This window comes from Pseudomonas beijingensis (assembly GCF_030687295.1).
GTDB lineage: Bacteria > Pseudomonadota > Gammaproteobacteria > Pseudomonadales > Pseudomonadaceae > Aquipseudomonas > Aquipseudomonas beijingensis.
This window is the reverse complement of record NZ_CP117425.1, coordinates 3760760-3990298: the sequence shown is the minus strand read 5'-3', so window position 1 is coordinate 3990298 and position 229539 is coordinate 3760760. Positions and strand designations below refer to the sequence as shown.

Sequence of the window (229539 nt, the reverse complement as noted above, 5' to 3'; positions counted from 1 at the left end):
GGTTTCGGCTGGAAGGCCCGGTGCATGCCGATGCTTTTGAGCAAGGCGATATTCTCGGCAGGCACGCTACGGTCTTTCTCCGCCTGGAAGGCGTTGGCGGCAATGGCTGGCAGGAGGGGCTTGAGGTCTTCGAGCAGCGGGTTTGGCTTTTTCATGGACGGGCTCTTTTATTATTGGCGTCTGCCGATCCCGCCTTTGCCCGGCAACCCGAGGTTGCACAAACAGCGAGATCAGTGATTAAGGCCGGTCCAGTATGGGCAATCGCGGGCAGCTGAAAAATGCACCTTCCAGATCCAAGATTGTACTTTTCATGGGCCAGGTTCCGACCCCATGGCGCGCTCGGTCAAATCCTCCGGCATGGAGGATCAAGACAAGCGCCCCGCCAGGGCTCTTAATAGAGCCATCCCCTGCCATGCCCCGCGTAGGCGTGGCAACGGAGTTTCCTTTCACTTTGTCAGGTTGCGTCATGATCAATATCGAAACGCCCACCTATTACACGGCCACCAAGAAATACAACCTCAGCTTCCCCACGCTGGAACAGGACGTGGACGCCGATGTCGTGGTCATTGGCGGTGGTTTCTCCGGCATCAATACCGCCCTGGAGCTCGCCGAAAAAGGCATCACCAACATCGTGGTGCTGGAGGCGCGTTACCTGGGGTTCGGTGGCACCGGGCGCAATGGCGGGCAGATCATGGCCGGCATCGGTCATGACCTGGAAAAGATCAAGAAGGACGTGGGTGAAGACGGCCTGCGCCAGGTCTTCGAGATCAGCGACCTGGGCGCCGACATCATCAAGGATCGTATCGCCAAGTACGCTATCGATGCCGATTTCTGCCACGGTTACGGCTACATGGGCTTCAACGCCCGCCAGGAAAAGACCCTGCGAGCCTGGGAAAAAGACTTCAAGTCGATCAACAGCAAGCACGAGATCCGCTTTCTCGGCGGCTCCGACGTGCAGCAGATCATCGGCTCCAAGGCCTACGGCAGCGCGTTGCTGCACATGGGCGGCGGGCATGTGCACTCGCTGAACCTGCTGCTGGGTGAAGCCAAGGCCCTGGTCAGCCACGGGGTGCGGATTTTCGAAAACAGCCCGGCCCTGGAAGTCAGCTATGGCGAACGCATCACCGTGCGCACCGGACGCGGCTCGGTCAGGGCCAGCAAGCTGCTCTGGGCCTGCGACAGTTTCCTCAACAAGCTGGAACCGGAACTGCACCGCTCGACCATCAACACCTACGCCTTCCAGATGATGACCGAGCCGTTGTCGGACGAACTGATCCAGCGCATCAGCCCGATTCGCGGCGCCTACAGCGATATTCGTCCGGTGATCGACTATTACCGCGTCACCAACGAAAACCGCCTGCTGTTCGGTGCCGCGACGCCATTGGTGGAGCACATTCCCCTGGACCTCAAGGCTTGGAACCGGCGCCTGATGCTGAAGATCTTCCCGTACCTCAAGGACGTAAAGATCGACCTGGCCTGGGGCGGTCCGATGGCCTGCAGCCCGAACCTGTTCCCGCAGATCGGCACTCTGCCCGGCCGCAGCAACGCGTTTTTCGTCCAGGGTTACTCAGGCTTCGGCGTCACCCCAAGCCACATCATCTGCAAGGTGCTGGCCGAAGGCATGAGCGAAGGCTCGGCGCGCTACGACCTGGTCAGTTCGATCCACCGCCCGACCATCATTGGCAAAGACGCCATTCGCCCCTTGCTGCTGACCGCCGGCAAGTCCTGGCACCAGCTGTCGGGCTACTGGAACGGCCGGCGTTGATGGTCATGATGCCAGTCAAATAAGCGAAAACCCTGTGGGAGCGAGCTTGCTCGCGAAGACGGCGCAACAGTCAACCTCATACTGCCTGACCCACCGCTATCGCGAGCAAGCTCGCTCCCACAGGGGCCGAGGTTTAACGGACTGGCACTGGACACACCTCACCTTTGTTTTTTCAATCACCAGGAGTCACTGCCATGCCCCTTACCACCCTCAAAAAAGACATCCAGCTGTCCGACCTGGACGCCTGGGGTACCGTCGCCGATCTTGGTTCACAAATTCTCGAAGGCGAAGTCAAGGCCTTCGGCAAGATGACCTTCGGCGCCCCCACCGACCCGGTCAGCAGCGCCTACTTCGGTACCACCCAAGGCAAGTTCCGGATGGTCTACCCGTTCGCCGAACAAGCTACCGTGGTCACCGGTGAAGTGATCCTCACCGACGAGGCCACCGGCCAGAGCACCCGCTACAAGGCCGGCGACAGCTGGTTCGTGACCAAGGGCACACCGGTGCTGTGGGAAATCGTCAGCGAAAGTTTCGTCAAGCACTACTTCGCGGTAGTCTGACCGCACAGGGCTGCCGGCCCCACCGGCAGCCCCCTTGCGAAGGTAGCGACCATGAGCGTCATTCCTACCCAGGACATCGCCGGCCAGTGCCTGCACGCCTTCACCCAGTTGGTTCCCGTCAGCCGGGCGGCCTTCTACTGCGTGGATCGGCAGTTGCAAGCCCACGACTTCAGCCTCCATGGGATGAGCGGCGATATGCACCGCGACTACCTGGACAATTACCGCCAGTTCGACCCGCTGCAGCCGCGCCACTGTGCCTCCAGGCGAGCTGGCCGTGGTGCCGTTGGGCCTGGCGATGGCCCGCCAGCCGCTGCGTGACAACCATCGTTATCGCGATTTCCTGCAACGCTACGGCGTGGTCGACGTGGTGGAAGTCTTCGCCCACCGCGATGGTCAGCCCCAAGCCGCGATTTCGTTGCTGCGCACCGCCGAGCAAGGCGTCTTCACCCCTCAGCAGTTGAGCCAACTCAGCGCGTTGCAGGCCTTGCTGCAACTGGCCGTGGCCCATTTACCAACCCATGAAGATGCACTGGCCGACCTGACACCCAAGGAACGCCAGATCGCCTTGCTGCTGCGCCAAGGCGTCAGCAACAAAACAATTGGCCCGAGAACTGGAGGTAGGTTTGCCGACCATCAAGACTCACCTGATCCACCTGTTCCGCAAGGTGGGTGTGAGCAGTCGCACCGAGTTGGTCAGCACACTGTTCCTTTGATCAACCATTCGGTTGATAGGCCGCCGTTGCCCGGCACCGCATGATCCGAGTGGCTAATTCAACCACCGGAGCCTTGCACATGAGCACATCTACAGACTGGATCACCGTCGGCGCCCTGGCCGATGGCTTTGCCCCCGAAGCTTTCATCCTGCCAAACCTGGCCGACCTGGCCGGCAAGACGTTCACCCTGCATTTCGCCAACGGCTGGCAGATCGAGCATCGCTTCGAGCAGGACACCCTGACCTGGAACGCCGCCGATGGGCACTCCAGCGGCACCGCGACCTACCGGGCCACATCGGTACGCCCGGGCCTGTACCTGGTGGACTTCATCAAGCGCGAAGGCCAGCTGACGTCGTCGGTAAGCCTTGTGATCGATACCGCCAGCGCCGCCTTCACCGCCGTGATCGGCCGTATGCCAAGCCAGCAGGAAACCGGCGAAGGTCTCTACAGCCGGGCGTTGGCCGGCAAGCCACTGACCTCGGTTCAAGCGCAGTTCCTGCACGGCAGCCTCGATCGTCCCTGGCAGCCTGGCCTGTGCCCGCACGCACCGACCACCGAGCTGGTGGGGCTGCGCAACCTGTATCGCTACAGCCCGAGCGAAGTCTACGAACACATTTACCTCAACGACCAGTTCTACTCGTGGCAGTGCCTCAAGGGCGTTGAACAAGGCCTGTGCGACACCGATCGCTGCGACACCTACAAGATCGCCGATCAGTTGTACCTGTTCGTGTGGCGGGAAAAGATCATCCCGACCCTGGGGCTGGTGCTGATCGACCTGCAGCAGCACCGCAGCGACGGCAAGATCTTCGGTTACGCCGGTGAGTCTTTCGATGAGTTTTCCAATTTCCCGGTCAGCTCCTACTGCCAGGTGCTCAATCAGACGGAGTATCCCGATGCCTGACTCACGCACCGTCGTGATCACCGGTGCCGGCACCGGCATCGGTGCCGCCTGCGCCCGCCTGTATGCCGCCGAAGGCGCCGATCTGGTGCTGATCGGTCGCCGTCGCGAGCCCCTGGAAGCACTCGCCAAGGACATCGGCGGCCTGGTGTTGGTGGGCGATGCGGCCTGTCCAAACACCTGGGACGGCTTCGTCGAGCAGATTCGCACGCATTATGGCCGTCTCGACGTGCTGCTGGCCTGTGCCGGTGGCTTGGGCATGGGCAGCGCCACCGAGACTCAGCCATCGGCCTGGGAAGCGGCCCTGCGCAGTAACCTCGACAGCGCCTTCTACAGCGCCCGGGCGTGTCTGCCACTGCTGCAGGAAAGCGCTGGCAACATCGTGCTGATCGCCTCCATCGCGTCGTTGGCGGCAGGCCCTCACGTGTGCGGCTACACCACCGCCAAACATGCGCTGCTGGGCCTCAACCGGTCCCTGGCAAGGGATTACGGGCCTCACGGCGTACGGGTCAATGCGGTCTGCCCAGGTTGGGTCCGCACACCCATGGCCGATGAAGAAATGCAGGTGTTGATGCAGTTCCATGGCGAAACGTTGCAGCAGGCCTATGACCGGGTCTGCGCCGACGTGCCGTTGCGCAGGCCGGCCAGTGCGCAGGAAATCGCCAACGTCTGCCGCTTCCTGGCCTCGCCTGATGCGTCGATCATCACCGGAGCAACGCTGGTGGCTGATGGTGGCTCCAGCATCGTCGACGTACCAACCCTGGCCTACAGCCGGATGGAGGCCAGCGATGTCTGAGGATCTGGATTTCACCGGCCAGACGGTACTGGTCACGGGCGGCGCCCAGGGCATTGGCCGGGCCATCGTCGAAGCGTTTGCCCTGCGCGGAGCCCAGGTGGTCATCGCCGACCTGGGCCTGGCCCGGGCCGAGGCAGTGGCCGACGAATTGGCCGCCGTGGGCTGTCAGGTGCAAGCCGTGGGGGTTGACCTGGCCGACGCGACGGCGATCTTCAACATGATGGCCGCGCTGGAGCAACGCTTGGGGAGGCTGGATATCCTGGTGCACAACGCCGGGTATTTTCCGCTGACGCCGTTCGCCGAAATCACCCCGGCGATACTTGAACGAACGCTGGCGGTGAACCTGTCGGCGCTGTTCTGGCTGACCCAGGCGGCGCTGCCGATGTTCCGGCGCCAGGGCCGAGGCTGCGTGCTGGTGACCTCCTCGGTCACCGGTCCGCGGGTGGCGTATCCGGGGCTCAGCCATTACGCGGCCTCCAAGGCCGGGGTCAATGGCTTCATTCGCAACGCCGCGCTGGAACTGGCGGCCGAGAATGTTCGCGTCAACGGGGTCGAACCGGGCATGATCGCCACGCCGGCCATGGCCAACCTGGGCGACGATGAAGTCAACCAGGACATCGCACGCCGGGTGCCGCTGGGTCGATTGGGCCAACCGAGCGACATCGCCGGCGCCATGCTGTTCCTGGCGTCGAGCCTGGCCAGTTATGTGACCGGGCAGACGTTGGTGGTCGATGGGGGTTCGACCTTACCGGAGGTTTGAACCTGAGTGGGAGGAGTCAGCTTGCGGTGAGGGTGGATGGACCACCGTCATCGCGAGCAAGCTCGCTCCCACAGTTTTTTCCGAGTCGTTCAAGGCATCCGCGACCACCACAGATCCCCTGTGGGAGGGAGCTTGCTCGCGATAACGATCGTCCAGCCAGCGACGACCTTGTTCAAGCCACCCCCTGCCCCACCTGCAAACGACTGGAACGAAATTCCTTGGGCGACAGCTCGAACTGCTTCTTGAACGAACGGCTGAAATGCGCCGAATCGGTAAAGCCCCATTTGTAGGCGATCGAGGTTATGGACTCGTCCCGCAGGAACGGGTTGGTCAGGTCATCGGCGCTGCGCTTGAGCCGGGCCCGCTGGATGTAACGGCAAACGCTGTCGTCCTGCTCTTCGAACAAACGGTACAGATGGCGCACCGAAATATTCAATCGATTGGCCAGGCCCACCGGGCTGAGGCCAGGCTGGGTGAGTGATTCGTCGATGACCTTTTGCACGTAGCTGCGCAAATGGCTGCCTTGCAAGGCCACCCCTTCTTCACGGCCATCGCTCCCCGGCTCCAGGGCCGAGCCCAACAGTGAAACGAAGGCACTCTGCAAGGCTTCACCCTCGCCCGCCGCGCCCTCGCCGTCCGGTGTGTCCTTGCACAGTTGGTCCATCAATACATGCAGCATGCGCCCACAGGCCTTGCTGGACGACACCTTGCCGAAGGTCTTGGTTTCCCCGCCCAATTGCCGCGACACGTCCTGGCGAGACAAGGACAGCACCGCGTGCTCGATCAGGCCGAACGGGGTGATTTCAAGCGCGCCAACGGAATCCATCAACAGCAACTCACCGGGCGCCAACTGGATGCTCCGGCCGTGTTGGGTAATGCGGCAGTAACCGCTGCGCTGGCTGACCAGGAGGCAATCCTGGTCATCATCGTAATCCGCGTTGGGTGAGTGACGCTTGATGTTACCGGCGTTGGTGCGCAGGTTCGCGAGGGCAAGGCCACCCCGATGGACATTCGACACTTCACCAATGAACAACGCGCGATTGAAGGCCAGCTCGGTATCGAAGTGGCCGCAAGTCGCCCGCAGATCCCGGTTCCAGGTGTCCAGACCGTCCTGCCCAACCTGTTGCATGCTCATGGCATTCTCCGCAATGGCTTTTTGTTTTTGTACGGCAATAGTTAACATGTTATCTATATGCACGCAACAAGTACCTGATCGCCAGAGCAGTAGCAGGAATGATGCCAGGACAGCACAACAGAATCAGAGCGTTGCCAACACCCGCTGCAGGCCGCTCAAGGTCGCCAGCAAGACGCCGCGCTGTTCGCGGCTCAACGGGATATAGCGACGAAAGGCCGGCATGCGATTGACCACTTCGCTACCGCCCATGTGCTCCAGGCGCACGCACCACTGGCTTCCCTGCAGATCGATGCGCAGCCGTTTGAAATCCAGCGGCATGAGGGCCTGATACAGCGCAGGATCCTTCTCCACAGCCGCCTGCAACCGGACCGCCAGGTCACCGCGCCCGTCCCGTTGCCGGCAACGAATGCCACTGCGCCGCACAGCGCCGCCGTGGTGCAATTCCAGGCGTGCCGTGCCCTCTCGGGAAGCAGGCACGCGCAGGACGAACTCGGTCATCACCAGGTGCATCAACAACTGCGACTCGGTGCGTTCGACAATCTCCAAGCGCAAGCCGTCGTCGGTGACTGCCGTGGCCATGGCCGGGCCCGCAACTTCGAATCGTGCCAATGCGAGGTTGCGCCGCAAGTGCTCCAGGGTCACCCCGGGCCGATAACCGGCCGGGGCGCGCTGGGTGCTGAACAACTCAAACAGTTTTTGTAGCAGGGTCGACAAACTCGCCCGCAGGTTGCCCTGGCTCATGGGAAAACTCCTTGGCCAGCACGTGTTCCACCGACGCCGGCTTGAATGGATTGACCTTCTGCACCACCAGGGTCCAGAACAAGGCGTACGCCGCTGTGCCGCCGAGCATCACCGCGAAAGGCACGTAGATGTCCGCCGGGTTCATGCCGGGCGGGGTGATGAACCACATGCCCAACACAATGCCGACACTGGACAGGATCTGTGGCAACGGGAACCACGGCGAGCGATAGGCCCGCGGCAGATCAGGGCGACGAATCCGCAGGCTGATCACCGACACGGTCACCAACAGGTAGGCAAAACTCCAGGCGCACACCGCGGCCAGCACCAGGTGCATGATGTTGTCGGGATTACCGCCCAGCCACAGCGCATGCAGGCAAGGAATCAGCATCGCCACCAGGATGCACAGCAACGGCGTCTTGAAGCGTGGATGCAGGTAAGTGAAGACCTTCGGCAACGCGCCGTCCACCGCCATGCCGTAGAGAATCCGCGGCACGCCGGCCATCAGGGTGTTGATGGTTGCCGCACCGGCAAACAGAAAGCCGATGCCCAGCCACATCGGGCCGATATCGCCCATGACCTGTTCGGCGAACCGTGGAATCGCCATGGGGGTGTCCAGCAGATGCACCCCGCTGGTGGCATCGAGCAGCACGTTTTCCACCTGGCGCTTCATCGCCGCGCCGTAGATGAACATGCAGGCGGCAACGCTGAACAAGCCCAGCATCATCGCCCGGGGCATGGTCCGGGCAGACTGGCGCAGGTCCGGCGCCAGCGGCGTGACGAATTCGCAGCCGACAAACATGAACATGGCCATGCCCACCAGCGACAGCACCGTGACCAGATCGGTGCCCACCACGGACGCGCCGAACCAGCCCTCCAGCTCCACCGCCGGCGCGGCGATCAGGCCCAACACGCCGAACACCATCAGGGTGGTCCACATGCCGAACGTCAGGATGATTTCGGCCCGGCCAAAGGCACTGACACCGAACGCGTTGAGCACGCCAAACACCACCACGAACCCCACGCCCAGCAACCAGGAACCGCCCGCCGATTCGGCCAGGGTGTTGAGGTGCTCGAAGTTCACCAAGGCCATGACCCCGGCCAGGATGGTCTCGGCGGTGCCGGCGAACACATGGACAATCAGGTAGGCCGACAAGGTACCGGTAATCGCGAAGAAACGGCCCATGCCACAGTTGATGTAGTCATAGACCGAGCCGGTGGTCGGGAGAATCGATGCGGCCTCGGCGAACGTCGTCGCCTGGGCCAGCATCATCACCACGGCGATCAGCGTCGCCACGGCAAAGGCGCTGCCGCCGATGCCAAAGCCCATGGTCGCGGTGAGAATCACGGGGCTTGCCATGATCAGGCCAATGGTGCTGGCCAACGCGGTGGGAAAACCCACCGAACCCCGGTTCAAGTGCTCGGTGAGCCTGTCATTGATCGACATCGTGCAGATCCTCGAAAGCGGATTTTTAGTATGGATGCTACAGCCGTCCAGGAGCCGGCGATCATGCCTTCCCCAACCGGTCCCTGATCGAAACGGCGTTGCGTGCAGCCTTACTCTGCGCCGCACCCACCCTGGGCGTCTTGCCCATGTCTGCCGCCGGTTTTGTTGCTGCCTGCCAACATCGTCACACTGGCGGGCTGGATCAACTCCTTGGCAGGCAGATGAAAGACATCCCCGGGTGCCGCTCCCTTTAATACGCACTCTGCTGTCCTATCACACTGGGGAATCCACCATGGAGCACACACGCCGTACACCTTTGCTACGCAATGCCATCGGCCTGGGCATCGCCCTGCTGGTCGCCGATTCATCGGCCCAGGCTTATGAGCTTTACTCCGACGAAGACACCACCGTCACCGGCAACTTCCTGGCGGTCTATGGACTGTTCAACAGCCGCAAGAACTACGACGGCACCGCCGGTGGTTCGAGCTGGCGCGAAGGCTTCATCAAGTATGGCCTGAGTATCGACCAGACACTCGGCAGCCTGGGTAGCGTCTACGGGACGGCCAACCTGGTCAGCTCCGGAACCTGGGGCGATGGTGATGCGGCCGGCCTGAGCGACGGCTCCGAACGCACCACAAAGTTCGACGAAGCCTTTGCCGGCTGGCGCTCGGGCGACCTGTTCCCGGCACTGGGCAAGGACGGTGTCGACCTGTCCTACGGCCGTCAAGTGATCACCCTCGGCGACGGTTTCATCATCAACGACGATGGCCTGAACCTGGGCAAAGGCGTGGCCGATGGCGAGCTCAACCGAGGCGGCGCCTATTACCTGGCGGCCCGGCATGCCTTCGATAAAACCGCCGTTGTGCGCCTGGGCGGCAAGGAAGGCGTGCATGGCAGCCTGATGTGGCTCAAGTCCGACAACCGCGCCCAGGCCAACACCGAGATGGCCGCCGGCACCTTGGAATACACCGCCGCGCCTGGCACCCTCGGACTGACCTATATTCATGGCATCGATGTCGATGACCGCTACGCCAGTGACTTCCAGAAGCAGCGCGACGGCATGGACATCTACAGCCTGCGCGGCGCCGGGAATGCCGGCATCGAAAACGCCCACTTTTCCTTCGAGTACGCCTGGCAGGACAAGGACGCAGGACCGGAGAAAGCCTGGTACGCCGAAGCCGGATACACCTTCGCCGACCTGCCCTGGACGCCGGACCTGACCTATCGCTACAGCCGCTACTCCAAGGACTGGGACTCGATGTTCAATGGCCAGAAACCGTGGCTATGGCACCTGGTTCCAGGGTGAAGTGTCGGGCAACTATGCCGGCCCGTTCAACAGCAACACCGCCATCCAGCACGTCGGCCTCAAGCTCAAACCGGCAGAAAACGTGACCATTGGCGCGTTGTTCTTCGACTACCAGACCCTGCACACCCGCGAAGCGCTGAACCTCGACGCGCAGGAGCTGGACCTGTACGTGGAATGGGCGGTCAATGAACACCTGATCGTCACGCCGCTGGTGGGTTTGTACAAGCCTGAGAAAGATGCGGACAACGGGGGCAATCAGGTCGGCGGCAACGGTACCAACGTCTACAGCCAGTTGGTGGTGGCGGTTCCGTTCTAGACGACTGACCGTAGGAGCTGCCGGAGGCTGCGATCTTTTGATCCTTCGCTTGGAACTCAAGTGTCTGGGGAAAGATCGCAGCCTCGTTGCACTCGTCAGCTCCTACACAGCTCCGGAGGATAGCGATTACCTTGTTTATTTGTGCTGGTGCAACATGGTCTGGATCTGATGGGTCGCCTGCCGGGTGCTTTGCGCCAGCTTGCGTACCTCATCGGCCACCACCGAGAAACCGCGCCCGACCTCACCGGCCCGGGCCGCTTCAATCGCGGCGTTCAAGGCGAGCAGATTGGTCTGGTCGGCGATGCCCTTGATCACCCCCACCACCGTGGCAATCTGGGCATAGGTCACCTGGTTCTGCTCCAGCATGCGCTGATGGGTGGACTGGGCCGAGCGCTCATCGCTGATATCCCGTACCGCACCGATGACCCGGACCAGCTGCCCGCGTGGGTCGCGTATCGCCCGCCCGCGTTCGCGGCACCAGATGTAATCGCGACTCTTGTGACGCATCCGGTATTCGAAGACGTATTCACCGCTGGCCTGGGGATCGAGGATCTCCCGGTCGAAAATGGCCATGATCTTCGGCAGGTCGTCCGGGTGGGTGATACCGACTTGGGCATCCCAGCCATCGGGCAAGTCGTCGGGCCCGTAACCCAGCAGCGAACGGAACTGACTGGAAAAGCGCATACCACTGGCCGGGTGCTGGAGATCACCGTCGACCACGGTAATGTCCCAACAACCTTCCGTCAGGGTCGACTGCAGTAGCTCCCAGATCTGCGCATCCTGATGATGTTGCTGCAGTTGCTGGCTGTGTTCACTCAGACGATGTTCAAGCACCTGCTCGCGCTCGCAGGCTTGCTCCAGTTGCTGGCGAACCTTGTGCAGCTCACGCTCGCTTTGCTGCCATTGCAGCGTTTGCGCCTCCACGTGTGCCTCGACCTGATGCAACTGCGCAGTGGTGATCGCCATCTGCCGCGCATGCTGCTCCAGGACGGTCCGCAGTGGCGGATACGCGTCGAGCATCGGCGTGTCCTCCCTTTCGCCGGCCAGCACACGCTGCACCTGTGCGATCAACGCCAGTTTCTGTTTGTTGGTCTGGAGAAACATCGCCCGCCCCTTTGCCCATCAAGTCGAAACCGAATCTGATCGCAAACCGGCCGGGCTGGCTTGTCCCTGCCTGCACAGGACCTTGCTCCTGGCTGCCAATCGCGCAGGCTGGCAGCCACAGACATACCGCACGGCAGGCACAGTCAAGCCGGGCGGCCGCGCCGGGATTACCCTCGGGCTTTCCCTTGTTCGCGATCAGGAAACCCTCATGAGCGATATTGCCCTGCTGCCTCAGGTCGAAGCCTTTCTCGGTCGACGCCACGCCCTGTTCATCGACGGTGGCTACGTCGAAAGCCAGAGCCGCCAGACGCTGGACGTCGTCAACCCCGCCACTGGCCAAGTCATCGCCCAGATCAGCGACGCCAACCCCAGCGATATCGATGCGGCGGTGGAATCGTCCCGTCGCGGCTTCAAGCAGTGGTCTCAAACCGCGCCGGCGGTGCGCGGTCATGTGCTGCTCAAGTTGGCGGACCTGTTGGAGCGCAACCGCGAAGAGCTGGCGCAGATCGAAACCTGCCAGTCTGGGAAGATCATCCACATCTCTCGCGCCTTCGAGGTCGACCAGGCCGCGCACTTCCTGCGCTACTACGCCGGCTGGGCGACCAAGATCAATGGCGAGACGATCACCCCATCGTTGCCCTCCTTCGCGGGTGAACGCTACACCGCGTTCACCTTGCGCGAACCGGTCGGGGTGGTAGTCGGTATCGTGCCGTGGAATTTTTCCACCATGATCGCCATCTGGAAACTGGCGTCAGCGCTGGTAACTGGTTGCAGTGTCATCATCAAGCCCAGCGAGTTCACCCCCCTGACCATCCTGCGCATCGCCGAACTGGCCATGGAAGCCGGCCTGCCGGCCGGTGCCCTGAACGTGTTGACCGGCGGCGGCCAGGTGGGCAAAGGACTGATCGAACACCCAGGCACCAACAAGGTTTCATTCACCGGTTCGGTACCCACCGGCCTGGCGGTGGGCCAGGCGGCCATGGGCGCCGGGTTGACCCGGGCAACTCTGGAATTGGGTGGGAAGAATGCGGCGGGGTTCCTGCGTGATATCGACCCCGAAGTGGCGGTCAACGGCATCATCGAGGCGGGTTTTCTGCATTCAGGGCAAATCTGCGCGGCGGCGGAACGGTTCTTCGTCCACCGCTCGCAGATCGAGTCGATCATGGACAAACTGGCCCAGCGCCTGGGCAAACTCACCATCGGTTCGCCGCTGGACGAACGCACCGAATTCGGCCCTGTGACCAACCGCCAGCACCAGCACAAACTCGCGGAATTCTTCGCCAAGGCCCGTGCGCAGAACAACACCATTGTCCACGGCGGCAAGCTGATCGATGGACCGGGTTGCTACGTCGAGCCGACCATCATCCTCGCCAATCGCCGCGACGACGCCTTGCTCAATGAAGAAACCTTCGGCCCGATCGCCACGTTCTTTCCTTACGACACTGAGGAGGAGCTGCTGGAACTGATGAACGACACGCCCTACGGCCTGAGCGCCAGCCTCTGGACCAACGACCTGGGCAAGGCCCTGCGCATGGTCCCCGCCATCGAAGCCGGCACGGTCTGGGTGAACATGCACACCCTGCTCGACCCGGCCGTGCCTTTTGGTGGCAGCAAATCTTCCGGGATGGGCCGTGAGTTCGGCAGTGCCTTCATTGACGACTACACCGAACTGAAATCGGTGATGATTCGTTACTGAGCAACAAAAGGGCTCTGGAGCCTCCCTCCAGAGCCCTGCCAAAAATCCCCTCTGTGGGAGCGAGCTTGCTCGCGATAGCGGAGGGTCAGCCAACGATGATGTTGAACCTGACACCGCCATCGCGAGCAAGCTCGCTCCCACAGTTTTCCCCGGGTCGTCCAAAGCTTCTGTGCCCACCCAAATCCCCTGTGGGAGCAAGCCCGCCCCTACAATTTCACCGCCGACAGGCGTTGACCGGTGGCACTCGACCGCGCCAGGGTTGGGCGCGCTCCAGTTGGGCAGCCAGGGCCAGCAAGGTGCTTTCCTCGCCAAAACGCCCGGCAAAATGCGCGCCCATCGGCAGGCCATCGGCGCTCCAGGACAACGGCACCGACATCGCCGGCTGGCCGCTGGCATTGAACAGTGCGGTGAACGGCGAATAGCTGTGGTAGCGCTCGATCAGTTGATCCAGGCTCATGCACACATCCTGCAGATCCAGTTCGCCAATCCGCACCGGCTCGCGGGTCAGGACCGGAGTCAGGATCACGTCGTAATCCTGCATGAACACCGCCAACTGCCGGCCGAGAGCATGAATCCATTCCACCGCCGCGGCATATTGGGCGCCGCTGACGTTGCCCTTGTCCCGCAAGATGATCCGAGTGCGCACCTCCAGTTCCTCCGCCTGCACGGCAAACCCACGCATCTGGCCCAGCAGGTCGACATAGTGACGAGAGCTGGCGCCAATGATGGTGAACACATGGTCGAGAAATTCCAGTAATCCCACCGGTAGGCTCACCGGCTCGACACGATGCCCCAGGGCCTCGCACAACCGGGCCGCCTCGCCCACGGCCTGCAGGCTTTGCGGCGCGGTAGGCCAAGGTCCAAGCTGTTCGACCAAGGCGATGCGCAGCGGCTTGGGATCAGCCTGCACCGCCATCACATACGGCAACGCCTGGACCGGTGCGGCATAGGGCGCCCCCAGGTCCATCCCGGCGGTGGCGTCCAGCAGCGCCGCACTGTCGCGCACCGACAGGGTGATCGCATGCGGCGTGCCCATCCCCGCCCAGCCCTCGCCCACGATCGGCCCCGACGGCATCAAGCCACGACTGGGCTTGAACCCGAACACGCCACAGCAAGACGCCGGCACCCGCAATGAACCGCCGCCGTCGTTGCCATGGGCGAACGGCACCACGCGGGCCGCCACCAACGCCGCCGCGCCGCCGCTGGAACCCCCGGCGCTGTGATCATGGCTCCAAGGGTTACGGGTGGCACCAAAGCGCACGGACTCGGTGGAATACGACGTGCCGAACTCCGGTGAAGTGCTGGTGCCCATCACCTGGCATCCGGCGCGGCGCAAACGCGTCACGACTTCCGATTCGAAGTCCGCCCGAAAGTCCCCCAATGCGCGAGAGCCATTGGTCATCGCCGCGCCGTGGACCGGCGAAAACAGGTCTTTGATCAAGGTCGGCACACCGGCCAGCAGGCCTTGGCCAACCTGTGACGTGCGCGTCGCTTGCCGGGCAGAATCGTACAAACGCTCAGCCACCGCATTGAGCTGCGGCTCGACCCGCTCGAGGCGCTCGATGGCGGTTTCCAGCAGTTCGCCGGGCTGGACCTCGCCACGCCTGACCCACTCGGCCAGCGCGGTGGCATCTTCACTGTCCATCAGTTGGTGGATGTCTTGCATACCCATGTCTCAGATTCCTTATGTCACGACGATTGATGTGAGCCGACGCTGCTCGCCTGCCCCTGGCCCCGTGCGCGCAGGCCGACAGCGACCCAGAGCAGCGCCAAGGCAAAACTGGCCAAGGCCAGCCACTGGATGGCGTGACGCAGGTCACCGGCGAAGACCATCACCAAGGCCACCACCAGCGGACTGACGAATTGGCCGATGTACAGGCACGAGGTAAACCCGCCCATGCCGCGGCCGCGGGTGGTGGCGGTCAAGGCATTCATCACCGGCGCCATCACGTTGGGCACCAGCAATCCGGCCCCCAGGCCCTGGATGAACACCGCTACCAGTACTTCGTTGTAGTTTTGCCCGCGCATCAGCAGCCACAGCCCCAGGCCCATCAGGCCGAGCAACAGCGCGTTGCAACCGGCGATGCCGAAGCGGCGGCGCAACAACGGCCACATCAGCGAACCGCCCAAGGTCGCCAACAGGCTCAGTCCCGCCGCCAGACCGATCATCGTGCTGGAGGTGATGCCCAGGCTGACCAACAGCGTCGGCGCCTGGATCGGCATGATGAACGTCAGGACCATGCCGCCCAGGATCATCAGGTAGCCGACCAGCAATTGCAGCACGGCGACCTTGGCCGGCGCCGACTCATCGACGCGCTGCTCGACAACCTGCCGCGTCGCCACGGGCGGCTCCCAGAGCACTTTCATCATGACCGGCACCAGCAGCAGTGGCAGCAAATACAACAGGAACGGCGCACGCCACGAGTGCTCGCCGAGCACACCGCCCACCACGAAGAACAGCGCGCCCACCAAGCCGATGGTCACCACCTGCCGGTTGACGTAGCGCAGCCGCTCCTCACCCTGCCAATAGTCGGCGATCAACGTCGCGCAGCAGGTCATCACCGCCGCCTCCATGCAACCGAACAACAGCCGCGCACCGACAATCGAAGGCAGGCTATCGAGCAGGGCCGGCAACGCGCCGAGCAAGGCGTACAACACCGTGGCAATCACCAGCAACGCCTTGCGCCCGACCCGGTCGGCCAACCAGCCCGCCAAAGGCGCGCACACGGCTATCGCCAGGGCGGGGCCGGTGATCGCCAACGGCACCAGCAGATCGGCGCGCGGTTCCAAGGGGCCGAATTCGGCGCCCAACCGAGGCAGGATCGGCGTGACCATCACCGCGCCCATGATCGTCAGGCTGCTGCCCAGCATCAGTACCCCGCCTTCGCGCCAACTGGCCTGACGTGACGGGGTGGCCGCCGTTGAAACGGAATTTGATTGGTTCATGGCGAGCCCCTTTTAGAAACTGTGAGAAATTCGCAGCGCCGCGGTGTAGCCCTCGGCGCGGTTTCGCGCATCGAGCTCCTTGTAGACATGCAGCCACACCGGGGGTATGCCGGGCTTGAAGTAGCTCACCGCCGGCCCGACCGCCAATACTCGAGCGCGATTGCCCGCGTCCAGGCCCGGTGCATCGTCGTCGGTGAACTGCCGGTAGTAATAGCCACCCACGCCGACGGTCCACGGGCCGACGTGTTGACCCACGGCGAATTCGTGACGGTACTCGACGCCATTCTTGTAGTCGGTGGCGTGGTTGCGCGTATTGATGTCGGCTTCGAAACTGGAAGACACCTCAAAGCCGCTGTCGGAGATATACGTGGCGTTGAGAATCGGCGAGAAGGTCCAGTGATTGAGCCCCGGTGAGATCAAGCGATCCTTGTCGTAATCACCGGTGGGAGCCTGGATCTGGAACTGGGCATTGACGAACAGATTCGGCGACAGGGTCCACTGCAGGATCACCGGCAGCACCTGCATGTCGGCCATGCGAAACGGATCGGCCTCCAAGTCCAACGGGCCGACAGGCGTCTGCACCTGTACCGAAGCGTCCATCTGGAAAAACGGCACGACGGCACCGAAGCCATACTTGGCCCCCAGCACGGTGTAATCGGTCATGCGCATGTAGGCGACGCCGATGGACAAGACATCCAGGGAGAAATTGTTGTCCACGGACTTGCCGTGGCGATCCTTCTGCACGTTGGCCGAATAGAACGCGGTACGCAGGCCGACGGTGCCAAAGGGCGTGGCCGGCGGCATCATGCCCGCGCCAAAATCGTAGACCCCGACCGCCGTGGTCGGCGCGCCGTTTTCGGTGCCATGGGCAGCGCCAAACACACCGATCAGCCCCAAGGTCAACCAAGTGCAGCGCCAGGCGTTTGCTTTATTATTTTGATTCATCGAATGCCCCTCCAACCCTGTGGTGTTGGGGTCATCCTAGGGAGCCGGCCGCTCAGCCGTTATCCGTTTTCAGCACAGTTGCGTGCGACGCAGGGTTTGTGAAGGTGTCTCGCCGAACAGCACCCGATAGTCGCTGGAAAACCGGCTCAAGTGCCAGAACCCCCAGCGTGCCGCCACCTCCTGTACACCGTGGGCGTGGCTGCCGTTGCGCAGTTCACGGCGCACGGCATTGAGGCGCAACGCCCGCAAATAGGCCACGGGGTTGATGCCCAGGGTTTCCTGGAAGCAATACTGCAGTTTGCGTCGGCTGGCACCGATGTGGTTGCACAGGTCGAGGATCGACAGCGGCTCATCGACATGGGCCAAGGCGTACTCCCGGGCGCGGTCGACCATGCGCTTGCGCGCCGTGGGATTGAGCGGCGGCGCCTCGTCCGGTGCCACCAGTTCCAGTATGTGCAGCATCACCGTGTCACGCAGGCCACGGCGAATCGACTCGTACCCCAGCAATGAGTCACGCCCCTGCTCGCCCCCTTCAAGCTCATCGAACAACGCCGCAAGCTCGGCGGGCAGCGTCGAGTTGCCGAGACGGTAACACTTGGGAAGATCGGTAATTCGAAAGCGACTGCCTTGACGCTCCAGCACATGCTCCAACGCCTGCTCATCGATGGCGACACCGAGCAGATCCAGGTGCTGGGGCGTGCGCAGCTCGGGCAGGTTATGGCCACGGGCGACCAACAGGCTGGGCTCGACAATAGGGTGCCCGGAGCAAAAGACCGGCCCATCCGCGCTCAGCGGCACGCTGAAGGTGATGGCGCCCTCCCAGGCCATACCCTGCTTGGTCAGGGCCTGATTAGAGCGGTCGCGCACCAGCTGCATCCACTCCGAGCGGAACTCGATCAACTCGCCGTCGAAGCGCCCGGGGGTCAACTGGTCATAGCAAACCTGCCAACCGCCCATGTTCCGGGCGTGCTCGTCGATGTCCGTGGTGCGGAACCGATTGATCGGCTGCATCGGCAACCCCTCCGAAGAGACCGCTGGCTGCGCCATGTTGTCGTTGTTCATTGACCCGACCTTTGATGATTCCAGGGCTTATGGGTCAAAGCTCAGGCAAGTTCCATTCCGCCCCGCAGGCCGGTCGTGCAATTGTGCCGAAAACGGATACCGGCTCGGATTCAGCTGCCAGCGTCGGCATGGGCCTCTTCGAAGAAATAGTCCTTCCAGCTGTCGGCCTTGTTTTTCAATACGCCCAGTTCATGCAGTTTCTCGGCATAGATGTAGGTGCGTTGCGGAACGACGGTGAAGTCGATTTCGGGGTCGGTGACGATTTTTTCCACCAGCGCCAGCGGCAACTTGGACTGTTCTACGCGGATGTAGGTCTGGGCAGCGGCCGCTTTGTCAGCCTTGATGATGCCTTGCGCCTCCACCAAGGCGTCGTAGAACGCCTTGTAGGTCTTGGGGTTTTCGTCGTGGAATTTTTCCGTGGTGTAGAGCACGTTGAACGTCGCCGGCCCGCCCAGCACATCATAGGAACTGAGCACCTTGTGCACGTTGGGGCTTTGCAGTGCCTGGTACTGGAACGGTGGGCTGGAGAAGTGCGAGTTGATCTCCGACTGGCCGGCGATCAGCGCCGCCGTCGCATCCGGGTGTGGGAGGCTGACCGAGATGTCGTCGAATTTCTTGAAATGATCGTTGCCGAACACCTTGGCGGTTTCGATCTGCAACGTGCGCGACTGGAACCCGACACCCGCCGCCGGGACGGCGATCCGATCCTTGTCGGTGAAGTCCTTGAGGCTCTTGACGTGCGGGTTGTTGGTCAGCAGGTAGTTGGGCATCGACCCCAGCGAGGCGATGGCCTTGACGTTCTGCTTGCCCCGGGTCCGATCCCAGATCGTCAGCATTGGCGGAACGCCCGCCGACACCACATCCAGGGCGCCGGTCAGCAAGGCCTCGTTCATCGCCGTCGCGCCGGAAATGCTGTTCCAGTCCACTTTGATATCCAGGCCCTGGGCCTTGCCATGCTTCTCGATGAGCTGCTGGTCACGCACCACATCGAGGATCAGGTAGCCGATGCCGAATTGCTGGGCGATGCTGATCTTGCCTTCGGCGTGGGCCAAGGGATTGAGCAGCGCAGAGGCCGCCAGGGAAACCAACAAGGTGAGCGCGGAACGCTTGAAAGCCATGGTCGGGTGAACCTCACAGTAAGGGAAAAGACTGAAGATCACGACTTTAAAGCTATAAGAAAATTAATTTAAATACCGGAATAGCATATCAATAGCACCTAAATGTCCGACATCCGGGTCCATGAAATCGCACTCCCGGACACGATCACTTGATAACCTTGCACACCTCCCCTGACGAACACCCAGCTCGAAGCGAACATGAACGAGATGACCCTGGATGTCGGCATCGCCGCCGAGTCCATTTCCCAACCGCGCACCCTGGTATTCCTCGCGTACCCGCAGATGGGCTTGCTGGACCTGACCGGTGCCCAGACCGTGTTCTGGGCCGCCACCAAAGCCATGACCGAACGCGGCCTGCCCGGCTACGCCATGCACACCGCCAGCCTGAAAGGCGGATTGATACAAAGCGCCGAAGGCTTGGTCGTAGACACCCGTGCCCTGCATGAGCTCGACGGAGCGCTCATCGACACGCTGATTGTGCCCGGCGCGCCGGACATACGGCAGGCGATGATCGACTGTGTCGACCTGGTGCAATGGCTGCGGCTGGCCTCGGTCCTGGCCAGGCGCACCGCATCGGTGTGCAGCGGCACGTTCCTCATGGCCCAGGCCGGCTTGCTGGACGGACGCCGGGCCGCCACCCATTGGGCCATGTGCGAGATGCTCAAGAGCATTTTCCCGTCGATTGAAGTGGACCTCGATGCGATCTTCATCCAGCAGGACAACGTGTGGAGCTCGGCCGGTGTCAGCGCTGGCATCGACATGGCCCTGGCATTGGTCGAAGCCGACTGCGGTCGCGATGTAGCCCTGCAGGTGGCCCGTGAGTTGGTGGTGTTTCTCAAGCGCCCCGGCGGGCAGGCGCAGTTCAGCCAACTGTTGCAATTGCAGATGCAGGAGAGCGCCGGGTTCGACGAATTGCACGTGTGGATTTCCGAACACCTGGACGACAACAACCTCACCGTCGAGCGGCTAGCACGCCAGGCCAGGATGAGCCCACGCAATTTTTCCCGGGTCTACAAACACCAGACCGGCCGAACCCCGGCCAAAGCCATCGAGCTGTTCCGCCTTGAAGCCGCGCGTCGAATGCTGGAAGACTCCCAGCGCAACATCGACCAGATCGCCCGCGCCTGCGGTTTCGGTGATGAGGAACGCATGCGCCACACCTTCCAGCGTCACCTGTCGATCTCACCTCGGGAATATCGCAACCGGTTTTCTCGCTGAGCGCGAGACTCTTGCAACTGTTCCGTCAGGCCACTCGCTTGGATCGCTCCCGCGCGTCCTCCTGCTCGGCCAGAAGCGCGCTGCAACGGGAACGCAACCAACGCTCCCCCGGATCATTGTGCGAGGCGCCGCGCCAGACCATCGAAAGCGCGTGCTGTGGCAAGCAGACAGGGGCCGCTTGCGCCCGCATGCCGGTCACCACGGCCATCGCCTGGGCAACGTAATCCGGCACGATGGCGATCATGTCGCTCTCGGCCAACAGCACGGGCAAGGCGCTGAACTGCGGCACGGTCAACACCACCCGGCGCTGTCGGCCCATCAGGCATAACGCGCGGTCCGAATCATCGATGACATTGCCCATGGACGACACGACGGCATGAGGCCGACGGCAGAATTCGTCCAGGGTCAGTTCGCCGGGCTGCGAATCGGCGCGCAACAGCATCGGTCGAATCGGCCGCAGCGTCTTGCGCCGGGCATTGGCCGGCAGCTCCAGCGTCGGGCTGATGCCCAGGGAAATCTCGCCGCTGGCCAACAGCTGGGAGACCTGCCATTGATCGGCCCGGCGCACCACCAATGTGGTGCCTGGCGCCTCGACCCGCAAGCGTCGCAATAGCTCCGGCAGCAGCGCGTACTCGACGTCATCGCACAGCCCGATATGGAAGGTCGCCTCGCTGGTGGCCGGCTCAAATGCCTGACAGCGGCTCAAGGCGGCGGCGATGCCATCCAGCGCCGGTGACAGATTGGAGAAGATTTCCCGCGCCCGGGAGGTCGGCTCCATCAACCGCCCCGAACGAATGAACAAGGGGTCATCGAACATCAACCGCAGGCGCGCCAGGGCACTGCTGATCGTTGGCTGGCCGAGAAACAGCTTTTCGCTGACACGGGTCACGTTTCGCTCGTTGCATCATGGTTTCGAAGACCACCAGCAGATTGATATCAGCACGACGCAGGTCATTTCTGTTCATCATCGTCGTCGCCCCAGGCACCAGGCCATTGAGTCAGGAGTGGACATGATCGTCGCCTGCGCGCTCCATCAAGGCCTGCGGCGACAAGGTGTTGAAAGCGTAATCCCCACGGCGCGCTAGGTCTGTTGTACATGGGGACACTCGACCCACCCTTTGGGCAACGTCATCGATACTTCGGTATATACCAAGCCCTGTGGCGAACACTGCCTTTGTGGCGAGGGGATTTATCCCCGTTGGGCTGCGCAGCAAGCCCTAAAGCAGTGAACTCAATCTTCCTGGCACACCGAGTTGCCTGGTTTGGGGGCCGCTTCGCAGCCCAGCGGGGATAAATCCCCTCGCCACAAATAAAATATTGGCACGATCTGGCGGGATTTCAGGGTTTTATGTCCTACCTCAGACAAAGCGGCGCTTCGTAAGATACGAACCGATGCTCTGTCCCCGACATCCCAGAGCGAGACCACGTAAAAACAAAAGGTCTGTCAGCGTGCCCCTACCCTCCGCAATGCTCAAGAACGTCTATGACAGCCTGCGATACAGCCCAAGCCAGAGGGGGCCGCGACTGTCGATGGGCATCAGCACCCACCCACTGGTCAACGCCCTCGGCTGGGCGGTGGGCCTGGTGGTGGCCTGCGGGATTGTCATCATCAACTCCGAAACCCACTCCGACCTGGCCCCGACCCTGCTGTACATCACCTTGTTGTTGATGGCGGCCAACCTGTTCTCCATCAATCTGGTGATCACCGTCGCGCTGATGTGCATGGGTTTGCTCACCGCGATGTTCTTGTACAACGGCGGCTATCACCACTGGGAATCGACCACCGGCTTCTTCCGTTGCCTGACCGCACTGTCCGCCATTGCCTTCCTGGCCCTGCGCAGCAAACAGGCTTCCGACAACCTGCGGCACAACGAGGCCTACCTGATCGGCGCCCAGCGCCTGAGCCAGACCGGCAGCGTGGGCTTTCGCGGTGATCGACAAGCGTTATCCTGGTCGGAGGAATCGGCACGGATATTCGAGTACCGGCCCAGCAAGACGCCGACGGTGTCGATGATGCTGGAGCGCACCCACCCTGAAGACCTGGAGGCGGCCCGCGGGGTTTTCCAACAGGCCGCCGCAGGCGAACCGCAGATCGAGGTCAAGCTGCGGCTGCTGATGCCTGATGGACGCATCAAGCACATCCACATGATCGCCAGCCCCCTGCCCGTCCAGCATGGCCGCTTCCAGTACCTCGGCGCACTCATGGACGTCACCGCCAGCAAGCAGGCCGAAGAAGCGTTGTTCCGCGCCCAGAGCCAACTGGCCCACGTCACGCGCTTGACCTCCCTGGGGGAAATGGCCGCGTCCATTGCCCACGAGGTCAACCAGCCATTGACGGCCATCACCAGCAGCGGCGAAGCCTGCCGCCGGTGGCTTGAACGTGCGGAACCCGATCTCGGGGAAGCCCTGGATTGCCTCGACCGAATCGTCGCCAACGGCTGCCGCGCCAGCGAGGTCATCAACGGTATCAGGGCGTTATCGCGCAAGTGCGACCCGTTGCGCCAGCCCGAGCGACTGGACGACATCGTCCGCGAGACCCTGAACCTGGTCCAGCAGCAACTGGCGCATCATAAAGTGCGGACGAAGGTGGACCTGGCAGCGACCGACAGCCAGGTCAGCGCGGACCGGATACAACTGCAGCAAGTGATCATCAACCTGATCATCAATGCCTGTCACGCCATGGACGGGGTCAAGGTACACGCACGAACCCTGCACCTACGCACCTGGATGGAGGATGACGACGTGCTGCTGGAGGTGACTGACCACGGAACCGGCATTGCCCCCGAGGTCCTGCCGTCCTTGTTCAATGCGTTTTTTACCACCAAGGAAAACGGCCTGGGCATGGGCCTTTCCATCTGCCGGTCCATCATCGATTTCCATGACGGCAGGATCTGGGCGACCAGCGAGGCCGGCCAAGGCACCTCTTTCAGGTTCGCGCTGCCGCGGCTCAGGGGCGCCGCCCTGTCGGGGAGCGAGCAATGAACGCCATGCCACCCACCAGCCCGCTCATCGACAACGCCCCCATTGTCTATATCGTTGACGACGATGCACCGCTGCGCCAATCCCTCGGCAGCCTGCTGCGCTCCATCGGCCTGCAGGTGCACCTGTTCGATTCGGTCGCGCAGTTCATGAACCATCCCAGGCCCGACCAACCCAGTTGCCTGGTCCTGGATGTGCGGCTGCAAGGTACCAGCGGCCTGGAGTGCCAACGGGCGCTGGCCGCCGCCAACGTCCAACTGCCGATCGTGTTCATGACCGGCCACGGTGACATCGCCATGACTGTGCGGGCGATGAAGGCCGGAGCGGTGGATTTCCTCGCCAAACCGTTCCGCGAACAAGACCTGATCGACGCCGTGACCGCCGCCCATCACCAGGACCGCCGACGTCGCGACGCCGAACGCGGCCATCAGCAAGTGCTCGACCGCTACGCCACATTGACGCCCCGGGAGCAGCAGGTCATGGCGCTGGCGGTGTCGGGCCTGATGAACAAGCAGATCGCCGGGGAACTGGGCTTGAGCGAAATCACGGTCAAGATTCACCGCGGCCAGGCCATGCGCAAAATGTGCGCACACTCGTTTGCCGATCTGGTGCGCATGGCCCAGGTGCTGGAGTGGCGCGGCGAGCAGTAGAAAGTTCATACACACGTATACTTGGCGGAACCATTGGACGGCGTATCTTGCAGTGACACGGGCGCCTTTATGGCTACCTGATATCACCCCCAGGTATCGACATGTCCAACACCGCAACTATTTCAATCATTGATGACGATGAGTCAGTTCGAATTGCATTGGATGGCTTGTTACGTTCCCACGGATATCGGGTTAAGACATACGCGGGTGCCTTGGACTTTTTATCTTCCTGCGAACTTGAAAACACCGCGTGCCTGATATCGGATATTCAAATGCCTGGCATGAACGGCATTCAGATGTACGATCGATTGTCGGCCCTGGGCATTCATATCCCGACCATCTTCATCACCGGCTACCCTGGCATGTCACCCCGTATCAGCGCGGGTGCGCCCGAGCCGGTGGCATTTTTCCCAAAACCTTTCGACTGCGCTGAATTGATCGCCTGCGTCGAATCGGTACTTGCCCGGTCCGCTTGACTGCGTCGCCCCCCTCATACCTTCGTATAGATCGCCCCTACCCAGGCATAGGCCCGATGACCTTATGTAGAAGTGTTAAATACAGGCCCTGCCAATAAGCTTTCCTACAGCGAACCGAAACTGAATGTGCTCGATGGCAATTCATTGCAGCCAGGCGCTTTTGGAGTACTTCGCGACACGGTCACGCTGAAACAGTTAAACAATTCAACGTATCGATTTTGTCTTCGGGAGCTCATCATGAAACAACATATTCTGGTTGTTGGCGCAGGTTTCGGCGGGGTCTGGAGCGCGTTGAGCGCGGCCCGGCTGTTGGACCAACATGATCGTAATGACGTGCAGATCAGCGTCCTGGCCCCTCAGGCTGAACTGCGCATCCGACCTCGGTTCTACGAACCGGACGTGCACACCATGGCCGCACCGCTGGGTGGTCTGTTCGACGCGGTGGGCGTTAAATTCGTACAAGGCTCGGCGAGCAGTATCGATGTCAGCAACAAACAGGTTGGCTACGTGGATGTGTTCGGTACCCAGGGCACCCTGGGCTATGACCGCCTGGTGCTCGCGGCGGGCAGCCAGCTGGTTCGTCCCGACCTCGAAGGCATGATTGAGCATGCTTTCGACGTTGATGAAATCGAACAGGCAAGCCGTCTCGAAGCCCATATCAAGTCCCTGAAGCGTCTGCCGGACAGCCCGGCCCGCAATACCGTGGTGGTGGCCGGCGGCGGCTTTACCGGCATCGAAACCGCCACCGAAATGCCCGCACGCCTGCGCGCTGTCCTCGGCGAGGACGCAGACATTCGGGTCATCGTGGTGGATCGCGGGGCGCAGATCGGCGCAGCGTTGGGCGACGGCATTCGCCCGTCCATTGTCGAAGCGTCCGAGCACCTGGGGATCGAATGGATCCTCAACGCCTCGGTGGAGTCGGTGGATGCGGGGGGCGTCACCCTGTCGAGCGGCCAGCGTATCGAGTCCCATACCGTGATCTGGACCGTGGGGTTCCGCGCCAGTCCGTTGACCCAACAGATACCCGCTACCCGCGATCGCCAGGGTCGCCTGCACGTCGATGCCAACCTCAAAGTCCTGGGCCAGAACGACATATTCGCCACCGGTGACGTGGCCTACGCTGCCACCGACACGCTGGGCAACTATGCGGCGATGTCCTGCCAGCACGCCATCGCCCTCGGCCGCTACGCCGGCAACAACGTCGCGGCCGACTTGCTGGGCGTCGCGCCGATGGCCTACAGCCAACCCAAATATGTGACCTGCCTGGACCTGGGCGCCTGGGGCGCGGTGTACACCGAAGGCTGGGATCGCCAGCTCAAGTTGGTCGGACAGGAAGCCAAGGACCTCAAGACCCAGATCAACACGGTGTGGATCTACCCGCCCGCAGCTGATCGCGCCACCGCCCTGGCCGCCGCCGACCCGTTGATCCCGGTGGCCTAAACCCGGTTCCGCCCCCGGCCAGTCCCTCCTTTCTGCGCCGGTCTTTCCCAGACGCCTGTCAACGATCCTTGGGCAGGCGTTTTTTTCAGGCGCTCGGCCCAAAGCCAGCCTGAATATCGTCACTACCCAGCAAAATCCGTATCAACGCCCGCCCACCGCCCTCCGTGCACAAGGTAAGGTAGGCAGAAATCATCCGGATCGAGGTGTGTCGTGGCGTCCTATTCCTTGCGTCAGCTGAAGTACTTCGTCACCACCGTCGAATGTGGCAGCGTCGCTGAAGCATCCCGCAAGCTGTACATCGCCCAGCCGTCGATCGCCTCCGCCATCAAGGGCTTGGAAGACAGTTTCGGCGTGCAGTTGCTCATTCGTCATCACGCCCAGGGGGTATCGTTGACGCCTGGCGGCGCGCGGTTCTATCGCAAGGCCCAGGAACTGTTGCGCATGGCCCGGGAGTTCGAGCAGAACGCGCTGGCCGACAACGATGTGGTCAGCGGGCAGATCGACATCGGCTGCTTCGAAACCGTCGCCCCACTCTACCTGCCGCGGCTGATCGCCGGTTTTCGCGAGCGCTTCCCGGGGGTGGAAATCCGCGTGCAGGATGGCGAGCAGCAGGAACTGGTGCAAGGCCTCACGGGGGGGCGTTTCGACCTGGCGATTTTCTACGAACACGACCTCGACAGCACCATCGAGACCGAAGCACTGACGGCGCCGCAACGCCCCTACGCGTTACTGCCGGCGGGGCATCGCTTTGCCGATCAGGCCCAGGTGTCGCTGCGCGACCTGGCCCTCGAACCCATGATCCTGCTGGACGTACAGCCCAGTCGCACCTATTTCGTGAGCATCTTCGAAGAGCTGGGCCTGACCCCCAACATTGTCTTCAGCTCGCCGTCCATTGAGATGGTACGCGGCATGGTCGGCCAGTCCTTTGGTTTTGCCGTACTGGTGACTCGCCCGCACTCCACCTGCACCTACGACGGACAACACCTGGTGTGCGTCGACATCGCCGAGGACGTGACCGGTTCGGCGCTGGTGGCAGGCTGGCTCAAGCGCACCCACCTCACCAAGCCGGCCCAGTTGTTTGTCGACTACTGCAAGGAACAGTTCAAGCAATGGCTGGCCTGAGGCCCAATCAACCCTCGCCACAAAAAACACGGTGCTCGCCACTGGTGGGTAGTCGCAAATAATGGGATTTGAATAACCCGCACCATCACCATGCCAAACACAAAACCTGTGGCGAGGGAGCTTGCTCCCTCGCCACAAAGGGTTGTGTTCGCAACAGGAGCGGTGTCTAGCGAGCCGCCCAGGCGTTGAAACGTTGTTCCAGTTCCTCACCATGGTCGACCCAGAACTCCGCGTCCACGGCTTGGGCTTCAGCCAGGTTGGCCTCGGCGGTGGGCAACTGTTCCTGTACCGCCGTCGGCAACAGCGCCAGTGTCTTGCGGTGCACCGGCCCATAAGGGATGTTTTCCGAAAACACCTTCTGGGTCTGCGGCTGGCTGGCAAAGGCAATGAACTGCTCGGCCAGGGCCTTGTTCGGCGTGCCCTTGACCACGGCCCAGTACTCCGGGTCGTACAGACTCTGCGGCCAGACAATGCTCAGCTTCATGCCTTCCTTTTGCGCCGACGCAATGCGTCCGTTGTAGGCCGCACTCATCGCCACGTCCCCCGCCACCAGCCATTGTGCCGGTTGGGCGCCGGCTTCCCACCATTGAATGTTCGGTTTGATCTGGTCCAGTTTGGCGAAGGCCCGGGATACACCTTCAGGGGTGTTCAACACCTTGTACAGGTCCTGCGCCTTGACCCCATCGGCCAGCAAGGCGATTTCCAAGGTGTACTTGGCCCCCTTGCGCAGGCCTCGCTTGCCCGGGTACTCGGCAACGTTCCAGAAATCCGCCCAGGACCTGGGTGCCTTGGCCAGCTTGGTCTGGTCATAAGCCAGGACCATCGACCACACGTAGGTGGCGACACCACACTCATTGAGCGCACCCGGCACATAGTTGGCCGGGTCGCCAAGGCCGGTCAGGTCGAGCTTTTCGAACAGGCCTTCTTCACAGCCCCGCAACAGCTCGGGGCTTTCCACTTCGACCACGTCCCAACTGGTGTGACCAGCCGCGACCATGGCCTTGATCTTCGACAGTTCGCCGTTGTATTCACCGGCCACGATACTTCCTGCACCACTGGCGTTGAAAGGTTGGAAGTAGGCCTTGTCCTGGGCCTGCTTGGTGGCGCCGCCAAAGGAAATCACGGTCAAGCTCTGGGGCGCGGCCATGACGCTTGAACTCAACAACGCCAATGCACACGCGATATTGCAACGCAAGGATCTGGACATGAAGCGGTTCCTCGAAAATGCCGGCTCGCCCGCACGAGCCGGTGACGGGACTCAAAGGTGACCGTAAACACGGGCGGTATGGTCTACAGCAAAGGCTCTTGTCGGCCTGTTGGTTGTCGCCTGGCTGACCACCAGGAATCTCCTTCCCTTGAAATCGTTCTCCTCAGGCACCCTTGCGGTCAGCATTCATTGGGTTCACAGAGATGGCTCGCCAACCGATCCATCAAGCGATCGCAGGCGGCCATTTGTTCAACGCTCACGTATTCGTCGGGCTTGTGCCCCTGGTCCATGCTGCCGGGGCCACAGACCACCGTCGGCACGCCGGCCTGGTGGAACAGGCCGCCTTCGGTGCCAAAGGCGACCGTGCTGAAGGCGTCACTGCCGCACAGCCGCGCAACCAGTTGGGCGGCCGCGCTGTCAGGCGACGTGGCCAGGCCCGGGTAGGCCGACAGCGGTTCGAAGCGGATCGCCGTATCCCGCGCCACCGCCTGCATTGCCGGCAGCAGGGTCTGCTCGGCATAACCTTGCAATTGCTCGGCCACCCCATGGGGATCGAAATCCGGCAAGGCGCGCACTTCGAAATCGAAACGGCAGTCGGCCGGGACGATGTTCAGTGCCGTGCCGCCATGGATTACCCCGACCTGCACCGTGGAGAACGCCGGGTCGAAGCGCAGGTCGTGCCGTGAGGGTTCGGCCAGCTGCGCACCGATCTCGCCCAACCGTCCGATCAGGCGCACCGCCTGTTCGATAGCGTTGACCCCGTAAGGGGCATAGGCCGAATGGCAGGCCGCCCCTCGGACATGGCAACGCATCGCCAGCTTGCCTTTGTGCCCCAGCACCGGTCGGAGCTGGGTGGGTTCGCCAATCAGGCACAGGGCCGGTTGCGGAACTCGCCGGACCAACACCTCCAGCAAGCTGTGAACGCCCAGGCAACCCACCTCTTCGTCATAGGAAAACGCCAGGTGCACCGGTCGCCGCAGCGGGCTGGACAAGAACACCGGCACCGCCGCGAGCACCGAGGCCAGGTAGCCCTTCATGTCCGCCGTGCCCCGCCCGAACCATTTGCCGTCCATCTCGGTCAGGCAGAACGGATCGACCGTCCAGGCCTGCCCGTCCACCGGCACCACATCGGTGTGTCCGGACAACACCACGCCACCGGGCACCGACGGGCCAATGCTCGCCAGCAGGTTGGCCTTGGTTCGCTCGGCGTTGTAGATCAGCTCGCTGTTCACGCCCAGCCCTTGCAAGTAGTCACGCACGAACTCGATCAAGGCCAGGTTCGAATCGCGGCTGACCGTGGCAAAGCCCACCAGCTTGGCGAGCAGCGCGCGACTGCGCAGCTCACTCATCGCCCGGCACTCCATAACTCGGCGCCAAGGTCGGGTTAAGCGCACGGGTCAGGTAATCCTGCAGTTGCGGCTGATAGGCGAGCCAGAGCTTTTCCAGCTCGCCGATGGGATTTTCCTCGGCCCAGTCCACCCGCAGATCGACGATGGGCCAGGTCAGGTCATCGACCACCGACAGCGCCGCCGAATGCACCGCCCCAGCCTCCCCGCCCGCCGCTTGCCCGGCCTGCAACGCGCTCATCAAGCGTGACGCAAGACAGCCACCGCTGTGTTCGAAGGCCGTGACCATGGCCTCGATCACCGCAGCGTTGGCCAACAGATTGCCGGCCGCCACGCATTGCTCACCGGCCACCGCGTTGTGGGTGCCCAGGGTATGCTCGCCGCTGAACATCGCCGTGCGCCCTTCGGCATCGATCACCGCCACCTGGCGGTATTGGCTGTAGCCGTTGCGCGGCAGGGTCCGCTCCAACGCCGCTTGTGCCGCCAGGCCGCCGGCCAGTTCATCGAGAATCTGTGGTCCCAGGGCCGGCAGGGTGATGTTCTGGCTCGACACCGCGCCGACGCCCGCGCGCAACCAGGGGCAACGGGCACCGACGGCAATGCTCGAGGAGCTGATGGCAATGCCCAACTGGCCGGTTTCGGCACAGCGTCCAACGATGGAAAAGGTCATGTTCCGCTCCTTATTCAGGGATCACCGCGATCACGTCGATTTCCATCAGCCACTGCGGCTGGCCCAGGGCACTGACCACCAACCCGGTGGAGATCGGAAACACGCCCTTGAGCCACTTGCCAACCTCCTGGTACACCGGTTCGCGATAGCGCGGGTCGATCAGGTACGTGGTGGTCTTGACGATGTGGCTCAGGTCGCTGCCGGCCTCCTCCAGCAACTGCTTGACGTTGCGCATGGCCTGCTCGGCCTGGGCGCGAGGATCGCCAAGGCCCACCAGTTGGCCGTTGAAGTCGGTGCCGACCTGGCCGCGCACGTAGACGGTGTTGCCGGCGCGCACGGCCTGGCACAGGTCGTTGTCCAGCGTCTGGTTCGGGTAGGTGTCCTTGGTATTGAACATGCGAATACGTGTGTGAGTAGGCATCAGCGGACTCCCGAGAGACTGGTTTTCGAACGGTGTGAATCGCTGTCAAGTGCCGGGGCCTGGCGCTGGGCAGCATCTTGATAAGCGAGGTAAATGCGTTGCTTCACGATGTGGTCGGCAATATGCCGGGCGTCATGCCAGACACCCCAGATGAACGCCGAGCCTCGACGTGACAACCACGGCAAGCCGACGAAATACAGGCCAGGCTCACTGCAAACGCCACGCTGATGCCGAGGCTTGCCATTGGCGCCGAGGGCGTCGACCTTCAGCCAGCTGTAATCCACCGAGTAGCCGGTGGCCCAGATGACGCTGGTCACGCCGGTGGCGAGCAGGTCCAGTTCCAGGATCGGCTGGGTCAGGCATTGCGGGTCGGGCAGCAGGTGGCGGGCTTCAGGTTCGAGCGGCAGGTCCAGGCCGTTACGGGCAATGTAGGCGTCGGCGGCATCCAGCAGCGCCAGGTAGTTTTCGTCGCCGCGGGCGATGTTGTCGGCAAGATTCGGTTCGAAGCTCACCACATTGCCGTTGAACGATTTGGTCAGCCCCACCAGGGTGATGCCCTCGTGGGCCAGCCGGCGAAAATCCACGGTATGGCCGCCACGGGCACCGCTCACGGCGATGGTGACGTGCTCCTTGCCGGGCTGGACCGCCTCCGCATCCCATTCGCCCAGCACGCCCAGCCACCAGCAGAAATCGCGGTTGCGATAGGCCCGTGGCGGGCGGTCGTGGGCCCCCACCGAGAGATAGACCTGCTTGCCAGCGCGCCGCAGTTCATCGGCGATCTGCACGCCCGACGACCCCGCCCCCACCACCAACACCGCCCCCTCGGGCAATTGCCCGGGGTTACGATACTGGGCCGAGTGAAGCTGGGTGACCGTGGCCATATCCGGTGCAATCGGTGGGATCACCGGCCGCTGGAAGGGCCCGGTGGCGACGACCACATGGATCGCTTCGATCAGGCCTTCGGAAGTTTCAACGGTGAAGCCCGGACGACCGACATTGCGCTCCACGCCCCTGACCTCAACGCCGGTACGGATCGGTGCATTGAATTTACGGGCATAGGCTTCGAAGTAATCGGCCACCTGGTCCTTCGTCGCGAAGGCATCCGGGTCGAGCCCTTCGAATTCCAGCCCCGGAAAGCGGTCATGCCAGGCCGGCCCGTTGGCCACCAGCGAATCCCAACGCGCCGTGCGCCAGGCCTCGGCAATGCGGCTGCGCTCCACCACGAGATGCGGCACGCCTTGCCGGCTCAAATGCTCACTCATGGCCACGCCGGCCTGGCCGGCGCCTATAACAAGCGTATCGATGGGTAGGGTTTCATCAAGCATGTTTGTGCACTTCCGGCAGTAGGTTTGGTTCAGGCAGGCATGGCGCCGCCTCGGATTCGGTTTTCTTGTTGTTTTGCGGTTGCGGTGATCGAGATGAGGTGTCGAGGCGATTGTGTTGGCAGGCGGGGATTTGCGAAACGAGGGTTTTTGTCGTTGCTGGGAAGGAAAAAAATGGCCTACTGCGCGAGCGTGCTGATCACTGGGACGAGGCGAGTCACTGTGGCGAGGGGATTTATCCCCGCTGGAGCGCGGAGCGGCCCTAATACCAACAACCCGGTGTGTCAGGCAGATTGAGTTGACTGTTTAGAAGGGCTGCTGCGCAGCCCAGCGGGGATAAATCCCCTCGCCACAATATCCAGGAGCGGCACAAATGGGGAGTGTCAGATTTTTTGTGTGCGCGCCGGAAACGCCTTGAGCTCCAGCTTCTCCATCACCAACCCGATGAACGCCGAAACCGCCAGCGGCAACTGCCGCCGGCTCGGATACAGCACATTCAGGCCGAAGCCGCTGCGTTGGTACTGCGGCAGCACGCGCACCAGCCTTCCGGCTTCCAGGTCGAGAGCGCTCAGTGCCCCTGGCAGCACGGCGATGCCCAGACCGGCGACGGTTGCCCTGCGCAACGCTTGGGCGGTGTTGGCATGGAATCGGCTGGCGATCTGCACGTGTTCCTCGATACCGTCCGGGCCGACGAGTCGCCAGTCGGTCAAGCCGCTGGGGTGGGCGAAGCTCACGCCGTCGTGGTGAGCCAGGTCCTGCAGCGAACGCGGTACGCCGCGTGCGGCAATGTAGGCGGGACTGGCAACCATGCCGTCACCGTCGTTCTGCAGCAGTTGGCGACCGACATACCCAGAGTCCTGCAGCGGACCGCCGCGAAAGGCCACGTCGATGCGGTCGGCAATCAGGTCGACACGGGCATCGCTGAGCACAAAATCGAGTTGCACACGAGGGTGTGCGGCTAAAAAGTCGGCCACCCATTCCATCGGGAAAAAATCGAAAAAATCCGCCGGCGCCGCGATACGCACCAGGCCGCTGGGCTCTTCGCTACCCATCATCAGTTCCTGCCCTGCATCCATCAGACCATCCACCGCCTCCACGCAGCGCTCATAAAACCCCTGGCCCACCTGGGTCAACGTGAGTTTGCGGGTCGAGCGCTGCAGAAGTCGCGACTCCAACTGCGCCTCCAACTGTTGGACCCGGCGGCTGACGGTGTTGGCAGGCATGCCCAAGCGCCTGGCCGCCTCGGCGAAGCTGCCGCTGCGGACCACCTGGACAAACAGCGCGACATCGTTGAGATCGAGCATGGCGCCGACATTCCTTCGTTTAATGGATGAGTTCAATCCGATTGTATCGGCTAATCAATCCATTGGCAGGCACTTATCCTTCTCCCATCGAGGCCCAACGCCCAAGACTTGGAGGCAATCCCATGAACAGCATCGTCGCAGCACCGCCGCGCGTCATCGTCCATCGCACTTCCGGCAGCAGCCACGGGCCGATCACCCGACTCATGAGCCCCGGCGACCTGGGCCAGCTCTGCAAGCCGTTCGTGTTTCTCGATCGCATTGCCGCCAAGGCCGACGCCATGCAAAGGGGATTCGGCATGCACCCTCACTCTGGAATCGCCACGCTGACCTATCTGATCGAAGGCCAGGTGATTTACGAAGACACCACCGGCCAATCCGGCACACTGCCCAGCGGCGGCGTGGAATGGATGCAAGCCGGCAACGGTGTATGGCACAGCGGGCGGCCGGTCGCCAGTTCGCCGATCCAAGGCTTCCAGCTCTGGGTGGCGCTGCCGGCGGCTGAAGAAAATGCCCCGCCCCACAGCCTCTATCTGGCACCCTCCGAGATCCCCCGTGAAGGTCCGGCGCGGGTATTGCTCGGCCAATACGGCGCGACCCGCAGCCCTGTTACGGCGCCAGCGGGCATGAATTACCTCGCCGTGCAATTGCAGGACAACGAGCACTGGCGCTACACACCACCGGCCGGGCACAGCGTTGCCTGGCTGGCGGTCAACAGCGGCAGCCTCGATGCGGGCGGCAACGCCAATGCAGGGGAAATGGTGGTATTCGAAGAGTCCGGCGCGGCCATCGACATCGTGGCCCGGGGCGCGACGTCCTTCGTGCTCGGTTCGGCGGTCAAGCATCCCCATGACTTGGTGATGGGCCACTACTCGGTGCACACCAGCGTGGCGGCTCTGGAGAAAGGCGAGCAAGAAATCCAGCGCATCGGCGCCCTTTTGCAGCAAGAGGGTCGGTTGGGCTGACCGACCCTCGATTCAATCCCTGTTCTTAACCGATCCCTTAGAGGTGAATCATGACTGACATCGGTCTCGATCTTCTGTTGTCCCGAGTTCAACTCGGCAAGCTGTCCCTGAAAAACCGCATGATCATGGCGCCGATGACCCGCAGCCGTGCCGGAGCAGGCGATGCGGCCACGGCCCTGATGGCCGAGAATTACAGCCAACGCGCCAGCGCCGGCCTGATCATCAGCGAAGGCTCCCAGGTGTCGGCCCAGGGCAAGGGTTACCTGAGAACGCCGGGGATTTTCACCCCTGAGCAAATCACTGGCTGGAAACAGGTGACCGACGCGGTCCATGCCGAGGGTGGGCAGATGTTTTTGCAGCTCTGGCACGTGGGCCGTCTTTCCCATCCCTTGGTGCAAGTCAACGGCGCCCAACCCGTTGCCCCCTCGGCGATCAAGGCCGATGGCGAGATCTACACCCCCGAAGGCCTCAAGCCCTATGAACTGCCACGGGCGCTGGAGCTCGATGAAATCCCCGGCGTGATCGCCGACTTCCGCCAGGCTGCCGTCAACGCGAAACAGGCCGGTTTCGACGGCGTGGAAATTCACGGCGCCAATGGCTACCTGATCGACCAGTTCCTGCGTGACGGCACCAACCAACGCACCGATGCCTACGGCGGCTCGGTCGAGAATCGCGCCCGTTTCCTCAAGGAGGTCGTCGAGTCGGTGATCGAAGTCTTCGGGGCCAGCCGTGTCGGTGTGCGCCTGTCGCCGATCTTCAGCTACTTCTCGATGAGCGACAGCCACCCACAAGCCACTTTCGACTACACCGCCAGGATGCTCAGCCGCTATGGCCTGGCCTACCTGCACATCGTGGAACTGGGCGAAGGCCCGTTCGACTTCCGGGAGCTCAAGCGCCGCTTCGGCGGGCCCTACATCGCCAATGGCGGCTACAGCGCCGAACGCGCCGCTACCGCCATCAGCCGCGGTGAAGCAGATCTGGTGGCGTTCGGCACACCGTTCCTGGCGAACCCGGACCTGGTGGAGCGTTTCAAACGGGGCCAGGCGCTGAACCCCCCTGATGCGTCGACGTTCTATCAAGGCGACGAGCGTGGTTATACGGACTATCCGACCCTGGCCAAGGCCCAAACAGGCCAAGAGGCTTAATAACCGAGACCTGTGGGAGCAAGCCTGCTCGCGATGGCGTCAAGTCAGTCGATATGGAGGTTGAATGACACACCGCATTCGCGAGCAGGCTCGCTCCCACATTTGATCCAGGTCCTCCCCGATCTTCCGGTGGCGCAAGTCCCCTGTGGGAGCGAGCTTGCTCGCGAATGCGGATTGTCAGCCAACAATGATGTCGAATCTGATACCGCCATCGCGAGCAAGCTCGCTCCCACACTGTTGCCGGTTGGCCGCAATATCTACATCCACCATCAATCTCCTGTGGGAGCGAGCTTGCTCGCGAATGCGGATTGTCAGCCAACAATGATGTCGAATCTGATACCGCTATCGCGAGCAAGCTCGCTCCCACACTGTTGCCGGTTGGCCGCAATATCTACATCCACCATCAATCCCCTGTGGGAGCGAGCTTGCTCGCGATAGCGGTGGCTCAGAATGCATCAAACAGTCAGGTGCTTTCCGGCACATCGATCTGAAGCGGCACCACCCGCCTCGGCGCCGGGCCTGGCTGTGTGACGCTCGTGGCCTCGACCAGTGCTGCGATCGCCTGTTCGGCCATGGTCACCACGGGATGGGACAGCACCGCCTGGACCAGCCCCGTCTTCCGTGTCAAAGGAGTCAGGTCGTGGCACACCACTGCGTGCGTGTTCGGCTGGGAGGAACGGGCCGATGAATCCGGGCGTTTCATGCGCAAGGAAATCCAGGCCTACGTCGACAAGTACTTCAGGTAAACGGATTCATTCCAATAACCGGACTAGCCGCGGCTCGATCGCCTGTTCACTCACCTCAAGCAGCGCCAGCGTCACCGGCAACTTGAACCGCCGCCGGCCGGCGCTGCCAGGGTTGAGGTAGAGCCGCTCGCCCCGCCATTCGATCAGTGGTTTATGGGAATGGCCAGTGGTCACCAGTCTCACGCCGGGTTCGAGTGGCGCCGGCACATCCGCGATATCATGGACCAGCAGTACCGGCCACCCCCCCAGGTCGAATTGCAGGCAATCGGCAAGGTGCCCTGCCCACTCGGCCTCCAGATCGTTGTTCCCGCGCACCACGTGCAGCTCGCCGATGGAAGCCAGGGCGTCGAGGATGTCCGGGCTGCCGATATCACCGGCATGAATGATCCGCTCACAGCCTTGCAGCGCGGTAAGCGCTTCGGGGCGCAGCAGGCCGTGGGTATCGGAAATGACGCCAACTTTCATGAAACCTTTCTCCCCAATCCTGTGCCGCCGCTTATACCTGCCTCGTCGCAGTTAGCTAACATGCTGAATTCGAATAGGATAGGCTGCGCCGTGAAAGGTGCAGCCCCATCGTGGAAAGGATATGTCAATGCTCGGACGCAAGCAGCCAGAGCCCAAGATCGAAAGCCCCAATGAAGCCTTTTCCCAGCAGGCTGTGCGGGCCGGAGCTGCATTTCGGTTGACCGTGAGTTTCATGCTCGTGGTCGTCATCGCCTTCCTGGCCGTCGAAGGCTGGCGGACCTGGCGCGACTACCGCGCCGCGTTTGCGTCTGCCCGGGATTCGGTGACGAACCTGGCACGGGCGACCGCCCAGCACGCCGAAGATACGATTCGACAAGTGGATGTGGTTACCGCCGCCCTCGCCGAACGCGTGGAGGGCGACGGCCTGCAGAACATGGACGTTCCGCGCATCCATAAGCTATTGGTGCAGCAAGCCGCCATCATGCCGCAACTGCATGGGCTGTTTATCTACGGCCCGGACGGTCAATGGCTGGTGACGGACAAGGAAGTGATTCCGGAAATGGCGAACAACGCCGACCGCGACTACTTCCAATACCACCGCACCCACGAGGATCAAGGGGTGCGCATCGGCGACGTCGTCAAGAGCCGTTCCACCAACGACCTGATCATTCCCATTTCCCGCCGTTTGAACAACCCCGATGGCTCGTTTGCCGGCGTATTGCTGGGGACCGTGAAGGTCAGCTATTTCGTCGACTACTACGGCGACTTCAAAATCGATGGCAAAGGCGCGCTGGTCCTGGCCAAGCGCAGCGGAACGATCCTGGTCCGACGTCCTTTCGTCGCGTCGGTGATTGGCAAGAGCCTCGTCAACAGCGTGATCTTCCGGGAACATTTACCCACCTCCAATCAAGGGGTTGCCGAAGCCAGGGCCGTCGTCGATGACACCGAGCGCCTGTACGGCTACCGGGCCTTGACCACGTATCCGCTGGTGGTGGAAGCCGGCTTGTCCCGCGAATCGATCATCGCACCCTGGCGCCGCGACCTGTTCAAGACCGGTCTGGTGCTGATTTTCCTGATCGCGATACTGGTGGGCTTCGGGCTCATCGTGTTGAGCCAGCTGCGCTACCGCATGACCATGGAGAAACAGATTCGCAGCGCCCACCAGGCCATGCGCGACATGGCGCTGACCGATAGCCTGACCGGGCTGGGCAACCGCAGGCGCCTGGACATCGCCTTGGCCGATGAAATCCGTCTGGCAAGGCGCCAGGGTTCCTCCCTGGCCCTGATCATGCTCGACGTCGATTACTTCAAGCGTTTCAACGACAGGTACGGCCATGCCGCCGGCGACGATTGCCTGCGGGCGATTGCCGCCGCGCTCAGGCAGACCATCAAAAGGCCGGGTGACCTGGCGGTCCGCTATGGCGGTGAAGAATTCACCGTGTTGCTGCCCAACACCGACAGCGCCGGGGCCGCCAAGGTCGCGCAGCAAATCCTCGAAGCCGTCAGGGCCTTGAACATCGAACACGGCGACCATCCCTTGGGCATCGTGACCATCAGCGCGGGCGTCACCACCTGCCTGCCGAGCGGCGAAGACGTCACCCCGGCCATGTTGATCAGGGCCGCCGATGCCTTCTTGTACCTGGCCAAGAACACCGGGCGAAACCGTTGGTGCAGCGCCGGCTCGACGCCGGAGTGAACCCGGAGGGGAGCACCGCGCATCGGTCCGGATCGTGCAAACCCAAGTCCACAGGTGCCTGTAAGGCTCCTGCCGGCTACAATGCGCGCTTCGACCGTGACCAGCCTGACTAAAAACAAATGTCCTTGCCCAAACATCATCTGGAATTGCTCAGCCCCGCCCGCGACGTGACCATCGCCCGCGAGGCCATTCTGCATGGCGCCGACGCCGTGTACATCGGTGGCCCGAGTTTCGGCGCGCGTCACAACGCCTGCAACGAGGTGGGCGATATTGCCCGGCTGGTGGAGTTCGCCCACCGCTACCACGCCCGGGTGTTCACGACCATCAACACCATCCTGCACGACAATGAACTGGAGCCGGCCCGCCAGCTGATCCACCAGTTGTACGATGCCGGTGTCGACGCGTTGATCGTCCAGGACCTGGGGGTGATGGAGCTGGATATCCCGCCTATCGAGCTGCACGCCAGCACCCAGACCGACATCCGCACCCTGGCCCGGGCCAAGTTCCTCGACCAGGCCGGTTTCTCGCAACTGGTCCTGGCCCGTGAGCTGAACCTGCAGGAAATCCGTGCCATCGCCGACGAGACCGATGCGGCCATCGAGTTCTTCATCCACGGTGCGCTGTGCGTGGCCTTTTCCGGCCAGTGCAACATCTCCCACGCCCAGAACGGCCGCAGCGCCAACCGTGGCGACTGTTCCCAGGCCTGTCGCCTGCCCTACACCCTCAAGGATGACCAGGGCCGGGTAGTCGCCTATGAAAAACACCTGCTGTCGATGAAAGACAACAACCAGAGCGCCAACATCCGCGCCCTGGTCGAAGCCGGCGTGCGCTCGTTCAAGATCGAAGGGCGCTACAAGGACATGGGCTATGTGAAGAACATCACCGCCTATTACCGCCAGCGCCTGGACGATGTCCTCGAAGACCGCCCGGACCTGGCCCGCGCGTCCAGCGGCCGTACCGCCCACTTCTTCGTCCCCGACCCGGACAAGACCTTCCACCGTGGCAGCACCGACTATTTCGTCAGCGAGCGCAAGATCGACATCGGCGCCTTCGATTCGCCAACCTTTACCGGCGTGCCGGTGGGCGTGGTGGAAAAGGTCGGCAAGCGCGACTTGCAAGTAGTGACCTTCGATCCGTTGTCCAACGGCGACGGGCTCAACGTGCTGGTCAAGCGCGAAGTCGTCGGTTTCCGCGCCAACATCGCCGAGCCCAAGGGTGAATTCGAAGAGGACGGCCAGAAGCGCTACCGCTACCGCGTCGAGCCCAACGAGATGCCGGCCGGGATGTACCAATTGCGCCCCAACCATCCGCTGAGCCGCAACCTGGACCACAACTGGCAGCAAGCGTTGCTCAAGACCTCCTCCGAGCGCCGGGTCGGCCTGGCCTGGGTTGCGCGCCTGGGCGAAGAACGCCTGGAACTGACCGCCACCAGCGAGGAAGGCATCAGCGCCAGCGTCGCCCTGGAGGGGCCATTCGGCCTGGCGAACAAGCCGGAACAGGCCTTGGAGCAACTGCATGACCTGCTCGGCCAACTGGGCACCACCGAGTACCACGCCACCGCCATCGAGCTGGATGCGCCCCAGGCGTTCTTCATCCCCAACTCGCAGCTCAAGGCGTTGCGCCGCGAAGCCATCGAAGCCCTGACCGCCGCCCGCATCAAAGCCCACCCGCGCGGTGGCCGCAAGGCCGAGACCAGCCCGCCGCCGGTGTACCCGGAGTCGCACCTGTCGTTCCTGGCCAACGTCTACAACCAGAAGGCCCGGGATTTCTATCATCGCCACGGGGTCAAGCTGATCGATGCGGCGTTCGAGGCCCACGAGGAAACCGGTGAAGTGCCGGTGATGATCACCAAGCACTGCCTGCGTTTCTCGTTCAACCTCTGCCCCAAGCAAGCCAAGGGCGTCACCGGCGTGCGCACCAAGGTCGCGCCGATGCAACTGATACATGGGGATGAAGTGCTGACGCTGAAGTTCGACTGCAAACCCTGCGAGATGCATGTGGTGGGCAAGATCAAGGGGCACATCCTTGACCTGCCATTGCCCGGCAGCACGGCGCAACCGGTGGTCGGCTACATCAGCCCTGAAGACCTGCTCAAGACGATTCCGCGCGCACCGCATTAAACCCATACCCACCGCCCCTGTGGCAGTGGGTACTTACAAAACTGGCATCCGCCACAGATCCCCTGTGGGAGCGAGCTTGCTCGCGATGGCGGCGGCACATCCAGCATCAATGCAAGCTGACCCACCGCTTTCGCGAGCAAGCCCGCTCCCACATTGGATCTGTGGTGGGCTGAGGATTTGTGAACATCCCAAAAAACCTGTGGGAGCCGAGCTTGCTCGCGAAGGCGTCAGCAGCATCAGCATCAATGCAAACTGACCCACCGCTATCGCGAGCAAGCCCGCTCCCACATTGGATCTGTGGTGGGCTGAGGATTTGTGAACATCCCAAAAAACCTGTGGGAGCCGAGCTTGCTCGCGATGGCGGCGGCACATCCAGCATCAACGCAAGCTGACCCACCGCTATCGCGAGCAAGCTCGCTCCCACATTGGATTCGTGGTGGACTGAGGATTTGTGAACACCCCAAAAAACCTGTGGGAGCCGAGCTTGCTCGCGATGGCGGCGGCACATCCAGCATCAATGCAAGCTGACCCACCGCTTTCGCGAGCAAGCCCGCTCCCACATTGGATCTGTGGTGGGCTGAGGATTTGTGAACATCCCAAAAAACCTGTGGGAGCCGAGCTTGCTCGCGATGGCGGCGGCACATCCAGCATCAATGCAAGCTGACCCACCGCTATCGCGAGCAAGCTCGCTCCCACATTGGATTCGTGGTGGACTGAGGATTTGTGAACACCCCAAAAAACCTATGGGAGCCGAGCTTGCTCGCGATGGCGTCAGCAGCATCAGCATCAATGCAAGCTGACCCACCGCTATCGCGAGCAAGCTCGCTCCCACATTGGATCTGTGATGGACTGAGGATTTGTGAACACCCCAAAAAACCTGTGGGAGCCGAGCTTGCTCGCGATGGCGTCAGCAGCATCAGCATCAGCATCAGCATCAGCATCAATGCAAGCTGACCCACCGCTTTCCCGAGCAAGCTCCCACACTGAGTGTCGGGTGGTTGGAATGGATTTTTCATTTCTGCGCCGTTTTCGCTTTCCCGGGCGACAATCCTGTTCAAAGGGCTCCCCCGCCGCGTGTTCATGGTGCTAGGTTGTAAGTGATTGTTTCATCAAACGATACTTCTCTCCTGCAAAGGAATGCCTGCCACCATGAACTGCCCGTTCAAGCGTCTTGCCGTTGCCACCCTCATACTGTCCAGCCTGTCGTCATTCGCGATGTCGGCCAACGCCAACATCACGGCCCAACAAAGCACGGCCATCGTCAAAACCTTCGCCGATACATCAGTCACCGATTTCAGGCAATTCCTCGCCGAAGTAGCCAAAAGCGACCTCGCCAAAACCGCCAACCTCGGCCCGACCATCAGCGCCTTCCAGGCCAACAAAACCCTGTCGACCGAACAGCAGAACGAAATCCATCGCCTGCTGGGCCTCTACGCCCGAGTGAAATACGGCAAAGCTGCCACCGAGACGCTGAAGGAACTGGTCGCCATCCCGACCTTTCGCAAGGACGGTGTCGCCCAACACGAGAACCCCGAGTTCCTCAAGATCGCCGACAAGATCAAAAGCCTGGCCGAGGCGTTCAACCTGAACTTCCGCAACATCGACAACCGCGTCTATGAGATTTCACTCGAAGGCAGCGGTGACGAAGTCGTCGGTATCCACGCCCATGCCGACGTGGTGCCGGTCACGCCGGAAAACTGGGTGTTGAAAGACGGCACCCGTCTCGATCCGTTCAAGGTCACCCTGGTGGGCGACCGCATGTATGGCCGGGGCACCGAGGACGACAAGAACGGCATCGTCGTGGCGCTCTACGCCATGAAGATCATCAAGGAAGAGAAGCTGCCGCTGGCGCGCAACTTCAAGCTGCTGGTCGACACCACCGAGGAAACCACCGGCGACGCCATTCCCTATTATTTCGAACGCAACCCGACGCCCAACTACAACTTGGCACTGGATGGCGGCTATCCCGTGGTGATTGCCGAGAAAGGCTACGGCACCGTCATGGCCAATTTCCCTCGCCGCGCGGCACAGGGCAAGGGCGCGCAAATCACCGCATTGACCGGCGGCCTGGCGACCAATCAGATTCCGTCGACGTCCGTGGCCACCTTCGCCAGCGACAAGCCCGCCGAGCTGGCCGCCGACCTGCTCAAGGCCGCTACCGACTATGCCAAGCGCAACGGCGGCAATTTCGAAGTGGGCTCCCAGGTCGTCGGCAAAGACGTGCAACTGACCTTCACCGGCGTTTCCGCCCACTCCTCCGAGCCCGAGTCAGGCGTCAACCCGGTGGCACGGATGCTGGACTTCATCAATGGCCTGGACGGCAAGGTTGCGCTCAAACACAACCACATCACCGACGCCGCCCGTTACGCCGCCAACAATTGGGGCTTGGATTACCTGGGCAAAAAATTAGGCATCGGCTTTTCCGACGTGTTCATGGGGCCGCTGACCGCCTCGCTGACCTACGTCGGGATGGATGACAAGACGTTCAAGCTGGCGGTCAACCTGCGGGTACCGGTCGGCAAGACCACAGAAGCCCTCAAGACTGAGATTGCCGACAAGCTGGCCGTCTGGAGCAAGCAATCCCAGGTCGCGGTGGCCTTCGACTACTCCATCGACGCGCCGATGTACCGCAACCCTGAGGGTGAATGGGTCAAGGCACTGCTAGCCGTCGCCACTGAAAATCTCGGCATGGAACACAAATACGGCACCTCCGCCGGCGCCACATCGGTCCATGACCTGCCAAACGGCGTGCAATTCGGCCTGGCGATGCCCGACGTCAAATACACCGGCCACAACGACAACGAGTTCAAGACCGTGGAGCAATTCCTTTTGGACTTGCAGATCGTGACCGAGATGATGGGACGGATCGGGCAGTTGCCGAAGCTCTGATCGGCCTGCACGGGACAGCTATCAAGACCTGTTGGTTTTCATTGTGGCGAGGGAGCTTGCTCCCTCGCCACAGGTTTACCCTTATTCCTTCACCTTATTCCTTCAGGTGAGTGGCGCTGGGGTCAATGACCTTGGCGGTAATGTCGACCAACTCCAGCCCCCAATCCCCATGCAGGTACCAATCGTCCCCGATCATCTCGGCCGGGTGCATCGTTCGATCGGCACCGTTGCCGCAGGCCAGCGCACTGGTCGGACAGTAACGATCACATCCCCAGCAGATGCGCTCGGGATGCTTGGGACTGATGGGAAAAGGCTTTGCCATGACGACCCCGTATGACCGATGGGTGTACCCATACCCTACCCCGCTGGGCCGCTGCCGCCCTTGATCCTGATCAAGAACAGCCGCGCAGGAACGATCCCACGTTCGTTGATCAAAAATTCGCGCTGAAAATTGACAAGAATCATTATTATTCGCAGCGAAGCTTCCTAGACTCGGCGCCATCAATTAGCCAACCAGGAAGTTATCATGCGCACCCTTGCTCCGTTGTCCCTCGCCTTGCTGTTGCTCCCACCGCTGGCCCAGGCCAAGGAATACCCCATCGGCGAACCGCAACTGTGCCCGGGGCTGGAAGTCGGCGCGGTGTACTTGCAACCGATCGAAATGGCCCCCGCTGGGATGATGCGCGCCACGGCGGATTCGGATGTGCACCTGGAAGCGGATATCCGCGCCACGGCGGACAACCAGCAAGGCTTTCAGGAAGGCAGTTTCGTGCCCTATCTCAACGTGTCGTTCCAGCTGAAGAAACAAGGCAACGACACCACGCTCAAAGGCGACTTCCACGCCATGGTTGCCAATGACGGGCCGCACTACGGCGACAACGTCAAGCTGCTCGGCCCGGGCAAATACCAATTGACCTTCACCGTCCTGCCACCGGGTGGCCACGCGTCCCTGGGTCGTCATACCGACAAGGAAACCGGCGTGGCCCCATGGTTCGAGCGCTGCGAACTGCATTATGAATTCGTCTACGCCGGGATCGGTAAAAAAGGCGGGTACTGAACATGAGCCGCCGATCCTGGCCGTCATGCCTGGCCTGGCTGACGCGGGCCGCTCTGCTGCTACCGTCAATCGCCCTGGCCGAACTGCCCACCTATGAATTGAGCATGCGCGACGGGTATTTCACGCCGTCGCAGCTGGAAGTACCCGCCGGGCAACGGTTCAAGATCGTGCTGAAGAATGTCGGCCAGGGTCCGGCGGAGTTCGAAAGCACGCCATTGCGCGTAGAGAAAGTGCTCTCGCCCGGCGTCACGACTTTCGTGGTCATCCATCCGCTGCGCCCCGGGCACTATCCGTTTTTCGATGAATTCAACCCGCAACTGCCCGAGGGCGGGATTCTCGCCCGGTGATCGGCCAGCAGGAGGCGTTTGCATGACTCAATCGATGTTTATTGTCTGGCGCGAAAGCGTCGAAGCGTTGTTGGTGATCGGGATTCTCCAGGCCTGGGCCAGCCAGCAGCAACAGGCCAGCCAACTGCGGCGCTCTGTATGGGCCGGCGCGGCGTTGGGCCTGTTGTTGTCCGGCGTGCTGGCCGGCCTGATCCTACTCGCCGGCGAGGCCATGAGCGGTGCGGCCAATGAGTGGTTCCAGGCGTCGTTGGCACTGGTTGCCAGCCTGTTGATCGTGCAAATGGTCGGCTGGATGCACCGAAACGCGAGGACACTCAAGCATGACCTGACACGCCACGCCGACCAGCGCCTGAGCCGTCAGGGCGGCCTGGGGCTGATGGTCTTGGCGTTGCTCGCCGTCAGCCGCGAAGGCAGTGAAACCGTGGTTTTCCTGTATGGCGCCGGGACACGCCTGCACGGGCCGCAACTGGGCTTGTTCGCCGTGGGCGCGCTGGCCGGGCTGGTGCTGTCGCTGCTGACCGTCTCCTTGCTGCACAGCAGTCGTCGGTTTATCTCGTGGCCGCGGTTCTTTGCTATCAGCGAAGCGATCCTGCTGCTGTTGGGCGCGGCGTTGCTGGTCAGTGCCATCGAGCGAGTCGGCGGGCAATTGCTGGCGATGGATTGGCCCGAGGCGGTGTATCGCGGCATTGGCGACGCGCTGTGGGACAGCAGCGCATTACTCGACGACGGCCATGGTTTCGGCGGGTTCCTGGCGGATTTCACCGGGTATCGGGCCAGCCCGAGTGCGATGACATTGCTGGTGTGGCTGGGCTATTGGGGGGTGGTCGCGGGTTGGTTGCGGCCACGCAAAGCGGAAACCCTGCCATGCCCGACCTGAACCCCTGGCTGCAACGCCTGGGCGACGGCATGCGCCGCCACGGCGCAACCATTCGTGCAGTGCAATGGGCGGTGGTGCTGTTCTACGCGGTGCTGTTGGTGGTGCCGGCAATGTTGCCATTACCGGACAGCCAGGCGCGGCTGTTGGATAGCCTGACGCTGCTGGCACAGTTCCTGTTCTGGGGAATCTGGTGGCCGTTCGTGTTGCTGTCGATCGTGTTGTTCGGCCGCCTCTGGTGTGGCGTGCTGTGCCCGGAAGGCGCCCTGAGCGAATGGGCCAGCCAGTACGGCAAGGGCCTCGGGGTGCCACGCGGGTTGCGCTGGGCCGGCTGGCCGACCCTGGCGTTCTGTCTGACCACGGTCTACGGCCAGTTGATCAGCGTGTACGACTATGCCCAGGCGGCACTGCTGATCCTGGGCGGTTCCACCGTCGCCGCGGTGATCGTCGGCCTGTCGTTCGCCCGGGGCAAGCGGGTGTGGTGCCGTTACCTGTGCCCGGTCAGTGGTGTGTTTGCCCTGCTCGCCCGCTTGGCACCGGTGCACTTCCAGGTGGACGAACAACGCTGGCTGGAAAACCCTGCACCCCGGCGTCCTCCCCCCAATTGCGCGCCGCTGCTGGACATCCGTCGCCTGCGCGGCGCCGCCGATTGCCACGCCTGTGGTCGCTGCAGCGGCCAGCGCGACGCGGTACGGCTGATTGCCCGCTCCAGCAGCGCGGAAATCCTCCAAGCGACGGCCAAGACGCTGTCGCCCTGGGACGTTCGCTTGCTGCTGTTCGGCGTCATCGGCCTAGCCATGGGAGCCTTTCAGTGGACCGTCAGCCCCTGGTTCATCGACCTCAAGCAGGGCCTGGCCCAATGGCTGGTGAGTCACGATTGGCTTTGGGCGCTACAGGACAACGCGCCCTGGTGGCTGTTGACCCACTACCCGCAACTCAATGACAGTTTCAGTTGGCTCGATGGTTTTTGCATCGTCGCGTATCTGGGCATGAGTGCTCTGCTGATGGGCACTTCGTTGATGCTATTGATGCGCCTGGCGGCATGTCTCTCGGACGATGCCACAGCCTATCGGCCCCTGGCCCTCACCCTGACGCCTCTTGGCGCTGCCGGGTTGTTCCTCGGCCTGTCGGCCACCACCGTCAAGCTGCTGCGCTATGAAGGGCTGCTGCTGGAATGGGTTTCACCGGTAAGGGCCGCGCTGCTGACAGCGGCAATTGCCTGGAGCCTGTGGCTGGGCTGGAAACGCCTGCGGTCCACCGTGGCATCGCCGATCCGACGCTTGCCCGCCATGGCATGCCTGGTCCTGGCTAGCAGCCTGGTGGGGTATGGCTGGTGGTTGCAATTCTGGGGTTGGTGATCGAGGGATTGCGAGGGTCTACAAAGTCATGTCCACCACAGGGCCCCTGTGGGAGCGAACCTGCTCGCGATAGCGGTGGATCAGCCTGCATCCATGTTGAATGTACCGCCGTCATCGCGAGCAAGCTCGCTCCCACATTGGTTCCGGGGTGACTGCGAATTATGTATCCGCCACAACGCCCCCTGTGGGAGCGAGCTTGCTCGCGATGGCGGCGTGTCAGTCAGCACTTCTGCAAACTGACCCACCGCTACCGGCCACTCAACTGCGCAACACAAACGAGGGGAACAGCTCGCGCAGGGCGGCCCATAACTCCGGCTGCAAGGCCTGCGCCGAGACGCTGGAAAGGTGGGGGTCGAGCATCCGGGCGGTGCGCACCAATTGCACGGCAAATCGGGTGACGCCGCGCTCGCTCAGGCGCCGGGCCAGGGTCAGCAGCCGTTCGGGGTCGAACAGGTGCCAGTGCACCGTCGTGCGACATTCATAATCCACGCCGCTGTCCAGCAGATGATCGAGGCTGCGCCAGTTTGCAGCGCCGCTGCCTTCGACCCGGGTTACATCGAGGGCATCTTCGGGCAAGGCCTTAATGTCGAACCCCACCCAGTCGGCAAGCCCGACCACTTTGGCGAAGGCCGCCGGCTTGATGCCGGCGCTGTGCAGGCCGATGCGAAAGCCCATCTGCCGCACCTCCTCCATGGCTGGCGCCAAGCCGTCCTGCAAGGTCGGCTCGCCGCCGCTGAACACCACGGCGTCGAGCAGATCCTGACGGCGTTGCAGAAACGCCAATACCCGGCACCAATCCACCTCCTCGCTGCCGCGTGGCGGAATCAGTTGCGGGTTATGGCAATAACGACAACGCCAGGCACACCCCTGGCAAAACAGCACACAGGCCAGTTGGCCCGGATAATCGAGGGTGGTCAGGGGCACCATGCCCCCGACCCGTAGCACTCGACTCATGGACGCCCGGCCGCGCGTTCGGTGAAGTGCACCCGCTCGCGGTGCTCGGACTGCTTGCCCGGGTTGAAGGCCGTCACCGGGCGGTGATAACCCATCACTCGGGTCCAGACTTCGCAACGTTGACGCTGTGCTTGTGGAAGGCTTTGCGATGCATTCATGGGTGAAGCTCCTTGCGGTCGATGAATCGGATCAGTGAACGCTGCCTGCCAACTGCTGTTGCAGCAGCAAGGCCTCGTCGCATTTGGGGCAAAACTCGTGTTCGCCGGCCAGATAGCCGTGCACCGGGCAGATGGAAAAGGTCGGCGTGATGGTCAGGTACGGCAGGCGGAAACGTCCCAGGGCCTTGCGCACCAGTTGCTTGCAGGCCTGTGTCGAGGAAATCTGCTCGGCCATGTACAGGTGCAACACGGTGCCGCCGGTGTATTTGCATTGCAGTTCGTCCTGCAGCTCCAGGGCTTCGAAAGGATCGTCGGTGAAGCCCACCGGCAGTTGCGACGAGTTGGTGTAGTACGGCGCAACCGGGCTGCCGGCCTGCAAGATATCCGGGTAGCGCTTGAGGTCTTCCTTGGCGAAGCGGTACGTGGTGCCTTCGGCGGGCGTGGCTTCGAGGTTGTAGAGGTGGCCGGTTTCTTCCTGGAAACGCAGCAGCGTGGCCCGCACGTGATCCAGCAGCTTCAGGGCAAATGCCCGGCCCTGCTCGGTGTGCAGGCCTTGCTGGTCGTCGGTGAAGTTGCGCAGCATTTCATGCAGGCCATTCACGCCGATGGTGGAGAAGTGATTGCGCAACGTGCCGAGGTAGCGCTTGGTGTAAGGGTACAAACCGGCATCCATGTGATGCTGGATGACCTTGCGCTTGACCTCCAGGCTTTCCTTCGCCAGTTCCATCAGGGTATCGATGCGTTGCAGTAACCCGCTGGTGTTGCCTTTGTACAGGTAGCCCAGGCGCGCGCAGTTGATCGTCACCACGCCCAGGGAACCGGTCTGTTCCGCCGAGCCGAACAAACCACCACCGCGCTTGAGCAACTCGCGCACGTCCAGTTGCAGGCGGCAGCACATCGACCGCACCTGGTTGGGTTGCATGTCCGAGTTGAGGAAGTTCTGGAAATACGGCAAGCCGTAGCGGGCGGTCATTTCGAACAGCCGGTCGGCGTTCTCGCTGTCCCACGGGAAGTCATGGGTGATGTTGTAGGTCGGGATCGGGAAGGTGAAGACCCGGCCTTTCGCATCGCCGGCCTGCATCACCTCGATGTAGGCGCGGTTGATCAGCTCCATTTCCGCTTGCAGGTCACCGTAGGCGAACGGCATCTCCTCGCCACCGATCACCGGGATTTGTTCGCGCAGATCCTCTGGGCACACCCAGTCGAACGTGAGGTTGGTGAACGGGGTTTGCGTGCCCCAGCGCGACGGCACGTTGAGGTTGTAGATGAACTCCTGCAACGACTGGCGGACCTCGTCGTAGCTGAGCTGGTCCTTGCGCACATAGGGCGCCAGGTAGGTGTCGAACGAGCTGAACGCCTGGGCGCCGGCCCATTCGTTTTGCAGGGTGCCGAGGAAATTCACCATCTGCCCCAGGGCGCTGCTCAGGTGCTTGGGCGGCCCGGCCTCGACTCGCCCGGGCACGCCGTTGAGGCCTTCGTGCAACAGGGTGCGCAAGGACCAGCCGGCACAGTAGCCGGCGAGCATGTCCAGGTCGTGGATATGCAGGTCCGCCTCGCGGTGCGCCTCGCCAATGGCCTGGCTGTAGACTTCGTCGAGCCAATAATTGGCGGTGACCTTGCCCGACACGTTGAGGATCAGCCCGCCGAGGGAATACCCCTGGTTGGCGTTGGCCTGTACACGCCAGTCTTCGCGGTCGAGGTATTCGTTCATCGAGGTGGCGACTTCCACCAGCGTACGGCGATCCCGACGCAGGCGTCCGTGTTGCTCGCGATAGACGATGTAGGCGCGCATGGAGAGAAAGAAACCGGCGTCCATCAGCACCCGCTCGACGCGGTCCTGGATCTGCTCGACGTTCAAGCGCGTCTGCCCTTCCAACCGCGCCAATACCGCCTCAAGCAACCCCTCGGCCTCGGCTTCGGCATATTCGCCAGTGGCCTTGCCGGCGGCGATCAGCGCCTGGCGGATCTTGTCCGCATCAAAGGCGACCACACTGCCATCGCGCTTGTGCAAGCGGTTACACCCTACTGAGATCAACGTGCTCTGCATTTTGGCTCCAGACACTACATATAGGCCTTTAGATATCTTTAAACACAATATGCAGTGGAGAGTACGGGCAAAAGCCAGGGTTGCAATTGATCGACATCAAGAATCGGGAGTGACTATTCGTCAGGCTGAAAGGTCATTTGGCAGCCCCCTGCCCCCCTGTGGGCGCAGGCCTGTGGGAGCAAAGCTTGCTCGCGATGAACGATGACACGGTCTTGCAGTTGAACCGTGTCGCCTGCATCGCGGGCAAGCCTTGCTTCCACAGGCCCGCTCCCACAGAGGTTACGGCGTGACTGTGAGATTTGTATCCACAACAAATCCCCTTGTGGGACCTGAGCAGTGCTCACCCACCGCTCATGTTCATGAACCGCACAATCTGCACCTCCCCGCCGGGGTTAAAGTCGTGGCGCAAGGGTTTGCCGCGCAGCGCCTGCCGCACCGCCTGGATCACCGGTTGATCGTCCAGCGGGTAACGCCGTAGCAAGCCGCGCAGGTCGAGGGAGTCTTCTTGCCCCAGGCACAGCAGCAAGCGCCCTTCGACGGTCATGCGCACGCGGTTGCAACTGGCGCAGAAGTTGTGGGTGTTAGGGGAAATGAAACCGATCCGGGTATCCGGATGCTGCTCCAGACGCACATAACGCGCAGGCCCGCCGCTGTTTTCAGTGCTGTCGAGCAGCCGGTGATGGTGAGCGATCTCGGCCCGCACCTCATCGCTGGAACAGAACGACTCGCCCCGGGAACGACCCACATCCCCCAACGGCATTTCCTCAATGAAGCTGATATCGATGTGTTGGTCGATGGCGTACTGCACCAGCGCCGGGACTTCATCGAAGTTGCGGCCCTTCATGACCACGCAGTTGAGCTTGATCCGCTCGAACCCGGCGACCTTCGCCGCTTCAATCCCTGCCAACACTTGATCGAGGTTGCCGTTACGGGTGATCGCCCGAAAACGTTCGCCGTCCAGGCTGTCGAGGCTGATGTTCATGCGCTTGACCCCGGCCTCGACCAGCGGCTGGGCCAATCGCCCCAGCTGCGAGCCGTTGCTGGTCATCACCAGTTCCCGCAGGCCGGGCAATGCCGCTATCTCGCGACACAGCCCGACGATGCCCGGACGGATCAGCGGCTCGCCACCGGTCAGGCGGATTTTCTTCACCCCCAGGCCGACGAACAGCCGCGCCAGGCGCTGCAACTCCTCCAGGGTCAACACTTGCTGGCGCGGCAGGAACGTCATGTTTTTCGCCATGCAATACACACAACGAAAATCACAACGATCGGTCACCGACATCCGCAAATAATCGATCTGGCGCCCAAACCCGTCCTGCAACACCGCGTTCATGAAGATCTCCCGATTGAGCCCGTGCTCACTGCACAAGCGGCGAGTCGGCGCCCTGAAGGTGAATGCCGCGAATATCCGCCGCACCGATCAAGGTTTGCAGGTACTGCACCAGCGCCTTTTGCCAAACGCCCTGCTGCAACTGGGTGCGAATTGCTGTCGCTACGGCTTCATAAGGCAACGACTGGCCATCGATGCGCTGGTCGATGCTGATCACGTGCCAGCCGTAGCGGCTTTCCAGCGGTTTGCTGGCCAGACCCGCTGGCAGGGTGAACAGTTGGCGCTCCAGTTCGGGCACGGTCTGGCCCTTGCTGATCTGCCCCAGCGAACCGCCCTGCTCCTTCGACGGACAGGCCGAATACTTCAGCGCCAGTTCGGCGAAGCTGCCCGGGAACTGATCCAACCGCTCCAGCAGCAGCTCGGCCTGCACATGGGCCAGGCTGCGCGCCTCGACATCGTCCGGCGCGCATTCGAGCAGGATGTGCCGCACCGCCAACAACGGCGCACTGTGAAAGCGCGCCCGGTTGCTTTCGTAGTAACGCAGGCAGGTGGCCTCGTCGCACTGCGGCACCTGCACCTCACGTTCAAGCAACAGCCGCGTGGCCGCTTCCTCTTCGTTTTCTCCGGCACTGACCTGCAATGCCAGGCCCAGCTCGGCGATACGCTGCTGGAGCAATTCGCGAATCACCAGGGCCCGAGCGGCCTGGTAGACCGCATCCTCGCGACTGTCAGCCGGGTGATATTGCAGCTCCTGGGCCATCGCCTGCGGGGTGATCGACACCCCGTTGACGCTGATGATCGGCCACTCCTGCTCACTGCTGGCAATCAACTCTGGCGCTTCATCTTCCACCACCGGCCCGGCCTGGGCCGGCTCGAACTGCACGGTCCCAACGGGCTCCACATCGACCACCGGCGGCACTTTTGCCGAAGAACCACAGCCGCCGCTGCCGCCACCACCACCGCCACATCCGCATCCACTCGCCATGATCTTCTCCTCAAAACTTCTGCCGAACGATTTGATAACGACGTCCCAGGTACCAGACCGGCGCACTGACGATGTGAACCAGACGGGTGAACGGGAACAACACGAACAGGGTCAGGCCCAGCACCACGTGGAGCTTGTAGACCAGGCCCACCGGCGCTATCGCGGTAGCAGCTTCCACCGGACGCAACAGCACGGTGTTCTGGGCCCAGTCGGCGAGCATCACCATCACCGAGCCATCCATATGGGCGGTGGAGGCGACGATGGTCATCAGCCCCAACACCAGTTGCACCAGCAACACCACCAGCACGAGGATGTCCGAGGCATTGGAGGTGGCGCGCACCCGTGGGTCGGTCAGACGACGGTTGAGCAGCATCATCAGGCCGATCAGGCCGAGCACGCCAAAGAAGCCCCCGGAAACCATCGCCAGCAGCTGCTTGTTCTCGGTGCTCAGCACATGGTGGTAGATCGCCGACGGTGTCAGCAGGCCAACGAAGTGACCTGCCAGCACAAACAGCACGCCAACGTGGAACAGGTTGCTGGCCACGCGCATGCCGCGCTTGTTCAGCATCTGGCTCGAACCGGCCTTCCAGGTGTACTGGGACAGGTCGAACCGTGCCCAGCTGCCGAGCAGGCAAATCGCCAAAGCGACATAGGGGTAGACCCCGAACAACAACAGATCCCATTTAGACATTGCCCACCTCCCCGGCTGGCGCTGCGGCCCGCCCTTCATGCTGAAAATCCACCCAGTGCAACGGCACCGCACTTTCGTCCCGCGCCTTGCCAGGCGCGTTGGGCAGTGAACTGCAACGGTCCTGCTGTTCGGCCTTCATGAAATCCACCGCCTCTTCTTCCCAGATCTTGTCCAGGGCTTCGAGGGAGTCGTCCCGTGGCTCGGCCTTCACTTGCTCACGCAACTCGGCCACCGCCACCTGGGGTTCGGCCCCGGCGATTTGCAACAAGGCCCGGAAGCAACTGGCGTAGACACTTTCGCGTTCGTCCAGGCGCGCCGCGAGCAAGGCCAGCAGGTGCGCCACATCCGCCAGGCCCTCGCGGGCCTCGAGGCCTTCGCGGGTGGAGAGAAACTCCAGGTACAGCGGGATGTAGTCAGGCAACTCTTTGACGCCGATGGCGAAACCGGCCTCTTCGTATTGCGCCATCATGTCCACCATGGCCTGGCCCCGGTCGCGGGACTCGCCGTGGACATGTTCGAACAGCAGCAGCGACAGGGAGCGGCCACGACCGAACAGCGCGCCGTAGTGCTCCTGGCCGTCCATCAGGTCAGTGCCGCAGATCACCTCGAGCAATTCAAACAGGCCGGCGCGCTGCTGGGGACTGATTTCCCGCGCTTGTGCAATGGCCTGTTCCAGCTCGTCGCGACCGGCCACCAGGGTCTCGGTCGGATAATCGAGCAGCAACGAAATCACCTTGAGAATGCGCATGTTCATTCCTCCCACAACTGCACGGTTTTGATCACGTCGCGGCGGTTGGCTTTCTTGCCGCCGAACATGTTGGTGTCGGAGCTGCCGCTGCAGCCGCTGCCGAAGCTGAAACCACAACCGGAGCGTTCGGCGAACGCATCGCTCATGGCGTCTTCACGGTGGGCGCTCGGTACGACGAAGCGGTCTTCGTAGTTGGCGATGGCCAGGTAGCGGTACATCTCTTCCACCTGGTTCACGCTCAGGCCGACGTCGGCCAGCACTTGCAAGTCCTGCACGCCGTCCACTTGTTCGGAACGCTTGTAGGCGCGCATCGCCAGCAGGCGCTTGAGCGCAAGCTTGACCGGTTTCTCATCGCCGGCGGTGAGCATGTTCGCCAGGTAACGCAGCGGAATGCGCAGGCTGTCGACGTCCGGGATCACCCCGTTCATGCCCACGGTGCCGGCCGCGGCGGCGTTCTGGATTGGCGACAGTGGCGGCACATACCAGACCATCGGCAAGGTGCGGTATTCCGGGTGCAGCGGCAGTGCGAGTTTCCAGTCCACGGCCATTTTGTAGACCGGCGAGCGTTGCGCCGAATCGATCACCGACTGCGGCACGCCATCGGCCAGGGCCTGGCGAATCACCGCCGGGTCGTTCGGGTCGAGGAAGATCTCCAGTTGTTTCTCGTACAGGTCCTGCTCGTTGGCGGTGCTGGCCACTTCGCTGATGCGGTCGGCGTCATACAACAGCACACCGAGGTAACGAATCCGTCCGACGCAGGTTTCAGCGCAAACGGTCGGCATGCCGGCTTCGATGCGCGGGTAGCAGAAAATGCATTTTTCCGACTTGCCGCTCTTCCAGTTGAAATAGATCTTCTTGTACGGGCAGCCACTGATGCACATGCGCCAGCCGCGGCACTTCTCCTGGTCGATCAGGACGATGCCGTCCTCTTCGCGCTTGTAGATCGCGCCGCTCGGGCAGGACGCCGCGCACGCCGGGTTCAGGCAGTGCTCGCACAGGCGCGGCAGGTACATCATGAAGGTGTTTTCGTACTCGCCGTAGATGTCCGCCTGGATCTTGTCGAAGTTCTTGTCCTTGCGCCGTTTGGCGAATTCGGTGCCGAGGATTTCCTCCCAGTTCGGGCCCCATTCGATTTTCTGCATGCGCTTGCCCGACACCAGCGAACGTGGCCGTGCGGTGGGCTGATGTTCGCCCAGCGGCGCGGTGTGCAGGTGCTGGTAGTCGAAGTCGAACGGTTCGTAGTAATCGTCCAGGCTCGGCAGGTCCGGGTTGGCGAAGATGTTCGCCAGCACGCGGAACTTGCCGCCAATGCGCGGGTTGATCGAACCGTCGGCGTTGCGGATCCAGCCGCCCTTCCACTTGTCCTGGTTTTCCCACTCCTTGGGATAACCGATGCCCGGCTTGGATTCGACGTTGTTGAACCAGGCGTATTCCATGCCTTCACGGCTGGTCCAGACGTTTTTGCAAGTAATCGAGCAAGTGTGGCAGCCGATGCATTTGTCCAGGTTCAGGACCATGCCGATTTGTGAGCGAATCTTCATCTCAGTTCTCCTCGATATCAGTCGGCAGTGGACGCGGCAGATCATCGCCACTGGAACCATCGAGCCAATCGACTTTGGACATCTTGCGCACCACGACAAACTCGTCGCGGTTGCAACCGACCGTGCCGTAATAGTTGAAGCCATAGGCCTGTTGGGCGTAGCCACCGATCATGTGGGTGGGCTTGAGCACCACGCGGGTCACCGAGTTGTGGTGGCCGCCTCGGGTCTTGGTGGTTTCCGAACCGGGCACGTTCACGATGCGTTCCTGGGCGTGGTACATCATCACCATGCCTTCCTTGACCCGCTGGCTGACCACCGCCCGGGCGGTCAATGCGCCGTTGACGTTGAAGCACTCGATCCAGTCGTTGTCCTCGATACCGGCGCGCTTGGCGTCGATTTCCGAGAGCCAGACAATCGGTCCGCCACGGCTCAAGGTCAGCATCAGCAGGTTGTCGCTGTAGGTGCTGTGGATGCCCCACTTCTGGTGCGGAGTGATCCAGTTCAGGACGATCTCGGTCTCGCCGTTGCTGCGCTTACCTTTCACGCCGGCGATGGTGCGGGTGTTGACCGGTGGCCGGTAGCTCATCAACTGCTCGCCGAACGCCTGCATCCATGGGTGATCCTGGTAGAACTGCTGGCGACCGGTGATGGTGCGCCATGGGATCGACTCATGGACGTTGGTGTAGCCGGCGTTGTAGCTCACGTGATCGTCTTCCAAGCCAGACCAGGTCGGGCTGGAAATGATCTTGCGCGGCTGGGCCTGGATGTCACGGAAGCGAATCGCCTCGTGCTCCTTCGAGACGGCCAGGTGGCTGTGGTCGATACCGGTGAATTCCGACAGCGCCGCCCAGGCTTTCACCGCGACATGGCCGTTGGTTTCCGGGGCCAGGGACAGGATCACTTCGGCAGCGTCGATGGCGCTGTCGATTTTTGGTCGTCCTTGGCTGATGCCCGCTTCGACTTCCTTGTGGTTCAGCTCACCGAGGAATTTCACTTCGGTGTCGGTGTTCCAGTTGATGCCCTTGCCGCCATTGCCGAGTTTTTCCAGCATCGGGCCCAGGGAGGTGAACTGCTTGTAGATGTTCGGGTAGTCACGCTCCACCACCTGCAGGTTCGGCGCGTTCTTGCCCGGTACCGGCGCCACGCCGGCGCTTTTCCAATCGGTGCCGCCAAAGGGTTGGGCCAGTTCGCCAACGCTGTCGTGCATCAACGGTACGGTGACCAGGTCTTTCTCTACCCCCAGGTGGCCGACCGACATGGCGGAAAACGCCTTGGCGATGCCCTTGTAGATTTCCCAGTCCGAACGCGATTCCCAGGCCGGATCGATAGCGGCCGACAGTGGGTGAATGAACGGGTGCATGTCCGAGGTGTTCATGTCGTCTTTTTCGTACCAGGTAGCGGTCGGCAAGACGATGTCGGAATACACGCAGGTCGAGGACATGCGGAAGTCCAGGGTGGTCACCAGGTCGAGCTTGCCAATGGCGCCCTCGTCGACCCATTCGGCTTCGGTGGGCTTGCACTCGCTGCTATGGCCGATGTCTTCGTTCATCACGCCGTTCTTGGTGCCCAACAGGTACTTGAGCATGTACTCGTGGCCCTTGCCCGAGGAACCCAGCAGGTTGGAACGCCAGATGAACATGTTGCGCGGAAAGTTCACCGGGCTGTCCGGTTGCTCGCAGGCAAAGCGCAGGGAACCGTCCTGCAGCGACTTGACCACATAGTCCTTGGGGTCCAGGCCCGCGGCGGCGGCATCGCGACAGATGTGCAGCGGGTTGGTGTTGAGCTGCGGCGCGCTGGGCAACCAGCCGGCCCGTTCGGCGCGGATGTTGTAGTCCAGGGCGTGCTCGGGGAACTGCGACTTGTCGGCCAGGGGCGAGAGCACATCGTGCATGCTCATCTTTTCGTGGCGCCATTGCGAACTGTGGCCGTAGAAGAAGCTCGTACCGTTCATCTGCCGTGGCGGACGGTTCCAGTCCAGACCGAAGGCCAGGGGTAGCCAGCCGCATTGCGGACGGAGTTTTTCCTGGCCGACATAGTGGGCCCAGCCGCCACCGGTCTGGCCGACGCAACCGCAGAGCATGAGCATGTTGATCAGCCCGCGGTAGTTCATGTCCATGTGGTACCAGTGGTTCATTGCCGCACCGACGATGATCATCGAGCGTCCACGGGTCTTGTCGGCGTTGTCGGCAAACTCGCGGGCGATCTGGATCGCCTTCTCGCGGCTCACGCCAGTGATCTGCTCCTGCCAGGCCGGGGTACCGGGCACCGAGGCGTCGTCATAGTCCTTGGCAACGTTGGCGCCGCCCAGGCCACGGTCAATGGCCAGGTTGGCCGCCGACAGGTCAAACACGGTGGCGACTTTCGCCACGCTGCCATCGGCCAGCACCACGCTGTGCACCGGCACCCGGCGGAACTGTACCGCATCACCGGCCACGTGCTGGAAGTACTCCTGGGCTTCGCCAGCGAAGTACGGGAACGCCACCTCGGCGACGTCGCCGCCGATGAGGCTCAGTTTGAGGTCGATCTCACGCCCCTCACCGCCTTCACGGGGCAGAATGTTCCACTTGCCCTTCTCGCCCCAGCGATAGCCGATGGAGCCTTGGGGTGAAACCAATTCACCGCTGGCATCCAGGGCAATGGTTTTCCACTCCGGGTTGTTTTCCTGGCCGAGGTTGTCGGTCAGGTCGCTGGCCCGCAGGAAACGGTCCGGCTGGAAACCCGCGCCCGGCGCCGCGCCGAGCATCGGCTTGAGCATCACCAGCACTGGCAAGTCGGTGTAGCGCTTGGCGTATTCGGTGAAATAGGCGCTGGGCTTGTCCAGGTGGAATTCTTTGAAGATCACATGGTTGAAGGCCTGGGCCAGCGCGGCGTCAGTGCCCTGCTTGGGGTTGAGCCACAGGTCGGTGAGCTTGGCGACTTCCGAATAGTCCGGGGTGATCGCCACGGTCTTGGTGCCCTTGTAGCGCACCTCCGTGAAGAAGTGGGCGTCAGGGGTACGGGTCTGCGGGACGTTGGAGCCCCAGGCAATGATGTAGTTGGAGTTGTACCAGTCGGCCGATTCCGGCACGTCGGTCTGCTCGCCCCAGACCATCGGCGAAGCGGGCGGCAAGTCGCAATACCAGTCGTAGAAGCTCAGGCACACGCCACCAATCAGTGACAGGTAACGCGAGCCGGCGGCATAGCTGACCATCGACATGGCCGGGATCGGCGAGAAGCCGACCACCCGGTCCGGGCCGTGTTCCTTGACGGTGTAGACGTTGGCGGCGGCGATGATCTCGTTGACTTCTTCCCAGTTGGAACGGATGAAACCACCCATGCCGCGCTTGCTCTTGTACGAGTCAGCCTTGGCCTTGTTCTCGACGATGCTGGCCCAGGCCTCAACAGGCGGCAGGGTCTGCCGGGCTTCGCGCCACAGTTTGAGCAAGGGCTTGCGGATCTTCGGGTACTTGAGCCGGTTGGCGCTGTAGATGTACCAGCTGTAGCTCGCACCGCGGGGGCAGCCGCGGGGCTCGTGGTTCGGCAGATCGTTGCGGGTGCGCGGATAGTCGGTCTGCTGGGTTTCCCAAGTGATCAGGCCGTTCTTGACGTAGATTTTCCACGAGCACGAACCGGTGCAGTTCACCCCATGGGTGGAGCGCACGATCTTGTCGTACTGCCAGCGCGAACGGTAGACGTTCTCCCAGTCGCGGGACTCCTTGCGGGTCTCGCCGTGGCCGTCTGAAAACTCGCCTTGCTTGCGGTTGAAGAACCGCAGTTGATCCAATAAATGACTCACAGTGTCTTCCTCTCAGGCTTGCTCCGCGGGGTCTTCGCCCCGCCCACGCAATAGTTGAATTCGTCTTAGCAGGGTGTCGCCGCGCCTTTGCGGGCGTACCACCACCAGGTCACCACGATGCAGCTCAGGTAGAAGCCGACGAACATGTAGAAGGCCATCTCCGGGCCGCCGGTCAGGGCCATCGAAGTGCCAAATGATTTGGGAATGAAGAACGCCCCGAAGGCGCCCATGGCCGAGCTGAAACCCAGCACCGCGGCCGATTCCTTGCCGGCGTTCTTGAGCGCTTGCTCGCGCACCTCGGGCTTTTTGCCCAGGGCGGCTTTTTCATGCAGGGTGCGGAAGATCACCGGGATCATGCGGAAGGTCGAACCGTTGCCCACGCCAGTGGTGATGAACAGCAACATGAACATGCCCAGGAAACCGTAGAAGCTGCCGCCCTCGCCGCCCTTAGGCAGAAAGTGCAGGACACCGAACACCATCACGATCATCAGCACGAAGTTCCACAAGGTGACTTTCGCGCCGCCGAGCTTGTCCGCCAGCCAGCCGCCCAGCGGCCGTACCAGCGCGCCCACCAGCGGGCCGAGGAAAGCGAATTTCAGGGCGATGACTTCTGGGAACGAGGTTTTGATCAGCAGCGGGAACGCGGCGGAGAAACCGATGAACGAGCCGAAGGTCGCCAGGTACAGCCAGCACATCAGCCAGTTGTGCTTGCGCTTGAAGATCACCGCCTGTTCGCTGAACGACGCCCGGGCACTGGACAGGTCGTTCATGCCGAACCAGGCAATCAGGGTCACGGCGAGGATGAACGGCACCCAGATGAACCCGGCGTTCTGCAACCACAGCGAGCTGCCATCGGCCAGCACTTGGGGTTGGCCGCCCATGAAACCGAACACACCGAAGGAAATCACCAAAGGCACGCTGAACTGCATCACCGACACGCCCAGGTTGCCCAAGCCGGCGTTCAGGCCCAGGGCAGTGCCCTGCTGGGATTTGGGGTAGAAGAAGCTGATGTTGGACATGCTCGAGGCGAAGTTGCCACCACCAAAGCCGCAGAGCAGCGCGATCAGCACGAACACGCTGTAGGGCGTGCTTGGATCCTGCACCGCGAAGCCCATCCACAGCGCTGGCGCCAGCAATGACGCGGTGCTCAGGGCGGTCCAACGGCGGCCACCGAAGATCGGCACCATGAACGAATAGAAGATGCGCAAGGTCGCGCCGGACAACCCCGGCAACGCCGCCAGCCAGAACAGTTGGTCAGTGGTGAAACTGAAGCCGATGGCGTTCAGGCGCACGATCACCGTGCTCCAGACCATCCACACCGCGAAGGCCAAGAGCAGCGCCGGGATCGAGATCCACAGGTTGCGTCGGGCGGTCAGTTTGCCGCTCTTGCCCCAGAACGCGGGGTCTTCCGGGCGCCAGTCATGAATGACCGGGCCCTTTTCAGGCGTTTGCAGAACGGACATGTTCTTCTCCTTGGGCAATGCTGGAAAACGGGGATTGGCTGGCCGGCGGCTGTTTACCCAGCAGCGGGCGCTTGCGCATTTCGCTGAAGTACATCCAGGTCAGGGAGACCCAGACCACGCCGTACATCAACATGAAGCAGGACGAGCGCACACCGGTGAGGTCCACCAGGGCGCCGAACATGATGGGCAGCACGAACCCGCCCAGGCCGCCGGCCAGACCGACGATGCCGGACACCGCGCCCATGTTTTTCGGGTAGTCGTTGGCGATGTACTTGAAAACCGAGGCCTTGCCGAACGCGAAGGCGATACCCATCACGAACAGCAGCACGGTGAACAGCGTGGCGTTGAGGCCGATGTGGAAATCGACGATGCCGTTGACGGTCTGCACTTGCAGCTGGGTCTGGGGATAGGACAGCAGGAACAGGCAGATCCAGCTGACCCACAACACCCACCAGGTCACGCTCTGGGCGCCCCAACGGTCGGACATCCAGCCACCGACGGCCCGCAGCACGCCACCGGGCAAGGAGAAACACGCCGCCAGCAGCGCCGCGCTTTGCAGGCTGAAGCCGTATTCCTGCACGTAGTACTTGGTCATCCACAAGGCCAGGGCCACGTAGCCGCCGAACACGATCGAGTAGTACTGGCAGTAACGCCACACGGCCGGCTCTTTCAGGGTTTTCAATTGCTCGCGCAACGTGGCACCGCCGGTGCCGCTGTGTTCCTTTTTCTCGCTGGTGAGAAACCAGAACAGCAGCGCGGTGATGAACAGGATGGCGCTGAACACCTTCGGCACCAGGTGCCAGGAGCCGAATGCGATCAGGGCCGGAGCGAGGAACTTGGTCACCGCCGCCCCCGCGTTGCCAGCGCCGAAGACGCCCATGGCAAAACCCTGGTTCTGCTTATCGAACCATTTGGCGACGTAGGCAATGCCCACCGAGAACGAACCACCGGCCAGGCCGACGAACAGCCCCAGCACCAGGAATTGCCAGAAGGCCGTGGCGAGGGTGATCAGGTACAGCGGCAATACGCAGGCGAGCATCAGCAGGAAGAACACGATCCGTCCGCCAAAGCGGTCGGTCAGAAGGCCCAGGGGCAGACGCACCAGCGAGCCGGTCAATACCGGCGTGGCGGCCAGCAGGCCGAACTGGGTTTCGTTGAGGGCCAGCAGTTCCTTGATCGGAACGCCCAGCACGGCAAACATCATCCAGACCATGAAGCACACGGTGAAGGCCAGGGTACTCATCCCGAGTACCAGCCCTTGTTGCACTTGTGCTCGCATCACGAGGCACTCCGTCAGTTCGATGAGCGCAGCCTAGTGATACGAACCCTGCGAAAACTTGACCTGGGTCAACGTGCGCCGGGGCGGTACAGGCCTATGCTTGGCCCGTCTACCTCTAAGGAGGTAGGCCTGGATATCGATGAAACCCTTTGTTTTTCAATATCTTGATCAAGTTGACCGAGGCTTTTATGGAAACGGAACGGTCAGCAACTCTTTAGAGGTAGTGCGCCCAGGATCGGCTCCTACACCCTCAGGTCCAGGGCGCCCCCTATGCTCGGTTCACCGTTTTGCCTCCCAGGCCCCCGGCGATGATGGGTTGGCTGCGCAGCTCCCTACCCGCTCGCGCCGGGCTGGCGGTGATCCTGATCGCCATCCTGGCCCTGGCCAGTTCCTTGAGCGCCGGTTTGATCGCCTGGTTCAGCCAGGGCGACGCCGCCGCCATCAACACCGCCGGCTCCGTGCGCATGGAGACCTACCACCTGAGCTGGAAACTGGCGGCGGGAGCCAACGACGACCTCCCGGCGATCATCGACAGCCTGCAACAACGCCTCGACAGCCCCGCCCTGCGCGCCGTGCTGGAAGACGGGCCGGAAACCTCCCTGCACAAGAGCTATCGCGACCTCATGCAGCGCTGGAACCAGACCTTGCGTCCGGCCATCGAGCGCGGCGATTCGACGTTTTTCCAAAGCAGCGCCCCTTCTTTCGTTGAGCAACTGGACCAGTTCGTCACCCTGCTGCAACGCCAGAGCGAACACAAACAAGGCTGGCAACAGACGATCCAGGGCATGGCGCTGTTCAGCACCATGATCATCCTGCTGATCGGCCTGTATGAACTGCAGTACGGCGTGGTCACGCCCTTGCAGGAACTGGTGGACGCCACCCAGCGCTTTCGTCGTGGCGAATTCCAGGTGCGGGTCAACCATCAGTCCGAGGATGAGCTGGGCCAGTTGGCGACCAGTTTCAACACCATGGCCGAGACCATCGAGCAATCCCACCGCACCTTGGAAAACCAGGTCCAGCAAAAGACCCTGAACCTGCAACAGGCCAACGCCGCCCTCGAACTGCTGTACCAGAGCAGTCGCAGCCTGGCGACACGCCAAGCCAATGCCGAAGGCCTGGATGAGCTGATCCGGCGCTTCCAGCAGCGCTTGCCGGGGTTGCGCCTGACGCTGTGCCTGCAAGGGCAATTGCAGGCCCCGGCCAGGCACCTGCTGGCCCTGCATGGCGCCGCCAGCCGCCAGGTCTGCGCCAGCAGCGATTGCGCCAGTTGCCACCGGCAGAACGCCGCCCGCCCGCAGGCCTTCAGCATCAGCAACCAGGGCACCGAACTGGGTGAGCTCAAGGCACATTTCGTCGATGGCCACGCGGCGCAACCCTGGGAAACCGCGTTGATCCAAGCCCTGGCCAACCTGATCGGCACGTCGCTGTCCCTCAAGCGCCAACGCGAACAGGACCATCGCCTGCTGCTGCTCGATGAACGCACGATCATTGCCCGCGAGCTGCACGACTCCCTGGCCCAGGCCTTGTCGTACATGAAGCTGCAAGTCAGCCGCATGCAGACCCTGATGCGTCGGGGCGAGCCGGTGCAGACCCTGGAGACCGTCACCGGTGAACTGCGTGAAGGGCTCAACAATGCTTATCGCCAGTTGCGCGAGTTGCTGACCACCTTCCGCTTGCAGATCCACGATGACGGCCTGGTGGAGGAACTCAAGGACACCGCCGAGGAGTTCTCCAACCGAGGGGATTTCCAGGTGCACCTGTTCATCGACACCCTGGCCTTCGAGCTGTCAGCCAGCGAGCAGATCCACATCCTGCAGATCACCCGCGAGGCCCTGTCCAACTGCCTGCGCCACGCCCATGCACAAAACGCCTGGCTCGAACTGCGCCAGGAAGGCGAGACCGTACGGCTGTCGATCGAAGACGATGGCCGGGGCTTCAGTGGCGAGGTCGACCAGCGCGAACACCATGGCCTGAACATCATGAACGAGCGGGCCCGCAGCCTGCACGGTCAACTGCAGATTCACTCCCGTACACCCCAGGGCACCCGTATCCAGGTGCATTTCCAACCGGAATTCCTGGGCCAACCCACCGAAGGCCTCGCAACATGAACGCCCCCCTGCGCCACACCCTGCTACTGGTCGACGATCACCCGATGATGCGTCGCGGGATCCGCCAGATGCTTGAGCTCGAAGACGATTTGCAGATCGTTGGCGAAGCCAGCCACGGCGAAGAAGCCCTGACCCTGATCGAACCGCTCAAGCCCGACCTGGTGTTGCTGGACAACAACATGCCGCAGATGAACGGCATCGAGACCCTGCGCCGCCTGCGCGCCATGCACTACACCGGCAAGGTGCTGCTGTTCACCGTGTCCGATGCCGAGGACGACATTCGCGACGCCCTGCGCCTGGACGCCAACGGTTACCTGCTCAAGGACATGGAGCCGGAGCTGCTGATCCAGTACATCCGCGACGCCCTCAACGGCGCCCTGGTGATCAGCCCCGGCCTGACCCGCGTCATGGCCCAGGCCCTGCGCTCGCCACCGCGCCAGGCCGATGTGGAACTGACCGAGCGTGAACGCCAGGTGCTCAAGACCATCGCTGGCGGCTACAGCAACAAGGTCATCGGCCACAAGCTGGGCATCACCGAAGGCACGGTCAAGGTGCATGTGAAGAACCTGCTGCACAAGCTCGGCTTGCGTTCACGGGTCGAGGCGGCGGTGTGGGCGATGGAGCATTTGCGCGGGGCGGGCTAGCCCAGTAAAACACACGCCCTGTGGGAGCAAAACATACGCCCTGTGGGAGCAAAGCTTGCTCGCGATGGCGGTAGTTCAGCTTGCGAAAATGTTGAATGTGCCGCCGCTATCGCGAGCAAGCTTTGCTCCCACAGGGGATTGGCAGCAGATCTGGATTTCGTTCCCCACAGGGTTTTGCCTTGATCGAGAGGCCCATCCCTCTTCCGAGGTAGGCCAGCCGAGGCATAGGCCAGCGGCGACTTGGGCTCTACCATGACGGCACCCGGAGGTACGCCATGCTGACCCACCCTTCCATCGTTTTACTGTTGCGCCGTCATCACCTGTTCAGCCAATTGCCGGAGCGGGAATTTGAAGACGTCTGCAACCTGGCCGTCCTCAAGCGCCTGGGTTGCAATAGCACGCTCATGCACCAAGGCGATCCGGCCAAGCGGTTTTTCTTGCTGGTCAGTGGCCAGATCAAACTGTTCCGGGTCACCGGCGAGGGCCAGGAGAACCTGGTGGAAATCATCCAGCCCGGCCAGACCTTCGCCGAGGCCCTGCTGTTCAGCCAGGCCCGTTGCTACCCGGTCAGTGCGTCGGCGATCAAGGACAGTGTGCTAGTGAGTATCGAGGGCACGCATTATCGCAAGGCGCTGGAGGACCAGCCTAAGGTCTGCCTGGCGATCCTGGCGAGCATGAGCATTCATCTGCATCAGCGGCTCAAGGATATCGATAACTTGACCTTGGCCAGTGCCAGTCGGCGGGTGATCAATTTCCTGTTGCAGGAGCGGGATCCGCGGGATGGTCAGGTGGTGTTGCAGGTGTCCAAGCGTCTGGTGGCTTCCAAGCTGGGGATTCAGCCGGAGACGTTTTCGCGGATTCTTCATCGGTTGGTGGATGGGGGGTTGATTGCCATGGAGCGGCGGCAGATTCGTATCTTGTCCGAGGATGGGTTGGAGGGGTATCAGCAGTAGGTTTCTTTGGTGTGAATATCCATTCCTTCGGTTACGGCTGCTTATGGTTCCGCCCTTACGGCGGGTCACTTTTGAAGAGCCCGGAAGCCGGCCCAGTCAAAAGTAACCAAAAACGCTTCTGCCCCACCACTCGGCACCTCGCCTAGGCTCGGTGTGCCCGAGATCAACGTCCATCGCGAGGCGGCCTTATAGCCGACCTGGTTCTGGATGAGACCGAGTTTCCCCTGTGGGGTGAGTGTGGGAGCGGGCTTGCTCGCGATTGCGGTGGTTCAACCAACGGAGATGTTGAATGTGCCGACCTCTTCGCGAGCAAGCCCCCCACAAGGATACTGCGGCGTACATAAGTTTTGTGCCTGCTGAAAATCCAGTGTGGGAGCGGGCTTGCTCGCGAAAGCGGTATCACAATCGACGCGGATGCTGAATGCGCTGGCCTCTTCGCGAGCAAGCCCGCTCCCACAGGAGGAACGCGATCCCACCAAGAGCCAGGTCGGCTATCAGGCCGCCTCGCGATGGACGTTGATCTCGGGCGCCCCGTTAACCACGCTGGCCGAACGCAGGCATTGCGCAGTGGGCATCCCGGCATGGATGCCGGGATAGCCGCGCTGGGCCATGGATGGCCCTTCGCGGCGGCCCACGGAGCAATGCCGGAGTGAGGGCACACCGAGCCTAGGCGAGGTGCCGAGTGGTGGGGCAAAAGCGTTTTGGTTACTTTTGACTGGGCCGGCTTCCGGGCTCTTCAAAAGTGACCCGCCGTCAGGGCGGAACCATAAGCCGCCGTTACCGAAGAAATGGATATTCACCCACCCCTAACCCACATCAACCAACGCAACCACCCGCGAAAACACCAACGCCATATCGCGCTCACCGCAATCCACCCCAAACCGCTTGCGCAAACCCAGCTGGTTCAGAATCACATGCACATCCGCCACCAAATCATGCTGCCGCAAACACGCCTGGACACACTGCAACGGACACCCATCCAACGCAATGATCCGCCGCCCCGACCGCGCCTTGTCAACCAGCGGCGGCACACCCCCACCCACCCCGACAATGCAAGACATCTCAGCCAGGCCCGCACGATCCAGCCGCAACGCAACGGTATTGGCCAGTTGCGCCACATTGGAACAACCGGAACACGAATACACCAGAGGCAACACACTCGGGGCTTTCATCAGACCGTCGCCAACCCCTTGCCCGCCCGCTCCAGATTGCGCCAAAGCCACGGCGGCAATACCTCCGGATCAAGACTGTCGATCAAATTCTTCAACGCCAACCCCAACTCAGTATCCCCCTCAATCACCAACCGCCGACGAAAAAACAACGTATCCGGGTCTTCCTGACGGCTGGCCAACAACAGAAACTCACGCCAGTTACCGCTGATGGTGACCTGAGCCTCGGCGTGCTCGACGATGCGCAACCCATCCCGCGCCAGGGTCAGGTACCAGCACAACTTCAGGTCAGGCACGCGCAGGCACAACCAACGCCCACGCAGCACCTCGAACCCGCCATCGCGCAACGGCTCGGCCAGGCAGCGATTGAGCGCCTGCTGCAACGTCAGCCGCTGCACCACGAACGGCACCTTGCCCACCAGCGGCAGCAAACGGTCGGCACCTTTGAGCAGCCACTTCTTCGGACTCAACACAGGCCCACCTCCTCTACCTTCAACATGCCGGCATGACCGTGCCAGTAACCATTGCAACCCTCCACGAACAGCGGTGGTGCCTCGCCCTGGCGCACCTTGTCGAAGGCCGTGACCACCTCGGTCATGCCCTGAGCCCGCGGGCTCAGGCGCAGTACGTCGGCGCCGCAAGCCAGCAGCGCGTTGTAATCGGCCAGCAGATTCGTCACCTCGCCGGACATCGTCTGGATGCCGTTGAGGGTGAACAACTGTTGGCCTTCCTGACTGCTCAACGCCAGGCCGTCGGGGTAGTTGATGCAACAGAACTGGCAGTCGTCCTTGGGTCGGTTTTCGGCTCGGGCGGTAAAGCAGCGCGCCGAGTACGCCAAGGGCAGATGACCATAGGAAAAAATCTCCACTTCGGGCACCTTGCGGCCCATCTCCCGAACCTGCTCCAGCACATCACCGATCAACGCCGCCGAACATTCCACCGGTGGCACCCAGCGGATCATGCCGCTGTCGAGCAATTGCCCCAAGGCATGACCGTTGTACAGGTTCAACGCCGGGCCGCCGACAAAGGGCAGCCTGCGTTCGGCGAGGAACTGCACCGCACCCATGTCGTTGGCTTCCACCAACAATTGGCCGTTGTCACACAGGCGTCGCAGCGAAGACAGCTCCGAGGCCGCTTCGATCAGCGTCAGACTCGACAACACAATCTGTGCCTGGCTGCACGCTTGCAGCTCGCGCGCCAACCCCAACCACTGATCCAGGGAGAACGCCCGGCGTTTCGAGCACACGGTTTCTCCCAGGTAAATCACGTCCAGCGGCAAGGCCGACATCTCGGCGTAGAAATTCCCCAGTTGCGCTTTGTCCCAGTAAAACAGGACTGGTCCCAGGCTGAGTTTCATCTGGCCTCCTTCATTGCCATGATCGATGGTAGGCACCCAGGGTGGTCTGGCTGCCTTCGGACAAACCGGCCAGCACCTGGCGCCATTCTTCCCGCACCCGGAACCGTTGCGGCGCGGCCTGATGGGCGTCCAGCGCGGCGCGCCAGACCCGGGTCACTTGTTCAACGTAGGCCGGGCTGCGTTGGCGGCCTTCGATCTTCACCGCTTCGACGCCGATGGCCGTCAGTTCCGGCAGCAGGTCGAGGGTGTCGAGGCTGGTGGGTTCTTCCAGCGCATGGAAGCGCTTGCCGCCCACCAGGAAGCGGCCTTTGCACAGGGTCGGATAACCGGCCGGCTCTTCGGGGGTGTAGCGGTCGATCAGCACCTCGCTCAGGCGTGCACTGAGGCCTTGGGCGTCCTCGCTCCAGCGCACGGCCTTGGCGGGCGAGCAGACGCCGCACAGGTTCGGCGACTCGCCGGTAATGTAGGAAGACAAGTGGCAACGGCCCTCGGCCATGATGCACAGGCTGCCGAAGCCGAAGACTTCGATCGGCACCGGGCTGCCCGCCGCCACCTGCCGCACCTGGGCCAAAGACAGCACCCGCGGCAGCACAGCGCGACGGATGTCATAGCGCTGGGCGTAAAAAGCCAGGGCCGCGGCGTGGGTCGCCGAGCCTTGTACCGACAGGTGCAGCGCCAGTTTCGGATGGCGCTGGCTGGCGTAGCTGAGCACGCCGGGGTCGGCGGCGATCAGGGCGTCCACGCCGAAATCGGCGGCACGGTCCACGGCCCGTTGCCAGCGCTCCCAGCCCTTGGGTTGCGGATAAGTATTGACCGCCACGTACAGCTTGCGTTGGTGCTGGCGGATATGCGCGACAGCCGCGTCGAACTGTTTGTCGTCCATGTTCAGCCCGGCGAAATGCCGGGCATTGGTGTCATCGCGAAAGCCGACATAGACGGCATCGGCGCCTTGGCGCACCGCCGCTTTGAGGGCAGGCAGATTCCCTGCCGGGCAAACCAGTTGCATGGGGCATCCTCGTGAGGAAACTAAGGGCGCCGCCAGTCTAGCCAGCCCTCGGCCGGCGACCTTGACGGCAATCAATTGCCGTCAATGCATCAGGTCGGAGAATGGCAGGTACAGCACCTTGTCGTGCTTGTGCAGTTGCGCCTCACACTCCACCACCGCCAGCCCATCGGCCCAGCACGCGGCCGTCAGCATTGCCGAACTTTGCTGCGGGTGCAGCTCCACGCACAGGTGACCGTTGGCATCCGCAACCAATCTGGCGCGCAGGTACTGTCGACGTCGGTTGCGCTTGAGCCAGTCGAACCCGGCCGGGAGTTGCAACGGCACCGGCAGGACCTTGTCCATACCCTGGGCCCGGAACAGGAACGGCCGCACGACGATCAGCGCCGTAATCAACGCCGCCGACGGATTACCCGGCAGCCCGATCCAAGGTTTTCCCGCCACATCGCCAAAGGCCAGGGGCTTGCCCGGCTGGATCGCCAGGCGCCAGAGGTCGATGCTGCCCAGGGCTTCGATGGCTTGCTTGAGGTGGTCCTCTTCGCCCACCGAGACACCGCCCGATGTGATCAGCACATCACATTCGGCCGCGGCCAGGCGCAACGCTTGTCGACTGGCCGATAACTGGTCGGGCATGACCCCGAAGTCATGCACCTCAACACCCCAGCCACGCAACAGCGCGGCGAGGCTATGGCGATTGCTGTTGTAGATCTGCCCTAGCGCCAGTGGCTCGCCCGGTTCGCGCAGCTCATTGCCGCTGCTGAGCAAGCCCACTTGCAAGGGGCGATAGACGTCCACCTGAGGGACGCCGGCACCGGCGAGCAAACCCAGTTCCTGGGCGCGCAGACGCGTGCCCGCTTCGAGCAGCCGATCACCTCGACGCAGCTCTTCGCCTTCCTTGCGAACATGGTCACCGCTGTTGACCGATGGCAGCCAGACTCGCTCGCCGTCGACCTGGCAGCTTTCCTGTGGCACCACCGTGTCGGCCCCCGGAGGCAGCGGCGCGCCGGTAAAAATCCGCACGACCTGCCCGGCCTGCAACGGTTCGCCCGGCCCGTCACCGGCGGCGATGCGCCCGGCCAACGCCAGGTAGCCGCCATCAACCGGCAGGTCAGCGGCCCGCAGGGCATAGCCGTCCATCGCGCTGTTGTCCCAGGCCGGCAGGTTCACCGGGCACACGATATCGGCGGCCAACACCCGCGCCAGGGCTTGATCAAGGCCGACTCGTTGCACGGGCGGTGGCGGCGGTGCCTGGTCGAGCAGATGCCGGATCGCTTCATCCACCGGCATCAGCACGCCGCTGTCGCATACCCGGCCGCTCACGAGCGCGTCTCGCACGCCGTCGGGGCGATGCCGTCCTGGGGCTTGAGATGCGGGGTGAAATTGCACGGGCCGGTGCGGCTGTCCAATTGCCCCGCCAGGATCTGCTCCCAACCGGTCCGACAAGCGCCCGGCGAACCCGGCAAGCAGCACACCAGCACGCCATTGCTCATGCCCGCCAAAGCGCGGGATTGCAGGGTGGACATGCCGATCTCAGCCAGCGACACCTGGCGGAACAGTTCGCCGAAACCGTCCACCTGTTTGTCCAGCAACGGCGCCACCGCTTGGGGCGTGTTGTCGCGCGGGGTAAAACCGGTGCCGCCGGTCATCAGCACCACCTGCACCTTGGGGTCGGCGATCCATTGGGAGACCTGGGCACGGATCTGGTAGATATCGTCCTTCACCAGCCCACGGTCGATGAGCACGTGCCCAGCGGTTTGCAGCAGATCCGCCAGGGTCTGGCCCGAGGTGTCGGTGTCGAAGGTTCGAGTATCGCTAATGGTAAGGACCGCGATGTTCAGCGGTTGAAAGAGGCGTTGCGTCAGATGGGCCATGATCAGCCGTCCTGTCAGAAAAGATGGCCCAGCCTGAACCGCAATCGTTGCCCGGCCTATTCCTCCTTGGAGGTACCTCCCTTGGCACCCCATGCAAGAACGATCCTATTCCCGTAGGAGCTGCCGAGCGTAGCGAGGCTGCGATCTTTCCAGGGCCACTTGAGTCTCAAGCGAAAGATCAAAAGATCGCAGCCTTCGGCAGCTCCTACAAAGGCATCCATTCAGGGTGCCAGGCGACTACGTTGCCAGGAGCCGTCTTGCAGACGGTAGTCGAGCCGATCGTGCAAACGGTCGGCGCGGCCCTGCCAGAACTCCAGGCGTTCGGGCCGCAGGCAATAGCCGCCCCAATGGTCGGGACGCCGCACGGGCTGATCGGCGAAGCGTTGTTCAGTCTGCGCCAGCAAGGTTTCCAGCGCGGCCCGATCCGCCAGAGGGCGACTTTGTGGCGACGCCCAGGCACCCAGGCGACTGCCTACGGAACGGGACTCGAAGTAGGCATCCGACAGCGCTGGATCGAGTTTGTGGACCGGCCCTTCGATGCGCACTTGCCGCTCCAGCCCCGGCCAGAAAAACGTCATGGCCGCCCAGGGATTGGCCGCCAGATCCTGGCCCTTGGCACTGTCGTAGTTGCCGAAAAACGAAAAACCCTGGGCGTCGAAGCCCTTGAGCAACAAGATCCGACAATGAGGCCGACCCTGTTCGTCCACCGTCGCCAGGGCCATGGCGTTGGCTTCCACGGGTGGACTTTCGGTGTCGCGGGCCTGTTGCATCCAGAGCGTGAACAAAGCCATGGGATCGTCGGGTGCCTGGGCTTCATCCAGTCCATTGAGGGTGTACTGGCGGCGCATTTTGGCCAGGGAAAGGGGCATGAGGGTGATCTCCACAATGGGTTTGGGCCAGTGTGGAGTCGGCCGGGTTGCCGGGCCTTGATCGTCGTCAATGCCGGTTCTTGTGGTGAATTGAAGGGCGCTATCGCGAGCAAGCTCGCTCCCACAGGGGACTTGTGAACACAGCAGATCACCTGTGGGAGCGAGCTTGCTCGCGATGAAGGCAACGCGGTCTAACAGATCAACGGCTACTTAAGCCCCAACCGCCGCGCCAGCTTATGCAAGTTGCTCGGATCCACCTCCAACAACCGCGCCGCCCCCGCCCAGTTCTGCCCGCAACGCTCCAGGGCGTTGAGGATCGCCTGTCGCTGACAACCATCGACGGCTTCGCTCAACGGCTGGATCGGTGCATCGAGCGCCTCCGGGGGCGCCTCCAGCAACGCATGGGCCGTGGCGGTGTTAGCGTTGACGTCCAGGTCCAGCACCTGCGGCTCCAGGGTCATGATCAGGCTGCGACTGGCACCGCGGCTCAGTTGCTTTAACGCCGCGCGACTGATGACGTGCTCCAGCTCCCGCACATTGCCGGGCCAACTGTACGCCAACAACGCCTGTTCGGCCGCCGGTGACAGGCGCAAGCCGCGCAAGCCCAGGCGTGTGCGGTTCAGTTCGAGAAAGTGTCCGGCCAGCATCAACACATCGTGGCCACGCTCACGCAGCGGCGGGATCGGCACCGGGTAGACCGAAAGCCGGTGGTACAGGTCGGCGCGAAACAGCCCGTCGCGAATGCTGTCGGGCAAGTGCCGGTTGGTGGCGGCGATGATCCGCACATCGACGTGCAACGGCTTGTCCGCCCCCAAGCGCTGGATCTCACCGTTCTGCAGGGTGCGCAGCAACTTGGCCTGCACACTCAACGGCAACTCACCGACCTCATCGAGAAACAGCGTGCCGCCATTGGCCGCATCGAAACGCCCGGCGCGGTCGGTGGTCGCCCCGGAGAACGCACCTTTGACGTGGCCGAACAACTCGCTTTCGGCCAGGGACTCGGGCAATGCTGCGCAGTTGACCTGGACCAGCGGCTTGTGACCGCGCCGGGACAAGCGATGCAGGCGGCGGGCGAACAGCTCCTTGCCCACACCGGTTTCCCCCAGCAATAGCACCGGCAATTCGGAGTCGGCCAGCACATCCAGCTCGTTGAGCAATTGCTGCAAACCTTCGCTGCGCCCAAGGATCTCGCCCTCCTCGGCTGGCAAGCGCAGGTCGGTCTGGTCGCTGCGCGATGCCCGCAGGCTACGGTTTTCCTGTTCAAGTCGAGTGACCCTCACCGCCGCCTCGATCTGCAGCGTGCAGCGCTTGAGTTCCTCCCGGGCGCGGCTGTCGAAGGTGCCGGCGTGCAACGCATCCAGGGTGATCGCACCCCAGAGCCGGCCTTCCACGTACAGGCTCACGCCCATGCAGTCATGCACCGGCAGGGGTTCACCGACGTGGTTGTCGAGCAAGCCGTCATAAGGATCCGGCAAACGACTGTCCGGTTCGAACCAGGTGGGTTCGCGCGAGGCCATGATCGCCGCCAGGCGCGGGTGCTGGGCAATCACGAAGCGTCGTCCCAGCGCCTCGTGGACCAGGCCCACTGTGGCCACGGGCCTGAGGCTGTCGTCGTCCAGGCGCAGCAACCCCACGGCGCCACTGTTGAAGTATTCGCGCAGGGTCTGCACCAGGCGCTGCAATCGCACCGCATTGGGCAGCTCGACGATCAGGTCGGCGGCCAGGCTTTCACGCAGCATGGTAGTGATGACCCTCCAGGGTTCGTTTGACCCTTCACAGTCAGGGTGACAATCACCCTGTAAAAAATTTAAGGCTTAGTTTTCAGTTAGTTATATTTGGCACGCCGGCTGCAAAGAGAGTGCCCATCTGTCCCTCCCCGGGATTCAACCCAAGGAAACATGATGAGCCTCGACCTGCTGGAACAAAGCCTGGGCCAACTGGCCTGCGACATTCCCGGTGCGACCCGCACCTTCCATCATTACAACCTCGACTTCTGCTGCGGTGGGCAAAAATCCTTGCGCGAAGCCGCGCTGGGCAAAGGCCTCAACCCGCTGCTGATCGCCGATGCCCTCAGCACCTTGCAAGCCGCCGGGGAACTGGGCCATGACTGGCGCGACGAGCCCCAGGCGCTGTTGATCGCCCACATCCTGGAACGCTACCACGCGCGCCACCGCGAACAGCTGCCGGAATTGATCCGCCTGGCCCGGCGCGTCGAACAGGTCCATGGTGCCCGGGCCAGTTGCCCCAACGGCCTGGCCGATCACTTGCAGGACATGTATCAGGAACTCGAAGGCCACATGCTCAAGGAAGAACAGGTGCTGTTCCCGATGCTGCAGCAGGGCCTGGGCGAACGGGCCTCGGCGCCGATCCAGGTCCTGCGCTATGAACACGACCAGCACGGTGAAGCCCTGGAAACCATGCTCGCCCTGACCGACCAGATCACCCCGCCCTCCGACGCCTGCAACACCTGGCGCGCCCTGTACCGCGGGCTGGTGGAGTTTCGCGACGACCTGATGCAGCACATCCACCTGGAAAACAATGTGTTGTTCGTCAATGCGATGAAGCCCGCTCGCTGACCATCAAGCACTGCATACCCCTTGTGGGAGCGAGCTTGCTCGCGATAGCGGTGGATCAGAAAACTCAATACTGACTGATCCGACGCCATCGCGAGCAAGCTCGCTCCCACAGGGGATTGGTGGTGTCCAGCCTGTTTTGCAACCCCCATGAATCAAGTGCTGGCTTTCACCCTCTTGCTCAAAACTGCCAATAGAACATCGCCTTCGCCAACACCACGATCAGTACCATGTGCCCCAGGATACTGCGCCGCAGCCAGCAGGCGCGGCTGGGTGTCAGGCAGCCGCGCTTGAGCCAGTACGCCAGCCACACATAGTGCCCGACGATGCTCAGCGCCAGCAGGATCTTCAGGCTCAGCAGCAGGCCGAAGCTGTTGCTCAACGGCTGGCTCAATGCGCCGCGATGTTGCCAGGCCAGGGCCAGGCCGGCGCCGTACAACACCAGCACCACGCCATGCAGTACATGCCGCGAGCGCTGGGCAATCGCCTGATCAGCGCCTTCCCTGACGATCTGCGTCAAAGGCCGGCGGGCGGCATGCCAGATGAACACCTCAAAAAACAGCGTGCCAATGAAGGCGATCGCCGCCAACAGGTGCGTGACCAGCAAGACCCCGTACATCATCGATCCCCTCCGCCCCATCGACTCATCCCGGATGCCCATCCACCCGGGTCTGCAACAGCATCGGGCCATAACGCCAAGCGTAGAGGCCGAACGCCAATGTCCAACACAGCGCCGCCAGCCACAGCCCAGCCAGCGGCAACAGCAGCACCAACAGCACACGGCTCAGGCACGCCACGTTCAGCAGGATAAAGGCCAGGGTCATGCCCGCCGGTGGCTCCAGGGCTCGCCCAGTATGGCCCAGGCTGACGCGGGCAATCATCGCCAGGATCAAACCGGCCATGGCACCGATGGTCAGGCTGTGCACCGCCAGGCTCGGGTTCACCGGCATCCCGAAGTGCCACAGCGCCATGCCCAGGCAGGCCACCGCCAGCCAAGCGTAGGCCAGGTGCAACGACCACAGCAGCGGCACCCGCCACAAGTCCCGATCATGCCAACGCACCAGTCGAATCCCGTGACCCACCGCCAACGCGGCGAACAACAGGCCGACCCAGGCGCTGGCCACCAGCGCCGGACCGAAGGCATATAACAACGCCACCAGCGCCGCACCCGCCAGCAACAAGCGATCGAGCCACGGCCAAGGGGCCACGCCCTCGACCCGCCCAAGGCCGCGCTGGGTAAAGAATGGAATCACGCGCCCGCCGATCAACCCCATCATCGCCGCCACCAGCCACAGGCCGGTGAGCACGCTCTGGCGCTGCAAGCCTTCGTTGTGCTGCACCAGGCCATACACGGATAACCCATCGGCGGCGGCCAACAACAGCAATACCAGGACAATCGGGTAATTGCGCTTCTGCCGCACACGCCACAACGTCACGCCCATCAACACAGCGACCGCCAGGGCAAAACCCAACTCCAGCAGCGTCAGCAACGGCCAGGGCGCATCGACCAGCCAGGCCAGCCGCGCGCCGAGCCACAGCGACGCCAGCGCGGCCAAGCGCTTGCCACTGAGCCCCGGGGTGCCGGTCCAGGTTTGCACCGCCGTCAGCAGGAACCCGGCGATGATCGCCAGGCCGAAGCCGAACAACAATTCATGTCGGTGCCAGGCCAACCAGCCGCCGGCCGGCTGCCAGGTCGACAAGCGCCCGGTAAACGCCGCGAGCCAAAAGGGAATGGCCAGCAGCGCCAGCACGCAACCGGCCAGAAAGAACGGCCGAAACGCCAGGCGCCACAGCGGCGCGATGGCCATGGCCTTGCGACGGTCAAGCACTTGCATACATCACTCCTTTGCCTCGCCAAACCGTCAGCGAGGTACGACAAACCAGGGTTCGAATGATCGGCTATCGACGCCAGCAGGCCTTGTCTCAGATCAAGCCAGCGCATCGGCAACCTCCCGCCTCGAACAGGCACTTGCAAGGGGCTTGCCGAACTGGGTCATTGTGGGAGCTCACTTAAGGCATTCGATAAACCCGTGGCGAGGGAGCTTGCTCCCGCTGGGCCGCGAAGCGGCCCCTAAACCCGCCAAATGCGGAGCATCAGACACTCCGCACCCGCCGGTTTACGACTGCTTCGCAGCCGAGCGGGAGCAAGCTCCCTCGCCACAGGTCCATCACTTCTTTTGTGTACAGCATTGTGCTCCCACAGGGACTGTAGTCGAACGGGGTATTTATGACCCGGTCATGGTCGTTTTAACCCTATTGCGCCAGGGTCATTTCTACCCTCACCAGCCCCAACGCCCCACGAATCAAAGCACCCAAGCCTGGCCCGGCTCTTGCTCAGGCACGGCATTACCTTTGTTGCCGGGGTCATCCATGAAATCCGTCGTTCTGCCGCTCACCTGGTTCGTCGTGCTCACCTGCGTCCTGGCGCTTGCCAGCGGCCTGTCCCTGAGCCTGGTCTGACCCCGCTCACTTCTTTCGCCACTACAAGGATCCATGCCATGGTGCTCCACCGTGTCCATCACCAGATTCTGCGCAGCCATCATCTGTTCGAGCCCTTGAACGAAGAACAGCTCGACGAATTGATGAGCAACAGCCAGTTGCTGAGCATCGACAAGGGCGACCCGTTGTTCCGCCAGGGAGAACCGGCGCAGGCGTTTTACTTCGTGATTTCCGGGGCGGTGAAAATCTACCGGCTGACCCCGGACGGCCAGGAAAAAGTCTTCGAGGTGATCGGCGAGCGCCAGACCTTCGCCGAAGCCATGATGCTGATGGACACGCCCAACTACGTCGCGTCCGCCGAAGCCGTCGGTCCGACCCAGTTGTATCGGCTGTCCAACGCCACCTACATGCGCCTGCTGCAAAGCAACAGCCGGCTGACCTTCGCCCTGCTCGGCAAGCTCTGCGTGCGCCTGCACCAACGGGTCAACGAAATTGAAACCCTGTCACTGAAAAACGCCACTCACCGCGTGGTGCGCTACCTGCTGACGCAACTGGTGCGCCTGCAAACCGTCGACAGCCAGTTCGAACTGCCGATGGCCAAGCAGTTGATCGCCGGGCACCTGTCGATCCAGCCGGAAACCTTTTCGCGGATCATCCGGCGCCTGATCGATGAAAAAATCATCACCCAGGACGGTCGCCAGATCGCCATTCTCGATCGCCTGCGCCTGGAGCAATTCGAATGAGCGCGCAGCCCACTTGCCTGTATTGCCAAAGAGCCAACCCTGTCGATACCACCGAATGCCGCCAGTGCGGCATGCCCCTGCCGGCCGAGGTTGCATTGGCCAGCGAACGTCGGCTGCGGCGCTTCAGTTGGTTCTGTGTCGGACTGACGATCTTCTGCATCGTCATGTTCTTCTGGCTGCCTCGCAGCATCGTCTGAACCCTCAATCCTGAGTCAACTGCCGGTACAACTGCGGTAGACGCAGCGGCAGTTGCTCGGGCTGGCGAATCAAGGTGTAGCCGTTGGCCCCGAACATGTACGGCAGGTAATCCCCCGCTTCGCGATCGATGGTAATGCAGAACGGCGTCAACCCTTCGCGTCGCGCCTCAAGCACCGCCTGGCGGGTGTCTTCCACACCGTAGCGTCCCTCGTAAAGGTCCAGGTCATTGGGCTTGCCGTCACTGAGCAGCAACAACAATTTGCGCCGCCGCCTGCAGCCCGCCAACCGTTGCGTGGCCTGGCGAATCGCTGCGCCCATGCGCGTGTAGTAACCGGGCTTGAGGCCCTGGATGCGTCCGCGGGTGTGATCGTCGTAACGCTGGTTGAAGGCCTTGAGCTCATGCATGCGCACCTGCTGGCGGCGCAGGGAAGAGAACCCGTACAAAGCGAAATCATCCCCCAGCACCGACAGGGTTTCGCCGAACAGCAACAGGCTGTCGCGGATCACATCGATCACCCGGTGCTCGTCGTTGAGGTGGGCATCGGTGGACATCGACAAGTCGGCCAGCAGCAGGCAGGCCAGGTCGCGGCGGGTCTGGCGCTGGTCCATGAACAGGCCGCGTTCGCTGCACTGGCCGTGCTGGCGCTCGACATGAAAGTCCAGCCAGGCTTGCAGATCCAGCTCCGAACCTTGGGTTTGCTGGCGCAACCATTGGCGATCGTTGCGCAAGTGTTCGAACTGGCGACGCAGGCGCTGGGCCGAGCTTCGCAGGCGTGCGGGCAACGGCTGGGGCTGGCAATCGCGGGGGGTAAAGGTTTGCAGACTGACGAAGTCGTCTTGCAGGCGTTGCTTGCGGTAATCCCATTCCGGCAACAGGATGCCCGCGCCCAACGGGATGTCATCCACATCGGCCGGAGGCAGGTCCAGGTGCAGTTTCAAGCCACCGCCCTTGCGCACGCGGGTGCGCGACAAGGTCAACTGATCCAGGTCCTCGGCGACGCGAGCGGCGTCCGGGTCTTCGCTGTCATCCGCCCAGCGATCCAGGTCCACGTGTTCGGTCCAACTGAACAGGTTTTCCAGGCGCACGATCAGCAGCCCACCGTCACGGCTGCTGTCATCGATTCGCTCGGCGCGCTTGCGCCCGCCCTGTTGCTCGCCGGACGGCGTGGCCAGGTATTGCTCGGACTCTTCGAGGTTGGCGGCCTGGGGATTGGCCAGGTGTTGGGGTGGGTAGAGCCACAGCGGCAACGGCCAGGCGGCCCGTTCGCTGCGGGGAAAATGTTCGACACTGCCCGGTTCGCGCAAGGCTTGGCACAACGCCCGCTCCAGGGCGGCTTCGCCCGGGTTGAGCGTGGCCGGGTCGGGACGCAGGGACAGGTGCGCGTCCACCAGCCGCCGGTAGCGAGGGCGCAGCGCCGGGTAGCGCTTCAGCACGGCCAGGGTCCAGCGCTGATTGTCTCGCCCCCAGTGCTTCATCGGTCCTGACTGCGCGGCCAGCAACGCCAGCCAGCGGTACAGTTCTTGGTTGAGCTCGATATCGGGGAACGCCGCCAGGCTCGCCGGCAGCCGCAGGTTATCGCCATCGCACCAGGCCAAAGGCACTTGCTTGCAGGTGCCGGCGATCTGCTGCAACAGGTTGCGACGCAGCAACAGGTCGCGGTCGCTGACCGCTTCCACCCCCAGGTGAGGCGCACCGCCGGTGGCGCGAAACAGCACCTGCAGCGCACGGTGCCGGGGGACCAGCTCGACCCGAGCCTCCGGAAAATCGGCACTGGCCCGGCGGGTGATGAAACGGTGCCAGACACTGCCGACCCATTCTTCCAGCTCCAGGGTGAATGCCATGGTTATTTCCTCTTAAGCCGAGCCCATTGTGGCGAGGGGATTTGTGTGGGAGCAAAGCTTGCTCGCGAAACAGGCGCCTTGATCTCTGAAAGACTGCATCGCCCCCATCGCGGGCAAGCCTTGCTCCCACATAAATCCCCTCGCCACAAATGGGTCCGGATTAACAATTGTGGTGTGTTACGAAGGCACCACCGCCGCCGGTGCACGCAGGGCCGCACGGCCACGTTGACGGAAGCTGAACAGGTAGCAGAGCAGCCCGGCCAGGAACCCGACGCCGCTGACCAGTCGTGCCCAGAACAGCGGTTTCAAATGATCCATCGTCGCCATGAACGGCAAGGCACTGCCATCCTCCATCCACCGCTGCAACCAGACCTGGACCACACCAGCTGCGGTGAGGAACAAGGTGATCATCACCATCGACAAGGTCATCAACCAGAAGCCCCAGATCTCCAACCGCTGGGAGCGCTCGTCCGCCGCTTCACCCAAGCCGCGCAAGCGTGGCATGGCGTAGCTGATCAGCGTCATCACGATCATTGCGTAGGCACCGTAGAAGGCCAGGTGACCGTGGGCCGCGGTCAGTTGCGAACCGTGGGTGTAGTAGTTGACTGGCGCCAGGGTGTGCAAGAAACCCCAGACGCCCGCGCCAAAGAACGCGGTGACCGTAGTGCCCTTGGCCCATAGCGTGGCGGCGCGGTTCGGATGCTGCCGACGACGGTTTTTCACCATGCTGAAGGCGAAGATCACCATCGCCAGGAACGGCAGCGGTTCCAGCGCGGAGAAGATCGAGCCGACCCACAACCAGACCTCAGGCGCGCCGATCCAGAAGAAGTGGTGGCCGGTGCCGATGATCCCGGTGATCAGCGCCATGGCGATGATCACGTAGAGCCATTTTTCAACCACTTCGCGGTCCACACCGGTGATTTTGATCAGAACGAAGGCAAGCATCGACCCCATGATCAGTTCCCAGACGCCTTCCACCCAAAGATGCACCACCCACCACCAGTAGAACTTGTCGCGGGCGAGGTTTTCCGGGTTGTAGAAGGAGAACAGGAAGAACACCGCCAGGCCGATCAGCCCGGTCATCATCACCATGCTGACCGTGGTCTTGCGACCTTTGAGCAAGGTCATGCCGATGTTGTAGAGAAACCCCAGGCACACCACCACGATGCCCATTTTGGTGATGGTCGGCTGCTCCAGGAATTCGCGACCCATGGTCGGTAGCAAATCGTTGCCGGTGAACTTCGCCAGCGTCGCATAAGGCACCGAGAGGTAACCCAGGATTGTCGCCACCCCTGCGGCGGCAAATACCCAGAACAACACCAGCGCCAGTTTCGGGCTGTGCAGTTCGCGGTCGGCCTCCTCCGGTATCAGGTAATACGCCGCGCCCATGAAGCCGAACAGCAGCCAGACGATCAGCAGGTTGGTGTGGACCATGCGGGCCACGTTGAACGGAATCAGCGGGAACAGGAAGTCGCCGACCACGTATTGCAAGCCCATGATCAAACCGAACAGCACCTGCCCGAGGAACAACATCAGGGCAAACACGAAGTAGGGTTTGGCGACGGCCTGTGAGGCGAATTTCAGATGCGGATTAGCCATGCTCATCTCTCAGCCCTCCTTGTTTGGCGGCCAGCCATTGGTGTTGATTTTCGAGCTCCACTTGAGGAACTCGGCGATGTCGTCGACTTCCTGCTCGCTCAGGTTGAACTGCGGCATGGCCCGACGACCCGGCACGTTCAGCGGTTGCATTTTCATCCAGGCCTGCAGGAACGGCTTGAAGGCCTCGTCGCCACCGCGCCGGTTCACGACGTTGCCCAGCTCCGGCGCAAAATACGCGCCCTCGCCCAGCAGGGTATGGCAACCGATGCAATTGTTGCGCTCCCAGACGCCCTTGCCGCGTATCACCGACTCCGTCAATTGCGCCTGGTTGCTGCGTTCGGGAAAGGTCTGTTCCGTGTGGTAGGTCAGGGCCAGGAATATCAGAAAGAAGAAGATGCTTCCCCCGAAGTAAATATTCCTGGCCATGCCTTTGGTGAAGGTATCTGACATGGTCACTTCCTCATTGCTTGGCGTGACCATTTTAGGAAGCGAGGGGTCTGAAACCGCTTGATGGCGATCAAGAATCTCCGATGGTTTTGCTGGGTTGTTCCAGCGCTGCCCGAAAGCCAGGTGAGCTGTTGTGTTTTGCTGGGTTGTTCCAATACCGCCCGAAAGCCAGGTGAGCTTTTGTGGCGAGGGAGCTTGCTCCCGCTGGGTTGCGAAGCGACCCTAAAACCTGCTGACGCGGTGTGTCAGATGGATTGAGTGTTGCTGTTGGGGCTGCTTCACAGCCCAGCGGGAGCAAGCTCCCTCGCCACAGGGGATTGTGTCGGGAATCAGAGCGTGAATGAGATTGCAATCGCGAGCACCATCGCCCAACTCAACACCAACCGCCGCCACAACCGCGGCGCATGGCGCAGTTCCATGAAACCGTCGGCGATCAGCCAGGCCTTGGTCACCGCGACCGCCAGGATGGCAATGGACACCAACCCGCTGGCAGCGACCTGGCCCAGGGCGACGGTGCCGGTGCTCAGCACAGCCAGCGTCATCCAGCAGGCGATCAAGACACGGGAAGCCGACATGAGCACCTCCGCTCAACCGAGAATGTAGACAACCGGGAACAGCAGCACCCAGACCAGATCCACCATGTGCCAATACAGCACACCGGATTCCAGCCCACTGTTGCGCTGCGACCCATAGCGACCTCGCCGGCAACCCTCGGCAAGCCAGGCAAGGATCACCATGCCCAGTAGCACATGGAGGAAATGAAACGCAGTGAGGATCCAGTACAAGGTGAAGAATGTGTTGTGCTCCATCCCCAAGCCGTTCGCCAACAGATGGGCGTACTCCGTGAGTTTGATCGCCACATAGCCGCAGGCGAGCAACAACGCCCCGCACAATAACAGCGCGGCTCGACGCGGTCGGTCGTGCCTGACTTGCTCTTGGGCCAGGGCGGCGAGCAGGCCGGCAGTCAACAAGCTGAGGGTCATCGCCAGCCCCGTGGACCGGTCCAGCAACTGCCGGCCCTCGCTGAACATCTGCGGATGCAACGCCTGGGCAACGGTGAACGCCAGGATCAACAGCGCAAACACCGACAATTCGGCGAGGATGAAAAACCACATCGCCAGATCCCCGGGCAAGCGCCGGGACACGCCAGCGGTTTCAGCCGAAGTGGACATCGACCACATCCATCAACGCGGCAACAGTCTGCGGGTCGTCACTCAACGGCTCGGCCAGGCACGCCAGGCAGGCTTGGCGCGGGTCCATGCCGGAACCGATCATGCGCGCGGCGAAAATCAACAGGCGCGTCGAGGCCACCTCTTCAAGGTCGTGCTGATCGAGCCGGCGCAGCGCCTGCCCGAGCCGCACCACCTGGGCCGCCAGGGCGATGTCCACGCCCGCCTCGCGGGCGACGATGCGCTCTTCATCGGCCACCGCCGGATAGCCAAAGCGCATCGCCACGAAACGCTGGCGCGTGCTGGGTTTCATGCCCTTGAGCAGGTTCTGGTAACCGGGGTTGTACGACACCACCAGCATGAAGGACGGCGGCGCCTGCAGCACTTCGCCGGTGCGCTCCAGGTACAACTGCCGGCGATCATCGGCCAGCGGGTGCAGCACCACCGCCGTGTCCTGGCGCGCTTCGACCACTTCATCCAGATAGCAGATACCGCCCTCACGCACGGCCCGGGTCAAGGGGCCGTCCTGCCACCAGGTGCCCTGGGCGCCGATCAGGTGACGGCCCACCAGGTCGGCCGCGCTCAAGTCATCGTGGCAGGCGACGGTGTACAGCGGCAGCTTCAACCGGTGGGCCATGTGCTGGACGAAACGGGTCTTGCCGCAACCCGTGGGGCCTTTGATCAGCACCGGCATGCCGTGATGCCAGGCCTGTTCGAACAGCGCCTGCTCGTTGTCCTGGGGTTGATAAAAGGGTTCGTCGGGGTGCTGCAAAGTGTGGATAGCGTTCATGGCGGGGGCCTGATCAGACAACACGATTGGCGGCCACGCTACGGTGCCCTGCGACAACCTGGCAAGGGCGGCGGCCGGCAAACTTGATCGCCGTCAAGCGGCTCACCACCGCCCTGGGCATAGCCTTGCATCGCACCAAGAACCTGCGCGCCGAACGTCAACTACAGCGCAGCGCGGGTCATGCCTGAGGAGAAATGGAATGCTGATCAGCCACAAAAAAACGTGGGCCCTGAGGGTGACGGCGCTGTGTACAGCGCTGGTTGCTCCCTACGTCTTCGCCGACCAACCCACCACGCCGGAACCGTCCCGCGTGGTCAAGACCGAAGGCGCGCCGGACCTGAGCCAGGCCGACTTCGACTCGGCCAAGGAAATCTATTTCCAGCGCTGCGCCGGCTGCCATGGCGTGCTGCGCAAAGGCGCCACCGGCAAACCGCTGACACCCGACATCACCCAGTCTCGCGGCCAGGCTTACCTGGAAGCGCTGATCACCTACGGCTCGGCCGCGGGCATGCCGAACTGGGGCACCTCCAACGCCCTGACCAAAGACCAGATCACGGTGATGGCCAAGTTCATCCAGCACACCCCGCCGACACCGCCGGAATGGGGCATGGCCGAAACCCTCAAGACCTGGAAGGTCCTGGTCAAGCCTGAAGACCGGCCGACCAAACAGCTCAACAGCCTCAACCTGCAGAACCTGTTCTCGGTGACCCTGCGCGACGACGGCAAGATCGCCTTGATCGACGGCGACAGCAAGAAAATCGTCAAGCTGATCGACACCGGTTACGCGGTGCACATCTCGCGCATCTCGGCGTCGGGCCGCTACCTGTTGGTGATCGGTCGGGACGCCAAGATCGACATGATCGACCTGTGGCCAAAAGAGCCGACCAAGGTCGCGGAAATCAAGGTCGGTATCGAAGCCCGCTCGGTGGAGACCTCCAAGTTCAAGGGCTACGAGGACAAGTACACCGTCGCCGGTTCCTACTGGCCGCCGCAGTTCACCATCATGGACGGCGAGACCCTGGAGCCCAAGCAAATCGTCTCGACCCGGGGCATGACCGTCGACACCCAGCAATACCATCCCGAGCCTCGCGTCGCGGCCATTATCGCCTCCCACGAATGGCCGGAGTTCATCGTCAACGTCAAGGAAACCGGCAAGGTGATGCTGGTCAACTACCAAGACATCAAGAACCTCACCATCACTAGCATCGACGCCGCGCCGTTCCTCCATGACGGCGGTTGGGACAGCAGCCATCGCTACTTCATGACGGCCGCCAACAACTCCAACAAGGTTGCGGTGATCGACTCCAAGGAACGCAAGCTCACCGCCCTGGTGGACGTCGGCAAGACCCCGCACCCGGGCCGCGGCGCCAACTTCAACCATCCACTCTATGGGCCGGTCTGGGCCACCAGCCACTTGGGCGATGCCGGGGTTTCGCTGATTGGCACCGACCCGGCCAAGCATCCGCAATACGCCTGGAAACAGGTCGCTTCGCTGCAGGGCCAGGGTGGCGGTTCGCTGTTCATCAAGACCCACCCCGCGTCGCGCCACCTGTATGTCGACACCACCCTCAGCCCCGACACCAAGCTCAGCCAGTCGGTGGCAGTGTTCAACATCGACAAGCTCGACGCCGGCTACACCGTGCTGCCGATTGCCGAATACGCCGGCATCAAGAAAGGCGCGTTGCGCGTGGTGCAACCGGAATACAACAAGGCCGGCGACGAGGTCTGGTTCTCGGTCTGGAGTGGTCAGGAAGACGAGTCGGCGCTGGTGGTGATCGACGACAAGACCCTCAAGGTCAAGAACGTGATCAAGGACAAGCGCCTGATCACCCCGACCGGGAAATTCAACGTCTACAACACCCAACACGACATCTATTGAGCCCCATCAATAAGAGGAAAAACCATGAAGCCTATTCTGATTGCCCTGGCCTTGACTGCCGCCTACAGCCTGCCGGCGTTGGCGCAGGACGGCCCGACGTTGTTCAAGAGCAAACCCTGCGCCGCCTGCCATTCCATCGACACCAAGGTGGTGGGCCCGGCGCTCAAGGAGGTCGCGGCAAAAAACGCCGGCGTCGCCGGGGCCCAGGACGTGCTCGCCAAGCACATCAAGGAAGGCACGCAAGGCAACTGGGGACCGATGCCGATGCCGGCCAATCCGGTGACGGAAGAGGAAGCCAAGATCCTCGCGGCGTGGGTCTTGACCCTTAAATAACTTTGACTGAGGGCATCTCCCTGTGGCGAGGAGAGTTATGTGGGAGCAAGGCTTGCCCGCGATGGCTGCGATGCGGTCTTTCAAGGATCAAGGCGCCTGTATCGCGAGCAAGCTTTGCTCCCACATAAATCCCCTCACCACAGGGGCCGCGCCCGACTTTATTTTCTGATCAGGAGGACGTCATGGAACGACACCGCTTCACCACCTCGATGACCACCCTCCTCTTGGTTTTCTCCACCTGCGCGCTGGCCGCTCCCGACAGCCAGCGCCAGGCTCGATTGCAACACCTGCTGGACCAGGACTGTGGCGCCTGCCACGGCCTGTACCTGACCGGCGGCCTCGGCCCGCCCCTGACCCACGAAGCCCTGGCCGGAAAATCACGCGACAGCCTCATCGCCGCCGTCACCCTCGGACGGCCCGGCAGTGCCATGCCCGGTTGGGCAGCGTTGCTTGCGCCCGACGACATTCGCTGGCTGGTGGACCGGCTCCTTCAAGGAAAACCCGCCTCATGATCCGTTCCTTCCTGTCCTCCACGGCCATCGCCCTGCTGCTCTGCGGTTGCGCCCAGACACCGTTGCGCGGCACCGGCGACTTGGGCGTGGTGGTGGAGCGCGCCAGCGGCAGCCTGCAAATCATCGAAAGCGACACCCGCACCGCCCTCGCCCGCGTTGAAGGCCTGGGCGATTTATCCCACGCCTCGGTGGTGTTCTCCCGTGACCAGCGCTACGCCTATGTGTTCGGCCGTGATGGTGGCCTGAGCAAAGTCGACCTGCTGGGCGCGCGCATCGAGCGCCGAATCATCCAGGGCGGCAACAGCATCGGCGGCGCGATCAGCCAGGACGGCAAGCTGATCGCCGTCTCCAACTACGAGCCCGGTGGTGTCAAGGTGTTCGATGCCCAGACCCTGGAACAAGTCGCCGACATCCCGGCCACATCGTTGCCCGGCGGCCAAAAACGTTCACGGGTGGTCGGCTTGGTGGATGCGCCGGGACAACGTTTCGTGTTCAGCCTGTTCGACACCGGCGAAATCTGGACCGCCGACTTCAGCCAGGGCCTCACCCCGCGCATCGAGCGTTTCACCGCCATCGGGCTGCAACCCTACGACGCCCTGATCACCCCGGACGGCCGCTATTACATGGCCGGGCTGTTCGGTGAAGACGGCATGGCCCAACTCGATCTCTGGCATCCGGAGCGCGGGGTGAAACGGGTGTTGGGGCATTACGGGCGCGGCCAGGCGCGACTCCCGGTGTACAAAATGCCGCATCTGGAAGGCTGGGCCCTGGCCGACCAGCAAGCCTTCGTGCCTGCCGTCGGGCATCACCAGGTGTTGGTGATGAATGCCCAGGACTGGCAGCAGACCGACGCCATCGCCGTGGCCGGCCAACCGGTATTCGTCACGGCGCGACCGGACGGCCGGCAGCTGTGGGTCAACTTTGCCTACCCGGACAACGACCGCGTCCAGGTCATCGACACCCAGACCCACGCCATCGTCGCCGACCTGCGGCCCGGCCCGGCCGTGCTGCACATGGAGTTCACCGCCCGGGGCGACCAACTGTGGCTGTCGGCCCGGGACGGTGGCGAGGTCCAGGTCTGGGACCCGTATCGGCTCGAGCGCCTGGGCAGCCTGTCGGCCCTGAGCCCCAGCGGCATTTTCTTCAGCAGCCGTACGCACAAGCCGGGGTACTGACCATGACACCCAACTCACTGGCCCGGCGCCTGATCGATCGATTCCAGCATGGCCTGCCGTTGTGCGCCGAGCCCTATCAAGCCATGGCCCAGGCCTTGGGCTGCAGCGAGGCGCAGGTCATCAACTGCCTGCACCACCTGCAAGTCGCCGGGACCTTATCGCGGGTCGGTCCGGTGTTCGAACACACCCGGGCCGGGGCCAGCACCCTCGCCGCCCTGGCCGTGCCCGAAGAGCGTTTGCACCAGGTAGCGGCACGCGTCAGCCAATACCCGGAAGTCAATCACAACTACGCCCGGGAGCATCGCTACAACCTCTGGTTCGTGCTGACCGGCCCCAACCGGGCGCACCTGGACAACATCCTCCAGGAACTGGAACGCGACACCGGTCTGACGCCACTGGACCTGCCCATGCTCACCGCCTACCGCATCGACCTGGGCTTTGCCCTGGAGGCCATCTCATGAAAAACGCCCTGAGCGAGCAACAGTCACTGGCACTGCGCCGTCTACTGGAAACCGGCCTGCCCCTGACACCGCGTCCCTTCCAGGCGCTGGCCGAGCAGATCGAAGCCAGCGAGCCACAGGTGCTCGAGCAGGTGCAGCGCTGGCATGAACAGGGGCTGTTCCGGCGCGTCGGCCTGGTGGTCAACCATCGCGCCCTGGGATTTGCCGCCAACGCCATGCTGGTGCTGGACGTGCCGGACGCCCTGGTCGATGAAGTCGGCCGTCGCCTCGGTCAGGCCCCCGGCATCAGTCTTTGCTACCAGCGCCCGCGGCGCCTGCCCCAGTGGCAATACAACCTGTTCTGCATGATCCACGGGCGCCAGCGTGACCGTGTCGAGGCTCAGGTCCAGGCGCTGCTTGAAGAACATCTGCTGGACGACCTGCCCCACCAGTTGCTGTTCAGCACGCAGTTGTTCAAGCAATGCGGTGGACGTTTCGCCGCACCGGCCGGAGCCCGTATCGATGGATGACCTGGACCGCCGCCTGATCAATCGCCTGCAACTGGGCCTGCCCCTAGTGCGCCACCCTTGGCAAGCCCTCGCCCAGGAGCTGGACAGCAGCAGTAGCGAGTTGCTCGACCGCCTGCATGAGCTGCTCAACGACGGTGTACTCACCCGCTTCGGCCCGATGTTCGACATCGATCGCCTGGGCGGTGCGTTCACCCTGGCGGCGCTGGCGGTGCCCGAGCCGCGCTTCGACACCATCGCCGAGCTGCTCGCCGACATGCCCGAAGTCGCCCACAACTACCGCCGCGAGCACACCTGGAACATGTGGTTCGTGCTCGCCTGCCCCAGCGAACAGGCGATCCACGACACCCTGCTGCGCATCGAACATTTGACCGGCCTGGTGCCGCTGAACCTGCCCAAAGAGGAGACCTACCATGTCGGCCTGTATTTCCCCGTCTGAGTCTTCGTGGCAAGCGCCGCCACGGCGGGATGAAACACCCCTGGCCCTGCGCCTGGTGGAACTGACCCAGGCCGGCCTGCCCTTGCTCGAAGACCCCTGGGCCTGGCTGGCCGAGCAACTGGGCTTGAACGTGGAATCCACCCTCGACCTGCTCAAGCGCCTGCAAGCCGAAGGGGCGATCCGGCGCATCGCAGCCGTGCCCAATCACTACCGCCTGGGTTATCGCCACAACGGCATGACGGTCTGGGACGTGGCCGATGCCGACATTTCGCGCCTCGGCGCCCTGCTGGGGGCGCAGCCCTTCGTCAGCCACTGCTACCGGCGCCCGCGTCGGCCCGGCTGGCGCTACAACCTGTTCGCCATGGTCCATGGCCGCAGTCGCGAAGAAATCGACAGTTACCGTGAACACTTGCGCTACCTGCTGGGGGACGCCTGCACCGGCGACGACATGCTGGTGAGCAGCCGCATCCTGAAAAAAACCGGCCTGCGCCTGACGCCTGTGGGAGCAACGCTTGCTCGCCAAACAGGGGCGTCGGTTTTATGAAGGACCGCATCGGCTTCATCGCGGGCAAGCCTTGCTCCCACCACGCCTTGCTCCCACGGAGCGACTTATGTTGAGGATCAGCCACTACCTGCGAGCCCTGGCCGGGCACTGCCCCGCCCCACGCGTCGCGCCACCGGGCAGCCCCCGTCCGCCAGTGGTGATCTGGAACCTGCTCAGGCGTTGCAACCTGACCTGCAAGCACTGCTATGCGACATCGGCCGACAGCGTGTTTCGCGATGAACTGGACACCGTTGCAGCGCTCAAGGTCATCGACGACCTGCATGACGCTGGGGTGCGCGTGCTGATCCTGTCCGGTGGTGAACCGCTGCTGCGCGACGATCTGTTCCAGCTCAGCGCCTATGCCCGCGGCAAGGGCTTTTTCCTCGCCCTGTCCACCAACGGCACGCTGATCGACGCGTCCAATATTCAACAGATTGCGGCGGCGAACTTCGATTACGTGGGCATCAGCATCGATGGCCTGGAAGCGACCCACGATGAATTCCGTCAGCTCAAGGGCAGTTTCGCCAGCTCCATGGCGGCCATCCGGCTCTGCCGCGAGCAAGGCATCCGGGTCGGCTTGCGCACCACCCTCACCCAGCAAAACCATACCCAGTTACCGCGCTTGCTGGATTTGATGAATGAATACGACGTACAGAAATTCTATCTGTCGCATCTGAACTACAGCGGACGCGGCAAGCGCAGTCGCAAACTCGATGCCCACCAGCAAATGAGTCGCGAGGCCATGACCTTGATCTTCGAGCGGGCCTGGCACGACATCGAACAAGGCCGCGACAGTGACTTCGTCAGCGGCAACAACGACGCCGATGCAATCCTGCTGCTGCACTGGGTATCCCGGCACCTGCCCCACCACTACGCCGCACTGGAGCAGATGCTGCGGGCCTGGGGCGGCAATGCGTCGGGCAGCGGCATCGCCAACATCGACAACACCGGCGAGGTCCACCCCGACACCTATTGGTGGCAGCACTCGGTGGGCAACGTTCGCCAGACGCCGTTCAAGAGCCTCTGGCTGGAGCGTCCCGACGCCCTGCTCTTGAAGCTGCGCGAACACCCTCGAGCCGTGGGCGGCCGTTGTGGGCAATGCCGCTGGCTGGACATCTGCAACGGCAATACCCGTACCCGCGCCTGGGCCGACGGCGACCTGTGGGGCCAGGACCCCGGCTGCCACCTCAGCGATGACGAAATTGGCCTGCACGCGATTCCCAGCGTTGCGATGCCCTGCGCCCGATAACCCAACGGCGAACCTGATGACGAACCAAGGAAGTCCCATGCCTGCCTCCATCGTTTTGCCCGCTGCCCTGCAATCGCCCTTCAGACCGGGTGAAGTCGCCCTGGTCGGCGCCGGTCCCGGTGACCCGGGCCTGTTGACCTTGCGCGCCTGGAGCCTGTTGACGCAGGCCGACGCGGTGGTCTACGACCGCTTGATCAGCCCGCAATTGCTCAATCTGATCCCCCTGCCCTGCGCCCGGCACTACGTCGGCAAGGCCGCCGGTTGCCACAGCCTGCCCCAGCCACAAATCAACGAACTGCTGGCCGACCTGGCCGATCAGGGACAACGGGTAGTGCGGCTCAAGGGCGGTGATCCGTTCATCTTCGGTCGCGGTGCCGAGGAGCTGGAGTATCTCCTGGCCCGGGGTATCAATTGCCAAGTCGTGCCCGGCATCACCGCCGCGGCCGGTTGCAGCACCTATGCCGGCATTCCTCTGACCCATCGCGACCTGGTCAACTCCTGTCGCTTCATCACCGGTCATCTGCAACGCGAAGGCGACTTGGACCTGCCCTGGCAAAGCCTGGCGGATGACAGCCAGACCCTGGTGTTCTACATGGGCTTGTCAAACCTCGGCACCATCGCCACTCGGCTGATGGCTGCGGGCCTGGCGGCTGACACGCCGGCGGCGTTGATCAGCAACGGCACGCGCCCCGACCAGCAGGTCCTGCGCGGGACCCTCCAGCAACTGCCGGACATGTCGCGGGCCTGCGCCGAAGGCCTACCGACCTTGACGGTGATCGGCAAGGTAGTCGGTTTGTTTGCCCATCAGTTGCTGGAGCATCCGGCACGCCTGCACCCGGTCACGCTGGTTCAGCCGGGTATCGCGAGGGTGGCATCATGAGGATCGGCTGGCTGGCTCCGTTGCTGTGGATCGGCGCCGTCCAGGGTGCCACGGTGCCTGAGCCGGACCTGGCATTGGCTGAGCAGGACTACCAGCGACACTGCCAGCAGTGCCACGGAGTCAATCGCATCGGCGCTGCCGGCCCGGCGCTGTTGCCCCAGAGCCTGAGCCGGATCAAGCCCGACGAGATCCGCCAAGTAATCGCCAATGGCCGCCCGGCCAGCCAGATGGCGGCGTTTGGCACGGTGCTGACGCCTGCCCAGATCGATGGCCTGACCCACTATCTCCAGCGTCCGCCCGCCGTCGAACCAACCTGGAGCGAGGACGACACACGCCGCAGCCATCGCCTGCTGGCGGATGTCGTCGCCCTGCCCGATAAACCCCAACACCACGCCGATCCGCTGAACCTGTTCGTGGTGGTGGAGGCTGGCGACCATCACGTCGATATCGTCGACGGCGATCGCTTCGAGGTCCTGGCGCGCTTCGCCTCACACTTCGCGCTGCATGGCGGACCGAAGTTTTCGCCGGACGGACGCTTCGTCTATTTCGCCTCCCGGGACGGCTGGATCAGCCTGTATGACCTGCACAACCTCACGCTCATCGCCGAGGTGCGGGCCGGGCTCAATACCCGCAACCTGGCGGTGAGCAAGGACGGGCGCTGGGTGCTAGTGGGCAACACCCTGCCGGGCAACGTGGTGGTGCTGGATGCCCGTGACCTGTCGCTGGTCAAGACGGTTGCAACGGTTGGGCTGAACGGCCAGGCCTCGCGGGTCAGTGCGGTTTATACCGCGCCGCCGCGGGACAGCTTCATCGTGGCCTTGAAAGACGTGAAAGAGGTCTGGGAGCTGTCCACCGGGCCGAACCCGGACTTCGTGCCCCGGCGGATCGAGGCCGAGGATTACCTCGATGATTTTTCCTTCTCGCCCGATTACCGGCAATTGCTCGCCACCTCGCGCAAGGCCCAGGGCGGCCAGGTGATCGACCTCGACACAGGACGGATCGTCACTGATATCGCGCTGCCGGGCATGCCGCACCTGGGCTCGGGGACCTATTGGAAACGCGATGGGCACTGGGTGTTCGCCACGCCCAACATCAGCAAGGGGCTGATCTCGGTGATCGACTTCGACACGTGGAAAGTCATCCAGCAGATCCCCACCCTGGGGCCGGGTTTCTTCCTGCGCAGCCATGCCAACTCCCGCTACGCCTGGACCGATGTATTCTTCGGCCCCGACAACGATGCCATTCACCTGATCGACAAACAGACCCTGGAAATCGCCCACACCCTGCGGCCCATGCCCGGCAAGACCGCCGCCCACGTCGAGTTCACCCGCGACGGGCGTTACTTGTTGCTGAGTATCTGGGACACCGAAGGCGCGCTGATCGTCTACGACAGCGACACCCTCAAGGAAATCAAGCGCCTGCCCATGAACAAGCCTTCGGGCAAGTACAACGTCGGCAACAAGATCGAGTTTGCCGAGGGGACGTCCCACTGAAAAAAAGGGGGCTGATGCGCAGCCCCCAATAGCAAAGGCCTGTGGGAGCAAGGCTTGCCCGCGATGAACGATAACGCGGTTCAGCTGCTCGACCGCGGCGCGACTATCGCGGGCAAGCCTTGCTCCCACAGACAGCGTCGTCCCCTTTACCAGGTAAGCACCGCCCCCACCGCAAAGGTATCGGTGTCTTCATTCTGGGCACTGGTGTCGTGGCCGTTGATTTCGAACTGGTTGTACTCGGCCACGAGCTTGAGGTTGTCGTTGATGTCGTGGAACAGCGCGATGCCCCGGGTTTCGTAATCGGCACCACTGCCCACCACGCCGTTGCCGTCGTCATCGGTCTTGCCGTAGGACAGCGCCAGGCGGTTCTTGCCCAGTTTGTACGAGCCCTGCAACAGGTAGCCCTTGCTGTCGACATTACGCAGGGTGGCTTCACCGGCGTTGTTGGTGAAGAACGGGTTGATGCCCTTGGCCTGGAACCCCGAGCCGGTGAGGGACAACCCACCCATCTTCGCCTGCACGCCATAGCCCAGGCCCTTGGAAGTCACCGATTCGACGGTGGAGTCGGTGTTGTCCGAGGTCTGGTAGCTGCCGTTGAGCCAGCTGTAGATCTTCGCCCCGCCCAGGTCGAACTGGTAGGTGATCTCGCTCTCGGTGCGCGGGTTTTCCTGGTAGGCCTTGCCGGTGGCGCTGTTGTCGTTGGTGTCCACCGGGTCCATGATCCCCACCGCCACCCGTAGCCCGTCCATCACTGGCGTGCGGTAGGTGATCTGCGAGGTCGGGAACGGGTACGGATAACCGCTGCCGATGTTGCCGAACGAGACGCCACCGCCGTCCACCAGCCCCAGGGTGTCACTGACCTGGCCGTAACCGGCGAGCAGTTCGTCCAGCAGGATGTTGGAGCGGGCAAACAGGCCGAAGTCCTTGCCGACCAATACCTCGCCCCACTCCGGGTTGGCCACGGTGCCGTAGAACTGGCGCACGTCGATGGCGGTGTCGGTGCCGTTGGTTTCGCTGTCGTTGATGGTCACCCAGAACGAGGCCCGGGCGCCGAGCTTGAGGTCATCGACCTGCTTGCCCATGTTGAAACCCAGGTAGTTGGGCAAAAAGCCCATCTTGACCCGCGCCTGCCGACGGTCGTACTGCTCACCGGCGCGGTCCACGTCGCTGTTGACGTAAAAGGCGTTGATGTAGCCGTCGGTGGAAAAGGTGGTCTGGTCCTTGTCGTACAGCATGATTTCAGCGTTGGCCCAAGGCGTCAGGCCCAGGCTGGAAAGACCGGCGATGACCGCAGGTAAAAAACGCAGGCAGGTATTTTTATTGTTGTGCATGGCGCGCTCCGCAACAGGGGACGGGATGTCGGAGGCGATTATCGAAAGGCGCCAGGGCGCGTCATACGCTGCCTTGGAGGCAATTGGCGGATGCTTTGGAAGCTCGGGCCCGGCGCGGCAGTTTGGACGTAAGACTGCGATGCAGGCGGGCGCGGCAGTTTGGGTGTAAGACGTCGAGGCTGGCGGGTGCGGTACTTTGGGTGTGGGCCGCAGGGGGGCCTAGGGATGTGGGAGGGATTTTTCTGTGAGAGCAAGACCTGTGGAGATACCTGTGGGAGCAAGGCTTGCCCGCGATAGCCGCGCCGCAGTCGAACAGCCGGACCGCGTTATCGTTCATCGCGGGCAAGCCTTGCTCCCACAGGCCCCTCTGCGGTGTATCAGAACCTCGGCTTGACGGTCTTCCAATCCGGCCGGTAGCGCTGCATCTGCCGCACATCGTCACGCTGGCGGATGCCGCAGCTGAGGAACTGATCATGCAGCTTACCCAGTTGATCCCGGTCCAATTCCAAGCCAAGGCCCGGCGCCCGGGTGATCTTCACGCAGCCATCGACAATCGGCAGCTTGCCGCCCTTGATCACTTCTTCATCCGGCTCCTGCCAGGGGTAATGGGTGTCGCAGGCGTAGTCCAGGTTCGGCACCGCGGCCGCCACGTGGGCCATGGCCATGAGGCTGATACCCAGGTGCGAGTTCGAATGCATCGACACGCCCAGGCCAAAGGTGTTGCACATTTTCGCCAGGACCTGGGTGTCCCGCAGGCCGCCCCAGTAATGGTGGTCGGCCAACACAATCTGCACGCTGTTCAGCGCCACGCTGCGGCGGAACTCATCAAAATCGGTGACCACCATATTGGTCGCCAGCGGCAGCCCCGTGCGCTTGTGCAGCTCGGCCATGCCTTCCAGCCCTGGCGTCGGATCTTCGTAATACTGCAGGTCCTCCCCCAGCAGCTCGGCCATGCGAATCGAGGTTTCCAGGGACCAGTTGCCATTGGGGTCGATACGCAACGGGTAGCCAGGGAAGGCCTGTTTCAGCGCCTTGATGCAGGCGACTTCATGCTCCGGATCAAGGGCGCCGGCCTTGAGCTTGATGCTCTTGAAGCCATAGTCCTGGATCATCCGCCGGGCCTGGGCGACGATCTGCTGTTCGTTGAGCGCTTCGCCCCAACTGTCTGGCGGGTACGGCGAATCGATGTGCTCGGCGTACTTGAAAAACAAGTAGGCACTGAACGGGATCTCGTCGCGAATCGCGCCGCCCAGCAGGTCCACCAGCGGCACGTTCAGGTAATGGGCCTGCAAATCCAGGAAGGCCACTTCGAACGCCGAATAGGCATTGCTCACCGCTTTGCTCGCGTGGGACCCCGGCGCCAGTTCGGCACCGGCAACGCTGGCCGGTTTCTGCGCGGCGACGGTCGCCTGGACGATGGCCCGCAACTGATTGAGGTTGAACGGGTCCAGGCCGATCAACTGGCTCTGCAGTTGCTGCTGGATCGCCAGGGCCGGGGCATCGCCGTAGCTCTCCCCCAGACCGATGTAACCGTTGTCGCTCTCGATCTCGATGATCGAACGCAACGCGAACGGCTCATGGATGCCGCTGGCGTTGAGCAAGGGTGGATCGCGAAAAGCGATGGGAGTGACGGTGACGCGTTTGATCTTCATACAACGGCTCCCGATGGGCCAGGGTTCAAGGCTTGAGGTTTTTCCGGTTGACCGGCAACGGTTTCAGGTCGGCCGGACAGTGAATTCGGCGTATCGCGGCCCGGCTTGGTGCGGGCAAAGAAAATCACCACGGCGGCAACCAGGGAGGTGATTGCCAGCCCATACAGCCCACCCTCGATGGACCCAGTGGTCTGTTCCAGGAAACCGAAGGCCGTGGGCGCCACGAAGCCGCCGAGGTTACCGATGGAATTGATCAGGGCGATCACCGCCGCCGCGATGCGCGCATCCAGGTAGCCTTGGGGAATCGGCCAGAACAGCGCCGAGGCCGCCTTGAAGCCGATGGCCGCGAAACAGATCGCCACGAAGGCAAAGATCGGCCCGCCGGTGGTGGACATGAACATGCCGAACGCAGCGATCACCAGCGTCACCGCGACCCAGGCCTGCTGAAATTTCCATTTGCCGGCCAGGGCGGCAAAACCGTACATCGCGATGATGGAAATGATCCACGGAATGGAATTGAGCAAACCGACCTGGAAGTCCCCCAGGTTGCCCATCTTCTTGATCATGCTCGGTAGCCAGAACGTGGCGCCGTAGATGGTCAGGGCGATGGAAAAGTAGATGAAACAGAACAGCGCGATCTGTCGGTCGGCCAGCAACTTGAACATCGACGGCTTGACCACTTGCGCGGCTTCCCGGGCCCGTTGCTCTTCGGCGATGGCGGCGATCAATACGGTTTTCTCTTCAGCCGTCAGCCATTTGGCCTGGCTCGGGTGCGATTGCAGCCAGAACCAGACAAACCCGCACAGCACGATGGAGGCGAAACCTTCGATCAGGAACATCCACTGCCAGCCATGCAAGCCCATCCCACTGATGTGCAGCAAGGCGCCGGACACCGGGCCGGAAATCACCGAGGCAATGGCCGACCCACTCAGGAAGATCGCCATCGCCTTGCCGCGCTCATTGGCAGGCAGCCATTGGGTGAAGTAGTAGATGATGCCGGGAAAGAATCCCGCCTCCGCCGCGCCGAGGATGAAGCGCAGCACATAAAAACTGGTCTCGCCTCGCACAAAGGCCATGGCCATGGCCGCCGCGCCCCAGGTGAACATGATGCGCGTCAGCCAGGCCCGCGCGCCGTAGCGTTGCAATAGCATGTTGGACGGGACTTCGAACAGCGCGTAGCCGATGAAGAACAGCCCGGCGCCGAGCCCGTAGGCCGCGGCGCCGATGCCCAGGTCGGTTTCCAGGTGACTGCGCACGAAGCCGATATTAACCCGGTCGATGTAGTTGACGATGAACATCACCACCACCAACGGCAGGACATGACGTTTGACCTTGGCCGCCGCGAGCGCCAGGGTGCTGTCATGGGTGGAGTCCGTTACGTTATTCAAGGGGGGCCTCCCGATCATTGTTTTTGTGAGGAACGGGAGGATGATGGACGCGGTGGATTGTTCCCGTCTAATCTAACTTGGCACTTGATTGATACTCGGATTGAATCAATGTTTGAACTGGCCCAGTTGCGCTGCTTCACCACCGTGGCGACCGAACTCAACTTCCGTCGTGCCGCCGAACGCCTGAATATGACCCAACCGCCGCTGAGCCGGCAGATCCAATTGCTGGAACATCACCTGGGCGTCGAGCTGTTCACCCGCAGCACCCGCAGCGTGGCGCTCACCGCCGCCGGCCGGGCGTTTTTCATCGAGGCACAGAACCTGTTGGAACAGGCGCAACAAGCCGCCGTGGCGGCCCGGCGTTTCGCCCAGGGCGACATCGGTTCGGTGACCATCAGCTTCGTCGGCAGCGCGGTGTACGAGTTCTTGCCCAAGGTGATTGCCGAGGCCCGGCTGAAACAACCCCAGGTCAAAATCGTCCTGGCGGAGATGAACACCTACCAACAGCACGAAGCCCTGCGCGCCCGGCGCATCGACCTGGGCATCGTCCGCTCACCGCTGCTGGAAACCGGCTACGCCACCGAATGCCTGGTGCGCGAGCCCTTCGTGCTGGCGGTGCCCGCCGGGCATCCGCTGGCCAGCGCCGAAACCGTCAGCGTCCAGGACCTGGATGGACAGCCGTTCCTGATGTACTCCCACGCCGCCTACCCACCCTTCAACGAACTGCTCACCGGCATGCTGCGCTCGGCCCAGGTCGCGCCGCAATTCGTGCAATGGCTGGGGTCGTCGCTGACGATCCTGGCGCTGGTCAACGCCGGCATGGGTCTGGCCCTGGTACCGCGTTGCGCCACCAGCGTGGTGTTCAAGCAGGTGGTATTTCGCGAGATCGACCTGGGCGAAGGGGTGCAGAGCGAGTTGCACCTGGTGTGGCGCGAGGACAACGACAACCCAGCGTTCACCATGTTGCTGGAAGGGATTCGGGGGGCGGTGCGGGAAGGGTTGTGAATCGGATTCCGACCGCCAGCTGCACTTCCGTGGCGAGGGAGCTTGCTCCCGCTGGGCTCTGTAGGAGCTGGCGAAGCCTGCGATCTTTTGATCTTTTGATCTTTCGCTTGAGATTCAAGTGTTTGGGGAAAGATCGCAGCCTCGTTGCACTCGACAGCTCCTACACGGCTCCTACACATCCAGCGGGAGCAAGCTCCCTCGCCACATGGCCAGCGCCCTTGAGCTCTGTGTCTGATGGGTTTGCCTGTGCCCTATTCCAGTCCTCCCTCACAAGTTGTACGATGACCGACGAGCACGCTTCGCTCGCGTTCCTGATACCTACAACAACAAGGAAATCCCCATGAAAAAAGCGACATTGGTCATCGGTTTCTTGTGCCTGTTCAGCGGCTATGCAGCGGCAGCCGCTACATCGCCCGAGCAGGAAGTGGCCCAGGCGGTCGATCATTTGACCCAAGCCATGCTGCACAAAGACATCCCCCAACTCCAGGCGCTGGCCGCCGAGAACCTGACCTACGGGCACTCCAGCGGCAACATCCAGGACAAGAAAGCCTTCATCGCCGACATTGAAACGGGCAAGAGTGCGTTCAAGACCCTGGAAATGAAGAACCAGAAAATCACCTTGTCGGGTGATGTGGCGCTGGTGCGCAATCATTTCTCGGCGCAGGCGCTCAAGGGCACAGAGGTGGTGCCGACGGAGATCGAGAACTTCCAGATCTGGCAAAAGCAGAAGGATGGCAAGTGGCTGCTGATCGGGCGTCAGGCGTTTCGGTTCTGATAAGGGGCTGGGCCGGAAACCTCTGCGGCAAGCGCATTATTTGAGCGTGTGGTAATCCATTGTGGCGAGGGAGCTTGCTCCCGCTGGGCGGCGTAGCGGCCCCTTTTTTGCGGTTGCTTCGCAACCGAGCGGGAGCAAGCTCCCTCGCCACAAGGATGTCTTTTCAGCCCTGACGCCTTGCTTCAGGCTCCGGCCCATTGCTGGCGGTACTGCAACAGAAAATCCACAAAAGCGCGCACCCGCTGCGGCACGTACCGGCCGTGGGGATACAGCAAGGTAAACGGACGTGAGCGACCCGCGAAAGGCGCAAGCACCTCCACCAATTGCCCGTTGGCCAGCTCCTGCTCCACGATGAACTTGTAGGTCTGGAACAAACCGGCGCCATGTTTGGCCAGCGTCACGCCACCAAGCACATCGTCCGAACAACAGTACCCCCCTTCGCCGAATACCTCCTTTTCCTTGCCTTCGACATTGAACAACCAGGAAATCCGTCGCCCGCTACTGGGCAATTCGAACTGGATGCACTCGTGATCGTCCAGGTCTGCAAGAGCCTGGGGCGTGCCGGCCCTACGCAGATATTCCGGGGAGGCGACCACCACCAGTTTCGCGTCTTCCAGCAGCCGGGCGATCATCGACGAGTCGGGTTGGGCCCGCACCCGGATGGCGAGGTCATAACCTTCGGCAACAAAATCGATGTTTCGATTGCTCAGGTGCAGGTCCACGCTGACTTGCGGGTACAGCGCCCGAAAGGCCGGCAGCAAGGGCAGGATGCGGTGATGGCCGTAAGTGGTGGGCAGGCTGATGCGCAGTTGCCCGGACGGCACCGATTGCGCGCCCATCATTTCCTGTTGCGCCTCGACCAGTTGCGTCAGCGCTTGCCGGCATTGCTCGAAATAGGTCCTGCCGGCTTCGGTCAGGCGGATACTGCGGGTGGTGCGCACGAAAAGCCGTGAGCCCAGGCGTTCTTCCAGGCGAAAGATCGAGCGGCTCACCGCCGCCGGGGTCACCCCCGCCAGCTGCGCCGCGGCCGTGAAACTGCCCGCCTCCGCCGCCAGGCAGAACAGTTCTATGCTGCCTAGCTGCAGGTCTTCGAAATGACGCTTCATGATTCATTACACCGCGTATCAACTGAAGTTTCGAAAAGCCTGTTTATCAGTCTGCGGCATATAAATACAGTGGCCTTCCAACACGCGGGCATTGTCCTGCGTCCATTTCCCACCAGCTGGAGTGCAACATGCCTTTCGTCAATGTGCGAATTACCCGAGACGGCGTCACCCGTGAACAGAAAGCCCAGGTGATTTCCGAAATCACCGAAACCCTCCAGCGCGTGCTGGGCAAGGATCCGCATTTGACCCATATCGTGATCGAGGAAGTCGACACCGATAACTGGGGATACGCGGGGATGACGACGACGCAGTATCGAAGTCTTCCCAAGGAATAACGCTCCACTCTTGCGAGCCCGGTCCGATTGACCGGGCTTTTTTCTGCCTGCCAACCCGGGAACATTGTGGGAGCGAGCTTGCTCGCGATTGCGGTGAGTCAGTCACATCAATGCCGACTGATCTGGCGCTATCGCGAGCAAGCTCGCTCCCACAGGGGTTATGTGTTGCCCTTGCCATTAATTACATGGCGTATCAACTCAAGTACCAGAAGCCTTATTTATCAAACCCTGAGGCATCAATACCCTGAACTCAACCACCGCCAACACAGGCGCACCGGTTCAACTCAATGTGATCAGGAGTCAATCATGAGCCTCAACAAAACCGTCATCATCACCGGCGCTTCCAGCGGTATCGGCCTCGGTCTGGTCAAGGCGTTCCTGGCCCGGGGGTATAACGTGGTGGGCAATGCCCGCTCCCCGTCCGGCCTGGAGGCTGCCGCCGCCCAGCTCGGCCACCCGGCCGGTTTCATTGGCGTGGCCGGCGACATTGCTGACCCGGCCACTTCAACCGCCCTCATCGCCCAAGCCGTCGAGGCGTTTGGCGCAGTTGACGGGCTGGTGAACAATGCCGGTTTCTTCCTGCCAAAACCCTTCGTCGAATACAGCCCCCAGGATCTGGACGCGCTGCTGGACACCAACCTCAAGGGTCTGGTCTACGCCAGCCAGGCCGCTGCCGCGCACATGATCGGGCGCCAGCAAGGCTTCATCATCAACATCTCAGCCGCCGTGGCCCTGCAGCCGAACATCCAGGTGCCGGCGGCGCTGCCAGTGTTGATCAAGGGCGGCGTCAACCAGATGACCCGCGCCCTGGCCCTGGAACTGTCGCCCCACAACATCAAGGTCAACGCGGTCGCCCCCGGCATCATCGACACGCCGATGCACGACCCGGCGCACCGCGACTTCCTCGACAACCTGGCCCCGGCCGGCCGCGTGGGCACTGTCGAGGAAATTGCCGAGGCCGTGTTGTACCTGGCGAGCGCTGACTTCACGACCGGCGCGATACTGCCGGTGGACGGCGGGATGAGCACAGGCAAGTGGTAAAAAGAAAAACCCCGGAGGCAGGACCTCCGGGGTTTTCATGACGCACGGGATTCAGAGCGTGTAGGAGATGCCGGCCTGCACGGTTCGTGGTGCGCCTGGGTAGGCGTAGACGCCACCAAATGCGCCTTCCTCATAATCGGCGTCGAACAGATTCTTCAGGTCCAGGTTGAGGCGGATCCGCTCGTTGACCTTGTAGTAGCCGAGCAGGTCCACAACGGTGTAGCTGTCCATGGTAAAGGTGGTGGCCGCCGTATTGCCGGCCCGCTCATCGACATACTTGGCGCCCAGGCCCAGGCCGAGACCCTTGAGGCCACCGTCCTGGAACTCGTAGACGTTCAACAGGCTGAAGGAGTTCTTGGGCACGTTAAGCAAGCGGGTGCCGGACGGGATATTGATGTCCTTGGTCACTTCGGCATCTACATACGCGTAGCCACCGATCACACGCCATTCTGGCGTTAAATTGCCCGCCACATTCAAGTCGAAACCACGGCTGCGCACTTCCCCGGCAGCCACGTTGAAGGTGGAATCCAGCGGATCGGGCGTGAGTACGTTGCGCTTTTCAATCTGGTAGATCGCCGCGTCGACGCTCAACTGCCGATCCAGCGCTTCCCACTTGACGCCCATTTCGTAGGACTTGCCCTCTTCCGGCTTAAACCCCTCACCCTGACCCTGGCGACTGGCTCCGGTGTTGGGTTTGAACGAGCGCGCGGTGTTGGCGTAGAGCGCAACGGTATCGGTCAGATCGTAGATCACCCCCAGGCGTGGGGTGACGGCATTTTCAGTCTTGTCCCAGTTACGGCTACCGGGCCGAGCCTGAGGGACGAAGGATTCGTACTCATGCTCGAAATGCTCGAAACGCGCCCCTGCCAACACCTTCAGGCGCTCAGTCAGCGCCACCTGATCCTGGACAAACACGCCAAACGTCTTGAGATTTTCCTGGTCATTTGTGGGTGTGCGCGTCAACGCCGGGCGTGGCTGGCCATGCACCGGATCGAAAATATCGATCGGGTAGGCACCGCCGGCGCCAGAGGATCGCTGGATGATGGACTGGTAGTCGTAGTCTTCATACTCGATACCCGTCAACAACGTGTGCTCGAAGCCGCCGGTGGAAAAATGCCCGGTGAGGTTGAGCTGGGTGTCCCGATCGGTCCATTCCAGCTTGCGGTAATTGAAGTTACGACTCAGCGTGCGCCCATCGGCGCCGATGCTGTTGCCTTCCACCGCGTTGCCCTGCAAGGTGCCGTCGAGCCACTGGGTTCCACCGGCCAAGGTCCAGTCGTCATTGAGCATGTGCTCGAAACGCACCTGCAGCATGTTGTTGTCGTTGTGCAGTTTGCCCGCATCTTTTTCGCCGAAGAATGTATCGCGCGAGGCGGTGCCGCGCTGGCCGGCGTAGTGGGTCAAACCACGGTCCAGGGGCGCGTTGTTGCGCATGAAATCGCCTTCAAAGGTCAGGCGCGTGGTGTCGTTGACCTGCCAGCTCACCACCGGCGCGATGCCGTAACGCTCGGTCTCGACGTGGTCGCGGAATGTGTCACCGCCCTCACCGATCACGTTCAAGCGATAGGCCAGGCGCCCTTCTTCGTCCAGCGGACCAGACGCGTCCAGCGTGCCGCGACGCATCCCTTGGTCGCTGACCTGGCTGCCCAGGGTCACCGTGCGCTCGGCCAGCGGCTGCTTGGACACCACATTGAAGGTGCCGCCCGGATCGCCACGGCCATAGAGCATGGTGGCCGGGCCGCGCAGGACTTCCAGCCGCTCGATGGTGTTGGCGTCCGGCATGTTCGGGTAGCCACGGTTGATTGGAAAGCCGTTGCGGTAGAACTCACCGGTGGTGAAACCACGGACGGTAAAGGTGGTCAGTCCCTGGCCGCCGAAGTTATTGCCCCGGCCTACGCCGCCGGCGTAATCGAGGGCGTCTTGCAGGCGCGTGGCGCTGAGGTCTTCGACCACGTCGCGGGACACCACGGAAATCGATTGCGGGGTTTCATGGATCGCGGTGTCGGTACGGGTGGCACTGGCCGAACGGGTGGCGTGATAGCCCTTCACCGGGCCTTGTGCTGATTCATAGTCGGCATTACCGACGATATCCGTGGCTTGCAACTCAAGGGAGGCCGGCTTGGCAGGGATTGGTTCTTCGGCCCAGGTAGGAACGGAATAAGCCTGGAGCACACACAGTGAAACGAGAATCCGACGCATCGATGCACAATCCTAATGGAAACAAGCCACCCACATCGGGAGGCTGACAAAAATGTGTCGCGAAAGATACAGCAACTCATTGTCGTTTGATATCTATTCCCATTAACACTGATGTTTTTTGTGACCGGTCAGTCCGTTATCGCGAGCAAGCTCGCTCCCACAGGGGGATCCGAACCAATCACTAAACTTGTATCCACCGAAGATCCACTGTGGGAGCGAGCTTGCTCGCGATGACGCCAGGACTATCTCCCCAAACCCTGCTGCCCCACCGCAATCGACTCCTGCGCCACCCGCTGGAAAAACGTCTGCGCACGCACATCCTGGGTATAGGCCACATTCAACCGCAACCAATCGCACGCCTCGCCCTGGGGCAGGAACATCGAGCCCTGAGACAGTTGGACCTGCAACTCCCGGGCGATCTGCTGCACCCGCTGTGCCGCCAGGCACCGCGGCCTGGCCCAGACGAACAAGCCTCCCATCGGCTCGGCAAACACCTCCCAGTGAGTCGGGTCCAGTTGGCGCAGCGTACTTGCCATCTGCTTGTTCAGGCGCTGGCGCAAGCGCTGGATCAGCTTGCGATAAGCACCGTTGGCCAGCAATGTCGCCACCACGTTTTCCGCCAGCAGCGAACAACCGATGCCGGTAATCATCTTGACTTCGGCCAGGCGCTGGATGATGTCGGGCTGGGCGACCACGTAACCGATGCGCAGCGAACTGGACAGCGTCTTGGAAAAACTCGCCAGGTAGATCACCCGGTCCAGGGCATCCAGGGAGGCCAGGCGGGACGTCGGGCCATTCTGGAAATCGGCGTAGATGTCGTCCTCTATAAGGCGAAAGTCGTGGGCCGTTGCCAGTTGCAGCAGACGATAGGCCACGCTCGGCGCCAGGCTGGTGCCGGTGGGGTTCTGGTACATGCTGTTGATGAAGAAATACGAGGGCCTGTGCTCGCCGAGGAGCTGTTCCAGGCGGGCGATGTCCGGGCCTTGCGCGGTTCTGGGCACCGCCACGGTCTTGACCCCGTGCAGCTTCAGCAGATTGAACAGGTTGTAATAGCCGGGGCTTTCCACCAGCACCAGGTCACCGGGCTTGAGCAGGGTTCGCACCAGTAGGTCGAGGCCCTGGCTGGCGCCTTGGGTGGTGATGATCTGTGCCGGGTCGACGTGAATGTCGATCAGGCCCAGGCGTTTTTGCAGGTGCAGGCGCAACTGAGGCGAGCCCAGCGGGGTGCTGTAGTTGAACAACGCGTGGTTGTCGCTGCGCACCACCTGGCGGATCGCCTGGCCCAGGTCGGTGTCGTCACGCCAGGCGTCGGGCAGCCAGCCGCAACCGAGCTTGAGCTGCGTCGCTTCATTGTCGAACAACCGCCACGGCGCGTTATCCGTTTCAGGTACCGGTTCCACCGCCCGGGCCAACTGCTGCGCGACAAAAAAGCCCGCGCCATGCCGAGACTCCAGCACCCCGCTGGCAACCAGTTGGTCATAGGCCTTGATCACGCTCGACAGGCTCAGGCCATTTTCCCGGGCCAACTGGCGAATGGACGGCATCCGCGCGCCGGGGCGTATGCCATGGGCGTTGATCCAGCCCGTAAGGTGCGTCACGAGCTGCCGGATCAAGGGCTCGGAAACATTGCGATCAATCTTCAGGTCCACGGCGGGCACTCTTGGCTAAGTGTTCTCTATTTTTTAGCAAACAGTTAAACACAAATGGCCTGGGTCTGTTTCTTGTTTGCGTTGTGCCTGGCGGTGATAGTCCTCGGGACTTCATGCACACCTTTAAGGAACACCCTTGAACCCACAGCATCGACATTCCTGGGGACTGGCTTTCGGCCTCTGCCTGATCACCCTCTCGGTCAACCTGCAGGCGCCGCTGTACACCACCTACGCGCAGTTATCCGGCTACGGGGCCGGCGCCACGGCGGTGGCGTTTTCCGGTTATGTGCTGGGGGTGCTGCCGGTCCTGCTGGCGTTCGGTGGGTTGGCCGACCGAGTGGGCCGCAAGCCGTTGATCCTGGTCGCGCTCGGGCTGTCGATGCTGGCGACGCTGGTGACCTTGCTCTGGCCGAACCTGGTGGCGCTGGGCGTGGCACGCTTGATGATGGGGGTCGGCACGGGGCTGGCCTCGGCCACGTCGACTGCCTATATGACCGAGCTCATGGCAACCGGCGATACCCGCTCGCCGGCCAACCGGGTCACTGCCAGCACCTCCCTGGGTTTTGGCCTGGGCGCGGCGTTGACCAGTCTGTTCCTGTTCGTCCATCACAGCGCCACGCCCGGCAGCTTCTGGTTGCAACTGATGTTGGCCGCCATCGCGATTGTCGTGGTCTGGCGGCTCCCGGACCCAGCGCTGAAAATCAAAGACGCGCCGCTGCTGCGCCTGCCATTGTTTCCCGCCGGCAGCCTGCCCTACAGTTTTTCCATGCTGTTGGCCTGGGCGACCTCGGGCCTGGTCATCGCCCTATTGCCGTCTGTACTGGCGACCCACGATTTGCAGCGTTGGTCGGGTCTATCGACCTTCACGGTCATCAGTTGCGGCTTGCTCTTCCAGCCTTGGGTGCGGCGCATGCCGCCGGCCAGGGCCACAGGTCTGGGCCTGTTGATCCTGCCGGCGAGCTACGCGCTGCTGGCTTGGGGCGCGAGCGCCGGCTCCCTGCTCGCCGTGCTGCTGGGGGCATTGGGGGCCAGCAGCGCCTGCTACGGTTTCCTGTACCTCGGTGGTTTGTCAGCTATCACGGCCATGGCCGGGGCGGAGAAAGCCCGGGTCAGCGCCGGGTTCTTCCTGTTCGCCTATGTCGGGTTCAGCATCCCGGTGGTGGTGACCGGGCTGCTGGCTGACGCTTTTGGCGCTGACGTGGCGTTGATCGTGTTCGGCCTGGCGCTGCTGGCGGGGGCGTCGGTCACTGGGTGGCGCATCGTCCGGACAGAGGCTTATGGGACTCGCCTGTCCCACTGCTGAGCACAAAACCTTGTGGCGAGGGGATTTATCCCCGTTGGGCTGCGCAGCAGCCCTAAAGCCTGACATTGCGGTGTGTCAGGCAGATAGGAGCTGCTCATTTTGGGGCTGCTACGCAGCCCAGCGGGGATAAATCCCCTCGCCACAGTTTCCGTACCCTTGGCGGCTTCATCGCCTGCTTCAAGGACCACCCCGGCAAAGTCGTATACCATATCCCCACCTAAGCCGAACGACCCGCCGCCGTGACTTTATCCAAGTTCAACCTGCCCGACCTGGGCAACACCCCTTCCACCTCGGAAATCATCACCCGCCACCTGCGCGATGCCATCGTGGCCGGACACTTTGCCGAGGACGAGCCGATTCGCCAGGATGACATCGCCCGCCAGTTCAACGTCAGCAAGATCCCCGTGCGCGAAGCCCTCAAGCGTCTGGAGGCCGAGGGCCTGGTGATGTTCCAGCGCAATCGCGGGGCGATGGTGACGCGCATTTCCGAGGCGGAGCTGGCGCAGATGTTCGAGGTGCGCATGCTCCTGGAAGACAAAGTGCTGCGCCTGGCGATCCCCAACATGACCGAAGACACCTTCGTCCGCGCCGAAGGCATCTGCCAGGAGTTCGTCGGTGAAGACGACGTGGGCCGTTGGGCCGAATTGAACTGGCAACTGCATGCGTGCCTCTACGAGCCGGCGCAACGGCCGTTCATGGTGAGTCTGATTCGCTCGGTCCACGACAAGCTGGAGCGGTACTTGCGCATGCAGATGAGCCTGTCAGCCGGTAAGGACCGTGCCGATCATGAGCACCGGGAAATCATCAAGGCCTGCCGCGCCGGTGATGTCGAACGGGCCGTGGCGCTGCTGGACGAACACATCGCAGGAGTCTGCGAGACCTTGTTCAAGTTCCTGCCTTCCAGCCATTGATGGGCTGGCACTGTGCCGATTTCGTCATCGGCGACAGATAAAACCATCAAGCCGTCCCCCCTGGACGCGGGCCACGCTTGCCGTTACTCATCTGAACGGACGTGGCCCTCCCATGAAACGTATCACTGTGATCGATTCCCACACCGGCGGCGAGCCGACCCGACTGGTCACCGACGGCTTTCCTGACCTGGGCCTGGGCAGCATGGCCGAGCGCAAGCAACGCCTGGCCACGGAGCATGACGCGTGGCGCACCGCCTGCGTGCTGGAACCCCGGGGCAGCGATGTGCTGGTGGGGGCGCTGCTCTGTGAGCCGGTGGACCCAAGCGCCTGTGCCGGCGTGATCTTTTTCAATAACAGTGGCTACCTGGGCATGTGCGGCCACGGCACCATCGGGCTGGTGGCGTCACTGGCCCACCTGGGCAGGATCGGCCCCGGCGTGCACAGTATCGAAACCCCGGTGGGCACGGTACAGGCCACCTTGCACGAAGACCGCTCGGTCAGCGTGCGCAACGTACCGGCCTACCGTTACCGCCAGGCGCTGGCCCTGGAGGTGCCGGGCATCGGCCAGGTAGTCGGCGATGTGGCCTGGGGCGGCAACTGGTTTTTCCTGATCGCCGAACATGGCCAGCGGGTGGCCGGCGATAACCTCGACGCGTTGACCGCCTACACCTACGCCGTGCAGCAAGCCTTGGAGCAGCAGGGGTTTCGCGGCGAGGACGGCGGCCTGATCGATCACATCGAACTGTTTGCCGATGACCCGCACGCCGACAGCCGCAACTTCGTGCTCTGCCCGGGCAAGGCCTATGACCGCTCCCCTTGCGGCACCGGCACCAGCGCCAAACTGGCGTGCCTGGCGGCCGATGGAAAACTGCAACCCGGGCAGATCTGGCGCCAGGCCAGTGTGATTGGCAGCGAGTTCGAGGGCTCCTACGAACGCTTGGGCGAGCGCATCGTGCCGACCATTCGCGGCCGTGCCTACATCAGTGCCGAAACCACCCTGATCATCGAAGCGGATGACCCGTTCGCCTGGGGCATACGTCCGTGAGCGAGGGCCATGTCGCCGACGTGATCATCATCGGCGCGGGCATCATTGGCGCGGCCTGTGCCCAGGCATTGGCCCAGCGCAATCTGAATGTGTTGGTGCTGGACGCCGGTTGGCACGGGGCCACGGCGGCCGGCATGGGACATCTGCTGGTGCTGGATGACAACCCGGCGGAATTGGCACTCAGTCAATACTCCCTGCAACGCTGGCGCGAACTGGCCCCGGCACTGCCCGAGGCCTGCGCCTGGCGCAACAACGGCACCTTGTGGCTGGCGGCCAATGCCGAAGAAATGGCGGTGGCCCATAGCAAATACCTGAACCTGTTGGCCCATGGCGAAGCCTGTGAATTGATCGGCCAAGCCGCTCTGCGTCAGCGTGAACCCGAGCTGCGCCCAGGGCTGGAAGGCGGATTGCTGATCAGGGGCGACGGTATCCTCTACGCCCCGGCAGCCGCCCGCTGGATGCTGGACGCGCCTAACATCCGCCAGCAGCGGGCACAGGTCAGGGAAGTCGACGGCGCTCGCGTACGCCTCGATGATGGGCGCTGGTTGAGCGCCGAGGCGGTGGTCCTCGCCAATGGCATCCAGGCCACCGAGTTATGCCCGGAACTGCCGATCGAGCCGAAGAAAGGCCACCTGCTGATCACCGACCGCTACCCCGCCACCGTCACCCACACCTTGGTGGAGCTGGGCTACGTCACCAGTGCCCATAACGCCAGCGGACCGTCGGTGGCGTGCAATATCCAGCCACGCCCGACCGGGCAATTGTTCATCGGTGCCTCGCGGCAGTTCGGCACCGTCGACCCGCAGGTGGAAGGCTGGATGCTGGCGAAGATGCTCAAGCGTGCCGTCGACTACATGCCTGGGCTGGCGCATCTGAACGGCATCAGGGCCTGGACCGGTTTCCGCGCAGCAAGCCCCGACGGCTTGCCCCTGGTGGGCCGACATCCGCAGCGCACGGGACTGTGGCTGGCGGTCGGTCACGAAGGCCTGGGCGTCACCACCGCGCCCGCGACGGCCGACCTGCTGGTGACGCAGTTGTTCGACGAGACCTCGCCATTGCCCGCGCAGCCTTACCTGCCGCAGCGTTTCCTCGGAGAACCCGCCCATGCCTGAAGCCCGACACACTTCCCCTGTTTGCTCCGGGGATAGGCTTAACCCCGTGGCGAGGGAGCTTGCTCCCGCTGGGGCGCGAAGCGGCCCTGTTTTGGGTCTGCTGCGCAGCCCAGCGGGAGCAAGCTCCCTCGCCACAGGTTCTGGGGGCGCTCAAGACATCCGCTTCACCAAGGAGGATTGGCCCCATGCCTGACCTATTTCTGGACGGCCGCCCGCTGTCAGTCGCCCATGGCACCAGCGTCGCGGCGGCATTGGCGTTGGGCGCGGACGGTTGCAGTCGTACCTCGGTCAGCGGCCAGCGCCGTGCTCCGTTGTGCGGCATGGGCGTCTGCCAGGAATGCCGGGTGTTGATCGACGGTCGTCGCCGCCTGGCTTGCCAGACCTTGTGCCTCGATGGCATGCACGTGCAGACCCGACCATGAACGAAACCACCGACCTGCTGATCATCGGCGCCGGCCCCGCCGGCATGGCCGCCGCCCTCGCGGCGGCAAGCAGCGGTGCGCGCATCGTGCTGCTGGACGACAACCCGCTGCCCGGCGGGCAGATCTGGCGCGACGGCCCCCAGGCCAATCTGCCCAGCGCCGCCCGACGCCTGCGCGATCAACTGCACACCTGCGCCAACGTACGCTGCCATGCCGGCACCCGCGTGATCGCCTGCGCCGGGGATAAAACCTTGCTGGTGGAAGATGCCGAGCGCGGTTGGCAGATCCGCTACGAGCGCTTGATTCTCTGTACCGGTGCCCGTGAGCTGCTGTTGCCGTTTCCCCGGCTGGACACCGGCGTGACCGGCGCCGGCGGGTTGCAGGCGCTGATCAAGGGCGGCTTGCCGGTGCGCGGCGAACGGTTGGTCATCGCCGGCAGCGGCCCCTTGCTGCTGGCCAGTGCCGCCACGGCAACACATCAGGGCGCACAGGTGCTGCGCATCGCCGAGCAGGCCCGTCGCGGCGCCGTGGCTGGTTTCGCCGCGCAATTGCCACGCTGGCCGGGGAAGTTTTTCCAAGCGTTCAGTCTGTTCGACCGGCATTACCGCACCGACACCCATGTGGTAGAGGCGCTCGGACGGGAGCGGCTGGAGGGCGTGCGCCTGCAACAGCAAGGCAAGATGATTGAACTGGCCTGCGACCGACTCGCCTGCGGTTTCGGGCTCGTTCCCAATACCCAGTTGGGCCAGGCCCTGGGCTGCGCGGTGGAGGACCAGGCGCTGGCGGTTGACGCCTGGCAAGCGACCTCGCGCCGTGAACATTACGCCGCCGGTGAGTGCACCGGTTTCGGCGGCAGCGAACTGGCGCTGGTGGAAGGCGCCATCGCCGGGCATGCTGCAGTTGGTAATAGCGCCGCCGCCCAACTGCTGTGGCCGCGTCGTGCACGTTGGCAGGGGTTCGCCCGGGCCTTGAACACGGCCTTCGCCCTCGATCCACGGCTCAAGAACCTGGCCACGGCGGACACGCTGGTCTGCCGCTGCGAGGACGTGCCCTATGGCGAACTGGCCGGCCATGACAATTGGCGCGAAGCAAAACTGGCAAGCCGTTGCGGCATGGGCGCCTGCCAGGGCCGAGTCTGCGGCGCCGCCCTGGAACACCTGTTCGGCTGGACACCGCCCACCCCTCGCCCACCCTTCAGCCCGGCGCGGATCGAAACCCTGCTGAACCTGGAAGAAACCCCACCCTCCTGACCTCAACACACATCCCACTCTGACCTGCCTAGTCATACAACCTGCACTCACCGCAATTCCCTGTGGGAGCTGAGCTTGCTCGCGATAGCGGTGGGCCAGTTGGTAGAGATGCTGCCTGTGCCGCCGTCATCGCGAGCAAGCTCGGCTCCCACAGGGGATTGTCATACCCCCCAGATCTGTGAACACACCGGAACCCTGTGGGAGCGAGCTTGCTCGCGATAGCGGCGTGACACGCACTACATTTTCGACTGACACTCCGCCATCGCACCCACAAAAAAGACAACGCCGGCCATGTACCCCTCGCTCACTTCCCTAGCCCCCTGCGACCTCGACACCCTGCTACGCAGCCTGAAGCCCATCGCCCCGCTACTGGACACCCTCGCGGACGTGGTGTTTTTCATCAAGGACCAGCAGGCCCGCTACGCCTTCGTCAACCAGACCCTGGCCCGGCGCTGCGGTTTCAAACACAGCGGCGACCTGCTGGGCCTCACTGCCGAACAAGTGTTCCCCGAACGCTTCGGCCCGCTGTACACCGAGCAGGACCGGCGGGTGCTGGCCAGCGGGCGGGAGTTGGCCGACCAGCTCGAACTGCATTTGTATTACGGCAACCAGCCCGTATGGTGCCTGACCCACAAGCTCGCCCTGCATGACCCAAACGGCCAGATCGTCGGCCTTGCCGGCATTTCCCGCGACCTGCAACTGCCGCAATCGAACCACCCGGCGTTTCACAAACTGGCGGCGGTGGACGCCCATATCAAGCAGCACTTCGCCCGCCCCATCAGCCTTGCCGAGCTGACCGCCATCGCCGAATTGTCGGTGGCGCAGCTGGAACGGCACTGCAAACGCATCTTCCAACTCACACCACGGCAAATGATTCACAAGGCAAGGCTGGAAGAAGCCTCACGACTGTTGCTCGACAAGGACCTGCCGATCACCGAGATCGCCCTGCGCTGCGGTTACACCGATCACAGCGCCTTCAGTCGCCAGTTCCGCGCCCTGACCAGCCTGTCACCCAGCCAATATCGGGAGAATCAGCGCTAAGTCATGTTCCCTGATGGGGCGCCAAGCCCCGTGGTTGCTCCCATCTGTAACACCCGTCACCAACGTTGCACCGTGCCTTGGTGTGGCACGGTCCTGCAGGAAAGCCTCTAGATCAGCGTTCCGGTGGAATTGCCAGAACTGAACCCCAAACAGGCACGCCGATTGCTTATTTAATATCGTATACGAAATCCTCAATACGATATCTCACCGCATTTATTCGACAGCGAGGCATTTATGAAAAACCCTGCATTGGCCGTAGCCCTCAGCGTTGTCCTCACCCCGCTTTTCATTGCCCCCGCCCACGCCGACAAGCTCGACGACATCATCGGCTCCGGCAAACTGCGCTGCGCCGTGACCCTGGACTTCCCACCCATGGGCTTTCGTGATGAAAAAAACAACCCGGCGGGCTTCGACGTGGACTATTGCCACGACCTGGCGAAGGTCCTCGGCGTCGAGGCCGAAGTGGTGGAGACCCCATTCTCCGACCGAATCCCCGCGCTGCTGTCCGGCCGCGCCGACGTCATCGTCGCCTCCACCTCCGACACCTTGGAGCGAGCCAAGACCGTCGGCCTGACCGTGCCCTACTTCGCCTTCCAGATGGTGGTGCTGACCCGCGACAACACCGGCATCAACAGCTACGCCGACCTCAAGGGCAAGGCCTTGGGTAACACCAGCAGCACCTACGAAGCCATCGCCCTGGAGAAGGACCAGAAGAGCTGGGGCAGCGGCAGCTTCCGCGCCTACCAGTCGCAGAACGACACTCTGCTGGCCGTCGCCCAGGGGCACATCGACGCCACCGTGGTGACCAACACCGTGGCCGCCGCGACCATCAAGTCGGGCAAGTACAAGGGCCTGAAGATCGCCGGTGACGCGCCCTACGTCATCGACTACGTGTCCCTCGGCGCCAAGCGCAGCGAGTACGGCTTGCTCAACTACCTCAACCTGTTCGTCAACCAGCAGGTGCGCACGGGCCGCTACAAGGAGCTGTTCGTCAAATGGGTCGGCACCGACATCCCGCCGGCCAACCTGACCGTTCCCCAGGTCTACTACTGAGGATCGGCGCATGCCAAGCACGCCTGTCCGTGTGAAAGGCCGCAGCCTGGTGGAGGGTGCCGCCCAGGGCGCCCTGCTGTTCGCCGAGGTGGGGCTGAGCTTCTGGGGCGGGGTCGATCCAGCCAGCGGCGAGGTCATCGACCGCCACCATCCCTTGAGTGGGGAGCGCCTGGCCGGGCGCGTATTGGCGATTCCCAGCGGACGCGGCTCCTGCACCGGCAGCAGCGTCTTGATGGAGCTGATCAGCAACGGCCACGCCCCCGCAGCCCTGGTGCTGGCCGAAGCCGATGAAATCCTGACCTTGGGCGTGCTGGTGGCGCAGGTGATTTTCCAGCGTTCGCTGCCGGTGTTGTGCGTGGGACACGAGGCCTTCAATGGGTTGCGCGGCCAGGGTTTTGTCCGCCTTGAAGGCGACGTCCTGACCCTCACCGGGCGCCGCCCCAACGACGGTTGGCAAGGTTCGGACGCAGTGTCGCAGCCGCCTACCGCCTCGACCCTGGCGCTGACCGAACAAGACCGGGCATTGCTCGACGGCAGCCACGGCAAGGCCGCCCAGGTGGCCATGCAGATCGTGCTGCGCATGGCCGAAATCCAGGGTGCCACGCAATTGCTGGACGTGACCCAGGCCCACATCGACGGCTGCATCTACACCGGCCCGGCCAGCCTGCGCTTTGCCGAACAACTGGTGCAGTGGGGCGCGCAGGTGCGCATCCCCACCACCCTCAATGCCATCTCCGTGGACCAGCGTCGCTGGCGCGAGCTGGGCGTCGATCCGGCCCTGGGCGAGCCGGCCAGTGCCTTGGGCGACGCCTACATGGCGATGGGCGCCCAACTGAGTTTCACCTGTGCGCCCTACCTGCTGGACACCGCGCCAAAGACCGGCGAGCAAATCGTCTGGGCCGAATCCAACGCGGTGGTCTATGCCAACAGCGTGCTGGGCGCTCGCACGCAGAAGTACCCGGACTTCCTCGACATATGTATCGCCCTGTGCGGGCGGGCCCCCTTGTCCGGCTGCCATCTCGACGACCCGCGCAAGGCCCAACTGATTGTCGACGTGCCGGCGTTGGGCAAGGTCGATGACAGTTTCTATCCGCTGTTGGGCTATCACATCGGCAGCCTGGCCGGCCGGCGCGTTCCGCTGATACGCGGCCTGGAACACGCCGCGCCGAGCCTGGACGACCTCAAGGCCTTCGGCGCCGCGTTCGCCACCACCAGCGCCGCGCCGCTGTTTCACATCGCCGGGGTGACACCGGAAGCCCTCGACCCGGCCGATGTCCTGGAGCGCGACGTCGCGTTGCCGCGGGAAAGCGTCGACGCCGCGGGGCTGCTTGCCAGTTGGCGCGAGCTCAACAGCGCCCGGGACAACTGGGTGGACGTGGTCTCACTGGGCAATCCGCATTTCTCCCTCAGCGAATTCGCCGCCCTCGCGACCTTGTGCGCGGGCCGGGTCAAGCATCCGTATGTGGTGCTGGCGATCACTTGCGGCCGGGCGGTGCTGGAACAGGCCCGCAAAGCCGGGTATCTGACCGCCATCGAGGCCTTCGGCGCAGTGCTGGTAACCGACACTTGTTGGTGCATGTTGGGTGAGCCGGTGATCCCGCCCCAGGCCACCACGCTGATGACCAACTCCGGTAAATACGCCCACTACGCGCCCGGCCTGGTCGGTCGCGGGGTGCACTTTGCCGCCCTCGCCGATTGCGTCGAGGCCGCGTGCACCGCCGCGGCTCGCGGCCAGCCGCCGACGTGGCTGCAACCCTCCGCCCACACCGGGAGCCCGACCCATGTTTGACTACAGCTTCCAATGGCGCCCGGCCTTGCGCGCCCTGCCCGACATGCTCGCCGGGGCCTGGGTGACCTTCGAGACCGCCGCGCTGTCGATGATCTTCGGCGTGCTGATCGCCCTGGTGCTGACAGTGATGCGCCAGGCCCCGAATCGCGTGCTGCGGGGTGTGGGCAATGGCTGGGTGTCCATCGCCCGCAACACGCCTTCGCTGTTCCAGATCTACATCCTCTACTTCGGCCTCGGCTCCCTCGGGCTGCACGTCAGTTCCTGGCTGGCCTTGCTGGCCGGGATCACCTTCAACAACGCCGGCTACCTGGCGGAAAACTTTCGCGGCGGCCTCAAGGCCGTGCCCGGTACGCAAATGCGCGCCGCCCGCTCCCTGGGGATGAGCGCCTTCCAGGCCTACCGGATGATCATCGTCCCGCAGCTGTTGCGCATCGTCTTCTACCCGTTGACCAACCAGATGGTCTGGGCGGTGCTGATGACGTCCCTGGGGGTGGTGGTCGGCCTGAACAACGACCTCACAGGTGTCACCCAGGAATACAACGTCAAGACCTTCCGCACCTTCGAATACTTCGCCCTCGCGGCGGTGCTGTATTACCTGATCGCCAAGCTGATCGTCGGGCTGGCCCGGCTGTTGTCCTGGCGCTTGTTTCGTTACTGAGGAGGGTGGGACATGTTTTCTACAAGCCTCAGCGTTAACGACCTGCTGTATTTGCTCGAGGGGGCCTGGGTCACGCTGCAACTGACCGTGTGGTCGATCCTGCTGGGCACCCTCGCCGGCTTGCTGTTCGGCCTGTTGCGGGCGTTGTTGCCGCGGGCCAGCCTGCCACTGGCCTGGCTGCTGGACGTGTTTCGCAGTGTGCCGCTGCTGATCCAGTTCGTGCTGTTCAACTCCCTCAAGAGTATCGCCGGCCTGAACCTCAGCGCCTTTGCCGTCGGTTGCATCGTCCTCGGGATCTACGCCGCCGCGTACTTCACCGAGATCGTTCGAGGGGGCGTGCTGGCGGTGCCGTTGAGCACCCGCCGGGCCAGTCGGTCGCTGGGCCTGAGCTATGCGCAGGACCTGCGTTTCATTGTCCTGCCGATTGCCACGCGGGTGGCCTTTCCCGGCTGGCTGAACCTGGTGCTGGGGGTGATGAAGGACACCGCGCTGGTGATGTGGATCGGCATCGTCGAATTGCTGCGGGCCTCGCAAACCATCGTCACGCGCATTCAGGAACCCCTGCTGGTGCTGTGCATCGCGGGCCTCATTTACTACGTCATGAGCCTGGTGGTTGCCCGTCTCGGCGCACGCCTGGAAAGAAGGTGGCAGGAAAATGATTGAGATCGAAAACGTGCACAAATCCTTCGGTGACCTGGAAGTGGTCAAGGGTGTGAGCCTGACGGTGGACAAGGGCGAAGTGGTGTCGATCATCGGCGGTTCGGGCTCGGGCAAGTCGACCCTGTTGATGTGCATCAATGGTCTGGAGCCGATCCAGAAAGGCAGCATTCGCGTGGACGGTATCGAGGTCCATGACCGCGCCACCGACCTCAATCGCCTGCGGCAGAAGATCGGCATCGTGTTCCAGCAATGGAACGCCTTCCCCCACCTGACCGTACTGGAAAACGTCATGCTCGCGCCGCGCAAGGTGCTGGGCAAGAGCCGCCAGGATGCCGAGGCGCTGGCGGTGAAGCAGCTTGAACACGTGGGCCTGGGGGACAAGCTCAAGGCCTTCCCCGGCAAGCTTTCCGGCGGCCAGCAGCAGCGCATGGCGATCGCCCGGGCGCTGGCGATGTCGCCGGACTACATGCTCTTCGACGAAGCCACCTCGGCCCTCGACCCGCAACTGGTGGGTGAAGTGCTGGACACCATGCGCATGCTCGCCGAAGACGGCATGACCATGGTGCTGGTGACCCACGAGATCCGCTTCGCCCGGGACGTATCTGACCGCGTGGCGTTCTTTTGCAATGGCCGGGTCCATGAGATCGGGCCACCGGACCAGGTGATTGGTCATCCGGTGCAGCCGGAGACGGCGGCTTTTCTCAAGTCAGTGAAATAGCGGATGGCCCCATCGCGAGCAAGCTCGCTCCCACAGGGTTGCGCGGCGTACACAAAAACAATGTGGGAGCGAGCTTGCTCGCGATGAGGCCCAACCAGACAACACAAGGATTTGACTCATGCGCTCATCGAAAATCATCCATGTAGTCAGCTGCCACGCCGAAGGCGAAGTCGGCGATGTGATCGTCGGCGGCGTCGCCCCACCACCCGGCGCCACGGTGTGGGAGCAGTCACGCTGGATCGCCCAGGACCAGACCCTGCGCAACTTCGTCCTCAACGAGCCCCGTGGTGGCGTGTTCCGCCACGTCAACCTGCTGGTGCCGGCCAAGGATCCGCGGGCGCAAATGGCCTGGATCATCATGGAACCGGCCGACACCCCGCCGATGTCCGGCTCCAACTCGCTGTGCGTCGCCACCGTGTTGCTGGACAGCGGCATCCTGCCGATGACCGAACCCCAGACCCGCCTGGTACTGGAAGCGCCGGGCGGCCTGATCGAAGCGGTGGCCGACTGCCGCGACGGCAAGGTGCAACGGGTCGAGATCAAGAACGTGCCCTCCTTCGCCGACCGCCTCGATGCCTGGATCGAAGTCGAGGGGCTGGGGTCGATGCAGGTGGACACTGCCTACGGCGGCGACAGTTTCGTCATCGTCGACGCCCAGCGCCTGGGTTTTGCTATTCGTCCTGATGAAGCGGCCGAATTGGTGGCCGTGGGGCTGAAAATCACCCGGGCCGCCAACGAACAACTGGGTTTTGTCCATCCTTTGAACCCGGACTGGTCGCATATCTCGTTTTGCCAGATCGCCGCGCCCATCGTCCAGGAGAACGGCATCGCCACTGGCGCCAACGCCGTGGTGATCCAGCCCGGCAAGATCGACCGCTCCCCCACCGGCACCGGCTGCTCGGCGCGCATGGCGGTGCTGCACGCCAAGGGTTTGATGCACGTGGGCGAGCGGTTTATCGGTCGCTCGATCATCGGCTCCGAATTCCACTGCCGCATCGACTCACTGACCGATGTGGCCGGACGCCCGGCGATTTACCCGTGCATCGCCGGGCGGGCGTGGATCACCGGGACCCATCAGCTGTTGCTCGACCCGGGCGATCCGTGGCCGCAGGGGTATCGGCTTTCGGATACCTGGCCGGGCGCATGACTTCCAGACTTTCACACAGCCCTGTGGGAGCAAGGCTTGCCCGCGATGAAGATGACGCGGTCTTCCAGGGGAACCGAGGTGCCTGCATCGCGAGCAAGCTTTGCTCCCACAAATGCCTTCGCCACAAACCATTAACAATCGGAGACAACCCATGAGCAAACGTATCAACTGGAGCGGCGTGTTCCCTGCCGTCACCACTCAATTCAACGACGACTTCTCCATCAACCTGGAAAAAACCCACCAAGTGATTTCCAACGTCATCCGCGATGGCGTTTCCGGCCTGGTGGTCTGCGGGTCGGTGGGGGAAAACACCTCCCTGAGCGCCGAGGAAAAAATTGCCGTGACCGAAGTGGCGGTGGACGCCTCCCGTGGTCGCGTGCCAGTGATCTGCGGCGTGGCCGAGTTCACCAGCGTGCAGGCCGCCAAGGTCGCCAACGCGGTGCGCAAGGTCGGTGTCGACGGGGTGATGCTGATGCCGGCGCTAGTCTACGGCTCCAAACCCTTCGAGACCGCCGAGCATTTCCGCTACGTGGCCCGCCACGCCGATGTGCCGTTGATGGTCTACAACAACCCGCCGATCTACAAGAATGACGTGACACCGGACATCCTGATTTCCCTGGCCGATTGCGACAACGTGGTGTGTTTCAAGGACTCCTCCGGCGACACCCGGCGTTTCATCGACGTGCGTAATGAAGTCGGTGACCGTTTTGTGTTGTTCGCAGGCCTGGACGATGTGGTGCTGGAAAGCCTTGCCGTGGGCGCCGAAGGTTGGGTCTCGGGCATGTCCAACGTGTTCCCGAAGGAGGGCGAAACCATTTTCCGCCTGGCGCGCGCCGGCCGCTTCGCCGAGGCGATGCCGATCTACGAATGGCTGATGCCGATCCTGCACCTGGACGCCCGCGCCGACCTGGTGCAATGCATCAAGCTGTGCGAAGCCATCGCCGGCCGCGGCAGCGCCCTCACCCGCCCACCTCGCCTGGCCTTGCCGGAAGAGGATCGAGTGTATGTGGAGCAGATCATGGCCAAGGCCATGGCCAATCGGCCGGTGTTGCCGGATGTGGGGCTTTAAGAACCGACCCGGCACGCCAGGTAGGTAAAGAAACCCATGTGGGAGCGGGCTTGCTCGCGAAAGCGGTCTGTCTGATATGACTATGCTGCATGTGCCGCCGTCTTCGCGAGCAAGCCCGCTCCCACAGGATTGATGGTGAATACCGAATCGTGAACACACGCAATGAAACTGTGGGAGCGAGCTTGCTCGCGATAGCGGTCTGTCTGAATCGACTATGCTGGATAGGCCGCCATCATCGCGAGCAAGCTCGCTCCCACAAGGATTCAAGGTATCCCATGAATTATTTCCTGGCTCAGGCCCTGAACAATCAATGGGCCAACCACAGGCTGCTCGGCGCCTGCGCGCAGTTGAGCGAGGCCGACTACGCCGCGCCGCGCACGGGATTCTTCCCGTCCATCCAAGCCACGCTTTGCCACATCCTGGAAGTGGACCGCTATTACCTCACCGCCCTGGAAGGCGACCGGGACGGCCAGATAAAAGACTTTTCCGAGACCCTGGCCTTTGCCCAACTGATGCACAACCAGACCCGAACCGACCAGCGGCTGGTGGCGTTCTGCGAAGCCCTGCGGGAAGACGACCCCGCCCGCTCCGTCGACCTGGTGCGTGCCGACGGTGTGGTGCGCGAACGAATCGACCGGCTGCTGTTGCACCTGTTCGAACATCAGATCCATCATCGTGGACAAGTCCACGCCATGCTCAGCGCCACCCACGTCGAGCCACCCCAACTCGATGAGTTTTTTCTCGATTGCGACCGTCGGTTCCGCGAAGACGAGGAACAGTTGCTTCAACTCGATGAACGGCGGGTCTGGCGCGAATACCTGCCCGGTTGAACCGGCCACCCAAAGGAGACCTTGCCATGAACGTTATCCTTCGTTGCATCGGTTTGGCGTTGATGCTGATCACCACTGCAGCACTCGCTCACCACGGCTGGAGCGAATACGACGCCAGCAACCCCTTGGAACTCGACGGCACCATCAAGGAAGCCGGGTATTCCCATCCCCATGGCTACGTGCGCCTGCAGACCACCGACAAAACCTGGACCGTCGTGCTGGCCCCGCCTTCACGCATGGAGAATCGGGGGCTGACCAAAGACATGCTCAAAGCGGGTAACCGCGCCACCGTGGTCGGCTATGCGAACCGCAACAAACCCGACGAATTACGCGCCGAACGCATCATCATCGGCGACAAGACCACCGAGTTGCGCTGATGCAGGCTTCCCAGGCAGGCTCAACCCAAGGCTGGATGGACCGGTTGGCCGACTCGTCCCTGGGGTTGGCCATGCGCAGCGAGCTGTGGCTCTATCCGCTGGTGGAAGTGGTGCACATCGTCGGCTTTTCGATATTGGTGGGCGCGGTGGTGATGTTCGACCTGCGCCTCCTCGGGCTGTCCAAGGGCATCGCCGTGACCGCGCTGGCCCGGCACCTGCTGCCCTGGGCCGTTGCGGCCCTGCTGTTGATCGTGCCTGCCGGGTTGATGATGTTCAGTGCGCATCCCCATGACTTTGCCGGCAACAATGTCTTCATTCTCAAGCTTTGCCTGATCGCGGCGGCGGGCCTCAATGCCCTGCTGTTCCACGTTGGAGCCTACCGTTCGGTCAAGCAATGGAACACCGGCCACAAGGCGCCGGGCGTGGCCAGACTTCAAGCACTGCTATCCATGGCGCTATGGGTCTCGGTCATTCTCTGCGGTCGATTGCTGGCCTATACCTGAACTACACCTGAGCTACACCTGGAAAAAAAGGCGATGGCCGCTGCCGGCCATCGCCAAATCGCCCACCCGGGCGCTCTCAGATCCGTGCGGGAGACACGATGATCTTCACGTTGTGCTCCTTGTTGTTCACCAGCTCCTCGAAGCCCTGCCCGACGATCTCCTCCAACTGGATGCGCCCGGTCACCAGCGGCGAGATGTCCAAGCGTCCGTCGGCGATGAAGGCAATCACATCGGCGAACTCACCGTTGTAGGCCAGCGCGCCAAGCACCTGCTTTTCGGTGGAGACCAGGTCAAAGAAGTTGAACTCGCTCGGTTCCTCGAAAATACCCACCAACACACACTTGCCAGCCTTGCGGATCAGGTCGATGGCGAACTTGGCGGTGTGCTTGTTGCCAATGCATTCGAAACTGACATCGGCCCCCAGGCCAGCGGTCAGCCGGCGGACTTCAGCCAGGGCATCACACTCGTTCGGATCGATCACGTGGCTGGCGCCGACTTCCAGAGCCTTGGCCTTGCGCGCACCGGACATTTCCAGGGCGATCACCTGGGCCGCGCCGGCCGCCTTGGCGCACATGATGGTGCACAGGCCGATGGTCCCGGCACCGACCACCACGACGTTCTGGCCCAGCAGACTGCCGGCCTTTTTCACCGCATGCATGCCCACCGCCAACGGCTCGATCAACGCACCGGCCTCGGTCGGAAAGTCGGCGGGCAGTTTGTAGAGCAGGTTCGCCGGCACGTTGACCAATTCCGCGAACGCACCGTTGTTCATCAGCCCAGTGAAGGCCAGGTTTTCGCAGATGTTGTAGAGCCCATGGGTACAGTAATAACAAGTGCCGCAGTGCTGGCAGGCGTCCGCCGCCACGGGCTCGCCGACACTGAAACCCTCGACGCCAGCGCCCAGTTCGACGATCTCGCCGCAGAACTCATGGCCGAGGATGCATTGGCCCTTGATCCCGGTCAGCGGGTGTGGCGCGTCCACCGGGATAAATACTGGCCCGGCCACGTATTCATGCAGGTCAGAGCCACAGATACCGCACCATTGCACACGGATCTGCACCCAACCGGCAGGCGGCGCAACCGGCAGTGGCACGTCTTCGACGCGGATGTCGTTGCGGCCATGCCAGACGGCGGCGCGCATGCTGCGGGTCGGCTTGATTGAAACGTTCATAACGTTACCTCCAGAATGTTCAGGGACGATGACACCTGCCACCGCCCACTTGATCAGTGCTGCTTGATGAACCCGAGGATCAGCCGGTTGACCTGCTCGGCCGCTTCCATCTGCACCATGTGCCCCTGGCCGGAAAGCACTTCGACCTGGGCACTCAACCCTTCGCTGTGGGCCACGGGGATGATTGCGTCGTCGCTGCCCCAGATCAGCAGGGTCGGTACGTGGCCGGCCTGCACCACTTCACGCAGGTCCATCTGCTGGCGACCGTCGACGAACAGCGTCGCGGACAGTTGCCGCAGGGCGGCGTCCACGCCTTCCAGGCGCTTGTACTTGAGCATGTCGTCGAGCATCTGTCGGTTGACCAGCTCGGCATTGGAGAACAGTTGCATCAGTGGCGGCTTGAGGGCGTTGCGGTTGGCCGCTTCGACGAAACCTTGCAGGTAGCTGCCGTTGATCTCCGTCCCCAACCCGGCGCTGCCGATCAAGGTCAGCGACCGAACCCGCTGGGGCATCAAGCGCGCGACATTCAGCGACACCGCCCCACCCATGGAATGCCCCACCAAGTGCACAGCGTTGATGTCCAGGTGATCGAGCAAGGCCAGCACCACGCCGCTCAGCTCGTCCAGGTCGCCACGTTGCAGGGTTTTCGACGATTCGCCATGGCCCGGCAGATCCAGGGCAATGACCCGTCGCCCGGCAGCCAGTGCTTCATGGTTGAACAGCCAGTTGTTCAGGTCGCCGCCGAAACCGTGCACCAGCACCAGCGGCGTGCCGCCCTCGCCGCGCTCGAAATAGCGGATCACCCGGCCGTCCAGCTCGACTTTCTGCGGTTTCGGGCCGCGGTCTTCATCGGCCGCGTCACCGGGCACGAAGTTGGATTGGAACTGCTCGATGACGGCGTCGATCTCGGCCTCGCTGGCCTCGCCCTCAACGACGATACCGAGCAAGGCGCCGACCGCCAGAGTTTCATCCTGGTGGGCGATTTGTCGGCGCAGGATTCCAGAGAACGGCGCCTCGACGCTGCTGGAGATTTTGTCGGTCTCGACGTCCATCACTTCCTCGCCCTTGGTGATGGCCTGGCCCTCCTCCTTGAGCCAGGCATCGACCCGGCCCTCGGTCATCGACAGGCCCCACTTGGGCATGGTCAGGGTAAAAATCTGGCTCATCAGCGCTTGCTCCACTCGATCACGTTGAGCACGGCTTGTTCGATCTTCGCCGCGTCAGGGATGTACAGGTCTTCCAGGGCATCGGAGAACGGCACCGGGGTGTGCGGCGCGGTGACCATTTCGATCGGCGCCTTGAGTGCGCCAAAGGCTTTTTGCGCCACCAGCGCGGAAATATCGGTAGCCATGGAGCAACGCGGGTTGGCCTCGTCGATCACCACCAGGCGTCCGGTCTTCTCGACACTTTCCAGGATGCTGTCCTCGTCCAGCGGGCTGGTGGTGCGCAGATCGATCACTTCGCAGTCAATGCCGCGCCCCGCCAGGCTGCGTGCGGCGTCCATCGCGGTGTTGACCAGTCGCCCGTAGGACACCAGGGTCACGTCCTTGCCGTCGCGCAGGAAGTTGGCCTCGCCGAACGGTACGGTGTAGAGCTCTTCCGGCACGTCACCCTGCATGCTGTAGAGCAACTTGTGCTCACAGAAGATCACCGGGTCGTTGTCGCGGATCGCCTGGATCAGCAGGCCCTTGGCGTCGTAAGGCGATGACGGGCACACGACTTTCAGCCCCGGAATGTGCGTCCACAGGGACGTAAGCATCTGCGAATGCTGGGCGGCGGCGCGCAGGCCGGCGCCGACCATGGTGCGGATCACCAGGGGCGTGGAGGCCTTGCCGCCGAACATGTAGCGAAACTTCGCCGCCTGGTTGAGGATCTGGTCCAGGCAGCAGCCGGCGAAGTCGACGAACATCAGCTCGCACACCGGGCGCACGCCACAGGTGGCGGCGCCGACCGCCGCACCGACGTAACCGATTTCCGACAGCGGCGTGTCCAGCACGCGCCCGGGGAACTGATCGTAAAGGCCCTTGGTGACGCCGAGCACGCCGCCCCAGGCATCGTTTTCACCGGGCGCGCCGGCACCACCGGCCACGTCCTCACCCATGATGAAGACGCTTGAGTCGCGGCGCATTTCCTGGGCCAGGGCTTCGTTGATTGCCTGCTGATAGCTGATTTTTCTCGCCATGATGGGATTCTCTATTTTTGTTATTCAGGGGGGCGTTCAGGGATAGCTGACATAGACGTCGGTCAGCAGGTCCGCCGCAGAGGGCTTGGGATCGGACTTGGCCTTGTGCACGGCGTTTTCGATCAGCAGGTCCACTTCCTTGTCGATCTGGTCCAACTGCTCGACGGTAAGCAAGCCGGCCCGGGTGGTGCGCTCGCGGAACTGCATCAGGCAGTCCTGGTTTTCGCGGAAATGCTTGACCTCGTCCGGCGCCCGATAGGTCTGGGCGTCGCCCTCGAAGTGGCCGTAGTAGCGGGTCAGCTTGACCTCGATCAGCGACGGCCCTTCCCCGGCACGGGCGCGTTCGACGGCGGCCCCGGCGGCTTCATGCACGGCAAAGAAGTCGAAACCATCCACCGTCACCCCAGGCATGCCGAAGCCGGCCGCGCGGTCGGCGATGTGATCGCAGGCCACCGACCAATTGGAAGCGGTGGCTTCGGCGTAGCCGTTGTTTTCCGCGACGAACAGGCACGGCAGGTTCCACACCGAGGCCATGTTCATGGCTTCGAACACCGCGCCTTCGTTGGAGCCGCCGTCGCCGAAAAACACCACGGCGACGCTGTCGGTGCCCTTGAGCCGAGCCGCCAGGGCAGCGCCCACCACCAGCGGCGCGCCGGCACCGACAATGCCATTGGCGCCGAGCATGCCTTTCTCGAAATCGGCGATGTGCATCGAGCCGCCCTTGCCTTGGCAGACGCCGGTTTTCTTGCCGTAGATCTCGGCCATCATCCCGTAGACGTCCACGCCCTTGGCGATGCAATGGCCGTGGCCACGGTGGTTGGACGCGATGCAATCGTCATCGCCCAGGTGGGCCATGACCCCGGCGGCCGACGCTTCTTCGCCGGCATACAGGTGGACGAAACCGGGAATCTCGCCCGTGGCGAACTCCACGTGCAGGCGCTCTTCAAAGGCGCGGATGGTGCGCATCACCTGGTAGGCGTGCAGCAGTTGATCGTGGGTGAGCGGTGTCGACATTTTTATTCTCCTGGGGTGTCTTCTTGAAGATTCAGAGGGTGTTGCGGGTGTTCGCGGCCGATGGCCAGCAAACGCTGTTGCGCGGCGTAGGCCAGCACCGCGTTGACGTCGATGCTCAGCGGGCCGCCGGCATCGAGGGTGACCGTGGGCCGGTCATGGACGTTGAATTCGATTTCCCGCTCGCCGTCCAAGGCCAAGGTGCCGCTGGAGAGCGATAGGCTGTGGGCGATGCCGGACTCCAAAGGGCCGGCGGCAAGCACCCCGCAGCCCTGCAACAGGCCGGGCGCGAGCGGCACCAGCAGCGCTTCGGGGGATTGCGGGTCGAGGCGCATCCAGGCGCCGCCCGGTGCCTGGCGTGACACCGGAAACCACAAGCCGCACAACGCCGACAGGCCAATGGATTGCGGTTCGGCGAAGGTCACGAAGACTTCGGCCAGGTCCTGTGCCCGACTGATGGCCCGGGCGCCGACAAAGCGCAGCGGCGACACGGCGACGTCCACCAGGGCAACTTCGCGCAGGCCACGTCCGGCATCGCAGACCAGCAAGCGCTTATTGCGACGCAAGCCGATCTGCGCCGGGATCCGCCCGCTGGCGTACAACCCACCGGCCAATCCGGCACTGGTGGCCTCGCGCAATTCAGGAAAGGCGTTGTTGGTGCCGGTGGACAGGGTCAACAATGGGATGTCCCCCACTTCGGCGGCCACCGCCTTGTGGGTGCCGTCGCCGCCGAGCACGGCGATCAGCGCCACCTCGCGCTCGGCCATCAGGCGCGCGGCCCGGCGGGTATCTTCGACGGTCTGGCGCAGGGTCAGGTCGAGAAACTCCAGGGCCGGCCAGTGGCTGCTGCGGGCCTGGCGGCTGTGGCTGTTCTTCAGCACGGCGGCGGCCATGCCGATCATGTCGGTGGGCATCAACACCTGCTCGATGCCGGTGGCGCCAAAAGCGGCCAGCAGGCGCTGGATCACCGAGACCTTGTCGGTGCTGGAAAACAGCCCGGCATTGGCGGTCAGGCGCCGTACATCACGGCCCGATGCGGGATTGGCGATGATGCCCACGGTCAGTGGCCGGCGGCTCATGGCGCCACCCTGGAAAGGACAGGCGAACGGTCTGGGCAACCAGACCCTGGGCAGGAAAACATAGACACCTCGTTGTTATTATTGGATGCCTCGCCGAAGCGGGCTCCAGAGGTAGAGCAAGGGCGGTGCCAGCTACGGGAAACATCCTGGAGATGGCCGGGCCAGAGCTGTCAAGCCGTAATTTTCGATGAGACGAAGCGAGCCCCGGTGAGACGCGCCATGTCAGCCTGCACGAGGTGGCGGCGAGACGCTGAGACGTGGCGTCTCACCCCTGCCCGAATAATCCGTCGAGCTTGTCTGCACCCAGCGAACGGCGCTTAATGTGCGCACAACGACAAGAAGCTGAATCGGAGGCCCTATGCTTTCCGCTCACTCCCGGGCGCACGTGGATTGCGTCAGCCGCGTGGTGAAAAACGCGAACCAATTGCCACAACTGCCCGTCCCGGACCTGATCCTTGACTCTTGGCGCCGGTCCATGGAGCAACATCACCTGGACCCCGGTTCGCTGCAGGGCCCGCGCATCCTCTCCCAGGACGTGCTCAAGCAATGCCGTGAGCGCTCCGAGCTGTTCCTCAATATCGCCAGCGAAGAAGTGGCCCGCCTCCATGGCCGGGTCCGCGATGCCGACTACTGCGTGCTACTCACCGATGCCCAGGGCCAGACCATCGACTACCGGGTGGAAACCACGATCCGCAATGACTGCCGCAAGGCCGGGCTGTACCTGGGTACCTGTTGGTCGGAGGGTGAAGAAGGCACCTGCGGCGTGGCGGCGGTGCTTACGGGTAAGGCCCCGGTGACGGTGCACAAGCGTGATCATTTCCGCGCGGCGTTCATTGGCCTGACTTGCTCCGCCGCCCCGGTGTTCGACCCCCAGGGTGAATTGCTCGGGGTGCTGGATGTTTCGGCGGTGCGCTCGCCGGACGATCGACGCTCGCAGCACCTGATCCGGCAAATGGTGGTGCAGAGCGCCCGGGAGATCGAACAAGCATTTTTCATGAGCAGCGCCCAGGGCTACTGGGTACTGCGGGCCCATCGCAACGCCGGCTACGTCGACAGCCAGCCGGACTTCCTGTTCGCCTGGGACGACGACGGTTGCCTGCAAGCCTTGAACCCGGCCGCCCGCCAATACCTGTTGCAACATTACGGGCAGTTGCCGCAACACATCGGCCAAGTCTTCGACCCGCAACGGCTGCACCGTGCCCGGGACGAAAGCCTCTGCCCCCTCGATCACGCGTTGCATGGCCGCTTGAGCGCGCCTCGCCAGCGCGCCAGCCCGCGTCCGCGAGTGGCGATGACGCCTGCCGAGATCGATCCGCGCCTGGCCGACAGCCTGCGCCTGGCGGTACGGGTCAAGGATCGCAACCTGCCGGTGCTGATCCAGGGCGAAACCGGTTCCGGCAAGGAAGTGTTCGCCCGGCAGTTGCACCAGGCCAGCCAGCGCCGTGATCGCCCTTTCGTGGCGTTGAACTGCGCCGCCATCCCCGAAAGCCTGATCGAGAGCGAATTATTCGGCTACGTCGCCGGCGCCTTCACCGGTGCCTCGGCCAAGGGCATGCAGGGCCTGCTGCAACAAGCCGATGGCGGCACCTTGTTCCTGGATGAAATCGGCGACATGCCGCTGGCCTTGCAGACCCGCCTGTTGCGGGTGCTGGCCGAGGGTGAAGTGGCGCCGCTGGGGGCATCGCGCCGCAAGGCCGTGGATATTCAGGTGGTCTGTGCCACCCACCGCGACCTGGAGACCCTGGTGGCCGCCGGCGAGTTTCGTGAGGATTTGTACTTCCGCCTCGGCGGCGCGCGTTTCCAGCTACCGCCGTTGCGCGAACGCAGCGACCGGCTGGCGCTGATCAATCGGATTCTTGCCGAGGAGTCGGCGTTGTGTGGAGGGACGGTGCAACTGAGCGGCGCGGCGCTGGAATGCCTGCTCGGTTATCACTGGCCGGGCAATGTCCGCCAGTTGCGCCATGTGCTGCGCTACGCCTGCGCGGTGTGTGAAGCCAGTGTGGTTCAGCTCAGCCACTTGCCCGAGTCATTGCACAACAGGGACGCCGCCGATCAGGGACCGGAGCCGAGCGCCAGCCCGGAACGCCAGGCACTGCTCGATGCGCTGGTGCGCCACCGCTGGAAACCCACCGCCGCCGCCCGGGCCCTGGGCATTTCCCGGGCGACCCTGTATCGGCGGGTCCATCAGCACGGTATCGAGATGCCAGGCCGCAGCCCGGCCTGAGGCCTATCGGCGCGCCAATTCATGACGGACACATTGCTCGTAGTAGGTCTGCTTGACCGCAGCCGGCTTGAGACGCGAAGCGCTGTTGTAGGTCTGCTCGGTAATGCCCAAGGCAGTCATGCGCATCCAGGGCCGGGGAAACTTGCGCACTTGCAGCTTCTTGCGCGCGCCGTACAGGCTGACGCCAGACAACTTCGACGCCTGCGCACCCGCCGCGATGTCCGAACCCCAGCGGCACACCGATTGCTGGTTCTGCGTCAGCGCCCTGGCCTGGGCCTCAAGCGAGACGGCGGCCAGGAGAAACGTCGCTACGACCCACATAGAAATACGCATAGGTTTGTCGCCCAACTTTCTGAAAGGAAAGAAGTTTGACTGTATGCAAATGAGCAAGGGGCCAGCATTTGCACGCCACTCTCGAATCTGCATGCAATCCTGTGGCGAGGGAGCTTGCTCCCGCTGGGCTGCGAAGCGGCCCCATGAAAGCCGTGACAAACTCGGTGTGTCAGGCAAATACAGGGGGCCGCTTCGCGCCCCAGCGGGAGCAAGCTCCCTCGCCACGGGGAACGGCGTGCCTTCGCCATCTGCGATATCCATCCCCAAGTGGCCCATCAATCTAGAAATAGATAGAGAACATAGCTACAAAACATTGAAATTAAACGATTTTTATCAAGTCATTGATTCATCTTCGCCTCCTGCAACAGTTGCTGGATCACCTGCTCCTGCTCGCCATAACGCCCTTCGCCAAAATGGCTGTAGCGCACCTGCCCCTTGGCATCGATGAAGTAATGGGCCGGCCAGTATTGATTGTTGAAGGCGCGCCAGATCGCATACTGGTTGTCGATCGCCACCGGGTAGTGGATGTCCAGCTTGCGCACCTGCTCACGCACGTTGTCGATGATCTTCTCGTAGCCGTATTCCGGGGTGTGGACACCGATCACCACCAGCCCGTCCTGTTCATACTTCTTCGCCCAACCGTTCACATAGGGCAAGGTGTGCTGGCAGTTGATGCAGTCGTAGGTCCAGAAGTCCACCAACACGACCTTGCCCCGCAGGGACTCGCTGTTCAGCGCAGGCGAGTTCAGCCATTGCACCGCACCGTCCAGCGAAGGCATGGTGCCCTGGGATTCGAGGGTCGGCATGGCGCTTGCGTCGGCCTTGCTCACCACATAGTCGATGGCCTTGGGCACGTTCTCCAGCAGGCTCTTTTCCAAGGTGGCCGATTGTTGAGACGACGTGGCCGCCAACAACCGGTCATCCGCCCCCGTGCCGATCGCCACGGCCGCCAGCAACACCGCCAGCCCCGTTCCCCGGCGCAGCCAGGTGGTGATCGGCAGTGAGAGTTTCAAGCGCCCGACCAGACCACGCCCGGCCAGGATCAGGGTGCCCAGGGACAAGGCGCTGCCCAGGCCATAGGCGAGCAACAACAGGCTGGTTTGTGCGCTGGCACCTTGCAGCATGGCGCCGGTCAGGATCACCCCAAGTATCGGTCCGGCGCACGGTGCCCAGAGCAGCCCGGTGGCGACCCCGATCAGCACCGAGGCCACAGGTCCGGCCATCCGCCCGGCCCCGGCGTCCAGGCGATTGCCCAGGCTGACCAGCGGCCGCGCCAGCCAGATGCCGACCCGGCTGAAAATCAGCGACAGCGCGAACACCACCATCACCACCAAGGCGACTTGCCGGCCGACGCTGCTGGCGCGCACCACCCATTCGCTGCTGACCACCGCCAGGCTGGAGACCAGGGCGAACGTCAACACCATGCCGCCGAGGGTCAGCAGCACCGAACCACGGGAGCGATCGGCCCGGGCAAACAGAAACGGCACCACCGGAAGAATACAGGGGCTGAGGATCGTCAGGATCCCGCCGAGAAAAGCGATCAGAAGCATGGCAACACCTCAACATAAAAGGGCGACGCAAACCCTGTGGCGAGGGAGCTTGCTCCCGCTGGGCTGCGAAGCGGCCCCGAAAATGACCTGACAACGCGGTGTGTCAGACCGATATGGGGGGCCGCTTCGCGCCCCAGCGGGAGCAAGCTCCCTCGCCACAAAAGCAGCTCAGTTCTGGTTGCTGCAGTTATCGGACAACTTGCGATAGTCCAGCGCCTGCTTGTGGCCTGCCGAATCCAGGTAAGTCATGTGGGCGTTGACCACGCCGCAGGTGGGCTCGGCGTCTTCGGACAGGGAAAGCACCTTCTGGATGTCCAGGTGGCTGCCGTAGGTATAGCTGTGCGCTTGCACGTTGCTTTCGGCCCGGGCCGACAGGGTGCAGATGTTCAGCGCGGCAAAAAGGCAGGCAGCGTAGAGGGCTTTGGTGTTCATGGCGATTCCTCGATTCAATGGGGTTTGTCTGCCGAGGCCCGTTGTGTTGCCTCGATGGATGCCATTGAATGCCCCGCAGGTATCGCGTCTGTATCGAGCCAGGTGGCTTTTTGCATCGCTGTGTATCCGTCGCGCGCCAGATACACTGCAATACAAACCGCCGCGAGCCGGGCTGGCCGGCGCCTGTAGACTGCGCACAACGAAACGCCGAGGAGCTGGACACCATGGATCATGTCGATCACGTGTTGATAGTGGATGACGATCGCGAGATCAGAGAGCTGGTTGGCAACTACCTGAAAAAGAACGGCCTGCGCACCACCGTCGTCGCCGACGGCCGGCAGATGCGCGCCTTCCTGGAAACCACCCCGGTGGACCTGATCGTGCTGGACATCATGATGCCCGGTGACGACGGCCTGGTGCTGTGCCGGGAGCTGCGGGCCGGCAAGCACAAGGCCACGCCGGTGCTGATGCTCACCGCGCGCAACGACGAAACCGACCGCATCATCGGCCTGGAAATGGGTGCCGATGATTACCTGGTCAAGCCGTTCGCCGCCCGTGAACTGCTGGCGCGGATCAACGCCGTGCTGCGCCGCACCCGCATGCTGCCGCCCAACCTGGTGGTCACCGAAAGCGGTCGCCTGCTGGCGTTCGGACGCTGGCGCCTGGACACCACCGCCCGCCACCTGCTGGACACCGACGGCACCATGGTTGCCTTGAGCGGCGCCGAGTATCGTTTGTTGCGGGTATTCCTCGATCATCCGCAACGGGTACTCAACCGCGACCAGTTGCTTAACCTCACCCAGGGCCGGGACGCCGACCTGTTCGATCGTTCCATTGATCTGGCTGGTCAGCCGCCTGCGCCAGCGTCTGCTGGACGACGCCCGGGAACCAGCCTACATCAAGACCGTGCGCAGCGAAGGCTACGTGTTCTCGCTGCCGGTGGAGATCCTCGAGGCGTCGGTATGAGCCTGCCGCTGCGTTGGCCGCGGACTCTGGCCTCCAGGTTGTCGCTGATCTTCCTGATCGGCCTGATCCTGGCCCAGGGCCTGTCCTTCGGCGCCCAGTACTACGAGCGCTACCAGAGTGCCAGGTCGACCATGCTCGGCAACCTGGAAACCGATGTCTCGACCTCCGTCGCCATTCTCGACCGCCTGCCTGCCGCCGAACGCCCGGCCTGGCTGCCGAAACTCGCCCGGCGCAACTATGGCTACCTGCTCGACGAAGGCCAGCCCGGCCAACCGATGGACCTTGCCGACGCGCCGATCTCGGTCAGTTCGATCCAGGAAGCCATCGGCCAGGCCTATGGCCTGACCTTCCAGCAGATTCCCGGGCCGAAAATGCACTATCAAGCGCATCTGCGCCTGGGGGACGGCAGCCCGCTGACCATCGACGTACGCCCGGCGATGATGCCCCTCTCCCCCTGGCTGCCGATGGTGTTGTTGGGACAATTGGCGCTGTTGATCGGCTGCACCTGGCTGGCCGTGCGCATCGCCGTCGGCCCCCTGACCCGGCTGGCCCAGGCGGTGGAAACCCTCGACCCGAACGCCCACAGCGTCCGGCTGGACGAAAAAGGCCCGACTGAAGTGGTGCATGCGGCCAAGGCCTTCAACGCCATGCAGGACCGCATCGCCGCCTACCTCAAGGAGCGCATGCAGTTGCTGGCGGCGATTTCCCATGACTTGCAGACGCCCATCACACGTATGAAGCTGCGGGCCGAGTTCATGGACGAAGGGATCGAACGGGACAAACTGTGGAGCGACTTGAGCGAAATGGAACACTTGGTGCGGGAAGGCGTGGCCTATGCCCGTAGCATCCACGGCGCCACCGAGGCCAGTTGCCGGATTAGCCTGGATGCGTTTCTCGACAGCCTGGTGTTCGACTACCAGGACACCGGCAAGGACGTGCAACTGTCCGGGAAAAACGCCGCCGTGATCGACACCCGCCCCCATGCCCTGCGGCGGGTGCTGGTCAATCTGGTGGACAACGCCTTGAAATTCGGCGGTGCGGCGCAGATCCAGGTGCAACGGGCCGACAACGGGCAACTGGCAATCCAGGTGCTGGACCGTGGCCCCGGGATCAGCGAGCAGGAACTGGCCGAGGTGCTCAAGCCGTTCTACCGGGTGGAGAGCTCGCGCAACCGGGAAACCGGCGGCACCGGCCTGGGCTTGGCCATCGCCCAGCAACTGACGATCGCCATGGGCGGCTCCCTGACCCTGAGCAACCGCGACGGCGGCGGCCTCTGCGCCGAGTTGCGCCTGGCATTCGCAAGCTGACACCGCCCCTGTGGGAGCGAGCTTGCTCGCGATAGCGGTGTGTCTGCCGGCATCCATTCAACTGACCCGACGCCATCGCGAGCAAGCTCGCTCCCACACCGTTCCGAGGCGCTACAAATATAGGTGCCTCACCCAATTCCCCTGTGGGAGCGAGCTTGCTCGCGATAGCGGTGTGTCTGCCGAATCCATTCAACTGACCCGACGCCATCGCGAGCAAGCTCGCTCCCACACCGTTCCGAGGCGCTACAATATGGGTGCCTCACCCAATTCCCCTGTGGGAGCGAGCTTGCTCGCGATAGCGGTGTGTCTGCCGGCATCCATTCAACTGACCTGACGCCATCGCGAGCAAGCTCGCTCCCACACCGTTCCGAGGCGCTACAAATATGGGTGCCTTACCCAATTCCCCTGTGGGAGCGAGCTTGCTCGCGATAGCGGTGTGTCTGCCGGCATCCATTCAACTGACCCGACGCCATCGCGAGCAAGCTCGCTCCCACACCGTTCCGAGGCGCTACAAATATGGGTGCCTCACCCAATTCCCCTGTGGGAGCGAGCTTGCTCGCGATGGCGGTGTATCAGCCGGCATCCACTCAACTGACCCGACGCCATCGCGAGCAAGCTCGCTCCCACACCGTTCCGAGGCGCTACAAATATGGGTGCCTCACCCAATTCCCCTGTGGGAGCGAGCTTGCTCGCGATAGCGGTGTGTCTGCCGGCATCCATTCAACTGACCTGACGCCATCGCGAGCAAGCTCGCTCCCACAGGGGTTTGGTCAAGTTGGGATGCGGTTTGTATGCCAGTGTGTCTACGGATAATCGACATACACAAACTTGCACAATGCTGCGTCGCGGACACACCCTGCTTACACCCGCTTGAAAGACTCCCTTGTATCCCCGGCGACTATCCCGACCGGGTCTCGACATCCAAGGAGCCGTTACATGCCTACCGCAACTGCATCCCCCCTTCGTTTCCAGGGCTGGTCGCTGTTCAGCCTGCTCGCCGCCCTGGTGCTGTTGATGACCGGGTTGATCCTGGTGCTCAACCCGGACCTGACCGAAGGCGTGCGCAGTGCCATTCGCGCCACGGCGCGTTCGTCCTTCGCCTTGTTCCTGCTGGCCTTCACCGCCTCGGCATTCGCGGTGCTGGTGCCCTCGCCCCTGAGCCGGTCGCTGGTGCGTGAACGGCGCTTCATCGGACTGGCCTTTGCCTTTTCCCACCTGGTCCATGCCGTGCTGATCTACAGCTACGGCCAGCTCAACACCGAGTTCTGGCCCGGCCGCACCACCCTCGGCAACGTGCCCGGCACCGTGGGCTACGTGTTCATCCTGCTGCTGGCGCTGACCTCGTTCAAAAGCACCACGCGCCTGATCGGTTTCAAGGCCTGGAAGCGCCTGCATGTCACCGGTATGTGGGTGCTGGCGGCGATCTTTGCCTATTCCAACTTCAAGCGCATCCCCATGAGCGACTGGTACGTGCTGCCCTTCGGCCTGATTTGCGCCGCTACCGCCATCCGCCTGGTGGGCAAGCTAGCCCAGGCCATCCAGCGTCACCAACGGTCACAACACGCCGCTTGAGCCCTGGGAGATCGGTCATGTACTCAAATGTCTTGAAAACACTACATATCCAGCTCGATAACATCGGGGCATGGCTCGCGCCGCTTGGCCTGCGCCTGTTCCTGGCCTGGGAGTTTTTCGAATCCGGACTGGAGAAATGGAACGGCGAGAACTGGTTCGCCGATATCCAGTCCGCCTTCCCGTTCCCCTTCGACCATGTACCGGCCCTGTGGAATTGGGAACTGGCAATGTGGGCCGAGCTGATCGGCGCCATCGCCCTGCTGATCGGATTGGGTACGCGCTTGTCGGCGCTGGTGCTGATCGTCGTCACCGTGGTGGCGACCGCTGCCGTGCACTGGCCGGCGGACTGGTCGAGCCTGAGCGAACTGGCCCAGGGGTATGCGATTACCAACAAGGGACATGGCAACTTCAAGCTGCCATTGATCTACCTGGTGGCGTTGCTGCCGTTGCTGCTGCAGGGGGCTGGAAAATTGAGTGTGGATGCCCTGCTGAAGACCGGGCTGCATCACCAAAACAAGGCCTGACAAAAATCCCTGTGGGAGCGAGCTTGCTGTGGGAGCAAGGCTTGCCCGCGATACAGACGACCCGGTCAATCAGTCAGGCCAAGGGCGCCCCATCGCGAGCAAGCTTTGCTCCCACAGCAGCCCCTCACAAGGGCTAGCATTTCAATGGGCAGACTACTGCTGCACACCAACAACCCCTTCCACCTGCATCCGCCGCAACAGCGCGACGGCGCTGTCCATGAACTCGAACGAAGCCACCCCTGCCTCCCGCGCCAACGCCAGCAACTGCCCTCGCCCCGCCAACCCGGGATCTTCCTCGATGCGTTGCAAAAGCCGCCAGGCCAGCGGGCTGAGTTCGGAAAAACGCACCTCAAACCCAGGCGTGCGCCGCACCAGCAACAGCGTCGGCTGGGCCGGTAGCGTCGAGGGCTGGTAGTTCGGTGCCAGGCGATGCACCGGCCACTGGTACGCCAGCGGCCAGGCCAGGGGTGAGACACGCAGCGGCAGATCGAGCAAAGCGGCCTCGTCATGAGCCAGCAACGGCTCGGCCTCGGACTGCAGCAGCGCCATCTCGACCCACTCGTAGTGCGCCAGCTCCGCCACGAACGGCGGCCAGTCCGGCGACGGCTGGGCGGCGAGGTAGGCCACAAACTCCTCGGCGATTTCACCGAACTTCGGCGTGGCACAGCGATGCTCCCGCAAGAAACGGCGCACGCAGGCACGCCAACGCTCCTGTCCCAGCACGCCCACCAACACCGGGAAGGTGCCGCTGAGCAGCGAGCGCATGTTTTCGAAGATCAGGTCGCGGTAGACCTGCGCCCGCGCCGCGTCCATGCCGGCTGGGACCGGGCAGTGTTCCGGGTCACGTAGGTACCGGGTCAGCGCCTGTTGCTGCTGATGCAGCGTTTGTCGGGCCTCAGCCATGGGTCACCGCCTGCCGGGTGACGGCCGGGTGTTGCAACTGGCGAATGGTCTGTAATTCGGCCACCAGCGCGGCATAGGGCGGGAAATTGAAGTCCCGTTCGAGCAAGGTCGGCTGCACACCGAAACGTGCGTAGGCCTGGGCCAGCAGCGCCCAGACCACTGGCTTGACCGGCGCGCCATGGCTGTCGATTTTCAGCGTGTCGGACTCGTCGTAATGCCCGGCCACATGCATCGCGACCACCCGCCCCGGCTCGAGGCCCGCCAGGAATGCCTGGGGGTCGAAACCGTGATTGACCGAGTTGACGTAGACGTTGTTGACGTCCAGCAACAGGTCGCAATCGGCTTCGCGCAACACCGCCCGGGTGAACTCCAGCTCGCTCATGTCGTGTTGGGGCGCGGCGTAATAAGAGACGTTTTCCACCGCCAGGCGCCGCCCCAGCACATCCTGGGCCTGACGGATCCGCGCCGCCACGTGATGCACCGCTTCTTCGGTAAAGGGTAGCGGCAACAGGTCATACAAATGCCCGTCATCGCCGCAGTAGCTCAAGTGCTCGCTGTACAACGGCACGTTGAAACGTTCGAGGAAAGCGCGCACCTGGCCGAGAAATGCCAGGTCCAGCGGCGCCGGCCCACCCAAAGACAACGACAGGCCATGGCACGTCAACGGATAACGTTCGGCCAGCGAATGCAGAGCGGCGCCATGAGGGCCGCCGATTCCGATCCAGTTTTCCGGGGCCACTTCGAGAAAGTCGAAATCCCCGGTCGGTGCCTGGCGCAGTTCATCGAGCAAGGCCCGGCGCATGCCGAGGCCTGCCGAAGGTTGAGGTAAATTCAACATGGACACATCTCCTGGGAAAGCAAGAGATGAGGAAGCGCAGCGAATGGTGCCAGTCGAACACCAAACTTGTGGCGAGGGGATTTATCCCCGCTGGGCTGCGAAGCAGCCCTGAAGCCTGCCAACTCGGTGTGCCAGGAAGATTGAGTCTGCTGCATTGGGGCTGCTGCGCAGCCCAGCGGGGATAAATCCCCTCGCCACATAGACAGCGCATGGCTCCTTTCTCATTTCGGCCATTCGCATACGCCCCTCACCCGTTAGAAATCAGGACTCGATAGCCGCCCCACACTTGCCTTCGCCACATTTGCCTTCCGCGGTCTTCGCCTGGGCCGACAGGTATTGCTTGGCTTCCGGCAACGAGATGCCGCCGTCATGGTTGGCGTCGATCTTGTCGAACTCCGCCGCACGCTCCGGTGCCGCGGCGATGAACTCGTCCCGCGAGACCTGACCATCGTGGTTTTTATCGGTCTTGGCGAATTTGTCTTCGCCGCACTTGCCTTCGGCGGGTTTCTTCACGGTATCGGCCGCCGCCAGGGTGTAGCCCTGGGCCAGGTCGTTCATGGTCAAGGCCGAAGCCGCCGTGGAGAGACCCAGGCCGCCGACCAGGGCCAGGCCGAGTGCAAGGGACGAATTGCGAGAGAAGTTGAGCATGGGGTATTCCTCTGACGATTGACGATTAAGGCGCCAGTCACCCGCACCGAAGCTCGGTGTCGGCTGGCTGGCGTAGTTAATCGCCGGTGTGTATCCGGCCTGTGTCGCCGGCCCGGGCCTTCGTCAAGCAGGTGTATCTGGGCCGGTGCGGTACACATTGCGATACACGCCCGCCCGGCCTCAGGTCCCTGGCGTTGAAAAAATCGAAACCTTGGAAGGCCTGCACCGGTCAAGTCCTGTATGAACGTCAACCGCTGCGCGTCGCGCCAAGCGCCCGCGGCCTGAAACGAGGGACAGACATGAGCATGACCGTCGGTGATTTTCTGGTGGAACGTCTTTATGAATGGGGGGTTCGCCGCATCTATGGCTATCCGGGCGATGGCATCAACGGCGTGTTTGGCGCCTTGAACCGCGCCGAGGGAAAAATCCGCTTCATCCAGGCCCGCCACGAGGAAATGGCCGCGTTCATGGCCTGCGCCCACGCCAAGTTCACCGGCGAGCTGGGGGTCTGCATCGCCACCTCCGGGCCCGGCGCGTCCCACTTGGTGACTGGCCTCTACGACGCCCGGATGGACCACATGCCCGTGCTCGCCATCTGCGGCCAACAGGCCCGCGCCGCGCTGGGCGGGCATTACCAGCAGGAACTGGACCTGGTCAGCCTGTTCAAGGACGTGGCCGGAGCGTTCGTGCAGCAAGCCAGCGTGCCCGCCCAGGTGCGCCACCTGGTGGACCGTGCCGTACGCACGGCGGTGGGCGAGCGCCGGGTCACGGCGCTGATCCTGCCGAACGACCTGCAAGACATGGAATACACCGCGCCGCGCCACAAGCACGGTACGGTTCACTCCGGCGCCGGCTACCGCAAGCCCAGCATCGTCCCCTACGAAGAGGACCTGCGCAAAGCCGCCGAGGTCCTCAATACCGGCAAGAAAGTCGCCATCCTGGTCGGTGCCGGCGCGCTGCACGCCACCGACGAAGTGATCGCCATCGCCGAGAAACTTGGCGCTGGCGTGGCCAAGGCGCTGCTGGGCAAGGCCGCCCTGCCCGATGACCTGCCCTGGGTCACCGGCACCATCGGCCTGCTCGGCACCGAGCCCAGCGACAACCTCATGGCCGGCTGCGACACGTTGCTGATGATCGGCTCCGGCTTCCCCTACGCCGAGTTCCTGCCCCCTGAAGGCCAGGCCCGGGGCGTGCAGATCGACATTCAGGCGGACATGCTCAGCCTGCGCTACCCCATGGAAGTCAACCTGCACGGCGACAGCGTCGACACCTTGCGCGCCCTGCTGCCGCTGATCGAAGAAAAACCCGACCGCGCCTGGCGCAAGAAAATCGAACATTGGCGCGAACGCTGGGACCGGACCCTGGAAAAACGCGCCCGGGTATCCGCCAAGCCGATCAACCCGCAACGGGTCACCTTCGAACTGTCGCCGCGGCTGCCGGACCGCGCCATCATCACCTGCGATTCCGGGTCCTGCGCCAACTGGTTCGCCCGGGACATCAAGATCCGTCGCGGCATGATGTGTTCGCTGTCCGGTGGCCTGGCGTCGATGGGCGCGGCCGTGCCTTATGCCATCGCGGCGAAGTTCTGTCATCCGGAGCGGCCGGTGATCGCCCTGGTGGGCGACGGCGCCATGCAGATGAACAACATGGCCGAGCTGATCACCGTCGCCAAATACTGGCGCACCTGGGCCAACGGCAGCTGGATCTGCGCGGTGTTCAACAATCGGGATTTGAACCAGGTCACCTGGGAACAGCGGGTCATGGAGGGCGATCCGAAATTCGCCGCCTCCCAGGACATCCCCGACGTGCCCTACCACCTGTTCGCCGAATCCATTGGCCTGAAGGGCATCCTGGTGCTGCATGAGGACGACGTGGCCACGGCCTGGGAAACCGCGCTGATGGCGGATCGTCCGGTGCTGATCGAATTTCGCACCGACCCCGACGTTCCACCGCTGCCGCCGCACATCAAGCTGGAACAGGCGAAGAAGTTTGCCTCGACCCTGCTCCAGGGCGACCCGAACGAGCGAGGCATCGTGGTCGAGACCGCCAAGCAGGTATTGAGCAGCCTGCTGCCGGGTCATCGCACGGATAAAGAGTGAGGCTGACGCGATGCCGCCGTTGAGCTGCATCGTCACTATGAACCGTCCCCGCGGCTGATGTTCTGCGTGCTGTGGGGATGGCTGGCCGTGCCTTGCAACCGATGGTGGCAGGGCCGTGACCGGGGGCCAGTCGCTGCCCAGCTCATGCGTTTCAAGACCCGCACAGGAGGAAAACAACGCAGCCTGTCGGCCCCTTCGTTAACACGACTCAGTAAATCAGCCCACCCGCCGATATAAGACAGGTGCGGGTGAAATCGCTTTTTGGCTGATGACTTATCTTTAGGATTGAAAATGCTGGCAATGACTCGACTGTCCTCTCCCCGGGCTCGCCAACCCGTAGCTTCACCCGTCGCACTTTTCCGGCCATCATGCTCCTGCTGTTTGTCATGTCCGCCTTGGCGATCGCCGTGCTGCTCAACATCACCGGCGCCCAGGATCGGCGCGCCCGTGAGCAGAGCCTGTTTTTCGCCCAGCGGGCCATCGAGGGGATTCGCACCGGCATCGGCCGGGACCTGAGCGACTATTCCAAGTGGAGCGACGCCTACCGGCACCTGCATGTCGAGGTCGACAAGGAATGGGCCTATGACCAGGAAAACGTCGGCAGCAGCGTGTATTCGCTCTACGGTTACCAGGCGGTGTTTGTCATTTCCCCGACCGGCAAGACCGTCTATTCGGTGATCGATGGCCAGATGAGCGACGTCGATGCCGACACCTGGCTGGCCGGTGACCTGCGCGCCCTGTGGAGCAAAGCCAGCACCGAGGAAAATCACGACGAAGTGGTCGTCGAGATGCTGCATCACGAAGACGCCCCAGCGTTCGTCGCCGTGTCCGCCATCACCACCGGCACAGACAACAGCGTGGCGCAAATTCCCGGCCCGCCCAGCCTGATGCTCTTCGTCAAGGTCCTGGACCCCGGCGCCCTGGAAAACCTGGCGCAGAACTTCGCCCTGCCCGATGCCCATATCGCCAGGACACCGGGCCCAGCCGATACCGCCCAACTGCTGCTCGACGACCTGACCCTGGAGGCCCTGGCCTGGCGACCACAAACCCCGGGCCAGGACCTGCGCAAGATCCTGCTGCCGTTGCTGGCCGTGGCGTTACTGGTGCTGGGGATCCTGGCCCTGGCCGTTCTGCGCCATGCCTTGGTGATGCTTCGCGCCCAGGAAAGCCAATACGCCAGCCTGCTGCTGGCTCACCGCAAGGCGCTGGAACGCAGTGAAGAACGTTTCCGCGACATTGCCGAAGTCTCCTCCGACTGGTTGTGGGAGGTCGATTCGACCGGGACCCTGACCTATCTGTCGGAACGCTTCGAACAAGTGACCGGGTTCAACCCTACGGAATGGCTGGGCAAACCCCTGCACCGGTTGCTCCACCCCCATGGCGGCTCGATCTCGATTGCCCAATGGCTGCTCGGCGGTGCCAACAGCCTCTCATCGGCGCCGCTGCTGTGCGAGTACACCGCGCGCAACCAGCGCATCCGCACCTGCAAACTCTCGGTACGGGCCATCGAGGCCGGCACCCTGGGTTTTCGCGGCACCGCCACCGACATCACCGACGAGTTGCGGGCGCTGGCCCAGATCAAGCACCTTTCCTTGCACGATCCGCTGACCGGGCTGGCCAATCGCAACCGTTTGTTCGATTGCCTGCGTGAACACCTGGGCCGACCTGATCGCCCGCCCCTGGCGCTGCTGAACCTGGACATGGACCGGTTCAAGCCGGTCAACGACTCCCTGGGCCATGCCGTGGGCGATAAAGTGCTCAAGGAAGTGGCGCATATTCTCCAGCAAAACGTGCGTGGCACCGATCTGGTGGCACGCCTGGGCGGTGATGAGTTTGTCATCGTCATGCCCGACCCCGGCGACGCCGACAATCTCGATCAACTCTGTGAACGACTGATCGACTGCATGCAACGGCCCATGCACCTGGACGGCAATACGCTGTACCTGGGGGTGAGCATCGGTGTCGCCTGGTCGCAGCCCGGTGACGAACGGGCCGATGAATTGTTGCGCCACGCCGATATCGCCTTGTATGCGGCCAAGGCCGCGGGCCGCAACACCTGGCGCGTGTACGTGGAAGCCATGGGCAACCTGGCCCGCGACCGGCGGCAATACGAGCAGCAACTGCGCGACGCCATGCAACGGGATCAACTGGAACTGCGCTACTTGCCGCGCTTCGACGTGAGCGCCGAGCAACTGCACGGTTTCGAAGCCCAGACCTTCTGGCACCATCCCGAGAAAGGTGAACTGGGTGGGGCCGACTTCATACCGGTGGCCGAAACCTCTGGCCAACTGGAGGAGCTGGGCACCTGGATGTTGATCAACGTCTGTGAAGAGGCCGCGACCTGGCCGAACGCCGTCAATGTCTCCATCGCGGTTTCCCCCCGGTGGTTCAACAGCAGCTTCCTGCTCAACCAGGTGCAAGAAGCCCTCGAAGCAAGCGGCCTGGCGCCTCAGCGGCTGACCCTGGAAGTGGCCGAAGGCGTCCTGCTGGCCGACCACAAGACCGTCGCCAGCACCCTCCATGCGCTCAAGGACCTCGGCGTGCGGATCAACATAGACAAATTCGGCACCAGCATCGCCTCCCTTCGCGAAGTACTGAACCAGCCGTTCGATGGCATCCGCTTCGATCGCAACATCCTCTCGCAGCTGGGCCTGGAGGACGACAAGGAGGGCGTCCTGGCGATGATCCGCTTGAGCCGCAGCGTAGGGCTCATGGTCACCGCCGAAGGCATCGAAAACGCCCGGCAATTCAGCCAACTGCGCAACGTGGCCTGCGACCATGTCCAAGGCCCCTACTTCGGCGCGGCCCTGGCCCGCTCGGAAATGGCCTCGTTCTTCACCACGCCGCGGTGGCTGTAACCCACTTCTCCACCGCTATCGCGAGCAAGCTCGCTCCCACAATGGGCCTGTATCGGACCCAAAACCTGAGGTCACCCAATGACCCTGTGGGAGCGAGCTTGCTCGCGATGACGCCAGCACAGCCAACATATATGCCAGCAGGTCCAACGCCTTCGCGAGCAAGCCCGCTCCCACAATGGGCAAGGGGTGCATGCAAAAACTCATGAACACCCCTAGATCCCTGTGGGAGCGAGCTTGCTCGCGATGACGCCAGCACAGCCAACCTCACCGCAAGCTCAATCCCTACAAACTCAACCGCCCCCGCTCCTCCTCGGTCAGCCGCTGGCGGCTCTGCTCGTCCAAAGGTCCCGCGCCCAGGACCTGCACCGGGCTGGCCGGATCATAGGCCCGAGGCGCTTCGCGGCTGGCACCATCGCGTGACGGGGCCAGTTGCTCGGAGCCAAAACTCACCACCTGCACGGTAAACACCGACGCCTGGTTCTGCCGCGCGGCGTTCTGTTGCTGACGGGCCACATCCTCAGCCGCTTGCGTCGCCGAGGACGCCGCCGAACTGGCCGAGGTGATGGCCCCGGTGTTCACCGAGGCCGCCAGCGGCACGCCGGAGGATTTGCCCTGGGTCTGGATGTTGGCTGCGTTCACCACGGTCAATGCCGCGATGTTCACGTTGCCCGACACCCGGATCCCGGCCTCGCCCGCGTCGATGGTGCCCAACGGCGCGATCAGGTCGATATCCCCCGCCGCCACTTCGGCAATCGGGTTGAGGGTGGCGATACCCGCGCCGGTGCTCGGCACCGACGGCGACAGGGTCACGTTGCCCCAGGTGTCGTACAAGCGCTTGGGCGGCGTGTACACCACGGTGGTCTTCGAACCCCGACCGGCGTTGATATCGCCCTGGGCCGACCAGCCGAGGATCGAGCCGCCGAAGGTGGTCATGATCCGACTCTGCCCCAGCAGAATGCTGTTCTGCGCGTACAACTGGATATCGCCCTCGCCCTGGGTAATGACCCCGGCGGTGGACGGCGGCGCGTTGCCTTCGATGCCGAACGTCTGCCCGCCACCCGGGGTCAGCATCTGGATACTGCCACCAAAATCGGTGTGCACCCCCGCCCCGCCGAACATCGTGATGTCGCCCTTGTAGGTGATCGCATTGCCCGCCACATCCTTGCTCGGGAACAACAAGTCGATAGCTTCCCGCCCGCGCAGGTAGCTGCCCTGACGCACGCCGCCCGCCTCGTTGTACTCACGACCAGCGGCCTTGAGCTCGGCAAAGTACACATCCCGGGCAAACACCCGCTGCTGCTCGGCCGGCAGCGCCGCGAAGTAGCTGCGGGCCTGCTCGGTGTCGCCGCTGAAGCCGAAGCGTTTGTCCAGCCAATCCACCAGTTCCGCCTCGTAGGTCTTGGCGACCTTGCCGTCCTGGTTCGCCAGGGGCACACCGGCCAGGGCCTGGTTCGCCGGGTCCAGGTACGCCTTGACGAAGCGCTCGTAATCCGCCCCGTTGAGCCCCGCGCCGGCTTGCAGCACCAGGCTCGCTCCGGGGCGCGCATCCCCGGGCACCACCGCGCCGAGGCTGGTGATGCTGACCTTGTCGTCCATCAGGATATTGCGCCCGGCGGTGATTTCCAGCAGGCCGGGGCCGGCAACGTTGAAGGTGCTGTAGAGGATGTCGCGCCCGGCCGAGACGATGGAGATGTCGGTGGGGGTGTTGTGGATGAAGAGGTTGCCGGTGGTGGTGTAATTACCCACGTCGGAGTTCTCATTCAGAGACCCGCCCAGCGGTATGCCACTGCTGACAATGTCTCGCCCAGCCATCATCCGTACAGGTCCGGCGCCTTCGTATGCGATTCGCCCCGGCCATCTGCCCGTAGAGGCTGATGTCATCGACCGTCCAGTGGCGACTGCCAGCAAGTCACCTTCAAGCGCATAGAAGCGAGCAGGATCGACATTGAGGGCCCATTCGCTGGAAGCGCTGCTGGTGTCAAAGGCAAACAGCGGCAATATGTTCGCACTAGGGCGAGCGGGGTTGCCATCGGCTGAGAGATTGCTGGTCTTTATGACGAAACCATCGACGATACCGGCAAAGGCCGGCCGAAACGGTGTGGCCAGGGCTGCGGACGATGCACCGGAACGACTGACCGACATATCGCCACCGTAGATGGAGTCGCCGGCCATGAATTGCAGTTCACTATTGACGCCGGGAGCAAGCAAAAGGGCTGGACGATTGTCGCCGTTGTAGGCTGTTCCATACAATGCCGAGGACTCCCCATAGTAAAGGCTGCCACTGGCCGCCACAGCTCTCAGGATCGATGGGTAGACCACCGCCAGATCCGTTGCGGTACTGAAGGTAAAAGGCGTCAGGTTACCTCCCGACGACCACAAGTCGATCGCGGTATTGGCCGTCCACAGCGTGAACCAGCTCACACCCGATCCGTTAGTCGCACCATTTTTGAAGGGCGACACACTCATCATCGGCGCCCGGCCCGGGTCGGCGACGTCCATCACGACAAGGTCGCCCAAAGTTGTCACATCAAAGGTAGCGTCGCCCGGCATGAGGGTCAGCCCACCCGTTGCAGATCCTCGTGTGGACTTAAAGGAATCGTAGGCCCGCGTTTCTCCAGGGGACTGTGCTGAGACAGCATTGCCATATTGAAGGTCGATTCGACCGATGGCGCCGCTATCGATCTGCGCGTGCCCCCGCAGGTTGATGACCGCACCGTTGAGATGCCCGTTCACGAACAGGCTCTCGGGATTCAAAGCGCCACCCACACGCAGATTGAGATCACCGCCACCGGTCAGTTGCAGGCTGCCATCGGCGCCTACGCGCCCGGTGCTGCCCACAGCCAGCAGCAGCCCCTGGCTACGAGCGTTGATGTTTGAATTGAAGTCGCTACCGGCAAGTCGGTTCAACACACCCGCGTCACCCTTCACCTGTACATCCAGATCACCGCCGCCCAAGGTCCCGAATCCGGTGAAAGCGGCCATTTGATCAGCGCCATCCGACATCGTCGACGCGGTATAGCTACCGAAGTTGATCCACCAAGCGGTCGGCTGGCTGTTCGCTGAATCACCATTGCCCTGGCGCCAGAGCCAATTGCCCACATTGGCCGAATCCTGGCCCATGTCGGTAGGGTTCGGTCGCCCGTTAGAGTTGACAGGCGCGGTCAGATTACCGCTGAGGTCACCGCCGACCTTAAGCAACAGGTTACCGCCCGCGTCCGGATACCAGGCGCGATAGAGACTTTCAGTGCCGCCATCGACCAGCCTTTCATTGCTGCCATCCTCGTCGTTGAGCACCGTGTCGTTGCCGCCCAAGGCCTTGGGCTGGTTGTAGGGATCGCCCGGGAACGTCGGCGCCGACGAGATGCCGGCGGTATAGATCCCGAACAACGAATCCATGCGCAGGCTGCCACCGCTCAGCAGTTCCAGGTCGCCGGTGCCGGTGCGGAGGACACTTGGACGGACACTGCCGGCAACCGGTTTGTATTCCCCGTCAGCGGGTGTACAAATTTCCGGTACTGCGTCGCAAAACGACTGGACTGAATCGAATTGGAAAAATTGTGCCGCGGCCTGGCTGATCAGCTCACCGGCCTTGACCTCGAAGCCTGAATTTGCCAGCTGTTCCTCTGCTGACTTGGTCCATTTGTAAGAAGCCTGGAGCGTGCAATTGCCACCAAAATCAGCACAAAAAGCTTCGGCCGATTCGTAACCGAAAATATCGCGAAAGATGGTTTCGTCGACAGGCTGGCCCAGTTCGACCGTGACCCCGTTGTTCAACATGTCCTCTACGCCCGCCTCGGTCCATATGAGGCTGCCCTTTCCGGGTACGAGCACACCGAACATGCCGTAGTGGCTGTCGGCGAAACGCAAGTCGCCATGGACCGGTTCAGGCTGGACGATCCGGCTGTCCGCAGCCGTCGTGTCGGCCCCGGCCACCAATCTCAACGACCAGGATTGAGAACCCTCGGCGAGCATGGGAGCGATGGCCCACATGCGGCCATCGCTGCCCGCAATCTCTGGACGCAACTGCACCGATTCGACGCCATCCGGTAACTTCACGTCGGTGCCGGACGGAAGCAGCGAACCGCGGTTCAAGACCAGGTTGCCTTCGAGCTTGAGGATATTGGTCTGCGCATTGCCCGCGTTTGCCACGTTGGGCAGCGCCACGCCCTTGGGCCAGGTGAAACCGCGCAGTGCGGCGGCACCGCTCAACACGCTGCCGGCGCCCAACTGCGAGCCGGCTTCGAGGGTCTGGGCCCGGCTCAGCAAAGTGCCTGCGGCAAACAGCAGGTTACCGGAGGCGTCGTGCACCGCTGCCGCCAATACCGTGCCGGCCGGCAGTTCCAAGGGTTGTTCCAGGATCGCCGCCACTGGCAACCGGGTGCCGGCAGCCAGGGTCACATCTTTGATCGGCAAGTCGTAGTTGAGTGTGGTTCCCGCCGGGAACGCCGTACCGTCGGCCAGCGTCACGCCGGCACCGGGAACGACGATGTCGCCACCGGTGAAATCGATGCCGGGCAGCAGCACCCAGCCTTTGTCATCCTGCGTGGGCGGCGGTGGCGCGAAACCGTCGTTGATGCTGCCGTAGATGCTCAAGTCGCCACCGGCGCGCAGGGTCAGCGCACCGGCCTCGCCGGAACCGTATATGTCGGTTTTCTGCGTGTGAGGGTTCACACTGGCGTAGCGATAACGGGACAGGTCCAGGTCTCCCTGCACTACCAGGTCGCCGTCGGCCGTGGCGCTGACAATCTCGACACCGGGCCGCAGGTGGAACGCATCGGCATAACGCGTGTTGTTCAGGCCGGCGAGCTTGCGTTGCATCAGGTCGCCGTTGTCCAGCGCGGCTTTGATGAACTTGGTGCTGTCGTCATGTATGTCTTTCAGGTAGTCCTGGTCGATGACCTGATAAGGACGGCCACTTGCCGCCGGATCGCTGCCATAGTCGGCATCGCTGTACTGCCACATACCGTTGACGGCAATCGAGCGAGCGCCCTGGATATCCAGGTTCCCGCTGGCGTCGATGGCGATGTCACCATGGGTGGCATCTGGCCCGGCGCGCCGGGCATTGAGTTCCAGGGTGCCGCGAGCGCGACCATCATGCTGTCCCGCAGACGCCGCGGTGCCATGGCGCAGATCGATGCGCGCACCGTCGGCCAATGTCAGTACACCGCCCCGGGATGTCAGGTCGACCATGGCGCGGTTCGGCGAGTCGATGATCTTGCCGTAGCTGTCCACCCGCAGGCGGTTGCCATGGGCATCGAGCACCGCGTTACTGCCCAGGGTCAGGGAGCGCCCGGCGGCGAGCCGGATGCTGCCGACCCGTTCGCCGCTGGCGTCTACCTTGCCATTGACCAACAGGTTTCCGTTGTCGACCGACACGCTGATGGTCGAGGCCTTGAGTTCGTTGCCGATCACCAGGTCGCCCTGTTTGAGCTGGAAGCCACGGGAGCCGAACACCTGCCCGTCGTTCAACCGTTGGTTCAAGGCCACAAACTGCTCGCTGAGGTTACCGCTGTCGCCCAGGCGCTGCGCCTGGATTTCCACGCCGCCGGCCAGGTACGGCATGGCGGTGCCGCCGGCGTCATATTCGCCCGTGCTGTTGCCGAGAATCCGCCCCTGCAAATCAACGATCCCGGCGGCCTCGTCCAGGGCCACGGCACTGAGCCGGCCAGCCTGATTGTTACGGGCCGAGAGGTCGATGCTTGAGCCATCCGCTTGGCGGATATTGCCGTTGCGGCTTTGCAGGATCACCTCGCCACCGGCACTGTAACGCGTCACATCGTTAAAGGTGACTGCGCGCCCAGCCAGGTCGATTTGCGCCGCATCCGTCAGGGTCAGGTCATCCGTCGCGCTGAGGGTGAGCTTGCCGCTGGGCAACACCACTGCGCTGGCGAGGTTGAGGCTCGCTCCCTTGAGGGACAGCTCGCCCCCAAGCCCGGAGACAGCGCTCGGCTTGGCGGTCGTGCCAGTTACATTGACCGCGCCGCCGGCTGTGATGCGGTTGACCGATCCCGCTTCACCGGTGAGCAACGGCGTGAGGATACTCAGGTTGCCGCCGCTGTAGGCGTAGCCCGTTTTCGCGTCATAGGCGCCCTGGCTCTGATACACCGCCAGGCTGCCCTTGTGATTGGCGGTCACACGTTCGCTGGCGCTGAGGTTGACGTTGGCGAACCCCAGTGCCAGGCGATCCAGAGTGGTGATAGAGCTGGGTTGGGTAAAGGCACCGTAACCGAACTCGATGCGCCGGGCCTGGATGTCCAGGCGACCGGCGCCGGTGCCAGCCCCGCCGGTAATCACCGAACCCGGTGCATCGACGCCACCGTTCCAGATCAGGTTGGCGGTGCGGATGGTCGCCACGTCATTGGCGTTGCCGGCACCATAGAGGGCCGGGGTGCTGAGCATCAGGTTGCTCAGACGCGATTTGCCGGTGACCGGGTCATAAGTGTCGAGGCTGACAGTTCCGTAGAAGTTCAACGCCTCGCGGGCCGACAGCTCCAGGGTTTCCAGGGCCGGTGCGCCATATTCGGTGTCGCCACGCAACAGGCGATCAAGCACGGCCTGGCTCAAGGTCAGACCCGCTGGCAAGACCTGGCGCGTCGCCGCGTCGCTGAGTGCCTGGGCAGTGCCGACGTTGATGTTGCTCAGGGCCAGCGTCAGATGACGGGTGCCATAGCGCACTTGGTCGTCCAGTTCCAGGCTGCTGCCCGAGGCGGCAACGATGCTGCCTTCGGAGTGAATCTTCGTCACGCCGGTGCACGGTGTCAGGCTGCAACCGCCAATATTGACCGAACCCGTGGAACCCGACTGCGGAGCCAACACATTGAGCAAGCCGTTGGAAGCCGCCAGCATGTTGTAATTCTGGTTCCTCACATTGAGGTTATAGATAAAACCATCACGGGCATCGTACGCTGCCTTGCCCTGCCCGATGGTGTTGATGGCTGCGCCTTGCTCCACCAAGAGCTCGCCACCGTCGGTCAGCAGAAAAACCTCCGGTGCCGCCAGAGTCGCGCCTTCACGCACAGTCACACTGCGGGAGACCCTTTGCGGCGTGATGTAGTTACCCCCCTGGCCATACAGAATTGAAAACTGGCCGCCGATCACTTGGCGCGATGCGTTCAACGCATTGAGGCTTCCGGCATTGAGGGTCACACCTTCGAAACCGGCCGTGGCCCCGCGTCCGTCAGCAACGACTTCCAGCGCGCTACCGGTGCCCCCCACCACTGCAACGGTACCGCCGTACCCACCCTTCTGAGGCGCGAACTTGCCAATCCCCTTGAAGGAGAACGCCTGATCCCCCGCGCCCTTGGCCAGGTTCAGCTTCAAAGTCTTGGCATCCACAGGCAATAAAGCCCTGGGGACACCCAGGCGTCCGGCGTCGGCCACGGCAAACTGGGCGTAGCTGGTTTCGTTGTATTGCGAATAGCGGCGAAGCACCTCTCCCGACGTCAGGATGACCTGGCTGGACAAACTGTTGCGCTGCCCGGTATTAGCCACCGACAGTACCCCAGCGGTGGTCCAGGAGCCGTTGCGCATCTGCTGCGCAGCCGTTGTCACCCCCTGGCCCGCCAAGCCATTGACCTCGACCCGGAAAGCTCCCGGCAACAAGGCGTAGGTGGAGGGCATCAAGGTATAGGTACCTGCGGCCAATCCCGGAACGCCGGCACCAATGGTAATTTGCTGGCCTACCCTGGGGTCCACTGCGCCGCCTTCGGGGGCGACTGGCGCATATAGGCTCTGGTTGCCCGGCACGATGGCGTAGACCGGGTTGCTGGACAATCCCGGCAAGGTGAAACCGCCGTTCGCGCCGATTTGTACCAGCGGGTTGAAGCGAGCATCGGTGGAACCGCCTCGGCCAGAGATAAAACCGGCGCCGAGCAATTCACCACCACCCGAAAGATCGAGCACCGAGCCTTCCTGGGCCGCCACCGACTTGCCGCCGAGAATCACGCCGATATTCAGGTCACCATTGCCGGCAGTCGCTCCTTGCCCTAGCAACACAACCTTCTTTCCAGCGTACTGATAGCTCTGCCCATCGACAGTGCCACCATAAGGCAGCACCAACCCCAGGCCGCTGACCGAAGTCAGGCTGCCCGGCAACAAGTCTACTCGAGCCGATACACCCGCCAAGCTGTCGTTTGTACCGATTTCAAGCAACCCCAAAGGTGCACGGACAACACCACCTTGTTCGATCTTGGCGCTACCCAGTTGCAAGCGACCGAACACCGAATAAGGCACTTGAGGTGCTACCTGTGTGGTGCGTCCGATGACCAGGCTACGCGCCGGATCATAGAGAATCATGCCGCTACCGGGTTCAGTGCCCCAGCCATATCCTGCCAATATCCGTGCGCCGACCCCGGTCGCGGGATACAACTGCGCCGCTTGCAAGATCATGTCCGAAGGGGTCAGCAATTGGGTAGTGAAGCCTTCGGGCATATAGGCGCCAGAGAATCCGGCCAGGAATCGAATATCACCCCGACTGTTTAATTGAACCCGGTCGAAACCGGCGCGCTCCAGCTCGACGGTACTGCCGTCTGCCTGCTTCAGCGTGCCTTTGCCGCTGAATATCACACTGCCCTGTACATCCAGCAGGTCTGCGTTAACGGAAAACACTGCCTTGTTTGCCAACAGCGACACACCGCCGCCCTCGACCGCTGGCCGAGTATACCCGTCCATATTCGGTCGAGCGGCCGCCGGCCCGGACAGCAGCACATGGGAGGCATTGAGTTGGACCCGGGTATTGGCTGGCGCGTTTGCGCTCGGCCCAAAGCTGCGGGCATACAGGCTCAGGCTTTGGCCCAGAGACAGTGACACGTCGCCATCGACGCTCAACAGGCCATTGCTCAACAAGGCAAGGCTGTCGAAGCCGCCCGACTGGACCTGGTCCACGCCTAAGCGACCGCGACCGTAGACCAGTGAATCCGCCGAGGTCTCGGCCGTGTCGCCCAGCAGGGTCGCCTGGGCGTTTTGCCCCAGCACCAGCTCACGCACTTGCAAGACCCGATCACTGACCGCATCGTTGCGGTAATACGGCGTTTCCAGTGCCACCGACAAACTGCCCCCTGCCGCCCCCGTGCCCCCCGAACGAGCGCTGAACTCGCCGTCCAGGTACAAACCATTGGCCGACGCCAGGGAAATACTGCCGCCATCGCTCGCCACCGACGTGCGTCCCTGGCCAGGAATATCCAGCACCGCCTGGCTGCCATCCGCTTGCAGACGCGCGCCGTCGCGCACCACGACAAACAGTTCGGATGCGGAAGCCGAACCCTTTGTGGCATCGATCTGGCCGCCGATGACAATCTGCCCGCCATCACGCACCAGGCCATAGGTCTGACCGCGCATATCCTGGGCGGTCACGGCCCGACTGGAGACGTCGATCAGTGCCTGTTCGCCCAGCCAGATGGAGCGACCGTGGCCCTGAGCGTTGACGGCTTCACCCTGGGCACCGATGACGCTCAACCCGGTGAGGCTGACCCGCCCGCCCCACGCATTAAGGGTGCCGTTGGCAGTCAGTTGACCGATGCTGCGCACGTCGATGCCCTGCCCCGGATCGACGCTGATCACGCTGCCCTTGCCCAGGTTCAACACCGTGCTCGCCATGTCGGCGGCGCTGGAGTTCGCGGTACCGGCAGTGAGGCTCAGGCTTGCGCCGCGACGCTGGGTCAGGACGCCTTTGATCGCATCTTCCTGGTACAGCTGCGGCGTCCAGCGCTGCAAAGCCTCGGCCGGCTCTGCATCGCTGCCGGTGCTCAACGCCTGCTCGCCAAAGCGGTACACCGGCATCGTCACATCGACCCGGGTCCCGTCGGCCACGGTCAGGCCTTCGTTGCCAGTGATGTCATAGGCCGAGAAACCCTTGTCGAAGAAATCGCCACCCAGTTGCAGGGTGCCCGGTTCAAGCGCCGAGCCGCTGTTGCCGATCAGCACTTTATTGGCCGCCAGCTTCAAGGTCCCGCCACCGCTCACGCCGGTGCCGCGCAGTTCACCACCCAGGCTCAAGTCGCCGCTGTCTGACGACGTACTGGTAATCGCCGTCAGGGTCAGGTCCCCGCCCTTACCACCGCGGGTCTTGCCATCGGCCATGACCGCGGCGCCGGAGCTGACGTCGATCAGGCTGCCCTGGCGCACATCTATGTTGTCGCTGCGCACGGACACGGTGCCGCCGTTGATAAACGGCAGGTTCTGGTGATCGTTGCCGTCAAGCAGCAGGTTGCTCCACCGGCCAGCGGTGTTCAACGTCACGCCCTCGCCCAACGTGACCACCGCACGCTGACCTGTGCCGGGCGAAAGCACGACGTCTCCCATCTGGAAATTGTCGGTTCTGACCTGTTTAAGCACGTTACCCAAGGCAATGCGACCGCTGCGGGCCGTCAGGTCGGCATTCACCTCGACCTGCGGTGCATAAAGCGTGATGTCGCCGCCATCGGCGACCTTGAGTGCCCCCTCGACCTTGATGCCCTCAAGCGCCGCGACCTTGACCGCGCCGAGTTGGAAGCCGTTGAGCAGATCGTTATCCAGAACCAGTTTGCCTTGCCGATCAGTGCCGACCACCGATGTCAGGTCCAGGCCCGCAGCAATTTTGTTGGCCACCTTACCGACGGTGACCTGATCGAGCGTGGGGTTCAGGCCGCTGTTGATTACACCGCTGGTCTTGTCGTAGATCGGCGTGTAGCTGCCCACCCACAACTGCGCCCGTCGGGCCACGGCGTTTTGCGATTGCTGGTAACCGTCGAGGTTGAGGTTCGGCGTCTGGGTCTGGCGTTCGCCCTGATAGACCTCACCGACAATCTGGCCTTCCAGCACCGCGTTGCGGGTCGATACCACCAGTTTGCCGGCATCACGGCCGACGGTGTAGCCGGCCTCAAAACGCTCGCGGGGGGCGATCAGCGGGTTGTAGTAGTAATCCGTCTGGCCCCAGCGCTGGCTGTGATCTTCGTAGCCCTTGTAGATGCCACTGTAGAGGATGTCCCCCGGCGCCTTGGACAATTCATACAAGCGCCCATTGGGACCCTTGAGCCAGGACTGGCGCACATAACCGCTCTGCACATCCAGGGTGCCACCGGACAGGTTCAACTGCGCCGCCTGCTGAGTCACGACGTCGTTGCCGGTGAACGTCAGCGTGCCACCCTGGGCGGCCCATTCACCCATGCTGTGGCCCCGGGTGCCCAGGTAGCCGCCGACTTCCAACAGCCCACCCGCCGTGTACCAACGGTCGGTGGCGTAGCCGTTGGTGCCCGCCGGCACATAGATCAAGTCACGCACATCGACCCAGACATCGTTGTTGGTCAGCTTGCCGCCCTCGCGGTTGACCGGTGCGTCGCGCTGTTCGTTGCCCTGCACGTTGACCTTGATGGAGTTGGACTCCATCGCCACCTTGACGCCGATGGCGCCGGACACATCGATCACCGCACCATCGCGCACCAGGCTGCGACCGGAGGCGCTTACCGCGACCTGGCCGCCGGTGGCCAGGGTAATGGAGCCGTTCTGGAAGTCGACGCTGCCGCCACTGACGATCTCGACCCGCCGACTGGTCGCTGCGGTCGACCACACTGCTGAGGTTGTTGAACTGGCCGGTGATCAGGTTGTTCGGCGTGCCATCCAGGCCGACGGGCCCGGCGTTGCGCTGGCTGTTCAGGGCGCTGCCGCCCGCAGCGTCGAGCAGCACTGCGGTGGCGCTGCCCTGCCCCAGGGTCACACTGCCGGTGCGGTCGTTGAAGGCGTTGAGCAGGTGCACGGTGCCGCGGGTGTCCACTGAACTGGTGGCGACGGCCACGCCGTTCTGCTCGACCCGGTGTCCGGTGAGGGTGATGTCGCCGGTGCTGGCCTGGATCAGGCCGCTGTTGATCACCGTGCCAGCGCTGCTGCCGGGCTTGAGAGACGTCGCGACCTCGTTGCCACGGGTGGTGGAACGCAGGTTGCCGCTGGTGCCCTGGCCCCGGCGGATGTAGAAGCTGTCGCCTGCCGCCAGGGTGGTCTGGCCCTTGGCAGTGATGATGGAGCCGGCGTTCTCCACTTCGCTACCCAGCAGCAAGGCATAGCCGCCGCCCCCGGCCGTGGAGGTGGCGGCACGATGGGTTTCGATCAGTGCGCCCTGTTGCACTTGGACCTTGCCGGCTGCGTCGGTGAAGGTTGGCTGGCTGCCGGTGGCATCGACGTACAAGCCGCGCTTGTCGAATTGCTCATCGCTGATGTTGGCCGCCACCGCCGCCAGGTTACGCACATTGACCTGGCTGCTGCCGCTGAAAATGATGCCGTTGCGGTTGACCAGCATCACCGTGCCATTGCCCTTGATCTGGCCCTGGATCTGGCTTGGTCGCGCTTGAGGGTCGTTGACCCGGTTGAGCACGGCCCAGTCCGACTGCTGCTGGAAATCCACCGTGGTATTGCGCCCGACGTTGAAGGTTTCCCAGTTGAGAATCGCCTTGTCGGCAGTCTGTTCGATCTTCACCGTGGTCTTGCCGCCGGCTTGGGTCTGCTGCGGTCCCTTGGCGTTGAGCCAACCCTGGGTCAGGCTGTTATCGACCTTGAGCCCGCCCTCGCCCAAACCGTCGGGCACCACCTGAACCTGACCGAGCGCAGCTTGCCTGCCTGCAGCCTGGGCCGCCTGCTGAGCCGCGATAGCGGCCACAGTGTTATTGAGGTTGGTCAGCGAACGCTGCAACTGCGTATTGGCCCGTTGCTGCTGCGCCAGGGGCGGCGGCATGCCGGGCTGCGCCGTCGTGGGCCGCCCCGCGCTACCGGCCTGGGACGCGCCCTTGGCGGCAAACCAGGCCGAACTGAACGCTGTCGCCGCCTGGGCATTGCCGGCCACCATCAGCAGGGCAATGGCCTGGGCCAGCGGCTTGAGCCGCAACATCGACAACTCGCCATCGCGACGTGGGGCGTTCAGTTTCGTCTGAGGTTTGCAGCGCAGCATCCTACTCATCCTTTCGGTTTGCTCTAAGGGGCACAACGCAGTGCTATCAAGCTGCCAGCGTTGGTTATAGGGGATAGGCGGTTACAACCGCTCGGGACCGAACGGATGTCATGAAAATTTCATGTGGCTGTGTTGTACGGTTGATACGCAAAAAATCAGCAACGACTTACGTCGTTGCTGATTCATACTTCGTGTTGCTCAGGCGTGGCGTTACAGCGGACGACCGATGCCATTGCAAACGTTGGTGTTGCCGATGCTTTGAGCGCTGGTACTGGTCAGGAAGCTGCCACGAATGGCGTTTTTCCAGGTCGTTGGCAGCGGCACGAAGCGGTTGGCAGTGATGGCGGCATCGTTGTTGTTGGCAGCGACTGCACCGTAGTGGCGGGTGAAGAAATCACGCACCTGAGTGCTTTGGGCGGCGTTGGCGTAGCACTGGCTGAAGATCACGTTGGTGAAGCCCAGGATCGGATAGCCGCTGGTTGGGTAAGCCACGACACTTGGATCGTTAGGGTTGGTGGTAGCGGCGAACACCGGCACCCAGGCGTTCGGGTTGGCGCGGTTGGCGGCAGTAGGTACCGGAACAAGAGCGATAGCGGCCGATACGTTGGCTGGAGCTGGGGATACACCGCCAACACGAGCAACCTTGGTGGCGTCGTCCAGACCGGCCAGGGTGGTAGCGGCGTAATCCGGGCTCATATAAGTGATGCGACCTTGGGCAGCGTTCAACGCGTTCATCACAGCCTGGCTACCAGTGGCGGAAACGGCGCCAGCTGGCAGGCCGCCGCTGTAGCTGGAAGCGAAGTTGGTGGTGATCTCGAAGGTGCCGGTTTCAGCGCACTTCGCCTTCAGGAAGCGGGTGAAAAGCTCGGTGGTGCCGCTGCTTTCTGCACGGTAAACCACGGTGATCGTGCCGGTACGGCCCGAACCGGTGATCTGGCTCCAGTCGGTCAGGCGGCCGGAGAACACGCCACACAACTCGTTGACGCTCAGGTTAACGTTGGCAGTGCCGGTCTTGTTGAAAGGAATGGCAACCGAAGTGGCGACCGAAGGCACTTGGATCAATGGACCCCAGGCGGCGTGGTTGGTGGAGTAGCTGGTCAATTCAGCCGGAGTGAGCTTCGAATCGCTGCCCGCCCCAGTGCACGTTCTTGCTGGTGTCACCAGGTACGAAACGGGTGTAATCGTTGTTCAGGAAAGCGGCCTTGCCAGCACCGCTGCCTACGCCGATGTAGGGGGCGAAACCGGCAGTCAGTACACCGGAAGTCTGGTACAGCGGCTGAGGCAAGGTAGCACCACCGCCATTGACATCAGCCATGGCGGCCTGAGCGGCGCAGAGGCCGGCGAGGGTCAGGGATACCGCGAGAACGTTGCGCTTAAACATGAAGAATCTCCTTTCATCGTCGTGTTCGTACGTAGGTTGGGTGACGCATGCTTGCCGTCATGGCGCTCGGTCCTGTGCCGATGGCGATGAGGTGAGGCCATGGGTTAGAAATTCGCAGCTTCCGGTGACAGATAAAGGAAAAAACCTCGGGAGCTGAGGGCTGTTTTTCGAGTTTTTTCCTCGGGTGTTCGAGCGCTCTGGGTTGAGGGTCCGTGCTGGTTTTGCGGGGATACGACAAGGGTTGTCAGGGAAGCCGACGGCAGGCGGTCGTGCGGCGCGCAAACATGACAGAACGAGGAACCCGAGTTTGGCGCGGACGGGGCTCGGGAGGTGTTGTGGCAGTGCAAAAATATTCGCAGCTTTTGTGGCGAGGGAGCTTGCTCCCGCTGGGTTGCGAAGCGACCCCAAACAGGTTGATTGCGATCTGCCCGATGTACTGGGGTGTCAGGTTTTGGGGCTGCTGCGCAGCCCAGCGGGAGCAAGCTCCCTCGCCACAGGGGCTGTGCTTGCCGCAAGAGTGGTGGTAACCAGAAAATGCTCGGTTTACTGGACCAACTGATTGATCTCGATGATCGGCAGCAGCACGGCCATGACGATCACCAGCACCACGCCCCCCATGACCACGATCATTAGCGGCTCAAGCAACGCGGTCATGCCCATGGCGCGGCGTTCGATGTCGCGGGACAGGGTTTGCGCGGCGCGTTCGAGCATCGGCGGCAGGCAGCCGGTTTTCTCGCCGCTGGCGATCAGGTTGGATCAGCACCGGCGGGAAGACTTTTTCAACCCGCAGCGCCGCCGCCAGGTTGACCCCTTCCCGGACTTTGGCCGTGGCCTCGCTGACGCTCAGGCTCAGGCGGTCGTTGGACAGCGTCTGGCGCGCCGCCTCAAGGGCCCGCAGCAACGGCACCCCGGCGCCGCCGAGGATCGCCAGGGTCGCAAAGCGCGCGGTGTTGAGGCCCAGAACGAAACGGCCGATCAGCGGCAGGCGCAGCACCCGCGCATGCCAGTTCAAGCGCGCCGCCGGGTTGCGCAAATACATCCGCCAACCCCAGAACCCACCAGCCAGCACGCCAAAACACAACCAGCCCCAGGCGCGGATGAAGTCACTGGCGGTGAGCATCGCCACGGTCAGCCCGGGCAGGTCTTGCCGGGCCTGGGAGAACGCGCTGACCACCTGCGGTACCACGTAGCTGAGGAGGAAAATCACAATGGCGACCGACACCAGTCCCACCACCCCGGGATAGATGAACGCCGTGAGAATCTTGCCCCGCAGGTTGTTACGTTCCTCGATGTAGTCCGCCAGCCGCTCCATCACCTGGGCCAAGTCGCCGGACTCTTCACCGGCGGCAATCAACGCCCGATAGATTTCCGGAAAGTCCCGGGGCCGTGCCGCCAGGGCTTCGGCCAGGCGCATGCCGCTGCGCACATCGGCGCGCACTGCGCTGAGGGTCTGGGCGATGTGCTTGCGCTCGGCCTGCTCCACCGTGGCGCTCAACGCGGCTTCCAGCGGCAGGCTGGCGCCCAGCAGGCTCGCCAGTTGCCGGGTGGCCCAGGCCAGGTCGTTGTCCGAGAGCTTGGCGCTGAACAAGCCACCGCCGTTGGCCGATGTCGTGTTGCGCTCGATCTGCACCTGCAATGCCGTCAGCCCGCGACTGCGCAACAGGTTGAAGGCGGCACCCTGGCTGTCGGCTTCCAGGTGCCCGATCTCGATCTTGCCGGTGGCGTCGGCCGCTTCAAAACGGTAGCGATTCATCAGGCGTCCCGTGTCACGCGCAGGATTTCTTCAGGGGCCGTGGTGCCACTGCGCACCCAGCGCTCGCCATCCTCGCGCATGCTGAACATCCCCGCCTGACGGGCGGCGACGCGCAGTGCCTGCTCCCCTGCCCCTTGGTGGATGAGCGTGCGGATGTCATCGTCGATGCAGAACAGTTCATGGATACCGGTGCGGCCGCTGTAGCCGGTCTGGTTGCAGGTCGGGCAACCCACCGGGCGCCAGGTGCCGGGCGTGGCCGGATCAGGTTGCTTGCAATGCGGGCACAGCCTGCGCACCAGACGCTGGGCGAGCACGCCGAGCATCGACGAGGCCAGCAGGAACGGCTCGACGCCCATGTCGATCAGACGGTTGATGGCCGACACCGCGTCGTTGGTGTGCAGCGTGGCCAACACCAAGTGACCGGTAAGGGACGCCTGCACGGCGATTTGTGCGGTCTCCAGGTCGCGGATTTCACCGATCATGATGATGTCCGGGTCCTGACGCAGAATCGCCCGCAAGGCCAGGGCGAAGGTCATGTCGATCTTGGCGTTGACCTGGATCTGGCTGATGCCCGGCAAGTCGTATTCCACCGGATCTTCGACAGTGAGAATGTTGTGCACACTAGCGTCCAGCCGGGCCAGGGCGGCGTAGAGGCTGGTGGTCTTGCCACTGCCGGTGGGGCCGGTGACCAGCACGATGCCGTGGGGCTGACGGATCAGGTGATCGAGCTTGCCCAGCACGTCCGGGTCCATCCCCAACGTTTCCAGTTGCAGGCGTCCGGCTTGCTTGTCCAGCAACCGCATCACCACCCGTTCGCCATGGCCGGTGGGCACCGTCGAGACGCGGATATCGATGGGCCGGCCGGCCACGCGCAAGGCGATGCGCCCGTCCTGGGGCAGGCGTTTTTCGGCGATGTCGAGTTGGGCCATGATCTTGATCCGCGACACCAGCGCGCCGTGCAGGGCCTTGCGTGGCGAAACCACGTCGCGCAGGGTCCCGTCGACCCGGTAGCGCACCACCGAATGGCTTTCGTAGGGCTCGATGTGAATGTCGCTGGCCTCGTCCCGGGCGGCCTGGGTCAGCAAGGCGTTGATCATGCGGATCACCGGCGCGCCGTCCTGGGTGTCCAGCAGGTCGGTGATCTCGGGGATGTCCTGCATCAACCGGTCGAGGTCCACCTCGTTTTCCGCCGCGCCCACCACGGCGGCGGCGCTGCCGGTGTCGGCGTAGGCCGTGTTGAGCAACCCGTCGAGTTCCTCGTCACGCACCCGCTCCAGGCGTACCTCGCCGAACTGGCGGCGCACTTCACTGATGGACCAGCCCGGCGTGGAGGGACACACCATCAACACCGTGCCTTCGTCGGACTGGCGCAGCACCAGGCGTTGGGCCTTGGCCCAGGCGTATGGGAGGGTGTTCATGCCGGCACCTCAGGTCCAAGAAACACACATGTCCCCTGTGGGAGCGAGCTTGCTCGCGATAGCGGTGGGTCAGTTGCAATGATGTTGAGCGAACTGCCGTCATCGCGAGCAAGCTCGCTCCCACAGTGTCTTGGGGTGACCTCAGTATTGTGCATACCGCGAACTCCCATAGGTTGGGTGTTCATCAGCGAGCGCCTCCTTCGACCGGCACTGCCTTGATCGCCGCCCTGGGCGTTTGCAGGCTCACGGGCGCCGCCCCCGGAATTGCCCGGGCCGAGGCTGGCAGTTGCGGGGCTTGCATGTCCGGCATCGCCCAGCTGCGATCCGGTTGCAGCAGGCCTTGGGCGCGGCGCATGAAGTCGTAGCGGTTGAGGGTGATGCCGCGTCCCGCCGCCGTGTCGCGGATGATGTAGGGCCGCAGGAACACCATCAGGTTGGTCTTGGAGATCTGTCGCCGCTCGTTGCGAAACAGCGCCCCAATTCCAGGGATCGTCGACAACCACGGCACCGCGTCGTTGCTCTGGCTGTAGCCATCCTGCAGCAGCCCGCCAAGGACCATGATCTGCCCGTCGTCCAACAGGATGCTGGTGTCGATGGCGCGTTTGTTGGTGACGATCCCCGTGGTGCTCGAAGCGCGATTGTCGACGCTGCTGACTTCCTGATAGATATCGAGCTTGACCGTCCCCCCTTCGGAAATCTGCGGCCGGACATTGAGCTTCAAGCCCACCTCCTCGCGGGTCACGGTCTGGAACGGGTTGTTGCTGGTGCCACCGCCGCCGGTGACGTAGCTGCCGCTGACGAAGGGAATGGTCTGGCCGACAAAAATGCTCGCCGCTTCGTTGTCCAGGGTCAGCAGGTTCGGCGTTGACAACACATTGGTGCCGCCCTTGCTCTTCAACGCCCGGGCCAGGACCTTGAGGTCGAGGATCTTGCCAATGCCGGGAATGTCCACGGTGCCGTTGACCACGCCCAGGTTCAGGCCTTGGGGCAGCACGTCGATGCTGGTCTTGCCATTGAGATTGAGCCCGCTGCCACCGAGGTTGACCCCACCGATTACACCGCTGCCGCCCAGGTTGCCGCTCTGCCATTGCACGCCGAACTCGCTGGCGTCGTCCTCGCCGACCTCGACGATCAAGCTCTCGATCACCACTTGGGCGCGACGCTGGTCCAGCAAGTCGATGACTTCCCGCAGGTTGCGGTACAGCGGGTCCGGCGCGGAGATCAGCAAGGTGTTGGTGGTGGCGTCGGCCTGGATGGTCACACCGCCGGCACTGAACGCGGTGTTCTGTTCGTTTTTCGTCGAAGCGGAGGTGGTCCCGTTGCTGCCCTGGGCGTAGCCGTTGCTGGTGGTCGACGCACTGCCGCTGGTGGTGCTGCTGCCATCGCCACTGCTGCCCTGCCCGCTCTGGCCATTGGTGCTGCCACCCATGCCACTGAGTACCGAGCGCGAGGTGTCGTTGCCCTCGCCTTCGCTTTCCCCGGTGAGCAAGCCGCGCAGGGCCTGGGCCAGTTTGCCGGCCTGGGCATTGCGCAGGTATACCACGTGCAGGTTGCTCGGGTTGTTCTGGGCGTTGTCGAGCTTGTAGATCAGGTTGCGCGCCAGCTCCGTGCGCTCGGGGCTGCCGGCGCGGATGATGATGGAATTGGAGCGCGGGTCGCCGATCACGTTGATTTTCTGGGTCTGGTCGCCGCCCTGGGTTTCCAGCAGGTCGGAAACCATCTGCGCGATGTCGACAGCGATGCCGTTGTGGATCGGCACCACATCGGTGTCGATGGCGCTGGGGGTGTCGATGCCTTCGATGAGCTGCGCCACCCGTGACAGGTTCTCGGCGTAATCGGTGACGACAATGGTGTTGTTGCCCGGGTAGGCGTTGATCGGATTGTTTGGCGAAACGATCGGGCGCAGCACCGGGATCAGGTTCACCGCGTTTTCGTATTGCAGGCGGAAGGTGCGTGTCAGCATGCCGTTGCCGGCCGGTTTGTCGGCGCTGTAGATCGGCCCTCCCAGCAGCTTGGCATCGGCCTCCGGCACCACCTGGGCCACGCCGCCTACGTCCACCACGCTGAAGCCTTGCATGCGCAGGGCGGCCAGCAACATGTCGTAGGCCTGGTGAGCCGGGACCTGGCCTTCGGAAACCAGCGTCAGGTTGCCCTTGACCCGCGGGTCCACCAGGAATTGTTGGCCGGTGGAACGGGACAAGGCCCGCACCACCGCCTGGATATCCGCCTCGACGAAATTCAGCGTCACCGGTTGATCCCCCAGGGGCGTGCGCGCCGGCACATTGCTGCGGGGTTCTCGGGCACGGGCGGTGAGGTCGACCTGATGCCGCACCGCGGGCTTGCGTTCACGCAGGTCCTGGGCCCGCTGGCGATCGAGCAATGCATCGCCGCTACGCTGGGTACTTCCCAACGGAACACCCAGCTCGCTGTCCACCAGCAACGGCGGCTGCGACGCGGGCGGCGTGCTGTTGCAGGCACTCAACGCCAGCAACAACAGCGGCGCGGCCTTGCGCCAATGACGTGGGTATCGGGCCCCTTTCATGAAGCTTCCTTAGCGCTTTGCGCCTGATCCATGCGAACGGTTCCGGACAGTGTGCCGGCGCTGTTGTCGAGGTTGTCGTGATTATCGGGATTGGCAAGGGCGGTGCGCTGCAAACGGGCCTCGATCACTTCCAGGGAGAACTGCCGTGGGTTGCCCAGCAGCCAGCTGATCACTGCCTCCGCCGGGGCCTGGTCGAACGTGAGCTGCCAGGCATCGGGGAACTCGGTGCCGGGTGCTTGCAATTGGTAGTGCTGGCTCAAGCCGCTGGCGTCCAGGCTCTGGCGCAGGGCGGCTTCGAGGGGCTGGTCTTGGGCTGGCCCGGCGACGTCACGCAACAGCACTTCAAGGGCTTCGGTTTGCGACCGTAGCTTCGGGGTTTCCGCTTGCCAGTAGGCGATGGTCTTGAGCGGTGGCTCAATCAACGCGAGCCAGACCAGACAGCCGCCCAACACCAACGCAGCCAGGGCCACAGCAGCTTGCTCGCGCACGGCAAGCCCCTGCCAGAACGTGCGCAAACGCGTACGAAAAGTTTGCCAACGGACCCATGCCAGGGACAGGGAGTGCTTATTCATCGTCGGCGTCCGGGGTTTCGTCGGAGGAATCCTGGGTACCCTGGCCGGCCGGGGCCACCCGCAGGCGCCAGCCCTGGTCGATGGCGGCGACGTCGATGCCGGCCTGGGCCAGGGGGATTTTCCAATCCTCTTCGGCGGTGGTTTTCTGCGCCTCGGCCACGACACTCAGGCGCAATTCACCGTTCTCGAACACCAATGCCTGGACATTGCCGCTCATGAACGGCATGGCGCTGCCCGCTTGCTGCACCAGGCTGGCAAAGCGTTGGGCCGGGTCGGTCGCCGCACCGCTCTGGCGCGCCGCGATCTGCTGGCGTGCCTGTTGCAGCGGGTTGAGGATCACCGGCAACTCGGGAAACGCCTGTTTCACCCGCTGGCTCATCTGCGCCTTGAGCCGTTGGCCCTGGGCCGCTTCGCGGGCGGCGTAGAGGTTCAGCCCGACCACCCACACCGCCAGCGCTACCGCGCAGATCGCCGCCGCCCGGCCCCAGCCACCGCGTGCGACGGCGTTGCGTGAAAGGCCGGCATGCAAGCCCCAGCCCGGCGCCGGGCCAGTCCAGCGTTGGCTTTCAGCCAAGGTATTGATCGAAGGTTGCGGCGCAGCCTCGCCGACCCAGTGCAACCCGGCGCCCGTTTCCAGCAGCCACTCGTCCAGCGCCTCCTCCTGCAACGGTTGCACCACGGCGCGCTGCAGGCCATGACGCACCAGCAGATGGTCGTCCTCGATACAGGCCACCGGCCCCGACAGCACCGGCAAGGCGTAGGCCGCCGGATAGAGGCCGCGCAGCTTCATGCCGGCCTGGTGCACAAGCCGCCCGAGATTGGCGAGGGATTCACGGTCCAGCCAGGCGATCTGCACCTGCCCATCAACGTCGCGCGGGCTGTGGGCCACCTGCATGTGTTCGCTGGCACCGAGCATCAGGGCCTGGGCCGCGCACGTCACCGCCGCGGTGATCTTGGCCGCCGGTAATAGCGGCAACTCCAGGCGAGTCAACAGGCTGTCGCGGGGATGAAGGAAACACTCCACCGAAAGGTTTTTGCCGCCCTGGCCCAACGCCCGGAGGCTGCTAAGGCCTTGCTCGCGAACCTGGCCCTGGCGATCCAGCCAAGCAAACGCCACCACACTGTCGAGGTCCAGGCTGCCCAGCGGCACCAGGGCAATGCGCAAGCGCGTCATACGCCCACCCTTGACCAGATCACCTGGGGCAAACGGTCCTCGGTGCGTTGCAGCAATGCGTCCAGTTCGACCCGCCGCTGACCGCTGCGCGCCTGGCCCCGCAGGCGGAACCAGTCACTGGTGATGCCGACCTTGACGCTGGCGGTCTCCAGCTCCGGCATGCGCAGGCGATTGACGAAATCCCCGCGGTTGATAAACCAGTGGCCGCCGTCGCGCTCCCTGACCAGGGCCTCGGCCCGTTGCAGCGACAGCCCCGGCACGTAGGCGGCCAGCACCGGGGCACTGGCGGTATTGCCATTGATCCAGGTGTTGGCCGGCAGGATCGTCACGTACGGCGTCAGTGTGTCCAGTAACCGCGTGGTGACGCCCTTGACGCTGCGCAGGTCTTGCAAGGTACGCAGCATCGGGCGCGTCGGGGCCAGCGGCGTGTTGTCGGCCTCTGGCGAGGTTTCGCGGCCGCTGTTGAAGGTATTGGCCTTTGGCGCCTGATCCAGCCGCTGCGGATTCAACAGGCGCGGATAGGCCTCGACCACCCCTTTCGACGATGCGCGTGCGGACCGTCGCAGCCACGCCACTGCTGGCACAGGCGTTCGAAGGCGCGCACTTGTTCCTCGTCCACGCGCTCATTGACGACAAGGTTGCGCAGGTTGAACTTGCCTTGCTCATCTTCCAACTGGCCTTCGAACGGCGTGTCGACCTGGCCTGCGCCCGGCATCACGATGGGTTTCGCCCAGGGTTGGCCGAAGCGCGTCAGTGGATCGCGCTGGCGGGCGTCCCAGAGCAACTGGCGACTCAGTTGCAAACCACCCTGCAACCGCGCCGTGCCTTGGACGCGCAACTGCTCGGCCTCCAGACTGCGGGTGAACAGGGTCTGGCGGGTCAGCATGCCGCCGGCGATAACCGCCACCACGGCGGCGATCAGCAAGGCACTGATCACCGCCATGCCGCGCTGCTTCGCCGCGAGGGGCGAATCCGTTCGCATCACGGCCCTTACAACTGCCAGGAGCCAATGTCGGCATTCACGCCGTCGCCATCAGGCTGGCCGTCGGCCCCCAGGGAAAAGATATCGACTTCGCCGTTGGCACCGGGGTTGAGGTAGTTGTAGGGGCGGCCCCATGGGTCGTTGGGCAGGCGCTCGAGGTAGGAGCGCCAGGTGCCGTTTTTCGCGTCGGCCGGTTTCTCCACCAGCACCTTGAGGCCCTGGTTCATGCTCGGGTAACTGCCGTGATCCAGGCGGTACAGCTTCAAGGCTTGCATCAGGCCGCCAATGTCCTGTTTCGCCGCCGTTGCCCGCGCCTGGTCGGGACGGTCGAGGACCTTGGGCACCACCATCGCCGCCAGGATGCCGAGGATCACTACCACGACCATGATTTCGATCAGGGTGAAACCCAACTGCCCGCGAGGGCCTTGGGAGCGGGCGTTGTAACGGGCGATCTGCATCTCGACGGTCCTTCGCTGGATTCGATTCGAGGCGCAGTGTTGCAAGAAAATATGTCAGTGATATTGAAATTGCTCAGGAGCTTGCGTCGTCAATCGGTCACGAACGTCGGCTAGCGTTGCAGGTTGTCCTCGCCCTCGAGCCCGCGCCATGCCACGCCCTGCTCCGCAAGCCGGCTTCACCCTGATCGAAGTGCTGGTGGCCCTGGCGATCATCGCCGTGGCCATGTCGGCCGCCGTGCGCGTGGCCGCGGTGATGACCCAGAGCAACGGCCTGTTGCGGGACAAATCCATCGCGCTGCTGGCCGCCCGCAGCCAACTGGCGCAGTTGCGTCTGGAAGGCCGTTTTGCCCAGGGTTCGAAAGTGTTCGAGTGCGACCAGGGGCGCTTGCTGCTGCGCTGCGAACAGACCCTGCGCCCGGTGGAAAACGGTCGACTGCTGCGGGTTGAACTGAGCGTGTCGGACCGCAGTCGCGAAGCACCGCCGTTGGCTCGGTTGGAGACGTTGGTCAGCCGGGAGAAACCTTGAGCGTTGTGGGCTAACACATCCTTTGTGGCGAGAGGTTTATCTGTGGGAGCAAGGCTTGCCCGCGATACAGGCGCCTCATTTCCTCGGAGACTGCGTCGTCTTCATCGCGGGCAAGCCTTGCTCCCACAGGGGAGGCAAACTCACTGAATCCGGCAACCGGGCCAGGACCAGTCGGGTCTGCTCCTTGCCCCGCTCGATGACCACCGCCTGCGCCTCGATCGCCACCAGCCGCACCCCTTGGGCCACGCGCTCACCCACCAGGAAACTGCGCGGCGGTCCGTCGTTGAGGCTGAGGATCGCCACGGCGGCGTGGGTGCCGGCCATCACCCCGCTGACCTTGATGTCCACCGGTGCCGGCTGGTTGGAGAACCATTGCAACGCCGGGTTATCGGAACGCTCGGCCATGCGTTGCGGGGCGACGTCCGGCGTGCGGGACTCGGCCGAGGTGAGCAGCAGCGAAGACCAGGTCGCCACCCCGGCCAACGCCGCCAACAAGCCCACGGCCTGGACGATTTGCGCCGGGGACACACGCTCGATGAACGCCATGGCCTGAATCTCCTTTTTTTGATTCCAGCTTGCAGCGTACGCGTCAATTCTCTCCGTTTTATTTCACATCCTTATCATCTTCACCGTGCAGAGTGACCTTTACGCAAAGGAGCGCGCATGAACCTCGGCAAGCAACGCGGTTTTACCCTGATCGAATTGATGGTGGTGCTGGTGATCATCGGCATCGCCAGTGCCGCCGTGAGCCTGAGCATCAAGCCGGACCCGTTGAAGTTGCTGCGCCAGGATGGCGAACGGCTGGTGCAGCTGTTGCAACTGGCCCAGACCGAAGCGCGCACCGACGGGCGGCCGATTACCTGGCGATGGGACGCCAAGGGCTTTGGCTTCAGTCGCCGCACGGACCGGGGCACCGGGGTTGATCGCTTCGAGGACGACCCGCAACTGCGTCGACGGCGCTGGCAGAGTCCGTCGATGGAGGTGCGCGTGGAACCCAGGCAGCGGGTCGTGCTGAATGCCGAGTGGATCGGCGAGCCCTTGCAGATCCGCTTGTCGGACGGCCAGAACAGTCTCACGGTGCAACGCAGTGCCGCCGGGCGAGTGCAGCTCCAATGAGCGCCCGGCAGACGGGCTTCACCTTGCTGGAAGTGATGGTGGCGATCCTGCTGATGGCGGTGGTCAGTCTGATCGCCTGGCGCGGGCTGGACAGCGTGACCCGTGCCGACAGCCATTTGCAGGCCAGTACCGAACAGACCGAAGCGCTGCTGCGGGTCTTGAACCAACTGGAGCGCGACGTCGCCCTGCGCGCCAGCATCGAGCTGAGCGAACCGGTCAAACCCGGCGTCGACGACCCGCCCTCGACCGCCCCGCCCGCCCTCACCGTGCGCAGCACCGAAGGCCGGGGCTTTCGCCTGGATGTGATCCGCGTGGCGGCGGCCCAGGAAGGCGAGCTGCAACGGGTGCGTTGGTGGCTCAAGGGCGACACGCTTTACCGCGCCCAAGGCCAGGCCCGCAACCGCTACCCCCTACCCGCACCCGGCCCGGGCGTGGCCGTGCTCAGTGACGTCAGCGACGCCGGCCTGCGGTACTGGGACACGGAGAAAGGCTGGCGCAAACTCAGCGGCAACCGCCAGGAAAACCCGACGGGCATCGAGATCAGCCTGAGCCGCCAGACACCCCAAGGCGTCGAGAAATATCAGCAAGTATTAGGGCCACTGGAATAAGCCGAACAACACTGTCCCCTGTGGGAGCGAGCTTGCTCGCGATAGCGGTGGGTCTGTTGAAGAGGATGTCGAATGTGCCGGCCCCATCGCGAGCAAGCTCGCTCCCACAGGGTTATGGAGTGAACCGAAGACTTGAGCCAAGCACTGGTTCCTTGTGGGAGCGGGCTTGCTCGCGAAAGCGGCATGACAGTCGACATGGATGTCGAGCCTACAGGCCTCTTCGCGAGCAAGCCCGTTCCCACAGGGTTATTGGGTGGCCTCAGGTTTTGGGCCCGGCATAAGTCCCTTGTGGGAACGAGCTTGCTCGCGATGAGGCCCGCCCAGACGCCGCTGGCCTCAGCTCAGTACCACCACCCCACCCGGCAATTCGGTGCATTTGGCGCCGTAGGCATCACGGATCAACAGCGCCACGCCCGCCAACTGGTCGAGGCGAAACCGTGCGTGGACCTTGCGCTGGCCCAGCTCGCGGTTGAGCAGCAACAACATGCCGGGACGGTAGCGGTTGATTTCGTCGATGACGCTGGCCAGGGACGCGTCGTTGAACACCAGGACCTGCTCACGCCAGGCAATGGCCGCCGACACATCGGCACGCTTGGGAGCGCCCACCTGGTGAGGGTCGTAAGTCAGCTGCATACCCGGTTCCAGGCGAAACCGCTGGCCTTGCACCTCGACCTGCACCACGCCCTCCAGGCAGGTCGCGCAGACGCTCTGGTCGGTGTAGCGGATGTTGAAGCGTGCCCGGGCGGCGCTGATCCAACCGGCGCCGGCCTGGACGCTGACCACCTGGGCACTACGCCCCTGCACTTCAATTTCGCCACTGAGCAATTCCAACCCTTGCCCGCCATCGGCCAGCGCGTGGCGGCTGAGACGGGTCTGGGTATTGAGCTCCAGGCTGACGCCCTCGGCCCATTCCACTCGGCGCTGTTCGCCGACATCGGTGATGTAGTCGGCCCCCAACCCGGAAACACCGCCGGGCACCGTGGCGCGGATCAACAGGAAAGCCGCCGATGCGGCGATGGCGCCACCCAACAACGCCCGACGGCCGAAATGCCGGGGCGCCTGCAACGCCGCGGCGGCGGGTTGCAGCCCCTGCCACAGCACCTTGGCCTGTTCAAAGGCCTGCGCATGTTCGGGGCTTTGCCCGCACCACAAGCGCAAGGCCCGGGCATCGGCCACGGTGGCGCGCCCCGAGGTCAGCAGGATCAGCCAATCTCGGGGCCTCGCTGGCCAATCGGGCCTGGGGCGTGGCGTCAGGGGAAGCGATGCTGAAGATGTTCAAGCGCACACACACTCATGAAAGGGTCGGGTCTCTACTCTCAAGACGGTTTTCCCGCGCCGGGACCGAACCGCTGAATGACTTTTCTTTCCAGGCGCAGGGCACAATGCCCCAGCGCCGCCTTGATTTCCTTCTCCACCATGCGGGTGGAAATACCGAAGCGCTGGGAGATTTCCAGATGCGGCGCTTCTTCCAGGCGGGCGGCGATGAAAATCCTGCGACGGCGCGCCGGCAGTTCGTACAAGGCCTTGAGCAAGGTCTGCAACTCCTTCTGCCCACCCACCACCCGCGCCGGGTCCAGCGCTTCATCCGAGACCTGCAGCAATTCCTCGATTTCATCGCCCGTAAGCAAGCGTGCATCGGCCTGCCGACGATCGGCGGCGATGTTCAGGGCCATGCGATACAGATAAGCATTGGGCTGGGCGATGTCCGGCGTGTCGACCATGCGATCGACCCGCAGGTAGGTTTCATGCAGCACGTCGTTGGCCAGTTCCTCGGAGCCCAGGCGTCTGCGCAGGCGCACCCTGAAATCCTCATAGGAGGTGAGAAACAACTTCACCAACGGGCTGCGACCGATGTCTTTCATCGCCCGGACACCCCTTCCCCTGTCATGCATTCCATGCTTCTTCCTGATGAGTCGGGTAACAAAAGCAGGGTCACCGGCTGGCGCAACGAACTGGGCGCGGGGCGGTCGATCCTGAGGTTTTGCAAACTGTTGACCAAGGCCTTGTCCCGCATCAGGTCGCCCGTGGAACTGACCAGGCGGCTGTGCTGGACCACGCCGTCCCGGCCGATCCACACTTGCAGCACCGCCCGAAAACTGCCCGGGCGGGTCAACGGTGAACGACATAAATTGCGCTGGATGACCGTCTGGATGGCTGCCGCGTAGTTGCTGTCACTCATGCCCGGAGTGACACCGGCAGGCAGCGGAACCTCGCGGACCCGAACCGCCTGCAACGTGAACGCATCCGCCCGGGCATAATGCGCCGCCAGCCCGGTGCCGCTGAGCAACACCCGCAACCCGTCGGAGGGGGTGAACCGCCCCTGCACGCCCAGCGTTTGGCGCTGGCTCGACAACTGATGGTCCACCAGCACCGCCATGCCCGTAGCGCGACTGAACTGCTCTAGCGCCGTGGTCAGTTCCTGGGGCGCGATGTCCAGGTCCACCAGGCCAACCGCCTGGATCGGCCCGGCCAGCAGACACAGCAACACCATCAGCCACCCCAAGGGCACGCTGGTCAATCCACGTCCGCGTTCGCCCCCGGCTCTGCCCTGCTGCACAACTGACGTATCCGTTGAAAATCGTCATCCTGAGGGGTGTTTATGAATGTCGTATGACAACTGATACAAATCCTCCAGGCCGCACTAGACTGATGCCCTGACAACGCACCGTCCGCTGCCGCGGGCCAGGAGGTCGGAGATGAAACAGTGGATGAACATGATCGCAGGCCTCGGGCTGTGCATGGCCCTGCCCTGGGCCCAGGGCGAAGAAGCCCCGGCCTGTATCGAGGTGACTGTCGGTGGCTACAAGACCCCCGACTACAACTGCCTCAGCCGGCAGATGGGTAACGACCCGCAGGCCGCGAAGGCGGCGCAACAGGCCCAAGAGGCCATGAACGTGCCGGTCAATGAACGCGCACCGAACAGCATCGGCCTGGCAACCCCGGCGGCCACGGGGGTGCGCATGGGTAATACGTTTGGCACCTCGGTCAAGCCGCAAAGGCCGCCGGCTCCGGCTAACAACTCACCCCTGACAAAGTAACGACACTGCTTTTTGTGGCGAGGGGATTTATCCCCGTTGGGGAGCGAAGCGGCCCCAAAGCATACAACTCAATCCTTCTGAAACACCGAGATACAGGCGTTTAGGGCTGCTACGCAGCCCAACGGGGATAAATCCCCTCGCCACAAAAGCAGCTCGCCACAGGAACACACTTAGGAGCTTGCTCCAGACAATCACCCCCCCGGACTCTGGCGAAAACTCACCGCCAGCCGGTTCCAGCTGTTGATGGTGCTGATCGCCAGGGTCAGGTCCACCAGTTCCTCCTCGCTGAAGCAGGCCCGGGCCTGGGCATAGACGTCATCGGGGACCTGGCTCTGCGCCAACAGCGTCACCGCCTCGGTCCAGGCCAGGGCGGCGCGTTCGCGAGCCGTGAAGAAACCACTGTCGCGCCATACCGCCACCGCGTAGAGCCGCCGCTCGGTCTCGCCCTGGCGGCGTGCCTCCACCGAATGCATGTCGGTGCAGAAGGCACAGCCATTGAGTTGCGAGGCGCGGATCTTGATCAGGTGCAGCAGCGCCGGTTCGATACTCAGGCGACTGGTCAGGGCTTCCAGGCCGATCATGGCGCGCATCGCCCCGGGGGATGCGGTGTAGTAATCCAGACGCGGGCTCATGGCGGGCTCCGTGGCATTCGAGAACTTCACGGTAGGCCCTGGGACTGGGCAATGACAGGTCCAATTCGTCGAAAAAACCGGGGACAAGTCCAATGAACGGGATTTTCTCCACGCAACTTCTACGCAGTCGCACAATGCGGGTAATCTTGCGCCTTTGATGCTGGCCGCCAACAATCGCCCAGGAGCTTGCGGGTATGGAACTTCATGTTGTCATCAACGGCCGCAAGGACCTGTCGGGCCAGTTGTATCAACAGTTGCGCAGCGCCATCGAAAGCGGTCGCCTGGCCGCTGGCACGCAACTGCCGCCCAGCCGCCTGCTGGCCGAGCAACTGGGGGTCTCGCGCAAGACCGTCTCCGACACCTACGCCCAACTGACCTACGAGAACTTCCTCACCGGCATCATCGGCAAAGGCACCTACGTCAATGCGCGGCCGGCCAAAGTCGTGCGCAAGCAAAGCCACCGCGAGCTGGCCGGCGCCGACGTCGTCGAGGCCTGGCGCACCATGCCGGACCTGATGCGCCATCCCACCCTCGAAGGTGCGTTGCGCTACGACTTCATCGGCGGCGCCACTGGCAAGGGCCAGTTTCCGCTGGACGACTGGCGGCGCTGCACTGCCCACGCTCTGCGCCAGATCGCCAGCGCCAAGGGCTTCTACAGCCAGCCCGAAGGCCTGCCGTCGCTGCGCAATGCCATTGCCCGGCACATCGCGTTTTCTCGCGGGGTCAATTGCCAGGATGAAGACGTGGTGGTGTGCAACGGCGCGCAACAGGCCCTGGACCTGATTTCGCGGGTATTGACCCGTCCCGGCAGCCTGGTGGCCATGGAAGATCCGGGTTACCCGCCGGCGCGCTTGCTGTTCGGCTCCCAGGGCGCCACGGTGGCTGGGGTGCCGGTGGACGAGCACGGCATGCGGGTGGACCTTATCCCCGACGGCACGCGGTTGATTTATGTGACGCCCTCCCACCAGTTCCCCCTGGGCATGCCCATGAGCCAGGCCCGCCGCGAGGCCTTGCTGGCGCGGGCCTATGAGCTGGGGGCAATCATCATCGAAGACGACTACGACAGCGAATTCCGCTACGAAGGCCGGCCCGCCGATTCGTTGCAGAGCCTGGATGAGCGCGGCATCGTCGCGTACGTCGGCACCTTCTCCAAGACCCTGTTGCCGGAGCTGCGGCTCGGTTACGCAATCCTGCCGCCAGCGATCCTTGAAGCGGTGATCCTGGCCAAGCGCCTCACCGACCAGCACACCTCTACCCTGCCCCAATGGGCACTGGCCAAGTTCATCGCCGAAGGCTGTCTGCTCAAGCACATCCGCCGCTGCCACACCCTGTACGCCGGGCGCCGTGAGCGGATCCTGGCACGCATGGCCGGGGACTTGTCGCCCTGGTTCGAGGCCGTGCCCACCACTGCGGGCTTCCATATGGCGGTGTTGTGCAAGGTGCCGATGGACCTGGCGCTGGTGATCGAGCTGGCGAGAAAAGCCGAGGTCGGGCTCTACAGCCTCGCGGGCTTTTTTAATGATGAGCCTGTGCGGCCGGGCCTGTTCTTCGGTTTCGGTGCGATCGAAACCCTGGACATCGACATCGCCCTCGACCGTTTGCGCGACATTCTGCAGCAGGTGGCCTGAGGATTGGACTGGGCATTTATCCGCCCATTGGCTGTTTGAGCCTTGCATCGCCAGGCCTATCCTGCACGGGTGTCATTGCGAGTAAACACCCCCGTCCGACTTGATTCAGGAGCCTGAAACAATGTCTCGCCAAGTGATCAATACCGTACAGGTGCAAGCCGCCGCCGGTCGCTCGGAAGAACTGGGCCGGCAATTGCAGCAAATCGTCGAGACCCTGCGCGCGCTCCCAGGCTGCGATGCCTATCTGGTCGACCGTTGCCCGGACGATGGCGACCGCTGGAACGTCAGCGCCCGCTGGCAATCGGCGCCCGCTGGCAATCGGAAGCGGCCATGCAAGCCCACTTCAATTGCCCTGAAGTGCAAGGCTTCATCAGCCTGATCGACAACCGTCTGGCCCGAAGCGTGGATTTCAATAGTTTTCCGATTGTCTGAGGCCCACAACTTCATCCCTGCCTAGCCAAGTTGTGGCGAGGGGATTTATCCCCGCTGGGCTGCGCAGCAGCCCCAAAATCTTCGTATCGGCGACGGATCTGGCGAGTGCTGCGCACTCGAGCGGGGATAAATCCCCTCGCCACAAAAGCGCTCACCAGCCAATAGCCTCATCGGCCCAGCCCATTGGTCTACCCACCTTCCGAAAGATTGGACGTTTGCTTGCGCCACCCTGGGGCTTAGGGTGAACCCATCGTCGCGACAGCGCGAAATCACTCGAAACCACACAGGCCTTACCCCCATGAAAACCCTCTGTCTGTTCGCCGCCCTCAGCCTGCTGCCCATGACCCAAGCCTACGCCCACGAAGCCGCGCCGTCGGAGAAGGTCACGGTGTTGCAGGAGCAAATGCTGAAAAACGTTCCAGGCAAAAAAGCCATGATGCTGACCGTCAACTATGCCCCCGGCCAAGCGTCCATTGCCCACAAACACGAAGGCACGGCCATGGCCTATGTGCTGGAAGGCGCCATCACCTCCCAGGTCAAGGGCGAGCCGGCGAAGACCTACAAGGCCGGGGAGTTCTGGTATGAAGCGGCGGGGTCCGAGCACCTGGTGTCGAAAAACGCCAGCGCGAGCCAACCGGCGAAATTGCTGGTGTTCATGGTGATGGGAGAGGATGAGGCGGTGTTGATTCCGCTGAAAAACTGACCCGCCGAGACGTAGTCCCCCTGTGGGAGCGAGCTTGCTCGCGATGGCGGTGGATCAGTCAAGTTCAATGTCGCTGACCCACCGCTATCGCGAGCAAGCTCGCTCCCACAGAGGCCACAGTGAATCTTTAAATCAAAAAAAGCCCCGCATCTCTCAATGCGGGGCTTTTTCATTCAACGCCGGATCAGTTGGCCGTTACGACCGCCTGACCACTCATTGCCAGGTCCAGCAATTCGCGGTTGGCGACCGCGTACATGGCGTAGTCGGTGCCGCTGGCGGCACGGATGTCCACCAGCATCGCGCGCCAGCGCTCGACCATGCTGTGATGCTGCTCCAGCCACAGCGCCAGGCGGGTTTCCACTTCCTGACTACCGTCACCCTCCTGCAGGACCGAGATGGTGATCGCCCGTTGCTGCCAGTCGACGTCATCGCGGAACGCTTCGCGGGCCAGGGCCTGCCAGTTGTTTTCCACCGGCAGAGCGCTGATCTGTTGCAGGTACCAGGTGATATCCAGGGCGCTGCCCACGGCGAAGTAAGCCTTGGCCACATCGGCGGCGTTCTGGCCGGTGACGTCGGACGCCTCGATGATCGGCAACAAGGTGTACAAGTGCGTGGTGCCGGCAACCATGCGCGCCAGCAGCTCTGGCACGCCGGCCGCGACGTAAGCCTGGTAGCGGGTCTGCCAGCCTTCGCGGGTCGGGCCTTCCAGCAGTTCGTCGAGCTTGAGGCCCAACGCCGCCAGGTGCGGACCGAAGTGCGCGACGTCACGGGCAGCGTTCTGCTCGTTGCGGCGGCTGCGCAGGAACCAGCGCGTGGCGCGACGGCCCAGGCGCATCAGCTCGTCCATCAGCTCCAGTTGCACGTCGGCCGAGACCTGGTGGTCCAGGGCTTCAATCTGACGGAACCAGTGCGGGAGGTGGAAGATGTCACGCACGATCACATAAGCGCCAGCCACGTTTGCCGGGCTCATGCCCGTAGACTCTTTCAACCGCTGGACGAAGGTGATGCCCATGTGGTTGACCAGGTCGTTGGCGATCTGGGTGCTGACGATCTCGCGTTTCAGGCGATGGCGACGCATGGCCTCGGAGAACTTGCTCACCAGCGTCGGCGGGAACGCGGTTTCCATGTCACGGGTCAGGTAATCGTCGTCCGGTACCAGGGAGTTGAGCAGCGCTTCCTTGAGGTCGATCTTGCTGTAGGAGATCAGCACCGACAGTTCGGCACGGGTCAGGCCATGGCCCGCCGCGACACGTTCGGCCAGTTGCTCTTCAGTCGGCAGGAACTCGATGGCGCGGTCCAGCTTGCCCCGGGCTTCCAGATCGTTCATCAGGCGCTTGTATTCGGCGATCCGCACAAAGGCGCGGCGTGCCGCCAGGGACAGGGCCTGGGTCTGCTTGTAGTTGTTGCCCAACACCAGGCCACCAACTTCGTCGGTCATGCTCGCCAGCAACTGGTTGCGTTGCTTGTCGGTCATGTCGCCGGCCTGCACCACTTCGTTGAGCAGGATCTTGATGTTCACTTCGTGGTCGGAGCAGTCCACACCACCGGCGTTGTCGATGAAGTCAGTGTTGGAACCGCCGCCATTGAGGCCGAACTCGACGCGACCCAGTTGGGTCATGCCCAGGTTGCCGCCCTCGCCCACGACCTTGCAGCGCAGTTCGTTGCCGTTCACCCGCAGCGCATCGTTGGCCTTGTCGCCGACATCGGCGTGGCTTTCGGTGCTGGCCTTGACGTAAGTACCGATACCGCCGTTCCACAACAGGTCCACCGGCGCCTTGAGCAAGGCGTTGAGCAGTTCGGTCGGGGTCAGTTTGTCGGCCTTGATGTCGAAGCGCTCTTTCATCTGTGGCGAGATGGCGATGCTTTTCGCGCTGCGCGAGAAGATACCGCCACCTTCGGACATGATGCTGGCGTCGTAGTCGGTCCAGGCCGAACGCGGCAGGTCGAACAGGCGCTTGCGCTCGGCAAAGCTGCTGGCAGGCTCCCGGGTTCGGGTCGATGAAGATGTGCAGGTGGTTGAAGGCCGCGACCAGTTGCAGCTTGTCGGACATCAACAAGCCGTTGCCGAACACGTCGCCGGCCATGTCGCCGACCCCCACCACGGTGATGCTGTCTTCCTGGACATTGATGCCGCGCTCGCGGAAGTGACGCTGAACGCCGACCCACGCACCCTTGGCGGTGATGCCCATTTTCTTGTGGTCGTAGCCGGCCGAACCGCCGGAGGCGAACGCATCGCCCAGCCAGAAGCCGTAGTCGATGGCGATGCCGTTGGCGATGTCGGAGAAGGTTGCAGTGCCCTTGTCCGCCGCGACCACCAGGTACGGGTCATCGTCGTCATGCCGCACGACGTTGGCCGGTGGAACCAGCGCGCCGTCCTTGAGGTTGTCGGTGATGTCCAACAGACCCGAGATGAAGATGCGGTAGCAGGCGATGCCCTCGGCCGCGATCTCGTCCCCGGCTGCCGCCCAGCGGCAGGCGACGTGGCAGGAAACCACCCTTGGCGCCTACCGGCACGATCACCGAGTTCTTCACTTGCTGGGCTTTTACCAGGCCCAGCACTTCGGTGCGGTAGTCTTCTTCACGGTCGGACCAGCGCAGGCCACCGCGAGCAACGTTGCCGAAGCGCAGGTGCACGCCTTCGACCCGTGGCGAGTAGACGAAGATCTCGAACTTGGGCACCGGTTTCGGCAGTTCCGGGATCAGGTGCGGGTTGAACTTGAAGCTGAAGTAGGACTTGTTCTGGCCGTTGGCGTCGGTCTGGTAGAAGTTGGTCCGCAGGGTGGCCTTGATCAGGTCCAGGTAGCGACGCAGGATACGGTCTTCGTTGAGCACCTGGACGTCGTCCAAGGCCGAGAGGATCGCTTGCTCCAGACGCAGTTGCTTGTCTTCCAGGTCATCGCCACTGAGCTTGCGCGCCAGGTAGAAGCGGGTCTTGAACAACCGGGTCAGCTCGCGAGCGATGTCGGTGTGGTTGTTCAGGGTGCTGGCGATGTAACCCAGGTCGAAGCCCAGGCGGATCTGCTTCAGGTAACGGGCATAGGCACGCAACAGCGCCACGTCACGCCATGGCAGGCCGGCGGTCAGCACCAGGCGGTTGAACGCATCGTTCTCGGCATCGCCACGCACGATGTGGACGAAGGCGTCCTGCAAGGTGTCGTTGAGTTGCTGGATGTCCAGGTCCAGGCCTTCGGCGGCGGTGAAGGCGAAATCATGAATCCAGAACTCGCGGCCGTTGGTGTGGCGCAGGCGGTACGGGAATTCGCCCAGCACGCGCAGGCCGAGGTTTTCCAGGATCGGCAGCACGTCGGACAGCGCCAGCGGCGTGTCGGCGTGATACAGCTTGCAGTGCAGCTCGCGCTGGCCGGAGACCTGGCCCAGTGGCTGGTAGAAGCTCATGACCAGCGGGTTCTTTTCGTTCAGGCTCAGCAGGTGCTGCATGTCGACCACGGCCGAATGCGCGGCAAAGCGCTCGCGGTAGCCGGCCGGGAAGCCTTTGGGGAAATCCGACAGCACGTTGGTGCCTTGGGCTTCGCCGAAGCTCTCGATGACCAGGCTGGCGTAGTCGTCCTTCCAGCTGCGGCAAGCCTGCACGACTTCTTTTTCCAGCAGCAACGGGTCGATGTCGAGGCGGTTCTTCGGATCCACCCGCAGGATCAACTGCACACGGGCCAGTACGGATTCGGAGAAGAAGGTCCAGAACTCGCAGTCCGAAGCCTTCAGGCGATCCATCAGCACTTGCTGGATCTTCTGGCGCACTTCGGTGGAATAGATGTCACGTGGCACGTAGGCCAGGCAGTAGCAGAAACGGCCATACGGGTCTTTGCGCAGGAACACGCGGATCTTGTTGCGTTCCTGGATCTGCACGATGGACATGACGGTGCTGAACAGCTCGTCCACCGGGGTCTGGAACAGGTCGTCACGGGGCAGCACTTCGACCACCTGGGCCAGCTCCTTGCCCAGATGCGCCTTGGCCTGGAAGCCCGAGCGACGCTCGATTTCCGCAACCTTGCGGCGGATATATGGGATGACCCGCACGCTCTCGCCATACACCGAAGAGGTGTACAGGCCCATGAAGCGGCATTCCTTGATGACCTTGCCGTTGGCGTCGATCTCGCGGATCGACACGTAGTCCGGGTAGGCCGGACGGTGTACGCGGCTCGGGTGCGCGGCCTTGGCGAACGACAGCAGGGTCGGTTCGCGCAGGTAGGCGACGGCGTAGTCTTCGATGCGCAGGTCTTCGGCGGTCAGGCCGGCGCGCAGCAATTTGGTCAGGCCGAGGAACGACTCGGGGTTGTACTCGATGTGACCGCCGTCGGCCTCATCGCGTACCACGAACTCTTCGTAGCCCAGGAAGGTGAAGTGGTTGCCCACCAGCCATTCCAGGAAACTCTTGATCTCGCTCTTTTCATCAGCGTCGATGGCGTAGGCGCTGCTGTCCAGGCTGTCGAGAATTTCCTGGACCTTGGCTTTCATCGGTTCGAAATCCGCCACGGCCACGCGCACTTCGCCCAGCACTTGCTCAAGTTCCTTGCTCAGGACGTTGAGTTCGGCGGCGTTGGCGCAGCGGTCGATCTCCAGGTACATCAACGACTCTTGCAGGATATCGTCGCCCTGGGTGCCTTTTGGCAGGATTTCCAGCAATTCGCCCTTGCTGCCGCGACGCACGCTCAGCACGGTGGTTTGCAGGGTATGGATGCTGTAGCCGCGACGGTTCAGCTCGGTGCGGACCGAGTCCACCAGGAACGGCAGGTCGTGATGCAGCACTTCCACGGCCGTGTGGGTCGACTGCCAGCCGTGGCGTTCGTAATCGGGGTTGTAGACGCGCACCTGCGGTTGCGTGTGATCGAAGCGCTCAAGCAGGCGCCAGGCAGACAGGGTGCAGCCGGCGAGGTCGGACAACCGGCGCTGGGTAAGTTCATCGAGGGAAATGATGCCGAAGAATTGTTCAGCGAACAGCGCCACTTGTGGCAGTGCCTGTTCACTGATGTGCTGCGCCAGTGCCGCTTGCAGTTGGTGCTGGAAGTCGGCTTTGCTGGCTGCGGTGAAGAACGCCATCTGTGGTACTCCGCTTGGGCTTGTTATTGATTGAAGCGTCGCGTGCAACCCCTGCGGGGCTGTCGGCCATCCCGTTCCTGATTCTCGGGCAGAGGAAACAGGATGACAGGTGGGTGAAGCTGGACAGGACCCGCAGGTCACATCCTTTTCCATGTAATTTTCCTGTCATGGACACCTGCAAAAACCACCCAGGGGTGGCCTTGGCGGGTGCACATCCGTTGCGCAGCTTAACGAGTGCGACAACCTGCCTGCTTGCAGCGCTGCGACATATTCGGTCATCGGCTAGCTAAACAGCCGGTACGCACCGAACAACCCTAGCAGGCTGGGGACCAAACGGCACCCCGAGGCGGTAAACCAGCAGAAAATCCTTCAGGCTGGCAAAATCCACTTTTCGCACCCCGCAGGTGCACTCGATCCTGGAGCCATCACCATGCAAATGACCACCGCCCTTCTGATTGCCAACCCGTGCGACGACGAAGAAGACAACATGGCCATGCTCTGCTGCCACAGCGCCCAGGGCGAAATGTTCCTGATGACGCGCTACCCCGACGAAGACGAATTGGAAATCGCCCTTGATGGAGAGCCTTCGACATTGGACGGCGTCAAGGTCACCCTCAGCCCTACCCGCCTGCTGATTGAAATTGCCCCGGCGGATGCCGATGCGCTCAACGGCGACGATGTGCTGGAGATCATCCACGACACCGACGCGGCGGACCTGGCGGAAGTGGAACTGACGTTGCAGAACATCCTCAAGGGGACGGGGACCTATATAAGCCAGCTCTGACTCCCAAGGCGACCCCTCGCCACAGGATCAGTGCGCCAGCTGTTATTCGTCTTTCTGCACGAGATTGCCATCGGCGTCATAAACCAGGTACTCGTCATCGTTTTTCGGATCCCTTACGTAGTAACGGGCCTCATTGCCGTTATCCGGCACCTTCATGCTGGTGTAGGACCCCAGTGCCTTGATCACCTTGTTGTCCTGACTGATCAAGACCAGCCCGGAACCACCACCGGCCCGGATGGCCGCGGCGTAACGGGTCTGAAACGCGTTGATCTGGCTGTAATCCAGCGGCACGCGCAGCCTGCCCGCCAGGTCGATGGCACCGTAGCTACCATCCCGTGCGACCACCGCCATGCCGTTGGAAAACGGTGTCACTTCGTCATACGGCAACTTGATGGGTAGCCGCGCGCCCTGGCGATCGATAAACGCGAATTTCCGGCTTTTAGTGTCCTGCACCAGCAGCGGTTGCTGACCCACAAACCGGCCTATCACGTTGTCACCCTGAAGGTTGATCCGTTTACCTTCCAGGTCGAAAACGTCCTGATGACGCCGATCGGGGGCACTGGCGTAGAGCAAACCCTCGCTGTGCTCGATGCCCGAGAATTGCGTCGGCAGGATCTGCTTGCCATCCAGGGTATAGGCACCGTACAGGCCCTCCGTGACATCGGTTCGCTTGCCGAGACGGGCGATGAACAGGTTGTCGGTCACGGTGGGGTTGACGAATTTCATCGGCAACACGAAACGGTGACTCCTGGCATCGTAAAGCCCATATGGGCCGTTGGTTTCACGCTCCACCAACAGCAGGCCATTGCTCAATACCTCGACGATGTGCTCGAACGGCAACTCCACGAGCTTGTTGCTACCGGCGGGGAAATAGGCGAGCTGGCTGCGCAACGCCTGCCACTGCGAGTCCGGGTCGCTGGACTTCTCCGGGGAAAACAACGTGTAGGTATCGGCCATCTGGCTATCTTGCACCTGCACCCAACGGGGCTTGATCAACCACTGGCCGGCCTGATCGATGAAGCCGTAGCGCTCGGCGTTCCGGTCCAGGGCGATGTACCGCGCTTGTTGCGCAAGGACGTTGTCGACCTGGGTGAACGCCACGGAGTTGTCTTCCATCGGATCGAGCACATGGATGACGATACGTTGCGGGGTCGCCTCGAATTGATAATCGACCTCGGTGTTTTTCAACGGTCCCACCTGTGCGGCCAGCGCCTCGGTCAAGCGCTGCAACTGCTGTTGCACCGCCTGACCGGTCTTGAGCTGCTTGAGATCGTCCTTGGTCTGCAGCAACGCCTTGTAATAGTCATGCAACGCCGCGATATCGCCATCGGAGGGGAACGCCCGAGCGTTGTTACCGTTGCTGTAGAGCGCCCTGCCCGCATCATCCAGCCCCTGCACCACGAAGGTCGACGATTTCGGCGTACTCAAGCGCACGGAGGCGCTGCCATCACCCAGGGCGGTGAGCTGGAAGGACTGGCCGTCGTCCAGGGTCACTTTCGGGTGATTCTTGTCCAGCACCACTTTCTTGAACGCCGGGTAGCTGCGGTACGCGACTGTCAGGCCGAGACTCGCCAGCGGTTTGTTCACCGACAGTGCAAAGGCGTCATGGGACGAGATCGTGTCGTCGGACTCTAGCTCAGGCGCGCCCTTGAGTTCGGCGAAGGTTTTTTCGCTGCCATCGCGAAAACGCAGGCGCTGCGGCAGGTATTGCTCGGCCGCCGGCTCATCCGGCGTGGCGGCGCGCTTCCAGAGCGGATCAAGGCTGCTGGTATCGAGCCGCACTTCGGAACCCTCGGCGAACAGCCGCTGGGTAAAACGCAGGCCCTGGATCGACGCCAGTTCAGCTTTCAGTTGCGCACTTGTGAACGGCACAAACAGCGGCTCGTATTGCAGCGGCTGCTCATCGGCAGGCTCGTTCGTCTCGACGGTCAGGCTCAGTTGCACATCACTGACCAACTCCAAGGACCTGAGGCTTTCACCGGCGTCCTGAATCAAGTAATTGAGGCGTTTCTCCACCTCGGGCGGTGCCAGCGTGCCGATGTCTTCCATGCCCCCTTCGTTCAGTTGCTCGGCGGCGAAACCTTCATCGGCCGGCGCGCCGCTGTGGCGAAACAGGTAATAGGACGTAAAGCCCACCACCAACAAGGTCACACTCAGTATCGACAGCAATCTCAAGCGAGGCTGGGTAAAGTTCATGGTGGCTTCGGTAGTCAAAGGGCAGGGAAAGGCAGGCAGCTAACCACACGGCCTTACGCGCTGCAAATCGGCTGGAGGGGTCGGTTCTGATGAGGATCTGTCTGGATCGTCGCCCCTGTGGGACTGAAGCGAACCACCGTCGGTCGTGCCTCTGACACGTCGCCCTTGACGATCGATTGGGTTCTGGTGTTTCCTGAAACCGGTTTCAGAGCCACTAATAAATCCAATAAGCAGGTTTCAATCCGTGACTTCTTTCTCCGCCGCCCAGCGCAACCGCGTGACCATGCTCGACGTCGCCGAACGCGCCGGGGTCTCCAAGGCCAGTGTCTCGCGTTTCATCGGCGAGGACCGCGCCCTGCTCTCCGAGGCCATCGCCCGGCGTATCGAGCAGGCCATCAGTGAGCTGGGATACCGGCCGAACCAGATGGCCCGCGGCCTCAAGCGCGGGCGCACACGCCTGATCGGCATGCTGGTGGCCGATATCCGCAACCCTTATTCGATTGCCGTGATGCATGGCGTGGAAACCGCCTGTCGTCGCCACGGCTACAGCCTGGTGGTGTGCAACACCGACCGCGATGACGAGCAGGAACGCCAGCACCTGGCACTGCTGCGCGCCTACAACATCGAAGGGCTGATCGTAAACACCTTGGGTCACCACCGTGACGAACTGTTCGAACTGCGCAGCGAAATGCCCCTGGTCCTGGTGGATCGCAAGGTCGATCAGCTCGACAGCGACCTGGTCGGGCTGGACAACCCGGCGGCCGTCGAAATGGCCCTTGATCACCTCGAACAACGGGGCTACCGCGACCTGTTGCTGGTGACCGAACCGTTCGATGGCACCAGTTCGCGAATCGAGCGGGTCGGGAGTTTCAACGCCGGCATCCAACGACGCCCTGCCCTGGCCGGCGCCGTGGTGGAAACCTGTGATCAGTTGAAAACGCGCATCAAGACCTTTCTTTCCCAGCCAGGCCATGGCCCCAAGGCGTTGTTCTGCGCCAATGGCATCGCCGCCCTGGCCGCCACGACGGTATTGCGCGAGCTGGGTTGTCACTTGTTCGACGACGTGGGCCTGATCGCCCTCGATGACCTGGATTGGTACCCCCTGGTGGGCAGCGGCATAACAGCCCTGGCCCAACCGACAGCGCAGATCGGCGCCAGCGCGTTCGAGTGCCTGCTCAAGCGCTTGCGCGGTGACAACGGGCCGGTGCGGACCCTGGATTTTGCGGCGCGGTTGATTGAGCGTGGGTCGACGCTTGGGAATGGTCGGTGATGGTGAGGGACCTATCGCGAGCAAGCTCGCTCCCACAGGGATCTTCAGTGCGCCACAGATCCAGTGTGGGAGCGAGCTTGCTCGCGATAAGGCACTGAAGCGCACCACCCTTTTTTTGAACAAAACTGAAACCGGTTTCAGAGGTATAACAACAATGCACAACCCACCCGTCTCCATCAGTCTTTCCAGCTACGGCGCCGACCTGGTGCGGCAGCATGGCCAAGGCCGTTTCATCGACCTGTTGGCCGCTGCCGGTGCCTCACGCATCGAATGGCGCGAAGAATTGCTCACCACCGAACAGCCCACTGAATTGGCCGCCGCTGCCCGGGCCCAGGGGCTGCAAAGTATCTTCTCGTCACCACTGGAACTGTGGCTCGCCGGCCAGTCCAGGCCCAACCCCGCCCTGGCGCTGGCCTTGCAACGCGGCGAGGCGTTCGGTTCGACTTGGCTGAAAGTCTCCCTCGGTCATTTCACCGACTCCAATGACCTGTCGGCACTGGCCCAGGTGCTCGCCGCGAGCCCGGTGCAGTTGCTGGTGGAAAACGACCAGACTTTGCAGGGCGGACGGATAGAACCGTTGCAACGGTTCTTCACGGCCGTGGAGCACCAAGCGCTGACCGTCGCCATGACCTTCGACATTGGCAACTGGCAATGGCAGGACCAATCGGCCGCCGTGGCCGCCCGACAGCTCGGACGGCATGTGGCGTATGTGCACTGCAAGGCCGTGGCCCGGCGCGCCGACGGCAAACTCGTCGCCGTGCCTCCGGGCATGACCGACCTGCACCTGTGGGAACAACTGCTCAAGCACATGCCCCCTGGCGTGATGCGAGCCGCCGAATACCCGCTGCAAGGCGATGACCTGCTGCAATTAACCGCTAGCCATGTCGCCACCCTGTCCCGCCTCGGGCAATCACGCCGGGAGCCTGTCCATGTCTGAATTCGATGTGCTGTCGTTCGGCGAAACCATGGCGATGCTGGTAGCGGATCAGCACGGTGACCTGGCCAGCGTCGACCAGTTTCACAAACGCATCGCCGGAGCCGACAGTAACGTGGCCATTGGGCTTTCGCGGCTGGGCTTCAAGGTGGCGTGGCTGAGCCGGGTCGGCGCCGATTCACTGGGGCGCTTCGTGACACAGACGCTGGAAAACGAAGGCCTGGATTGTCGTCACGTGGCGGTCGACCCGGAGCACCCCACCGGCTTTCAGTTCAAATCTCGTACCGTCGATGGCAGCGACCCGCAAGTCGAGTATTTCCGGCGCGGCTCGGCGGCCAGTCATTTGTCGATCGACTCCATCGCCCCAGCGTTGCTTGAAGCGCGTCACTTGCACGCCACTGGCATCGTCCCGGCGCTGTCGGTCACGGCCCGCGAAATGTCCTTTGAATTGATGAGCCGCGTGCGCGAGGCCGGCCGCAGCCTGTCGTTCGACCCGAACCTGAGGCCGAGCCTATGGCGCAGCGAGGCGATGATGATCACCGAAATCAATCGCCTCGCCGCCCTCGCCCCACTGGGTCTTGCCGGGGCTTGGCGAAGGCCGGCTGCTGACTGGTTTCGACGATCCGGCTGACATCGCCGCGTTCTACTTGGACCAAGGCGCCGAAATCGTCGTGATCAAGCTCGGCGCGGACGGCGCCTATTACCGCACGCCGCAGGACGAAGGCGTCATCGCCGGCGTGCCGGTGGCCCAGGTGGTGGACACCGTGGGCGCCGGGGATGGCTTCGCCGTCGGCCTGATCAGCGCATTGCTCGAAGGCCGCGCCATCCCCGAGGCCGTGCAGCGCGCCAACTGGATTTGGCAGCCGCGCGGTGCAGAGCCGTGGGGATATGGAAGGGTTGCCGACGCGCCTTGAGTTATTGGCTGAATTTGAAACCGTCGACCGCGAGCAAGCTCGCTCCCACATAGGGTCGAGTTAACCCCTGTGGGAGCGAGCTTGCTCGCGATTGAAGCCACCACAAACGCACCTGCTGCAACAAAAACAACAAGCTCAGGAGTCAACGACATGCAAACGCTCAACCTCGCCACCCGCCGCTGGTGGTACATCATGCCCATCGTCTTCATCACCTACAGCCTGGCCTACCTCGACCGTGCCAACTATGGCTTTGCCGCCGCCTCGGGCATGGCCGAAGACCTGATGATCACCCCAGGACTCTCGTCGCTGCTGGGCGCACTGTTTTTCCTCGGCTACTTTTTCTTTCAGGTCCCGGGGGCGATCTACGCGCAAAAGCACAGCGTGAAGAAGCTGATCTTCGTCAGCCTGATCCTCTGGGGTTCGCTGGCCACCCTGACAGGCGTGGTCTCCAACGCTTACTGGCTGATCGTGATCCGCTTCATGCTCGGGGTAGTCGAGGCCGCCGTCATGCCGGCGATGCTGGTGTACCTGTGCCACTGGTTCACCCGGGCCGAACGCTCGCGCGCCAATACCTTCCTGATCCTCGGCAACCCGGTGACCATGCTGTGGATGTCCGTGGTCTCGGGTTACCTGGTGCAGCAATTCGACTGGCGCTGGATGTTCATCATCGAAGGCCTGCCGGCGGTGCTCTGGGCCTTTATCTGGTGGCGCCTGGCCGATGATCGTCCGGCCCAGGCCAAGTGGCTCAGCGACCAGGAAAAACACGACCTGGAAAGTGCCTTGGCGGCCGAACAGGTCGGCATCAAGGCGGTGAAGAACTACGCCGAAGCCTTCCGTTCACCCAAGGTGATCATCCTGGCGTTGCAGTTTTTCTGCTGGAGCATCGGCGTCTACGGGTTTGTGCTGTGGTTGCCGTCGATCCTCAAGGCCGGCTTGCAGATGAACATGGTCGAGGCCGGGTGGCTGTCGTCCTTGCCGTACCTGGCGGCGGTGATCGGCATGCTGGTGGTGTCCTGGGCGTCGGACAAGGCGCGCAGAAGCGCAAGCGTTTTGTCTGGCCGCCGCTGCTGATCGCCTCCATCGCGTTCTACGCCTCTTACCTGCTGGGGGCCGAGCACTTCTGGTGGTCCTATGGTTTGCTGGTGGTCGCCGGCGCTTGCATGTACGCGCCCTACGGTCCGTTCTTCGCCATCGTTCCGGAAATCCTCCCGGCCAACGTCGCTGGCGGCGCCATGGCCTTGATCAACAGCATGGGCGCGCTGGGGTCGTTCGGCGGCTCGTACCTGGTGGGCTACCTCAACGGCACTACCGGCTCCCCTGGCATGTCCTTCCTGTTGATGAGCGGCGCGTTGCTGCTCTCGGTGGTGCTGACCCTCGCCCTCAAGCCCGGCGCCAGCGACCGGGACGTCTCCAACCCCGCGACGCCACACCCGGCGCCCGCCCGTTCCTGAATCGAGACCCATCCCATGAAAAAGCACGTGGTGTTGTACAAAAACGCTGTCACCTCAATTGATGGCTCGCCTGCAAGCCCAGGCCCAAGTCACGCTCATCGAACGCCTGGATGCCCAGGGCCTGGCGCAACTGCGCGACGCCCTCCCCACCGCCCACGGCCTGCTCGGCGCCAGCCTCAAGCTGGATGCGGCGCTGCTGGACCTGGCGCCGAACCTGCAAGCCATCGCCAGCGTCTCGGTTGGAGTCGATAACTACGACATCGACTACCTGACCGAACGCCGAATCCTGCTCAGCAACACCCCCGACGTGCTGACCGAAACCACCGCAGACACCGGTTTCGCCCTGATCCTGGCGACCGCCCGGCGCGTGGTGGAACTGGCCAATCTGGTCCGCGAAGGCGGCTGGCAACAGAGCATCGGCCCCCGGCATTTCGGCACCGACGTCCATGGCAAGACCTTGGGTATCATCGGCATGGGGCGCATCGGCGAAGCCTTGGCCCAACGCGGGCACTTCGGCTTCGGCATGCCAGTGCTCTACCACAGCCATTCGCCCAAGCCTGCGGTCGAGCAACGTTTCAACGCCCGTTATTGCAGCCTCGAAACGCTGCTGCGGCAGGCGGACTTTATCTGCCTGACCCTGCCCTTGACCGCTGAGACTCAAGGGCTGATCGGTGCCCAAGCGTTCGCGCAGATGCGTCCCGAGAGCATCTTCATCAACATCTCCCGAGGCAAGGTGGTGGATGAAACGGCGCTGATCGAGGCCCTGCGCAACAAACAGATCCGTGGCGCGGGGCTGGATGTCTTCGAGCGCGAACCCTTGAATGCCGATTCGCCGCTATTGCAGATGGACAACGTGGTCGCGACGCCGCACATGGGCTCGGCCACCCACGAGACCCGGGAAGCGATGGCGCGCTGTGCGGTGGACAACCTGTTGGCGGCATTGGCGGGGGAGCGGCCGGTTAATCTGGTGAATGCGGGGGCGTGAACGCCGCACTTGCCCCTGAATCTCCGTGGTCAGTCGATTCTTGCAGTAAAAGCGCTGAAGTTCGTTCTGCTTCAGCGGTGTCGTGCCGACAAGCCGGTCCAACGGATCGTAGTGATAACGACAGAGCAGATTATCGCTATACGGGGCCATGGGCTAAGCTCCTGAGGGTCCGTCAAGCAGTGTTCAGTCTCGACGTGGGTTCAACGGCTGTCTACTAGCAGAACTGTTAGGGAGTAGACCATTCAGTTGATTTTTTCAGGGTCGCGCGCGCCTGTGGCGAGGGGGCTTGCCACCTAAATGCGAACCAAACGTCTCGCCCCATAACTTCTCTCGCGGGCATTTCCGCTTTTCCTGCGCAAAGGCCCGATAGTTGCCGATGGGCGTTGGCAGGGACTGCAGTCAAGTGGTTGTTGAATGACATCCAGGCAAAGAACTAACCAAACCGTATGCCTGAGACGATGATGCTGGATGTGCCGGACTCTTCGCGAGCAAGCTCGCTCCCACAATGGAACTGTGGCGTTCCTGGCTCCTGCGTCCGCCGCCAATCCCCTGTGGGAGCTTGCTCGCAAAAGCGGTGGGTCAGGTTGCATTGAAGTTGAAGGTGCCGCGGTCATCGCGAGCAAGCTCGGCTCCCACACTGATCTCGGGTGTTCATGGAATCGGTGTTCACCGCAAGTCTCTGTGGGAGCGGACTTGCTCGCGAAAGCGATATGCCTGGAGCGGCCCGTGGATCTGGCGAATGCGGGGGCATGGATGGTCGGGTCATTCGTCCAAGAGCCGAAGCCATGGAGGCTTTTTGGGCAAGAAAAAGCCCCTGTTGTAGCATGATTGCCCTGCGTGATCTCGTGCCGAATGTATCGACAATCAGTCGACCGGTGGAAGACGCACTCCAAATCTTGGACGGTGCCGTTGCGCTTCCTCTGCGGCGGGTAACGTGCCCGCATCCCTGATTGCTTTCTGAATATTCTCTGGAAGGTCTGCCTTAAATACTCCAGGAAGCAGGTTTTGATTAGCCATCACTGCGAAATGTTCCCTGTTTTGGGCTGCTTTGTATTGATTCTGAAAATTGATAAATGAAGACTCTCTAACGCGAGCCATAACCCAAGCGTGAGAATGATTTTTAACTAAAAAGGCATGATCTGCGGAGGTGAGTTTCGCTTGGCTCAGGTGTTGAAGTAGGAAGGTATCCGGTTTCTTTGGAATAGATTCCTGAAGCGTATTAAGCTGGACAAGGCCATTCACTCGAGATCGAGTGACAGGGTTGGATTCGAAAGCCCTACGAACCCGAACACGATCATTCCTTCGAGTTGGGCCCGCGGGGGCAGCCATTGCAGCTTCAGGTGCGCGCGCAGCCACTACGCGCTGTGACTTTCGCAATCCAAGTTTTCTCCCAATATATTTCAACTTCCCCCAAATTCCCGCATGCCCAGTCGGGTCCATCCGATTCACCGGATCTCCCAAACAATACGCATATCCATTCAACCCGCCTTTACCAAACGGACTCCAACTATCTGGGCTGTTAAAGCGCATCAACACCGGGTTAAACGTCCGATAACCATTACCCAACCAATAATGTCCGGTTAACGGATCCGACCGTTCGCCGTTGAAGCCCAGCAAACTGAGCAAATTACTTTCAACGGGACGATGGCCGTAAGGTGAATAAACGATGGGAAGCTGCTGATAGGGGCTAACTGTTTGCGCTACTGAGCGCTGCTGGTCGGTGGCCAATAATAGAGTATCGCCCTGATGTTCTTGTTGTGCCAGCAGTTGGTCGCCCTGCTGGAAAATCGAACGCCGCACTTGCCCCTGAATCTCCGTGGTCAGTCGATTCTTGCAGTAAAAGCGCTGAAGTTCGTTCTGCTTCAGCGGTGTCGTGCCGACAAGCCGGTCCAACGGATCGTAGTGATAACGACAGAGCAGATTATCGCTATACGGGGCCATGGGCTAAGCTCCTGAGGGTCCGTCAAGCAGTGTTCAGTCTCGACATGGGTTCAACGGCTGTCTACTAGCAGAACTGTTAGGTAATAGATCATCCAGTTGATTTCAGGGTCGCGCGCGCCTGTGGTGAGGGGGCTTGCCACCTAAATGCGAACCAAACGTCTCGCCCCATAACTTCTCTCGCGGGCATTCCCGCTTTTCCTGCGCAAAGGCCCGATAGTTGCCGATGGGCGTTGGCAGGGACTGGTCGATAAGCCAGTAGTCAAGTGGCGGTTGAATGACATCCAGGCAAAGAACTAACCAAACCGTATGCCTGAGACGATGATGCTGGATGTGCCGGCCTCTTCGCGAGCAAGCTCGCTCCCACAATGGAACTGTGGCGTTCCTGGCTCCTGCGTCCGCCGCCAATCCCCTGTGGGAGCTTGCTCGCGATGGCGGTCTGCCTGAGACGACGATGCTGGATGTGCCGACCTCTTCGCGAGCAAGCTCGCTCCCACAATGGATCTGTGGCATTCCTTGATCCTGCGTCCACCGCCAATCCCCTGTGGGAGCGAGCTTGCTCGCGATGGCGGTCTGTCTGAGACGATGCTGCTGGATGTGTCGACCTATTCGCGAGCAAGCCCGCTCCCACAAATGACTCCAAACCGATCACAAATCCGCACACCAGACAAAATCCCGTTAGTCGCCACCCCCTACCATGCATTAAAGTAACGCCCCCAGCCCCGGCGTTATCCGAACGCCTGGGGCCACCCTTTCCAGGAACAGTCACCGATGGAACATCGTGAAGCGCTGCTTGCGCTGCGAACCTTTCTTTCAACGCAGATTCTCGGCCAGGAAAAACTCATCGAGCGCCTGCTCATCGCCCTGCTCGCCGACGGTCATATGCTGGTGGAAGGCGCGCCTGGGCTGGCCAAGACCAAGGCCATCAAAGAGCTGGCCGAGGGCATCGAAGCGCAGTTCCATCGCATCCAGTTCACCCCCGACCTGCTGCCCGCCGACATCACCGGCACGGAAATCTACCGCCCGGAAACCGGTAGCTTCGTGTTCCAGCAAGGGCCGATTTTCCACAACCTGGTGTTGGCGGACGAAATCAACCGCGCCCCGGCCAAGGTCCAGTCGGCCCTGCTCGAAGCCATGGCCGAGCGTCAGGTCAGTGTCGGGCGCAGCACCTATGAACTGTCGCCGCTGTTCCTGGTGATGGCCACGCAGAACCCGATCGAGCAGGAAGGCACCTACCCGCTGCCCGAAGCCCAGCTCGACCGGTTCCTGATGCACGTCAAGATTGGCTTTCCCGATGCTGCCGTGGAACGCCGCATCCTGCAGCAGGCCCGGGGTGAAGCACTGAACGGCGAAACCAAGCCCGAACGCCGCGTGAGCCAGCAGGCGATCTTCTCCGCCCGCAAGGAAATCCTCGGGTTGTACATGGCCGACGCCGTGGAGGAATACCTGGTGCAACTGATCATGGCCACCCGCAACCCGGCCAAGTTCGATCCGGAAATGGCCCGAGTGGATCGCCTACGGCGCCAGTCCGCGGGGTTCCATCGCCCTGGACCGCTGCGCCCGTGCCCATGCCTGGCTGGCCGGACGCGACTTTGTCAGCCCGGAAGATATCCAGGCCGTGCTGTTCGACGTGCTGCGCCATCGCATCATCCTGTCGTTCGAAGCCGAGGCCGCCGGCATCGACCAGGATCGGGTCGTGCAGCGGATTCTCGACGTCGTCGCTGTCGCTTGAGCATGCGTCATGAATAACCCCCCTGGCGCCCGCACCGGGCATCCGCGTCAGCCTTTCGGAGCTGATCGAGATGCGCCATCGCGTGCGCGAGGTGCAACTGTTCTCGACACCGGGCCAGCGCAGCCCGCTGATCGGCTTGCATCACTCCAAGCTGCGCGGGCGCGGGGTGGATTTCGACCAGGTGCGGGTCTATCAGGCCGGCGACGACGTACGCACCATTGACTGGCGCGTCACCGCCCGGACCCAGGAGCCCCACACCAAGCTGTTCCACGAAGAACGGGAGCGGCCGATCTTCATCATGATCGAGCAAAGCCATCGGTTGTTCTTCGGCTCGGGGCTGATGTTCAAATCGGTACTCGCCGCCCAGGCCGCCAGCCTGATCGGCTGGGCCGCGCTGGGGCATAACGACCGGGTCGGCGGCCTGGTGTTCGGCAACAACACCCATTACGAGGTCAAGCCGCGACGCAGCAAACAGAGCCTGTTGCAATTGCTCAACCGGCTGGTGCGGGTCAACCAGTCACTGCACACCGAGGGCGAGCCGGACCGCGACTCGTTCGGCATCGCCCTGCGCCGGGCCCGGGAAGTGCTGCGGCCCGGCAGCCTGGTGATCGTGATTTGCGACGAACGTGCCCTGTCCGACAGCGCCGAGCAGCAACTGAGCCTGCTGTCGCGCCATTGCGACTTGTTGCTGCTGCCGCTGTCAGACCCGCTGGATCACGCCTTGCCCGCCGCGGGCTTGCTGCGTTTCGCCCAGCGCGACGCCCAACTGGAGCTCGATACCCTGAATTTCGAACTGCGCCAGGCCTATCGCGCCCAGGCCGAGGCCCGCCAGGCGCGTTGGGAACTGCTGGCGCAGAAACTGCGAATCCTGATGATGCCCCTGAGCACCCAGGGCGACATGGTCGAGCAGTTGCGTGAATACCTGAACCCCAAGCGGGCCGGGAAAAGCCGATGAGCAGTCTCGATCAATTGCAGCCGCTGATGGCGCCACCGCCCATCGGCTTCTGGCCGCCCGCGCCGGGCTGGTGGTTGCTGCTGGTGATGTTGCCCTTGCTCGGCCTGGGGCTGTGGCAATTGCGCCGGTTCATTCCCGCCAAGCGCATCACCGACCGCAGCGAGCAACCCCTGGACCCGGTGCGCCTGGCCGCCCTGGCCGAACTCGCCCGGCTGCCCAAGCCCTACGACGGCGCCCCGGCCGGTGCCTGGTTGCAGCAACTTAACGGGCTGCTCAAGCGCCTGTGTCGCAACCACTACCCCTACAGCCAGAGCCACACCCTCAACGGGCGCAAATGGCTGGCCTTCCTGGATAACCGTTGCCCGGCCGCCGGCCTGACACGCTGGATGGTACTGGTGGAAGGCGCCTACAAGCCCGAATGCAAGCTCGATGACAAAGCCATCGCCGGCCTGACCCAGGCGGTGGAAATCTGGATCCGCAAACATGTTTGAATTCGCCTGGCCGTGGGTGTTCGCCCTGTTGCCGCTGCCCTGGCTGATGCGCCTGGTGCTGCCGGCGGCCGACAGCGGTGAGCCGGCGCTCAAGGTCAGTTTCCTCGACGACCTGGAAGGCCTGGTGGGCCGTCGGGCCCGGGCCAATCTGCCGACCTGGCGACAACAAGCGCCCTTTATCCTGCTCTGGCTGCTGTTGCTGATCGCCGCCGCCCGGCCGCAGTGGCTGGGAGAACCGCTGCCCATTGCCGCCAGCGGTCGCGACCTGCTGGTGGCGGTGGACGTCTCGGGCTCCATGGACTTTCCCGACATGCAGTGGAAGGACGAAGAGGTCAGCCGCCTCGCGCTGGTCCAGCACATGCTCGGGGATTTTCTCGAAGGCCGCGAAGGTGACCGGGTCGGCCTGATCCTGTTCGGCAGCCAGGCCTATTTGCAGGCACCGCTGACCTTCGACCGCCGCACCGTACGTCGTTGGCTCGACGAGGCGCGCATCGGCATCGCCGGCAAGAACACCGCCATCGGCGATGCCATCGGCCTGGCCCTCAAGCGCCTGCGCCAACGTCCGGCCCACAGTCGTGTGTTGATCCTGGTCACTGATGGTGCCAACAACGGCGGCGAAATCGATCCATTGACCGCCGCGCAACTGGCCGCCGATGAGGGCGTGAAAATCTACCCGATCGGCATCGGTGCCGACCCGGAGCAAAGCGGCACCGCAGGCTTCCTCGGCGTCAACCCGAGCCTGGACCTCGACGAACCGACCCTCAAGGACATTGCCCAGGTCACGGGCGGTCGCTATTTTCGGGCCCAGGATGGTGAGCAATTGCTGGCGATCAAGACCACCCTCGACCAGCTCGAACCGGTGACCCAGCAACCGACCCAGGCGCGCCCTGCCCTGGCGCTGTATCACTGGCCCCTGGCCGTTGCGCTGCTGTTGAGCATGTTGCTGGTGGCCCGGGCGCGCTGGCCGGACAATCCGCTGCAACGCCTGCTCAACCAAGCACTGTTCCGGCCGGCCCAACACACCGAGTGGCGCCAGCGGCTCAAGCGCCTGCGCTTGCGGAGGCGTCGATGATCGCCCTCTGGCCACACTGGCTACGCCCCTGGTTCGTGTTGCTGCTGCCGTTACTGGGCTGGTTGCTCTGGCAACTGTGGCATCGGCAGAAACGCGTGGGACGCTGGCAGATGATCCTGCCGCCAGCCTTTCATGCCGTACTGCTCAGTGGTGGCAGTGGCCGGGAAAGCAGGCTGCCGTGGATTGCCCTGGGCCTGGGCTGGCTGTTGATCGTGCTGGCGTTGCTGGGGCCGAGCTGGGCGCGGGTCGAACAGACCAGCCAGAAACCCGCCGATCCGCTGGTGGTGATACTGGAACTGACCCCGGAAATGCTCGCCACCGATGTCCCGCCCACGCGCTTGGAACAGGCCCGACGCAAGGTGCTGGACCTGTTGCAGAACCGCAGCGATGCCCAGACCGCGATCATCGTCTATGCCGGCAGCGCCCACACGCTGGTGCCGCTGTCCGACGACCTGGCCACCAGCACCAACCTGCTCGAAGCCCTCGCGCCATCGATCATGCCCCAAAGCGGTCATCGCGCCGATCTGGCCGTTCATAAAGCCATGGCCCTGCTGGATCAAGGTGAACTCGGTCACGGTCGGATCCTGCTGATCGGTTCGTCGTTGAACGAACAGGAACGTCAAGGCATCCGCCAGGTCCTGGACGGTTCCGCCACACAATGGCTGATGCTGGGCATCGGTACCCGCGAAGGCGCACCGGTGGCCCAGGCCGATGGCAGTTACCTCAAGGATGCCCAAGGCTCGATCCTGGTGCCGCGCCTGGACAACCCGGGCCTCAAGGCCTTCGCCAACGAACTGGACGGCCGCTACCGACCGGCGCGGCTGGACGACAGCGACCTGCGCGGCCTGGGCCTGCTGGACGGTCCTCGTCACCTGCGCAGTGACGGCCAGACGTTGCGCCTGGACACCTGGGCCGACCAGGGTTATTGGCTGCTCCTGCCGTTGTTGCTGTTGGCCGCCTGCGCCGGGCGTCGAGGCTGGCTGTTCTGCCTGCCGCTGCTGTTCGTCTTGCCGCAAACCGGCCATGCCTTCGAATTCCAGGACCTGTGGTTGCGCCCCGACCAACAGGGCCAGCACTTGCTCAAGCAGAAGCGCCCCGCCGAAGCCGCAGTCCACTTCGAAGACAGCCAATGGCAAGGCGTCGCCCTGTACGAAGCCGGCCAATACGGCGAAGCCGCCCAGCGTTTCGCCGAAGGCAACGACGCCCGTGCCCACTACAATCGTGGCAATGCCCTGGCCCGGAGCGGTGAGCTGGAAGCCGCACTCGATGCCTATGAACAAGCCCTGGAATTACAACCCGACCTGCGCCCGGCCCAGACCAACAAGGCCCTGGTACAGAACCTGCTGAAGGAACAGGCACCACCGACGACGCCAGAGCCCAAGCCTGTCGAAAGCGAGGAAGCGGGCCCTGCCGAGCAAACGCCGGATAGCACTTCGACGAGTCAAACTTCCGAAGCGGGTCAACCTTCCACCGAGGCCACCACGACGTCGGACCAATCCCAGCCTCCACGGACGGCACAAGCGCCCACCGCCCAGGATGTGCCGGGCAGCGAGCTGCCTGACGAGCAGACCACCACGCCGCCGCTGCGTCCCGCCGCCGGCCAGCGCAATGAAGAAGAACAACGCCAGGCCATGGAACAATGGCTGCGCCAGATCCCGGACAATCCCGGCGAGCTGCTCAGGCGTAAATTCTGGTATGAACAGCAAAGCCATCAGGCCCAGGGAAAAACCCCATGACCCGCTTCACCGCCTACCTCCTCGTCTTGCTGCTCTGGGCCTCTGGAACCCAGGCTGCACAGCTGACGGCCAGTGTGGACCGCAGCCGCCTGAACTCCGGGGAAACGGTGGAACTGACCCTGGAATCCAATGACGCCACGTTGTTCGGCAAACCCGACCTGGGCCCGCTCCAGGCCTTGTTCGATGTGCGCGGCACCCGCCAGGTCAACCAGCTGACCACCCTCGACGGCGAGAACCGCGCCACCACCCGCTGGATCGTCACCCTACTGCCGCGTCGAAGCGGCACCGTGGTCATTCCTCCACTGCAACTGGGCGAGGTGAGCAGCCAGCCCATCACCCTGCAAGTCATCGAAAGCGAAACCCGCAATGCCTCGGGGACCTTGGCGCCTGTGTTCATCGAGGCCAGCCTCGACCAGCGCGACGTGTACGTGCAGGCCCAGGCGATCCTGACCCTGCGCATCTACCATTCGGTGTCCCTGTACGACGACAGTAGCCTGACGCCGCTGCACATCCCCGATGCCCGCACCGAACAACTGGGGGAATCGCGCACCTATGAAAAGGTCATCAACGATGTGCGCCACGGCGTGATCGAACTGCGTTATGGCATCTACCCGCAGCGCAGCGGCGAGTTGACGATCCCGGCCCAGACCTTCAGCGCTACCCTGGTCGAACCGGTGACCCAGGACGCCGCACCTTCAGGTCCCAAGCCCGGCCAATTGATGCGGGTCAGTTCCGAGCTACTGCAACTGAGCGTCAAGCCCAAGCCCGCCAGCTACCCGGCCGACGTGCCTTGGTTGCCGGCACGCAGCCTGTCCTTGAGCGAAAGCTGGAGCCCGGAACCGACCCACAGCCAGGTCGGCGACTCCCTGACCCGCAGCCTGACCCTGGAAGCCGAAGGCCTGGCCAGCGCCCAGTTGCCACCGCTGCCAGCCACCGAGATCAATGGCCTGCGGCGTTATCCGGACCAGCCGGTACTCAGCAGCCGCAGCAGTGAACGCGGGTTGGTGGGCAGTCGCGAAGACCGCGAGGCGCTGGTGCCCAACCGCAGCGGCACCATCGAGCTGCCTCCGGTGGAAGTGGTCTGGTGGAACACTCTGGAAGATCATCTGGATCGCACCAGCCTCCCGGCGCGGACCCTGCAAGTGGCGAACAATCCGAGCCTGATGGTCGATACGCCCGCCGGCACGGCGCAGATCGTCACAACCGTCGAGAGCGACAGCCTGTGGTATTGGCAATTGAGCAGCCTGATCCTGGCCTGCACCACGCTGCTCGGCTTTGGCCTGTGGTGGCGAGCCCGCTCGCAGCCCGCCGTCCTGCGCGCGACCCAGGCCGGGCCAAGCCCGCGCACCCTGCTGGATGATCTCAAGCGCACCTGCCTGGCTAACGACCCCCACGCCACTCGCCAGGCCCTGGACGCCTGGGCCCGCCAGCAACCGGAGACCCTGGCCGACATGGCGGCGCGCTTCGTGCCGCTGTCCGACGCCTTGGACGGCCTCAACGGCGCGCTCTACAGCGAGACCGGCCAGCATTGGCAGGGTGAAGACCTGTGGCGGGCCATTCGCACCATCCCGCCCACCGAAGGGGCGCTGGATTCGGCGGGTGATTCGGGATTGCCGCCGCTTTATCCTAAATAAACCGCTCTTTTTTGTAGCTTTGTAGCTTTGTAGCTTTTGAGCTTTTGAGCTTTTGAGCTTTTGAGCTTTTGTGGCGAGGGAGCTTGCTCCCGCTCAATTGCGCAGCAATCGCAAAACAAGGGCCGCTGCGCAGCCCAGCGGGAGCAAGCTCCCTCGCCACAGGATCGCGCTGCAGCAGATACCTCGAAGTTGAACAAGTCCTCCCCCCAGTTTCCCAGTAAACTCTGCTTCTTTTAGCCGCCCCCCTCTTCACCGCGGCCATTATCTGTTTTCTGGAGTTTGCCTTGCGTCTGTTTCACACCTCCGACTGGCACCTGGGACAAAACCTGCACGGTCAGGAACGCGATTTCGAACACGCCTGTTTCCTCGACTGGCTGCTGCGTCAGCTGACCCACGAAAAACCCGACGTGCTGTTGATCGCCGGCGACATCTTCGACACCGTCAACCCGCCGGTCAAAGCCCAGGAGCGGCTCTACGATTTCATCGTCAGCGCCCATGAACAAAACGCCAACCTGACCATCGTGATGATCGCCGGCAACCACGACTCCGGCTCACGTATCGAATTGCCTGCGCCGCTGATGCGACGCTTGCGCACCCACGCCCTGGGCCGGGTGTTGTGGCTGGACGACGGCCAATTGGATGTCGAGCGCCTGTTGCTGCCGTTGCCCGATGCCAAGGGCAAGGTCAAGGCGTGGTGCCTGGCCCTGCCGTTCCTGCGCCCCGCCGAAGTCACCGGCGCGCAACTGGGCGACGACTACCTGCGGGGTATCGGCCAGGTGCATGAGTGGCTGATCGCCGCGGCCAACAGCAAGCGCAAGAAAGGCCAGGCGCTGATTGCCATCAGCCATGCGCATATGGCCGGCGGTTCGGTGTCCGAGGATTCCGAGCGCAGCCTGATCATCGGCAACGCCGAGGCCCTGCCCGCCAGCCTGTTCGGCCCGAGCATCAGCTACGTCGCCCTCGGTCACTTGCACAAGCCGCAGAAGGTCAACGGTGAAGAGCGCATCCGCTACAGCGGCTCGCCGATCCCGCTGTCATTCTCGGAGATTGGTTACCAGCATCAGATTCTCGACATCACCCTGGACGGCGAAACCCTGGTCAAGGTCGAGCCACGCCTGATTCCCCGGGCCGTCAACCTGCAGCGCCTGGGCCCGGCGCCCCTGGCCGATATCCTGGGGCAACTCAAGGACCTGCCCGACATCGACCTGCTGGCCGACGTCCAGCGCCAACCCTGGCTGGAAGTGCGGGTGCGCCTCGACGAACCGCAGCCCGACCTGCGCCACCAGGTTGAAACCGCGCTGCAAGGCAAGGCCGTGCGCCTGGTACGGATCGCCGCCGAGTACGCCGGCAACGGTGGCGCCGGCAGTGCCGATGACGGCAGCGCGCTGGTGGAACTGGATCAACTCAGCCCGCAGGAACTGTTCAGCCGCGCCTGGCAGGACACCTACGGCAACGAAGTGGACGAACAGACCCTCAAGGACTTTGCCGTGCTGTTGCAAGACGTGCAGATGGAGAACGAGCAGCCATGAAGATTCTCGCCATCCGCCTGAAGAACCTGGCGTCCCTGGCCGGGCCGTTTGAAATTGATTTCACCGCCGAACCCTTGGCCAGTGCCGGCCTGTTCGCCATCACCGGTCCCACTGGCGCCGGCAAGAGCACGCTGCTCGACGCCTTGTGCCTGGCGCTGTTCGGCGCCGTGCCGCGCCTCAACAACACCGGTCGCGATGCCAAGGTGCCGGACGTCGATGGTGAGATTGCCACGGGCGATCCGCGCACGCTGTTGCGCCGAGGCACCGGCGATGGCTTTGCCGAAGTGGATTTTCGCGGCATCGACGGGCGCCGCTACCGGGCCCGCTGGGAAGCCAATCGCGCCCGGGAAAAGGCCGGCGGCAAGTTGCAAGCCAGCCGCCAGAGCCTGCGGGACCTGGACAACGATCAACTGCTGGCGAGCCAGAAAGGCGAATACAAGACCCAGCTCGAAGCCGCCCTGGGCCTGAATTTCGAGCAGTTCACCCGCGCCGTGTTGCTGGCCCAGAGCGAGTTCAGCGCGTTCCTCAAGGCCGATGACAACGACCGCAGCGAACTGCTGGAAAAACTCACCGACACCGCCCTGTATACCCGCCTCGGCCGCCGTGCCTTCGACAAGGCCAAGCAAGCCAAGGACAGCCACCGGCAGTTGCAGGACCAGGCCACCGGTGTCACGCCTTTGGCCCCCGAGGCCCGGGCCGAGCTCGACCAGCGCTTCAACGACGCCCAGCAACAACTCAAGACCCAACAGGCGCAACTCAAGCAACTGGAGCAGCAACACACCTGGCTGCGCGACCTGCGCCAGTTGCAGGACGCACACACCAGCGCCGCCGAACAGTTGCAACAGGCCCAGGCCGATTGGAACGCCCTGGCCGACGAACGCCTGAAACTGACCCGCCTGGAACAACTGGCGCCCCAACGCCATCAGTTCATCCGCCAGACGGAGTTGAGCCGGCAACTCGACCCTTTGGCCGCGCAGATCCAGCAGCTCACCCAGCAGCAAATCGACCTGCACCAACAGCAAGCCGAACTGGAAACAGGCCTGGGCGTCACGCAACTGGCACTGGCTGAGGCTCGACAACAAAGCAGCGACAGCGCGCCGTTATTGCGCCAAGCTTTTGAAGAGCAAAGCACCCTCGCCCGCCTTGTCAGGGACGCCAGCCAGTCCGCCGAGCGCCAGGAACAGGCGCAACAGGCCTGCAGCGAAGGCCAGCGAGCCATCGACACCTTGCTCGATCAGCAAAAACAGGTGGTCGAGCGCTTGCAGCGAATCGCCGGCGAACTTGAACAAAGCACGCACCTGGCACCGCTGAGCGACGCCTGGAACGCCTATCGCGACCGCCTCCAACAACTGATGCTGATCGGCAATCGCCTGAACCAGGGCCAGGCCGAACTCGCCACGCTGGAACAAGGTGCCGCCCGTGCCGCCGAGGAATTGGCCAACCGCCGGCAAGACCTCGAGGTGCTGTACAAGGAAGCCGGCGCCGAACCCGAGGCCGTGGCCGAACAAATCCAATTGCTCGGAACCCTGCTGCAAGACAACCGCAAGCAACTGCGCGCCTTCGAAGACCTGACCCGGCTGTGGGCCAGTCAGCAAGAGCTGGACAAACGGGGGGCCGAGCTTGAGCAACGCCAACAACAAGCGTTGCAGGAGCGTGACCGCCTGGTGCGTGAGGGCGGCGAAGCCAAGGCCGAACTGACCCTCGCCGAACAGACCCTGACCGTGACCCGCGCACTGCTGGAACGCCAGCGCCTGGCCCGCAGCGAAAGCGTCGAACAGCTGCGCGCACAGTTGCAGGACGAGCAGCCCTGCCCGGTGTGTGGCAGCGTCGAGCATCCTTATCATCAGCCCGAAGCCCTGCTGGAAAACCTCGGGCGCTTCGATGAAACCGAAGAGGCCAACGCCCGCAAAGCCGTCGAGCAGCTCAATGAAAAAGTCATCGACCTGCGGGCGCAGTACAGCGGGGTCATCGCCCAGCTCAAGGAACTCAAACAGCAACAGGAACAGCTCGCCAGCCAGCAACAAGGCCTGGCACCCAGCCTGGAAGCTCACCCGCTGTCGGCGCAACTGCTGGCCCAGGACTCGAACAAGCGTGACGCCTGGCTGACCCAACAGAACAGCCAATTGCACCTGCGCATCAGCCAGGACGAACAACGGCAAGCCGCCCTGCTGACTTTGCAGCAGGACGTCGCACGCATGGGCCAGCGCCTGCGCGAAGCCGAAGCCACCAGCCAGCAGGCCTCACAGCACCTGGGCAACCAGCAGCAAGAACTGGCCCGCGATCGTCAGCGCCTGGACGAGGAATTGAACCACTTCAGCACCCTGCTGCCGGCCGACACCTTGCAGGCCTTGCGCAGCGAGCCCGCCGCGACCTTCTTGCAACTGGACCAGCAGATCGCCCAGCGCCTGGAGCAATTGGAGCAGCAGCGCGACGAACTGAGCGAACAACTCCAGCGCCAGCAGACCCTGGAGAAAGAACAGGACCGCCAGCAGACCCGCATTCAGCAACTGGAAGCGTCCCGCCTGCAATTCAACGCCCTGAGCGAGCAACAGCAGGCCTGCCAGGAGAAACTCGCGCAACTGCTCGGCGAACACCCCAGTGCCGAACACTGGCAGCACCAACTCGACCAGCGCCTGGAACAGACCCGGGAGGCCGAGGCGACGGCCAACCAGCAGTTGCAGCAAGTGCGCAACAACCTTGTGCAATTGGCCGCCGAACTCAAGGCCCGCCAGGAGCAGGCGCAAACCCTGGACCACGAACTTCAGGCGCTGGCCACGGGTATCGCGCAGTGGCGCGCCGGCCACCCTGAACTGGACGATGCCGCCCTTGAGGCCCTGCTCAGCCTGGACGAGCAACACGTCGGCCAGTTGCGCCAGCGCTTGCTCAACAGCGAAAAAGCCATCGAACAGGCCCGCGTATTGCTCACCGAACGCGAGCAGCGCCTGCACAACCACCAGGCCCAGCACAACGGCAACCTGGCGCCCGAGCAACTGGCCGAAGCCCTCGTCGAACTGCAAACTCAATTCGCCGCCAGCGAACAGCGTTGCGCCGAACTGCGCGCCGAACAGGCCGAGGACCAGCGCCGACAGAACGCCAATCAGGCCCTGGCCCGGCAGATCGAACAGGCCTACGCCGAGTACCAGCGCTGGGCGCGCCTCGATGCCCTGATCGGCTCGGCCACCGGTGACCGCTTCCGTAAGTTGGCCCAGGCTTACAACCTCGACTTGCTGGTGCATCACGCCAATGCCCAACTGCGACAACTGGTGCGCCGGTACCGGCTCAAGCGCGGCGGCAGCATGCTCGGGTTGCTGGTGATGGACACGGAAATGGGCGATGAACTGCGCTCGGTGCATTCGTTGTCCGGCGGCGAAACCTTTCTGGTCTCCCTCGCCCTGGCCTTGGGCCTGGCCTCGATGGCCTCCAGCACATTGAAGATCGAATCGCTGTTCATCGACGAAGGCTTCGGTAGCCTCGACCCTGAATCGCTGCAACTGGCGATGGACGCCCTCGACGGCTTGCAGGCCCAGGGTCGCAAGGTCGCGGTGATTTCCCACGTGCAGGAAATGCACGAGCGGATCCCGGTGCAGATCCAGGTGCGGCGCCAAGGCAACGGGTTGAGTACGGTGGAGGTGAAATGAGCCGCGCCACGCTCTATTCCTTCCGCCGCTGCCCCTATGCGATGCGCGCGCGCATGGCATTGCGTTACAGCGCGGTCGACGTGGCAATTGTCGAAGTCAGCCTGAAGGCCAAGCCAGCCGAGATGCTCGCCCTCTCCAGCAAAGGCACGGTGCCGGTGCTGCAGGTCGATGGCCGGGTGATCGATGAAAGCCTGGAGATCATGAACTGGGCCTTGGCCCAGCACGATCCGCAAGACTGGAGGCTACGGGACGATGCCGACGGCCAGGCGTTGACGGCGGCGTTGATCGAGGAAAACGACCAGGTGTTCAAACTGCACTTGAATCGCTACAAATACCCCGAACGCCACCCCGAGTACCCGAAGGAGCGTTACCGCCACGAAGGTGAAGCCTTTCTACGCCGCCTGGAGGCATTGCTTGAGCCCCGGCCGTTTCTGGTGGCGGAGCACCAGAGCTTGGCCGATGCGGCGCTGATGCCATTCGTGCGGCAGTTCGCCCATGTCGACCGCGACTGGTTTGCCCAGGCGCCCTATCCCCGGCTGCAGGATTGGTTGCAGAGGTATCTGGAGTCCGAGTTGTTCGTGGCGATCATGGTCAAGTAACTGCTTGCACAAAGCCCTGTGGCGAGGGGATTTATCCCCGTTGGGCTGCGCAGCGGCCCCAAAGCTACCAACCCTGTGTGTCAGGTTGATCAGGTTGCCATTTGAGGGGCTGCTTCGCAGCTCAGCGGGGATAAATCCCCTCGCCACAAAGGCATCATGCAGCCCCGTTACTGAATCAATCAGTCGCTCAGCAAACTCAATAATCGCTCACGCGCCACTTCCAACTCGCCCGCATCCGGTTGGGCCGCCGAAACAATCGGCGTGGAATAGAGAAACAGCAGCATCACTGCCAAACGCATCGCCATGGTGTCGATCCTTATCTGCGAAGGAGTCAATTTATCAGCGTCAAATTTAAACACATGGCCAAGTGATATTACAGCAGGATTTCTTCAGAAACGGCGAAGCCTGCGATCTTTTCTCTTTCACCCGATGTTCAGTGAAGATGAAAAGATCGCAGGCTTCAGTCGTTGCACGAGATTTCAGTGTTGATTCTTGTGGTCCAGCGCCGCATAGAAGTTGGCGCTTTGTTGCAGGTATTTCTCGGTGTAGCTGTGGGTGCGGTTTTTCTTGTCGCTGATCTCGACGCTGGCACTGGCGGGCAGCGCCACGGTGGCAGAGATGGCGGAAGCGGCGATCACGGAGAAGAGATTCAGATTCATGGCGGTAGACCTCGGATTCAGTTGGCTGACTTGCCCGGTTGGGCCGTGGAGCAAACTTACGCGCCGAGGCGTCTCGCCTTGAAATGCTTTGTAATACTAGCGACTATCAGTCTCGTTGATACAACGGTGCAGGCCCCGAAAACCGGGGCCTGCGGTCTATTGACGGACGATGAACTTCAGGTCGCTCGGCGCCTCCATCGGCATTTTCTGCACGGTTTTACCCAGTAGGCCGGTCTTCGGATCACGCTCGACCACCACGATCTGGTTGCTCTTCTGGTTGGCAATCAACAGGAATTTCCCGCTCGGATCGAGGCTGAACTCCCGCGGATGATCGCCTTCCACCGAGCGCCGCTGCAGCTCTTTGAGCGTGCCGGCGGCCGGGTCGATGGCGAACACCAGCACTTCGTTGGTGGTGCCACGGTTGCTGACGTAGAGGAACTTGCCATCCCTGGAAGCATGCAACGCAGCCGCCGCCCTGCCCGGCTGGGGTTTGCCGGCGGCCAGGTCGACCAGTTGGCGCTGGGTAAGGCGACCGTCCTGGTAATCGAACACCGCCACTTGCGCGCTCATTTCCATGGTCAGCCAGGCGTGCTTGCCGTCAGCGCTGAACAGCAGGTGACGCGGGCCGCTGCCAGGTGGCAACTGCACGAAGGCCGGGTCGGCGGCGGTCAGTGGCAGCTCGGGATTGGCCTTGGGGTCGTAGCGGTAGATGAACACCTTGTCCGCCCCCAGGTCGTTGGCGAACACGTACCTGCCATCGGGCGACGACACCGCCGCGTGCACGTGGGCCGACATCTGCCGCTCGGGGTTGACCCGGCTCGGCTGATGACTGCTCAATTGCACCACCGGCGACAGCGTGCCGTCAGCGCCCACCGGCAACACCGCCAGGGTGCCGCCCGGGTCTTCCACCACCGAATAGTTGCTGACCAGCAAATGCCGGCCATCGCCGCTGAGGCTGGAGTGGGTCGGCTCGTTGCCCAGGGATTGCACCTGATTGATCAGGCTGATGGCATGGGTCTTCGGGTCGATGGCGTAGCTGCTGACCTTGCCCACCGGGTCTTTCTGGCCCGGTCCGTTTTCGTTGACCACAAACAGCCGGGTCATGTCCTTGGAAAGGGTCAGCCATGAAGGGTTGTCAGTCTTGATCACTTGCAACGGGTTCGCGTCGATCTGGCCAGTACGGCTGTCGAACTGCAACCGGTAGATACCTTGGCTCTGCCCGGCAGTGTAGGACCCCACCAGCAGTTGATGACGTTCTTCGGTGTCCGCCTGGACGCCCATGGCCCCCAGGCTTCCGGCCATCAACAGCGGCCAGAGACTACGCACTTTCATCTTCGTCGTCCTCATCGTCGTGACCGCCGAATGCCTTTATGCACTCCAGATGGTGATCACCCGAATCACTGGTGATGACCCAGTGATTGCGGGTTGTATCGAAGGTCGCGGCCTGCATCTGCGCCGGTGTGAAACGCCAATGCTCGCGGGTACGACCGTTCATGCACTCGACGTGCAGTTGACCCTGCTCGTCGAGGGAAAAATCGAACGCATGCAGCTTGTCAATGATCAGCATGTCGCAGGTTTCAAGGGTATCGAGCAGGGTGTCGGTTACGGCAGTCATGGTGATCAGTCGGTCATTGGGAAAGTTGCCATGATAACCCAATGTGGGAGTGGGCCTTGGGCCATAAGGTTCGAAAGCGTTTTCGACGGGTAGATCGCCATCGCGAGCAAGCGCTCCCACAGGGGTTCTGTATTGAACATGAATGTTGCGTCTGCCGACGATCAAATGTGGGAGCGAGCTTGCTCGCGATAGCGGTGGAGCAGTGGCGCGGGTACCTGGTTCCTTACCCCACAAGTTCGACGTAGTGAGACTCCCCACCTCCAGTCGCGCCAGACAACCTTGATAACCCCCTCCTGCAAGCACCGAGTCGCAGGGCCAATTGCGTACCTCTCCACAAAGCCGGTAGGAACTCATCCCAGACGATCAAAACACTGGCATCATGCCCTTTTTCCTTGCACTCATGGAGTGACTGTGACGAATCTAAGTGCCGCCCCTGAGTTTGCACCCGCTTCTACTTTATCGCCCTACCGCTTCTTTCCCCGGCTCGGGATGTTTGTGCTGGCCACCCTGATCGTCTTCCTGGCCGCGATGCCCGAGGTCCTTTTCGTCCCCGCGGACATGCAGGCCTACCTGACGTTCACGACCACCTCGGGCATCACCGCGCTCGTTCTCCTCGCCCTCTTCGCCTTGCAATACCGCGCCGATTCGCGCACGCAGTGGCGCGGCCATGCCATTCGCAAACCCCTGCAGTGGGGGGCGATCAGCATTATCGGGACCTACCTGCTTTTTGGGGTCGCCGTCTTCGTGCTCGGGTTGCCGCGTGAGGTGTTCATGGCCGAGCTCCTGGACGGGCTCAACAGTTGGCAGGTTGCGATCAAGATTGCCTCGCTGATCGTGCTGCCGCCCATCGCCGAAGAGCTGTTCTTCCGCCATTACATGCTCCGGCTGTTTCCCTACGAGAACAGCCGTGCCTGGACATGGATCGCGATCATCGTGACCTCAGCCATCTTCGCCGGCATGCACATCCAATACGGGAATTGGATAACCGTCGTGCTGATCTTCGCCTGTGGCGGCGTGTTCGCCGTTGCCAGGGTGGTCAGCGGTGGCCTGCTGGTGCCGGTGCTCCTGCATTCGCTGGCCGAAGTTGTCGCACTGACCACGGACAAGTCTTTCTCGTTGATGGGGCTTTACGGTTGAGCCAGCAGTGCCAGGCCAGCGACCCTCTACGGCTTCACGGCGCCTGAACCTCGGCGTGCGGCAGAGGGATCTCACCTATCTGCGGGTAGTGCATGGTCAAGACCGCCCACCTCAAGCCCTCCACGCCTGGCACGGTGCCCGATGCCTTGGATGAATGCTCGATGTAGCCGGCATATTCCTCAATGTACTGGAGGTGCCTTTCCCAGCGCGCCTGGTCAAAGTTCACGCCAAAGATAATGACGCTGCCCGTTGCTACCTTTTCCGCCTGGGATTTCAGCCGGGTCATGTACCAATAATCTTTGGCGGCACTTTCAAACATCTTGCCCTGGTTGGCATTGGCGAAAGGTGTCTTGAGTTCAATGAAGTGAAAGCGCTTTTCATCCTGGTCGCGAATCCACAAATCGCATTGTTTGGTGAGGATGTCCATCTGCGACCAACGCTGATCGAGCGCCACCTTGTACTCGACGCCAACGTCCGCCAGCTCACGGTCGGGACCACGAAGTCGACGGGCGTGGATCAGCCAGAAATAAAACTCGAACTTCAGCCAGCCCTCGAAACCGTTGGCCAGGGCACTGATGGAGGACGGCAGGTATTTGCGGTCCTCTTCCCACGATTGCATGAATTCGCAGAACGCTGACGCGACGTTTGGGATGCCGGGCATGGATCACTTCCTTGTAATGGCCTAAAGACTGTAGGCATAGTGCCACCACCCTGCCGAGGGCCACAATACCAAGCTATGATTCGCCAACGTCAGCACTTCAAACAAGGTCAACCATGAACACCCACACAGCCTGTCTCGGACTGCTTGCCTTGACGCTCTCCTTCATGGGCGAGCCCGTCCAGGCCTCAACGTGGCAGATCTGCCAGATGGAGCTGCGCATCGTCGAGGTGCTGAAACAACCCTATCCTCAGCTTCAGGCGCAGGTGATGAAAGTCAGGCCGAAGACCTCTTCGGTGGAGTGTCCGGCGCAAGGCTCGTTACTCACCTTCACTCCGGAAACCCCGGACTACCAAGCCACGCTCCCTCGCCGCCAATGGCCCGGGAAAGGACAGTCGGTACAGGTCGACTACCGCTACCTGGATGGCGTCTGTAAGGGCGACGGCAACTCGTATGCGTGTCGTATCAAGCATTACCCGGTGGTGAGTCGGTAAGCAGCCGGCTGAAGACCGTGGAATTTTTCAAGTCAGTGATGGCCTCATCGCGAGCAAGCTCGCTCCCACAGGGGATTGCGGGTGTTCACAGCATTCCGACCTATCACACCCCCTTGTGGGAGCGAGCTTGCTCGCGATGACGTCGGCACATCCAACCTCAATGCAACTCAAGCCAACAGCTCAGTGATCCAACGGACCTGCCGTGTGATGTCGTGCAGTTTCTCTTCGGGCACAGCCTGCCGCGCCTTGGCAAAGCTGGTGAGGGTCTTTTGCTTCTGGCGCAACAGGCGTTGCCACTTGGCCAGGAAAATCGGGGTTCGGGCTTGCATCTGCAGTGGGCCGAAGTACAGCTGCTCGGCGGTGTACGTCACCGGCCCGGCGCGCTCGGCGACGATGATCTCGTAGTAGAAACGGTTTTCCCGCAGCACTTCCTCGCAAAGGATGCGGTAGTCGTTCTCCATCAGCCATTGGCGCAGCGGTTGTTCGCCGCCGTTGGGTTGCAGGATCAGCCGCTCCCGCCCGCTCAGCCGAGCTTTGCCACTGTCCAGGATGTCGCGGATCGTTTCGCCGCCCATGCCACAGAGACTGATCGCCGTGATCTCGTCTTCCGGCTCGATTGCCGCCAGGCCGTCGGCCAGGCGCACGCTGATCCATTGCTCCAGGCCATTCTCGCCCACGGTGCGCTCGGCGGCGCGCAACGGCGTCAACGCCACCTCGCCGGCCACCGCTGTCTCAATAGCGCCACGGCGCAGCAAGGCCACCGGCAGGTAAGCGTGATCCGAGCCGATATCGGCCAGGCGCGCACCCGCCGGCATATGCGCCGCCACGCGCTCCAGGCGCATGGACAAGGTCTGTTCGTTCAACTGCAGTTCCCTGGGTTAATCGTAGAACGGCTCGACCGCCGTCCGACTGCCGACAAAAAAGCTGTCCGCGACCAACCGCAGTGGCTGCAGGTCCATGTCACTGGCTTTGTCGTTGATCAGTTGCTGGAAATGCCGATATACCGCGGCGTACTCACCTTCCTCGGAGACGGCCTGGCGCACGCCATCGATGCTCAACAGCGCACCGCCGTTGTCCAGGCGCAGGACGCCTTCGGCGCAGCGAATCTCGATGCTCCAGAGTTCGTCATGACCATGGTCGAAATCGAACTCCGCACGAATATCGAGGTGACGCGCGTCGGCCATCTTGATGCTGGCGGCAATCGGCGACTGGCAGTTGTCCGGCACGCGCAACTCGGCGGACTCCACGAACAACGGCAACGCCAACAAATGGGTCGCAATCGACAAGGCATTGATGCCCGGATCGAAGACACCCAGGCCACCGGGCTGCCAGATCCACGCCTGGCCGGGGTGCCACTTGCGCACGTCTTCCTTCCAATCGATCTGGACGCTGTGCACGGTGCGACTGGCCAGCCAGTCACGGGCGGCTTCGATGCCCGGGGCGTAACGGGAATGCCAGGCGAACAGGCCGCTGACGTCTTGCTCGCGAACTTGCTCCACCAAGGCCATGGCCTCGCCCAGGGTGGCGCACGGCGGTTTTTCCACCAGGACGTGTTTACCGGCCGCCAGCGCTTGTTGCACCAGGGCAAATCGACCTTGTGGCGGCGTGCAAAACGCAATCGCATCGACGTGCGGGCCGTTTTCGAGCAGCTCGCCCAGGGACCGGAAGTTCTCCACCCCGGCGCAGGGTTGCCCTTGCGTGGCGACCGCCACCAGTTGAAATGCGGGGTTGGCGTGGATGGCTGGAACGTGTTGATCCTGGGCAATCTTGCCGTAGCCCACCAGGCCGAGACGAATCGGTTGCATCGATGACTCCTGATTTTTTGTACTTGTGATCGGGCAGCAAACTAGACGCAAATCGCCTGGCGGACAATGGGGGCCGTGCAGTATCTATCCGATTGTCGAGTTCACGGCGGCAAAGGCATCAGGTACGGCGCTGTTCACGGGCAGCCGTCACGACGTTGGTCACCCGGCCGAAGAAGGGTTCGAGTCGCTCACGGGGCGCATCGTGCTCCACCACCAGGGCGGCGACTTCTTCGCAGGAGGCCACCTGGTAGTGGGCAACGCTGGACAGCTTTTCATTGGTCACCGCCGCGATCACCTGCCCACTTGCCGCGACCACCGCGCGCTTGAACTCCGCGTCGTCCAGGCCGAACGCCGTGACGCCATTGTCGGGATCGATGGCGCAGGCGCCGAGGACACACACGTCGAAACTGAATTGGCGCAATTGCTGGACAGCCGTCAGCCCGATCACACCTCCCGCGTTTGGACTCAAGCGGCCACCCAGCAGGATGACCTCGGCGCTGGGCAGTTTCATCAACTGAACCGCAATCAACGGCGAATTGGTGGTGAGGGTCAATTGCAGGTGCGGATCGATAGCGCAGGCGACGGCCAGGTTGGTCGACCCGGCGTCGATAAACACGTGTTGGCCCGCGCGCAACAATGCAGCGGCCGCTTGGCCGAGGCTGCCCTTGCGCGCCGGGTCTTTACGCACGCGCGCCTCCATCGACCCTTCGGCAGCGGGCAAGAGTATCGCGCCGCCATAAACGCGCTTGCACACCCCCGCCGCTGCCAATGCGCCCAGATCACGCCGGATCGAGTGTTCGGAGACATTGAATTCGCTGGCCAGGTCAGCCGCGATCACCCGGCCATACCGAGCGAGACGCTGGCTGATCAATTGCTGGCGTTCGCCGGGGAACGTTTCGTGAGGAGAAGTCATGATGCTACAACCTGCATAAACGAGCACTAATGATCACAAACGAGCAAATAGTGCCGATTATGCAGCGAGGCGTCAAACCCGCTCGTTCAAGCGGGCTGCCAAACGTTAAAGCTCAAGCGCCCCAGGGACATTCGTGCCCATACCCAAGGGCAGGAAAGGTTGAATCTCGTCGATCTCCTCGGCACTGAGGCGCAGCTGCGAGCCGGCAATCAGCCCATCGACCTGTCCGGGACGGCGAGCACCGACGATGGCGCCGGCCACCACCGGTTTGCGCAGCGCCCAGGCGATGGCGACTGCCGCCGCGCTCACCCCGTGCCGTTCACCAATACCGGCCAAAACCTCGACCAACGCCAGGTTCGCGCTCAAGCGAGGCTCCTGGAAATCCGCGCTTCGGGCCTTTCGCCAATCGTCGTCGGGCAATTGGGCGATGCGCTCACGCGTCATGCTACCGGACAGCAGTCCCGATTGAAGGGTGGAATAGGCCAGGACACCCATTCCGGCCTGCTCGCAAAATGGCAGGACGTCCTCCTCGATGTCCCGCATCAAGGCGGAATAAGGCGGCTGGAGTGAGATGATCTCGGTCACCGCCTGAGCCCGCTTGAGTTGCGCGACATCAAAATTGGAGACGCCGATAGCGCGGATTTTCCCCTGTTCGCGGGCGGTGACCAACGCCGAAAGTGCCTCCTCGATCCCTTCACTGCTACCGTCGGCAGGAAAGGCCGGCCAGTGGATCTGATAAAGGTCGATGGTTTCGACTTGCAGTCGGCGCAAACTTGCCTCGACCTCGGCGAGCAATGATCCAGGCGCCAGCGAGTGTGAAATTGCCTTGGTGACCGGGTCCCAGACCAGACTGCCCTTGGTGAACACCAACGGACGCCGCGAAGCCGGCACCCGGCGCAACAACTGCCCGACCAGTCGCTCGGCATGGCCCAGCCCATAAACCGCCGCCGTATCGATCCAGTTCACCCCGCGCTCGACAGCGTATTCAAGGGCGCCCAGGCTGTCCTCGTCGTCCTGCGCGCCCCAACTGTATTCCCAGCCGGTGCCAGCAATGGCCCAGGTTCCCAGGCCAATGGGCGAAATCAGGAAGTCCGATGATCCAAGACGATTCTTTTGCATAGCCAGTTCTCCACAGATGATGTGGGCAGTATCCGCGAGCGTTCTTATGACGATAAGATGGGTAATCTTATTTGAACTACTGAACAGTATTCATGAGTCAGCACCCCGATCTGTCCGAACTGGACGCCTTTGCCGCCGTCGCTCGCCATCGCAGCTTTCGCAAGGCCGCCGACGAGCGGGGTGTTTCGGCCTCGGCATTGAGCCACGCAATGCGGGCCCTGGAAGCACGCCTGGGTGTCAGGCTGCTCAACCGCACCACGCGCAGCGTGACCCCGACCGAGGCCGGCCACCAGCTATTGGCAACGCTGGCCCCTACCCTGCAGCAGGTTGCCGATGCCTTGACGCAGTTGACCTCGCTGCAGGACGTGCCCGCCGGCAAGCTTCGCCTCAACGTGGCGCGTCCGGCGGCGCGTGCAGTATTTGCGAAAGTACTTGGGCCATTCGTGGCCAGGTATCCGCGCATTCAATTGGACCTGGTCACCGATGATGGCTTGACCGATATCGTGAGCGGCGGTTTTGACGCCGGCGTGCGCTTTGGCGAAAGCCTGGCCGGCGACATGATCGCCGTCCCTGTCGGCCCCCCTCAATCGTTCGTGACCGTGGCCGCGCCAACCTACCTGGCCGCGAAGGGGATTGCCCAGGTTCCACGGGATTTGCTCGACCATGCCTGCATCGCCCGGCGTTTTCCCAGCGGCAAACTCTACGCTTGGGAGTATCAGGCAGAGGGGCAACCGATCCGTTTGTCCGTCACCGGCCCGCTCATGCTTGAAGACGATGCTTTGATGATCCAGGCGGCGAAAGATGGCGCCGGGATTGCCTACGTCTACGAGGAATTGGCGCGCGATGACCTGCGCAGTGGGTATCTCACGGAACTGCTTGCGCAATGGAAAGCGCCGCCGAGCCGGTTTTTTCTCTATTACCCCAGCCGACGCCATGTGCCACCGGCCCTGAAAGCGCTCATCGAGTTCATCCGAGCGGATGATTGGCTAACCTGAAACCGGCAGGCAAAAAAAGCCCCGCGACCGAAGACGGTGCGGGGCAAGGGAATTGGTTGGTTGCGGCCAACCAAAGGAGCACGGTGAAAACGTTTACGGGCCGGTCAGATGCATTCCTGTGCGGCGCGTTCAAAACTCGAAGGCAGGAGGTTGGAGGCCAGCAAGTGCCGCTCGTAGATGAATACCTTGCCGCCGTTGCCGGCCTTGTAGGCTTCCAGCACGTTGTCCGCCGACACCTTGCTCGGCACCACGATGCGGTAGCTGCGCTGGGTCTGCGAGACCATCGGGTTCAAGGCATTGCCCTGCAACTTCGGTACGACGCATTCGGCGTATTGGGCCGGTGTCTTGCTGGTCTGCAAGGTCAGGGTCGGGTCGTTCGGTGCAGAGGCACAACCGGCCAGCAATAACGGGGAAAACGCCAGGGCAAGCAAAAATAAAGGGCGCATGGGTTGGGGGTCCTGAAAATAAAAATACTGGGCTGCGTGTTCAATGGCGCTGATTTTCCAATGATTGCCGGCAAAGCAGAACTTGCATTTGGTAATGGTCACTATTACTCCTAGCAATAGTTGCCAGCCGAGAAAGATTGATGAGGTATAGCCATGAGAACGTTTGATCTGATTCGCGACGCGGTATTGCCCGACTTCCGTGAGCGGGTGGCGGACTACCTGATCCAGTACGAAAGCGTGCTGTTGAGCAGCACCGAACCTGAGCCGGAGCTCAAGCGGGCCACGGCCAATCAATTGCGCGGTTATCTGCGCGGGCTGAACACGATGCGGGTATTGGGCATGGCGGATTGGGAAGAGTTGGATCGGCGGGTGGTGGATACGTGGCTTTAGCGCCCGGCTGGATGCGCCCTGTTCACCAACCGTTGCACCCACGCGGCATCCTCGTCATTGACCACCCCATAGCGGTTCGGCGGTAGAAAATTCCAGTGATGGGCGGCCTCGTCCAGGCGCTTGAGCTCATCGGCAGACATCCAGTACGGCGTCTCCACCAATGGCATCGGCGCACCGTCGAAACGCCTACCCAGTTGCAGGTTCGTGCCCGGGGCGAAAGCAATCGTCAGTTGCTGACGGGGTCGCAGCAGCTTGTCCGGCGCCGGCATTTGCCCTACCCGGCCGTAGCTGAAGTTGCCCGGATATTGCTCCTTGAGCACCAGCCAATGCCCCGCCGCGGTCTTGGCCAGGATCCATTGCGACACACCGCTGTCTTGCACGCATTTCAGTTTGCCGTCGCTCCATTGCATGAGGGTGTTGCAGTCCGGGTCATAGTTGTTGGACCACAGGCTGATGCCGGAGACCAGGGTATGGTGTTCGAGCTCGACCAGCCCTTGGTCGAGCATCGACTGCCAATAGCGCTTGGTCGGGTCGCGTGTATCGCGCAAGAAGTTGTGCAGGATCCACGCAGCCATGAACAGCAAGGTGGCGAACACCAGCCAGCCAAAGGAGGCCCCGACGATCCGGTCAAGGTCAACGCCTGGGACGGATAACCCCTGATAGACCAGCAACCCCAGCAGAAACGCGATGCCCGGCAGCACCGGGCCCAGGCACAACGGTGGCACCAGCACCACGATCCAGCTGAAGCGATGCATGGCCGCGCGCTCACGCGCCCAGGCCTGCTCCTGGGCAAGCATGGGCGCCTGCTCCCGGGGTCCGATGTCAGGATCGGGGGTCTGGAAGCGTGTGAACAGGTTGTAGATGTCATCGCTCATGGATCGGATCATGCCCTTGAAATCATCATGGTCGGGCTCCCCTTCGGGACGCCCTTTGACGCTGAAACAGGCGTATTATCCGGGTAACCCAGCGTCCTGTAGACACACATTCATGCCCATCTCCCAAACTCGCCCTTCACCCGCGCCCTTGCTCAAACCAGGCGAGACAGTGGTCCTGTTCGATGGTGTTTGTAAACTGTGCAATGGCTGGGCGAGGTTCCTGATCCGCCACGACCGCGACCGACGCGTGCGGTTAGCCTCCGTCCAGTCGCCCGAAGGACAAGCCTTGCTTGCCTGGGCAGGCTTACCCTTGCAGCAGTTCGACACCATGGCAGTGGTTCGTGATCGGCATTACTGGGTGCGTTCGGATGCGATTTTTGAAGTCGTAGCCCTGCTGCCTTGGGCCTGGCGCCCGGTGAAACTGCTGCGCTACGTCCCCCGCATGCTTCGGGACTGGGCCTATGATCGCATTGCCCTGAATCGTTATCGGCTGTTTGGCAAACACGACATATGCCTGTTGCCGAACGCGGATCATGAACGGCGTTTCTTGAAAATGTCCACGCCTGGGACCAACCCGCTGGAACGGGTCGATACTTAACCCAGCAATAGCTCGATCCACTGACGTGGCGTCATCTTCGTCACCATGATCAGCACGATGACAAACATCCCCAAAAAGCCCAGAACCCCCATCCAGAACCACTTCTGATACACGGATGAGTATCGATCATCGAGCGTCCGCCCATCCCCCACCGCGCTCGACGCCATTACGTATAAGCGCTTCTGGAGCACCAGCACCGGAAGCCAGAGCGCGCCCACGCAAAAGAAGATGATCAGCGACGTCATGATCCATTCAGTGATCAGGGGGAGTCCGGCCAGCCTCATTAGCAGATAACCCGTTACTATCTGAATAAAACCCGCCGGCGTGGTAATCCAGGTGTCGAATCGGACGACCGTCCTGGCCACATGGGCAATGACTTGCGGGTTGGCGGTGCGGCTGGCGGCGATCAGGTAGAGGTATGACCCCATGCCGAAGCCGAACAGGAAAATGGCCGCGATCACATGGATGTACTTCACGCACAGATAGAGCATGGTCAACCCTGCCCGTCAGAGAAATGCACGGACAGGCTGAGGTTTTGTGGATCGTTGATGGCGGCCATGTATTCGTCGACGGTGATTTCACCCACACAGGCCCGAGCACCGGGCTCGGGCAGATACCCTTGGGCAACTTTTGCCGCCAAAGCAACGGCTGCACAGCTGGGAATTTCCGGCCCTTTGTCGTTCATGGCGCAGAGCTGGACGTTCAACGACAGCGGCTCGTCATCGGCACCGATGCCATGGACGTCGATGTACATTGCGCTTTTGCCATCGCCAAATCGTTCGAACCAGAGCCCCCATCGATGAAGCCTGGCCGCCCAAGGGACATGGTCACGCACCATCCCCATCCTCATTGCCCAGGCCAGCAGGTAGTTGGCAATGCCGCCGAGCTTCAGACCAGCGCCGGCCTTGAAGCTCAGGGTCTGGGCACCATAGCGGCCGGCGAAGATATCCATGTCCGGCACGTCGACATTGGCCAATACCCGGGTGCCCATAGAGTGCATTCTGCGAAGCGTCAGATCCTGCCATCCCAGGACCTCATGCACTCGGCCATTCCTGAGTTGCTTGATCGGCTTACCCGCATAAGCGAGAACGCCTTCGACGGTGGATAACCCCGGCATCTTGGCCGAAGAGGAAATCCCATGCTCGATCGTGTCAATGCGTTTAAAACGATGCCGCTGCTGATCGATGAGGGCGGCCGAGAGCGTCGGCACTGAGCTGCAACCACTGAGGATCGCCACGCCTGCCTGTTTTGCCCGGGCGTCGAGTGCGCCAATGCCGGTGACAAAGGCCCTGGAATCGGACAGGTCACAGTAGTTCACGCCCGCGTCGATGCAGCTCTCGGCGACTGCATAGGATTGCCCTTGAAAGGGGCCGCCGGTATGAATGACCCATTGGATGTTCATCAAGCCAAGGACGGATTTGAAGCCTGGCCCCATGGCATCGCCGCACCAACTTTCACACACAGTGCCCGATTGAGCGTTCAACTCATCGACTTTGCGCTGCAGTTTTCGAGCGTCACGCCCCGAAATCACCAGTTCTACACCTGGCATCACCACCAGATGCCTGGAAACGATACTGCCGAAATTTCCATACCCACCGACCACCATGACCCTGAGCGTCATTCCATCCGTCCCTAAATATTCGATGAACCCCGCAACCTTGCCACAAGGAAGACGCGGTGGTGTACCCCTTGTGGAGGCGGGTCACTGTCCCTCGCCACAGGAGCGGTTCGATGGTGGGTCAGTGAGTGGCCGTATTTGTCCCCTGCTGGTACTCCCGGGGCGTGCAGCCGAATTCGCGGCGGAACACGGTGTGCAGGTATTGCGCCGATTTGAAGCCGCAATTCTGGGCGATGTCGGCAATCGGCGCGTTGGTGTTTTCCAGTCCGTTGGCGGCGGCGGCCAGTTTGAAGCGCAGGATTTCGTCGTGGACGCTACAACCCCGCTCCTTGCGAAAATGCGCCTCCAGCGATGAACGCGATACCCCTACATAAGCCGCCACTTGGGCCGTCTTGATGCCCTGGCAGGCGTATTGGCGGATGAAGAGCAGTGCCTGCATGACATAAGGGTTGCCCAACGGTTGATGCAGGCTCGATACCTGCACATTGATCGCATCCGGCGGGACCAGAATCTGCGTGCCCGTGGACGGCATGCCGTGCAGCATCTGATGGAGCAGGCGTGCGGCGGTGCGGCCCATGGTCTCGGTGCCTTGGATCACCGAGCTCAATGGCACCCGCGTCAGGCTGCGGGTCAGGGGATCGTTGTCGATGCCGATCAACGCCACTTGCTCCGGCACGGCGATCCCGGCTGTCAGGCAAGCTTGCAGCAGTTGCCGGGCGCGGGCGTCGCTGACGGCGATGATGCCGATAGGTTTGGGCAGGCTTTGCAGCCAGGCGATCTGCTGTTCGACGGCGCTGTCCCAGAGCGGTGCGCTGGTGCCCATGCCACGATAGACCTCGGCGTGCAGGCCATCGCGCTGCACCAGCCGGCGAAAGGCTTTCTCCCGTTCCTGGGCCCAGCGATTGGCTTGTGCTTCAGGCAGGCTGAAACAGGCGAAACGGGTCAGCCCGGCCTCGATCAGGTGCTCATAGGCCAATTTCATCAATGCATCATTGTCGGTGGCGACGTAGGGAATGCCCTTCGGGTAGGCGCGTTCATCCTGATAGGAACCGCCCACCGCCACCACCGGCAGCTTGATCCCGGCCAGCGCCTCGCCGATCAGCGGGTCGTCGAAATCGGCAATGATCCCGTCGCCCTGCCAGCGCTCGATGCCTTTCAAACGGCAGAGAAAATCTTCCTCGAGAAACAAGTCCCAGGACGCACGCGTGCTGCTCAGATAGTTGCCGATACCACTGATGATGCCGCGGTCGTAGATCTTGCTGCCATTGAACAGCAACGCAATGCGGTGAACGGGCGGGACGGTTTTCATTGGTTTAACCCTGTGCCGGTCGACACAGACTAGGCGCGCGGACAGCGAATCTCAATACTCAAAATCGAACTGCCCGTTGGTGATTTTCATAATCAGCAGCCACGGGGCCGGCGTTAGTATCGGGACACCGCCAAGAATAAAAAGGAAACCCGCTCATGCCGTACTTCCCCGGTGTCGACAAGATTCGCTATGAAGGCCCCACCAGCGATTCGTCGCTTGCCTTCCGTCACTACGACGCCAACAAGTTGGTGCTCGGTAAACCCATGCGCGAGCACCTGCGCATGGCGGTCTGCTACTGGCACACCTTCGTCTGGCCGGGGTCGGATGTGTTCGGTGCCGGTACCTTCAAGCGCCCATGGCAGCACGCCGGGGATCCGATGGAAGTGGCCATCGGCAAGGCCGAAGCGGCCTTTGAGTTCTTCTCCAAGCTGGGCATCGACTACTACTGCTTCCACGACACCGACGTCGCCCCGGAAGGCAATTCGCTGAAGGAGTACCGCAACCACTTCGCCCAGATGGTCGACCACCTGGAGCGCCATCAGGAACAGACCGGGATCAAGCTGCTGTGGGGCACCGCCAACTGCTTCAGCAACCCGCGCTTTGCCGCAGGCGCCGCCAGTAACCCCGATCCGGAAGTGTTCGCCTGCGCCGCCGCGCAAGTGTTCAGCGCGATGAACGCCACCCAACGCCTCAAGGGCGCCAACTACGTGTTGTGGGGCGGTCGTGAAGGCTACGAAACCCTGCTCAATACCGACTTGAAACAAGAGCGCGAACAGTTGGGCCGCTTCATGCGCATGGTGGTCGAGCACAAGCACAAGATCGGCTTCAAGGGCGACCTGCTGATCGAACCCAAGCCCCAGGAGCCGACCAAGCACCAATACGATTACGACAGCGCCACGGTGTTCGGCTTCCTGCAGCAGTTCGGCCTGGAGAACGAGATCAAGGTCAACATCGAAGCCAACCACGCCACCCTGGCCGGCCACAGCTTCCATCACGAGATCGCCACGGCTGTCTCCCTGGGCATTTTCGGCAGCATCGACGCCAACCGCGGCGATCCGCAGAACGGCTGGGACACCGACCAGTTCCCCAACAGCGTCGAGGAAATGACCCTGGCCACCTATGAAATCCTCAAGGCCGGGGGCTTCGGCAATGGCGGGTTCAACTTCGACTCCAAGGTTCGGCGCCAGAGCGTGGACGATATCGATCTGTTCCACGGCCATGTCGCCGCCATGGACGTCCTCGCCCTCGCCCTGGAGCGCGCGGCAGCCATGGTGCAGAACGATCAGTTGCAACAATTCAAGGACCAGCGCTACGCCGGCTGGCAGAAGCCGTTTGGCAAGGCAGTGATAGCTGGCGACTTCAGCCTTGAATCGCTGGCCGAGCACGCCTTTACCAACGAGCTCAATCCCCAGGCCGTCAGCGGTCGCCAGGAAATGCTCGAAAACGTGGTCAATCGGTTTATCTACCCCTGACAACGGGGCGCCGTTCGGGGCACAGGGGCTGTTACATTCTCGCGACAAATCTGTGCCCACGGCGCCCTACAACGCTCTACAGTTCTACCCGGTATCACGCTCATCGTCAGGCAGTGTCTTTCAAACAACAATAAAAGGACGCACTACATGAAAACATTCAAACGTACCCTGCTCGCCGGCGCCCTCGCCCTGCTCTCGCTTCCGGTCATGGCCGATGCGGCCCATCCGAAAATCGGTTTTTCCATCGATGACCTGCGCCTGGAGCGCTGGTCGCGGGACCGTGACTACTTCGTCGCGGCGGCGGAAAAACTCGACGCCAAGGTCTTCGTCCAATCCGCCGATGCCAACGAGCAGAAGCAGATCTCGCAGATCGAAAACCTGATCTCCCGTGGTGTCGATGTGATCGTCATCGTGCCGTTCAACGCCACCGTGCTGACCAACGCCGTCGCCGAAGCCAAGAAGGCCGGGATCAAGGTGGTGTCCTACGACCGACTGATCCTCAACGCCGACATCGACGCCTACATTTCCTTCGATAACGAAAAGGTCGGCGAGATGCAGGCCAGCGGCGTGCTGAAAGCCGCGCCCAAGGGCAACTACTTCCTGCTCGGTGGCGCGCCCACGGACAACAACGCCAAGGTCCTGCGCGAAGGCCAGATGAAAGTGCTGCAACCAGCCATCGACAAGGGTGACATCAAGATTGTCGGCCAGCAGTGGGTGAAGGAATGGAACCCCACCGAAGCGCTGAGCATCGTGGAAAACGCCCTAACCCGGAACAACAACAAAATCGATGGCATCGTCGCCTCCAACGACGCCACCGCCGGCGGCGCCATCCAGGCCCTGGCAGCACAGAAGATGGCCGGCAAGGTGCCGATCTCGGGCCAGGACGCCGACCTCGCGGCGGTCAAGCGCGTGATCGATGGCACCCAGACCATGACCGTCTACAAGCCGCTGAAACTGATTGCCACCGAAGCCGCCAAGCTCTCGGTGCAACTGGCGCGTAACGAGAAACCGACCTTCAGCTCGCAATACGACAATGGCAGCAAGAAAGTCGACACCATCCTGCTCACCCCTACTCCGTTGACCAAGGACAACATCGACCTGCTGGAAAAGGACGGGTTCTATACCAAGGCGCAGATCGCCGGGCAGTGACTTGGGGGCAACCCCGGAGACCTGTGGGAGCGGGCTTGCTCGCGAAAGCGGTGCACCAGTCAACATTGATGGTGCCTGACATGCCGTCTTCGCGAGCAAGCCCGCTCCCACAGGGACTTAGCCTGACCTTGGCATTAGGGTGAGGCTGTTTCCTCCCCGCCGATGTGTGAGCCCCTTTTCCAAGAGTCCTTGCCATGTCCGACTACCTGCTGCAAATGAACGGCATCGTCAAAACCTTTGACGGTGTCAAAGCCCTGAACGGCATCGACATCAAGGTCAGGCCGGGTGAGTGTGTCGGCCTGTGCGGTGAAAACGGCGCGGGCAAATCCACGCTGATGAAAGTGCTGTCGGCGGTCTACCCTTACGGCACCTGGGAAGGCGAAATCATTTGGGACGGCCAGCCGCTCAAGGCGCAGTCCATCAGCGAAACCGAAGCCGCCGGGATCGTCATCATTCACCAGGAACTGACCCTGGTCCCCGACCTGTCGGTGGCCGAAAACATCTTCATGGGCCACGAGCTGACGCTGCCTGGCGGACGCATGAACTACCCGGCGATGATCCATCGCGCCGAAGCCCTGATGCGTGAGCTCAAAGTGCCGGACATGAACGTCTCGTTGCCGGTTTCGCAGTACGGCGGTGGCTACCAGCAACTGGTGGAAATTGCCAAGGCACTGAACAAGCAGGCGCGGCTGCTGATCCTCGACGAGCCCTCCTCGGCCCTGACCCGCTCGGAAATCGAGGTGCTGCTGGACATCATCCGCGACCTCAAGGCCAAAGGCGTTGCCTGCGTCTACATCTCCCACAAACTCGATGAAGTGGCCGCCGTGTGCGACACCATCTCGGTGATCCGCGATGGCAAACACATCGCCACCACCGCCATGGCGGACATGGACATTCCCAGGATCATCACCCAGATGGTCGGGCGGGAAATGAGCAACCTCTACCCCACCGAACCCCATGACGTCGGCGAGGTGATTTTCGAGGCGCGCCACGTCACCTGCTACGACGTCGACAACCCCAAGCGCAAACGGGTCGACGACATTTCATTTGTCCTCAAGCGCGGGGAAATCCTCGGCATCGCCGGGCTGGTCGGTGCCGGCCGCACGGAACTGGTCTCGGCGCTGTTTGGCGCCTACCCCGGTCGCTACGAAGGCGAAGTCTGGCTGGGCGGCCAACAAATAGACACGCGCACGCCGCTCAAGTCGATCCGCGCGGGTCTGTGCATGGTCCCCGAAGACCGCAAGCGCCAAGGCATCATTCCAGATCTGGGCGTGGGCCAGAACATCACCCTGGCGGTGCTGGACAACTACGCGAAACTGACCCGCATCGACGCCGAAGCCGAACTGGGCAGCATCGACAAGGAAATCGCGCGCATGCACCTCAAGACCGCGAGCCCGTTCCTGCCGATCACCAGCCTCTCCGGCGGCAACCAGCAAAAAGCCGTGTTGGCGAAAATGCTCCTGACCAAGCCCCGCGTGCTGATCCTCGATGAGCCCACCCGTGGCGTCGACGTCGGTGCCAAGTATGAGATCTACAAGTTGATGGGCGCGCTGGCGGCCGAAGGCGTGTCGATCATCATGGTGTCCTCGGAGCTGGCCGAAGTCCTGGGAGTTTCCGACCGCGTGCTGGTGATTGGCGAAGGCCAGTTGCGCGGCGACTTCATCAACCACGAACTCACCCAGGAACAGGTGCTCGCCGCCGCGCTCAGCCATCCCGATGGCCATAACAATAATGATCGGAAGTCTGCGTAGATGAATCAGGTCAAACAGCTGTTTTCCCGCTACAAAATGCTCGCGCTGGTGATCGCCGTGGCGCTGATCTGGCTGTTCTTCAGCTGGCAGACCGACGGTGGGTTCCTGACCCCGCGCAACCTTTCCAACCTGCTGCGGCAGATGTCCATCACCGGGATCCTCGCTTGCGGCATGGTGCTGGTGATCATCAGCGGCGAGATCGACCTGTCGGTGGGCTCATTGCTTGGGCTATTAGGTGGCCTGGCGGCGATCCTCGATGTGGTCTATCACATCCCATTGCTGGCGAACCTCAGCCTGGTGGCCTTGTGCGGCTTGGTGATCGGCTTGGGCAACGGCTACATGACCGCCTACCTGCGCATTCCATCGTTCATCGTCGGGCTGGGTGGCATGCTCGCGTTTCGCGGCGTCCTGTTGGGCGTGACCGGCGGCACCACCATTGCCCCGGTGTCACCGGAGCTGGTCTACGTCGGCCAGGGTTACTTGCCGCACACGGTCGGGACCGGGCTCGGCATCCTGCTGTTCGCCCTGACCCTGTTCCTGACCTGGAAACAACGGCGCAACCGCGCCCTCCATGGCTTGGCGGCGCATTCCCTGGTGCGCGACGTGTTGCGCGTGGTGGTGATCGGCGCGGTGCTGGCCGGGTTCGTCTATACCCTCAACAGCTACGACGGCATTCCGGTGCCGGTGCTGCTCCTGCTGATCCTGCTGGGGGTGTTCAGCTACGTCACCAGCCAGACCGTGTTCGGCCGCCGCGTCTACTCGGTAGGCAGCAACATGGAAGCCACGCGCCTGTCCGGCATCAACGTGCAAGCGGTGAAGCTGTGGATCTTCGGCATCATGGGCGTGATGTGCGCCCTCGCCGGCATGGTCAACACCGCACGCCTGGCCGCCGGCTCGCCCTCGGCCGGCAACATGGGCGAACTCGACGCCATCGCGGCCTGCTTCATCGGCGGCACCTCCATGCGCGGCGGCTCCGGCACGGTCTACGGTGCGCTGCTCGGCGCGCTGGTGATCACCAGCCTGGACAACGGCATGTCGATGCTCGACGTCGACAGCTACTGGCAGATGATCGTCAAAGGCAGCATCTTGGTGCTGGCGGTGTGGGTGGATGTGAGTACGCGGACGGGGCGACGTTGATAGGTCTCATCACTTGCTGGCAGACGCCATCAACGCACCAAAGCCCAGGAAGGTGATGCCCGACAATTTGCCGACAATCCTGGCGCCCTGGCTCGACGAGAGCCAGCCCCTGGCGCCATTGGCCATGAGCGCATAGCCGGAATGCACCAGGACCACAAGCACGCCATAGGACGCCACCAGCAGGAAAAACTGGCGGTAATAATCGCCCTCCGGCTTGATGAACTGAGGGAACACCGCCAGGAAGAAAAACCCCGCCTTGGGGTTGAGCAACTGAATCGACAGCGCCTCGCCGAATCGCCGCCACGGGCGCGGCGACGTAGCTGTGAGTTCAGGAATAAAGCGCTGGGTACGCCACATCTTGATGCCCAAGTACAACAAGTACAGCGCCCCGATGTATTTGAGCACGGTGAAAGCCGTCGCCGAGGCGGCCAGGAGCAACCCCAGGCTGCTGGCGCAAATACCCGCCACGATAAACGCCCCCGACGCGATACCGAAGATGCCCGGCAATGCCCCGCGCCAACCATGGCGCAAGGCATTGGACAGCGTCAGCACCACGCCAGGACCCGGGCTGAGCACCGTCAGGGTCGCCAGGATCAGAAAAAGTCCGTAACCGGCCATGCACCACTCCCCATTAAAGGCAAATTACTGTGGCTTTCAGAGTGGCGTGGCGCATGGGGGCTGACAAACGCTTTAATTGCACCTCATATGTGACTAAATTAGACGCATGATTGCCAACCTCCCCCCGTTGAACGCCGTTCGCGCTTTCGCCGCTGCCGCTCGCCACCAGAGTTTCAGTCGCGCCGCCGAAGAGCTGCACGTCAGCCACAGCGCCGTCAGCCGTCACGTAAAGTTGCTCGAAGAGCGTTTGGGCGTACTGCTGTTCGAACGTCGAACCCGGCAATCCTTGCTCACCCCGGCCGGTCGGGTTTTCTACGAACAGGTCAGCGAGGCACTGACCCAGATCGCCAACGCCGCCACCACGCTGACGCGCCATGCGGCCCAGCGCAAAGTGATCATCAACGTGCGCCCTTCCTTCGCGGTGCGCTGGCTCATCCCCAGACTGCCGGACTTCATGGCGCGCCATCCGGGCATCAAGCCCGAGGTCGTCACCAGCACCCGGTCTCCCGATCCATCGCGGGAAATGTTCGACGTGGTCATTCGTCGTGGACACGCCGGCTGGTCAGCCGATGTACAGCCCACCGTGTTGTTGGAGGACCACCTGCTGCTGGTCGCCGCACCGTCGCTGCTGCAAAGCGTGCCATTGGAAAACGTCCACGACCTGGCCCGGCACACCTTGTTGTCGGGCAGGACGCGCAGCAGCGATTGGCAAGATTGGGTGGAACACGCCGGAATCGATCCATTGAACAATCCGCCGACCCTGCAATTCGATCACATGCACCTTGTGCTCCAGGCCGCTGTCGATGGCCTGGGCGTGGCGTTGTGTCCGGCTTCGCTGTTGGGTAGGGATGTGTCCAATGGGCGCTTGGCCTGTCCACTGCCGTCGTTGTGCCTGCCGTTGGCCCGCTATTACTACGGGGTTTCCGGGAATGCGGTGGTTGAGACGCAGGTTTTTGTTGAGTGGTTGTTGACGCATGTTCATCAGGATTGGGATGGGCGGGGTTTCAGTCGCTCAGGTCCCGTTGGCCTCTCAAACCCTGTCGGCTCAACGCAATCCGGCAAGACGAGCCAATCAAAGCGGGTTTCGCGGTAGCCATGCTGTTGTTTGTGGGGTTTGAATTCGGTATCGAGAGTGGCCACGGCAACCGATATCCAGTCTGGATACGCGCCGTGAGGGTCCGACCAGAACAAGCTTGAACCGCATGCTCCGCAGAACTGCCGCTTGACGCCCGTTTCGGACTCATACAACCGGAGCGCATTCCCATTTGCCGAGACTCGCAATGATGCAGCCGGGACGCTGGCATAGGTCGCGAACGCGGCACCATGCGCTTTCTGGCAACGCCTGCAATGACAGTGGGTCAACGCCTTCAATTCGGCCGAAATTTCATAACGGATCTCACCGCACAGGCAGCTTCCGTGGTGACCTTCATGCATCCTTAGCGCCCCGCTTGAACTTGATCGAAACGACGTCTTGAAGACTTTGCCTTCAATTCCCAGCAACCGCTTTCGGATCAGCGACCTCAATCCAGCCCTTGCGCAAATAATCCTGCGCGACAATCTTGCGGATCATGAAACAGTAAACGACATGCAGCAGCGCCGTTGCCCCAGCCATCCATTGCGGTCCAGCCACAAGCCCGATCGCCACAATGCCGAGCCAGATCAACAAGTGTCGCCATAGCCCTGTGAAAAACAGATAGATCACGCCCAAGAACAGGATCGCCAACACCTGGAACGCGTCCACTTCTTCAATTTGATCACTGTCCGGGCTTTTGAAATAGCGTGCCATGTACAACTCCTTCGTTAGGATTTCCGTTTTTTAAGCCGCTGTATTCAGCCAGCATCAAGCACGCCATCGCGGCTACATTAGCTGCGCACTCGCCATGCAGGCAACTGAGCTGCGAAGTGAAACGCTGGACCGAGATGCCCCAGGGTGGTCATTTTGCTGCATTGGAGCAGCCTGAGTTGTTGGCGGAGGATATCAGGGCTTTTTTCGCGGTTGTCGCTAGAAAAATCCAATAAAGCTCACCGCAGGCCTCCTGTGGGAGTAAGGCTTGCCCACGATGAAGATGACGCGGTCTTTCGGGGAAACGAGGCGCCTGCATCGCGAGCAAGCTTTGCTCCCACAGAGATCCGCGCACTTCAGTGGTAGCGGCAAGAGACGGTCCGAAAATCTCGTAGGAATTTACCTCCCGTGGCGAGGGAGCTTGCTCCCGCTGGGGCGCGAAGCGGCCCTAAACCAGGCGCCTCTTTTCGCCAGGTACTGCGCAGGGGCCGGTTTTGCGGCTGCTGCGCAGCCGAGCGGGAGCAAGCTCCCTCGCCACAGGGGATGCGTGCGTCCTACAGGTCGGTTGTGGGGGCCAGGATCGACTTCTATAGTTGGGTCGTCGCTGGCTTTGGCCGGTGGCTGGGTTTCGCAGCCCGAGTGAACAAATCTAGATACCGTCAAATGAAATTCAGGCAAACTTGCCCGCTTTCATTTTATGGCGGTTGCGCGCGGGAGACTTTCGGGTCTGCCGAGTTTTGGATTGGTTCCTCGGTCTGCGAACCCTCGCGCAACTGCCACCCATTTGATTCGCAGCAAAAAGGTGGCGATTATTTCTATCAAATGAGTGCAACCTTATGACAACGAATCAACCATCCAGTCGCTTCACACCTCTCACTCAAACCGCCACCACCCACCCCGTCCTGCTGATCGACACCCAAGCCCCGCTCCCCGAACTCCATGCCTGTGCCAGCGAACGCCTGCACGCCACGCTCGACTACCTGACCTTGGTGGCGTGCAGCAGCCTGCGTGATTCAGCGGCCAGCGACCTCAACACCATCACCAATGTCGCCAGGATCCTGGTGCAGGATGTCGCGGATGTGTTCGGCGTGATCGAGCGGCGCGGGCTCGAAGACTGAGCCCTTGTGGGAGCGAGCTTGCTCGCGATGGCGGTGGCACAGTCAATCTCTGCGCAGGGTGAAATACCGCTTCGCGAGCAAGCTCGCTCCCACAGTGAACTGCGTTAGCCCGAGAATCCCCCCAGGCATTTCGTGGCGAGGGAGCTTGCTCCCTCGCCACGGGGTTCCTGCCCTAAACAGGGCGTGTTGTTGTCTAACCCAGCTGTCGGCGCACGGCCAGTTCCACGCCGCGGATTTCCGCCAGGCCCTTGAGGCGGCCGATCAGTGAGTAGCCGGGATTGCTTTTGCGGTGCTGGTCGTCCAGCAGTTGATGCCCATGGTCGGGACGCAGCGGCAAGCGCGGGCCGCCTTCGCGTTCACGTCGGCGCTCTTCAGCCACCAAGGCGCTGATGACCCCGACCATGTCGACGTCGCCGTCCAGGTGATGGGCTTCATGGAAGCTGCGGGGGTCGGTTTCCCGGCGGGTTGAACGCAGGTGGGTGAAGTAGATGAACGGCGCAAAGTGCTTGGCCATCGCTACCAAGTCGTTGTCTTCGCGCACGCCATAGGAGCCGGTGCAGAACGTCAGGCCATTGGCCGGGCTTGGCGCCGCATCCAGCAGCCATTGGGCGTCTTCGGCGGTGGAGAGGATGCGGGGCAAGCCGAGCAGTGCCCGGGGCGGGTCGTCCGGGTGGATTGCCATGCGCACACCCACCTCCTCGGCAACCGGGATCACCGCCCGCAGAAAATACCCCAGGTGTTCGCGCAACTTGGCCTCGTCGATGTCGGCGTAGGTCCGCAGCAAGTCACGGAAGTTGTCCAGGCTGTAGTGTTCCTCGGCGCCGGGCAAGCCGGCGATCAGAGTGTTGACCAGGGTTTCGCGCCGGGCCGGCGTCAGTTGTTCGAAGTAGGCCTTGGCCTGCTGGATGTCCTCGGCGCTGTATTCAGCCTGCGCACCCGGGCGCTGGAGGATGAACAGGTCGAAGGCGGCAAACGCGGTTTGATCGAAGCGCAAGGCCCAACCGCCATCCGCCAGCTCAAAGGACAAATCGGTTCGGGTCCAGTCCAGCACCGGCATGAAGTTGTAGCAGACGATATCGATGCCGCAGCTCGCCAGGTTACGCACGCTTTGCTGGTAGTTGGCGATGTACTCGTCGCGCCGTCCGCAGCCGCGCTTGATGTCTTCGTGCACCGGAATGCTTTCCACCACCGACCAGCTCAGGTCGGCCGCTTCGATCATCTGTTTACGCGCCGCGATGGCGTCCACCGGCCACACCTGGCCATTGGGGATTTCGTGCAGCGCGGTGACGATGCCGGTCGCACCGGTCTGGCGAATGTCCGCCAGGGAAATCGGGTCTTTGGGGCCAAACCAACGCCATGTCTGTTCCATGTTCTTCTCCTTTTTATCAGTTGGATGCGGCAAGGGCGTGCAACAGGCTGTCCACGCCATCGCGCGTCAAGGCGCCGTAGGCGCGGTGCACGGCGTCGCGAAATGCCGGGCGAGCCGAGAGCTGCGGCGGGAAGACTTCGTGCAGGTCGAGAACGGCATCCACCCGCGATGCGCCCTCGGATCGTCCCGCAAGATCGGCAAAGGTGGCACTCAGCGGGTCGTCAACCACGTGCGCCGCACGACCGGGCAACGGTTGCGTGCAGTAGAGGATCCAGGCCGCGATGCCCAGCGCGGTACAGTCGATGTCGCGCCCCTGGTCGAGCA

186 protein-coding genes and 18 pseudogenes (2 of these 204 only partly in view) are annotated in these 229539 nt (G+C 62.7%); 102 read left to right on the top strand and 102 right to left on the bottom strand.

The genetic code is table 11. From position 1 onward, the window contains the following. On the bottom strand, positions 1-155 hold the beginning of the coding sequence (locus PSH84_RS18030; RefSeq protein WP_122569446.1) for a p-hydroxyphenylacetate 3-hydroxylase oxygenase component. 1015 nt of this gene lie to the left of the window's left edge; 155 of the gene's 1170 nt are visible here — the first part of the coding sequence; it begins with the start codon at positions 153-155; the stop codon falls past the left edge of the window. A gap of 311 nt (positions 156-466) precedes the next feature. Here PSH84_RS18030 and PSH84_RS18025 point away from each other — a divergent pair, with 311 nt between their 5' ends. From PSH84_RS18025 to PSH84_RS18000, 6 genes and pseudogenes are all read left to right on the top strand, one after another. Next, on the top strand, positions 467-1765 hold the full coding sequence (locus PSH84_RS18025) for an NAD(P)/FAD-dependent oxidoreductase (RefSeq protein ID WP_122569447.1): 1299 nt from the start codon (positions 467-469) through the stop codon (positions 1763-1765). Between the two features lie 194 nt (positions 1766-1959). Then, positions 1960-2325: a cupin domain-containing protein gene (locus PSH84_RS18020; RefSeq protein WP_122569448.1), complete on the top strand. Its 366-nt coding sequence runs from the start codon at positions 1960-1962 to the stop codon at positions 2323-2325. Between the two features lie 51 nt (positions 2326-2376). After that, positions 2377-3038, top strand: a pseudogene (locus tag PSH84_RS18015) (helix-turn-helix transcriptional regulator). Between the two features lie 79 nt (positions 3039-3117). Beyond that, entirely contained in the window at positions 3118-3939 is an 822-nt protein-coding gene (locus PSH84_RS18010; protein WP_305481478.1) for a molybdenum cofactor biosynthesis F family protein, read from the top strand. Beyond that, a complete protein-coding gene (locus PSH84_RS18005) occupies positions 3932-4732 on the top strand; it encodes an SDR family NAD(P)-dependent oxidoreductase (protein WP_122569451.1) in 801 nt (266 codons plus the stop codon). The genes PSH84_RS18010 and PSH84_RS18005 overlap by 8 nt, the downstream gene beginning before the upstream one ends. After that, positions 4725-5492: an SDR family oxidoreductase gene (locus PSH84_RS18000; protein WP_122569452.1), complete on the top strand. Its 768-nt coding sequence runs from the start codon at positions 4725-4727 to the stop codon at positions 5490-5492. Before PSH84_RS18005 ends, PSH84_RS18000 begins: the two co-directional genes overlap by 8 nt. A 172-nt stretch (positions 5493-5664) precedes the next feature. Here the strand turns inward: PSH84_RS18000 and feaR are convergent, their stop codons facing one another. The 3 genes from feaR to PSH84_RS17985 form a co-directional block, all read right to left on the bottom strand. Further along, positions 5665-6627, bottom strand: coding sequence for a transcriptional regulator FeaR (feaR, locus tag PSH84_RS17995; RefSeq protein ID WP_305470894.1), 963 nt, complete (start codon positions 6625-6627; stop codon positions 5665-5667). A gap of 123 nt (positions 6628-6750) precedes the next feature. Then, positions 6751-7368, bottom strand: coding sequence for a DUF3156 family protein (locus tag PSH84_RS17990; RefSeq protein ID WP_305470892.1), 618 nt, complete (start codon positions 7366-7368; stop codon positions 6751-6753). Beyond that, entirely contained in the window at positions 7313-8812 is a 1500-nt protein-coding gene (locus tag PSH84_RS17985; protein WP_305481477.1) for an APC family permease, read from the bottom strand. Before PSH84_RS17985 ends, PSH84_RS17990 begins: the two co-directional genes overlap by 56 nt. A 292-nt stretch (positions 8813-9104) precedes the next feature. Here PSH84_RS17985 and PSH84_RS17980 point away from each other — a divergent pair. After that, positions 9105-10434 (top strand): annotated as a pseudogene (locus PSH84_RS17980) (alginate export family protein). A 144-nt stretch (positions 10435-10578) separates the two neighbouring features. On the opposite strand, the pseudogene PSH84_RS29050 reads toward PSH84_RS17980, so the two are convergent. Both PSH84_RS29050 and PSH84_RS29045 read right to left on the bottom strand, forming a co-directional pair. Next, positions 10579-10770, bottom strand: a pseudogene (locus PSH84_RS29050) (methyl-accepting chemotaxis protein); the annotation flags it as partial. Positions 10771-10875: 105 nt separating this feature from the next. Next, positions 10876-11118, bottom strand: a pseudogene (locus PSH84_RS29045) (PAS domain-containing protein); the annotation flags it as partial. 628 nt (positions 11119-11746) lie between these two features. Here PSH84_RS29045 and PSH84_RS17970 point away from each other — a divergent pair. Then, positions 11747-13234 (top strand): aldehyde dehydrogenase family protein, encoded by a 1488-nt coding sequence (locus PSH84_RS17970; RefSeq protein ID WP_122569458.1) that lies wholly within the window; start codon positions 11747-11749, stop codon positions 13232-13234. Positions 13235-13448: 214 nt separating this feature from the next. Here PSH84_RS17970 and PSH84_RS17965 read toward each other — a convergent pair whose 3' ends face one another. From PSH84_RS17965 to PSH84_RS17945, 5 genes are all read right to left on the bottom strand, one after another. Further along, positions 13449-14906, bottom strand: a complete 1458-nt coding sequence (locus PSH84_RS17965; RefSeq protein WP_305470887.1) for an amidase — start codon at positions 14904-14906, stop codon at positions 13449-13451. 17 nt (positions 14907-14923) lie between these two features. Continuing rightward, complete coding sequence (locus PSH84_RS17960) at positions 14924-16180, bottom strand: MFS transporter (protein ID WP_122569460.1); 1257 nt, start codon at positions 16178-16180, stop codon at positions 14924-14926. Between the two features lie 12 nt (positions 16181-16192). Further along, positions 16193-17125, bottom strand: a complete 933-nt coding sequence (locus tag PSH84_RS17955; protein ID WP_305470885.1) for a SphA family protein — start codon at positions 17123-17125, stop codon at positions 16193-16195. 69 nt (positions 17126-17194) lie between these two features. Next, on the bottom strand, positions 17195-18187 hold the full coding sequence (locus PSH84_RS17950; protein WP_305470883.1) for a helix-turn-helix domain-containing protein: 993 nt from the start codon (positions 18185-18187) through the stop codon (positions 17195-17197). 110 nt (positions 18188-18297) lie between these two features. Then, on the bottom strand, positions 18298-19305 hold the full coding sequence (locus PSH84_RS17945; RefSeq protein ID WP_305470880.1) for an ABC transporter substrate-binding protein: 1008 nt from the start codon (positions 19303-19305) through the stop codon (positions 18298-18300). Positions 19306-19512: 207 nt separating this feature from the next. Here PSH84_RS17945 and PSH84_RS17940 point away from each other — a divergent pair, with 207 nt between their 5' ends. Next, positions 19513-20523, top strand: coding sequence for a GlxA family transcriptional regulator (locus PSH84_RS17940; protein ID WP_439653605.1), 1011 nt, complete (start codon positions 19513-19515; stop codon positions 20521-20523). A gap of 25 nt (positions 20524-20548) precedes the next feature. Here PSH84_RS17940 and PSH84_RS17935 read toward each other — a convergent pair. Further along, a pseudogene (locus PSH84_RS17935) lies at positions 20549-21491 on the bottom strand (LysR family transcriptional regulator). Between the two features lie 562 nt (positions 21492-22053). Between PSH84_RS17935 and PSH84_RS17930 the strand changes: the two are divergent. The 5 genes from PSH84_RS17930 to PSH84_RS17910 all read left to right on the top strand — a co-directional run bounded on the left by PSH84_RS17930 (position 22054) and on the right by PSH84_RS17910 (position 27190). Further along, on the top strand, positions 22054-23505 hold the full coding sequence (locus tag PSH84_RS17930) for a PAS domain-containing sensor histidine kinase (RefSeq protein ID WP_439800566.1): 1452 nt from the start codon (positions 22054-22056) through the stop codon (positions 23503-23505). Next, on the top strand, positions 23502-24152 hold the full coding sequence (locus PSH84_RS17925) for a response regulator transcription factor (protein WP_305470871.1): 651 nt from the start codon (positions 23502-23504) through the stop codon (positions 24150-24152). The genes PSH84_RS17930 and PSH84_RS17925 overlap by 4 nt, the downstream gene beginning before the upstream one ends. A 101-nt stretch (positions 24153-24253) precedes the next feature. Continuing rightward, positions 24254-24628, top strand: a complete 375-nt coding sequence (locus PSH84_RS17920) for a response regulator transcription factor (RefSeq protein ID WP_305481474.1) — start codon at positions 24254-24256, stop codon at positions 24626-24628. Between the two features lie 237 nt (positions 24629-24865). Further along, positions 24866-26068, top strand: coding sequence for an NAD(P)/FAD-dependent oxidoreductase (locus tag PSH84_RS17915; protein WP_122569467.1), 1203 nt, complete (start codon positions 24866-24868; stop codon positions 26066-26068). A gap of 210 nt (positions 26069-26278) precedes the next feature. Next, positions 26279-27190 (top strand): LysR substrate-binding domain-containing protein, encoded by a 912-nt coding sequence (locus tag PSH84_RS17910; RefSeq protein WP_305470866.1) that lies wholly within the window; start codon positions 26279-26281, stop codon positions 27188-27190. Positions 27191-27356: 166 nt separating this feature from the next. Here PSH84_RS17910 and PSH84_RS17905 read toward each other — a convergent pair whose 3' ends face one another. The 6 genes from PSH84_RS17905 to PSH84_RS17880 form a co-directional block, all read right to left on the bottom strand. Further along, positions 27357-28337 carry a gamma-aminobutyric acid-binding protein gene (locus tag PSH84_RS17905; RefSeq protein ID WP_436278784.1) on the bottom strand — a complete coding sequence of 327 codons (981 nt, stop codon included), beginning with the start codon at positions 28335-28337 and terminating at the stop codon, positions 27357-27359. Between the two features lie 239 nt (positions 28338-28576). After that, a complete protein-coding gene (argE, locus tag PSH84_RS17900; RefSeq protein ID WP_305481473.1) occupies positions 28577-29746 on the bottom strand; it encodes an acetylornithine deacetylase in 1170 nt (389 codons plus the stop codon). Next, a complete protein-coding gene (locus PSH84_RS17895) occupies positions 29739-30413 on the bottom strand; it encodes a DUF1028 domain-containing protein (RefSeq protein ID WP_122569471.1) in 675 nt (224 codons plus the stop codon). The genes argE and PSH84_RS17895 overlap by 8 nt, the downstream gene beginning before the upstream one ends. Before the next feature lie 10 nt (positions 30414-30423). Next, positions 30424-30834, bottom strand: a complete 411-nt coding sequence (locus tag PSH84_RS17890) for a RidA family protein (protein WP_003201555.1) — start codon at positions 30832-30834, stop codon at positions 30424-30426. After that, on the bottom strand, positions 30834-32159 hold the full coding sequence (locus tag PSH84_RS17885; protein WP_305481472.1) for a flavin-containing monooxygenase: 1326 nt from the start codon (positions 32157-32159) through the stop codon (positions 30834-30836). Before PSH84_RS17885 ends, PSH84_RS17890 begins: the two co-directional genes overlap by 1 nt. 380 nt (positions 32160-32539) lie before the next feature. Further along, a complete protein-coding gene (locus PSH84_RS17880) occupies positions 32540-33460 on the bottom strand; it encodes a LysR family transcriptional regulator (protein WP_122569473.1) in 921 nt (306 codons plus the stop codon). Positions 33461-33582: 122 nt separating this feature from the next. Between PSH84_RS17880 and PSH84_RS17875 the strand changes: the two genes are divergently transcribed. Continuing rightward, positions 33583-34422, top strand: a complete 840-nt coding sequence (locus PSH84_RS17875; RefSeq protein WP_305481471.1) for a pirin family protein — start codon at positions 33583-33585, stop codon at positions 34420-34422. Positions 34423-34472: 50 nt separating this feature from the next. Then, complete coding sequence (locus PSH84_RS17870; RefSeq protein WP_305481470.1) at positions 34473-35567, top strand: alkene reductase; 1095 nt, start codon at positions 34473-34475, stop codon at positions 35565-35567. 463 nt (positions 35568-36030) lie between these two features. Here PSH84_RS17870 and PSH84_RS17865 read toward each other — a convergent pair whose 3' ends face one another. Then, the gene (locus tag PSH84_RS17865) at positions 36031-36195 is read right to left on the bottom strand and encodes a hypothetical protein (RefSeq protein WP_439800572.1); all 165 of its coding nucleotides are present in this window, start codon (positions 36193-36195) and stop codon (positions 36031-36033) included. Positions 36196-36217: 22 nt separating this feature from the next. Between PSH84_RS17865 and PSH84_RS28805 the strand changes: the two are divergent. After that, positions 36218-36313, top strand: a pseudogene (locus tag PSH84_RS28805) (sugar phosphate isomerase/epimerase); the annotation flags it as partial. A 6-nt stretch (positions 36314-36319) separates the two neighbouring features. Here PSH84_RS28805 and PSH84_RS17860 read toward each other — a convergent pair. After that, positions 36320-36778: a metallophosphoesterase family protein gene (locus PSH84_RS17860; RefSeq protein ID WP_305470855.1), complete on the bottom strand. Its 459-nt coding sequence runs from the start codon at positions 36776-36778 to the stop codon at positions 36320-36322. 127 nt (positions 36779-36905) lie between these two features. Here PSH84_RS17860 and PSH84_RS17855 point away from each other — a divergent pair, with 127 nt between their 5' ends. From PSH84_RS17855 to PSH84_RS17845, 3 genes are all read left to right on the top strand, one after another. After that, on the top strand, positions 36906-38474 hold the full coding sequence (locus PSH84_RS17855) for a sensor domain-containing diguanylate cyclase (RefSeq protein WP_122569477.1): 1569 nt from the start codon (positions 36906-36908) through the stop codon (positions 38472-38474). Positions 38475-38593: 119 nt separating this feature from the next. Beyond that, positions 38594-40594 (top strand): peptidase U32 family protein, encoded by a 2001-nt coding sequence (locus PSH84_RS17850; RefSeq protein ID WP_305470853.1) that lies wholly within the window; start codon positions 38594-38596, stop codon positions 40592-40594. 1149 nt (positions 40595-41743) lie between these two features. Further along, entirely contained in the window at positions 41744-43483 is a 1740-nt protein-coding gene (locus PSH84_RS17845) for a dipeptidase (RefSeq protein ID WP_305470851.1), read from the top strand. Between the two features lie 94 nt (positions 43484-43577). Here the strand turns inward: PSH84_RS17845 and PSH84_RS17840 are convergent, their stop codons facing one another. Next, positions 43578-43805 carry a DUF3079 domain-containing protein gene (locus PSH84_RS17840; RefSeq protein ID WP_122566513.1) on the bottom strand — a complete coding sequence of 76 codons (228 nt, stop codon included), beginning with the start codon at positions 43803-43805 and terminating at the stop codon, positions 43578-43580. 204 nt (positions 43806-44009) lie between these two features. On the opposite strand from PSH84_RS17840, the gene PSH84_RS17835 reads away from it, so the two are divergent. From PSH84_RS17835 to PSH84_RS17820, 4 genes are read left to right on the top strand one after another with little or no spacing between them, the layout of a single operon-like run. Further along, on the top strand, positions 44010-44540 hold the full coding sequence (locus PSH84_RS17835; protein ID WP_305470849.1) for an iron transporter: 531 nt from the start codon (positions 44010-44012) through the stop codon (positions 44538-44540). Positions 44541-44542: 2 nt separating this feature from the next. Next, entirely contained in the window at positions 44543-44887 is a 345-nt protein-coding gene (locus PSH84_RS17830) for a cupredoxin domain-containing protein (RefSeq protein ID WP_122566511.1), read from the top strand. A gap of 22 nt (positions 44888-44909) precedes the next feature. Continuing rightward, on the top strand, positions 44910-45764 hold the full coding sequence (locus PSH84_RS17825; protein ID WP_305481469.1) for an FTR1 family iron permease: 855 nt from the start codon (positions 44910-44912) through the stop codon (positions 45762-45764). Next, entirely contained in the window at positions 45752-47119 is a 1368-nt protein-coding gene (locus PSH84_RS17820; protein ID WP_305481468.1) for a 4Fe-4S binding protein, read from the top strand. Before PSH84_RS17825 ends, PSH84_RS17820 begins: the two co-directional genes overlap by 13 nt. 258 nt (positions 47120-47377) lie before the next feature. Here the strand turns inward: PSH84_RS17820 and PSH84_RS17815 are convergent, their stop codons facing one another. From PSH84_RS17815 to PSH84_RS17765, 11 genes are all read right to left on the bottom strand, one after another. Further along, complete coding sequence (locus tag PSH84_RS17815; RefSeq protein WP_122566507.1) at positions 47378-48073, bottom strand: anaerobic ribonucleoside-triphosphate reductase activating protein; 696 nt, start codon at positions 48071-48073, stop codon at positions 47378-47380. Beyond that, entirely contained in the window at positions 48070-48231 is a 162-nt protein-coding gene (gene nrdD / locus PSH84_RS17810) for an anaerobic ribonucleoside-triphosphate reductase (RefSeq protein ID WP_014339185.1), read from the bottom strand. Before nrdD ends, PSH84_RS17815 begins: the two co-directional genes overlap by 4 nt. A 31-nt stretch (positions 48232-48262) precedes the next feature. Then, complete coding sequence (locus PSH84_RS17805; RefSeq protein ID WP_122566506.1) at positions 48263-50278, bottom strand: ribonucleoside triphosphate reductase; 2016 nt, start codon at positions 50276-50278, stop codon at positions 48263-48265. A 340-nt stretch (positions 50279-50618) separates the two neighbouring features. Then, positions 50619-51611 (bottom strand): GTP 3',8-cyclase MoaA, encoded by a 993-nt coding sequence (moaA, locus tag PSH84_RS17800; RefSeq protein ID WP_305470843.1) that lies wholly within the window; start codon positions 51609-51611, stop codon positions 50619-50621. Between the two features lie 25 nt (positions 51612-51636). Then, positions 51637-52593 carry a peptidylprolyl isomerase gene (locus PSH84_RS17795; RefSeq protein ID WP_305481467.1) on the bottom strand — a complete coding sequence of 319 codons (957 nt, stop codon included), beginning with the start codon at positions 52591-52593 and terminating at the stop codon, positions 51637-51639. A 10-nt stretch (positions 52594-52603) separates the two neighbouring features. Further along, positions 52604-53284: a respiratory nitrate reductase subunit gamma gene (narI, locus tag PSH84_RS17790; protein WP_305470839.1), complete on the bottom strand. Its 681-nt coding sequence runs from the start codon at positions 53282-53284 to the stop codon at positions 52604-52606. After that, on the bottom strand, positions 53277-54032 hold the full coding sequence (narJ, locus tag PSH84_RS17785; RefSeq protein WP_305481466.1) for a nitrate reductase molybdenum cofactor assembly chaperone: 756 nt from the start codon (positions 54030-54032) through the stop codon (positions 53277-53279). The genes narI and narJ overlap by 8 nt, the downstream gene beginning before the upstream one ends. A gap of 2 nt (positions 54033-54034) precedes the next feature. Further along, positions 54035-55573, bottom strand: a complete 1539-nt coding sequence (gene narH, locus PSH84_RS17780) for a nitrate reductase subunit beta (protein WP_122566500.1) — start codon at positions 55571-55573, stop codon at positions 54035-54037. A 1-nt stretch (position 55574) separates the two neighbouring features. Further along, positions 55575-59348 (bottom strand): nitrate reductase subunit alpha, encoded by a 3774-nt coding sequence (locus PSH84_RS17775; protein WP_122566499.1) that lies wholly within the window; start codon positions 59346-59348, stop codon positions 55575-55577. A 65-nt stretch (positions 59349-59413) separates the two neighbouring features. Further along, on the bottom strand, positions 59414-60811 hold the full coding sequence (locus tag PSH84_RS17770; RefSeq protein WP_305470833.1) for a NarK family nitrate/nitrite MFS transporter: 1398 nt from the start codon (positions 60809-60811) through the stop codon (positions 59414-59416). After that, the gene (locus PSH84_RS17765) at positions 60789-62090 is read right to left on the bottom strand and encodes an MFS transporter (RefSeq protein WP_436278785.1); all 1302 of its coding nucleotides are present in this window, start codon (positions 62088-62090) and stop codon (positions 60789-60791) included. The genes PSH84_RS17770 and PSH84_RS17765 overlap by 23 nt, the downstream gene beginning before the upstream one ends. Before the next feature lie 308 nt (positions 62091-62398). On the opposite strand from PSH84_RS17765, the gene PSH84_RS17760 reads away from it, so the two are divergent. From PSH84_RS17760 to PSH84_RS17750, 3 genes are all read left to right on the top strand, one after another. Beyond that, entirely contained in the window at positions 62399-64198 is a 1800-nt protein-coding gene (locus PSH84_RS17760; RefSeq protein WP_122566496.1) for a HAMP domain-containing protein, read from the top strand. After that, complete coding sequence (gene narL / locus PSH84_RS17755) at positions 64195-64842, top strand: two-component system response regulator NarL (protein WP_003202460.1); 648 nt, start codon at positions 64195-64197, stop codon at positions 64840-64842. Before PSH84_RS17760 ends, narL begins: the two co-directional genes overlap by 4 nt. A gap of 275 nt (positions 64843-65117) precedes the next feature. Further along, complete coding sequence (locus PSH84_RS17750; RefSeq protein ID WP_122566494.1) at positions 65118-65795, top strand: Crp/Fnr family transcriptional regulator; 678 nt, start codon at positions 65118-65120, stop codon at positions 65793-65795. A gap of 494 nt (positions 65796-66289) precedes the next feature. On the opposite strand, the gene PSH84_RS17745 is transcribed toward PSH84_RS17750, so the two are convergent. From PSH84_RS17745 to norR, 9 genes are all read right to left on the bottom strand, one after another. Further along, on the bottom strand, positions 66290-66454 hold the full coding sequence (locus PSH84_RS17745) for a hypothetical protein (RefSeq protein ID WP_163006746.1): 165 nt from the start codon (positions 66452-66454) through the stop codon (positions 66290-66292). Positions 66455-66601: 147 nt separating this feature from the next. After that, positions 66602-66967 (bottom strand): putative zinc-binding protein, encoded by a 366-nt coding sequence (locus PSH84_RS17740; RefSeq protein WP_305470828.1) that lies wholly within the window; start codon positions 66965-66967, stop codon positions 66602-66604. Then, complete coding sequence (ubiT, locus tag PSH84_RS17735; RefSeq protein WP_305481465.1) at positions 66967-67437, bottom strand: ubiquinone anaerobic biosynthesis accessory factor UbiT; 471 nt, start codon at positions 67435-67437, stop codon at positions 66967-66969. The genes PSH84_RS17740 and ubiT overlap by 1 nt, the downstream gene beginning before the upstream one ends. Then, a complete protein-coding gene (locus PSH84_RS17730; protein WP_305481464.1) occupies positions 67431-68321 on the bottom strand; it encodes a U32 family peptidase in 891 nt (296 codons plus the stop codon). Before PSH84_RS17730 ends, ubiT begins: the two co-directional genes overlap by 7 nt. A 10-nt stretch (positions 68322-68331) precedes the next feature. After that, the gene (ubiU, locus tag PSH84_RS17725; protein ID WP_122566490.1) at positions 68332-69327 is read right to left on the bottom strand and encodes a ubiquinone anaerobic biosynthesis protein UbiU; all 996 of its coding nucleotides are present in this window, start codon (positions 69325-69327) and stop codon (positions 68332-68334) included. An 81-nt stretch (positions 69328-69408) separates the two neighbouring features. After that, positions 69409-70644, bottom strand: a complete 1236-nt coding sequence (locus PSH84_RS17720; RefSeq protein WP_305481463.1) for a molybdopterin molybdotransferase MoeA — start codon at positions 70642-70644, stop codon at positions 69409-69411. Beyond that, a complete protein-coding gene (gene moaB / locus PSH84_RS17715) occupies positions 70641-71195 on the bottom strand; it encodes a molybdenum cofactor biosynthesis protein B (protein WP_018613453.1) in 555 nt (184 codons plus the stop codon). Before moaB ends, PSH84_RS17720 begins: the two co-directional genes overlap by 4 nt. Positions 71196-71416: 221 nt before the next feature. Continuing rightward, positions 71417-72064 (bottom strand): pyridoxamine 5'-phosphate oxidase, encoded by a 648-nt coding sequence (pdxH, locus tag PSH84_RS17710; RefSeq protein WP_305481462.1) that lies wholly within the window; start codon positions 72062-72064, stop codon positions 71417-71419. 206 nt (positions 72065-72270) lie between these two features. Then, positions 72271-73803, bottom strand: coding sequence for a nitric oxide reductase transcriptional regulator NorR (gene norR, locus PSH84_RS17705; protein WP_305481461.1), 1533 nt, complete (start codon positions 73801-73803; stop codon positions 72271-72273). Positions 73804-73965: 162 nt separating this feature from the next. Here norR and ytfE point away from each other — a divergent pair, with 162 nt between their 5' ends. Continuing rightward, positions 73966-74640, top strand: a complete 675-nt coding sequence (gene ytfE, locus PSH84_RS17700) for an iron-sulfur cluster repair protein YtfE (protein ID WP_122566485.1) — start codon at positions 73966-73968, stop codon at positions 74638-74640. A 178-nt stretch (positions 74641-74818) separates the two neighbouring features. Here the strand turns inward: ytfE and PSH84_RS17695 are convergent, their stop codons facing one another. Beyond that, positions 74819-75256: a hypothetical protein gene (locus PSH84_RS17695; protein WP_305471196.1), complete on the bottom strand. Its 438-nt coding sequence runs from the start codon at positions 75254-75256 to the stop codon at positions 74819-74821. Between the two features lie 25 nt (positions 75257-75281). Next, positions 75282-76472, bottom strand: a complete 1191-nt coding sequence (locus PSH84_RS17690; protein ID WP_305481460.1) for an NnrS family protein — start codon at positions 76470-76472, stop codon at positions 75282-75284. A gap of 663 nt (positions 76473-77135) precedes the next feature. Between PSH84_RS17690 and PSH84_RS17685 the strand changes: the two genes are divergently transcribed. Next, positions 77136-77819: a Crp/Fnr family transcriptional regulator gene (locus PSH84_RS17685; RefSeq protein WP_060742081.1), complete on the top strand. Its 684-nt coding sequence runs from the start codon at positions 77136-77138 to the stop codon at positions 77817-77819. After that, entirely contained in the window at positions 77816-78016 is a 201-nt protein-coding gene (locus PSH84_RS17680; protein ID WP_305470812.1) for a protein DnrP, read from the top strand. Before PSH84_RS17685 ends, PSH84_RS17680 begins: the two co-directional genes overlap by 4 nt. Before the next feature lie 4 nt (positions 78017-78020). Here PSH84_RS17680 and PSH84_RS17675 read toward each other — a convergent pair whose 3' ends face one another. The 6 genes from PSH84_RS17675 to PSH84_RS17650 form a co-directional block, all read right to left on the bottom strand. Beyond that, positions 78021-79859 carry a nitric oxide reductase activation protein NorD gene (locus PSH84_RS17675; RefSeq protein ID WP_305481459.1) on the bottom strand — a complete coding sequence of 613 codons (1839 nt, stop codon included), beginning with the start codon at positions 79857-79859 and terminating at the stop codon, positions 78021-78023. 177 nt (positions 79860-80036) lie between these two features. Beyond that, a complete protein-coding gene (locus PSH84_RS17670) occupies positions 80037-81464 on the bottom strand; it encodes a cbb3-type cytochrome c oxidase subunit I (protein WP_122566481.1) in 1428 nt (475 codons plus the stop codon). Positions 81465-81467: 3 nt separating this feature from the next. Beyond that, complete coding sequence (locus tag PSH84_RS17665) at positions 81468-81908, bottom strand: c-type cytochrome (protein WP_003202495.1); 441 nt, start codon at positions 81906-81908, stop codon at positions 81468-81470. 326 nt (positions 81909-82234) lie between these two features. Then, the gene (locus tag PSH84_RS17660) at positions 82235-82480 is read right to left on the bottom strand and encodes a cytochrome C oxidase subunit IV family protein (protein ID WP_122566480.1); all 246 of its coding nucleotides are present in this window, start codon (positions 82478-82480) and stop codon (positions 82235-82237) included. A gap of 12 nt (positions 82481-82492) precedes the next feature. Continuing rightward, positions 82493-83077 carry a cytochrome c oxidase subunit 3 gene (locus PSH84_RS17655; protein WP_305481458.1) on the bottom strand — a complete coding sequence of 195 codons (585 nt, stop codon included), beginning with the start codon at positions 83075-83077 and terminating at the stop codon, positions 82493-82495. After that, positions 83061-83864 carry a CbbQ/NirQ/NorQ/GpvN family protein gene (locus PSH84_RS17650; RefSeq protein ID WP_122566478.1) on the bottom strand — a complete coding sequence of 268 codons (804 nt, stop codon included), beginning with the start codon at positions 83862-83864 and terminating at the stop codon, positions 83061-83063. Before PSH84_RS17650 ends, PSH84_RS17655 begins: the two co-directional genes overlap by 17 nt. Before the next feature lie 199 nt (positions 83865-84063). Between PSH84_RS17650 and nirS the strand changes: the two genes are divergently transcribed. The 11 genes from nirS (at position 84064) to PSH84_RS17595 (ending at position 93335) form a co-directional block, all read left to right on the top strand. Further along, the gene (nirS, locus tag PSH84_RS17645; protein ID WP_305481457.1) at positions 84064-85743 is read left to right on the top strand and encodes a nitrite reductase; all 1680 of its coding nucleotides are present in this window, start codon (positions 84064-84066) and stop codon (positions 85741-85743) included. A gap of 24 nt (positions 85744-85767) precedes the next feature. Beyond that, positions 85768-86076, top strand: coding sequence for a c-type cytochrome (locus tag PSH84_RS17640; RefSeq protein WP_053119574.1), 309 nt, complete (start codon positions 85768-85770; stop codon positions 86074-86076). A 182-nt stretch (positions 86077-86258) separates the two neighbouring features. Beyond that, positions 86259-86588 (top strand): c-type cytochrome, encoded by a 330-nt coding sequence (locus PSH84_RS17635; RefSeq protein ID WP_305481456.1) that lies wholly within the window; start codon positions 86259-86261, stop codon positions 86586-86588. After that, on the top strand, positions 86585-87763 hold the full coding sequence (locus PSH84_RS17630) for a cytochrome D1 domain-containing protein (protein ID WP_305481455.1): 1179 nt from the start codon (positions 86585-86587) through the stop codon (positions 87761-87763). Before PSH84_RS17635 ends, PSH84_RS17630 begins: the two co-directional genes overlap by 4 nt. 2 nt (positions 87764-87765) lie before the next feature. Then, complete coding sequence (locus PSH84_RS17625; RefSeq protein WP_305470797.1) at positions 87766-88224, top strand: Lrp/AsnC family transcriptional regulator; 459 nt, start codon at positions 87766-87768, stop codon at positions 88222-88224. Then, the gene (gene ahbB / locus PSH84_RS17620) at positions 88221-88733 is read left to right on the top strand and encodes a siroheme decarboxylase subunit beta (protein ID WP_122566473.1); all 513 of its coding nucleotides are present in this window, start codon (positions 88221-88223) and stop codon (positions 88731-88733) included. The genes PSH84_RS17625 and ahbB (PSH84_RS17620) overlap by 4 nt, the downstream gene beginning before the upstream one ends. Further along, positions 88726-89169: an Lrp/AsnC family transcriptional regulator gene (locus PSH84_RS17615; protein ID WP_122566472.1), complete on the top strand. Its 444-nt coding sequence runs from the start codon at positions 88726-88728 to the stop codon at positions 89167-89169. The genes ahbB (PSH84_RS17620) and PSH84_RS17615 overlap by 8 nt, the downstream gene beginning before the upstream one ends. Then, the gene (gene ahbB / locus PSH84_RS17610) at positions 89144-89713 is read left to right on the top strand and encodes a siroheme decarboxylase subunit beta (protein ID WP_122566471.1); all 570 of its coding nucleotides are present in this window, start codon (positions 89144-89146) and stop codon (positions 89711-89713) included. The genes PSH84_RS17615 and ahbB (PSH84_RS17610) overlap by 26 nt, the downstream gene beginning before the upstream one ends. Positions 89714-89780: 67 nt before the next feature. Next, the gene (gene nirJ, locus PSH84_RS17605) at positions 89781-90962 is read left to right on the top strand and encodes a heme d1 biosynthesis radical SAM protein NirJ (RefSeq protein ID WP_122566470.1); all 1182 of its coding nucleotides are present in this window, start codon (positions 89781-89783) and stop codon (positions 90960-90962) included. A 37-nt stretch (positions 90963-90999) separates the two neighbouring features. After that, positions 91000-91842: a uroporphyrinogen-III C-methyltransferase gene (cobA, locus tag PSH84_RS17600; protein ID WP_305481454.1), complete on the top strand. Its 843-nt coding sequence runs from the start codon at positions 91000-91002 to the stop codon at positions 91840-91842. After that, positions 91839-93335: a nitrite reductase gene (locus PSH84_RS17595; RefSeq protein WP_305481453.1), complete on the top strand. Its 1497-nt coding sequence runs from the start codon at positions 91839-91841 to the stop codon at positions 93333-93335. Before cobA ends, PSH84_RS17595 begins: the two co-directional genes overlap by 4 nt. Before the next feature lie 146 nt (positions 93336-93481). Here the strand turns inward: PSH84_RS17595 and PSH84_RS17590 are convergent, their stop codons facing one another. The 3 genes from PSH84_RS17590 to PSH84_RS17580 form a co-directional block, all read right to left on the bottom strand. Beyond that, the gene (locus PSH84_RS17590; protein WP_122566467.1) at positions 93482-94666 is read right to left on the bottom strand and encodes a porin; all 1185 of its coding nucleotides are present in this window, start codon (positions 94664-94666) and stop codon (positions 93482-93484) included. Positions 94667-95043: 377 nt separating this feature from the next. Continuing rightward, positions 95044-96318, bottom strand: coding sequence for a glucarate dehydratase family protein (locus PSH84_RS17585; RefSeq protein WP_305481452.1), 1275 nt, complete (start codon positions 96316-96318; stop codon positions 95044-95046). Further along, positions 96315-97724 (bottom strand): MFS transporter, encoded by a 1410-nt coding sequence (locus PSH84_RS17580; RefSeq protein ID WP_122566465.1) that lies wholly within the window; start codon positions 97722-97724, stop codon positions 96315-96317. The genes PSH84_RS17585 and PSH84_RS17580 overlap by 4 nt, the downstream gene beginning before the upstream one ends. Before the next feature lie 90 nt (positions 97725-97814). Between PSH84_RS17580 and PSH84_RS17575 the strand changes: the two genes are divergently transcribed. Both PSH84_RS17575 and PSH84_RS17570 read left to right on the top strand, forming a co-directional pair. Further along, positions 97815-98711 (top strand): LysR family transcriptional regulator, encoded by an 897-nt coding sequence (locus tag PSH84_RS17575; protein WP_122566464.1) that lies wholly within the window; start codon positions 97815-97817, stop codon positions 98709-98711. Positions 98712-99051: 340 nt separating this feature from the next. Then, on the top strand, positions 99052-99486 hold the full coding sequence (locus tag PSH84_RS17570; protein ID WP_122566463.1) for a nuclear transport factor 2 family protein: 435 nt from the start codon (positions 99052-99054) through the stop codon (positions 99484-99486). A 182-nt stretch (positions 99487-99668) separates the two neighbouring features. On the opposite strand, the gene PSH84_RS17565 is transcribed toward PSH84_RS17570, so the two are convergent. Continuing rightward, positions 99669-100592, bottom strand: a complete 924-nt coding sequence (locus PSH84_RS17565; protein ID WP_305481451.1) for a LysR family transcriptional regulator — start codon at positions 100590-100592, stop codon at positions 99669-99671. A 128-nt stretch (positions 100593-100720) separates the two neighbouring features. Here PSH84_RS17565 and PSH84_RS17560 point away from each other — a divergent pair, with 128 nt between their 5' ends. Further along, on the top strand, positions 100721-100927 hold the full coding sequence (locus PSH84_RS17560; protein ID WP_003202537.1) for a tautomerase family protein: 207 nt from the start codon (positions 100721-100723) through the stop codon (positions 100925-100927). A 306-nt stretch (positions 100928-101233) separates the two neighbouring features. Then, complete coding sequence (locus tag PSH84_RS17555; protein WP_305481450.1) at positions 101234-101968, top strand: SDR family NAD(P)-dependent oxidoreductase; 735 nt, start codon at positions 101234-101236, stop codon at positions 101966-101968. A gap of 51 nt (positions 101969-102019) precedes the next feature. On the opposite strand, the gene PSH84_RS17550 is transcribed toward PSH84_RS17555, so the two are convergent. Next, positions 102020-104167: a TonB-dependent siderophore receptor gene (locus tag PSH84_RS17550; protein WP_122566460.1), complete on the bottom strand. Its 2148-nt coding sequence runs from the start codon at positions 104165-104167 to the stop codon at positions 102020-102022. A 242-nt stretch (positions 104168-104409) separates the two neighbouring features. Continuing rightward, the gene (locus PSH84_RS17545; protein ID WP_305481449.1) at positions 104410-105816 is read right to left on the bottom strand and encodes an aminotransferase-like domain-containing protein; all 1407 of its coding nucleotides are present in this window, start codon (positions 105814-105816) and stop codon (positions 104410-104412) included. A 136-nt stretch (positions 105817-105952) separates the two neighbouring features. Between PSH84_RS17545 and PSH84_RS17540 the strand changes: the two genes are divergently transcribed. The 17 genes from PSH84_RS17540 (at position 105953) to PSH84_RS17460 (ending at position 121704) form a co-directional block, all read left to right on the top strand. Continuing rightward, positions 105953-107119: an MFS transporter gene (locus tag PSH84_RS17540; protein WP_305481448.1), complete on the top strand. Its 1167-nt coding sequence runs from the start codon at positions 105953-105955 to the stop codon at positions 107117-107119. Positions 107120-107358: 239 nt separating this feature from the next. Then, a complete protein-coding gene (locus PSH84_RS17535; protein ID WP_122566457.1) occupies positions 107359-108030 on the top strand; it encodes a GntR family transcriptional regulator in 672 nt (223 codons plus the stop codon). 112 nt (positions 108031-108142) lie between these two features. Further along, positions 108143-109075: a 4-hydroxyproline epimerase gene (locus PSH84_RS17530; protein WP_305481447.1), complete on the top strand. Its 933-nt coding sequence runs from the start codon at positions 108143-108145 to the stop codon at positions 109073-109075. Next, positions 109072-110187, top strand: coding sequence for an NAD(P)/FAD-dependent oxidoreductase (locus PSH84_RS17525; RefSeq protein ID WP_305481446.1), 1116 nt, complete (start codon positions 109072-109074; stop codon positions 110185-110187). The genes PSH84_RS17530 and PSH84_RS17525 overlap by 4 nt, the downstream gene beginning before the upstream one ends. A gap of 185 nt (positions 110188-110372) precedes the next feature. Continuing rightward, complete coding sequence (locus PSH84_RS17520; RefSeq protein WP_122566454.1) at positions 110373-110609, top strand: 2Fe-2S iron-sulfur cluster-binding protein; 237 nt, start codon at positions 110373-110375, stop codon at positions 110607-110609. After that, the gene (locus PSH84_RS17515) at positions 110606-111859 is read left to right on the top strand and encodes an NAD(P)/FAD-dependent oxidoreductase (protein WP_305481445.1); all 1254 of its coding nucleotides are present in this window, start codon (positions 110606-110608) and stop codon (positions 111857-111859) included. The genes PSH84_RS17520 and PSH84_RS17515 overlap by 4 nt, the downstream gene beginning before the upstream one ends. 291 nt (positions 111860-112150) lie before the next feature. Then, positions 112151-112900 carry an AraC family transcriptional regulator gene (locus PSH84_RS17510; RefSeq protein ID WP_122566452.1) on the top strand — a complete coding sequence of 250 codons (750 nt, stop codon included), beginning with the start codon at positions 112151-112153 and terminating at the stop codon, positions 112898-112900. Between the two features lie 234 nt (positions 112901-113134). Beyond that, a complete protein-coding gene (locus tag PSH84_RS17505; protein ID WP_122566451.1) occupies positions 113135-113953 on the top strand; it encodes an ABC transporter substrate-binding protein in 819 nt (272 codons plus the stop codon). 10 nt (positions 113954-113963) lie between these two features. Next, positions 113964-115742: a cis-3-hydroxy-L-proline dehydratase gene (gene lhpI, locus PSH84_RS17500; RefSeq protein ID WP_305481444.1), complete on the top strand. Its 1779-nt coding sequence runs from the start codon at positions 113964-113966 to the stop codon at positions 115740-115742. Continuing rightward, positions 115735-116400, top strand: coding sequence for an amino acid ABC transporter permease (locus PSH84_RS17495; RefSeq protein ID WP_305470770.1), 666 nt, complete (start codon positions 115735-115737; stop codon positions 116398-116400). Before lhpI ends, PSH84_RS17495 begins: the two co-directional genes overlap by 8 nt. A 12-nt stretch (positions 116401-116412) precedes the next feature. Beyond that, entirely contained in the window at positions 116413-117063 is a 651-nt protein-coding gene (locus PSH84_RS17490; RefSeq protein ID WP_305481443.1) for an amino acid ABC transporter permease, read from the top strand. Then, the gene (locus PSH84_RS17485) at positions 117056-117778 is read left to right on the top strand and encodes an amino acid ABC transporter ATP-binding protein (protein WP_122566449.1); all 723 of its coding nucleotides are present in this window, start codon (positions 117056-117058) and stop codon (positions 117776-117778) included. The genes PSH84_RS17490 and PSH84_RS17485 overlap by 8 nt, the downstream gene beginning before the upstream one ends. Positions 117779-117896: 118 nt before the next feature. Further along, the gene (locus tag PSH84_RS17480) at positions 117897-118925 is read left to right on the top strand and encodes a trans-3-hydroxy-L-proline dehydratase (RefSeq protein WP_305481442.1); all 1029 of its coding nucleotides are present in this window, start codon (positions 117897-117899) and stop codon (positions 118923-118925) included. A gap of 151 nt (positions 118926-119076) precedes the next feature. Then, a complete protein-coding gene (locus tag PSH84_RS17475; protein ID WP_283557217.1) occupies positions 119077-119994 on the top strand; it encodes a dihydrodipicolinate synthase family protein in 918 nt (305 codons plus the stop codon). A gap of 275 nt (positions 119995-120269) precedes the next feature. Further along, the gene (locus PSH84_RS17470) at positions 120270-120824 is read left to right on the top strand and encodes a DinB family protein (protein ID WP_122566446.1); all 555 of its coding nucleotides are present in this window, start codon (positions 120270-120272) and stop codon (positions 120822-120824) included. A gap of 26 nt (positions 120825-120850) precedes the next feature. Continuing rightward, a complete protein-coding gene (locus PSH84_RS17465; RefSeq protein ID WP_122566445.1) occupies positions 120851-121201 on the top strand; it encodes a DUF6152 family protein in 351 nt (116 codons plus the stop codon). Beyond that, complete coding sequence (locus PSH84_RS17460) at positions 121201-121704, top strand: DUF6644 family protein (protein ID WP_305481441.1); 504 nt, start codon at positions 121201-121203, stop codon at positions 121702-121704. The genes PSH84_RS17465 and PSH84_RS17460 overlap by 1 nt, the downstream gene beginning before the upstream one ends. A 76-nt stretch (positions 121705-121780) precedes the next feature. Here the strand turns inward: PSH84_RS17460 and PSH84_RS17455 are convergent, their stop codons facing one another. The 5 genes from PSH84_RS17455 to PSH84_RS17435 form a co-directional block, all read right to left on the bottom strand. Beyond that, complete coding sequence (locus PSH84_RS17455; RefSeq protein WP_240998454.1) at positions 121781-122845, bottom strand: 2,3-butanediol dehydrogenase; 1065 nt, start codon at positions 122843-122845, stop codon at positions 121781-121783. A gap of 83 nt (positions 122846-122928) precedes the next feature. Next, positions 122929-124041, bottom strand: coding sequence for an acetoin dehydrogenase dihydrolipoyllysine-residue acetyltransferase subunit (locus PSH84_RS17450; protein ID WP_305481440.1), 1113 nt, complete (start codon positions 124039-124041; stop codon positions 122929-122931). Continuing rightward, entirely contained in the window at positions 124041-125057 is a 1017-nt protein-coding gene (locus PSH84_RS17445; protein WP_122566441.1) for an alpha-ketoacid dehydrogenase subunit beta, read from the bottom strand. The genes PSH84_RS17450 and PSH84_RS17445 overlap by 1 nt, the downstream gene beginning before the upstream one ends. Before the next feature lie 36 nt (positions 125058-125093). After that, positions 125094-126071: a thiamine pyrophosphate-dependent dehydrogenase E1 component subunit alpha gene (locus tag PSH84_RS17440; protein ID WP_122566440.1), complete on the bottom strand. Its 978-nt coding sequence runs from the start codon at positions 126069-126071 to the stop codon at positions 125094-125096. Between the two features lie 2 nt (positions 126072-126073). Then, the gene (locus PSH84_RS17435) at positions 126074-127147 is read right to left on the bottom strand and encodes an ATP-NAD kinase family protein (protein WP_122566439.1); all 1074 of its coding nucleotides are present in this window, start codon (positions 127145-127147) and stop codon (positions 126074-126076) included. Between the two features lie 358 nt (positions 127148-127505). On the opposite strand from PSH84_RS17435, the gene PSH84_RS17430 reads away from it, so the two are divergent. Then, entirely contained in the window at positions 127506-129371 is a 1866-nt protein-coding gene (locus tag PSH84_RS17430) for a sigma-54-dependent Fis family transcriptional regulator (RefSeq protein WP_122566438.1), read from the top strand. A gap of 3 nt (positions 129372-129374) precedes the next feature. Here the strand turns inward: PSH84_RS17430 and PSH84_RS17425 are convergent, their stop codons facing one another. From PSH84_RS17425 to PSH84_RS17415, 3 genes are all read right to left on the bottom strand, one after another. Beyond that, entirely contained in the window at positions 129375-129704 is a 330-nt protein-coding gene (locus tag PSH84_RS17425; protein WP_053119980.1) for a hypothetical protein, read from the bottom strand. A gap of 338 nt (positions 129705-130042) precedes the next feature. Further along, positions 130043-131254: a cytochrome c biogenesis protein DipZ gene (locus PSH84_RS17420; RefSeq protein ID WP_305481439.1), complete on the bottom strand. Its 1212-nt coding sequence runs from the start codon at positions 131252-131254 to the stop codon at positions 130043-130045. A gap of 168 nt (positions 131255-131422) precedes the next feature. Next, on the bottom strand, positions 131423-131686 hold the full coding sequence (locus PSH84_RS17415) for a DUF2790 domain-containing protein (RefSeq protein ID WP_122566436.1): 264 nt from the start codon (positions 131684-131686) through the stop codon (positions 131423-131425). A 224-nt stretch (positions 131687-131910) separates the two neighbouring features. Between PSH84_RS17415 and PSH84_RS17410 the strand changes: the two are divergent. The 4 genes and pseudogenes from PSH84_RS17410 to PSH84_RS17390 all read left to right on the top strand — a co-directional run bounded on the left by PSH84_RS17410 (position 131911) and on the right by PSH84_RS17390 (position 136055). After that, positions 131911-132652 (top strand): annotated as a pseudogene (locus PSH84_RS17410) (response regulator). Then, a complete protein-coding gene (locus PSH84_RS28800; protein ID WP_369530544.1) occupies positions 132649-133959 on the top strand; it encodes an ATP-binding protein in 1311 nt (436 codons plus the stop codon). The pseudogene PSH84_RS17410 and the gene PSH84_RS28800 overlap by 4 nt, the downstream one beginning before the upstream one ends. 936 nt (positions 133960-134895) lie before the next feature. Next, the gene (locus PSH84_RS17395; protein ID WP_305470746.1) at positions 134896-135531 is read left to right on the top strand and encodes a ferric reductase-like transmembrane domain-containing protein; all 636 of its coding nucleotides are present in this window, start codon (positions 134896-134898) and stop codon (positions 135529-135531) included. A 17-nt stretch (positions 135532-135548) separates the two neighbouring features. Continuing rightward, the gene (locus tag PSH84_RS17390) at positions 135549-136055 is read left to right on the top strand and encodes an HvfX family Cu-binding RiPP maturation protein (protein WP_305481438.1); all 507 of its coding nucleotides are present in this window, start codon (positions 135549-135551) and stop codon (positions 136053-136055) included. A 153-nt stretch (positions 136056-136208) separates the two neighbouring features. Here the strand turns inward: PSH84_RS17390 and PSH84_RS17385 are convergent, their stop codons facing one another. From PSH84_RS17385 to PSH84_RS17375, 3 genes are all read right to left on the bottom strand, one after another. Continuing rightward, positions 136209-136958: an HvfC family RiPP maturation protein gene (locus PSH84_RS17385; protein ID WP_305481437.1), complete on the bottom strand. Its 750-nt coding sequence runs from the start codon at positions 136956-136958 to the stop codon at positions 136209-136211. Further along, positions 136951-137796, bottom strand: coding sequence for an HvfB family MNIO-type RiPP peptide maturase (locus tag PSH84_RS17380; RefSeq protein ID WP_305481436.1), 846 nt, complete (start codon positions 137794-137796; stop codon positions 136951-136953). The genes PSH84_RS17385 and PSH84_RS17380 overlap by 8 nt, the downstream gene beginning before the upstream one ends. Positions 137797-138057: 261 nt before the next feature. Next, complete coding sequence (locus PSH84_RS17375; RefSeq protein WP_053119671.1) at positions 138058-138444, bottom strand: HvfA family oxazolone/thioamide-modified RiPP metallophore; 387 nt, start codon at positions 138442-138444, stop codon at positions 138058-138060. A 299-nt stretch (positions 138445-138743) separates the two neighbouring features. Between PSH84_RS17375 and PSH84_RS17370 the strand changes: the two genes are divergently transcribed. Together PSH84_RS17370 and PSH84_RS17365 are read left to right on the top strand one after the other, a co-directional pair. After that, entirely contained in the window at positions 138744-140543 is a 1800-nt protein-coding gene (locus tag PSH84_RS17370) for a thiamine pyrophosphate-requiring protein (protein WP_305481435.1), read from the top strand. Between the two features lie 386 nt (positions 140544-140929). Continuing rightward, positions 140930-143401, top strand: coding sequence for a bifunctional diguanylate cyclase/phosphodiesterase (locus PSH84_RS17365; protein ID WP_305481434.1), 2472 nt, complete (start codon positions 140930-140932; stop codon positions 143399-143401). A gap of 282 nt (positions 143402-143683) precedes the next feature. Here the strand turns inward: PSH84_RS17365 and PSH84_RS17360 are convergent. The 9 genes and pseudogenes from PSH84_RS17360 to gspG form a co-directional block, all read right to left on the bottom strand. Further along, positions 143684-156311: pseudogene (locus tag PSH84_RS17360) on the bottom strand (filamentous hemagglutinin family protein). Positions 156312-156521: 210 nt separating this feature from the next. Beyond that, positions 156522-157692 (bottom strand): annotated as a pseudogene (locus PSH84_RS17355) (substrate-binding domain-containing protein). Between the two features lie 543 nt (positions 157693-158235). Then, a pseudogene (gspF, locus tag PSH84_RS17350) lies at positions 158236-159445 on the bottom strand (type II secretion system inner membrane protein GspF). Further along, positions 159445-160863, bottom strand: coding sequence for a type II secretion system ATPase GspE (gene gspE, locus PSH84_RS17345; protein ID WP_305481433.1), 1419 nt, complete (start codon positions 160861-160863; stop codon positions 159445-159447). The pseudogene gspF and the gene gspE overlap by 1 nt, the downstream one beginning before the upstream one ends. A 184-nt stretch (positions 160864-161047) precedes the next feature. Next, a complete protein-coding gene (gspD, locus tag PSH84_RS17340) occupies positions 161048-163405 on the bottom strand; it encodes a type II secretion system secretin GspD (protein WP_305481432.1) in 2358 nt (785 codons plus the stop codon). Next, positions 163402-163977: a type II secretion system protein M gene (locus PSH84_RS17335; RefSeq protein ID WP_305470724.1), complete on the bottom strand. Its 576-nt coding sequence runs from the start codon at positions 163975-163977 to the stop codon at positions 163402-163404. Before PSH84_RS17335 ends, gspD begins: the two co-directional genes overlap by 4 nt. Continuing rightward, the gene (gene gspL, locus PSH84_RS17330; protein WP_305470722.1) at positions 163970-165151 is read right to left on the bottom strand and encodes a type II secretion system protein GspL; all 1182 of its coding nucleotides are present in this window, start codon (positions 165149-165151) and stop codon (positions 163970-163972) included. The genes PSH84_RS17335 and gspL overlap by 8 nt, the downstream gene beginning before the upstream one ends. After that, positions 165148-166133: pseudogene (gspK, locus tag PSH84_RS17325) on the bottom strand (type II secretion system minor pseudopilin GspK). The gene gspL and the pseudogene gspK overlap by 4 nt, the downstream one beginning before the upstream one ends. An 8-nt stretch (positions 166134-166141) precedes the next feature. Further along, complete coding sequence (gene gspG, locus PSH84_RS17320; protein ID WP_122566419.1) at positions 166142-166591, bottom strand: type II secretion system major pseudopilin GspG; 450 nt, start codon at positions 166589-166591, stop codon at positions 166142-166144. Between the two features lie 148 nt (positions 166592-166739). On the opposite strand from gspG, the gene gspI reads away from it, so the two are divergent. Next, positions 166740-167117 carry a type II secretion system minor pseudopilin GspI gene (gene gspI, locus PSH84_RS17315; RefSeq protein ID WP_122566418.1) on the top strand — a complete coding sequence of 126 codons (378 nt, stop codon included), beginning with the start codon at positions 166740-166742 and terminating at the stop codon, positions 167115-167117. 75 nt (positions 167118-167192) lie between these two features. On the opposite strand, the gene PSH84_RS17310 is transcribed toward gspI, so the two are convergent. After that, complete coding sequence (locus tag PSH84_RS17310) at positions 167193-167663, bottom strand: type II secretion system protein N (RefSeq protein WP_122566417.1); 471 nt, start codon at positions 167661-167663, stop codon at positions 167193-167195. 117 nt (positions 167664-167780) lie between these two features. Between PSH84_RS17310 and gspH the strand changes: the two genes are divergently transcribed. Then, a complete protein-coding gene (gene gspH / locus PSH84_RS17305) occupies positions 167781-168233 on the top strand; it encodes a type II secretion system minor pseudopilin GspH (protein WP_305470718.1) in 453 nt (150 codons plus the stop codon). Then, positions 168230-168841 (top strand): PulJ/GspJ family protein, encoded by a 612-nt coding sequence (locus PSH84_RS17300; protein WP_305470716.1) that lies wholly within the window; start codon positions 168230-168232, stop codon positions 168839-168841. The genes gspH and PSH84_RS17300 overlap by 4 nt, the downstream gene beginning before the upstream one ends. 336 nt (positions 168842-169177) lie before the next feature. Here PSH84_RS17300 and PSH84_RS17295 read toward each other — a convergent pair. The 3 genes and pseudogenes from PSH84_RS17295 to PSH84_RS17285 form a co-directional block, all read right to left on the bottom strand. After that, a pseudogene (locus PSH84_RS17295) lies at positions 169178-170120 on the bottom strand (FecR family protein). 37 nt (positions 170121-170157) lie between these two features. Continuing rightward, a complete protein-coding gene (locus tag PSH84_RS17290; RefSeq protein ID WP_060742015.1) occupies positions 170158-170703 on the bottom strand; it encodes a sigma-70 family RNA polymerase sigma factor in 546 nt (181 codons plus the stop codon). Further along, entirely contained in the window at positions 170700-171332 is a 633-nt protein-coding gene (locus PSH84_RS17285) for a secretin and TonB N-terminal domain-containing protein (protein ID WP_305483178.1), read from the bottom strand. Before PSH84_RS17285 ends, PSH84_RS17290 begins: the two co-directional genes overlap by 4 nt. A gap of 205 nt (positions 171333-171537) precedes the next feature. On the opposite strand from PSH84_RS17285, the gene PSH84_RS17280 reads away from it, so the two are divergent. Beyond that, on the top strand, positions 171538-171879 hold the full coding sequence (locus PSH84_RS17280) for a hypothetical protein (protein WP_122566415.1): 342 nt from the start codon (positions 171538-171540) through the stop codon (positions 171877-171879). Positions 171880-172070: 191 nt separating this feature from the next. Here PSH84_RS17280 and PSH84_RS17275 read toward each other — a convergent pair whose 3' ends face one another. Next, positions 172071-172511, bottom strand: a complete 441-nt coding sequence (locus tag PSH84_RS17275) for a carboxymuconolactone decarboxylase family protein (RefSeq protein ID WP_122566414.1) — start codon at positions 172509-172511, stop codon at positions 172071-172073. Positions 172512-172705: 194 nt separating this feature from the next. On the opposite strand from PSH84_RS17275, the gene pdxR reads away from it, so the two are divergent. The 3 genes and pseudogenes from pdxR to PSH84_RS17260 all read left to right on the top strand — a co-directional run bounded on the left by pdxR (position 172706) and on the right by PSH84_RS17260 (position 175274). Then, positions 172706-174139 (top strand): MocR-like pyridoxine biosynthesis transcription factor PdxR, encoded by a 1434-nt coding sequence (gene pdxR, locus PSH84_RS17270; protein ID WP_305470713.1) that lies wholly within the window; start codon positions 172706-172708, stop codon positions 174137-174139. 121 nt (positions 174140-174260) lie between these two features. After that, positions 174261-174571, top strand: a pseudogene (locus PSH84_RS17265) (putative quinol monooxygenase). Positions 174572-174869: 298 nt separating this feature from the next. After that, positions 174870-175274, top strand: a complete 405-nt coding sequence (locus tag PSH84_RS17260) for a cupin domain-containing protein (protein WP_122566411.1) — start codon at positions 174870-174872, stop codon at positions 175272-175274. 184 nt (positions 175275-175458) lie between these two features. Here PSH84_RS17260 and PSH84_RS17255 read toward each other — a convergent pair. Then, positions 175459-180329: pseudogene (locus PSH84_RS17255) on the bottom strand (NAD-glutamate dehydrogenase). Positions 180330-180759: 430 nt separating this feature from the next. Here PSH84_RS17255 and PSH84_RS17250 point away from each other — a divergent pair. Beyond that, positions 180760-181113, top strand: coding sequence for a hypothetical protein (locus tag PSH84_RS17250; RefSeq protein ID WP_046062747.1), 354 nt, complete (start codon positions 180760-180762; stop codon positions 181111-181113). A 42-nt stretch (positions 181114-181155) separates the two neighbouring features. Here PSH84_RS17250 and PSH84_RS17245 read toward each other — a convergent pair whose 3' ends face one another. Further along, positions 181156-183309, bottom strand: a complete 2154-nt coding sequence (locus tag PSH84_RS17245; protein WP_305470708.1) for a WG repeat-containing protein — start codon at positions 183307-183309, stop codon at positions 181156-181158. 244 nt (positions 183310-183553) lie between these two features. Between PSH84_RS17245 and PSH84_RS17240 the strand changes: the two genes are divergently transcribed. The 5 genes and pseudogenes from PSH84_RS17240 (at position 183554) to PSH84_RS17220 (ending at position 188863) form a co-directional block, all read left to right on the top strand. Then, complete coding sequence (locus PSH84_RS17240; protein ID WP_305470706.1) at positions 183554-184579, top strand: LacI family DNA-binding transcriptional regulator; 1026 nt, start codon at positions 183554-183556, stop codon at positions 184577-184579. A 154-nt stretch (positions 184580-184733) separates the two neighbouring features. Further along, a complete protein-coding gene (locus tag PSH84_RS17235; RefSeq protein WP_122566407.1) occupies positions 184734-185516 on the top strand; it encodes a sugar phosphate isomerase/epimerase family protein in 783 nt (260 codons plus the stop codon). Next, positions 185509-186491 (top strand): annotated as a pseudogene (locus PSH84_RS17230) (sugar kinase). Before PSH84_RS17235 ends, PSH84_RS17230 begins: the two are co-directional and overlap by 8 nt. A gap of 86 nt (positions 186492-186577) precedes the next feature. Next, a pseudogene (locus PSH84_RS17225) lies at positions 186578-187878 on the top strand (MFS transporter). Positions 187879-187893: 15 nt separating this feature from the next. Then, positions 187894-188863, top strand: a pseudogene (locus tag PSH84_RS17220) (2-hydroxyacid dehydrogenase). A gap of 864 nt (positions 188864-189727) precedes the next feature. Here PSH84_RS17220 and PSH84_RS17215 read toward each other — a convergent pair. Further along, positions 189728-190804: an RHS repeat-associated core domain-containing protein gene (locus tag PSH84_RS17215; protein ID WP_305470700.1), complete on the bottom strand. Its 1077-nt coding sequence runs from the start codon at positions 190802-190804 to the stop codon at positions 189728-189730. 768 nt (positions 190805-191572) lie between these two features. Between PSH84_RS17215 and PSH84_RS17210 the strand changes: the two are divergent. The 9 genes and pseudogenes from PSH84_RS17210 (at position 191573) to PSH84_RS17170 (ending at position 204187) form a co-directional block, all read left to right on the top strand. Continuing rightward, positions 191573-192533: pseudogene (locus tag PSH84_RS17210) on the top strand (AAA family ATPase). Positions 192534-192603: 70 nt separating this feature from the next. Next, on the top strand, positions 192604-193488 hold the full coding sequence (locus tag PSH84_RS17205; RefSeq protein WP_305481431.1) for a DUF58 domain-containing protein: 885 nt from the start codon (positions 192604-192606) through the stop codon (positions 193486-193488). Beyond that, positions 193485-193979, top strand: a complete 495-nt coding sequence (locus PSH84_RS17200; RefSeq protein WP_122566400.1) for a DUF4381 domain-containing protein — start codon at positions 193485-193487, stop codon at positions 193977-193979. Before PSH84_RS17205 ends, PSH84_RS17200 begins: the two co-directional genes overlap by 4 nt. Continuing rightward, complete coding sequence (locus PSH84_RS17195) at positions 193972-195051, top strand: vWA domain-containing protein (protein ID WP_122566399.1); 1080 nt, start codon at positions 193972-193974, stop codon at positions 195049-195051. Before PSH84_RS17200 ends, PSH84_RS17195 begins: the two co-directional genes overlap by 8 nt. Beyond that, positions 195048-196787, top strand: a complete 1740-nt coding sequence (locus PSH84_RS17190; protein WP_305481430.1) for a tetratricopeptide repeat protein — start codon at positions 195048-195050, stop codon at positions 196785-196787. The genes PSH84_RS17195 and PSH84_RS17190 overlap by 4 nt, the downstream gene beginning before the upstream one ends. Further along, positions 196784-198421: a BatD family protein gene (locus PSH84_RS17185; protein ID WP_305470691.1), complete on the top strand. Its 1638-nt coding sequence runs from the start codon at positions 196784-196786 to the stop codon at positions 198419-198421. Before PSH84_RS17190 ends, PSH84_RS17185 begins: the two co-directional genes overlap by 4 nt. A 284-nt stretch (positions 198422-198705) precedes the next feature. Continuing rightward, complete coding sequence (locus tag PSH84_RS17180) at positions 198706-199950, top strand: exonuclease SbcCD subunit D C-terminal domain-containing protein (protein ID WP_122566396.1); 1245 nt, start codon at positions 198706-198708, stop codon at positions 199948-199950. Continuing rightward, positions 199947-203588, top strand: a complete 3642-nt coding sequence (locus tag PSH84_RS17175) for an AAA family ATPase (protein WP_305470685.1) — start codon at positions 199947-199949, stop codon at positions 203586-203588. The genes PSH84_RS17180 and PSH84_RS17175 overlap by 4 nt, the downstream gene beginning before the upstream one ends. Then, positions 203585-204187, top strand: coding sequence for a glutathione S-transferase (locus PSH84_RS17170; RefSeq protein ID WP_305481429.1), 603 nt, complete (start codon positions 203585-203587; stop codon positions 204185-204187). Before PSH84_RS17175 ends, PSH84_RS17170 begins: the two co-directional genes overlap by 4 nt. A 179-nt stretch (positions 204188-204366) precedes the next feature. Here PSH84_RS17170 and PSH84_RS17165 read toward each other — a convergent pair whose 3' ends face one another. The 4 genes from PSH84_RS17165 to PSH84_RS17150 form a co-directional block, all read right to left on the bottom strand. Beyond that, positions 204367-204492, bottom strand: coding sequence for a hypothetical protein (locus PSH84_RS17165; RefSeq protein ID WP_256587218.1), 126 nt, complete (start codon positions 204490-204492; stop codon positions 204367-204369). A 174-nt stretch (positions 204493-204666) separates the two neighbouring features. Continuing rightward, positions 204667-204846 carry a hypothetical protein gene (locus tag PSH84_RS17160; protein ID WP_122566393.1) on the bottom strand — a complete coding sequence of 60 codons (180 nt, stop codon included), beginning with the start codon at positions 204844-204846 and terminating at the stop codon, positions 204667-204669. A gap of 156 nt (positions 204847-205002) precedes the next feature. Then, entirely contained in the window at positions 205003-206178 is a 1176-nt protein-coding gene (locus PSH84_RS17155; protein ID WP_305481428.1) for a lactonase family protein, read from the bottom strand. Beyond that, on the bottom strand, positions 206165-206503 hold the full coding sequence (locus PSH84_RS17150; RefSeq protein ID WP_305481427.1) for a DUF5629 family protein: 339 nt from the start codon (positions 206501-206503) through the stop codon (positions 206165-206167). Before PSH84_RS17150 ends, PSH84_RS17155 begins: the two co-directional genes overlap by 14 nt. A gap of 369 nt (positions 206504-206872) precedes the next feature. Between PSH84_RS17150 and PSH84_RS17145 the strand changes: the two genes are divergently transcribed. Then, the gene (locus tag PSH84_RS17145) at positions 206873-207598 is read left to right on the top strand and encodes a CPBP family intramembrane glutamic endopeptidase (RefSeq protein ID WP_305481426.1); all 726 of its coding nucleotides are present in this window, start codon (positions 206873-206875) and stop codon (positions 207596-207598) included. A gap of 34 nt (positions 207599-207632) precedes the next feature. On the opposite strand, the gene PSH84_RS17140 is transcribed toward PSH84_RS17145, so the two are convergent. Continuing rightward, on the bottom strand, positions 207633-208259 hold the full coding sequence (locus PSH84_RS17140) for a hypothetical protein (protein WP_305481425.1): 627 nt from the start codon (positions 208257-208259) through the stop codon (positions 207633-207635). A 113-nt stretch (positions 208260-208372) separates the two neighbouring features. Here PSH84_RS17140 and PSH84_RS17135 point away from each other — a divergent pair, with 113 nt between their 5' ends. After that, positions 208373-208750 carry a hypothetical protein gene (locus PSH84_RS17135; protein WP_122566389.1) on the top strand — a complete coding sequence of 126 codons (378 nt, stop codon included), beginning with the start codon at positions 208373-208375 and terminating at the stop codon, positions 208748-208750. Positions 208751-208917: 167 nt separating this feature from the next. Here the strand turns inward: PSH84_RS17135 and PSH84_RS17130 are convergent, their stop codons facing one another. The 4 genes from PSH84_RS17130 to PSH84_RS17115 form a co-directional block, all read right to left on the bottom strand. Then, complete coding sequence (locus PSH84_RS17130) at positions 208918-209613, bottom strand: tRNA (adenine(22)-N(1))-methyltransferase (protein WP_305470677.1); 696 nt, start codon at positions 209611-209613, stop codon at positions 208918-208920. Between the two features lie 15 nt (positions 209614-209628). Further along, positions 209629-210555 carry a Gfo/Idh/MocA family protein gene (locus PSH84_RS17125; RefSeq protein ID WP_122566387.1) on the bottom strand — a complete coding sequence of 309 codons (927 nt, stop codon included), beginning with the start codon at positions 210553-210555 and terminating at the stop codon, positions 209629-209631. A 118-nt stretch (positions 210556-210673) separates the two neighbouring features. Further along, the gene (locus tag PSH84_RS17120; RefSeq protein ID WP_305481424.1) at positions 210674-211468 is read right to left on the bottom strand and encodes a DeoR/GlpR family DNA-binding transcription regulator; all 795 of its coding nucleotides are present in this window, start codon (positions 211466-211468) and stop codon (positions 210674-210676) included. Positions 211469-211573: 105 nt separating this feature from the next. Continuing rightward, on the bottom strand, positions 211574-212587 hold the full coding sequence (locus PSH84_RS17115; RefSeq protein ID WP_305481423.1) for an aldo/keto reductase: 1014 nt from the start codon (positions 212585-212587) through the stop codon (positions 211574-211576). A 92-nt stretch (positions 212588-212679) separates the two neighbouring features. Here PSH84_RS17115 and PSH84_RS17110 point away from each other — a divergent pair, with 92 nt between their 5' ends. Next, positions 212680-213582, top strand: a complete 903-nt coding sequence (locus PSH84_RS17110) for a LysR family transcriptional regulator (protein WP_305470674.1) — start codon at positions 212680-212682, stop codon at positions 213580-213582. 104 nt (positions 213583-213686) lie between these two features. On the opposite strand, the gene PSH84_RS17105 is transcribed toward PSH84_RS17110, so the two are convergent. After that, positions 213687-214028 carry a hypothetical protein gene (locus tag PSH84_RS17105; protein WP_122566518.1) on the bottom strand — a complete coding sequence of 114 codons (342 nt, stop codon included), beginning with the start codon at positions 214026-214028 and terminating at the stop codon, positions 213687-213689. A 153-nt stretch (positions 214029-214181) separates the two neighbouring features. Here PSH84_RS17105 and PSH84_RS17100 point away from each other — a divergent pair, with 153 nt between their 5' ends. Further along, the gene (locus tag PSH84_RS17100) at positions 214182-214418 is read left to right on the top strand and encodes a hypothetical protein (protein WP_122566383.1); all 237 of its coding nucleotides are present in this window, start codon (positions 214182-214184) and stop codon (positions 214416-214418) included. Here the strand turns inward: PSH84_RS17100 and PSH84_RS17095 are convergent. Further along, positions 214415-215293: a hypothetical protein gene (locus tag PSH84_RS17095; RefSeq protein WP_305481422.1), complete on the bottom strand. Its 879-nt coding sequence runs from the start codon at positions 215291-215293 to the stop codon at positions 214415-214417. The genes PSH84_RS17100 and PSH84_RS17095 overlap by 4 nt on opposite strands. A gap of 112 nt (positions 215294-215405) precedes the next feature. Between PSH84_RS17095 and PSH84_RS17090 the strand changes: the two genes are divergently transcribed. Beyond that, positions 215406-215891 carry a thiol-disulfide oxidoreductase DCC family protein gene (locus PSH84_RS17090; RefSeq protein WP_122566381.1) on the top strand — a complete coding sequence of 162 codons (486 nt, stop codon included), beginning with the start codon at positions 215406-215408 and terminating at the stop codon, positions 215889-215891. Here PSH84_RS17090 and PSH84_RS17085 read toward each other — a convergent pair. The 3 genes from PSH84_RS17085 to PSH84_RS17075 form a co-directional block, all read right to left on the bottom strand. Next, complete coding sequence (locus PSH84_RS17085; protein WP_122566380.1) at positions 215888-216382, bottom strand: DUF2269 family protein; 495 nt, start codon at positions 216380-216382, stop codon at positions 215888-215890. The two genes, PSH84_RS17090 and PSH84_RS17085, sit on opposite strands and share 4 nt — an antisense overlap. A 2-nt stretch (positions 216383-216384) precedes the next feature. Then, a complete protein-coding gene (locus tag PSH84_RS17080; RefSeq protein ID WP_305470669.1) occupies positions 216385-217512 on the bottom strand; it encodes a saccharopine dehydrogenase NADP-binding domain-containing protein in 1128 nt (375 codons plus the stop codon). A gap of 118 nt (positions 217513-217630) precedes the next feature. Continuing rightward, the gene (locus PSH84_RS17075) at positions 217631-218818 is read right to left on the bottom strand and encodes a XylR family transcriptional regulator (RefSeq protein WP_122566378.1); all 1188 of its coding nucleotides are present in this window, start codon (positions 218816-218818) and stop codon (positions 217631-217633) included. Positions 218819-218973: 155 nt separating this feature from the next. Here PSH84_RS17075 and xylA point away from each other — a divergent pair, with 155 nt between their 5' ends. The 4 genes from xylA (at position 218974) to PSH84_RS17055 (ending at position 224327) form a co-directional block, all read left to right on the top strand. Then, positions 218974-220290 carry a xylose isomerase gene (gene xylA / locus PSH84_RS17070; protein WP_122566377.1) on the top strand — a complete coding sequence of 439 codons (1317 nt, stop codon included), beginning with the start codon at positions 218974-218976 and terminating at the stop codon, positions 220288-220290. A gap of 147 nt (positions 220291-220437) precedes the next feature. Continuing rightward, positions 220438-221439: a D-xylose ABC transporter substrate-binding protein gene (xylF, locus tag PSH84_RS17065; protein ID WP_122566376.1), complete on the top strand. Its 1002-nt coding sequence runs from the start codon at positions 220438-220440 to the stop codon at positions 221437-221439. Between the two features lie 194 nt (positions 221440-221633). Further along, the gene (xylG, locus tag PSH84_RS17060) at positions 221634-223190 is read left to right on the top strand and encodes a D-xylose ABC transporter ATP-binding protein (RefSeq protein ID WP_122566375.1); all 1557 of its coding nucleotides are present in this window, start codon (positions 221634-221636) and stop codon (positions 223188-223190) included. Next, positions 223191-224327: a sugar ABC transporter permease gene (locus tag PSH84_RS17055; protein ID WP_122566374.1), complete on the top strand. Its 1137-nt coding sequence runs from the start codon at positions 223191-223193 to the stop codon at positions 224325-224327. Positions 224328-224336: 9 nt separating this feature from the next. Here the strand turns inward: PSH84_RS17055 and PSH84_RS17050 are convergent, their stop codons facing one another. Next, a complete protein-coding gene (locus PSH84_RS17050; RefSeq protein ID WP_305470666.1) occupies positions 224337-224945 on the bottom strand; it encodes a LysE family translocator in 609 nt (202 codons plus the stop codon). Between the two features lie 106 nt (positions 224946-225051). Between PSH84_RS17050 and gcvA the strand changes: the two genes are divergently transcribed. Beyond that, positions 225052-226038 (top strand): transcriptional regulator GcvA, encoded by a 987-nt coding sequence (gcvA, locus tag PSH84_RS17045; RefSeq protein ID WP_305470665.1) that lies wholly within the window; start codon positions 225052-225054, stop codon positions 226036-226038. Here the strand turns inward: gcvA and PSH84_RS17040 are convergent. Then, positions 225927-226379: a GFA family protein gene (locus tag PSH84_RS17040; RefSeq protein ID WP_305470664.1), complete on the bottom strand. Its 453-nt coding sequence runs from the start codon at positions 226377-226379 to the stop codon at positions 225927-225929. The genes gcvA and PSH84_RS17040 overlap by 112 nt on opposite strands. Before the next feature lie 52 nt (positions 226380-226431). Next, complete coding sequence (locus tag PSH84_RS17035; protein ID WP_305481421.1) at positions 226432-226731, bottom strand: DUF2628 domain-containing protein; 300 nt, start codon at positions 226729-226731, stop codon at positions 226432-226434. An 833-nt stretch (positions 226732-227564) separates the two neighbouring features. Here PSH84_RS17035 and PSH84_RS17030 point away from each other — a divergent pair. Then, positions 227565-227846 (top strand): fructose-bisphosphate aldolase, encoded by a 282-nt coding sequence (locus tag PSH84_RS17030; protein ID WP_305481420.1) that lies wholly within the window; start codon positions 227565-227567, stop codon positions 227844-227846. Between the two features lie 193 nt (positions 227847-228039). On the opposite strand, the gene uxuA is transcribed toward PSH84_RS17030, so the two are convergent. Together uxuA and PSH84_RS17020 are read right to left on the bottom strand one after the other, a co-directional pair. Next, complete coding sequence (uxuA, locus tag PSH84_RS17025) at positions 228040-229215, bottom strand: mannonate dehydratase (protein ID WP_305481419.1); 1176 nt, start codon at positions 229213-229215, stop codon at positions 228040-228042. 16 nt (positions 229216-229231) lie between these two features. Continuing rightward, on the bottom strand, positions 229232-229539 hold the 3' end of the coding sequence (locus tag PSH84_RS17020; RefSeq protein ID WP_305481418.1) for a mannitol dehydrogenase family protein. The gene runs 1150 nt beyond the window's last position; the window shows 308 of its 1458 coding nt (coding positions 1151-1458); the start codon falls outside the window, past its right edge — the gene reads right to left on this strand; it ends in the stop codon at positions 229232-229234.

Excerpts from the sequence above, each read along its gene's own strand:
- PSH84_RS18025 (WP_122569447.1), top strand. The coding sequence starts at position 467 with ATGATCAATATCGAAACGCCCACCTATTACACGGCCACCAAGAAATAC.
- PSH84_RS18020 (WP_122569448.1), top strand. The coding sequence starts at position 1,960 with ATGCCCCTTACCACCCTCAAAAAAGACATCCAGCTGTCCGACCTGGAC.
- PSH84_RS18010 (WP_305481478.1), top strand. The coding sequence starts at position 3,118 with ATGAGCACATCTACAGACTGGATCACCGTCGGCGCCCTGGCCGATGGC.
- PSH84_RS18005 (WP_122569451.1), top strand. The coding sequence starts at position 3,932 with ATGCCTGACTCACGCACCGTCGTGATCACCGGTGCCGGCACCGGCATC.
- PSH84_RS18000 (WP_122569452.1), top strand. The coding sequence starts at position 4,725 with ATGTCTGAGGATCTGGATTTCACCGGCCAGACGGTACTGGTCACGGGC.
- feaR (WP_305470894.1), bottom strand. The coding sequence starts at position 6,627 with ATGAGCATGCAACAGGTTGGGCAGGACGGTCTGGACACCTGGAACCGG.
- PSH84_RS17990 (WP_305470892.1), bottom strand. The coding sequence starts at position 7,368 with ATGAGCCAGGGCAACCTGCGGGCGAGTTTGTCGACCCTGCTACAAAAA.
- PSH84_RS17985 (WP_305481477.1), bottom strand. The coding sequence starts at position 8,812 with ATGTCGATCAATGACAGGCTCACCGAGCACTTGAACCGGGGTTCGGTG.
- PSH84_RS17970 (WP_122569458.1), top strand. The coding sequence starts at position 11,747 with ATGAGCGATATTGCCCTGCTGCCTCAGGTCGAAGCCTTTCTCGGTCGA.
- PSH84_RS17965 (WP_305470887.1), bottom strand. The coding sequence starts at position 14,906 with ATGGGTATGCAAGACATCCACCAACTGATGGACAGTGAAGATGCCACC.
- PSH84_RS17960 (WP_122569460.1), bottom strand. The coding sequence starts at position 16,180 with ATGAACCAATCAAATTCCGTTTCAACGGCGGCCACCCCGTCACGTCAG.
- PSH84_RS17955 (WP_305470885.1), bottom strand. The coding sequence starts at position 17,125 with ATGAATCAAAATAATAAAGCAAACGCCTGGCGCTGCACTTGGTTGACC.
- PSH84_RS17950 (WP_305470883.1), bottom strand. The coding sequence starts at position 18,187 with ATGAACAACGACAACATGGCGCAGCCAGCGGTCTCTTCGGAGGGGTTG.
- PSH84_RS17945 (WP_305470880.1), bottom strand. The coding sequence starts at position 19,305 with ATGGCTTTCAAGCGTTCCGCGCTCACCTTGTTGGTTTCCCTGGCGGCC.
- PSH84_RS17940 (WP_439653605.1), top strand. The coding sequence starts at position 19,513 with ATGACCCTGGATGTCGGCATCGCCGCCGAGTCCATTTCCCAACCGCGC.
- PSH84_RS17930 (WP_439800566.1), top strand. The coding sequence starts at position 22,054 with ATGGGCATCAGCACCCACCCACTGGTCAACGCCCTCGGCTGGGCGGTG.
- PSH84_RS17925 (WP_305470871.1), top strand. The coding sequence starts at position 23,502 with ATGAACGCCATGCCACCCACCAGCCCGCTCATCGACAACGCCCCCATT.
- PSH84_RS17920 (WP_305481474.1), top strand. The coding sequence starts at position 24,254 with ATGTCCAACACCGCAACTATTTCAATCATTGATGACGATGAGTCAGTT.
- PSH84_RS17915 (WP_122569467.1), top strand. The coding sequence starts at position 24,866 with ATGAAACAACATATTCTGGTTGTTGGCGCAGGTTTCGGCGGGGTCTGG.
- PSH84_RS17905 (WP_436278784.1), bottom strand. The coding sequence starts at position 28,337 with ATGGCCGCGCCCCAGAGCTTGACCGTGATTTCCTTTGGCGGCGCCACC.
- argE (WP_305481473.1), bottom strand. The coding sequence starts at position 29,746 with ATGAGTGAGCTGCGCAGTCGCGCGCTGCTCGCCAAGCTGGTGGGCTTT.
- PSH84_RS17895 (WP_122569471.1), bottom strand. The coding sequence starts at position 30,413 with ATGACCTTTTCCATCGTTGGACGCTGTGCCGAAACCGGCCAGTTGGGC.
- PSH84_RS17890 (WP_003201555.1), bottom strand. The coding sequence starts at position 30,834 with ATGCCTACTCACACACGTATTCGCATGTTCAATACCAAGGACACCTAC.
- PSH84_RS17885 (WP_305481472.1), bottom strand. The coding sequence starts at position 32,159 with ATGCTTGATGAAACCCTACCCATCGATACGCTTGTTATAGGCGCCGGC.
- PSH84_RS17880 (WP_122569473.1), bottom strand. The coding sequence starts at position 33,460 with ATGCTCGATCTCAACGATGTCGCGCTGTTTGTCCAGGTGGTCCGCAGC.
- PSH84_RS17875 (WP_305481471.1), top strand. The coding sequence starts at position 33,583 with ATGAACAGCATCGTCGCAGCACCGCCGCGCGTCATCGTCCATCGCACT.
- PSH84_RS17870 (WP_305481470.1), top strand. The coding sequence starts at position 34,473 with ATGACTGACATCGGTCTCGATCTTCTGTTGTCCCGAGTTCAACTCGGC.
- PSH84_RS17860 (WP_305470855.1), bottom strand. The coding sequence starts at position 36,778 with ATGAAAGTTGGCGTCATTTCCGATACCCACGGCCTGCTGCGCCCCGAA.
- PSH84_RS17855 (WP_122569477.1), top strand. The coding sequence starts at position 36,906 with ATGCTCGGACGCAAGCAGCCAGAGCCCAAGATCGAAAGCCCCAATGAA.
- PSH84_RS17850 (WP_305470853.1), top strand. The coding sequence starts at position 38,594 with ATGTCCTTGCCCAAACATCATCTGGAATTGCTCAGCCCCGCCCGCGAC.
- PSH84_RS17845 (WP_305470851.1), top strand. The coding sequence starts at position 41,744 with ATGAACTGCCCGTTCAAGCGTCTTGCCGTTGCCACCCTCATACTGTCC.
- PSH84_RS17840 (WP_122566513.1), bottom strand. The coding sequence starts at position 43,805 with ATGGCAAAGCCTTTTCCCATCAGTCCCAAGCATCCCGAGCGCATCTGC.
- PSH84_RS17835 (WP_305470849.1), top strand. The coding sequence starts at position 44,010 with ATGCGCACCCTTGCTCCGTTGTCCCTCGCCTTGCTGTTGCTCCCACCG.
- PSH84_RS17830 (WP_122566511.1), top strand. The coding sequence starts at position 44,543 with ATGAGCCGCCGATCCTGGCCGTCATGCCTGGCCTGGCTGACGCGGGCC.
- PSH84_RS17825 (WP_305481469.1), top strand. The coding sequence starts at position 44,910 with ATGACTCAATCGATGTTTATTGTCTGGCGCGAAAGCGTCGAAGCGTTG.
- PSH84_RS17820 (WP_305481468.1), top strand. The coding sequence starts at position 45,752 with ATGCCCGACCTGAACCCCTGGCTGCAACGCCTGGGCGACGGCATGCGC.
- PSH84_RS17815 (WP_122566507.1), bottom strand. The coding sequence starts at position 48,073 with ATGAGTCGAGTGCTACGGGTCGGGGGCATGGTGCCCCTGACCACCCTC.
- nrdD (WP_014339185.1), bottom strand. The coding sequence starts at position 48,231 with ATGAATGCATCGCAAAGCCTTCCACAAGCACAGCGTCAACGTTGCGAA.
- PSH84_RS17805 (WP_122566506.1), bottom strand. The coding sequence starts at position 50,278 with ATGCAGAGCACGTTGATCTCAGTAGGGTGTAACCGCTTGCACAAGCGC.
- moaA (WP_305470843.1), bottom strand. The coding sequence starts at position 51,611 with ATGAACGCGGTGTTGCAGGACGGGTTTGGGCGCCAGATCGATTATTTG.
- PSH84_RS17795 (WP_305481467.1), bottom strand. The coding sequence starts at position 52,593 with ATGGCGAGTGGATGCGGATGTGGCGGTGGTGGTGGCGGCAGCGGCGGC.
- narI (WP_305470839.1), bottom strand. The coding sequence starts at position 53,284 with ATGTCTAAATGGGATCTGTTGTTGTTCGGGGTCTACCCCTATGTCGCT.
- narJ (WP_305481466.1), bottom strand. The coding sequence starts at position 54,032 with ATGCGCATTCTCAAGGTGATTTCGTTGCTGCTCGATTATCCGACCGAG.
- narH (WP_122566500.1), bottom strand. The coding sequence starts at position 55,573 with ATGAAGATTCGCTCACAAATCGGCATGGTCCTGAACCTGGACAAATGC.
- PSH84_RS17770 (WP_305470833.1), bottom strand. The coding sequence starts at position 60,811 with ATGTCCGTTCTGCAAACGCCTGAAAAGGGCCCGGTCATTCATGACTGG.
- PSH84_RS17765 (WP_436278785.1), bottom strand. The coding sequence starts at position 62,090 with ATGCGAGCACAAGTGCAACAAGGGCTGGTACTCGGGATGAGTACCCTG.
- PSH84_RS17760 (WP_122566496.1), top strand. The coding sequence starts at position 62,399 with ATGATGGGTTGGCTGCGCAGCTCCCTACCCGCTCGCGCCGGGCTGGCG.
- narL (WP_003202460.1), top strand. The coding sequence starts at position 64,195 with ATGAACGCCCCCCTGCGCCACACCCTGCTACTGGTCGACGATCACCCG.
- PSH84_RS17750 (WP_122566494.1), top strand. The coding sequence starts at position 65,118 with ATGCTGACCCACCCTTCCATCGTTTTACTGTTGCGCCGTCATCACCTG.
- PSH84_RS17740 (WP_305470828.1), bottom strand. The coding sequence starts at position 66,967 with ATGAAAGCCCCGAGTGTGTTGCCTCTGGTGTATTCGTGTTCCGGTTGT.
- PSH84_RS17730 (WP_305481464.1), bottom strand. The coding sequence starts at position 68,321 with ATGAAACTCAGCCTGGGACCAGTCCTGTTTTACTGGGACAAAGCGCAA.
- ubiU (WP_122566490.1), bottom strand. The coding sequence starts at position 69,327 with ATGCAACTGGTTTGCCCGGCAGGGAATCTGCCTGCCCTCAAAGCGGCG.
- moaB (WP_018613453.1), bottom strand. The coding sequence starts at position 71,195 with ATGGCCCATCTGACGCAACGCCTCTTTCAACCGCTGAACATCGCGGTC.
- pdxH (WP_305481462.1), bottom strand. The coding sequence starts at position 72,064 with ATGCCCCTTTCCCTGGCCAAAATGCGCCGCCAGTACACCCTCAATGGA.
- norR (WP_305481461.1), bottom strand. The coding sequence starts at position 73,803 with ATGCTGCGTGAAAGCCTGGCCGCCGACCTGATCGTCGAGCTGCCCAAT.
- ytfE (WP_122566485.1), top strand. The coding sequence starts at position 73,966 with ATGAGCCTCGACCTGCTGGAACAAAGCCTGGGCCAACTGGCCTGCGAC.
- PSH84_RS17695 (WP_305471196.1), bottom strand. The coding sequence starts at position 75,256 with ATGTACGGGGTCTTGCTGGTCACGCACCTGTTGGCGGCGATCGCCTTC.
- PSH84_RS17690 (WP_305481460.1), bottom strand. The coding sequence starts at position 76,472 with ATGCAAGTGCTTGACCGTCGCAAGGCCATGGCCATCGCGCCGCTGTGG.
- PSH84_RS17685 (WP_060742081.1), top strand. The coding sequence starts at position 77,136 with ATGGTGCTCCACCGTGTCCATCACCAGATTCTGCGCAGCCATCATCTG.
- PSH84_RS17680 (WP_305470812.1), top strand. The coding sequence starts at position 77,816 with ATGAGCGCGCAGCCCACTTGCCTGTATTGCCAAAGAGCCAACCCTGTC.
- PSH84_RS17675 (WP_305481459.1), bottom strand. The coding sequence starts at position 79,859 with ATGGCATTCACCCTGGAGCTGGAAGAATGGGTCGGCAGTGTCTGGCAC.
- PSH84_RS17670 (WP_122566481.1), bottom strand. The coding sequence starts at position 81,464 with ATGAGCATGGCTAATCCGCATCTGAAATTCGCCTCACAGGCCGTCGCC.
- PSH84_RS17665 (WP_003202495.1), bottom strand. The coding sequence starts at position 81,908 with ATGTCAGATACCTTCACCAAAGGCATGGCCAGGAATATTTACTTCGGG.
- PSH84_RS17660 (WP_122566480.1), bottom strand. The coding sequence starts at position 82,480 with ATGTCGGCTTCCCGTGTCTTGATCGCCTGCTGGATGACGCTGGCTGTG.
- PSH84_RS17655 (WP_305481458.1), bottom strand. The coding sequence starts at position 83,077 with ATGTCCACTTCGGCTGAAACCGCTGGCGTGTCCCGGCGCTTGCCCGGG.
- PSH84_RS17650 (WP_122566478.1), bottom strand. The coding sequence starts at position 83,864 with ATGAACGCTATCCACACTTTGCAGCACCCCGACGAACCCTTTTATCAA.
- nirS (WP_305481457.1), top strand. The coding sequence starts at position 84,064 with ATGCTGATCAGCCACAAAAAAACGTGGGCCCTGAGGGTGACGGCGCTG.
- PSH84_RS17640 (WP_053119574.1), top strand. The coding sequence starts at position 85,768 with ATGAAGCCTATTCTGATTGCCCTGGCCTTGACTGCCGCCTACAGCCTG.
- PSH84_RS17635 (WP_305481456.1), top strand. The coding sequence starts at position 86,259 with ATGGAACGACACCGCTTCACCACCTCGATGACCACCCTCCTCTTGGTT.
- PSH84_RS17630 (WP_305481455.1), top strand. The coding sequence starts at position 86,585 with ATGATCCGTTCCTTCCTGTCCTCCACGGCCATCGCCCTGCTGCTCTGC.
- PSH84_RS17625 (WP_305470797.1), top strand. The coding sequence starts at position 87,766 with ATGACACCCAACTCACTGGCCCGGCGCCTGATCGATCGATTCCAGCAT.
- ahbB (WP_122566473.1), top strand. The coding sequence starts at position 88,221 with ATGAAAAACGCCCTGAGCGAGCAACAGTCACTGGCACTGCGCCGTCTA.
- PSH84_RS17615 (WP_122566472.1), top strand. The coding sequence starts at position 88,726 with ATGGATGACCTGGACCGCCGCCTGATCAATCGCCTGCAACTGGGCCTG.
- ahbB (WP_122566471.1), top strand. The coding sequence starts at position 89,144 with ATGTCGGCCTGTATTTCCCCGTCTGAGTCTTCGTGGCAAGCGCCGCCA.
- nirJ (WP_122566470.1), top strand. The coding sequence starts at position 89,781 with ATGTTGAGGATCAGCCACTACCTGCGAGCCCTGGCCGGGCACTGCCCC.
- cobA (WP_305481454.1), top strand. The coding sequence starts at position 91,000 with ATGCCTGCCTCCATCGTTTTGCCCGCTGCCCTGCAATCGCCCTTCAGA.
- PSH84_RS17595 (WP_305481453.1), top strand. The coding sequence starts at position 91,839 with ATGAGGATCGGCTGGCTGGCTCCGTTGCTGTGGATCGGCGCCGTCCAG.
- PSH84_RS17590 (WP_122566467.1), bottom strand. The coding sequence starts at position 94,666 with ATGCACAACAATAAAAATACCTGCCTGCGTTTTTTACCTGCGGTCATC.
- PSH84_RS17585 (WP_305481452.1), bottom strand. The coding sequence starts at position 96,318 with ATGAAGATCAAACGCGTCACCGTCACTCCCATCGCTTTTCGCGATCCA.
- PSH84_RS17580 (WP_122566465.1), bottom strand. The coding sequence starts at position 97,724 with ATGATCGGGAGGCCCCCCTTGAATAACGTAACGGACTCCACCCATGAC.
- PSH84_RS17575 (WP_122566464.1), top strand. The coding sequence starts at position 97,815 with ATGTTTGAACTGGCCCAGTTGCGCTGCTTCACCACCGTGGCGACCGAA.
- PSH84_RS17570 (WP_122566463.1), top strand. The coding sequence starts at position 99,052 with ATGAAAAAAGCGACATTGGTCATCGGTTTCTTGTGCCTGTTCAGCGGC.
- PSH84_RS17565 (WP_305481451.1), bottom strand. The coding sequence starts at position 100,592 with ATGAAGCGTCATTTCGAAGACCTGCAGCTAGGCAGCATAGAACTGTTC.
- PSH84_RS17560 (WP_003202537.1), top strand. The coding sequence starts at position 100,721 with ATGCCTTTCGTCAATGTGCGAATTACCCGAGACGGCGTCACCCGTGAA.
- PSH84_RS17555 (WP_305481450.1), top strand. The coding sequence starts at position 101,234 with ATGAGCCTCAACAAAACCGTCATCATCACCGGCGCTTCCAGCGGTATC.
- PSH84_RS17550 (WP_122566460.1), bottom strand. The coding sequence starts at position 104,167 with ATGCGTCGGATTCTCGTTTCACTGTGTGTGCTCCAGGCTTATTCCGTT.
- PSH84_RS17530 (WP_305481447.1), top strand. The coding sequence starts at position 108,143 with ATGAAACGTATCACTGTGATCGATTCCCACACCGGCGGCGAGCCGACC.
- PSH84_RS17520 (WP_122566454.1), top strand. The coding sequence starts at position 110,373 with ATGCCTGACCTATTTCTGGACGGCCGCCCGCTGTCAGTCGCCCATGGC.
- PSH84_RS17515 (WP_305481445.1), top strand. The coding sequence starts at position 110,606 with ATGAACGAAACCACCGACCTGCTGATCATCGGCGCCGGCCCCGCCGGC.
- PSH84_RS17510 (WP_122566452.1), top strand. The coding sequence starts at position 112,151 with ATGTACCCCTCGCTCACTTCCCTAGCCCCCTGCGACCTCGACACCCTG.
- PSH84_RS17505 (WP_122566451.1), top strand. The coding sequence starts at position 113,135 with ATGAAAAACCCTGCATTGGCCGTAGCCCTCAGCGTTGTCCTCACCCCG.
- lhpI (WP_305481444.1), top strand. The coding sequence starts at position 113,964 with ATGCCAAGCACGCCTGTCCGTGTGAAAGGCCGCAGCCTGGTGGAGGGT.
- PSH84_RS17495 (WP_305470770.1), top strand. The coding sequence starts at position 115,735 with ATGTTTGACTACAGCTTCCAATGGCGCCCGGCCTTGCGCGCCCTGCCC.
- PSH84_RS17490 (WP_305481443.1), top strand. The coding sequence starts at position 116,413 with ATGTTTTCTACAAGCCTCAGCGTTAACGACCTGCTGTATTTGCTCGAG.
- PSH84_RS17485 (WP_122566449.1), top strand. The coding sequence starts at position 117,056 with ATGATTGAGATCGAAAACGTGCACAAATCCTTCGGTGACCTGGAAGTG.
- PSH84_RS17480 (WP_305481442.1), top strand. The coding sequence starts at position 117,897 with ATGCGCTCATCGAAAATCATCCATGTAGTCAGCTGCCACGCCGAAGGC.
- PSH84_RS17475 (WP_283557217.1), top strand. The coding sequence starts at position 119,077 with ATGAGCAAACGTATCAACTGGAGCGGCGTGTTCCCTGCCGTCACCACT.
- PSH84_RS17470 (WP_122566446.1), top strand. The coding sequence starts at position 120,270 with ATGAATTATTTCCTGGCTCAGGCCCTGAACAATCAATGGGCCAACCAC.
- PSH84_RS17465 (WP_122566445.1), top strand. The coding sequence starts at position 120,851 with ATGAACGTTATCCTTCGTTGCATCGGTTTGGCGTTGATGCTGATCACC.
- PSH84_RS17460 (WP_305481441.1), top strand. The coding sequence starts at position 121,201 with ATGCAGGCTTCCCAGGCAGGCTCAACCCAAGGCTGGATGGACCGGTTG.
- PSH84_RS17455 (WP_240998454.1), bottom strand. The coding sequence starts at position 122,845 with ATGCGCGCCGCCGTCTGGCATGGCCGCAACGACATCCGCGTCGAAGAC.
- PSH84_RS17450 (WP_305481440.1), bottom strand. The coding sequence starts at position 124,041 with ATGAGCCAGATTTTTACCCTGACCATGCCCAAGTGGGGCCTGTCGATG.
- PSH84_RS17445 (WP_122566441.1), bottom strand. The coding sequence starts at position 125,057 with ATGGCGAGAAAAATCAGCTATCAGCAGGCAATCAACGAAGCCCTGGCC.
- PSH84_RS17440 (WP_122566440.1), bottom strand. The coding sequence starts at position 126,071 with ATGTCGACACCGCTCACCCACGATCAACTGCTGCACGCCTACCAGGTG.
- PSH84_RS17435 (WP_122566439.1), bottom strand. The coding sequence starts at position 127,147 with ATGAGCCGCCGGCCACTGACCGTGGGCATCATCGCCAATCCCGCATCG.
- PSH84_RS17430 (WP_122566438.1), top strand. The coding sequence starts at position 127,506 with ATGCTTTCCGCTCACTCCCGGGCGCACGTGGATTGCGTCAGCCGCGTG.
- PSH84_RS17425 (WP_053119980.1), bottom strand. The coding sequence starts at position 129,704 with ATGCGTATTTCTATGTGGGTCGTAGCGACGTTTCTCCTGGCCGCCGTC.
- PSH84_RS17420 (WP_305481439.1), bottom strand. The coding sequence starts at position 131,254 with ATGCTTCTGATCGCTTTTCTCGGCGGGATCCTGACGATCCTCAGCCCC.
- PSH84_RS17415 (WP_122566436.1), bottom strand. The coding sequence starts at position 131,686 with ATGAACACCAAAGCCCTCTACGCTGCCTGCCTTTTTGCCGCGCTGAAC.
- PSH84_RS28800 (WP_369530544.1), top strand. The coding sequence starts at position 132,649 with ATGAGCCTGCCGCTGCGTTGGCCGCGGACTCTGGCCTCCAGGTTGTCG.
- PSH84_RS17395 (WP_305470746.1), top strand. The coding sequence starts at position 134,896 with ATGCCTACCGCAACTGCATCCCCCCTTCGTTTCCAGGGCTGGTCGCTG.
- PSH84_RS17390 (WP_305481438.1), top strand. The coding sequence starts at position 135,549 with ATGTACTCAAATGTCTTGAAAACACTACATATCCAGCTCGATAACATC.
- PSH84_RS17385 (WP_305481437.1), bottom strand. The coding sequence starts at position 136,958 with ATGGCTGAGGCCCGACAAACGCTGCATCAGCAGCAACAGGCGCTGACC.
- PSH84_RS17380 (WP_305481436.1), bottom strand. The coding sequence starts at position 137,796 with ATGTTGAATTTACCTCAACCTTCGGCAGGCCTCGGCATGCGCCGGGCC.
- PSH84_RS17375 (WP_053119671.1), bottom strand. The coding sequence starts at position 138,444 with ATGCTCAACTTCTCTCGCAATTCGTCCCTTGCACTCGGCCTGGCCCTG.
- PSH84_RS17370 (WP_305481435.1), top strand. The coding sequence starts at position 138,744 with ATGAGCATGACCGTCGGTGATTTTCTGGTGGAACGTCTTTATGAATGG.
- PSH84_RS17365 (WP_305481434.1), top strand. The coding sequence starts at position 140,930 with ATGTCCGCCTTGGCGATCGCCGTGCTGCTCAACATCACCGGCGCCCAG.
- gspE (WP_305481433.1), bottom strand. The coding sequence starts at position 160,863 with ATGAACACCCTCCCATACGCCTGGGCCAAGGCCCAACGCCTGGTGCTG.
- gspD (WP_305481432.1), bottom strand. The coding sequence starts at position 163,405 with ATGAAAGGGGCCCGATACCCACGTCATTGGCGCAAGGCCGCGCCGCTG.
- PSH84_RS17335 (WP_305470724.1), bottom strand. The coding sequence starts at position 163,977 with ATGAATAAGCACTCCCTGTCCCTGGCATGGGTCCGTTGGCAAACTTTT.
- gspL (WP_305470722.1), bottom strand. The coding sequence starts at position 165,151 with ATGACGCGCTTGCGCATTGCCCTGGTGCCGCTGGGCAGCCTGGACCTC.
- gspG (WP_122566419.1), bottom strand. The coding sequence starts at position 166,591 with ATGCAGATCGCCCGTTACAACGCCCGCTCCCAAGGCCCTCGCGGGCAG.
- gspI (WP_122566418.1), top strand. The coding sequence starts at position 166,740 with ATGCCACGCCCTGCTCCGCAAGCCGGCTTCACCCTGATCGAAGTGCTG.
- PSH84_RS17310 (WP_122566417.1), bottom strand. The coding sequence starts at position 167,663 with ATGGCGTTCATCGAGCGTGTGTCCCCGGCGCAAATCGTCCAGGCCGTG.
- gspH (WP_305470718.1), top strand. The coding sequence starts at position 167,781 with ATGAACCTCGGCAAGCAACGCGGTTTTACCCTGATCGAATTGATGGTG.
- PSH84_RS17300 (WP_305470716.1), top strand. The coding sequence starts at position 168,230 with ATGAGCGCCCGGCAGACGGGCTTCACCTTGCTGGAAGTGATGGTGGCG.
- PSH84_RS17290 (WP_060742015.1), bottom strand. The coding sequence starts at position 170,703 with ATGAAAGACATCGGTCGCAGCCCGTTGGTGAAGTTGTTTCTCACCTCC.
- PSH84_RS17285 (WP_305483178.1), bottom strand. The coding sequence starts at position 171,332 with ATGGTGTTGCTGTGTCTGCTGGCCGGGCCGATCCAGGCGGTTGGCCTG.
- PSH84_RS17280 (WP_122566415.1), top strand. The coding sequence starts at position 171,538 with ATGAAACAGTGGATGAACATGATCGCAGGCCTCGGGCTGTGCATGGCC.
- PSH84_RS17275 (WP_122566414.1), bottom strand. The coding sequence starts at position 172,511 with ATGAGCCCGCGTCTGGATTACTACACCGCATCCCCCGGGGCGATGCGC.
- pdxR (WP_305470713.1), top strand. The coding sequence starts at position 172,706 with ATGGAACTTCATGTTGTCATCAACGGCCGCAAGGACCTGTCGGGCCAG.
- PSH84_RS17260 (WP_122566411.1), top strand. The coding sequence starts at position 174,870 with ATGAAAACCCTCTGTCTGTTCGCCGCCCTCAGCCTGCTGCCCATGACC.
- PSH84_RS17250 (WP_046062747.1), top strand. The coding sequence starts at position 180,760 with ATGCAAATGACCACCGCCCTTCTGATTGCCAACCCGTGCGACGACGAA.
- PSH84_RS17245 (WP_305470708.1), bottom strand. The coding sequence starts at position 183,309 with ATGAACTTTACCCAGCCTCGCTTGAGATTGCTGTCGATACTGAGTGTG.
- PSH84_RS17235 (WP_122566407.1), top strand. The coding sequence starts at position 184,734 with ATGCACAACCCACCCGTCTCCATCAGTCTTTCCAGCTACGGCGCCGAC.
- PSH84_RS17215 (WP_305470700.1), bottom strand. The coding sequence starts at position 190,804 with ATGGCCCCGTATAGCGATAATCTGCTCTGTCGTTATCACTACGATCCG.
- PSH84_RS17205 (WP_305481431.1), top strand. The coding sequence starts at position 192,604 with ATGCGCCATCGCGTGCGCGAGGTGCAACTGTTCTCGACACCGGGCCAG.
- PSH84_RS17200 (WP_122566400.1), top strand. The coding sequence starts at position 193,485 with ATGAGCAGTCTCGATCAATTGCAGCCGCTGATGGCGCCACCGCCCATC.
- PSH84_RS17195 (WP_122566399.1), top strand. The coding sequence starts at position 193,972 with ATGTTTGAATTCGCCTGGCCGTGGGTGTTCGCCCTGTTGCCGCTGCCC.
- PSH84_RS17190 (WP_305481430.1), top strand. The coding sequence starts at position 195,048 with ATGATCGCCCTCTGGCCACACTGGCTACGCCCCTGGTTCGTGTTGCTG.
- PSH84_RS17185 (WP_305470691.1), top strand. The coding sequence starts at position 196,784 with ATGACCCGCTTCACCGCCTACCTCCTCGTCTTGCTGCTCTGGGCCTCT.
- PSH84_RS17175 (WP_305470685.1), top strand. The coding sequence starts at position 199,947 with ATGAAGATTCTCGCCATCCGCCTGAAGAACCTGGCGTCCCTGGCCGGG.
- PSH84_RS17170 (WP_305481429.1), top strand. The coding sequence starts at position 203,585 with ATGAGCCGCGCCACGCTCTATTCCTTCCGCCGCTGCCCCTATGCGATG.
- PSH84_RS17165 (WP_256587218.1), bottom strand. The coding sequence starts at position 204,492 with ATGGCGATGCGTTTGGCAGTGATGCTGCTGTTTCTCTATTCCACGCCG.
- PSH84_RS17160 (WP_122566393.1), bottom strand. The coding sequence starts at position 204,846 with ATGAATCTGAATCTCTTCTCCGTGATCGCCGCTTCCGCCATCTCTGCC.
- PSH84_RS17155 (WP_305481428.1), bottom strand. The coding sequence starts at position 206,178 with ATGAAAGTGCGTAGTCTCTGGCCGCTGTTGATGGCCGGAAGCCTGGGG.
- PSH84_RS17140 (WP_305481425.1), bottom strand. The coding sequence starts at position 208,259 with ATGCCCGGCATCCCAAACGTCGCGTCAGCGTTCTGCGAATTCATGCAA.
- PSH84_RS17135 (WP_122566389.1), top strand. The coding sequence starts at position 208,373 with ATGAACACCCACACAGCCTGTCTCGGACTGCTTGCCTTGACGCTCTCC.
- PSH84_RS17125 (WP_122566387.1), bottom strand. The coding sequence starts at position 210,555 with ATGCAACCGATTCGTCTCGGCCTGGTGGGCTACGGCAAGATTGCCCAG.
- PSH84_RS17120 (WP_305481424.1), bottom strand. The coding sequence starts at position 211,468 with ATGACTTCTCCTCACGAAACGTTCCCCGGCGAACGCCAGCAATTGATC.
- PSH84_RS17115 (WP_305481423.1), bottom strand. The coding sequence starts at position 212,587 with ATGCAAAAGAATCGTCTTGGATCATCGGACTTCCTGATTTCGCCCATT.
- PSH84_RS17110 (WP_305470674.1), top strand. The coding sequence starts at position 212,680 with ATGAGTCAGCACCCCGATCTGTCCGAACTGGACGCCTTTGCCGCCGTC.
- PSH84_RS17105 (WP_122566518.1), bottom strand. The coding sequence starts at position 214,028 with ATGCGCCCTTTATTTTTGCTTGCCCTGGCGTTTTCCCCGTTATTGCTG.
- PSH84_RS17100 (WP_122566383.1), top strand. The coding sequence starts at position 214,182 with ATGAGAACGTTTGATCTGATTCGCGACGCGGTATTGCCCGACTTCCGT.
- PSH84_RS17095 (WP_305481422.1), bottom strand. The coding sequence starts at position 215,293 with ATGAGCGATGACATCTACAACCTGTTCACACGCTTCCAGACCCCCGAT.
- PSH84_RS17090 (WP_122566381.1), top strand. The coding sequence starts at position 215,406 with ATGCCCATCTCCCAAACTCGCCCTTCACCCGCGCCCTTGCTCAAACCA.
- PSH84_RS17085 (WP_122566380.1), bottom strand. The coding sequence starts at position 216,382 with ATGCTCTATCTGTGCGTGAAGTACATCCATGTGATCGCGGCCATTTTC.
- PSH84_RS17080 (WP_305470669.1), bottom strand. The coding sequence starts at position 217,512 with ATGACGCTCAGGGTCATGGTGGTCGGTGGGTATGGAAATTTCGGCAGT.
- PSH84_RS17075 (WP_122566378.1), bottom strand. The coding sequence starts at position 218,818 with ATGAAAACCGTCCCGCCCGTTCACCGCATTGCGTTGCTGTTCAATGGC.
- xylA (WP_122566377.1), top strand. The coding sequence starts at position 218,974 with ATGCCGTACTTCCCCGGTGTCGACAAGATTCGCTATGAAGGCCCCACC.
- xylF (WP_122566376.1), top strand. The coding sequence starts at position 220,438 with ATGAAAACATTCAAACGTACCCTGCTCGCCGGCGCCCTCGCCCTGCTC.
- xylG (WP_122566375.1), top strand. The coding sequence starts at position 221,634 with ATGTCCGACTACCTGCTGCAAATGAACGGCATCGTCAAAACCTTTGAC.
- PSH84_RS17055 (WP_122566374.1), top strand. The coding sequence starts at position 223,191 with ATGAATCAGGTCAAACAGCTGTTTTCCCGCTACAAAATGCTCGCGCTG.
- PSH84_RS17050 (WP_305470666.1), bottom strand. The coding sequence starts at position 224,945 with ATGGCCGGTTACGGACTTTTTCTGATCCTGGCGACCCTGACGGTGCTC.
- gcvA (WP_305470665.1), top strand. The coding sequence starts at position 225,052 with ATGATTGCCAACCTCCCCCCGTTGAACGCCGTTCGCGCTTTCGCCGCT.
- PSH84_RS17040 (WP_305470664.1), bottom strand. The coding sequence starts at position 226,379 with ATGCATGAAGGTCACCACGGAAGCTGCCTGTGCGGTGAGATCCGTTAT.
- PSH84_RS17035 (WP_305481421.1), bottom strand. The coding sequence starts at position 226,731 with ATGGCACGCTATTTCAAAAGCCCGGACAGTGATCAAATTGAAGAAGTG.
- PSH84_RS17030 (WP_305481420.1), top strand. The coding sequence starts at position 227,565 with ATGACAACGAATCAACCATCCAGTCGCTTCACACCTCTCACTCAAACC.
- uxuA (WP_305481419.1), bottom strand. The coding sequence starts at position 229,215 with ATGGAACAGACATGGCGTTGGTTTGGCCCCAAAGACCCGATTTCCCTG.